The sequence below is a fragment of the Rubellimicrobium roseum genome, from assembly GCF_006152145.1.
GTDB lineage: Bacteria > Pseudomonadota > Alphaproteobacteria > Rhodobacterales > Rhodobacteraceae > Rubellimicrobium > Rubellimicrobium roseum.
The window spans coordinates 1-218,782 of record NZ_VDFV01000004.1 but is presented as its reverse complement, the minus strand read 5'-3'; the positions used below and the strand labels follow the sequence as shown (position 1 = coordinate 218,782).

Sequence of the window (218,782 nt, the reverse complement as noted above, 5' to 3'; positions counted from 1 at the left end):
CGGCTCTACCCGTCCTATGCCGGCATCCGTCCCAAGATCGCCGTCGGACCGGGGGAGGAGGCCGACTTCATCCTGGCCGGGCCCGAACGCCACGGCTGCCCCGATCACGTGGCCCTCTTCGGCATCGAATCGCCCGGCCTGACCGCCTCCCTGGCCATCGGCGAGGAAGTGGCCGACCGTCTGGACTTGGCCCGGGGCTCCACCCTGCCGGACGCCGCCGTGGCCTGAGCCGGACGGGGCAGGTGCCATGCCCGCCCTTGACCTCACGCCTTCGTGCGCCTTCATAGCACCGAGCGCCGACCGGGCGCCCGACAGTCAAGGAGCCGCGACATGGCCTTCAGCCTTCCCGACCTGCCTTATCCGCACGACGCTCTCGCCCCGAAGGGGATGTCGCGCGAGACGCTCGAATTCCACCACGACCTCCACCACAAGGCCTATGTGGACAACGGCAACAAGCTGATCGCCGGGACCGAGTGGGAGAACAAGTCGCTCGAGGAGATCATCGCCGGCACTTACCAGCCGGGCGCCGTTGCGCAGAACGGAATCTTCAACAACATCAGCCAGCTCTGGAACCACAATGAGTTCTGGCAGATGATGACCCCCGGCGAATCCAGGATACCCGGGGAACTGGAGCGCGCGATCACCGAATCCTTCGGCTCGGTGCAGGAGTTCAAGACCCAGTTCAACGCCCAGGGCGTGGGCCAGTTCGGCTCGGGCTGGGTCTGGCTGGTCAAGGACAAGGACGGCAGCCTCAAGATCACCAAGACCGAGAACGGCGTGAACCCCCTCTGCTTCGGGCAGACCGCGCTCCTGGGCTGCGACGTGTGGGAGCATTCCTATTACATCGACTTCCGCAACAAGCGTCCCGGCTACCTCACGAACTTCCTCGACAACCTCGTGAACTGGGACAACGTCGCCTCGCGCATGTGAGGCCGCTCCCGGCCCGGTCATCGTGGCCGGGCCGCCCCTCGGAACCGGGATGCGCCTCCCCCGGTTTCCTCCGCTCAGAAGCGGAGATTGCATGATGCAGCTTGAGAACGGCACCTGGGTCCTGGTCCTCGACGGCTCCAAGGCCCTGATCCTCGAGAACATCACCGACGGGCAGGACCCGAACCTGCGGGTCGTCCGCAAGGAGGAGAACGAGGCCCCCGACAACAAGGGCGAGTCCACGACAGGCCCCGCGCAGCAGGGCATCCGCCGCCAGCTCGACGCCTCGGACTATCACGAATTGACCGAGCAGGGCTTTGCCGAGGAGATGGCCGAGTGGCTCTACAAGGCCGCCCATCGAGGGCGCTTCCGGCAGATCGTGCTCGTGGCACCCGACAAGGTCATCGGCACGCTGCGCCAGAAGCTCCACAAGGAGGTGGCCGACAAGGTCGTGGGCGAGGTCCACAAGACCCTGACCGGCCATCCCGTGGACCAGATCGAGCGGATCGTGGCCCAGGAACTGGCTACTTCCTAGTCCAGCGCCGCCCGCAACTCCCGTTCCAGTGCCGGCACGTCGGGCACGAGGCGGGCGAAGCCCAGGAGCGACGGCTCGGCGAAGCCCTGGGCGACCACATGGTCGAGCAGCGCGCGGAGCGGCTGCCAGTAGCCGTCCAGGTCCAGAAGCAGGATCGGTTTCTCATGAAGGCCGATCTGTCGCCAGGTCAGCACCTCGAAGAACTCGTCGAGCGAGCCCGCGCCGCCCGGCAGGCAGACGACCGCATCGGCGTTCATGAACATCACCTTCTTGCGCTCGTGCATCGTTTCGGTGACGACGAACCGGTCGAGGTCGCGCCTGCCGATCTCGCGCCGCATGAGGTGTTCGGGGATCACGCCCAAAGCCCGGCCGCCAGCTTCTTGGTGCGCCCGGGCCACGCGGCCCATGAGGCCCACGTCTCCCGCGCCGTAGACAAGGCCCCAGCCGTTGAGGGCGAGCATCCGCCCCGTGGACTCGGCGGCTGCGGCATGGACGGGGTCGCGCCCGTCGCGCGAGCCGCAATAGACACAGACGGAGGCGGTCAAGCCTGTTCTCCCACAAGGGTATTTTGACCCCATGTAGCCGGGCGCTATGATTCAGGCAAACCGGGGACGTCCCTGCCGGGCCAGGAGGATCGCGCGGTGATCATGAGCAGCGGCCTGCGGGTGATGGTGGCCCTAGCCGGCTCCTGCGCGGTCGCCGGCGGTATCGTGGTCCTCCTGCCCCGCGTACTTCCCGGCGAGGCGCCCGCGCCTACGCAGGCCACCACCGGGATCCCGCCCGTTCCCGAGATCGACCCGGCCGACACCGAGGCCCCCGAAGCCCATGCTGACGAGATGCCTCGCTTCGACGCCGTCCGCCTGTCGCCCGACGGGGCGGGGCTGGTCGCCGGGCAAGCCCGACCGGGCGCCTCGGTCACGATCCTGGCCGACGAGGAGGTCGCCGCCGAGGCTCGGGCGGACGACTCGGGCCGCTTCGTGGCCTTCGTCGACCTCCCGCCCGAGACCGGCGGGCTAGAGCTGACGCTGCGCGACGAGGCGGGAACGACCTCCACAGAGACGGTGGTGCTGGCGCCGTTGCCCGAGCCACCCGCGCCCGAAGCGATGGCCGGATCGGATCTCGACGGTCCCGTTTTGGAGGCGACTCCCACTGCACGGCTTGGCCCGCCTGATCGGATGGTCGCCGTGGTCGATCCCGCCCCGTCGGAACGGCCTATCGATCCGCAAGCCTCCGACATGGCCTCTTCGGTCGAAGCCAGCCCAGCGGAACTGCCCGAGGCCGGTGGTCAGGTGCCCGTTCTCCTGTCGGATGCCGAAGGAGTGCGCGTGATCCAGCCCGCGCTGGCGCCCGGCGCCGATGCCGAGGTGCTCGCCACTGTCGCGCTCGACGCCATCGCCTACGGACAAACGGGCGAGGTCACGTTGACCGGGCGAGGCAAGGCCGGCGACGTTGTGAGGCTTTATCTCGACAACCGGCAGGTGGCTGAAGCCCGCATCGGTGCGGATGGCACCTGGCGGGCCGAGCTGGGCGGGACCGAACCCGGCACCTATGTCCTGCGCCTCGACCAGCTCGACGCGGCCGGACAGGTCGTGAGCCGCATCGAGACGCCGTTCCAGCGCGAACGGCGCGAGTCCGTGGCCGCGGCCATCGCCGAGGAGCGCGCCGCCGGCCAGACCATCGCCGTGCGCACGGTCCAGCCCGGCCACACGCTTTGGGCCATAGCCCGTGACCGCTACGGCGAGGGCCTGCTCTATGTCCGGGTTTTCGAGGCCAACCGCGACCGCATCCGCAACCCCGACCTGATCTATCCCGGGCAGGTCTTCGTTTTGCCGACGACCGAGCGTCCCTGAGTCCGACCTGCCCGCCTGGGCAGGCGCAGGCGGCGGCTCTCGCCAAGTCGCTTCCGGCGCGCTAGGGTCCTGGGCCGCACAGCCAGGACGTCCGCCATGCGCCGCCTTTCCCCCACCGATACCGCCCTCCGAACGGACCGTGCCACCAACTGGCGCACCGTCAAGCGCACCGCCCCCTATCTTTGGCCGCAGGGCGAGGGCTGGGTGAAGCGGCGCGTCGTGGGGGCGATGCTCCTCCTGATCGTGGCCAAGATCATCACGGTCCTGACGCCCGTCGTCTACGGCTGGGCGGTAGACGCGCTGGAGGGCGCGGGGACGGTGCCGGGCGGGGCCATGGCGCTGGGGGTCATGGGCCTCACGCTCGCCTATGGCATGGCACGCATCCTCAGCACGGGCTTCCAGCAACTGCGCGACGTGGTCTTCGCGCGGGTGGGGCAGCGGGCGCTGCGGCTCATCGCGCTGGAGACGTTCCGGCACATCCACGCGCTTTCGCTCCGCTACCACATCACCCGCAAGACCGGGGGGCTGAGCCGGGTCATCGAGCGCGGGGTCAAGGGCGTCGACTTCATCCTGCGGCTGATGCTCTTCTCGCTGGGGCCGCTGGTGCTGGAACTGCTGCTGACCGGGGCGATGCTCTGGTGGCTCTTCGACGCCTGGTACCTAATGGTCGTGGCGGTGACGATCGTCCTTTACGTCTGGTTCACCTTCGCCGTCACCGAGTGGCGGGTGAAGATCCGCAAGCAGATGAACGACCTCGACACCTCGGCCAACCAGAAGGCCATCGACTCGCTCCTGAACTACGAGACGGTGAAGTACTTCAACGCCGAGGACCGCGAGGCGCGGCGCTATGACGTGGCCATGGCGGGCTACGCCGAGGCGGCGACCAAGACCAACAATTCGCTGGCCTTCCTGAACTTCGGGCAGGGGCTCCTGATGAATCTCGGGCTCATCGTGGTCATGCTGATGGCCGCGCGGGGCGTGCAGGCGGGTCAGATGACCACGGGCGACTTCGTGATGGTCAACGCCTATCTCATCCAGATCATGACGCCTCTGAATTTCCTGGGGGTGATGTACCGTGAGATCCGGCAGGCTCTCGTGGACATGGACGACATGTTCGACCTGCTGGAGCAGCCGGCCGAGGTCACGGACCGGCCCGGCGCCCGTCCGCTGGATGTCCAGGGGGGCGAGATCGTCTTCGACCGGGTCGAATTCGGCTACGATCCGGAGCGGCCCATCCTCAAGGGCCTGAGCTTCCGCGTGCCGCCGGGCGAGACGGTGGCGATCGTGGGCTCGACGGGGGCGGGCAAGAGCACCATCGGCCGCCTCATCTTCCGCTTCTACGACGTGACGGGAGGCGCGATCCGCATTGACGGGCAGGACCTCCGGGACGTCACCCAGGAATCGCTGCACGCCCGGATCGGGGTCGTCCCGCAGGACACGGTGCTGTTCAACGACACGGTCGGCTACAACATAGCCTACGGGCGGGACGGCGCCACGCAGGCCGAGATCGAAGCCGCCGCCCGCGCCGCGCGCATCCACGACTTCATCCTGTCGCTGCCGCAGGGCTACGACACGCAGGTGGGCGAGCGGGGGCTGAAGCTTTCGGGCGGCGAGAAGCAGCGCGTGGGCATCGCGCGCACGCTGCTCAAGGACCCGCCGATCCTGATCCTGGACGAGGCGACCTCGGCGCTCGACACCGCGACCGAGGCCGACATCCAGCAGGAGCTGTCGGCCATGGGACGGGGCCGGAGCGTCATCGTCATCGCGCACCGCCTCTCCACCGTGGCCGACGCCGACCGGATCGTGGTGCTGGAGAACGGGCGTCTCGTCGAGGAGGGCCCGCACGAGGCGCTGCTCGCCCGAGGCGGGCGCTACGCCGAGCTCTGGTCGCGGCAGACGATGGACGAGGACCTCGCGGCCTGATACGGAGCGTGCCCCGGCGACCGCGAGCGGCCGCCGATCGTCTTGCCTCAACGGAAAGCGGCTTGCCAACGAAGTCGTGAGGGAGTAGGCAGGCCTTCTCACGTTCACTTTATGTTCACACCTTTTCAAGGAAGCATCCCCATGCATTCCTCGTTGTTCCGCACGGCCCTCGTGCTCGGCCTCTTGTCTGCCATCGGGCCCTTCTCCATCGACATGTACCTGCCGGCGCTTCCCGCCATCGCGGGCGACCTCGGAGTGACCGAGACGCAGGTTCAGCTCACCATCACGCTCTACTTCCTGGCCTTCGGCGTGAGCCAGTTCCTCTGGGGGCCGATGGCCGACGCCTACGGGCGCAAGCTCCCGCTCGTGCTCGGGATCGGGCTCTTCGCCATCGGCTCGGTCGGCTGCGCGCTGGCGCCCACGCTCGGCTGGCTCGTGGCGGCGCGCTTCGTCCAGGGGATCGGCGGCGCGGCCGTGGGGGTCGTGCCCCGCGCCATCATCCGCGACCGCTACACAGGGATCGAGGCCACGCGGCTCATGGCGCTCGTCATGCTGGTCATCGCCGTGTCGCCCATGCTGGCGCCGCTCGCCGGGTCGGTGGTGCTGGCGTTCGGCGGCTGGCGGGTGATCTTCGGCGTCCTCGTGGGCGTCGCGGCCATGAGCCTTCTGATCACGCTCTTCGCATTGCCCGAGACGCTGGCGCGCAAGGACCGCGTGCCCGTGAACCTTCGCTCCATGGGGGCCGGATGCCGGGTGCTGCTGTCCGATCCGGTCTTCATGGGGCTGACCTTCGTCGGCGCCTTCGGCTTCGGCAGCTTCTTCGTGTTCATCGCCACGGCCTCCTTCGTCTACACCGAGCATTATGGCCTGACGCCCACGGGCTTCTCCATCGCCTTCGCGGTGAACGCCCTGGGCTTCTTCGCCGCGAGCCAGATCGCCGCGCCGATGGGTCAGCGCTTCGGGATCGTGCCGGTCATGCGGCTGGCCCTGATCGGCTTCGCCGCGGCGGCCTTCGTCCTGCTCGCCGCAACCTGGGCGGGCTGGGGCACGCTGCCGGTCCTCATGGCCGGGCTCTTCGTCGCCAACGCCTTCCTTGGTCTCGTGATGCCCGCGACCTTCGTCATGGCGCTGGAGGAACACGGCGACATCGCGGGCCTGGCCTCCTCGCTGGGCGGCACGCTCCAGATGGTGACGGGGGGGCTCCTCGTCACGGCGCTCGGGCCCTTCTTCGACGGCACGCCCCTGCCGATGGTGACGGCCATCGCGCTCTGCGCCGCGCTGGCCCTGGGGATCGGGCTCGCGGTCCTGCGACGGATGCCGGCCCCCGCGCTGGCGGGGGAGTGAGGTGCAGGAGCGGGGGTCTTGGCAGCCCCCGCGATCCCGGGCTATGACGGGCGGGACTTCGGGCCCGCCCTCGGCGCCCCAAGACCATGGGCCAAGGGGAGGCCGGGCGTGGCCAACACCAACGACAGCTTCATCGACGAGGTTTCCGAAGCGCTGCGCCGCGACCGGATGAACCGCTGGTTCCGCCGCTGGGGCTGGCTGATCGCGCTGCTGGTCCTTGCGATCGTGGGCGGAGCCGCGGCCTTCGAGTGGCGGCAGTCCCGCGCCGAGGCAGCCGCCGAGCTGCGCGGCGAGGCGCTCCTGTCCGCGCTGGAGATCCCCGATCAGGCGCAGCGGCTTGCCGCCCTGACCGAGCTGCCGCGCGAGGGTGCCGAAGGCGTCGCCGCCGCGCTGGTCCTGGCGGACGAGCAGCTTGCCGCCGGTGACGCCGAAGCCGCCGTGGGAACGCTCAACGACGTGGCCTCGGACGGCGAGGTGCCGCCGCTCTACCGCGACCTGGCCGCCTTCAAGGCGTTGATGGCGCAGGGGGCCGAGGCCGACCGCAGCGCGCTGGAGGCGCTGGCGCAGCCCGGCGCGCCCTTCGGGCTTCTGGCGCAGGAGCGCATCGCGGTGCTCGACCTTGAAGCCGGGAACCGCGACCCGGCCATCGAGCGGCTGCGGGCCATCAGCGCCGATGCGGGCGTGACGCCCGGACAGGCCGGTCGGGTCGAGGCGCTGCTGACGGCGCTGGGCGTGGCCCCCGAGGCGCCCGCCCCGGAAGCCGTGGCCGAGCCCGCAGGGGAATAAAGCATGATCCACAAGACCTTCGGCGTCACTCTTGTTGCGGCGCTCGGGCTGTCCGCCTGCGGGCCGGGGCCCGACACGATCCTTCCGGGCGAGCGGCTGCCCCTTCGCGCCGGCACCTTCGCGAATGCCGTGCCCGTGGCCGCTCCGCGCGGGATCGCCTTGCCGCCCGCGACCGTCAACGCCGACTGGACGCATCGCAACGGCGGGCCGTCCCACAACGTGGGGCATCCCGAGCTGCCAGGGGCGCTGACGCTCGCCTTCTCCACGCCGATCGGCGAGGGCGACAGCCGCCGCGCCCGCATCACCGCCGAGCCGGTGATCGCCGGGGGACGGGTCTTCACGCTCGACGCCCGCGCGACGGTGAGCGCTTTTTCGACCGGCGGCCAGCCGCTCTGGACGCGCGAGGTCGTGCCGGCGGCCGACAGCCGGACCGACGCCTCGGGCGGGGGCGTCGCGACCGATGGCGCAACGGTCTATGTCAGCACCGGCTTCGGCCGGCTCCAGGCGCTCGACGCCGCGACGGGCGAGCTGCGCTGGACACAGGACCTCGACGCGCCGGGGTCGGCGGCGCCGACGGTGATCGGCGATCTCGTGCTGCTCGTGGCGCGTGACAGCCAAACCTGGGCGCTCGATGCCGTCACGGGGCGCATTCGCTGGACGGTCGCCGGGCTGCCCTCGACGGCCACCTGGGCCGGCGGCGCGGGCGTCGCAGCGAACGGCGAGGCCGTCGTGCTGCCCCATCCCTCGGGCGAGGTGCGTGGCGCCTTCCCGCAGACGGGCCTCGTGCGCTGGACGAGCGTCGTGGCCGGCACGCGCCAGGGCTCGGCCGCCGCTTTCGCCGCCACCGACATCGGGGGCGATCCGGTCATCTCGGGCGGCACCGTCTATCTGGGCAGCGTCTCGGGCCGGCTCGCGGCGCTCGATGTCGCGACGGGCGACACGCTCTGGTCCATCGCGGAAGGCGCGGTCTCGCCCGTGTGGCCCGCCGGCGATTCCCTGTTCCTCGTCAACGACCTGGGCGAACTTCTTCGCGTAGAGGCGGCAAGCGGCGGCGTCATCTGGCGCGTCCCGTTGCCCCAGGCCGAGCGCAGGCGCGGCGTCACGGCCTTCTACGGGCCGGTGCTCGCGGGCGGGCGGCTGATCGTGGCGACCTCGGACGGGGCGCTGCGGCAGTTCGATCCCGCCACGGGGGCCCCGCTGGGCGACGTCACGCTGCCCTCGGGTGCGGCCTCGGCCCCTGTCGTGGCGAACTCCACGCTCTACATCGTCACCGAGGACGGGCGTCTCAACGCCTTCCGCTAAGGCCGTGTCCCGCCCCTGCCGGGCCGGGATGCGCGCCAGAATGAAAGACCAACGCGCATGACCTTCAGGCTCGCCATCGTCGGCCGTCCCAACGTGGGCAAGTCCACCCTGTTCAACCGACTCGTGGGTCGCAAGCTCGCGCTGGTGGACGACCAGCCCGGCGTCACGCGCGACCTGCGCGAGGGGCAGGCGCGGCTGGGCCCGCTGCGCTTCACGGTGGTCGACAGCGCGGGGCTGGAGGATGCGACCGACGATTCGCTCCAGGGCCGGATGCGGCGGCTGACCGAGCGCGCCGTGGACGAGGCTGACGTCTGCCTGTTCCTCATCGACGCGCGGCAGGGCGTGACGCCGACCGACGAGATCTTTGCCGACATCCTGCGCCGCAAGAGCGCCCATGTGATCCTGGCCGCCAACAAGTCCGAGGGGCGCGCGGGCGAGTCGGGCTACCTGGAGGCGTTCAGCCTGGGGCTCGGGGAGCCGATCCGTTTGTCGGGCGAGCATGGCGAAGGCATGGAGGATCTCCTGTCGGTCCTGATGCCGCTGGCCGAGGAGTTCGAGGCCCGCGACGCGCAGACCGCCGAGGAGGCGCCCGAGACCGACGTGGACCTTGGCTGGTTCGGCGAGGAGACCGAGGAGGACGCGGAGGCCGCCGAGGACTGGCGTCCTTCCGAGAAGCGTCCGCTCCAGATCGCCGTGGTGGGGCGCCCGAACGCCGGGAAGAGCACGCTCATCAACCAGATCCTGGGCGAGGAGCGGCTGCTTACGGGCCCCGAGGCGGGGATCACCCGCGACGCGATCTCCATCCCCATGCAGTGGGAGGGGACGCCCGTCCGCATCTTCGACACCGCCGGGATGAGGAAGCGCGCCAAGGTCACGGACAAGCTGGAGAAGCTGTCGGTGTCGGACGGCCTGCGCGCCGTGCGCTTCGCCGAGGTGGTTGTCGTGCTGCTCGACGCCGACATCCCCTTCGAGCAGCAGGACCTGCGCATCGCCGACCTTGCCGAGCGCGAGGGGCGGGCGGTGGTGGTCGCGGTGAACAAGTGGGACCTCGTCCCCGACCGGGAGGCGCGGCTCGCCGCGCTCAAGGAGGCCTTCGAGCGGCTGCTGCCGCAGTTGCGCGGCGCGCCGCTGGTGACGGTCAGCGCGCGAACGGGGCGGGGGCTCGACCGGCTCCACGCGGCCATCGTCAAGGCGCACGAGGTCTGGAACCGCCGCGTGCCGACGGCGCAGCTCAACCGCTGGCTTCTCGGCATGACCGAGGCGCATCCGCCGCCCGCGCCCGGCGGCCGGCGCATCCGCATGCGCTACATGACGCAGGTGAAGGCGCGGCCCCCGGCCTTCGTCATCATGTCCACGCACCCCGAGGACGTCCCGGCGAGCTACGAGCGCTACCTCGTCAACGGGCTGCGCGAATCCTTCGACCTGAAGGGCACGCCCATCCGGGTCATCCTGCGGGATGCGGGCGCCAAGAACCCCTACAAGGGGAAGAAGGGCCCGGGCGGGCCGTCGGCGCTGCGCAAGCACCTGGGGTGATTCGGAAAGGGGCGATCCGGGCGTTCTCATGATCCCAGGATCGCGCCCGAAGGTTAACAGGTCCTTCGACCACCGCGCGGTCGTGTTAACGAAAGGTTACGCGACCTGCGGGTCCTGGCCCCGTGCCCAGGCGACGGCCGCCACGGTCGCGATCCCGGCCAGGGCCAGGAGGGTCACGCCCGGGAAGGCCAGCCCGTTCTTGGCCGCGATGCCGAAAAGCGCCCAGGCGAAGGCGGCGGCGAAGGCCCAGGCGCGGGGCCTCTGCCACAGGACCGCGAGCGCCACGACGAGCGCGAGGGGCAGGCCGAGGAAGGCCCAGCCGAGCGCGTCCGTCAGCACGCCGTAGCCCGCGCCCAGGGCCGCCAACGACACAAAGGTCGCCGCCGTCAGCCAGCCTGCGTAGAGCCCGACCGGCGTGCGCAGGAGGAGGGTATCCCGGTCGGGCGTGCGCAGGAGCGCCGCGATGGCCGTCAGGGTCATGGGCACGATGAGGACGGTGGCCCATTCCGCCGACTGCTGCGCGACCCAGAGCCAGGGGGTGCCGAGGACGAGGCTGGCCAGAAGGGGCCCGCGGACCCGATCCCAGTCGGGGTCCTCGGCGCGGCGCCAGAGGCCGAAGGCGGCGGAGGCGACGAGGCCCAGGTAGATCACGCCCCAGATCGCGAAGGCCCAGCCCGCGGGCTGGATGGGCGGGTCCTCCTGCGGGATGGGGAGCTGGCCGGCCTCGAAGCCGTCGAACTGGCCCGACCAGAGAGGCGCGGTGGCGAAGGCCAGGGCGAAGAGAAGGGTCAGCAGAGGCAGGGGGCGCATGGTCCTCGGGTCCGTTCGGGGGCCCGGCGCGGCGGGTGCGCCGGTTGTCCTCTTGACCTAGGTGGCGTCCCGGCCTTCACCAAGAGCAGACCGGGCCATGGACCGGTCCGAGTCGGGGATCGGCCTCAGGCGAGCTTGCCCTCGGCGGTGATTCGCGTCGCGCCGCGCAGGTAGGGGTGGAGCGCCTGGGGCAGCGTCACCGAGCCGTCCTCCTCCTGCCCGTTCTCCAGCACGGCGATCAGCGTGCGGCCCACGGCGAGGCCCGAGCCGTTCAGGGTATGCACGAACTCGGGCTTGCCGCCGCCCTGGGGGCGGAAGCGCGCGTTCATGCGGCGGGCCTGGTAGTCGCCGCAGGTCGAGACGGAGCTGATCTCGCGGTACTTGTCCTGGCCGGGCAGCCAGACCTCGATGTCGTGGGTGCGGCGCGCGCCCGCGCCCATGTCGCCGGTGCAGAGGACGACCGTGCGGTAGGGCAGGCCCAGACGCTCCAGCACCGTCTCCGCGCAGCGGGTCATGCGGCGGTGCTCCTCGTCCGACTCGTCGGGGCGGGTGACCGAGACCATCTCCACCTTCTCGAACTGGTGCTGGCGGAGCATCCCCGAGGTGTCGCGGCCGGCGCTCCCGGCCTCCGAGCGGAAGCACTGGGTATGGGCGACGTAGCGGCGGGGGAGGTAGGAATCCTCGACGAGGACGCCGTTGACGATGTTGGTCAGCGTCACCTCGGCGGTCGGCACCAGCCACCAGCCGTTGGTGGTCTGGAACGAATCCTCGGCGAACTTGGGGAGCTGGCCGGTGCCCAGCATCATCTCGGACTTCACGAGGACGGGGGTCCAGGTCTCGGTCAGACCGTGCTCCTCCACGTGGAGGTCGATCATGAACTGGGCGAGCGCGCGCTGGAGGCGGGCCATGGCGCCGGACAGGACGACGAAGCGGCTGCCCGAGAGCTTGGCGGCGGTCTCGAAGTCCATGCCGTCACGGGCGGCGGGGATGTCGTAGTGTTCGAGCGGCTGGAACGCGAAGTTGCGCGGGTGCCCCCAGCGCCGGATCTCGACGTTGCCGGACTCGTCCTCCCCGTCGGGCACGTCCGGGTAGGGCAGGTTCGGGATGAGGAGGAGCATCTCCTCCAGCTCGCGGTCCTTCTGCTTGGCCTCGTCGGTCAGGCGCGCGACCTCGGCCTTCTTCTCGGCCACCAGCGCGCGCAGGCGCTCGAACTCCGCGTCGTCGCCGCGGGCCTTGGCGGCGCCGACCTCCTTGGAGGCGCGGTTCTGCTCGGCCGTGGCGGACTCGGCGGCGGTGATGCGGGCGCGCCGCTCCTCGTCGAGCGCCAGGATCGCGGGCGTCACGGGGGACAGGCCGCGCCGGGACAGCGCCGCGTCGAAGGCGGCCGGGTTCTCTCGGATGGCGCGGATGTCGTGCATGGACTCGACCTTACAGGTGGCTGGTTAAGTTCGCGTGAACGCGGCCCCTATGCCGGATCGGCCCGGCCGGGGAAAGATGCGACGCGCCCGCCCGCACCCCTCACGCCTTGGTGCGGTGGACAAGCGGGGGGTGCGCCCCTATGTTGCCGCGAATTTTCGGGGGGCCGCCCCCGCGCAATGCAAAGGACCCCCATGGAAGGCATCGCTTCCCTCGTCCCGCTGATCCTCGTCTTCCTGATCATGTACTTCCTGCTGATCCGGCCCCAGCAGAAGAAGCTCAAGGAGCATCAGGCCATGGTCGCGGCGCTGCGCCGGGGCGACCAGGTCGTGACCTCGGGCGGCATCCTGGGCCGCGTGACCAAGGTCAAGGACACCGAGAACGAGGTCGAGATCGAGATCGCCCCCGGCGTGAACGTCCGCGTCGTCCGTTCCACCATCCAGAGCGTGCTCTCGAAGACTGAGCCCGCGAAGGCCTGACATGATCTTCATCCCCCTCTGGCAGCGCGTCCTGGTCGTCCTGGCCACGGTCGCGGCGATCCTGTTCGCGGCGCCGAACCTGTTCTACGACCGGGTCGAGCGGTCCAATGACGCCCGCGCCTCCATCGCCGAGGGCGTGACCGCGCCCGAGCTGGAGGCCGACGCCGCGCTCTGGCCGGAATGGCTGCCCTCGGGCCTCGTGAACCTTGGGCTGGACCTGCGGGGGGGCGCGCATCTGCTGGCCGAAGTGCAGGTCACGGACGTCTACGCGAGCCGCATGGACGCCTACTGGCCCACGATCCGGGACGCGCTGGCGGCCGAGCGGGACACCGTGGGCTTCGTCACGCGCGAGGAGGGGGGAGACCCGTCGCAGCTTCGCATCCGCATCTCCGAGCCCGCGGGCGCGTCCCGCGCGGTGGAGATCGTGCGGGGGCTGGCGCAGCCCGTCGTCACGCTGACGGGGGGCGGCGCCTCCGACATCGAGGTGACGGCCAGCGGCGACATCCTGACGGTGCAGCTGTCCGAGGCCGAGCGGGCCGCCACCGACGACCGCACCGTGAGCCAGGCGCTGGAGATCGTGCGCCGCCGCATCGACGAGGTCGGCACCCGCGAGCCCACCATCCTGCGCCAGGGCGCCGACCGCATCCTCGTGCAGGTGCCGGGCGTGGGCAGCGCGCAGGAGGTCAAGGACATCATCGGCACCACCGCCCAGCTCACCTTCAACCCGGTGCTGCAGCGGACCACCGATCCCGAGGCCGACCCGGGCGCCGGCAACGTGCTGCTGCCGTCGCTGGACGAGGAGGGCGTCTACTACGTCCTCGAACGCGCCGCGGTCGTCACGGGAGAGGAGCTGACCAACGCCCAGCCGTCCTTCGACCAGAACGGCAACCCGGCGGTGAGCTTCCAGTTCAACCCGCAGGGTGCGCGGGCCTTCGGGGAATACACCGCCGAGAACATCGGCGAGCCCTTCGCCATCGTCCTCGATGAGGAGGTCATCTCGGCCCCCGTCATCCAGAGCGCGATCCCCGGCGGCTCGGGCATCATCACCGGGCAGTTCACCGTCGAGGAATCGACCGAGCTGGCCGTGCTGCTGCGGGCGGGCGCCCTGCCGGCCGAGCTGACCTTCCTCGAGGAGCGGACCATCGGGCCCGAGCTGGGCGAGGACTCGATCCAGGCGGGGCAGAGCGCCGCTTATGTCGCCATGGTCCTGGTGACCCTGTTCATGGTCGCGTCCTACGGCTTCTTCGGCGTCCTCGCGGTGGTGGCGCTGGTCATCAACATCATCATGATCATCGGCATCATGTCGGCCATCGGCGCCACGCTGACGCTGCCCGGCATCGCGGGCATCGTGCTGACCATGGGGCAGGCGGTGGACGCCAACGTGCTGATCTACGAGCGCATGCGCGAGGAGATCCGTCGCGGGGCGGGCCCGATCAAGGCCGTGCAGGAAGGTTTCAGCAAGGCCATCTCGGCCATCGTGGACGCCAACGTCACCACCTTCATCATCGCGGCGATCATGTTCTTCGTGGGCGCGGGCCCGGTGCGCGGCTTCGCGGTGACGCTGGCCATCGGCGTGGTCACCACGATCATCACCGGCGTGTTCGTGTCGCGCCTGCTCATCTCGCTCTGGTTCGCGCGGACCAGGCCCAAGACCATCGTCGTGTGAGGATCTGATATGGCCTGGCGCCTGCGACTCGCCCCCGAGACGACCAACATCGACTTCTTCCGCCTCCAGTACATCACGCTGGGGATCTCGGCGGTGGCGGTGCTGGTGTCGTTCGTCTCGTTCTTCGTCCTGGGGTTCAACTTCGGGATCGACTTCAAGGGCGGCACCACCATCCGCACCGAGTCGACGGTGCCAGTCGACGTGGGCGCCTACCGGGACGCGCTGGACGGCCTGGGCCTGGGCGAGGTGACGATCACCGAGGTCTTCGATCCGACCTTCGACGCCGACCAGCACGTCGCGCAGGTCCGCATCAGCGCGCAGGAAGGGCAGGAGGCCGTCACGCCCGAGACCATCGCCGCCGTCGAAACCGCGCTCCAGCAGATCGATCCGGGGATCGCCTTCCCGTCCGTCGAATCGGTGGGGCCCAAGGTGTCGGGCGAACTGATCCAGACGGCCTTCCTCGCCATCGCGGCGGCCTCGCTGGGGATCGGGCTCTACATCTGGATGCGGTTCGAGTGGCAGTACGCGATGGGCACCATCGTGGCGCTTCTGCATGACGTGATCGTCACGGCCGGGATCTTCTCGCTGTTCCAGATCCGGTTCGACCTGACCATCGTGGCGGCGCTGCTGACGATCCTGGGCTATTCGGTCAACGACACGGTCGTCGTCTTCGACCGGCTGCGGGAGAACCTGCTCAAGTACAAGTCCATGCCGCTGCGGGACGTGATGAACCTGTCGGTGAACGAAACGCTGTCGCGCACGATCGTCACGGCCGGGACGACGCTCCTTGCGCTGATCCCGCTGCTGATCTTCGGAGGCGACGTGATCCGGGGCTTCATCCTGGCCATGACGCTGGGCGTGTTCATCGGCACCTATTCCTCGGTCTACGTGGCCAAGAACATCGTGCTCTGGATCGGCCTGCCGCGCGGCGACAAGGCCAAGTCCTCGTCCAACAAGTTCGCCGACATCGACGCGTGAGCCAAGGCATGCAGCTTCACGAGATGCGCTTTCCCGACGCCCTTCCCGTGGACAGCTACGGGCCCGGCTTCTTCCGCGTGGGCGGGCAGGTGATCCAGGGGCCGCTGCTGATCCTGCCCGATTCGGGCGTCCGGTCCTGGGGCGGCTGGGAGGACACGGCGCTGATCCTGGCCGAGGGGCCCCGGCTCGACGTGGTCTTCGTGGGCACGGGGGCCCAGATGGCCTACCTGCCGCCGGGCTTCCGCGCCGTGATGGAGGACGCCGGCGTGGGGGTCGAGCCCATGGCGACGCCGTCGGCCTGCCGGACCTACAACGTGCTCCTGTCCGAAGGGCGGCGCGTCGGCCTGGCGCTGATCCCGGTGTGAGCCTGCGCGTCGAAGGCCTGTCGATCGCGCGCGGCGGGGTTCCGGTCCTCGAGGGCCTGTCCTTCGCGGTCGAGCCCGGGCAGGCGCTGATCCTGCGCGGGCCGAACGGTGCCGGCAAGACGACGCTCCTGCGCGTGCTGGCGGGCCTCGCCCCGCCGCTGTCGGGCCGGATCGACGCGACCCCCGAGAGCGCCGCCTATGCAAGCCACGCCGACGGCATCAAGGCCACGCTTTCGGTGACGGAGAACCTGCGGTTCTGGGCCGACCTCTACGGGCGGTCCTTTGGCGCGGAGGTGCTGGACGACTTCGACCTGCGCGCCCTGCGCGACCGACCGGCCGGCACGCTGTCGGCCGGGCAGTCCCGGCGGCTGGGCCTCGCGCGGCTGGGGGTGATCGGTCGGCCGGTGCTGCTGCTCGACGAGCCCACGGTCTCGCTCGACGCTGCCTCGGTGGCGCGCTTCGCCGCCTGGCTGCGCGAGCGGCACTTGGGGCAGGGCGGGCTCGCGGTGATCGCCACGCATGTGCCCCTCGGCCTCGACGCGCCCGAACTCGACCTCGGCCGGTTCAGAGCCAGCCCCCGCTCGACCCAGGGCTCGGACGCGGCCTTCCTGTGATGCCCCATCGACCCGGTGCAGACACGCAGGCGGGCGTTCGAGCGCCCGGACAACGGCCCGGGGGGCTATCGGCAACGTGCGGCGGCGAGCGGCGGGTGCAGGGCCGCGAAGCTGAGCCCGCCGCGCCCGGAGCTTCCGCATGACGGCCCTTCTCCACCGTGACCTCCGCCTCTCGATCCGTGCCGGGGGTGGCTTCGGCCTGTCGCTCGCCTTCTTCCTGATCGTGGTGGTGCTGGTGCCCTTCGCCGTGGGCCCCGAATCGGAGATCCTGGCGCGCATCGGCCCCGGCATCCTCTGGGTGGCGGCGCTGCTGGCCACGCTCCTGTCGCTCGACCGGCAGTTCGCCCTGGACCACGAGGACGGGGCGCTGCCGCTGATCGCCACCTCGCCCCTGCCGCTGGAGGCGGTGGCGCTCGCCAAGGCGGTGGCGCACTGGCTCACCACCGGCCTGCCGCTCACGCTCGCCGCGGCGCCGCTCGGGGTGCTCCTGAACCTTGAAGGCACGGCCTATGGCTGGCTGGTGCTGACGCTGGCGCTGGGCACGCCCGCGCTGTCGGTGATCGGCACCTTCGGCGCGGCGCTGACCGTGGGGCTGCGGCGCGGGGGGCTTCTGCTGTCGCTCCTCGTCCTGCCGCTCTACGTGCCCACGCTCATCTTCGGGGCCGAGGCGGCGCGGCGGGGGGCCGAGGGGATGGACGCCACGACCCCGCTCCTGATGCTGGCCGGGATCACCGCCGGAAGCCTCGCCCTGCTGCCCTTCGCCGCAGGGGCGGTCCTGAGGATCAACCTGCGTTGATCGGGCATTGAGGCAGAGGCCGTCCGAGACTATTGATCGCCCATGTCGATCTGGGACTATGCCAACCCCAAGAAGTTCATGGACACCACGACCCCGGCGATCCCCTGGATCTTCGGGGGCGCGGCGCTCTGCCTCGTGCTGGGCCTGGTCTGGGGCTTCTTCCTGACGCCCGAGGCCGACAAGTTCGGCTCCTCGGTCAAGATCATCTACGTCCACGTGCCCTCGGCCATGATGGCGATCAACGCCTGGGTCATGATGCTCGTGACCTCGCTCGTCTGGCTGATCCGGCGCCATCACGTCTCGGCGCTGGCCGCCAAGGCCGCCGCGCCCGTGGGCCTCACGATGACCCTGATCGCGCTCTGGACCGGGGCGGTCTGGGGGCAGCCGATGTGGGGGACGTGGTGGGCCTGGGACCCGCGGCTCACGTCATTCCTGATCCTGGGGCTCTTCTACCTGGGCTACATCGCGCTGTGGGAGGCCATCGCCGACCCCGACCAGGCGGCGGACCTGACCTCGGTCCTCTGCCTCGTGGGCTCGGTCTTCGCGATCCTGTCGCGCTATGCCGTGAACTTCTGGAACCAGGGCCTGCACCAGGGCGCGACGCTCTCGCTCGACGCCGAGGAGAACATTTCGGACGTCTACTGGCTGCCGCTCCTCGTCTGCATCGTCGGGTTCATCCTTCTCTTCCTGGCGCTCGTGCTGATGCGCACGGGGACCGAGATCCGCGTCCGGCGCCTGCGCGCGCTGGAGCGGCAGGCGCAGCGGGCCGTGGCATGATCCCGGACCTGGGCCGATACGCGACCGAGGTCCTGTCCGCCTATGGCGTGACGGTGCTGCTGCTCGCGGCCGTGACGGGCCAGAGCTGGCGCCGCTACCGCCGCCTCAAGGCGCAGATGGACGACGCCGAACGGAGCCGCCGCGATGGCTAAGGTCTCGCCCCTCGTCCTGATCCCGCCGGTGATCTTCGCCGCCCTCGCGGGGCTCTTCGCCGCCGGGATGCTGCGCGACGGCGGGCAGGAGCTGCCCTCGGCGCTGGTCGGCCAGCCCGCGCCGGGGGTGCCGGTCGAGACGCTGCCGGGCCTGCCGGGGCTCGATCCGGCGGTCCTGGCGGATGGCGAGGTGAAGCTCGTCAACTTCTTCGCCTCGTGGTGCGCGCCCTGCCGGGTCGAGCACCCGCACCTGACCGCGCTAGCCGAGGAGGGCGTGCCGATCTACGGCATCGCCTACAAGGACAACCCGACGAACTCGGTGGCGTTCCTGGAGGAGCTGGGCAACCCCTACGCCGCCGCCGGGCAGGACCCCTCGGGGCGGACGGCGGTGGACTGGGGCGTCTATGGCGTGCCCGAAACCTTCGTCGTCGCGGGCGATGGCACCATCGTCGCGCGCATGGCCAATCCCGTGACGCCCGACCTCGTGGAGTCGCGCCTGCGCCCCGCCCTGGCCGAGGCCGCCGCGCGGGCCGAGTAGGCCCGGAGCCCGGACCCTTCTCCCGTTCCGTTTCCCCCGCGCGCCGCCGCGGCGTGCCTCCGCGCGCGCGCTGCGGCCCGCCCGAACGGGCAAGGGGCGGGACCCTTCGGCCCCGCCCCTCGAACCCTCGTGGCGTGGCGCCCCCTGGCAGGGGCGCCGTTCGGCCGTCAGGCCGCCTTGGCGAGGTTGCGCAGCACGTAGTGCAGCACGCCGCCGTTCTCGACGTATTCGATCTCCACGGCCGTATCGATCCGGCAGCGCAGCGTCAGGTCGCGCCGGGTGCCGTCGGCGTATTCGATGATCGCCGGGACCAGCATCCGCGGCGTCACCTTGTCGAGGCCGCCAATGGACACCTTCTCGTCGCCCTTGAGGTTCAGGTCCTTGCGGGTCACGCCTTCGGTGAACTCGAAGGGAATCACGCCCATGCCCACGAGGTTCGAGCGGTGGATGCGCTCGAACGATTCGGCGATCACGGCCTTGACGCCCAAGAGCGCGGTGCCCTTGGCCGCCCAGTCCCGCGACGAGCCCGCGCCGTATTCCTGGCCCGCGAAGATCACGAGGGGGGTGTTCGCCGTCTGGTACTCCATCGCCGCGTCGTAGATCGAGGTCTGCTGGCCCGTCGGGCTGAGCGTGTAGCCGCCCTCCACGCCGTCCAGAAGCTCGTTCTTGATGCGGATGTTGGCGAAGGTGCCCCGCATCATGACCTCATGGTTGCCGCGGCGCGACCCGTACGAGTTGAACTCGCGCACCGGAACCTGACGCTCGACCAGGTATTTGCCGGCCGGGGTCGTGTCCTTGAACGAGCCCGCGGGCGAGATGTGGTCGGTCGTCACCATGTCGCCCAGCACCGCGAGGACGCGGGCCTGCACGAGGTTGGAGATCGCGCCCTTCTCCTGCGCCATGCCTTTGAAGTAGGGCGGGTTCTGGATGTAGGTCGAGGTCGGCGGCCAGTCGTAGGTCTCGCCGCCCGAGACCTCGACGGCCTGCCAGCGGTGGTCGCCCTTGAAGACGTCGGCGTACTTGGACTGGAACGCCTCGCGCGTGACGGTGCGCTCGACGAGTTCCGCGATCTCGGCCTGGGTGGGCCAGATGTCCTTGAGGAAGACGTCACGGCCATCCGGCGTCTGGGCGATCGGGTCCTTGGACACGTCGATGTCCATGTCGCCCGCGAGCGCGTAGACCACCACGAGCGGCGGCGAGGCGAGGTAGTTCGCCCGCACGTCTGGCGAGATGCGCCCCTCGAAGTTGCGGTTGCCCGAGAGGACCGACACCGCCACGAGGTCGTTGGACTGGATCGCCTCGGAGATCTCGGGCTGGAGCGGGCCGGAGTTGCCGATGCAGGTCGTGCAGCCGTAGCCCACGAGGTTGAAGCCCACGGCGTCGAGATCCTCCTGCAGCCCCGCGGCCTCAAGGTAGGCCGACACCACCTGCGAGCCGGGCGCGAGCGAAGTCTTGACCCAGGGCTTGCGCGTGAGGCCGAGCGCGCGCGCCTTGCGCGCCACGAGCCCCGCGCCGATCATCACGTAGGGGTTCGAGGTGTTGGTGCAGGAGGTGATCGAGGCGATCACGACCGATCCGTCGCCGATGGTGTAGTCCTGCCCCGCGACCGGGACCTCGTCCTTGGGGCCGGCGCCCTTGCGGTAGTCGGTGACGACCTTGAGGAAGCTGTCCGACGCCTGGTCGAGCGGGGTGTGGTCCTGCGGGCGCTTGGGCCCCGAGATCGCGGGCACCACGTCGCCCATGTCGAGATGCAGCGTCGAGGTGTAGACGGGCTCGTAGTCCGGCCCGCGCCAGAAGCCGTTCTCCTTGGCGTAGGCCTCGACGAGGGCGATGCGCGCCTCGTCCCGGCCCGACATGTGCATGTAGCGCAGCGTTTCCCCGTCGATGGGGAAGAATCCGCAGGTCGCGCCGTATTCCGGGGCCATGTTGCCGATCGTCGCGCGGTCCGCGAGCGGCAGGTGGTCGAGCCCCTCGCCGTAGAACTCGACGAACTTGCCGACCACGCCGTGCTTGCGCAGCATCTGCACGACCTTGAGCACGAGGTCCGTCGCGGTGGTGCCTTCGCGCAGCTTGCCGGTCAGCTTGAAGCCCACGACCTCGGGGATCAGCATCGACACGGGCTGGCCCAGCATCGCGGCCTCGGCCTCGATGCCGCCCACGCCCCAGCCCAGGACGGCCGCGCCGTTCACCATCGTCGTGTGCGAGTCGGTGCCCACGAGCGTGTCGGGGTAGGCCACCTCGTCGCCGTTCTGGTCGGTGTCGGTCCAGACGACCTGCGCGAGGTATTCAAGGTTCACCTGGTGGCAAATGCCGGTGCCGGGCGGGACCACGCGGAAGTTGCGGAAGGCGGTCTGCCCCCACTTCAGGAACTGGTAGCGCTCCAGGTTGCGCTCGTATTCCCGGTCCACGTTGGCCTGGAAGGCGCGGGGGTTGCCGAACTCGTCGATCATGACCGAATGGTCGATCACGAGGTCCACGGGGTTGAGCGGGTTGATGAGCTGCGCGTCGCCGCCCAGGCCCTTGATCCCGTCGCGCATGGCGGCGAGGTCCACCACGGCCGGAACGCCCGTGAAGTCCTGCATCAGCACGCGGGCGGGGCGGTAGTTGATCTCGCGGTCGGACTTGCCGCCGTTCGCGGCCCAGTCGCCGAAGGCCCTGATGTCGTCCACCGAGACCGAGAAGCCGCCATCCTCGAAGCGCAGGAGGTTCTCCAGCACCACCTTGAGCGAGGCGGGCAGGCGCGAGAAGGCGCCCAGGCCCGCGTCCTCGGCGGCCGGAATGGAGTAGTAGGCGAAGCTCTGACCGCCGACCGTCAGCGTGCGACGGACGCCGGCGCTGTCGTGGCCTGTCTGGATGGGCATGTGGCTGATCCTTCTGATGGCACCCGTTCCATATAGGTACGGGGTTCGGCGGTTTGTATACCATTGCACACCGGAAAGGGGAACCCCCTACCGCGTGGCCGGCGCGCCGCGGCGGCGGGGAACACAGGTTGCGCGCGCGCCCCTCTCCATTCATTGATTGGCACGGCGGCCGAGGCTCCCGTAAGCCCGAGGCACCTTCAGAAGGGCAGGCGGACCCCAATGCGACTTTCTTCGGCGACGTGCCTCGCCCTCGTCTCCTCCCTCGTGCCTGGACCGTCCCCTGCCGAATCCAAGCTTCCCGTGGTGGTGGAGCTTTATACCTCGCAGGGCTGCTCCTCCTGTCCGCCGGCGGACGCGATGCTCGCGGATCTGGCGCGGATGGACGGGGTGATCGCGCTGTCGCTCCATGTCGACTACTGGGACTATATCGGCTGGCCCGACAGCTTCGCCGATCCCGCCTATTCGCACCGGCAGGAGGCCTATGCCCGCGAGGCCGGCGAGAAGATGATCTACACGCCCCAGATCGTCGTGAACGGCCAGGACCGCTTGGTGGCGAGCGAGCCCATGCGAGTGATGGAGGTGCTGCACGCCCATGCGGACGCCACCACGCCCATCGAGCTGGAGGTGACGCGCCACGCGCACGGGCTGCGGATCGAGGCGCCGGCCCTGGATCTGGCGCATCCGCTCGAGGTCCAGCTCGTCCGCTACATGCCCGAGGACGAGGTCGCCATCACCGGCGGCGAGAACGCGGGGCTGACGATGGCCTACCACAACATCGTCACCGAATGGCGGACGCTGGGCGCCTGGGACGGACGCGAGCCGCTGTCGATGAGCGTGCCCGCCGACGGGCCCGAGGCGGCCGTGATCCTGCTTCAGGAGCCGGGCCCCGGCCGCATCCGCGCCGCGGCCGAGATCGCGCCCTAGGCCGGCGCCCCCTTCCAGCGGCGATGGATCCAGAACCACTGGCCCGGATGTGCCGCGACCTGCGCCTCCAGCCGCCGCGTGGCCTCCTCCATCATGGCGAGGGGCGTGGAATGGGGGATGGGTGCCTCCAGCACCGCGTCGAAGGTCAGCCCGTCCGGCCGCCGGATGCCCCAGTAGGGCATGAGCGCCGCGTCGAAGCGCAGCGCGAGGTCGGCCGCCGTGGTCGCGGTCATCGCCGGGCGCCCCAGGAAGGAAATCGGCACGCCGCCGCCGTCGTGCAGGTCGAAGAGGATCGTCGCCATCCCGCCGCGCCCGATGTGGCGGATGAAATCGCGCAGCCCGCGCCGGCTCTTGGGAAAGGGGAGGCCGCCGGGCCCCTTGAGGTTCTCGACATAGTGCCGGTTCACGTAGGGATTGTTCATCTCGCGGAAGAAGCCCCCGATCTGGAAGCCTTCCCGCATCAGCACCTGACGGGGCACGTCGAAGTTGCCGAAATGGCCGCTCACGAAGATCACGGGGCGCCCCGCGGCCCGCGCCGCCTCCAGATGCGGCCAGCCCTCGCCGGTGAGCTGCGTCCCGGCGAGGCGGGGGCCGAACTCGCGCCACGAATAGATCTCGATCAGGAGCCGACCGAAGTTGTCGAGCGCCTCGGCCGCGACCGCCTCCCGCCGCGCCTCGGGCCAATCGGGATGGATGAGCGCGAGGTTCGCGAGCGCCCGCCGCCGGTAACCCGCCAGCGGTCCCGCCACCCGTCGCGCCGCCGCGCCGAAGAAGGGCACGCGCCGGTCGTAGGGCATGGCCAGGGCCGCCCCGATCAGGCCCCGCAGCGCGAGGTCCACGGCCCGGTCGGTGAGCGTGCCTTCGCGCGGGGAAGGTGGATCGGAGGTTTCGGACATCGGCGCCCGCCAGGAGTGACGCCCGAGCCTTAGGCTTCGCGGCCCGGCCTGCCAAGGGGCGCGCGACGCGCGAGGTCACGCGCCCGCCTCCTCGGGGTCCACCAGCTCGATCTCGCCGGCGGCGGCGCGGTCGCGCACGGCCGTCACCACGGTGGCCTGCGCGGCCTCGGCCTCGGCGGGCTTGATCCGCTCGATCCCCGCCATCTCCTCGCGCAGCGATTCGGCCAGGCGCTGGGGCAGGCTGCCCAGAAGGAACTCGGCCGTCGCCACCTCGTCGGGGGCGCCCCTGGCTGCGGCGGCCAGCGCCAGCGCGGCCGTGCGCGGCTCCACCCCGCGAAGCACCTTGGGCACGTCCGCCGCGCGCAGCCGCCGGGGCAGGTGGACCCAGGTGAAGATCGCCCGGCGCACCCCCGCCGCGAAGTCACGGTCGGCGGCGTCGAGCCCACCCAGCACCTCCTCGCGCGTCGCGGGGGGCGAGGAGTTCAGGATCGCGCCCAGCCGTTCCTCGGGCGGAGCGGCGAAGGCGGGGGCGGGGGCCATGCAGTAATCCTCGGCCAGGGCGCGGCCGATGCGCAGCACGGCCTCCGGGGCGACGCGGCTCGTGCGGGAGACGGCGTAGGTGATGCGCCGCGCCTGCTCGCCCGGCAGCTTGCCCAGCACCTCGGCCGCCTTGGCCACCGGCAGCTTGGAGAGCGCCACGGCCGCGACCTCGACGCTTTCGCGGGTGAGCAGCGCGGCCAGCTCCGGGATGCCCAGCGCCGCGACGGCGCCCCAGGGATCGGTGCCGTTGCGGAGCGCGGCCTCGGCCTTGAGGCGGGCGGCGGCGGACGGGCTGATGTGGCTGGACAGCGCGGCCAGGGCCGACTCCTCGCCGCCCTGGACGGCCAGTCCCACGCCCTCCAACTCGTCCGCGAACTCGGCGATCACGGCGTCGAGGGTGCTGCGATCCACGACCGAAAGCTGCGCCATCTCGCGCGTGAGGCGGACCTGCGCCTCCTCGGGCAGGCCGGAGAGCGGCGGGAGCTGCCCGTCCGACAGGAGGAGGCGGACCACGATGGCAGCCTTGCGCCGCCGATCGAGCCGCGCAGGGTCGGGAGCAAGGGTCATGAAGGCATCCTGGCGCGTTGACCCCGCCAGGATGCCTCGCAATCCGTTAGGATTTGGTTGACGCCGCGGGGCCGATCAGCCCGTAACGATCGGGACGCAGCGGTTGGCGTCCCGGTCCCAGGTCTGGCCGTCCGCGCAGGACATGGTCGCCTGCTGCGAATGGCCCGAGCACTGGGCCCAGGCGGCGAGAGGGGAGGACAGGAGAACGAGGGTGAGGACGAGGCGCTTCATGGGGGCAACTCCCTGATGGATCGCGCCCCGATCTTAGCGCGCTGTGCGCCCTTGGCCAATCTCAACCGGATGGCAGGCCCGCGGACATCCGCCGAAGCGCCGACGAATCGAGATCGAAGGCCGTGGCGTCGTGCATCTCGGCCATGGTCCGCTCGATCTCGTCGATCTCCTCGGGCTCGAAGGAGCGGTCCGAGCGCGCGAAGCTGGCCATCGACCGGCTGTCGCCGCGCAGGAGGCTCACGCTCAGCCCATGGACCAGGCCGTGCCGCGCCGCCCGCCCGATCACGCCGGCCGGGTCCGCGGCCACGAGGGCGGCCCAGGTCACGGTGCCATCGTTGGAAAAGGCCCAGGCCACGGTGGGGTCGCGCAGGACCAGCCCCTCGCGGGCGTATTCCTCGATCCAAGGGGCAGGATAGGTCTGGAACAGGTAGCTGGGCGTGGTGAAGCGGACATGCAGCGCGATGGCATAGCCGGCGGGCGCGACGGCCCGGAGGCGATCGAGGCGTCGTGAAATCTCCGCTTCAAGAGTCATGACCGTCATGTAACCTGTTCCGGGTTGCCGTCGCAATGCATGTGGCCCTATGTTCGTCCTAGGGTTGATGGGTTCACGCCGAATGTTTCTGGAACGCACGGGTGGCATGAAGGTGGGGCACGGACCAGCAGGGCGTGGCCGTCCTGTAGGCGGTGTCGCCGCGCGCGTCGATCCGGTCTCCATCGACCCGGCCGATCTGGCGCCCGCCGGCCACTACTTGGCGCTGCGCCTGGGCTTCGCCGCGCCCACCGTCGAGGTGAACCGCCTGCCGCCGGCCTGGGTGGACCATTACACCCGGCGCGGCTTCATGCTCATGGACCCGGTGATGCGCTGGCTCTACGAGAACGAGGGCTGCGTCCGCTGGAGCGCGATCGAGCATCCCGATCCGCAGGGCATCCTTGATCTCGCCGGCTCGCACGGGCTCGTGTTCGGGGCCGCCGTGGCCTACCGCGACCCCGAGGGGCGGCGCAGCTTCGGGTCGTTCGCCCGTACGGATCGCGAATTCGCCGACGAGGAGATGGCGCTTCTCCTCGCGCATGTCCGGGCGCGGCATCTGGCGCTGGTGCCGCCCCGCAACCTCACCGCCGCCGAAATCGAGGCCCTGCGTCTCGTGAAGGCCGGGCAGCGCCTCAAGCAGATCGCCCACGAACTGGGGGTGACCGAAGGCGCGGTGAAGCAGCGGCTCAAGAACGCGCGGGTGAAGCTCAGCGCCAAGACCGGGGCCGAGGCCATCTCGCGCGCGGCCTTCTTCGGGCTTATCTGATTCGGGGCGGCCTCCCCTTGGGTTAAGTCGCTGACAACCATTAGCGGAGCATTCTAGTCTGGACTCACCGATTTAGGGAGATCCAGAATGGAAAACGTCACCTTCACCATGGCCAACCTGCACCGTCACGGTGCGGCCTTCTACGATTTCCTGCGCCTGCGGAAGTCGTTCTTCGTCGACAACCTGGGCTGGGACATCCCGCACGACGACGACGTGGAGATGGACCAGTACGACAACCCCCGCGCGCATTATTCGGTGGTGCTGCACGAGGGCCGGGTCGTCGGCGGGGCCCGCGCCATGTCCACGACCACGCGCTGGGGCGCGCATGGCTACATGCTGGGCGACGCCGCCGAGGGAAAGCTGGGCTCCATCCCGCCCTCGGTGATGAACGGGCCCGTGCATTCGCCCGCGATCTGGGAATGCACGCGGCTCGTCATCTCCGACCGGCTGTCCACGCAGGCCGAGCGGTCGGAATGCCTGTCCCTGATCGTCGGCGGCCTCGTGGAGATCGCGGCGGCGGAGGGCGCGACCGAGCTGATCTCGCTCTCGCCCGTGACCCTCATGCGGGCCCTGCGGCAACTGGGCTTCGCGGCCGAGAGGCGAGGCGACTCGTACTTCAACGACGGCGACGGGCGGCACTACGCGGTGCTGTCGATGCCCGCCCGTCCCGCCCGCCCGCTGCGTCCGCGCACGGTGCCGACCCACGTCCCGGCCGCGACGCACATGCCGCAGCCCCAGGCGGTTCACGCCCCGCCGGTGGCGTGATCCGCCCCGAACACGCGGGCAAAGATCGTGTCCACATGCTTGAGATGGTAGCCGAGGTCGAACTTCTCCTCGATCTCGGCCGGGGGCAGGGCGGCGGTCACCTCGGGATCGGCCAGAAGCTCGGTCTTGAAGTCGGCGCCCTGCTCCCAGACCTTCATGGCGTTCCGTTGCACGAGCCGGTAGGCGTCTTCCCGGCTCACGCCCGCCTGCGTCAGCGCAAGAAGCACGCGCTGGCTCATCACGAGGCCGCGGAAGCGGTTCATGTTGTTCATCATGGCCTCGGGGTAGACGACCAGCCGCTCGATCACCCCCGCGAGGCGGTGCAGCGCGAAGTCGAGCGTCACGGTGGCGTCCGGCCCGATGGCCCGCTCCACCGACGAATGGCTGATGTCGCGCTCGTGCCAGAGCGTGACGTTCTCCAGCGCTGGCGTCACCGCGCTGCGCACGAGGCGCGCGAGGCCCGTGAGGTTCTCGGTCAGGACCGGGTTGCGCTTGTGCGGCATGGCCGACGAGCCCTTCTGGCCGGGCGAGAAGTATTCCTCGGCCTCCAGCACCTCGGTCCGCTGCATGTGGCGGATCTCGGTGGCGGCGTTCTCGATGCCGGACGCGATCACCCCCAGCGTGGCGAAGAACATCGCGTGGCGGTCGCGGGGGATGACCTGCGTGCTGATGGGCTCGGGCCGCAGGCCCATCCGGGCGCAGACATGCTCCTCCACATGGGGGTCGATGTTGGCGAAGGTGCCCACCGCGCCCGAGATGGCCCCGGTCGCCACCTCCTCGCGCGCGCGGGCCAGCCGCTGCCGGTTGCGGTCCATCTCGGCGTAGAAGCGGGCGAAGGTCAGGCCCATGGTCGTGGGCTCGGCGTGGATGCCGTGGCTGCGCCCGATCCGGGGCGTGTCCTTGTGCTCCAGGGCGCGGGCCTTCAGCGCCGCGCAAACCCGGTCGAGGCCCGCCATCAGCAGGTCCGCCGCGCGGCAGAGCTGCACGTTCAGGCAGGTGTCGAGCACGTCCGAGGAGGTCATCCCTTGGTGGACGAAGCGCGCCTCGTCCGTGCCCACGATCTCGGCCAGGTGCGTCAGGAACGCGATCACGTCGTGCTTGGTCACCGCCTCGATCTCGTCGATCCGGGCCACGTCGAAGGTGGCGTCCTTGGCCTTCCACACGGCCTGGGCGTTCGCCTTCGGGATCACGCCCAGCTCGGCCATGGCGTCGCAGGCATGGGCCTCGATCTCGAACCAGATGCGGAAGCGGGTCTCGGGCGACCAGATGGCGACCATCTCGGGACGGGAGTAGCGGGGGATCATGGCGGGCCTCGGCTGAAGGGCGTTGGGCGCCCTGTAGGGCGGGCCTTGCGCGGCGACAACCGCCTTCGTTGCCAGGACGGGCGCATAAGGGCTAGAGGCGGGGCCACCATGCTTCATCTGCACGACTTCCTGGGCGCTTGGCGCCTTTCGCGCGAGATCGACGACCGCCTTTCGGGCCGGCCCGGCCGCTTCGAGGGAACGGCCACGCTGACCCCCGGGGGGGAGGGCTTGCGCTACCGCGAGGAGGGGCTCCTGCAAGTGGGCGAGGGGCCGGCGATGGCCGCGACCCGCGACTACCTCTGGCTCCCCTCGCCCGAGGGGATCGAGATGCGCTTCGCCGACGGCCGCCCGTTTCATCATTTCTGCCCCGAAGGCCGCGCGCCCGGCACCGACCACCCCTGCGGGCGCGACCTCTACCGGGTCCTCTACGACTTCACCGCCTGGCCCGCCTGGGAGGCCGAATGGACCGTCGCCGGCCCCGCCAAGGATTACCGGATGCGCAGCTCCTACCGGCGCTGAGGAAACTTGCGCGGACGGGGGTCCTGCGGCATGAACGACCCGAGACGATAAGGAGGAGGCCACGAATGGCCCAAGGACTAACGCACGCCGCCTGGCCCGTCCTGGCCGAGGTCGGCGCGAGGGAAGGCAGCACCGCCCGGCTGGCGCGGCAGGCGATGTTCGTGGCGCTGGGGATCGCGGGGCTCACGCTCGCGGCCAAGACGCAGGTGCCGATGTGGCCCTCGCCGGTGCCGGTGACCATGGGGACCTTCGCGGTGCTGGCCGTGGGCGCGGCCTACGGGCCACGTCTGGGCCTCGTGACGATCCTGGGCTACATGGCGCTGGGCCTCCTTGGCGCCGACATCTTCGCGGGCTCCTCGGCCGAGAAGTTCGGCTGGGCCTACATGAGCGGCGCGACCGGCGGCTACCTCGTGGGCTACGTTCTGGCCACCGTGCTTCTGGGCGCGCTGGCCCGCCGCGGCTGGGACCGCAACGTGGGCTGGATGGCTTTCGCGATGCTGCTCGGCAACGTCGCCGTCTACGTCCCCGGGGTCGCCTGGATCCACCATATCATCGCCTCGGGCGCCTTTGACCCGACCGCCTACGTCTCGGTCTGGGAGCAGACGATGGTCTGGGGCCTCACGCCCTACCTGATCGGCGACGCGATGAAGCTGGGCCTGGCCGCGATCCTGCTGCCCGCCGCTTGGAAGCTGGTGGGCTCGGCCCGCGGCTGAGCAACCGGCGCACGACGCCTTCGAACGGCCGGGCCCCGCGCCCGGCCGTTCTGCGTTTGAGGTGGGCCGATCGTGCCTGAGGTCTCGCGGGGATCGGAGCCACGTGGGCCCGTCATGCGGCCACGCGACCGGCCGCCTGCGGAGTTTCCACAGGTCCAGGGCAGGTAATGGGCCCCTCCGGCATTCCGGAGAGGTGTCGGTCAGATCCCGACGCCCAGCAGCTTCTCGAGATTGCCGAGGCCGCCCATGCTCTCCAGAAGCGCGATGCTCGCGCTGCAGAGGGCGAGGGCGCGGGCGCTGTTGGTGAGGTTGGCGCCGCGCGACAGGCTGTAGGTCATCATGGCGGCGCCGACGGGCAGGGCCACGATCATCAGCACCGCGTCCATCAGGTGCGCGGCCAGCCGCAGCGGCGCCGAAGACCGCTCGACCGGGCCCACGCCGCCCCCGACGAGGATCGCGGTGCCGGCCGGACCCGACAGGTCCAGCGGCGGCAGGTAAGCCGCCCCGTCCACCGCCATGGCCTCGGCGCCGACGGACCGGCGCGCGGCCAGCGTCGAGTCGATGCGGGCCACGAGGCGCGGCAGGTCCGCGGGCTCGACGAAGTGGCGCGGCATGGACCGGCGGGCCTGCGCGCGCTGCGTCTTGTCGTCCAGCGCCGCCTGACGCCGTTCGGACAGGCGCACGGTGCAGCGGGCCACGAGCTCGGGCGTCGCCGCCTCGTCGAGGTCGTTCCAGACGGTCTCGACGGGCGCATACCGGCTCGAGATGCGCTCGGCGATGAGCCGCGCCAGCACGCCGCGCCGCTTGGCGAGGCGGTCCTCCTCGCCGGCCTCGGGGGCGTAGCCCACGGCCACGGTGACCGCCGCGCCACCGGCCGAGTCGAGCGCCCGCTCGATGCCGACGACCACGCGCGCGGCGCCCAGATCGATCAGGACCCCGTCATCGCCCAGACGCGTCATGCGTTGCTCGGTCCGGTCGAGCCCGCTCAGAGAGGCGCTCAGGTCCGCGGCCAGCCGCTCGAGGTTGAGCGGGGGCAGACCCGAATAGACGAGGTGACCGACCGTGGTCTGTGCCTGGGGCCGACTGCTCATTCTTCACTCCTGCCGGACTGCCTCATCCGGTAATCGGCGACTTTCTGCCCATTCAGTGCGGCTGGTGTTCGGATAAATTGTGACTTTCTTGGGATCGTCCGTCCGCGACGCGCGGGTTGTGGCTTTTCGGCAAGGATACCGGCCCGTCCGCGCGGCTTCTTGCCCTGCCCCACGGCAGCCGAGCCGTTGGACGCAGCAGGTTCGATTGCGGCGCCTCGATGGCCGCGCAGGCCGCGCGCGACGGAGAAGGGGGCGCCCCTCGCGGAGCGCCCCCCTGTCCTGCTTCGATCTGTCGATCGGCCCGAAGGCGGATCAGCAGGAATAGTACATCTTGTACTCGACCGGGTGCGGCGTGTGCTCGAAGGCGTAGACCTCCTCCCACTTCAGCGCCATGTACCCTTCGAGCTGGTCGCGGGTGAACACGTCGCCCTGGAGCAGGAACTCGTGGTCCTTCTCCAGCTCCTGCAGCGCCTCGCGGAGCGAGCCGCAGACGGTCGGGATCTGCGCCAGCTCTTCCGGCGGCAGGTCATAGAGGTCCTTGTCCGAGGACGGGCCCGGGTCGATGCGGTTCTTGATGCCGTCGATGCCGGCCATCAGCAGAGCCGCGAAGGCGAGGTAGGGATTCGCCGACGGGTCGGGGAAACGGGCCTCGACGCGCTTGGCCTTGGGCGATTCCGACCACGGAATACGGACGCAGCCCGAGCGGTTGCGGGCCGAGTAGGCGCGCAGCACAGGGGCCTCGAAGCCGGGGATCAGGCGCTTGTAGCTGTTGGTCCCGGGGTTGGTGATCGCGTTCAGCGCCTTGGCGTGCTTCAGGATGCCGCCGATGAAGTAGAGCGCCTCCTGGCTCAGGTCCGCGTACTTGTCGCCGGCGAACAGGGGCTTCCCGTCCTTCCAGATCGACATGTTGACGTGCATCCCCGACCCGTTGTCGCCCGCGATGGGCTTGGGCATGAAGGTCGCCGTCTTGCCGTAGGCCTGCGCCACGTTGTGGATGACGTACTTGTACTTGAGGATCTCGTCGGCCTGCTTGGTGAGCGTGCCGAAGATGATGCCCAGCTCGTGCTGCGTGGAGGCCACCTCGTGGTGGTGCTTGTCCACCTTCATGCCCATCCGCTTCATGGTGGAGAGCATTTCCGAGCGCAGGTCCTGCGCGTCGTCGATCGGCGGGACGGGGAAGTAGCCGCCCTTCACGCCGGGCCGGTGGCCCATGTTGCCGGCTTCGAACTCGGCGTCCGAGTTCCAGGCGGCGTCCACGCCGTCGACCTCGAACGAGACCTTCTGCATCGACACGGCAAAGCGCACGTTGTCGAAGATGAAGAACTCGGCCTCGGGCCCGAAGAAGGCCTGGTCGCCGATGCCGCTCGCCTTGAGGTAGGCCTCGGCCTTGAGCGCCGTGCCGCGCGGGTCGCGCGAGTAGGGCTCGCCGGTGTCGGGCTCGACCACGTTGCAGTGCACGCAGATGGTCTTTTCCGCGAAGAACGGATCGACGTAAGCGCTGTCGGCGTCGATCATCAGCTTCATGTCGGACTGGTCGATGGACTTCCAGCCCGCGATCGACGAGCCGTCGAACATGAAGCCTTCCTCGATGAAGTCGGCGTCCACCAGGTCCGAGACCACGGTCACGTGCTGGAGCTTGCCGCGCGGATCGGTGAAGCGGATGTCGACGTACTCCGCCTCCTCCTGCGCGATGAGGTCGAGAAGCTTGTTGGCCATGTCCCTTTTGCTTTCTCTGGGGTTGTCCATTGGGGCGTCGCCGCCCGGTGTGTCGGAAGGCTCAGAGCGCGTCGTCGCCGGACTCGCCGGTTCGGATGCGGATGGCCTGCTCGATGGTGGAGACGAAGATCTTGCCGTCGCCGATCTTGTCGGTGCGCGCGGCCGTGAGGATCGCCTGGATGGCGCCCTCGGCCTGCTCGTCGGGCAGCACGACCTCGATCTTCACCTTGGGGAGGAAGTCCACGACATATTCGGCGCCCCGATAGAGCTCGGTGTGCCCCTTCTGGCGGCCGAAGCCCTTCACCTCGACGACCGAGAGCCCTTGGACGCCCACGTCCTGGAGGGCTTCCTTGACCTCGTCGAGCTTGAACGGCTTGATGATCGCCTCGATCTTCTTCATGGCGGCCTGTCGCTCCCCCGTGTCCCGAAGGGCGGTATGACGAGAGGGGCGGGGTCCCGCAATCCGGGCCGGGCCGCTCGCCCGGGGGCTGTGCGCGGAAGGTGACGGGTTGCGCAGGACGCGGGCGGGTTGCCGCGAAATTGGGCAGTTTGGAAACTGCTGGGGGAGGAAGCGATGGCGGCGATCCTGACAGCGGCGGAGATGCGGGCTCTGGAGCAGGACGCCATCGCGCGGGGCGAGGTCACGGGGCTCGAACTGATGGAGCGGGCAGGGCATGGCGTCGTGGAGGCGATCCTGGCGGAGTGGCCCGACATCGAGCAGGGCGCGCGGAAGGCGGTGGTCCTCTGCGGGCCGGGCAACAACGGCGGCGACGGGTTCGTGGTGGCGCGGCTGCTGAAGAAGCGGGGGTGGGCGGTGGAGGTGTTCCTGTTCGGGGACGCCACGAAGCTCCCGCCGGATGCGAAGGCGAACCATGATCGGTGGGCCGCGATGGCGCCCGTTCACCGAGCGGAGAGAACCGGAGCCTCTGCGATTCCGATGGAGGCGACGGCCTACCCGGTGGGCTCGCTGGTCGTGGACGCGCTTTTCGGGATCGGTCTGACGCGCCCGCTGATCGGTTTCGATGAGATCGGTCGGTGGACCCGGATGTGCAGCCCCGACGCCGTCGATGCTGCGTCGGACCTGAGGGCAGGGCCCGCGGCTCGGGTCGTGGCCATCGACGTGCCCAGCGGCCTCGAGGCCGACAGCGGTCGCTTCCTCGCACCGCTCGATGCGCCGGGCGGGCATGAGAACATGCGAGCCCACCTGACCGTCACGTTCCACTCGGCCAAGCCCGGTCACTATCTCGCGGAGGGGGCACACGCCTGCGGGTCGCTGCGGATCGTGGATATCGGCCTTGCCTCGTCGCGCTCAGGCACACGGCTTTCGGTCATCGACGGACCGCGAACGGGGCTGGTCCCGCTCGCCAAGGGCGCCGGCCACAAATACAACCACGGCCACGCCCTCATCCTTTCCGGCCGACCCGGTCGTGGCGGCGCCGCCCGCCTCGCCGCCCGGGGGGCGCTCCGCATCGGCGCGGGGCTCGTGACCCTCGCCGTCCCGCCCGGCGCGCTTCAGGAGAACGCGGCCCGGCTCGACGCGATCATGCTCCGCAGCACCCGCGACGCCGAGGCGCTGGCGGACCTCCTCTACGACGCCCGCTTCAACGCCCTCGCCGCAGGGCCCGGCCTTGGGACCTCCGACCGTGAGGCAGCATTGCTCGGAGCGCTCCTTGACGCCTCCCGTCCCGGCGAGGGCACGAAGGGCAGGGCGGTCGTCCTCGACGCCGACGCACTCACTCTGCTTTCCAAGGACCCCGACCTCCGCGCCAAGCTGCACGACCGGTGCGTCCTCACCCCTCACGACGGCGAGTTCGCGCGCCTGTTCCCGCAGATCGCCGAGCGCTGGCACGCGCCAGCGACCACCGGCCCGGCCTGTTCCAAGATCGACGCCGCCCGCGAGGCTGCGAAGAAGATCGGCTGCACGGTTCTGCTCAAAGGTCCCGACACCGTCATCGCCTCGCCCGATGGCCGCGCCGCCATCAACGCCGCCGTCTACGACCGCGCCGCGCCCTGGCTCGCCACGGCGGGCTCGGGCGACGTGCTGGCCGGCTTCATCGCGGGTCTCCTCGCGCGGGGCTTCGCGCCGTTCGACGCGGCCTGCACCGCCGCCTGGCTTCACGTCGAATGCGCGCGCCACTTCGGCCCCGGACTCATCGCCGAGGATCTTCCGGACGAGCTGCCCAAGGTCTTCCGCGCACTGGGCCTTTGATCCCCGGCCGCGTTCCGGGCCTGGACACCCCATGGCGCGCGGCGGCCAGCGCCCCCCTTCAGACCCCGACCTCGACCCCGTTGGCCCAGACGACCGCCGGCCCGTCCAGGTCCAGAGTCCAGAGCGTCATGCCGCGCAGAGGCTCCTCGACGACATAGATGCCGTCCACCAGCCGATGCGCCGCCACCATCGCCGGAGCGCGGCCATACAGTGCCCGCGCCCGCCAGCCCTCCAGCCGCAGCGGCGTCGCCGGACCCACCAGAAGATCATCCTCGGGCCGCCCGTGCCGCAGCGTGCCGGCCAGGATGCGGATGGGGGCCAGCCGCGCCGCCCGCGCCTCGACGCCCCGCAGCGTCGTGACCCCATTCCCGGTCACCAGCCGATCCCCGGCCCGGAGCCCCGACACGTCCGCCTCGCCGTCGGGCGTCCGCAGCCGCGTGCCCGCGCCAAGCCCCGCCATCAGCGTCAGCGGCTGGACAGGCCGGGAAAGGAGGTCGTGGAGGCGCATGGAGGCTCTCTCCTGGCAGAACGGCCACACTGTTAACGCCAAATGCGGCGGCAAGAAGGCGCCTATTCGGGCCGGCTCTGCGGCGGATCGCCGCCGACGACTCTCGGGTCGGCGCCGCCCGCCGCCGCGCCTCTCCGCGCGCCGGAGCCGCGCGATTTTCCCTCTCGCCCCCGCGCGGGGGGAATGCTAGGAGCCGCGCCAGCCGGAAAGGGGGGAGGGCTCGCCTCTCCTCCGCTTTACGTCGCGGGTGTGGCGGAACTGGCAGACGCACCGGATTTAGGTTCCGGCGCCGCAAGGCGTGGGGGTTCGAGTCCCTTCACCCGCACCAAAGGACGACGAGGCGCCCGCGCGCCGACGAAAGGATGAGGACATGCAAGTCACCGAGACGCTGAACGAAGGCCTGAAGCGCGGCTACACCGTCACCGTCACCGCCGCCGAGCTGGACGGCAAGGTCCAGGCCAAGCTCGCCGAGATCCAGCCCCAGGTCGCCATGAAGGGCTTCCGCCAGGGCAAGGTCCCGATGGCGCTCCTGCGCAAGCAGCACGGCCCCCGCCTCCTGGGCGAGGCGATGCAGGAAACCATCGACGGCGCCGTGTCCTCGCATCTCGAATCGTCCGGCGACCGCCCGGCGATGCAGCCCGCGGTCAAGATGACCAACCAGGACTGGAAGGAAGGCGACGACGTCGTGGTCGAGGTCTCCTACGAGAAGCTCCCCGAGGTCCCGTCCGTCGACCTGGGCGCCATCCAGCTCACCCGCCTGACCGTCGCGGCCGATGACGCCGCCGTGGACGAGGCGCTGCAGAACCTCGCCGACACCGCCAAGTCCTACGAGGACAAGGACGGCGCCGCCGAGACCGGCGACCAGGTCGTGATCGACTTCGTCGGCAAGGTCGACGGCGAGGCCTTCGAAGGCGGCACCGCCTCGGACTACCCGCTGGTGCTGGGCTCCAACTCCTTCATCCCCGGCTTCGAGGACCAGCTCGTCGGCGTCACCACCGGCGAGGAGAAGGACGTCAACGTGTCCTTCCCCGAGGAATACGGCGCCAAGCATCTCGCCGGGAAGGCCGCGGTCTTCACCTGCACCGTCAAGGGCGTGAAGGCTCCCAAGGCCGCCGCGATCGACGACGACCTGGCCAAGCGCTTCGGCGCCGACGACCTCGACGCGCTCAAGGCCCAGGTGCGCGAGCGCCTGGAAGCCGAGTACAAGGGGGCGGCCCGCGCCGTTTCCAAGCGCGCGCTGCTCGACCGGCTCGACGAGTCGGTGGACTTCGACCTGCCCGAGTCGCTGGTCAAGGCCGAGGCCGAGCAGATCGCCCACCAGCTCTGGCACGAGGAAAACCCGCAGGTCCACGGCCACAACCACGACCACATCGAGCCCACCGAGGAGCACACCCGCCTCGCGCGCCGTCGCGTGAAGCTGGGCCTCCTCCTGGCCGACCTGGGCCAGAAGGCCGAGGTGAAGGTCACGGACGCGGAGCTGACCCAGGCCGTCCTGCAGCAGGCCCGCCAGTACCGCGGCCAGGAGCGTCAGTTCTTCGAATTCATCCAGAACAACGCCGCCGCCCGCCAGCAGATCCAGGCGCCGATCTTCGAGGACAAGGTCATCGACCACATCTTCGAGAAGGCCCAGGTCGAGGAGAAGGCCACGACCAAGGACGAGCTCCAGACCGCCGTCGAGGCGCTCGACCAGGAGTGATCCCCGCCCGCAGGGCGGAACGCGGAAAGGGCGCCCCTCGGGGCGCCCTTTGTCGTCAGAGGCTGATCCTGAACCGCGCGAAGCCGTCCGGGCCCTCGCCCGCGGGCTCGATGGACAGCCCTGGCACGTCGTCCAGGTACTCCGCCGCCCGTGGACCGCTGTCGAAGAGCACGGTCGTCCCCGGCATCGGCACGAAGCCCCAGTTGGCATCGGCCGCCGGGCTGATCGTGCCCTGGTCGACGATGTAGCGCACGATCACGTCGCGGTTGGTGTCCGGCCCCTCGAACACGATGGTGGACCCGTCCGCGCCGGGGAAGCTGCCGCCGCCCTCGGCCCTGTAGTTGTTCGTCGCGACGATGAACTCCTGCGCCGGATCGATGGGCTGTCCGTCGTGCTGGAGATCGACGATCCGGTTCGCGTCCCCGGCCACGAGGTTGCCGTCCGCGTCGAACTTCGAGGGCTGGGACAGGTCGATCCGGTAGGTCACGCCGTCGATGATGTCGAAGTTGTAGGACCGGAAGTCGGGGTTCAGCAGCACCTGATCCTGCCCGCCGGGCGTGATCTGGTTGAACATGCCCGCGCTGCGCTCCAGCCAGTCCTTGACCTGCGCCCCGGTGATCTTCACCGCCCGCACGGTGTTCGGGTACAGGTAAAGGTCGGCCACGTTCCGGATCGCCACGTCGCCCACCGGCACGTCGGTGTAGTAGTCCGGCCCGCCGCGCCCGCCCGCCTTGAAGGGGGCCGCCGCCGACAGCAGGGGCAGGGCCGCGTGCGGCGTCCCGTCCAGCATCTGGCCGATGTACCAGGTCTGGGCGTTGGACACGATCTGCACGGACGGATCGTCCGCCACCAGCGCGAAGTAGCTGTAGAGCGGCGCGTCGGTCTTGCCGACCGGGCGCCGGACATAGGCCAGCGTCTCCTCGTGCTCCGCCTCGACGGCCGCGACCACCTCCGGGGCGTCCTCGACGGTCGGGGTGATCTCGCCTTCCTCGTCGCGCAGGTAGATCGGCCGGGCCTCGACCTCGAACGAGGCGATGCGCCAGCCGCCCTCCGCCGTCCGCTCCAGCAGCAGGTCGACCAGGCCCATGTGGCTGCCCCAGAAGCCGGCCATGACGGCGGGCTTGCCGTTGATGGTGCCGGCGGCGCTGTCCACGCCCTCCACGCCCTCGAAGTCGGGGCCGGGGAAGACGAGGTGCTGGTGCCCGGTCAGCAGCACGTCGATCCCTTCGACCCCCGCCAGCGGCACCGAGGCGTTCTCCATCCCCGGCGCGTAGGGGGTCCCGTCGATGCCCGAATGCGACAGCGCGACCACGAGGTCCGCGCCCTCTGCCTTCATCACCGGGACCCAGGCCTGCGCCGCCTCGACGATGTCGCGCGCCATCACGCGGCCGTCGAGGTTCTGGCGGTCCCATTCCATGATCTGCGGCGGGACGAAGCCGATCAGGCCCACGCGGATGGGATGCTCGGCGCCCGAGCCGTCCCGGATGGTCCGGTCCAGGATGACGTAGGGCGGCACCAGCGTCGTGTCCCGGTCCGGCGTCTCGCCCATCTCGGTCACGACGTTGGCGCAGACGATCGGGAAGCCCGCCGTGGCCAGGGCCGCCGTCAGGAAGTCGAGCCCGTAGTTGAACTCGTGGTTGCCCAGCGTGCCCGCGTCGTAGCCCAGCACGTTCATGGCCTCGACGATCGGATGCGCCGAGCCTTCGGGCATCCCGCGCTCGTAGGCGATGTAGTCGCCCATCGGGTTGCCCTGGAGGAAGTCGCCGTTGTCGAGAAGGAGCGAGTTGGCGGATTCGGCCCGCACCTCCTCGATCAGCCGGGCGGTGCGCGCCAGGCCTGCCGTGTCCATCGGCTTGTCGGCGTAGTAGTCGTAGGGCAGCACATGGACGTGGAGGTCGGTCGTCTCCATGATGCGCAGATGCGCCTGTCCCTCCTGCGCCCGGACCGCGAAGGGATGGAGCGCGATCAGGCTCCCCGAGCCCGCGAGGAAGCCGCGTCGGCTGAGTCGGATGTTCATGGGGGTGTCTCCCTGCAAGCTGGGCCGGATCGGCTGGCGCGATCCTTGCGTGCGCAGGGTGACAAAGCGTTGACGTCTTGGCGACGGTGGCGTTGCGTCACCACCCGTCGGACGGATACGGAAAGGGCCGCCCCTTGCGGAGCGGCCCCCAGGCCTTGCGGTGCGCCGGACGATCACTCGTCCTGGGCGGCCCCGCCGATGTCGTCGAACAGTTGCCCGATCTCGTACTCCGCGGCCGCTTCCGCCTCGGCGGCGAGCTGCTGCACGGTCTTGCCGGACGCCTGCAGCTCGGCCTCTTCGGGCGAGCGGGCGACGTTCACGCTGATCGCGGCGTCGACCTCGGGGTGGAGGCGGACGGTGACCGGGTGGATGCCCAGGTCCTTGATCGGGGCGTTCAGGATGACCTGACGCTTGTCGACGGTGAAGCCGCCGGCGGTCGCGGCCTCGGCCACGTCGCGGGTCGTCACCGAGCCGTAGAGCGCGCCGCCGTCCGAGGCGGAGCGGATCACGACGAAGGTCTGGCCCTCGATCGTCTGCGCGAAGGCCTCGGCCTCCTTGCGGGTCTCGAGGTTCTGGGCCTCGAGCTGGACCTTGGTCTGCTCGAACTTCTTGACGTTCGCGTCGGTCGCGCGCAGCGCCTTGCCCTGGGGCAGGAGGAAGTTGCGGGCGTAGCCGTCCTTGACCTTCACGACCTCGCCCATCTGGCCGAGCTTGGCCACGCGTTCCAGAAGGATCACTTGCATGGGTGTGGCCTCACTTCACGGCGTAGGGGAGGAGCGCCAGGAACCGGGCGCGCTTGATCGCCGCGGCGAGCTTGCGCTGGTTCTTGGCGCCGACGGCGGTGATCCGCGACGGGACGATCTTGCCCCGCTCGGAGATGTAGCGCTGCAGCAGGCGCGTGTCCTTGTAGTCGATCACGGGGGCGTCCTTGCCCTCGAACGGATCGGACTTGCGGCGGCGGAAGAAGGGCTTGGTGGCCATCTGTCATGTCCTCCTAAAGATCAACGACGGTCGCGGGAGAACCCGCCACGGTCACCACGGTCCTCGCGGGGGCCGCGATCCTCGCGCGGGGGCCGGTCGCCCCGGTCGCCGCGATCGCCGCGGCCTTCGCGCTCGTCGCGCTTCTGCATCTGGACCGAGGGGCCGTCCTCGTGCTTCTCGACCTTGATGGTCAGCACGCGCATCACGTCCTCGTGGAGGCGCATCAGGCGCTCCATCTCGGTCACGGCGGCGGCCGGCGAATCCGAGCGCAGGAAGGCGTAGTGCCCCTTGCGGTTCTTGTTGATCTTGTAGGACATCGTCTTGACGCCCCAGTATTCGTTGGTCACGACCTTGCCGCCGTTGTCGGCCAGGACGGTCCCGAAATGCTCGATCAGCGCCTCGGCCTGCGCGTTGGACAGGTCCTGACGGGCGATGAAGACATGCTCGTAGAGAGGCATGTTCGCTCCTCGTTGCTGCGCACTTCATAGGGAGGGGCGAACCTTCCGCGCCCGTCCCACGAGAGGTTGCGCCGGTTTGATGGCTCGCGGAAGGATGGGGCCTTATACAGAGGTCCTCAACTCGCACAAGGGCCACTTGGTTCGTTCGCGCCCCGGCAACGGCGTGTTGTCGGCCCTCCGCCCCGACGCCGCGCGAGCGCCCGTTTCTGGACACAACTTATGCGGTAGTTCTCGGGACTGTAAGCAGGTCCAACAAGAAGGTTGCCGACATGAGCAGCGATATGTGCGACCTTAATGAGTTCGAGCCCCCCTTCGTCGTTCGCCAGACACCCTGGGGCACCCTGGTCCGCCGGTCCGACGGGCCGCCCATCCTCCTCCAGGTGACGCGCGGCCTGGTCGGGACCCTGGCCGTGGCCTTCGTCGCCGCGGCCCTGACCCTGGTTTCGCTTCCCACGCCGGGCGAGGCCTTCACCCTGGCCCATGTGGCCTCCGCGATCGTCCTCGTGCTCGCGGCGGCCGTGCTTCTGCACGTCGCCCTGCGGGGCACGGTGATCGAGTTCCACGTAAACCTGGCCCGGGGCGAGCTGCGCCAGATCGCCCATCACCGAGTCGGGCCCGCCGCGCAGGGCCGCTGCGCCAGCCAGCCCGCCGTCTCGCTTCACATCGAGCGTCGGGGCCAGGTCAGGGCGCTCATGCTGCACCAGCGCGGCTGCGAGGACGGCCTCTGCATCGCGCGGGGCCCCGAACCGGCCCTTCAGGCGCTCCGGGGGTGCATCGAGCACGACCTCCGCCTTGCCGGGCCGGGCGGCCGCCCCCGCCTCTGACGCCCCGCCTTGCCGGGCCGGGCGGCCGCCCCCGCGTCTGACGCCCCGCCTTGCCGGCCCCGGCGGCTGCGCCTAAACAGCGCAGCACGCCAAAGGGAGGGTCAGGATCATGCGCGCCTTCGTGTTTCCGGGGCAGGGGGCCCAGACCGTGGGCATGGGCAAGGCTCTGGCCGAGGCCCATCCCGCCGCGAGCGCCGTCTTCGCCGAAGTGGACGAGGCGCTGGGAGAGAACCTCTCGCAGCTCATCTGGGAGGGCGACGCCGAGACGCTCCAGCTCACCCGCAACGCACAGCCGGCGCTGATGGCGACCTCCATCGCCGCCCTGCGGGCGCTCGAATCCCAAGGCGTGGGCGTCACGGTCGCCGCCTATGTCGCGGGCCACAGCCTTGGCGAATACTCCGCCCTCTGCGCCGCCGGATCGCTGGGCCTGTCCGATGCCGCCCGCCTGCTGCGCCTGCGCGGCGAGGCGATGCAGGCCGCCGTGCCCGTGGGGCAGGGCGCGATGGCCGCGCTCCTCGGCCTCGACTTCGAGGCCGCCACCCAGGTCGCGCAGGAAGCGCAGGCCGAGGGTGGCGTCTGCCAGGCCGCCAACGACAACGACCCCGCGCAGGTGGTCGTCTCCGGCACCCGCGAGGCCGTCGAGCGCGCGGTCAGCATCGCCAAGGGCCGTGGCGCCAAGCGCGCGCTCCTGCTGCCCGTCTCCGCGCCCTTCCACTCCGCCCTGATGCAGCCCGCCGCCCAAGCGATGGCCGAGGCGCTGGCCGCCGTCGAGATCCGTGATCCGCAGGTGCCGCTGGTCGCCAACGTGATCGCAGGGCCCATCCAGGACGGCGCCCTGATCCGCGACCTCCTCGTGCGGCAGGTGACGGGCTCGGTCCGCTGGCGCGAATCCGTCGCCTGGATGGCGCAGGCCGGCGTCACCGAGGCCTGGGAGATCGGCGCCGGCAAGGCGCTCTCCGGCATGATCCGCCGCACCGCGCCGGGCATCTCCGTCCGCAACGTCGGCACCCCCGAGGAGGCGCAGGCCGCCGCCGCCTCGCTCCAAGCATAAGGACCCCCCATGTTCGACCTTTCCGGCAAGACCGCCCTCGTTACCGGCGCTTCGGGGGGCATCGGCGCCGCCATCGCCCGCGCGCTGCACGGCGCGGGCGCGACCGTGGGCCTGCACGGCACCCGGCTCGAACCCCTCCAGCAGCTCGCCGCCGAGCTGGGCGAGCGCGTCCACGTCCTTCCGGCCGACCTGTCCGACCCCGAGGCCGTCGCCCAGCTGCCCAAGCAGGCCGAGCAGGCGATGGGCCGCATCGACATCCTGGTGAACAACGCGGGCATCACCCGCGACAACCTGTTCATCCGTATGTCCGACGACGACTGGGACAAGGTGATCGCGGTGAACCTCACCTCGGTCGCCCGCCTGACCAAAGGCGCGATCCGCGGCATGATGAAGGCCCGCTGGGGCCGGGTCGTGAACATCTCCTCGATCGTCGGCGCCACCGGCAACGCGGGCCAGGCCAACTACGCCGCCGCCAAGGCGGGCATGGTCGGCATGTCCAAGGCGCTCGCCGCCGAGTTCGCGGGCCGCGGCGTCACCGTGAACTGCGTGGCCCCCGGTTTCATCGCCACCGCCATGACCGACAAGCTCAACGACGACCAGAAGGCCGGCATCCTGGGCCAGATCCCCGCCGGCCGCATGGGCACGCCCGAGGAGATCGCGGCCGCCGTCCTCTACCTCGCCTCGCCCGAGGCGGGCTACGTCACGGGCGCCACGCTTCATGTCAACGGCGGCATGGCGATGATCTGACAAGGCGGCGGGTCAGCCCTCCAGCGCCCGCCGGACCTCGCGCACGACCTCCGCCTCGGGCGTGTCGGGAAAGACCTCGACCATCGGCACGCCCGCGCGCCGCAGCGCCTCGCGCTTCACGGCGTCGCGCCATTCGGCATGGTTCTGCCAGTGGCCCGTGCCCTGGTATTCCACGGCGCAGACGATCAGCCCGCGCCCGTCCACGATGGCGAAGTCGATCCGCTTGGAGTTGATCGCCGCCTGCGCCTCGGGCCCCGCGCCCCGCGCGGGCCGGATCACCTCGCCCAGCGTGGTTTGCGCCATCACCCGGCAATGCCGCCCCGCCGCCCGCTCCAGCAGCGGCAGGAGCCGCGCCTCCTCGCGGTTCAGGAGCGGCACCCGCTCGAACCCGCTGCGCTGCACGACCCGAAGCTGCTCGCGCGCGCGCTCCAGCCGCGCGTCCCCCGGACGCCGCCGCAGCGCGCCCCAGGCCAGCAGCAGGAGCAGGACCGCGGCGGCCCAGGGCCACCAGCCGGTCAGCCGCTCCGCCAGATCGCCCATCGTTGCCCTCCTGCGTTCCCCCGGCCGGCGCGCTTCTGCCGTGGTCCGGGGGTCGGGGCAACGGCGCTCAGGTCGCCAGCGGGCGGGCCCTCGCCTCCAGCATCAGGGTTGCGCCGCGCACCACCATGACGCTGCCCGTCATGGAGGCGGCAACGACCAGCCACAGCAGGAAGCCCGGCATGATCGTCAGAACAAGGACAAGAAGGGCGATGCGGATCATGCCTCCTTCTGTTCCGCGATGATGGCGACGTGACGGCAGGGCCAAGACCCAGGTGCGGCGGTGCGGTGGCCCCTGCGTGACCGGCCCGGCTCCGGGCGAAAGCGTTTGCCATGCATCAAATCTCTGCTATGACCCCCGCCGACACAGGCCGGCACGCTGCCGCGCCCGTGGCCCGGCATGGCCTCAGGGGCGCGTCGGGCTGACTGGTCAGACAGACGGGCCGCGGCCCAGGACGAGAGGATTGACTTAATGAGCGACGTCGCCGATCGCGTGCGCAAGATCGTGGTGGAGCATCTGGGCGTGGAAGAGGAGAAGGTGACCGAGAGCGCCTCCTTCATCGACGACCTGGGCGCCGACTCGCTCGACACCGTCGAGCTGGTCATGGCCTTCGAGGAAGAATTCGGCATCGAGATCCCCGACGACGCCGCCGAAACCATCCAGACCTTCGGCGACGCGGTCAAGTTTATCTCCGAAGCTCAGTAAGGGCCTTCGGACCGGCATCGAAGGGGCGGCGCACCGGACGGGGCGCCGCCCCTTTCCGTTTGGCGGACAGGGCCAGGGCCCGCCCGCTCTTCCCCGGAAGGTTGCGCCCGCACCTGCCCACGGCTAAACCCGGCCCGATAACTTTCCGGGAGGAGATCCCATGAGTCGTGTCGTCGTGACGGGCCTCGGCCTCGTGACCCCCCTTGCGGACGGGGTCGAGGAGACCTGGCGCCGTCTTCTCGCGGGCCGGTCGGGCGCGGGCACGATCAGGCAGTTCGACGCGAGTCATCTCGCGACGGACTACGCCTGCGAGGTCAAGCGCGGCGACGGCTCGGACGGCACCTTCGATGCCGACCGCTACATGGAGCCCAAGGAGCAGCGGAAGGTCGACGACTTCATCCTCTTCGGCGTCGCCGCCGCCCAGCAGGCGATCGAGGATTCGGGCTGGGTCCCCCAGACCGAGGAGGACCGCCACCGCACCGGCGTCCTGATCGGCTCCGGCATCGGCGGGCTCAAGTCAATCCAGGACACCACGATCCTGATGAAGGAAAAGGGCCCCCGCCGGGTGTCGCCCTTCTTCATCCCCGGCGCGCTCATCAACCTGATCTCCGGGCAGGTCTCGATCCGCTACGGCTTCAAGGGCCCGAACCACGCCGTCGTCACCGCCTGCTCCACGGGCGCCCACGCGCTGGGCGACGCCGCGCGGCTCATCAAGTACGGCAACGCCGACGTCATGGTGGCGGGCGGCGCCGAGGCCGCGATCTGCGAGATCGGCATCGCCGGCTTCAACGCCTGCAAGGCGCTCTCCACCAAGCGCAAGGACGACCCCACCAAGGCCAGCCGCCCCTATGACGCCGACCGCGACGGCTTCGTGATGGGCGAGGGGGCCGGGATGGTCGTGCTGGAGGAATACGAGCACGCCCGCGCCCGCGGCGCGAAGATCTACGCCGAGGTGCTGGGCTACGGCCTGTCGGGCGACGCCTACCACATCACCGCCCCCAACGAAGATGGCGACGGGGCCGAGCGCGCGATGCGCATGGCGCTGTCGGATGCCGGCATCGCCGCCGCCGACATCGACTACATCAACGCCCACGGCACCAGCACGATGGCCGACGTGATCGAACTGGCCGCCGTCGAGCGCCTGATGGGCAACGCCGCCTCCAGGGTCACGATGTCCTCGACCAAGTCGATGACCGGGCACCTCCTGGGCGCCGCCGGGGCGATCGAGTCGATCTTCGCCATGCTCGCCATCCGCGACCAGGTCTGCCCGCCGACGATCAACCTCGACACGCCCGCGGTGGAGACGCCCGTGGACCTCGCCCCCAACGCGGCGCGGAGCCGCGACGTGCGCATCGCCGTGAACAACAGCTTCGGCTTCGGCGGCACCAACGCCTCGCTCGTGCTCGGGGCCGTGGCGTGATCTCCGGGGCCCGCGCCTGATGTGGCGGCACGTCGCCGCGAACGCGCTCACCTTCCTGACGGTGGGCCTGTTCCTCCTCGCGGGCCTCGTCACCTGGGGCGTCCAGCAGTATTCCGCGCCGGGCCCCCTGGCCGAGGCGATCTGCCTTCGCGTTCCCGCCGGGGCCACCATGCGCCGGATCAGCGACGACTTGGCCGAGCGCGGCGCCATCGCCTCGCCCACGGTCTTCCGCCTGGGTGCCGACTACACCGAACGTTCGGGGCAGGAGAAGCAGGGCAGCTTCCTGATCCCCGCCTCCGCCTCGATGGACGAGATCACCGCCATCGTGACCGAAGGCGGCCCTTCCACCTGCGGGACCGAGGTCGTCTACCGCATCGGCGTCGCCCGCACCCTGGCCGAGGTGCGCGAGCGTGACCTCGCCGGCGACGGCTTCACCGAACTGGCCGAGTTCCAGCCGGGCCTCGACCCGATCCCCGCCGCCTACGAGCAGGTGAAGGCCGAATCCGACACGACCTACCGCGTCGTCATGGCCGAAGGCGTGACAAGCTGGCAGGTCGTGCAGGCCCTCAACGCGCTCGACGTGCTCGAAGGCGACGTGGAGGAGGTCCCGGCCGAAGGAATGCTTGCTCCCGACAGCTACGCGATCACCCCCGGCACGCCCGTGGCCGATGTCATCGCCCGGATGCAGTCCGCGCAGGAAACGTTCCTGGCCCAGGCCTGGGAGAACCGCGCCGAAGGGCTCCCCTTCGACACGCCCGAGGAAGCCCTGACCCTCGCCTCCATCGTCGAGAAGGAGACGGCGATTCCCGAGGAGCGGCCCATCGTCGCCTCCGTCCTCGTGAACCGCATCGAGCAGGGGATGCGACTCCAGTTCGACCCCACGATCATCTACGGGATCACGCGCGGGCAGGGGCTCCTCGACCGCCCGATCCGCGAATCCGACATCGCGGGCGCGACCGAGGCCGAGTTGCACGGCGAGGTTCTCTACAACACCTACGTCGTCAACGGCTTGCCCGCCGGCCCCATCGCCAATCCGGGCCGCCCGGCCATCGAGGCGGCGCTCAACCCGGCCGCCACGGATTACCTGTACTTCGTCGCGGACGGCTCGGGCGGCCACGCCTTTGCCGAGACGCTCGACGAGCACAACGAGAACGTCATCCGCTGGCGCCAGATCGAGGCCGAGGCAGGCCAGGACGGCTAGGGCCGCGCCCGCCCCCCACGTGGGCGCGCCCGATCCCGCCTCGTTCCGGTTTCAGACATCCCGGTGCGACCGCGCGCCCGGACCGGCGTCCGGGCAGCTCCGGTCGGCGAGGACGGTCGCGAGTGGCAGGTCGCCTAATAGCGGCGAGGGGCAGGACCCCTTTTGGCGACCCCCGTCGCGCGCCGCCGAATCGTCCCGCCTATACGCCGCCCCGTTAACGTCTCGTTAAACGGACCGTTCGGTCCTCTAAGAATCCGTTCACCCCTTTCCCGCACCCTGATCGTACCGGCCGGACTCCCCCGGCCGCGTCAACGACAAGAGCAGGAAAGGCCATACCATGACCCCCCGTCCCACGACCCTCTCCGCGCAGGAGATCGAGGACACCCTCACCGACACCCTCCAGCTTCTCCGCTCGGTCCGCCGCACGCTCGCACGGCTTCTGGACCGGGCCGAGGACGGCGACGGTACCGCCCTCAAGGACATCGGCCTGAAGTCGGCCGAGCTGGAAACCGCCCTCAAACGCGCCTTCGAGGCCGAGGAGCGCTTCAACGCCTGGCACGAGAAGCACTCGGGCCTGAGGAACGCCTGCGAGATCGACTTCGCCGGCCTGCGCGAGGAGATGGCCTGCCGCCTCGCGCGTCTCCGCGACTGCGGCGGGGAGGGCTGACCCATGACGTGGAAGCTTTTCGAGGAGAAGGCCCGGCAGGCGCGGACGATTGACGTGCCGCCTGCGAGCCCCCCGACGCCTCCCGAGGCGACCGGGCCGGAGCGGGCGCCTGCTCCGCGGCCCACCGAACCCCAGACGGCGGCGCCGGCTCCGGCCCCCTTCGACGCCCGCTGGCTTGCCCGGCAGGACCCCGACCTGATCCAGCGGACGCTCGCCGCGCTGCCAGAGCGCAACCTCGCGGCGCTTCCCTATCTCTTCGCCTTCTGGGCCCATTCCCACCAGCTTCCGCCGCCCGGCGACTGGCGCACCTGGGTCATCCTGGGCGGGCGCGGCGCGGGCAAGACGCGCGCCGGGGCCGAATGGGTCCGCTCCATGGTCGAAGGGCCCCGCCCCAGCGCCCCCGGCCGCGCCCGCCGCGTGGCTCTGCTGGCCGAGACCATCGACCAGGCCCGCGAGGTCATGGTCTTCGGCGATTCGGGCCTCCTGGCCTGCGCGCCGCCCGACCGCCGACCCCGCTGGCACGCCACGCGCCGGATGCTCGAATGGCCCAACGGCGCAACCGCCCAGCTCTTCTCGGCCCACGAGCCCGAGGCGCTTCGCGGCCCCCAGTTCGACGCCGCCTGGGCCGACGAGTTGGCCAAGTGGAAGAAGGCCGAATCCGCCTGGGACCAGCTCCAGTTCGCTCTCCGCCTCGGACAAGACCCCCGCTGCGTGGTCACGACCACCCCGCGCCCGACGCCGCTCCTGCGCGCGCTTCTGGAACGGCCGGGCACGGTGCGGACGCATGCCACGACCCGCGCCAACCGCGCCCATCTCGCGCCCGCCTTCCTTGAACAGGTCCAGACCCTCTACGGCAACACCCGCCTCGGGCGGCAGGAGATCGACGGACTCCTGCTCGACGACTCCGAGGGGATGCTCTGGACCGACGCGATGCTCGAATCGGCCCGCATCGACTTCGCGCCCCGCTTCGACCGGGTGGTGGTCGCCGTCGATCCCGCCGTCTCGACGGGCAAGCGCTCCGATTCGACCGGCATCGTCGTCGTGGGTGCCGTGACGCAGGGCGCCCCCGCCGACTGGCGCGCGGTGGTGCTGGAGGACGCGACGGTGCAGGGCGCCTCGCCCGAGGTCTGGGGCCGCGCCACCGTCGCCGCCGCGCGCCGCCACAACGCCTCGCGCGTGGTGGCCGAGGTCAACCAGGGCGGCGCCATGGTCGAGACGATCCTGCGCGGCATCGACCCGCACCTGCCCGTGACGCGCGTCCACGCCCGCCACGGCAAGGAGATCCGCGCCGAGCCCGTCGCCGCCCTCTACGAGCAGGGCCGCGTCCACCACCTCCGCTCTGCCGACCTGCGGCTTCTGGAGGATCAGATGACCCGCATGAGCGTCACCGGCTGGCACGGAAAAGGTTCGCCCGACCGGCTCGACGCGCTGGTCTGGGCGATCCACGAATCGGTCCTCGCCCCCTCCGAATCCTGGAAAAACCCTGGAATCCGAGGCCTCTAGGGGGTGTTGCGCGAAACAGGGGGGGACCGTTCGGTGCTATCAGAAACGATTAACCTTTGCAGGGCACCTTGGTCGCACGAGCCGCGATCCCGGCCCGAGGAGACAGAAAGACAGATGTTCGACTTCCTGAAGTTCACCCCCAGAGGGACCCCTGCCGGGCCGCGGCCGGTCCCCGCGGCCGTCCCCGAGGCCAAGGCCTCGGCGGCGGGCCAACTGGTCGCCTCGCCCGGCGCGACGGGCCGCCCGGCGCATGCGGCCCGCGACACGGCCCAGCTCACGCAACAGGGCTTCGCCCGCAACCCCGTGGGCTTCCGCGCCGTCCGCCTGATCGCCGAGGCCGCCGCCGCGCTGCCGCTGGTCCTGCAGGACCACGCGACCCGCTACGACGCGCACCCGGTCCTCGACCTCATCGCGCGGCCCAACCCCGCGCAGGGCCGCGCCGAGCTGCTTGAGTCGCTCTACGGCCAGCTCCTCCTCACGGGGAACGGCTACGTCGAGGCCGTGGCCGAGGAGGGGCTCCCGCAGGAGCTTCACGTCCTGCGCTCCGACCGCATGTCGGTCGTGCCGGGCGAGGACGGCTGGCCCGTGGCCTACGACTACGCCGTGGGCGGCCGCAAGCACCGCTTCCCCGCCCGCGCCGTCTGCCACGTCAAAAGCTTTCACCCGCAGGACGACCACTATGGCCTGTCGGCGCTCCAGGCCGCCGCCACCGCCATCGAGGTCCACAACGGCGCCTCACGCTGGTCGCTGGCCCTCCTGGAGAACGCCGCCCGCCCCTCGGGCGCCATCGTCTACAACGGCCCGAACGGCGGCACGCTCGCCCCCGACCAGTTCGACCGTCTGGTGAGCGAGATGGAGGCCCAGCACCAGGGCGCCCGCAACGCCGGCCGACCGATGCTCCTCGAAGGCGGGCTCGACTGGAAGCCGATGGGCTTCAGCCCCTCGGACATGGAGTTCCAGAAGACCAAGGAGTCCGCCGCCCGCGAGATCGCCATCGCTTTCGGGGTGCCGCCCATGATCCTGGGCATCCCCGGCGACGCGACCTACGCCAACTACCAGGAGGCGAACCGCGCCTTTGTCCGCCTCACGGTCCTGCCGCTCGCCACCCGCGTCACCTCCGCGATCAGCGACTGGCTGTCGGACTTCACCGGAGAACGGATCACGCTCGCCCCCGACCTCGACCAGATCCCGGCGCTGGCGGCCGAGCGCGACTCGCAATGGCGGCGCATCGCCGGGGCGGCCTTCCTGTCCCCGTCCGAGAAGCGCCGCCTCCTCGGCCTGCCCCCCGCGGAGGCCCCCGATGGGACATGAGCCCCGCGCCTTCCTCTGCGCCCCCGGCCTGCGCATCGAGAACCACGAGCGCCTGGCCGAGCTCCAGTTCGCCCAGCTCCACCAAGCCCTCGGCAAGATCGAGGCGATGATGGAGCGGCTGGAGAAGCGCCTCTGGCTCACCGTCTACGGCGTGGTGGGGGTGATCCTCGCCCAGGCCGTCCAGCCTCTCCTCAGCCATCTGCCCTGAAGGACATCATGGAGACCAAGTTCACCCGGCCGCTGACGGACCTGACCGTTCAGGACGATGGCCTGACCATCGAAGGCTACGCCTCGCTCTTCGGCCTCCCCGACCAGGGCGGCGACATCATGGAGCGCGGAGCTTACGCAAAATCTCTGGAACGCCTCGCAACCCACGGAGACTCCGTGAAGATGCTCTGGCAGCACGACCCGTCCGAGCCCATCGGGCTCTGGGAGGAGGTGCGCGAGGACGCCCGTGGCCTCCGGGTCAAGGGCCGCCTCCTGCCCGAGGTCGCGAGGGGCCGCGAAGCCGCCGCGCTGATCCGCGCCGGCGCCATCGACGGCCTGTCCATCGGCTACCGGACCGTCCGGGCCACCAAGGACAGCCAGGGCCGACGCCGCCTCCACGAGGTCGAGCTCTGGGAAGTCTCCCTGGTGACCTTCCCCATGCTGCGCGAGGCCCGCCTCGCCGCGAAGGGCGCCGACTTGGCGCTCCTCCACGAAATGACGGCGGCGGTGGCCCAGGCCCGCGCCCGCCTCATGGGCTGACCCCAGCCCCGAACCCCAACCCTGAAAAGGACCCACGCATGACTGCTCCCGAGACGCTGTCCCGGGCCGGGGAAGATCTGTCCCCGTCGCCCGAGGTGAAGGCCGCCACCAGCGCCTTCCTCCACGAGTTCAACGCCTTCGCCACCGAAGTTTCCACCAAGCTGCAAGCCCAAGAGGACCGCATGACCAAGCTTTCCGCCAAGATGACCCACGCCGCCCACCGCCCGATGCTGGCCGCCGAAGCCTTCGAGGCTCCGCATCAGAAGGCCTTCGACGCCTACCTCCGCTCGGGCGATGACGTGGCCCTGCGCGGCCTCGCGCTCGAGGGCAAGGCGCTCTCCACCGCCGTCGCCGTCGACGGGGGCGTGCTGATCTCGCCCCAGGCCGCCGAAAGCATCCGCCAGATCCTCGTCTCCACCGCCTCGCTGCGCTCCATCGCCAGCGTGGTCGCGGTCGAGAACGCCAGCCTCGACATCCTGATCGACCGGGGCGAGCTGGGCGCGGGCTGGGCCACCGAGACGGCCGGGGCCACCGAGACCGCGACCGGCGTCCTCGAGAAGATCAACATCCCGCTCCATGAACTCGCCGCCCAGCCCAAGGCCTCGCAGCGGCTCCTCGACGACGCCGCCTTCGACGTGGAGGCCTGGCTCGCCGGCCGCATCGCCGAGCGCTTCGCCCGCGCCGAATCCGCGGCCTTCGTGACCGGCAACGGCGTGGACAAGCCGCGCGGCATCCTGAGCTACGCCACCGTCCCGAACGGCACCTGGACCTGGGGCAACATCGGCTACGTGCCCACGGGGGCGGCCGGCGCTCTCACGACCATCGACCCGATCGTGGACCTCGTCTACGCGCTGGGCGCCCAGTACCGCCCGCGCGCCTGCTTCGTGATGAACTCGCGCACCACCGGCGTGCTGCGCAAGCTCAAGGACGCCGACGGCCGCTTCCTCTGGTCCGACGGCCTGACCGCCGGAGAGCCCGCGCGCCTGATGGGCTACCGTGTCCTGATCTGCGAGGACATGCCCGACATCGCCGGCAACGCCATGGCCATCGCCTTCGGCGACTTCACGGCCGGCTACACGATCGCGGAACGCCCCGACCTGCGCGTCCTGCGCGACCCCTACAGCGCCAAGCCCCACGTCCTCTTCTACGCGACCAAGCGCGTGGGCGGCGGCGTGATCGACTTCGCCGCGATCAAGCTCCTCCGCTTCGCCGCGAGCTGATCCCCGAATCAAACAATTTCGGGGCCGTCCTCCGCGACGGCCCCAATCCCCGACCCCACGCGAAAGGTTTTCCGATGAACCTGGTCGAACTGACGGAGGCGCCCGACTCCGCGCTCCCCGTCGCCCGCCTGAGAGAGCACCTGCGCCTCGGGACGGGGTTCTCCGACGACGACGTGCAGGACGCGCTGCTCGCGGGCTTCCTGCGCGCCGCCATCGCCACCATCGAGGGCCGGACGGGCAAGGCGCTGCTGACCCGGCGCTTCGCCCTGACGCTCTCCGCCTGGCGCGCGTCCGACCGCCAGCCCCTGCCGGTCGGCCCTGCCACGGCGCTCCATGAGGTCGCGCTCCTCGGCGCCGAGGGCGTCGAGGTGCCCGTGCCGCTCACCTTCCTGCGCCTCCTGGGCGACGGCTCGCGCACCAGCCTCGCCGCGCTGGGCAGCCTTCCCGCGATCCCGCAGGGCGGCGCGGCGCGCGTCACCTTCGACGCGGGCTTCGGTCCCGCCTGGGAGGACGTGCCCGCCGACCTTGCACAGGCGGTCCTGATGCTCGCGGCCCACTACCACGAATACCGCCACGAGACGGCGCTGGGCGCGGGCTGCATGCCCTTCGGCGTCACGGCCCTCATCGACCGCTGGCGGCCCGTCCGCCTGGGGGCCTTCGCATGAGCGCGCCCCGCCTCAACCGCCGCCTCGTGCTGGAGCATCCGACCCGGACCCCCGACGGCGCGGGCGGCTACCACAAGGGCTGGACCGCCCTCGGCACGCTCTGGGCCGAGGTCGATCCGGGCACCGCCAGCACCGTCGCCCAGCCCGCCGGAGCCGAGACGCGCCTGCCGCTGAAGATCACCGTGCGCGGCGCCCCCCTTGGCGCCCCCTCGCGCCCCCTCGTCGGCCAGCGCTTCCGTGACGGGGCCAATGCCTACCCGATCCGCTCGGTCAGCCTCGCGGACGCCACCGGCCGCTTCCTCCTCTGCCTCGCCACCGAGGAGGGCGCGCTGTGACCTATGCGCTCTCGCAGGGCCTCCAGGCCGCGATCTACCAGCGGCTCACCAGCTACCCGCCGCTCCAGGCGCTCGTCGGCCCCGACATCTACGACCAGGTGCCGCCCGGGCTCCTGCCCACGCTCTACGTCGCCCTCGGCCCCGAGGTCGTCCGCGACCGCTCCGACGCGACGGGGCGGGGCAGCGAGCACGACGTCGCCGTCAGCGTCGTCACCGACGGGGCAGGCTTCTCGGCCGCCAAGGCCGCCGCCAGCGCCGTCTCGGACGCGCTCACCGACCATCCCCTGACGCTCCCGCGCGGGCGGGTGGTCAGCTCCCGCTTCCTGCGCGCCCAGGCCCGCCGGATCGGCTCGGGCGAGACGCGCCAGATCGACCTCATCTTCCGCCTCCGCGTCGAGGACGACGCGGACATCCCCTCGTAAGGAGACCCCAAGATGCCCGCTCAGGCCGGCAAGGACCTTCTCATCAAGATCGACATGGACGGCAGCGGCCGGTTCGAAACCGTCGCGGGCCTCCGCGCCACCCGGATCGCCTTCAACGCCGAGACGGTGGACGTGACCAGCCTCGACAGCCCCGGCGGCTGGCGCGAGTTGCTGGCCGGCGCGGGCGTCCGCTCGGCCGCGCTCTCGGGCAACGGCGTGTTCAAGGACGCCGCGACCGACGCTCGCCTGCGCTCGCTCTTCTTCGGGGGCCAGATCCCGCAGGCGCAGGTGATCGTTCCCGACTTCGGCACGATCCAGGGTCCGTTCCAGATCACCACGCTCGAATACGCGGGCACCCACGACGGCGAGGCGACCTACGAACTGGCGTTGGCCTCGGCCGGGCAACTCACCTTCGCGGGGGCCTGAGCCATGCCGAACCCCCATGCCGGCGAGGTCGAGATCGTCATCGACGGCGTCCCCCGCACCGCCCGGCTCACTCTCGGTGCCCTCGCGGAGCTGGAGGCGACCCTGGGCGACGACACCCTCGTGGCGCTCGTCGCCCGCTTCGAGGCCGGAGACATCTCGTCCCGCGACGTGCTGGGGCTGATCGTGGCGGGCTTGCGGGGCGGCGGCTGGAACGTGACCGCGCCGGAGCTGCTGGCCGCCGAGATCGCGGGCGGCCCGCTCGGCGCCGTCCAGAAGGCCGCCGAGCTTCTGGCCCGCGCCTTCGCGATCCCCGAATGAGCGCCCCCTTCGACTGGCCCGCGCTCCTGCGCGCGGGCCTCCAGACCCTCCGCCTCCGGCCGGCAGAGTTCTGGGCCCTCACTCCCGCCGAGCTGTCCCTGATGCTTGGCCTTGACCATTGCCCGCTCCCCATGGGCCGCGCCCGCTTCCGGGAACTCGCGGCCCGGCACCCCGACCAAGGACCCACCCCATGAGCCTCTTCGACTTCGACGACGACGACGCCCCCCTGACCGACGCGACCCGCAGCGCGAGCGCCTTCGCGGCCGAGCTGGCCCGCGTCCGCGATTCGCTGGGCACCACCTCTCGTGACCTGAGCGGGCTGGAGAAGGGCTTCGCCGGCGGCCTGCGCCGCGCCATCGCGGGCCTGGTGATCGACGGCGACCGCCTGTCCGACGCGCTCCGCACCGTAGGCCGCGCCATGATCGACACTGTCTACAAGGCCGCGATGAAACCCGTGACCGACCAGATGGGCGGGATGCTCGCCCAGGGGCTCGGCGCGATCATGGGGCCGCTCGCACCCTTCGCCCAGGGAGCGCCGTTCAGTCAGGGCCGCGTGATGCCCTTCGCCAAGGGCGGGGTCGTCAGCCGGGCCACGACCTTCCCGATGCGCGGCGCCACCGGCCTGATGGGCGAGGCCGGCCCCGAGGCGATCATGCCCCTGACGCGCGGTCCCGACGGCCGCCTGGGTGTGCGCGCCGAATCGGGCCGTGCCGTCCACGTCACCATCCACATCGCGACGCCTGACGTCGCAGGCTTCCGCCGCAGCCAGGGCCAGATCGCCGCCGAGATGACGCGGCTCCTGGGCCGCGGCGCCCGCAATCGCTGAGGACCCCATGGCCTTCCACGACATCTGCTTCCCCGCATCCCTCAGCTTCGGCGCCCTGGGCGGCCCCGAGCGCCGGGTCGAGATCGTCACCCTCGCCAACGGCCACGAGGAGCGCAACGCCCCCTGGTCCCAGTCGCGACGCCGCTACGACGCGGGGCTGGGCCTGCGCTCGCTCGACGACCTCCACGACCTCCTCGCGTTCTTCGAGGCGCGCGGCGGCCAGCTCCACGGCTTCCGCTGGAAGGACTGGGCCGACCACAAGTCCTGCGCGCCCTCGGCCACGCCGGGCCCCCTCGACCAGCCGATCGGGCAGGGTGACGGGACCACTCGCGATTTCCAGCTCCGCAAGGCCTACGCCTCGGGCGGCACGACCCACTGGCGCCCGATCACCCACCCGGTCGCAAGCACCCTTCGCGTCGCCGTCGCCGGGACCGAGCGGCACGACTGGACGCTCGACGGGGGCCGCGTGACCTTCGCGACCGCCCCCGTCGCCGGGACCGCCGTCACCGCGGGCTTCGAGTTCGATGTCCCCGTCCGCTTCGACAATGACGCGATCCGCGTGCAGGTCTCCAACTTCCAGGCGGGCGAGGTTCCCTCGGTCCCGGTGATCGAGGTGCGCGCATGAGCCTCCGCGACCACCTCGCCACGGGTGCCACCACCGTCGCCCGCTGCTGGGCCGTCACCCGCAGGGACGGCGTGACGCTCGGCTTCACCGACCACGACCTCCCTCTGCACTTCGAAGGCATCGACTTCCGCCCCGACTCCGGCCTGACGGCCAGCGCCACCGTGCAGGGCACCGGCCTTTCCGTGGACAACGCCGAGGCGATGGGCACCCTGTCCTCGGACGCGATCACGGACAGCGACATCGACGCCGGGCGCTACGACGAAGCCGCCGTCCGCCTCTGGCACGTCAACTGGTCCGACCCCGCCCAGCGCGAGCTGCGCTTCCGTGGCACGCTGGGCGAGATCCGGCGGGAGGGCCGCGCCTTCCACGCCGAGCTGCGCGGCCTGACCGAGGCGCTGAACCGCCCCTTGGGCCGCCTCTACCAGACCACCTGCGGCGCGGCCCTGGGCGACGCCGCCTGCCGGTTCGACCTGGCCGCCATCGCGGTAGCCGCCGACTGCGGCGCCACCGACGGCCAGACGTTCCGTCTTTCGGGCCTGTCTCTGCCGCCGGGTTGGTTCCGGCACGGCCGCCTGTCCGTCCTGACCGGAGCGGCACGGGGCCTGTCCGGCGTCATCCGCGACGACCGCATGGAAGGCGACACCCGTCTCCTCGCCCTCTGGTCGCCGCTGCGCGCGCCGCTTGCCCCCGCAGACCGTCTGCGCCTGGAGCTCGGCTGCGACAAGCGGGCCGACACCTGCCGCCTCAAGTTCGGCAACCTCGTCAACTTCCGCGGCTTCCCCTTCATCCCCGGCGAGGACTGGCTCCTGTCCGTACCGGTCCCCTCGGGCGCCAACGACGGAGGGCCGCTGAGATGAGCCGCCCCGAACCGCGCATCGTCGCCGCCGCCCGCCTCTGGATCGGCACCCCCTATCTCCACCAGGCCTCGGCCAAGGGCGCCGGCTGCGACTGCCTGGGCCTGATCCGCGGCGTCTGGCGCGAGGTCCACGGGACTGAGCCCGCCCCCGTCCCGCCCTACAGCCCCGACTGGTCCGAGCCGCAGGGCGAGGAGCGGCTCTGGGCCGCCGCCGCGCGGCTCCTTCTGCCCGGTCGCGGCCAGCCCGGCGACCTCCTCCTCTTCCGCATGCGCGAGAGCGCCGTGGCCAAGCACCTCGGCATCCTGTCCGCGCCCGCTGCCTTCATCCACTCCCTGAGCGGTCACGGCGTCGTCGAATCCCCGCTCTCCGCCCCCTGGGCCGCCCGCATCGTGGCCCGCTTCGACCTCGAAGGAGCCCGCTAGATGGCCACCCTCGTCCTATCCGCCGCCGGCATGGCGCTGGGCGGCTCCATCGGAGGTTCGGTCCTGGGCCTGTCCTCCGCCATGCTGGGCCGTGCCGCCGGTGCCATGCTGGGCCGGGCCATCGACGAGCGGGTTCTCGGCGCGGGCAGCGCCCCTGTCGAGACCGGCCGCATCGACCGCTTCCGCCTCACGGGGGCCTCCGAGGGCGCGCCTGTCGCCCGCGTCCACGGCGCGGTGCGGCTCGCGGGCCAGGTCATCTGGGCCACCCGCTTCCGCGAGACCGCGACGACGGAAGGCGCGGGCGGCAAGGGCGCCCCGCAGCCCGAGGTCACGAGCTACGGCTACACCGTCTCGCTCGCCATTGCGCTCTGCGAGGGCGAGATCACCGGGGTGGGCCGCATCTGGGCGGACGGGACCGAGATCGCCACGACCGACCTCCAGCTCTCGGTCTACCAAGGGACCGAGGACCAGCTTCCCGACCCGCGCCTGGAGGCGGTCGAGGGGGCAGGGCGCGTCCCCGCCTTCCGTGGCATCGCCTACGTCGTCATCGAGGACCTGCCCCTCGGCCGTTTCGGCAACCGCGTCCCCCAGCTCTCCTTCGAGGTCTTCCGCCCCGCGCCCGAGCGACCCGACGATCAGGCCGAGGACATCGCCCGCCTCCTGCGCGGCGTGGCACTTATCCCCGGCACGGGCGAATACGCGCTGGCCACCACGCCGGTCTATCTCGATCACGGCTTTGCCGACCGCCGCCCGGCCAACATCTCCACGCCACAGGGCCGCCCCGACCTCCTCGTCTCGCTCGACCAGCTCTGCACGGAGCTCCCGCGCCTCCAGTCGGTCAGCCTCGTGGCCTGCTGGTTCGGGAACGACCTCCGCGCCGGCCACTGCCGGGTCGAACCCAAGGTCGAGAGCCACGAGGCCGACGGCGAGGGGATGCCCTGGTCCGTCTCGGGCGTGACCCGTGCCCAAGCCACGCTTGTCCCGCGCGAGGGGCACCGCCCCGTCTACGGCGGCACGCCCACCGACGCCTCGGTGACCGAGGCCATCCGCGAGATCAGGCGGCGCGGGAAGGCGGTCGTCTTCTACCCCTTTCTCCTGATGGACCAGCTTGCGGGCGATGCGCTCCCCGATCCCTACGGCGGCGCTTCGCAGCCCGCGCTGCCCTGGCGCGGCCGGATCACGCTGTCGGTCGCGCCCGGCCGCCCCGGCTCCCCGGACGGCACCGCCCATGCCGAGGCCGAGGTGGCCGCCTTCTTCGGCGAGGCCCGCCCCGACCACTTCGCGCCCCAGACCACCGGTGTCGCCTACAGCGGTCCAGCCGAGTGGTCCTTCCGCCGCATGATCCTGCACTACGCCCATCTCTGCGCCGCAGCCGGGGGCGTGGAGGCCTTCTACATCGGCACGGAGATGCGCGAGCTGACCTTCATCCGGGGTCCCCAAGGCTACCCGGCCGTCGAGGCGCTGCGTCGCCTCGCCCGCGAGGTGAAGGCGATCCTGCCCGGCGCGAAGATCACCTACGCCGCCGACTGGTCCGAATACCACGGCCACCAGCCGCCGGGGACCTCCGACAAGGTGTTCCACCTCGACCCGCTCTGGGCCGATCCGGCGATCGACGTGATCGGGATCGACAACTACATGCCCTTGTCGGACTGGCGGGACGGGACGGACCATCTCGACGCCCCCTGGGGCGATATCCATTCCATCGACTACCTCGCCGCCAACGTCGCGGGGGGCGAGCTTCACGACTGGTTCTACGCCTCTGCCGCCGACCGTGCCGCACAGCGCCGGACTCCGATCGCGGACGGGCAGGGCGAGCCCTGGATCTGGCGGCTCAAGGACCTGAAGTCCTGGTGGTCCAACCCCCACCACGACCGGGTGAACGGCCTCCGGTCGGCCAGCCCGACCGCCTGGGTTCCCCTCTCCAAACCCATCTGGTTCACCGAGATCGGCTGCGCCACGCTCGACAAGGCCACGAACGAGCCGAACAGGTTCCTCGACCCCAAGTCGTCCGAGTCCGTCCTCCCCCATTTCTCGAACGGGCGCCGTGACGACCTGATCCAGCAATGCTACTTCCGCGCGCTGTTCCGGCACTGGTCGGACCCGGCCAACAACCCGGTCTCGCCGCACTATGGGGGGCCGATGGTCGACATGGACCGGGCCCATGCCTGGGCCTGGGACGCGCGACCCTTTCCGGCCTTCCCGGCGAGGAACGATCTCTGGGGCGACGGGATCAACTATCATCGCGGCCACTGGCTCAACGGTCGCACGTCGGCGCGCGACCTGGCCTCGGTGGTGCAGGAGATCTGCCGCGACAGCGGCGCGCCCGAACCCGACACCGCGCACCTTCACGGCCTCCTGCGCGGGATGCTGATCGAGGCGCCCGGCACCGCGCGCGAGGCGCTCCAGCCCCTGATGCTCGCCCATGGCTTCGACGCAGCCGAGCGCGACGGGCGGCTCGTCTTCCGCAGCCGCTCCGGGATGGCAGGAACCGAGTTGGACCCGGCCGCGATGGTCCACGACCCGCGGGCCGGAGCGACGGTCACCCGCATCCGCGCGCCCGAGGCCGAACTGGCCGGCCGAGTGGAGGTCGGCTTCCTGGAACACGGCGGCGACTACGCCAGCGTATCGGCCGAGGTCCGCCTTCCGGACGACGACCGGCCCACGCTGTCGCGCAACGCTCTGCCCCTCGTGCTCCTTCGCGAGGAAGGGACGGCCCTGGCCGAGCGCTGGCTGCAGGAGTCGCGTGTCGCCCGCGACGCCCTTCGCTTGGCGCTGCCGCCCTCGCAGGCACATCTGGGGCCGGGTGACGCGATCCGGCTGGACGGGGCCTCCTGGCGCATCGACCGGGTCGAGGAGACGGGCGCCCGAACGATCGAGGCCCTGCGCGTCGAGCCCGGCCTGTGGTCGGTTCCCGACACCGAGGATGCCTCTCGCCCGCCGCGCCCCTTCGCTGTCCCCGCGCCGGTCGAGGCGCTGTTCCTCGACCTCCCACTCCTGTCGGGGGACGAGGTCGCACATGCGCCGCATGTGGCCTTCGCGGCCACTCGCTGGCCGGGCCCGGTCCTGCTGCGGTCGAGCGACACCGACGCCGATTACCGGACGGTCCTGACCCAGCCGGCGCCCGCCACGGTCGGGATCACCCTCACGTCGCTTTCGGCGGCCCCGCCGGGGATATGGGACCGCGGGCCGGCCCTGCGCGTCCGGTTGGTCAGCGGGACACTCGCCTCCGTGGGACCCGAGCGGGTCCTGGGCGGAGCGGCGGCCGCGGCCGTCGGCGACGGCTCCCCGGGGAACTGGGAAATCCTTCAGTTCGCCGAAGCCGAGCTGGTGGCGCCCCGGACCTGGGACCTAAAGCTGCGGCTGCGCGGGCAGGGCGGCACGGACGGGGTCATGCCGCCGATCTGGCCTGCCGGCTCGCGCTTCGTCCTGCTCGACGGTGCAGTGACCCAATGGCCGTTTCCTGCTGGCTGGCGCAATGGGCTCCGCCACTACCGCTGGGGTCCGGCGGGACGTCTTTCCTCTGATCCTTCCTGGCGGCACATGTCGGTGGCTTTCCAGGGGACAGGGCTCCGCCCTTATCCCGTCTGCCATCTACGCGCCCGCCGCTCGCCGGATGGTGTCGTGCTGTCCTGGGTCCGGCGCACCCGGATCGACAGCGACTCCTGGTCGGGCCCCGAGGTGCCGCTGGGCGAGGAGCGGGAGGCCTACCGCCTGCGTCTGCTGCGCGGCGAGACGGTGCTGCGCGAGTTGGACACCTCCATCCCGACCTGGACCTACTCGGCCGCGATGCAGGCTCAGGACGGGGTAGGACCCGTGCTTGCGGAGGTCGCCCAGGTGTCCGACCGTTTCGGTTCCGGGCCGGCAAGGACGATCGATCTTCCGACCTGATCGCCAGCGAGAAAAAATCCGCCTTGCGTGCAAGCGAGCGGGAGCCTCATCCTTCCACGATGGCTCCCGCCCCCTATCTGCGCTAGGGTCCCGCCGGAGCGAGGGAGATCACCGTCATGGCGACACCGAAACTGCAAGTAGCCGAGCTCGATCCCGTCTGGTCGCGCATCCGGCTCGAGGGCGAAGCTGCCGTTTCGGGCGAGCCCCTGCTGGGCGGCCTGGTGCATTCGAGCGTCCTTCATCACCCGACCTTCGAGCGGGCGTTGGCTTACAGGATCGCCATGAAGCTCAGCTCCCCCGAGATGTCGGGGCAGATCCTGCGCGAGATCGTCGACGAAGCCTTGGCCGACGAACCCGGCATCGCGCAGGCTGCCCGCGCCGACATCGTGGCCATCAACGATCGGGATCCTGCCTGCAACACGTTCCTGCAGCCCATGTTGTATTTCAAGGGCTTCCAAGCGGTGCAGGCCTATCGGGTGGCGCATCACCTCTGGACCCAAGGCCGGCGGGACATGGCCTACTTCTTTCAGATGCGCGTGTCCGAGGTCTTCGGCGTCGACATCCATCCGGCGGCCCGGATCGGCAAAGGGATCATGATCGACCATGCCCATTCCATCGTCATCGGCGAGACGGCGGTAGTGGGTGACAACGTCTCGATGCTGCATTCGGTGACGCTGGGCGGCACCGGCAAGACGGACGGCGACCGCCATCCCAAAATCGGCGACGGCGTGCTGATCGGAGCGGGGGCGCACGTCTTGGGCAACATCCGGATCGGCCATTGTTCCCGCATCGCGGCGGGCAGCGTGGTGCTCCATGACGTGCCGCCCTGCAAGACGGTGGCTGGCGTGCCCGCCAAGATCGTGGGCGAAGCCGGATGCGCCCAGCCGGCCATGGCCATGGACCACCGGGTTCCCGGCGAGTGACCTTCAGCCGCTGGCGCGGCACTCGGTGCCCGGAGCCGAGGCGAGGCTTTCGCCCGGCCCGAGCGGGGCGAGGGACGCGATGGTGAGGCCCCGCGTCCACCATTGCAATCCGCCGCCGATATAGCGGGCACCGCTGGCCGAAACTGCCGGGATCATGCGGACATTCTCCCCATTGATCCGCAGCCGCGCGGTGTTGCCCAAGCGATCCACGTCGTCCCGGTCGGGATAGTCAGCCTGCACGACCGTCCCGTCGGCGCATAGGTAGGTGAGGGCGTCGCCACGCGGCGGCAGGCCCACCCCGGCGACTTCGGACGGCGTCGGGGCGGCGAGGCCGGTTGGAAGTCCGGCGATCGGCGCCGAGGACCCGCAGGCCGTCAGGCAAGCGGCGGCTGCGAGTGCGACGAGGGGCCTGCACATGAACGGTTCCTTCGAGCAGAGTCTTCGGAAGGGCAGGTCTCAGGTAGGCTTGGCGGTGTCCCGTCACAGCGACGGGACACCGCGCAATTATGCCAGCATCGCGACCGGGTTCTCCAGATTGTCCTTGATGGCTTGGAGGAGTTGTGCGCCCAGCGCCCCGTCGATGACGCGGTGATCGACCGAGAGCGTCACCGACATGATCGTCGCGATCTCGATCTGGTCGTTCGCGCCGACGACGGGCTTCTTCACCCCTGCGCCAACCGCGAGGATCGCGCCATGCGGCGGGTTGATGACCGCGTCGAAGTTGTCGATCCCGAACATCCCGAGGTTCGAGATAGCGAAGCTGCCGCCCTGGTATTCGTGCGGGGCGAGCTTCTTGATACGCGCTCGGGCGGCCAAGTCCTTCATCTCGGCGGACAGGGCCGACAACGACTTGAGGTGCGCGTCCTTGAGGACCGGCGTGAAGAGGCCCCCTTCGATGGCCACGGCCACCGCCACATCCGAGGGCTTGAGCTTGACGATCCGGTCGCCCGCCCAGATGGCGTTGGCCTCGGGCACCTGCTGGAGCGCCAGCGCGCAGGCCTTGATGACGAAGTCGTTGACCGAGAGCTTGACCTTGCGGGCCTCCAGCGCGCCATTGAGCTGGGTGCGGAACGCCAGCAGCGCGTCGAGTCGGATGTCGCGACGCAGATAGAAGTGTGGAATGGTCTGCTTGGCCTCGGTCAGGCGCGCGGCGATCGTCCGGCGCATCCCGTCGAGCTTGACCTCCTCGTAGTCGCGGCCCTCGTACATGCGAAGAATGGCGTCGGCAGAGGGGGCCGGCGCGGCGGCAGCCTTGGGCGCCTCGGGTTTGGGTGCCGGGGCGGGCGCCGCGCCGACGGGCGCGGGCTGCGGGGCCGGGGCGGCCTTGGGCGCGGGCTGGGCGCCCTCGACGTCGGCCTTGACGATGCGGCCGTTCGGGCCGCTGCCCTTCACCTGCGAAAGGTCGAGGCCCTTGTCCTGCGCGATGCGGCGCGCGAGGGGCGAGGCGAAGACCCGGCCGCCATGGGCGGACTGGGCCGGAGCGGCGGAGGTCGTGGGCGTCTCCACCTTGGCCGCCGCGGAGTCGAGAAGGCCGGCCGGCGCGTTCCCCGTCCGCTCGGGCACGGGGCCCAGCGAGTAGTCGGCGATCGCCCCGGAGGGGTCGGGTGCGCTCGAGGGCGGGTTCGCGCCCGCGTCCACGGCCGAGGCCGGGGAGGAGCCGTCCGTTGATGCGGCGGCCGAGGCGTCCTCGCCTTCCGCGAGAAGGACGGCGATGGGCGTGTTGACCTTCACCCCCTCGGTTCCGGCACCGACGAGGATCTGGCCGATGACGCCTTCGTCGACGGCCTCGAACTCCATGGTGGCCTTGTCGGTCTCGATCTCGGCCATCACGTCGCCGGACTTGACCGTGTCGCCCTCCTTCACGAGCCAGCGGGCGAGGGTGCCTTCCTCCATGGTGGGCGACAGCGCGGGCATGAGGATCTGCGTGGGCATCTGGGGCGTCCTCAGCGGTAGGTGACGTGGCGAACGGCCTCGATCACCTCGGGCACGGTGACGAGCGCGAGCTTTTCGAGGTTGGCGGCGTAGGGCATCGGCACGTCCTTGCCCGTGAGCGAGATCACCGGGGCGTCGAGGTGGTCGAAGGCCTGCTGCATGATCTGGCTGCCGATGTAGCTGCCCACCGAGCCCTGCGGCCAGCCCTCCTCGATGGTCACGCAGCGGTTGGTCTTCTTGACCGACTCGATGACCGTGGGCAGGTCCATGGGGCGCAGGGACCGGAGGTTGATGACCTCGGCCTCGATGCCCTCCTTCGCCAGTTCCTCGGCGGCCTGGAGCGCGTAGGTCATGCCGATGCCGAAGCTCACGAGGGTCACGTGCTGCCCCACCCGCTCGACCTTGGCCTTGCCGAAGGGGATGGTGAAGTCCTCCAGGTCCGGCACTTCGAAGGAGCGTCCGTAGAGGATCTCGTTCTCGAGGAAGATGACCGGGTTGGGGTCGCGGATCGCGGTCTTCATCAGGCCCTTCGCGTCCGAGGCGGAGTAGGGCATCACCACGCGCAGGCCGGGGACCTGCATGAACCAGGCGGCGAAGTCCTGGCTGTGCTGGGCGGCCACGCGGGCGGCGGCGCCGTTGGGGCCGCGGAAGACGATGGGGCAGCCCATCTGGCCGCCCGACATGTAGAGCGTCTTGGCCGCCGAGTTGATGAGGTGGTCCATCGCCTGCATGGCGAAGTTGAAGGTCATGAACTCGACGATGGGCTTGAGGCCGCCGAAGGCCGCGCCGACGGCGATGCCCGCGAAGCCGTGCTCGGTGATCGGCGTGTCGATCACGCGGCGGGCGCCGAACTCGTCCAGCATTCCCTGGCTGATCTTGTAGGCGCCCTGATACTCGCCGACTTCCTCGCCCATGAGGAAGACCGTCTCGTCGCGGCGCATTTCCTCGGACATGGCTTCGCGCAGGGCTTCGCGGACGGTCATCGTCTTGGTGGCCGTGCCGGCGGGCACGTCGGACAGCTGCTCGGCGGACCACTGGCCGCTGGGGCCCTGGGCGACGGGCGAGACGGGCGTCGCGGGGACGGGAGCCTCGGCCGAGGAGTTCGGCATCTTCTTCTCGACCGTGGTGGGCGAGTCGCCGGTGCCGGGGGTCCCGGCCGTCGGGGCCTGCGCGAGGTTCGCGCCGTCCTCGGGGCTGGCGTTGCCGAGACCGCCGCCGGCGGGCGCGGCGTCGGCGCTCTCGCCATCGGCCAGGAGGACAGCGATGGGGGCGTTCACCTTCACGCCCTCGGTCCCCTCGGCCACGAGGATGCGGCCCAGGACCCCTTCGTCCACGGCCTCGAACTCCATCGTGGCCTTGTCGGTCTCGATCTCGGCGAGGATGTCGCCGGACTTCACCGCGTCGCCCTCCTTCTTGAGCCAGCGCGCGAGCGTGCCTTCCTCCATGGTGGGAGACAGGGCGGGCATCAGGATATTCGTGGCCATGCGGGGTCCCTAGCAGTCGTCGTTCCGCCGCTCGCCGCGTCCCTTGTCGTCCGGGACGGTCGGGCGGTCCGTGTTCACCATCTATGCCGCAGCGGGGTTAACGAGTTCTTCCACCACCGCGCGGTCGTCCTAACGAAACCTTACCGGAGCGCCCGGCTCAGGCGACGATATCGGTCCAGAGCTCAGTCAGGTCAGGTTCGGGGCTTTCCTTCGAGAACTCGGCCGCCTCGTTGACGATATCGCGGATCTCCTTGTCGATCGCCTTGAGGTCGTCCTCGCTCGCGTGGCTGCCGGTGAGGAGCATAGAGCGGACCTGCTCGATCGGGTCGCGCTCCTCCTTCATCTTCTGGACCTCCTCGCGGGTGCGGTACTTGGCGGGGTCCGACATGGAGTGGCCGCGGTAGCGATAGGTCTTGACCTCGAGGATGTACGGACCGGCGCCCGAGCGGCAGTGCGCGACGGCGCGCTCTCCGGCCGCCTTGACGGCGAGGACGTCCATGCCGTCCACCTCCTCTCCGGCGATGCCGTAGGCGGCGCCACGCTCCCAGTAGGTGCGGGACATGGTGGAGCGCTTGACGGAGGTCCCCATGGCGTACTGGTTGTTCTCGATCACGAAGACGACCGGGAGGCTCCAGAGCTGGGCCATGTTGTAGCTTTCGTAGACCTGGCCCTGGTTCGCGGCGCCGTCGCCGAAGTAGGTGAAGGTCACGCGGCCGTTGTTCAGGTACTTGTCCGCGAAGGCGAGGCCCGCGCCGATGGGCACCTGCGCCGCGACGATCCCGTGGCCGCCGTAGAAATGCCGCTCCTTGCTGAACATGTGCATGGAGCCGCCCTTGCCCTTGGAGTAGCCTCCTTCGCGGCCCGTGAGCTCGGCCATCACGCCCTTGGCGTCCATGCCGCAGGCGAGCATGTGTCCGTGGTCGCGGTAGGAGGTGATCCGCTTGTCGCCCTCCTCGGCGGCGGCTTCGAGGCCCACCACGACCGCTTCCTGGCCGATGTAGAGGTGGCAGAAGCCGCCGATCAGGCCCATGCCGTAGAGCTGGCCGGCCTTCTCCTCGAAGCGGCGGATGAGCAGCATCTCGCGGTAATACTTCAGAAGCTCGTCGCGGGAGACGTTCGGACGGGCCTCTGATTCGGGTTCGGGCGTGGCGGTGGGCGCTGCTGTCGCGGTGGCCATGGGGTCTTCTCCTGCCTCGACCTTGGTCGGATGTCCCGAAAGGACTTAGCGGAGCGCGACGGCCTTGGCGAGGGGCCGCCCTCGCCGCGCTGCGGCGAGAAGGCCCCGGCGACATTCGGGAAAGGTCAGCGGATGACCACCTCGTCCGGGCGGATCAGGCCCAGCACGTCGCGGGCCTGCTGGTCGAGCAGGTCGAGGTCGAGATAGTCGTCGGAAAGGCGGCGGGTCAGGTTCTCCATCCGGGCGACCTGCTCCGACAGGGAGGCGAGCTGCACCTTCAGCTCCAGCGCCTCGGCGTCAACCTCGGCGCGGCGGAAGATGCCGAAGTCGCCCTGGATCGCGGCGAAGATGAAGTAGAGCGCGAAGAGGCCCATCGCGGTCGTGTAGACCACGAAGCCCAACGGCGCGCGTGTCCGGCGGATCATGATGAATGCCCTCGCTGCCCGGTGCGCCTCTGCCGGGCGCCTTTGGCGGAGCGTGGCACGGGGCGGGCAGGCTTGGCGAGACGTTCGGCGCCGCAGCCGCGAGCCTGAGGCGCCGAGGCCACAGGGGCCGGGCCGGATGACGCCGACGGCCATGGGCCGCCGGCATCGGAAAGGGCCGATCAGGCCGTGTAGATGCCCACGAGCTGCTCGAGCAGCGCCAGGGCCTCGGCGCGCGGGCGCTGGAAGACGTTCCGGCCGATGATCGAGCCGTTGCCGCCGCCCGCGTGGATGTCGCGGCCGTCCTGGAGCACCGAATCCTCGCCCTTGGCGGCGCCGCCCGAGAAGACCACCAGGCGGCGGCCGTTGAAGCAGGCCTGGACGACGTGGCGCACGCGCGCGGCCTGCGAGCTGACGTCGATCTTCTGCGCCTCGTAGACCTTCTTGGCCTCGGGCTGCGACAGGTGGTCGGTGGGCAGCTTCACCTTGATGATGTGAGCGCCCAGCAGCGCGGCGATATGGGCGGCGTAAGCCGTCACGTCCACGGCCGTCTCGCCCTTGCTGTCGAGGTCCTCGCCGCGCGGGTAGGACCAGATCACCGTCGCCACGCCCTTGGCGGCGGCTTCCTTGCGCATCTCGGCGATGTCCTCGAACATCTCGAGCGAGCGAGAGGAGCCCGGGTAGATCGTGAAGCCGATGGCGGCGCAGCCCAGCCGCAGCGCGTCGTCCACCGTGGCGGTGACGGCCTGGGTCTTGGGCCCGGCGGGCAGGAGCGAGTTCGACGAGTTCACCTTGAGGATCGTCGGGATCTGGCCCGCGAAGGTATCGGCGCCGGCCTCCAGGGGCCCGAGCGGGGCGGCATAGGCCGAAAGCCCCGCGTCGAGGGCGAGCTGGTAGTGGTAGTGGGGGTCATAGGCCTCGGAGTTGACCGCGAAGCTGCGGGCGGGCCCGTGCTCGAAGCCCTGGTCCACCGGCAGGATCACCATCCGGCCCGTGCCCGCGAGCCGCCCCTGCATCAGCATCCGCGCGAGGTTGGCCTTCACGCCGGGGGTCTCGCCCTCGTAGTTCCTCAGGATCGACTGCACGGTGGATGTGATGGTCATGGCTGGCCTCGTGTTGAAGGGTCGCGGAAGGGGTAAGGCGCGGCGGCGCGAGGGGCAATGGCTTGGCAGCGCTAACGGATCACCCGAGCGCGGCCACGCCGGGCAGGACCTTGCCCTCCATCCATTCGAGGAAGGCTCCCCCGGCGCTGGAGACATAGGTGAAGTGGCCCGCCACGCCCGTGTCGTTGAGCGCCGCGACCGTGTCGCCCCCGCCCGCCACCGAGACGAGGCCCCCGGCCTGCGTGAGATCCGCCGCCTTGCGGGCGATGGCGTGGGTGCCGGCGTCGAAGGGCGGGGTCTCGAAGGCGCCGACGGGGCCGTTCCAGATCAGCGTCCGGGCGCCGCGCAGCACCGTGTCGACGTAGCTCACCGTCTGCGGGCCCACGTCGAGGATCATCATGTCGTCGGGGCATTCATGGGGCGAGACGAAGCTTTCCGTCGCGCCGGGGGCCAGTTCCTTGGCCACGACCACGTCGCGGGGCAGCACGATCTCGCAGCCGGCGCGTTCGGCGGCGGTCAGGATGGCGCGGGCGGTTTCGGCGAGGTCGGGCTCGTGGAGCGAATGGCCCACGGGGTAGCCCTGAGCGTGCAGGAAGGTGTTGGCCATCGCGCCGCCGATCACGAGGTGGTCCACCTTGGTCACGAGGTTGTTCAGAAGGTCGAGCTTGGTCGAGACCTTGGAGCCGCCGACGATGGCGACCACGGGCCGCTGCGGGTTGCCCAGTGCGCGGTCGAGCGCCGACAGTTCCTCGGCCATCAGGAGACCCGCGCAGGAGGGCAGGAGGCGGGCGAGCCCCTCGGTCGAAGCATGGGCCCGGTGCGCGGCGGAAAAGGCGTCGTTGCAGTAGACGTCACCGAGCCGCGCCATCGCGGCGGCGAAGGCGGGGTCGTTCTTCTCCTCCTCGGGGTGAAAGCGGGTGTTCTCCAGAAGAAGCACCTCGCCGTCCTGCAGCGCGGCGACGGCGGCCTCGGCCTGGGGGCCCACGCAGTCGGGCGCGAAGAACACCGGCTGGCCCAGGGCCTCCTTCAGCGCCGGGCCCACGAGGCGGAGCGACTGGGACGGGTCCACCTTGCCCTTGGGCCGGCCGAAATGCGCCAGCAGGATCGGCTTTCCGCCCCCGGCCAGGATCGCGCGGATCGTGGGCACGATGCGGTCGATCCGCGTGGTGTCGGTGACCTGCCCGTTCTCCACCGGGACGTTCAGGTCCACGCGGGTCAGCACGCGCTTGCCGCGCAGGTCCATCTGCTCAACCGATTTCCAGGGCATTCCCGTCTCCTTCCGCTCCAGCGCGCTACAGGTGGCCTCTCGGGCCCGTGAGGTCAACGGCGGGATTGGCTTTGGGCCGGGCGGCCTCTAAGTCTCGCGCAGTCCAGAATGAAGGGAGGGCCCGATGGCCGACATCAAGGACCCCGAGAACACCATCATCATCGAGCTCAAGGACGGGCCGGTCGTGATCGAGCTCCTGCCGCAGGTCGCGCCCAAGCACGCCGAGCGGATGAAGGAGCTGGCGCGTCGGGGCGCCTATGACAACGTGGCCTTCCACCGCGTCATCGAGGGCTTCATGGCCCAGACCGGCGACGTCGAGAACGGGAACATGGAAAAGGACTACAACCCCCGTCGCGCGGGCACGGGCGGGTCGGACCTGCCGGACCTGCCGGCCGAGTTCTCCAGGGAGCCCCACGCCCGCGGCACGCTGGGCGCGGCGCGGTCGTCGAACCCCAACAGCGCCAACAGCCAGTTCTTCATCAACTTCAAGGACAACAGCTTCCTGAACGGGCAGTACACCGTCTACGGACGGGTGATCTCGGGCATGGAGCATGTCGACAGGATCACGCGCGGCGAGCCGCCCCAGAACCCCGACCGCATGATCCGCGTCCGGGTGGCGGCGGATGACGCCGGCGATCAGCAGACCGGAGGAACCCAATGAAGCGACTTGCCATCCTTCTCGCGCTGGCGGGGACGCCCGCCCTGGCGACGGGGCTCGAGATCGACGTGGCCGGCGAGGCGAACGGGACCATCGTGGTCGATCTCTTCGAGGACGTGGCGCCGAACCACGTCGCGCGGATCACGGAACTCGCGAGCGGCGACCAGTACGACAACGTCGTGTTCCACCGCGTGATCGAGGGCTTCATGGCCCAGACCGGCGACGTGCAGAACGGCAAGGAGGGCGGGGACCTGTCGCTGGCGGGGACCGGCGGCTCGGACCTGCCGGACCTGGAGGCCGAGTTCTCGGACCGGCCCTTCGCGCGCGGCGTGGTGGGCATGGCGCGGTCGTCGGACCCCAACAGCGCCAACAGCCAGTTCTTCATCATGTTCTCCGATGCCCCGCACCTGAACAGCCAGTACACGGTGGTGGGCGAGGTGACGTCGGGCCTGGAGGTGCTGGACGCCATCAAGCGCGGCGACGGCGCCAACGGCGAGGTGAGCGGCACGCCCGATCGCATGGTGGACGTGCGCGTCACCGAGTGACGGGTGGCGTGAGGGAATGACGAAGGGCGGGGCCACGGTCCCGCCCTTCGTTCATGTGCCGCAGAAGGTCTGGAGCACCTTTTCCTCCTCCTGCGGCGGCACACGGAGGTGGTCGAAGCGCGGGTCGGGCTCGAAGGGGTCCGCCAAGGCGGCCCGCAGGTCCTCCAGCGGCCCGAGGTCGCCCTCGACGGCGGCCTGGATCATCGCCTCGACCCGGTGGTTGCGCGGGATGATCGCGGGATTCGCGCGGCGCATCGCGGCGAGGTCGGGGGACTTCGCCTCCCAGTCCTTGCGCCACTGCTGGAACTCGGGCTGCGCGGCGAGGAGGTCCGGCAGGTCCGTGCCCTCCGCGAGCGCGCGGAACGTGATCGTGAAGTCGGCCCCCGTCGCCGCCATCTGGTCGAGGAGCCGCGTGGCCAGTGGCTGCACCTGCGGGTCCTCGGGGTCGAGGCCCAGCTTGGCAGCGAAGCGGCGGGTCCATTCGGCGGCGTAGATGGGCGCGAGGCCCTGGACGACCTCGGTCGCCTCGGGGATCGCGGCTTCGTTGCCCATCAGCGGCAGGAGCGCGGTGGCGAGCTGCGCGAGGTTCCAGGCCGCGACTTGCGGCTGCTGGCGATAGGCGTAGCGGCCGTGGGCATCGATGGACGAGAACACGGTGTCCGGGTGGTAGGCGTCCATGAAGGCGCAAGGACCGTAGTCGATGGTCTCGCCCGACACCGCCATGTTGTCCGTGTTCATCACGCCATGGATGAAGCCCAGCGACATCCACTGCGCCACGAGCCGCGCCTGCCGGTCGACCACCGCGCGCAGGAGCCCCATGGCGCCCTCGGCCTCGGGATAGTGGCGGCTCAGGACGTGGTCGGTGAGCGCGGCCAGCGCCTCCATGTCGTTGCGGGCGTAGAAGTACTGGAAGGTGCCCACCCGGATGTGGCTGGAGGCCACGCGGGCCAGCACCGCGCCCGGATAGGCGCGCTCGCGCCGGATCGTCTCGCCGGTGGCGACGGCCGAGAGCGCGCGGGTGGTGGGGACGCCCATCGCGTGCATCGCCTCGGAGACGACGAACTCGCGCAGGACGGGGCCGACCCAGGCGCGGCCGTCCCCCATGCGCGAGAAGGGCGTGCGGCCCGAGCCCTTGAGCTGGATGTCGCGGCGCCGGCCTTGGGCGTCGACGACCTCGCCCAAGAGGATCGCCCGTCCATCGCCCAGGCGCGGGTTCCAGCCGCCGAACTGGTGCCCGGCATAGGCTTGCGCGAGCGGCTCGGCCCCTTCGGGCACGGCGTTGCCGGCCAGCATGGCGAGGCCCTCGGGCGAGGCGAGCGCGGCGGGGTCGAGGCCAAGATCCCGGGCCAGCACCTCGTTCAGCGCGAGGAGCCGGGGTTCGGCGACCGGGACCGGGTCCTGCCGGACGTAGAAACGGTCGGGCAGGCGGGCGTAGCTGTTGTCGAAGGGGATGTGGAGGGTCATGGAGCCCATGTAGGGGCCGCACCCGCCTGGGCCAAGCGGTCGCTAGAGCACCGCCAGCCTCTCGGTCAGGAGCGCGAAGTAGCCGTCTGCGTCCACCTCCTTGAGGAAGGTGGCGTTGGGGGCGCGCCCGCTCACGCGCCACCAGTCCGCGACCATGGCGCCGCGGGTCAGCTCGGACCGGGTCTCTATTTCCACGTTGATGTGGCGTCCCGCGAAGAGGTCGGGCCGCAGCAGGTAGGCGATCACGCAGGGGTCGTGGAGCGGCCCGCCCTCCGAGCCGTATTTCTGCACGTCGAAACGCTCGAAGAAGTCGAGCCAGCCGGCGACGACGGCGCCGACGCGGGTGCCCAGCGCTCGGAAGGCGTCCACGCGGGCGCGGGTGGTCAGCGCCTTGTGCGTGCAGTCGAGCGGGATGATGGTCACGGGGCGCCCGCACTTGATGACCGTCTCGGCGGCCTCGGGGTCCACGTAGATGTTGAACTCGGCCGCCGGGGTGATGTTGCCCTGTTCGAAGTAGCCGCCTCCCATGAGGACGATCTCCCGCACGCGCTCCACCAAGTCGGGGGCGCGCAGGAAGGCGGTGGCGACGTTCGTCATCGGCCCGAGAATGCAGATCGTGACGGTGCCTGCGGGATGGGCGCGCAGCGTGTCGATCAGGAAGTCGACGCCATGGCGGGGGTCGAGCGGAATGGACGGCTCGGGCAGGTCGGCGCCGTCGAGGCCTGTCTTGCCGTGGACGTGCTCGGCCGTACTAAGGGGGCGCCGGAGGGGGCGGTCGCAGCCCGCCATCACGGGGACCGGGCGGCCGGACAGCTCGACGGCCTTGCGGGCGTTCTCCTGCGTGCGGGCGAGCGGCACGTTGCCCGCGACCGTCGTCACGCCCAGAAGCTCGATCTCGGGCGAGGCGAGCGCGAGCAGGATGGCGATGGCGTCGTCCTGCCCCGGATCGGTATCGATGATGATCTTGCGCGGCGTCATGCCCGTTCCCCATCCGCTGTTTTGACCGTTCGATCAAAAGGCGGAGGGAAAGGAAAGGCCCGCGCCGGGGCTAACCGGCGCGGGCCTAATGTTTGGGGCCGCCTCAGGCCGTCTTGACGCCCCGCGACAGCGCCGCGACGCCGGTCCGCGCAATCTCCTGCAGGCCCAGAGGCCGCATCAGATCGGCGAAGGCGTCGACCTTTTCGGGCGTGCCGGTGATCTCGAAGACGAAGCTGCCCAGGGTGGAATCGACCGCCTTGGCCCGGAAGATGTCGGCAAGGCGCAGGGCCTCGACGCGGTGGTCGCCGGTCGCCACGACCTTGAGGAGCGCCAGTTCCCGCTCGACCGCCGGACCTTCGGCGGTCAGGTCGTGGACGGCGCGCACCTGCACGATACGGCCGAGCTGCGCCTCGATCTGGTCGATGATCTGCGGCGTGCCGGCGGTCACGATGGTGATGCGGCTCAGGTGCCCCTGGTGGTCCGTCTCGGCCACCGTGAGCGATTCGATGTTGTAGCCGCGGCCTGAGAAGAGCCCGATCACGCGGGCGAGCACGCCGGGCTCGTTGTCCACGATGACGGCAAGGGTGTGCTTCTCCACCACCTCGGAGAAGGTGGAACGAAGGTCGTAGGCCGAGTGGCTCGTCGAGCCGGTCGCGATGTTGAGAGCCATGTCCCTGTATCCTTTTCCCGGCGCTCAGACGAGCACCGCGCCCCCGGCCTGGATCGCCCCCTTGGTGGAGGCATCGCCCAGGAGCATCTCGTTATGCGGCTTGCCCGACGGGATCATGGGGAAGCAGTTCTCATGCTTCTCCACCAAGCAATCGAAGATGACCGGGCCGGGATGGTTCAGCATCTCCATGATCGCGTCGTCGAGGTCCGCGGGGTCCTTGCAGAGGATGCCCTTGGCCCCGAAGGCCTCGGCAAGCTTCACGAAGTCGGGCAGGGACTCGCTCCAGGAGGAGGAGTAGCGCTCTCCGTGGAGGAGTTGCTGCCACTGGCGGACCATGCCGAGGCGTTCGTTGTTCAGGATGAACTGCTTGACCGGCAGGCGATACTGCATCGCGGTCCCCATTTCCTGCATGTTCATGAGCCAGGACGCCTCGCCCGCGACGTTGATGACGAGCGCGTCGGGGTGGGCGAGCTGCACGCCGATGGAGGCGGGGAAGCCGTAGCCCATGGTGCCCAGGCCCCCGGAGGTCATCCAGCGGTTCGGGTCCTCGAAGCCCAGGAACTGCGCGGCCCACATCTGGTGCTGGCCGACCTCGGTGCAGATGTAGCGGTCCATGCCCTTGGTCAGGGCCTCCAGGCGCTCCAGGGCGTACTGGGGCTTGATGGTGGTCTGGGACGGCGTGTAGGTCAGGCACTTGCGCGCTCGCCATTGGTCTATCTGGCCCTGCCAGGCGTCCAGCGCCGCCCGGTTCGTGCGGGCGCCGCGGGCCTTCCACGTCTCGAGGATCGCCCGGAGCGCGTCGGCCACGTCCGAGACCACGGGGAAGTCGACGCGGACGACCTTGTTGATCGAGGACGGGTCGATGTCGACATGCGCCTTGCGCGAGCCGGGCGAGAAGGCGTCGAGACGGCCGGTGATGCGGTCGTCGAAGCGGGCGCCGATGTTGAGCATCAGGTCGCAGCCGTGCATGGCCATGTTGGCCTCGTAGAGGCCGTGCATCCCGAGCATCCCGAGCCATTGCGGCCCGGAGGCGGGGTAGGCGCCCAAGCCCATCAGCGTCGAGGTGATGGGAAAGCCCGTGGCGGAAACCAGTTCGCGCAGGAGCGCCGTCGCCTCGGGGCCGGAGTTGATGACGCCGCCGCCGGTGTAGAGGACCGGACGCTCGGCGGTTTCCATGGCCTCGACGATGGCCTCGATCATCGCCGGGTCGGGCTGGCGCCCGGGCTGGTAGCGCGAGGCGTGCCCTGCGCGCGGCGCGTAGGTGCCGGTCGCGAACTGGACGTCCTTGGGGATGTCGATGAGGACGGGGCCGGGGCGGCCCGAGCGGGCGACGTGGAAGGCCTCGTGCAGGGTGGCGGCGAGCCGGTCGGTTTCCTTCACCAGCCAGTTGGCCTTGGTGCAGGGGCGGGTGATCCCGATGGTGTCGGCCTCCTGGAAGGCGTCCGAGCCGATCATGAAGGTGGGAACCTGGCCCGTCAGGACGACGATGGGGACCGAGTCCATCAGGGCGTCGGTGAGCCCGGTGACGGCGTTGGTCGCGCCGGGGCCCGAGGTCACGAGCGCCACGCCGACCTTGCCGGTGGAGCGGGCATAGCCCTCGGCCGCGTGCACGGCGGCCTGCTCGTGCCGGACGAGGATGTGGCGGATGTCGTTCTGTTGGAAGATCTCGTCATAGATGGGCAGCACGGCGCCGCCGGGATAGCCGAACACCGTGTCCACGCCCTGGTCCATGAGAGCCTGGACCACCATCCGGGCGCCGGTCATCTCGCGTGTCATGTGGGTCGTGCCGTCCATCGTCATCACTCCTTGGGCATGAAAAAGCCCCCGGGAAGGTTCCTCGGGGGCGCATGGGGACCGGATGGGTCTGCCGTCACCGGCCCATGCGCCACGTCCCTACGACTACCGGAAGAAGGTTAATCATGCGTTCCACCATCGTGCGCTGCGGCTTATGCCCGCGCAACACCCCAAGGTCAACCCGAATCGGATGAGAAAATGTCGCAGGTCCGTGCTGACGCGAAACTTTATTGCTGTCCCGGCGTGACGGCCTTGGCAGCGCGCACGGGCTCGGCCGCTTCGCCGGCCGCCTTGTCCTGACGCTCGATCTCGTCGTCCATCTCGGCGCCCATCAGCACGATGTAGGCCGAGAGCCAGAGCCAGGTGAGGAGGATGATGACCCCGCCCAGGGCGCCGAAGGTCTCGTTATAGCCGCCGAAGTTCTGGACGTAGACGGCGAACAGGATCGAGCCGATCAGCCACAGGATGCAGGCCGCGCCCGCGCCGGGGGTGATCCAGTGCCATGGCACGGGGCCGCGGTCGGGCGCGTAGCGGTAGAGGACCGCGAGCCCGAGCGCGAGGATCGCGAGGACGATGGGCCAGCGCAGGATGCGCACGACCGTCTGCGTGAGGTCCCCGAACTGGAGGAAGGACAGGATCACCGGCAGCAGCGCCAGGATGGCGACGATCAGGAGGAAGCCGACGATCAGGCCGATCGTGAGCCCGAAGGCCGTCAGGTAGTAGCGGACGATCCCGCGCTTGTCCTCCACCTCGAAGGCGACGTTGAGCCCCTCCATCAGGGAGGTCACGCCCTTGGAGGCCGAGTAGAGCGCGACCAGGACGCCGAAGAGCGCCGCCAGCCCGAGCCCGCCCGATTCGGACCCCGCCACGGCGATCGCCTGGTCGATGACGATCTGCGTGGCCTCCTGCGGTAGGAAGCGCGAGAGCCCTTCGAGCTGGCTCACGACGGTGTCGGGGTCCATGACGAGGCCGGCCACGGCCATGCCCGCGACGATCCCCGGAAAGATCGCCAGGAGGCCGTAGAAGGCCACGCCCGCGGCGATCAGGCCCACATGGTCCTCGGTCATCTCCTTGTAGACGTTGACGAGAAGCTTCCACCAGCCGCGCCCTTGCCGGTCGCTGGAGCCCGACCGGCGGGTGGCGTTCGCGGGGGCGTCGGACATGGCGGCAGCTCCTGGCGTTGGACGCCCGCCCAACGTCCCGGCGGCGCGGACTGTTCCGCCGCGAAGCCGTCATCCCGTTGCCATATCCTCCGGATAATCCCGGTGTCAGATGGCCTTGGGGGGTCGGCCGTCGCCTGTGTGGGGGGTCACGAGTGGACGTTCACGGCCCGCCCCGCCTTGTGGGGTGCCGAGTGCGGGGCGGTCCGACAGGATCGCCCCTGTTGTCTTCTGACGCAACGGCATGGGCTGACTCACCGGCTTGTCGCAGGGACGGAGCCCGGTAAGGTTCGGCTGCACAACACGATAACCCGCCCGCCAGCGGGACCACACAGAGAGGCCACAACTTGGATCGTCGTTCATTCCTGTCCCGCGCCGGGGTCGGCGCCGCCGCGGCCGCCGGCCTGGCCGCGCCCGCCATCGCCCAGAGCAACCCGCAGATTCGCTGGCGGCTGACGTCGTCCTTTCCCAACTCGCTCGACACCATCTTCGGCGGGGCCACCACGCTGTCGCGCTTCCTGAGCGAGGCCACCGACGGCAACTTCGATCTCCAGGTCTTCGCCGCGGGCGAGCTGGTGCCCGGCCTGCAGGCCGCGGACGCCGTGATGGAGGGCACGGTCGAGGCCTGCCACACCGTGTCCTACTACTACTGGGGCAAGGATCCGGCCTGGGCCGTCCCGGCGGCGATCCCGTTCTCACTCAATGCGCGGGGCATGAACGCCTGGCACTACCACGGCGGCGGGATCGATCTCGCCAACCAGTTCTTCGCCAAGCAGGGCCTCTTCGCGCTGCCCGGCGGCAACACCGGCGTGCAGATGGGCGGGTGGTTCCGGCGAGAGATCAACACCGTGCAGGACCTTCAGGGCCTCAAGATGCGGGTCGGCGGCTTCGCGGGCTCGATCCTGGAGCGGCTGGGCGTCGTGCCGCAGCAGATCGCGGGCGGCGACATCTACTCGGCGCTGGAAACCGGGACGATCGACGCGGCCGAATGGGTCGGGCCCTATGACGACGAGAAGCTCGGCTTCGTGCAGGTCGCGCCCTACTACTATTATCCCGGCTGGTGGGAGGGTGGTCCGACCGTCCACTTCATGTTCAATCTCGAGCAGTACGAGGCGCTGCCCGAAAGCTACAAGTCGCTCCTGCGCACGGCGGCCCGGGCGACTGACGCGGACATGCTGCAGAAGTACGACTTCCTGAACCCCACCGCGATCCGGAACCTGGTGGCGGGCGGCGCGCAGCTCCGGCCCTACTCGACCGAGATCCTCGATGCCTGCCTCCAGACCTCGAACGAGGTCTATGCCGAGCTCGACGGCTCCAATCCCGATTTCAAGGCCATGTGGGACTCGATCAAGGCCTTCCGGGATCTGCACTACACGTACCAGCAGGTCGCGGAGTACAACTACGACACCTACATGATGCAGAAGCTGAACGCCCAGCAGCTCTGATCACGGGACCGGTCGGACAGAACCCCCGGGGCGCGGCGCGCCCCGGGGGTTTTCGTTGCGGTCAGGGCGCGGGCTGGAGGCCCGGAGGCAGCCCGAGCCCGCCGGGCTGTGCCGGAGCGGGGGCCGGCGCCGGTTGCAGCCCCGGAGGCGTTCCCAGCGCGCCCGGAGTCCCCGGCGCCGGCGCGGCCGGCGGCTGGGCCCCGGAACTGCCCGGTGCGCTCAGGCCCGGCGGCTGCCCGAGGCCGCCCCCCAGGCCCGGCGGCTGGCCAAGCCCGCCGCCCAGGCCGCCACCGCCCAGGCCGCCCACGCCGGGCGTGACGATCTCCACGGTCGATGGGTCGATGGCCGGGCCGCGGTTGAGCATCCCCGTCACGAGGCCCGGCCAGAAGATCACGATCCCCACCAGCAGGAGCTGGAGGCCGAGCCACGGGATCGCGCCCAGATAGATCTGCTTCGTCGTCACCTCGCGCGGGGCGATGGAGCGCAGGTAGAACAGAGCGAAGCCGAAGGGCGGGTGCATGAAGCTCGTCTGCAGGTTGATGCAGATCAGCACCCCGAACCACACGAGGTCGATGCCCAGGTTCTCGGCCGCCGGGACGAGCAGGGGGATCACGATGAAGGCGATCTCGAAGAAGTCGAGGAAGAAGGCCAGGAAGAAGATGAAGATGTTGACGAAGATCAGGAAGCCGATCTGACCGCCCGGCAGGCCGTCGAGCAGGTGCTCGATCCAGCGTCCCCCGTCCATGCCCTGGAAGACCAGGGTGAACACGGTCGCGCCGATCAGGATGAACACGACCATCGCGGTAAGCTGGGCCGTGGTCGTCATCGCCTCGCGGACGAGCGGCCAGGTGAGCCGCCGGTTCATGGCGGCCAGGGCCATCGCCCCGACCACCCCGAGGGCGCCGGATTCGGTGGGCGTCGCGAGGCCCATGAAGATCGTGCCGAGCACGAGGAAGATCAGCACCAGCGAGGGAACGATACCCCACAGCACCTTCAGGATGAGCCGGAGGCTCGCTTGGCCACGAACCTCGGGCGGCAGCGGCGGCATGGAGTTCGGCCGCAGGACCGACATGATCAGGATGAAGCCCAGGAAGATCAGCGCCTGCGCCACCGAGGGGCCGAGCGCCCCGAGATACATGTCGCCCACCGAGCGACCGAGCTGGTCGGCCAGGACCACGAGCACCAAGGACGGCGGGATGACCTGCGTGATGGTGCCGGAGGCCGCGATCACACCGGTCGCGAGCCGCTCGTTGTAGCCGTAGCGGAGCATGATCGGCAGCGAGATGACGCCCATGGTGATGACCGAGGCCGCCACCGTCCCGGTCACGGCCCCGAGGATCGCGCCCACGAGGATGACAGCGTAGGCGAGCCCGCCTGGCACGCGGCCGAAGAGCTTGCCCATGCCTTCCAGCATGTCCTCGGCCAAGCCGCAGCGCTCCAGGATGGCGCCCATCAGCGTGAAGAAGGGGATGGCGAGGAGGAGGTCGTTGGAGACGATGCCCAGGACACGGTGCGGCAGCGCGGCCAGGAAGCCTTGGGCGAAGTGATCCGTCGCGACGCCGATGATCCCGAAGAACAGGCCGGCCGCCCCGAGAGAGAAGGCCACGGGGAAGCCGTAGAGCATGAAGAAGATCATGCTGAGGAACATGAGGGGCGGCAGGGGGCCGAAGTCGAACACGGGCGCGGCTCCTTACTGCTGCGGCTTTTCGTAGGCGGTGCTGATGGCGACGATGCCGCGCAGCGCCGCCAGGCGCTTGATGAACTCCGACAGGCCTTGGATCGCCACAAGGGCGAAGCCCACGCAGATCACCATGCGCACCGGCCAGCGCAGAAGGCCGCCCGCGCTCGAGGACATCTCGCCCGTCTGCAGCGCCCGCAGCGCGATGGGCCAGGACAGCCAGGCCAGGAAAATCGTGAAGGGGAACAGGAACAGAAGGATGCCGAAGAGGTCGATCCAGAGCCGCTTGCGCTCGGACACGGACATGTAGACGAGGTCCACGCGCACGTGCTCGTTGCGGCGCAGGGTATTGGCGGCTCCGAGCATCACGATGCCCGCGAAGAGATACCACTGGATCTCGAGGAAGGCGTTCGAACTGTAGTCGAAGACGTAGCGCATCACGGCGTTGCCTGCGCTGATCAGGGCGGCCGCAAGGACCAGATAGGCGGCCACGCCGCCCAGAAAGGCATTCAGCCGGTCAATGCCGCTCGACAGTCGCAGAAGCGCTCGCATGCTCCTCCCCAGTTTTCCGGTCCCGCACCTCGTCGGCGGCCCGCAAGCGAGCCTTCTCAACGCGGACGGCAGCCGTCAACAGCGGCGAAGCGAGATGCCGCAGGGTTACGACGGGCCATGTCGGGGCAGGAAGCCCGACGCCCGTCGATCGGGGGAGGTGTCGCGACGGCCCGGTGTCAGCCTTTGGTGGGCCGCGCGTCGGGCAGGTGGATGCGCGCGACCTGCTCGGCGATGGGGTCCACCGAGAGGGGGTGGGTGTCGGCCTTGTAGCTCGCGGGGTCGCCGATGGGCTGCCACTGGCCGCGCCGGTAGACCTCAAGCGCGCCGAAGCGGGCCTTGTAGCCCATCTTGTCGCTCCCCGGGACCCAGTAGCCGAGATAGACGTAGGGGAGGCCCAACTCGCGGGCGATGCGGACGTGATCGAGGATCACGTAGGTCCCGAGCGAGTCCTTCTCCCGGCCGGGGTCGAAGAAGGAGTAGACCATGCTCAGCCCGTCATCGAGCAGGTCGGTCAAGCAGACGGCCCGCAGCGCCGCGTCGGCGGAATGATACTCGATCAGGCGCGATCGGACGGGGGTCTCCTCGACCATGGCGGCGAACTCGAAGATGTCCATGTCGGCCATCCCGCCCTCGGCGTGGCGGCCGTCGAGATAGCGGCGGAAGAGCGCGAACTGCTCCTCGGTCGCCCAGGGGCTGGCCGCGCGGCGGCGCAGGGGCGCGTTGCGCCGCAGGACGCGGGCCTGGCTGCGCGAAGGCTCGAAGTCCGCGACGCGGATGCGGGCCGAATAGCAGGCCTGGCAGTCGGCGCAGGACGGCCGGTACAGCACGTTCTGCGACCGGCGGAAGCCCTGGCGCGAGAGCGCGTCGTTGAGCTTCTCCGCCTGATCGCCCTGGAGCGCGGTGAAGAGCTTCCGCTCCATCCGGCCAGGAAGGTAGGGGCACGGCTGCGGAGCCGTGACGTAGAATTGCGGCGCGAGGGGAAGCGTGTGGCGCATCGGTCCAGTAGAAAAGGGAACGGGCAGTGGCGTCGCCCACTCAGGTTAGCGTGACGCCGGGGGGTCGCCAAGTGCCGGCCCGCAGCTTTTCTGAGCGCCTCACACCGGCCTGTTGATCGCCGCCGTGCCCAGGGCGAGATCCGTCAGCCCCTGACCGCGCCCCAGCCCGGCGATGAGGGCCATCGACACGAGTTGCAGCGGCAGAAGGGTCATCGAGACCGCGTAGCCCGCGACATGGAGCCCGGCCGTCTGCGGATCGAGCCGCTCGCCGTTGCGGTCGCGGAACTGGAGGGACATCAGGCGCATCCCCCAGGTGGCCGATCCCCTTGCCAGCGTGGCCCAGCGGTAGGGCAGGCCCACCATCATCCACAGCACCGGCCACCAGAAGATGGCGGTGAAGGCGGTGAAGGGCAGGGCGAGAAGGCAAAGGACGAAGATCAGCGCCTCGTCGATGACCCAGGCGAGGGCCCGCTTGGTCGCCACGCCCTCGTAGAAGGCGGGCTCGCGCACGGGATCGGGCAGGCCGTGGAGCGGGACGCGATGCGGGCTGGCGAACATGGCGGGTCCTGTCGGCGGGAAGGCGAAGCGGCGGGCCGGGAGCCCGCCGCGTCAGTGAGATGTGGGGATGGGACGGTCGCGACGCAAGCGCCGGGGCCCTTGTCAGGCCGCGTCCTGCTCGTCGTCATGGCCGGGCTTGGCACGGCGGGCGCGCTCTTCCATGAACTGGTCGAACTCGGCCTTGTCCTTGGCCTCGCGCAGGCGGGCCAGGAAGTCCTCGAAGGCCCGCTGCTCGTCCTCCAGGCGACGGAGCGTCTCGGCCTTGTAGGCGTCGAAGGCCGTGTTGCCCGACGGGCGCATGGCGGTGCGGGCGTTGGCCCAGGCGTCGCGGCGGGCACGGCGGGAGGCGCAGCCCCCGAAGCGGTCGTGATTGCGAGAGAACATGCGTCCGGTTCCGATGGCGAAGAGGAGAGCGGCGACGCCGAGCGGCGGCGCGATGACGAAGCTGGCGACGACGGTGGCGATCCAGGCCTTTCGGCCGTGCCCGTCGAGCCAGGCCACGGCGTCGTTCAGGCCGGCCCAGATCCGGCCCGCGAACGAGGGCTGGTCGAGGCGCCGCAGGCCGGCGGGAGGGGAAAGGTCGGTCGAACTCATGGCGATGGCTCCTTTGGGGCCGAGTTGATGTGAACGTCCTTCACATCGAGGAAGATGGTCCGGTGGGGTCGGGGCTTCAAGAGGAGATGTGAAAGACTTTCACATTGCGCCGGGCCTGAGCGGAAAGGCGCTGGCCCGAGGTGGTTGACGTTCCGGCTGCCCGTGCCATGAGTGCGCCCATGGTCTCCCTTTCTGCGCGCATCCATCGCCTCCCCATCCCGGCCGATCCTGCACGGGCCGAGCGCGCCGTTCCGTCGGACGCAACCGGCCCGATCCGGGAGCTTCTGCGCGGTGCGGCCGGATCGAGTCCCTATCTGGCCGACCTGATCGCGCGCGAGGCGGACTGGCTCCGGCCCGCGATGGAGGACCCCGAGGCGGCGATGGACGCCGCACTGGCGGACCTGCCCGACACCTCCGACCGGCTGGGTCCCGCCTTGCGGGCCGCCAAGCGGCGGGTGGCGCTGCTGGCGGCGCTGATGGATCTCGCAGGCGCCTGGCCGCTGGAGACGGTGACGGAGGCGCTCACGCGGCTGGCCGATGTGGCCGTGGACCGCGCGATCCGGGCGCTGGTGGCCGAAGGAATTGCCAAGGGACGCCTGCCGGGCCTAGGTCCGGACGATGTCGGGACCGCGGGCGGCATGGTCGCGCTCGCCATGGGCAAGATGGGGGCCTTCGAGCTCAATTACTCGAGCGACATCGACCTCGTCTGCCTGTTCGACGAAACCCGCGTCTCGCGCGAGGATTATCCGGGCCTGCGCGCGGGCCTCGTGAAGGTCACGCGCGCCATGACGGCCATGCTGCAGGACCGGACCGACGGCTATGTCTTCCGCGTCGACCTGCGCCTTCGGCCCGACGCCGCCGTGACGCCCGTCTGCATGGCGATGGCCGGGGCCGAAGCCTATTACGAGAGCCTCGGGCGCACCTGGGAGCGCGCGGCCTACATCAAGGCGCGGCCCTCCGGGGGCGACCTTGCCGCGGGGGCGCGGTTCCTCGACACGCTGCGGCCCTTCGTCTGGCGCCGGCATCTCGACTTTGCGGCGATCCAGGACGCGCACGACATGCGGCTGCGCATCCGCGACCACAAGGGGCTGGGCGGGCCCTTCAGCTTGGAGGGCCACAACCTCAAGCTCGGCCGCGGCGGCATCCGCGAGATCGAGTTCTTCACCCAGACGCGCCAGCTCATCGCCGGGGGGCGCGACCCGTCGCTGCGGGTGCGCGGGACCGTGGAGGGGCTCGGGCGCCTGTCCGACGCGGGCTGGGTGCCCCCGGACGTAAAGGACCGGCTGACCGCCCATTACCGCCGCCTGCGCGAGGTCGAGCACCGCGTCCAGATGATCGCCGACCAGCAGACCCACGATCTGCCTGCCACTCCCGAAGGCTGGGCGCGGCTCGCGGCGCTGATGGGCGAGGACGAAGGCGCCGTCCGTCTCGACCTGACGCAGCGTCTGGAGGAGGTGCACGAGTTGACCGAAGGCTTCTTCGCGCCCGGTCATGCCCCGCCCCCGGCCGAGGACGACTTCGGCGCCGAGATCACGGCCCGCTGGCCGACCTATGCGGCGCTGCGCTCGCCCCGTGCGGTTGAGATCTTCACCCGGCTGCGTCCCGAGATCCTGCGCCGCCTGCGCGAGGCGGCGGTGCCCGCCGAGGCGCTGGCGAGCTTCGACCAGTTCCTGGCGGGCCTCCCGGCCGGCGTGCAGCTCTTCTCACTCTTCGAGGCTAATCCGGGCCTCCTGCGGCTTCTCGTCGACATCGCCGCGACCTCGCCCGCGCTCGCGCGCTATCTCGGGCGCAACGCCGGGGTGCTGGACGCTGTGATCGCGGGGAGCTTCTTCGACCCCTGGCCCGGGCGGGACGGGATCATGGCGGCGCTCGACCGCCTGCTGGCCGAGGCGCGGGACCACGAGGCACGGCTGATCGCGCTCCGGCGCGGCATGAAGGAATGGTGGTTCCGCGTGGGCGTCCATCACCTCCAGGGCCTGATCGGCGCGGCCGAGGCGGGCGCACAGTACGCCGACCTGGCCGAGGCGGTTCTGCGGCGGCTCTTCCCTCTGGTGGCCGAAGAGTTCGCGCGCAAGCATGGGGGCGGCCCCGGCTGGGGCGCCGTGGTGCTGGGAATGGGATCGCTGGGCGCCGGGCGGCTTACTGCCGCTTCGGACCTCGACCTCATCATGATCTACGACGCGGGTGGCGGCGACGCCTCGGACGGGGCGCGCCCCCTGGCGACGCGGCCCTACTTCGCGCGGCTGACGCAGGCGCTGGTGACGGCGCTCTCGGCGCCCATGGCCGAAGGGCGGCTCTACGAGGCCGACATGCGCCTGCGCCCCTCGGGCCGGCAGGGGCCGGTGGCGACCTCCTGGGCCTCGTTCCAGAGCTACCAGCGCGAGGAGGCCTGGACCTGGGAGCACCTTGCGCTGACCCGCGCGCGGGTGGTGGCCTGCGCGGGCGAGGGCGCGGAGCGGCTGGCCGAGGCCGTCGAGGCGTTCCGGGAGGATCTGATCGCGGGCCGAAAGGCAGACCCCCGGATCGCCCCCGATGTGGCGGACATGCGCGCGCGCCTTTCGCAGGCCAAGGCCGACGAGGGGCGCTGGAACCCGAAGGCAGGTCCCGGGCGGCTCCGGGATATCGAGCTCTTTGCCCAGGGCCTGGCGCTGCGGGCCGGCTCGGCCGAGCGCGCCACGGCCGAGCAGTTGCGCGCGGGGGCCGCGGCAGGGATCGTCACCGACGCGGCCGCAGAGAGGCTGGCCGCGGCGGCGGACCTGTTCGGCACCGTTCAGGCGGCGGCCCGCCTCCTGACCGAAGGGCGCCTCGATCCAAGCAAGGTGGGCGAGGGCGGGCGACGGTTCCTCCTTCGCGAGACCGGCGAGGAGAGCCTGCCCGACCTTGAGGCCCGGCTCGCCGCCGAGGCCGAGGAAGCCGCTGCCCTGATCGATGCCACCCTGGGAGAGTTCAATGAAGTCAACTGACCCCTACGATCCCAAGGGCCTGATGCGCGAAGCCTATGCGATCCCCGGCATCACGGCGGAGGAGTGCCGCTCGATCTTTCTCGACTGGGCGCTGTCGCTGCCTGCCGGAACGGACCCCCTCCCTTTGGTGCGGGCGCTCCTCGATCGTCACGGGGCCGCGCATCCGATGACCGACGTGCTGCGGGCGGCGCTTGAGGCGCCCGCGTCTCCCCGACGCCGGGGCGGTCGAGCGGCGCGCGTGTCGGCGTGAGGATGGCCTCATCAACTTGGCTCAAATACGCCTGCAACGGCGGCGGCCGCACGTCGGCCGGCGGTGAGGCGCCCTTGACCGCCCCGCATCCAAGGGCGAGAGGGGCCCCATGATCCCCGAAGACCGCCTTCACGACATCGCCCAGCGCTACGCCTTCCTGGAGGCGAAGATGCAGGAGCCCCTCGCGCCCGCCGAGATCGCCCAGGTCTCGCGCGAATGGTCCCAGCTTCGGCCCGTGGTCGAGGCCACCGAGGCCTGGCGCCGGCTGTGCGGCGAGGTGGCCGATGCCGAGGCGATGCTGGCCGACCCCGACCTGCGGTCCCTGGCCGAGGAGGAACTGCCCCCGTTGCGCGAACGGCTGGCGCGCACCGAGCGCGACCTGCAGGTCGCCCTTCTTCCCAAGGACGCGGCCGATGCCCGCCCTGCGATGCTGGAGATCCGGCCGGGCACCGGAGGGGAGGAGGCCGCTCTCTTCGCCGCCGATCTCGCGCGGATGTACCAGCGCTTCGCCGAAAGCCAGGGCTGGACCTTTGACGTGGTGGAGGAGCAGGCGACCGACCTGGGCGGCCTCAAGGAACTGGTGGCGCGGATCGAGGGCGAGGGCGTCTTTGCCCGGATGAAGTACGAAAGCGGCGTCCACCGCATCCAGCGCGTGCCCGCGACCGAAGCCTCGGGGCGCATCCACACCTCGGCCGCCACCGTGGCTGTCCTGCCCGAGGCCGAGGAGGTGGACGTGCAGATCAATCCCGCCGACCTGCGCATCGACACGATGCGCTCCTCGGGCGCGGGCGGCCAGCACGTGAACACCACGGACTCGGCCGTCCGGATCACGCATATTCCCACGGGAATCGTGGTGACCTCGTCGCAGAAGTCGCAGCACCGCAACCGTGACCTCGCCATGCAGGTGCTGCGCGCGCGGCTCTATGAGATGGAGCGCGCCCGGACCGAAGGGGCGCGGTCGGCCGACCGCCGCGCGCAGGTGGGGTCGGGCGACCGGAGCGAGCGCGTCCGCACCTACAACGTGCCGCAGGGGCGGCTCACCGACCACCGCATCGGGCTCACGCTCTATCGTCTGGATCAGATCCTGAACGGCGACCTGGGCGAGGTCGTGGACGCGCTGACGGCCCATGCGCAGGCCGAGGCCCTGGCGCAGCTCGGGGCATGACCGCCGGCCGGCGCCTTGGCGGAAGGGGCGGACTGCGTATCTGGACCACGTTGATGGAGCGAGGGCGATGACCGGCGCCGAGGCGCTGGCGCGGGGCGTTCGCCAATTGCGCGAGGCTGGCGTGCCCGACGCGGCCGCGGACGCGCGGCGGCTGCTGGCCCATGCGATGGGCGTGGCGCCGGGGCGGCTCACATTGGTGCTGCCTGAGGTGATTTCTCCAGCTATGGCAGAATCTTACGACAGCATCCTCGCACAGCGCATCACGCGCCGGCCGGTCTCGCATCTCCTGGGGACCCGGCTCTTCTGGGGGCGGGAATTCGTGGTTACTCCCGATGTACTCGATCCCCGTCCCGAAACAGAGATCCTGGTTGCGGCCGCGCTGGAGGAACCGTTCGGGCGCGTGCTCGACCTCGGGACAGGATCGGGCTGCATCCTCCTGTCGCTGCTGGCGGATCGGCCCGAGGCGACGGGGGTTGGCCTCGACCTGTCGCCCGCCGCCCTGGAGGTGGCGCGGACCAATGCCGCGCGGCTGGGCGTGGCCGACCGGGTGCAGCTTCGGCCGTCCGACTGGTTCGCGGCGGCCGAGGGGCGCTTCGATCTGATCGTGTCCAATCCTCCCTACATCGCCCTGAACGAGATGCCGGACCTCGAGCCCGAGGTGCGGGATTGGGAGCCTCGTCTGGCGCTGACGGACGAAGCTGACGGGCTGGATGCCTATCGCGCGATCCTGTCCGGGGTCGGGCCGTATCTGGCGTCTGGCGGGCGTCTGGCGGTCGAGCACGGACCGACCCAGGCCAGCGCCATTGCCGCCCTTGGAACCGCCCAAGGCCTGGGCCGGCCCGAGATCCGGCGGGACTTCGACGGGCGGGATCGGGTCTGTCTGTTCCGCGTGCCTTGAAGGACGCAGCTTCCCGCCCCATATGAGCATGGAACGGTTTCGCCCTTGCCCCCACGTCTTCGGCGTGCTTAGTGGCCGATACGGACAGGTCGCGGGCCTTGGGCGATAGGGCGTCGCCTCGATCCGCCGTCCGGAGCGCCGCTTCACTACTCCAGCCGATCCTCCCACAGGTGCCATTGGCGCGGGATCAGGCACAGAGCGTCAAGTCATCACCTGGATCAGACAGGCCCCATGAGATCTTCCAAGCAGCGGCAACGCAACAAGCAGAACCGCAACAACCGTCCCTCGGGCGGCAACATCATCAACCGCGTGTTCGACAGCTCGGGCCCCGAAGGGAAAGTCCGCGGCACGCCGCAACAGATCATCGAGAAATATCTCCAGCTCCATCGGGACGCCCAACTGTCCGGCGACCGCGTGGGGGCCGAGAACTTCGCCCAGCACGCCGAGCACTACACCCGGATGCTGGCCGAGGCGATGCGCGACGTCGAGCGCGCCCGCGAGGAGCAGGAGCAGTTCCAGCGCGAGCGCCAGCAAGAGCGCGATCGGCAGATGGAGCTGACCCGCGAGCAGCAGCGCGAACGGGACATCCAGCGCGAGCGCGAGATGCAGAGGGAGCGCGAGCGTGAGCGCCAGGCCCGCTTCCGCGCCCAGGAGGAGAGCCAGGCGCCGGCCGAGGCCGCCGAGCCCGGTTTCCTGATCCAGCCGCTCTTCCCGGTCCTGGTGGCCGAGCCGCAGGACGATGCCGCGCCGAACGCGGGTCTCGTCGAGACGCCCGAGGAGCGGGCCCCCCGCCGCGAGCGCCCGCGCCGCGAACGCGAGGCCCGCGACGGCGAACGTCGCGAGCGGCCCCGCCGCGAGGAGGTGCAGCCGCCTGCGGAGCCCGTGCCCGTTGCGGCGCCTCAGGCCAACGAGACGCCGGCTTCCGTCGAAGCGCCGGAAGGTCCGGCCCAGGCCCCCGCCGATGCGGCGCCTGTGCAGGCCGAGCGTCCGCGCCGTCCCCGCAAGCCGCGCGCGCCCCGCAGCGAGGCTCCGGCCGAAGCGGCGCCGCCCGACGCGGCGGAGTGAAGCCGCCGGATGGAAGAATGGAACAAGGCGGGGTCCGAACCCCGCCCTTTTCATGTTCCGTGGACGGAGGCCCGGATCAGTTCGCGCCGTCGAGGCTTTGGGCCAGGGCGCAGAAGGCTTCCAGCGATACGCGCTCGGCCCGTTCCGTGGCCGGGATGCCGACGGCCGCCAGATGCGCCTCGATGTCCGGCGTGAGACCCTTGAGCGATGCCCGCAGCATCTTGCGCCGCTGACCGAACGCCGCTGCCGTCACGCGTTCCAGCGTCCTGAGGTTCGCCGGGAAGCGCGGCCCGGGCAGGGCGTCGAGATGCACCACTGCCGAGGAGACCTTGGGCGGCGGCACGAAGGCCTCGGGCGGCAGTTCCAGCACCACGCGCGGCTCGGCCCGCCACTGGGCCAGGATCGCGAGCCGCCCATAAGCGTCGTCCCCGGCCTGCGCGGTGATGCGCTTGGCCACCTCGCGCTGGAACATGAGCGTGAGCGACGTCCAGAAGGGCGGCCATTCGGGCGGCGTGAGCCAGCGGATCAGCAGCTCCGTGCCCACGTTGTAGGGCAGGTTCGCCACGATGCGCACGGGCGGGGTCAGGCGGCCCGAGAGGTCCACCGTCAGCGCGTCGCCTTCGATCACCTCCAGCCGCCCGGGGTAGTGGGCGGCGACCTCGGCCAGCGCGGGCAGGCAGCGGGCGTCCTTCTCGACGGCCACGACCCTGCGTGCGCCCTCGGCCAGAAGCCCGCGCGTCAGGCCCCCGGGACCGGGCCCGACCTCCAGCACGTCCGACTGGGCGAGCTGGCCCGCCGACCGGGCGATGCGCGCCGTCAGGTTGAGGTCGAGGATGAAGTTCTGCCCCAGAGCCTTCCTGGCCGAGAGGCCATGGGTCGCGATCACTTCGCGCAGCGGCGGAAGCCCGTCTATGGCCGCCATGGCGTCCCCCGCTGGCGCGACAGCCGGTCCGCGAGTTCGAGCGCCGCGATCATCGAGCGCGGGTCGGCCCGGCCCTGCCCGGCGATGCCGAAGGCGGTGCCGTGGTCGGGCGAGGTCCGCACGAAGGGCAGCCCCGCCGTGACGTTCACCCCGCGCGCGAAATCGAGCGTCTTGATCGGGATCAGCGCTTGGTCATGGTACATGCAGACGGCGGCGTCGTAGGTCGCCCGCGCCTCGTCGTGGAACATCGTGTCGGGCGAGTGGGGACCCGAAAGGTGCATTCCCTCGGCCCGGAGCCGGTCGAGGAGCGGCCGGATCATCGCGCCCTCCTCGGTGCCCATGAGTCCGTCCTCGCCCGCATGCGGGTTGAGGCCCGCGACGGCGATGCGCGGCTCGGGCACGCCCCAGTCGTCGCGCAGCGCGGCGTGGGTCACGCGCAGAACACGTTCGAGCAGGTCGGCGGTGAGGAGGCGCGGCACCTCGGACAGCGCGACATGGATGGTGGCGGGCACGACGCGCAGCGCCTCGCAGGCGAGCATCATGACCACGTCGGCATCGCCGCCCAGATGCGCGAGATATTCGGTGTGGCCCGGATAGGCGAAGCCTGCGCCCGCCACCAGCGCCGCCTTGGAGATGGGCGCGGTGCAGAGCGCGCGGGCGCGCCCCTCGCGGATCAGGTCCACGCCGTCGCGGATGGCATCGATCACGGGTTGCGCATGGGTGGGGTCGGGGCGGCCTGGCACGACCGGAGCCCCGAAGTCGCGTGCCAGAACCGGAAGCGCGCGGGCGCAGGCCTCCTCGGCCTCCTCCGGCCCCGCGACCTCGGCCACCGGGGTTCCGGGGGGCAGGTGGCGGGGATCCCCGATCCAGAGCATCGGCGACCTCAGTGCGTCCCAGGCGCGAGCCGCGACCTCGGGCCCTATGCCGGCGGGCTCGCCGCAGGAGATGATGACGGTCACGCCCGGCCGCTCATTCGCCGACGATGGTCGCGCTGGCGCGCAGGTCGGCGACGATCGCGTCGGCGTAGCCCTGCAAGCGGTCGCCGCGCAGGGTGTTGGCCACCGCTTCCCGGTCGGCCGCGCCCTCGGGCAGGGGATAGGTCCGGGCGCAGAGCATGGTCAGGAGGAGCGTCTGACCGCCGTTCTCGGTGCGGCCCCAGGTGATCTCGCCGGGGTCGAGCCGGGCGAGGTCGAGCGCCACGTCCTGTGGCAGCGCCGCCGGGGCGACCGTGGCGCGCTCGATGTTCGCGTCGGGAATGCCCTGCTCGAAGAGCCCCGCGCAGGTGTCCACCGCCGCCGCGATGCGCGAGGCTTCGGCCAGCGCGGGCTCCGTCAGGCCGCCCGCGATGCGGACCACCGCGTAGTCCACCAACTCGGGTTCCGCCGCCGGCACGGCGCCCTGGCGCAGGTCGCGCAACTGGAGCAGCGCCACCGCGCCTGTCACCTGCAGGGGCGGCGTTACCTCGCCCGGATCGAGGCTCAGGAGAAGGTCCTGGAGCGGCTCGGGGTAGTTGGTGATCGGCGTCCAGTCGAGCCGTCCGCCCTGCTCGCGCGAGCGCACCGCCGAGACCTCGCGGGCGGCTGCCTCGAACTCGGCCGTGGAGGTCGTCTGCGAGAGACGTCGCGCCAGGGCATCGGCCTCGCCCTCCTGCCCCGGCGGAGCGGGGATGACGATCTCGTTGAGGAGGACCTCGATGCCCTGCGACTGTGTTTCCTGCTGCGCGAGGGCCTGGTCGATCTCGGCCTCGCTCAACTCAACCTGACTGCCGAAGCGGGACCGGATGTAGTCGCGCCAGGTGACGTTGATCTCCAGATAGTCGCGCAGGGTCTCATAGGAGACGCCCTGCGACTCCAGTTGGGCGACGAAGGCATCGCCTGACAGGTTGGTGCGGGCCGCGAAGTCGTCGATGGCCCGCTGCAGCCCCTCGGGCGCCAGCGCCACGCCGCGCCGCTCCAGCTCCTGCTGCTTGAGCCGCTCCTCCACGAGCTGGGTCCGCGCTACCTCGTCGAGGTTGCCGGGCGTGTTGAAGATCTCCAGCAGGCGGATGCGCTGCGCGATCTCGTAGCCGGTCACGGCGCGGTCGTTGACCACGATTACTGGCGAGAAGAGTCCGTCCTGCGCCGCCGCAGGGGCCCCCAGGAGGATCGCGAGCCCGACCGCCCGCAGCATGGAACCGGAAGACATCTGTCCTTGACCCTCCCTCAGCCGCGGCATCGGCCGGGGGTCACCCGCGCCTGTCGCCCGGCCGAGAAGCCGTTGAGATTGATCGAGAGCCCGAAATCCGTGGACGGCCCGGCCTCGTCGGTGGAGGTGTAGCGGCGCCCGACCGAGACGTCCACCTCCACGCATTCGTTGCGCCACACGAGGCCCAACCGGGCCCGCGCCGGCTTGTCGTTGGCCACGTCGTAGCGGGTCTCGCCGAGCAGCGTCCAGCTTTGGGACGGGCGCCATTCGGCGTCGATGGTCCATTCGGCGGCGCGGGCGGGCCGGGCCTCGGCCGCATCGGCGGGCAGGAACAGATAGGCGGCCGACAGCGTCACCGCCTCGTTGGCCCAGCCGACCCGCGCCTCGGTCTTCCCGATGCCGTCCTCGTCGAGGAGGGTCCGCCCGTCGAGCGCGAACCCGCCCGCCAGGTCGAGCTGCCCCGCGACCAGCCAGTCCGAGTCCGTGCCCGACAGGCCCGAGGCCTCGGACGCGCCGGCGGCCTCGGTCCGCAGCACGCGGCCCAGCGAGACGGTCGACACGAAGTCCGGACCCTGCCGGGTCCATCCCAGGCCCAGCGACAGCCGCCCGCCCTCTTCGACGACATCCTCGCCGGGCAGGCGGGACAGGGCGAAGAGGTTGGCCTCGTCGAACTCGGGCAGGCGGGCGTCCTCGTTCGGGGGATCGTCACCCAGGGCGCCGGACCAGCCCAATGAGGCCACGGGCTCCAGGAGGTCGACGAACCGGCCTCCCCGGCGCAGGAGCGGCCATCGAAGGGTCACGGCGGCAGCCGGAGCGGCGCGAAGGAGCGTGTCGGCAAAGGCGGGGTCGTCCGTGACCCGGAAGGCGTCGAGCGCGCCGCGCGCCTCGCCCTCGACCAGCAGGCCGGTGGCCAGCACCCGATCAGCCCGCCAGCCGGCGAAGGCGCCGGCCCGCGCCACGTCCCGCGCCGAGGCGCCCGCGCCATCGGCTGTGCGCAGGAAGCCGTCCGCCCCGGCGCCCAGTGTCACCGTGCCACCCAGCGCCGCGCGACGCTCCTCCCAGGCCAGCGTGCCCAGAACCGGGGGCAGGGACGAGGCCGTTTCCTCCTCGCGCAGGGTGCGGATCTGCGTGACCTCCGCGACCAGGAGCGACTCCTCCGTCGCCCGGCTCAGCCGCAGGACCGATTCGAGCCGGTCGGCATCCGAGATGCCGTAATCGAGGAGATAGGCCTCGTCGCTGATCGCGGTGGCCGAGAACTCCAGCAGGAGGCGTTTGGCGAACTCGAACTCGCCCTCGGCGGCGAGATAGCCCCTCAGCCCGTCCGGACGGATATCGTCGCGGCTCACGGCGCCCGTCACCTCGATGGCGCCGTTCAGGAACGCCTGCCGGTAGCGGGCCTCCAACGTGCGGGTCTGGCTCGACAGGTAGGGGGCGAGCGTCACGTCCCGGCTGGGCCCGAGCTCCACGAAATACGGGAGCCGAACGCCGAAGCCGAGCTCGCTCGTGCTGCGGATGCGCGGAATGAGCAGGCCGGTCGCCCGCGCGTTGCCGGGGTCGGGCAGGCGGAGCCGGGGCACCCACAGGATCGGTACGCCCCGAACGAGGAACCGGGCGTCCTCGAAGAAGAGCTGCTGGGCGGCCTCGTCGTGGATGACCTGCTCGGCCCGGATCTCCCAGAGCGGGCGGCGGCCGGCGCAGACCTGGCAGGAGGTCACGGCCGTCCCGGTCAGCGCCGTGAGGCCGCCGACCCGGTCCACCCGGTTCGCCGACAGCTGGAGCTGGCGTTCGAGAACGAGCCGCGCCCCGCGCAGCAGCCCGTCCTCCAGCCGGGGGTCGAAGTCCGCCCGCTCGGCCGTCAGCACCGTCCCGTCCGCGTCGCGGATCAGGATCGGCCCCTCGATGGCCAGGCGGTCGGCGGCGCGGTCGTAGGTGATCCGCGACGCCGACAGGACGGTGCCGTCATGGAAGGCCTGCACGTTGCCGGTGGCGACCAGCCGCTCCTCGGCCGTGACGAACAGGCTGTCGGCGACCAGCACGGCGCTGTCCTGCGCGCGCGCGGGCAGGGGCAGAAGCGCCAGAAGCAGCGCGAGAAGCCGCCTCATCCTTCCTCCAGATGCAGAAGAAGCCCGAGCGCCAGGCCGATGGCCGCGACGGGCGGCGCCCAGGCCGCGAGCGCCGGGGGCACGTTGCCCGCCTCGCCCAGGATCTGCGACAGGCTCCGCAGGAAGTAGACCCCGAAGCCCATCAGGATCGCGCCCATCACCAGGACCCCCGTTCGCCGCCCGCGCTGATGGTGCATCGTGAAGCCCGCCGCCACCAGCACCATCGCCAGAAGGAAGAGCGGCTGCGCCAACTCCATTTGCAGGAAGACGCGGTGGCGTTGCGCGGCGAAGCCCGCCTCCTCGAGCCGGGCGATGAAGCGCGGCAGTTCCCAGATCGGGATGGCCGAGGGCTCGCCGAAGCTGTCCCGGATCTGGTCGGCGGTCAGGGTCGAGGGCAGGGTCCAGCTTTCGTGGGTCTCGGCCTCGGCCTCCGGGTTGGCGGCGCCGAGCCGCCAGAGCTTGGCCCCGCCCAGCACCCACTGTCCCCCTTCGAGCCGGGCGTCCTGCGCCTCGATCCGCTCGCGCGGACGGCCGTCGGGGTCGTAGGTCAGGAAGGTCACGCCCGAGAGCACCGTGCCGTCGAGGTTCGACCGCTCGGCCCGGATCACCGCCGGCCCCGCAGGTCCGCCCTGCCGCAGCCACAGCGCGTCGCCCGCCAGCGCCAGCGCCTCCTCGGCGCCCTCGAGCCGGTCGAGGCGCGACTCATACTCGCGCGAGGTGGCCGCAACGATGGGGTTGAAGGCCGCGACCGCCAGCGCGCCCAACAGGAGCGCCACTACCGCCGGCCCCAGCAGCGCCCGCAGTGCGGACCGGCCCGAGCCGCGCGTGACCACCAGCTCCGAGGAGCGGCCCAGGCCCAGGAACAGCGTGATCGCCGCGATGATCATGACAAGGGGCAGGATCTCGTAGAGGCTCGCCGGGACATTGAGAAGCGTCAGCGCCAGCACCGGGCCCAGCCCGTCCACGTCGTCCGAATGGCGACGGATCTGCTCCACGAGGTCGATGAGCGCGAGGATGCCGAAGAACACCGCCAGCGTCCCGAGAAAGGTCCGCAGGAAGCGGCGGGCGAGGTAGCGGTCCAGGATCATGCGACCTCCGTCCGGCGCACGCAGCGCGACCTCCCGGCCAGCGCCAGGAGCGCGAGGCCGATCGCCCCGCCGGCCAGAGACGGCACGTAGAGCAGCGGCCAGAGCGTGGGCTCCGACCGGACGGCCTGCACGGCGCCCGATTCGATCCCCTTGACGAGGATGACCAGCACGATGGCCCCGATCACCTGCCGCCAGACGCCGAAGCGGCTGAACTGCCCCAGAAGAAGGCTGCCCAGCGCGATCAGGGCGGCAGCGGGGGCGAGCAGCGCCTCGGCCACCCGGTCCTGCGCCTCGGCCAGGATCTCGGACGGCGAGCTGCCCGTCTCCTCCGCGACCCGTGCCCGGTCGGTCAGCAGCTCCCAGGTGGAGCGCTCGCGCGTGCCGCGCCTGTCGCCGGAATCGACCTGGAGGAGAGGGCCCAGGTCGTAGGCCAGATCGGTGAAGGTCGTGGTCAGGAGCTGGGTCCCCTCGGCCCCGAGTTGCTGGATCATCCCGTCCACCATGACGAGCTGCGGCGCCCCGGCGCCCCGCACGAGATAGGCCGAGGCGGCGGTGTAGGTGACGCTTCCGGCCGGGTCGCGCGTGTCGGTGAGGAGGAGGCCGCGCAGTTCGCCTTCGGGCGTGACTTCGCGGAGATAGAGCGTCAGGCCCGAGGTGGGCGAGATGAACTCTCCCTCACGCAGGAGCCGCGCGGTGGCGGTCTGGGCGATCTCGGCCTGCCGGTCGTTGAGGCGACCCAGCGCCAGGGGCGTCAGGACATGCGTGAGGACCGAGATGAGGCCCGCCACGATCAGCCCGAAGACCAGCACCGGCCGCGCCAGCCTCCAGGGCGAGGCGCCGGTGGCCTGCACCACCGTCAGCTCCGAATCGCCCGACAGGCGGGCCAGCGCATAAAGCACTGCTACGAAGGCCGCGAGCGGCAGCACGAGCCGGATGATGGCCGGCAACGCCAGCGCCGTCAGCTCCAGGAAGACCCAGGCCGACTGGCCGTCCGCGATGAGCTGGTCGAACAGCACGACGGCGCGGTTGATCCAGTAGACCAGCACCAGCACCAGCGAGGCCAGCCCGAAGATCGCCATCAGCTGCGACAGCAGGTATCTGTCGATGCGGCCCACCCGTCGCCCCTCTTGCCCGTCGCCCGGTCTTACCCCGGAACGCGGCCGGGTTGAACCTTCGTCTGGCCCTTCTCCGGGGGGCGGGCTACGAACCGCTCTGTCACATCACCGAGGAAGCGCCCATGACCGACACCGTCGCCCTCACCCTTGCCGCGTCCGACCCCGAGGCGCTCGCCCGCGCGGAGGGCCGACTCGCGATCGTCGTGGAGGCCGAAGGGCGGATGAACGCCGCCGCCCGCAAGGTGGACGGCCTCACGCGCAAGGCGGTGTCGCGCCTCCTGGCCTCGCCCGCCTGGGCCAAGGCCAAGCCCGGCGAGGCCACGCTCCTCGCCTTTCCGGCCAGCCTCGCGGCCGAAGGGCTGCTGGTCGTGAAGGCCCCGAAGAAGCCCACTGCCGCCGAGGCGCGCGCCATCGGCGCCACGCTCGCGAAGATGCGCGGGACGGGCGCGCTCACCGTGGCCCTGGCGGGCTTTGCCCGCCCCGAAGATCTGGCCATGGCGCTCACGCTCCGGGCCTACGAGTTCTCCGACCACAAGACCGTCCCGCGCGAGCCCAAGGGTCCGGTGACGCTGATGGTGGACGATCCCGATACCTTGCGCGACCGCCTCGGACCCTTCGACGCCGTGGCCTCGGGCGTGTTCTTCACGCGCGACCTCGTGAACGAACCCGCCAACGTGCTCACCACCACCGAGTTCGCCCGCCGTCTCGAAGGCCTCCGCGACCTCGGCCTTGAGGTCGAGGTGCTGGAGGAATCCGACCTCGACCGGCTCGGGATGCGGCTCCTGCTGGCCGTGGGGCAGGGGTCCGAGAGCCCGTCCAAGGTGGTCGTGATGCGCTGGAACGGCGGCGCGGACGAGGCCCCCTTCGCGCTGGTGGGCAAGGGCGTGGTCTTCGACACCGGCGGCATCTCTATCAAGCCCGCGGGTGGGATGGAGGACATGACCATGGACATGGGCGGCGCGGGCGTCGTCGCCGGGGTCATGCGCACGCTCGCGCTGCGCAAGGCGCGCGCCAACGTCGTGGGCCTCGTGGGCCTCGTCGAGAACATGCCTTCGGGCACCGCGACCCGTCCAGGCGACGTGGTCCGCTCGATGAAGGGCGACACGGTCGAGATCATCAACACCGACGCCGAGGGCCGCCTCGTGCTCGCGGACGTGCTCTGGTACGCGCAGGAACGGTTCAAGCCCGCGGGCATCGTCAATCTCGCCACGCTGACCGGCGCCATCATCGTGGCGCTGGGCCACGAGAACGCGGGCGTCTTTTCGAACGACGACGCGCTGGCCGAGGCGCTGGTCGCGGCGGCCAGGACCGAGGGCGAGGGCGCCTGGCGGATGCCCATGGGCGAGGCCTACGACGCCAAGCTCAAGAGCCGGGTGGCCGACATGATGAACGTGGGAGGTCGCGACGGCGGGTCCATCACCGCGGCGCAGTTCCTCAAGCGCTTCATCCAGGACGGCACGCCTTGGTGCCACATCGACATCGCGGGCGTGGCCTCGGTCAAGCAGGACACGAGGCTTGCGCCCAAGGGGGCGACCGGATGGGGCGTGATGGCGCTCAACCGCCTGATCGCGGATCGCTACGAGGCGAGGTAGGGGGGCTCTGCCCCCCGCGCGTTCCGCGCTCACCCCGGGATATTGGAACCGAAGGAAGGCCATGGCCGAAGCCTTCTTCTACCAGCTCAACGGCGACTCGCCCGAGGCGGTGCTGCCGCGCATGCTCGACATGGCGCTGGGCAAGGGCTGGCGCGTCGAGGTGCGGGGTGAGGACCGCGAGCGCATGGAGCGGCTCGATCTCGCGCTCTGGGGACCCGGGGACGAGTTTCGCCCCCATGGCCTCGCGGGCGGGCCGAATGACGACCTGCAGCCGATCCTCCTGACGGTGGGGGCGGGGACGGGAGGTCGCGACTGCCTCATGACTCTCGACGGCGCGCCTGTCACGGAGACCGAGGCCCGGGCCGCCGCCCGCGTCTGCGTCGTCTTCGATGGCGCCGACCCCGAGGTTCTGGGGGTCGCGCGCGCGCAGTGGAAGGCGCTCACCGGCGCGGGGCTGGCCGCCCGCTTCTACGTGCGCGAGGATGGCGCCTGGTCGCTCAGGCAGGAGCGTCCGGCCCGCTGAGCCAGCGCCTCTCGTTGGCTTCGATGGCGGCGATGCGCTCCTCGGTCTTGGGATGGGTCAGCAGCCAGGCCGGGACCTGGTCCGCGCCTCGCCCGGCGAGCGCCGTCAGCTTGCGGAACAGCGACTTCTGCGGCCCCGTGCCAATTCCCGCCTTGATGAGCAGCGCCGTGGCATAGGCGTCGGCCTCGTACTCGTCCCGCCGCGACAGCCCGGCCATCAGCAGGCTCATCAGCCCCTGCGCGATCCAGACCCCCAGGCCTGGCAGGAGCCGCCCCAGGACCATGGCCAAGCCCATCCGTACCGCGTTCTGCCCGGTGAAGTCGATCATCCGCCGCCGCGAGTGGCCCAGCGCCACGTGCCCCAGTTCGTGCGCGACCACGCTCGCCATCTCCTCGGCCGTGACCTGTCCCGCGCGGAAGCGGTCGTAGAAGCCGCGCGTGATGAAGATGCGCCCGTCGTGCGAGGCGAGCCCGTTGATCATCGGCACGTCGTACAGATGCACCTTGACCCTGGGCAGGTCGAGCGCCTGCGCAAGCCGCGCCATGACGGGGCGCAGCCCGGCGTCCACCAGTTCGGCCGACTTCTGGTCCAGCTCGCGCGCGGTGTTCCAGGCTAGGAACCTTGCGTAGAGCACGGCCGCGACGAGCGTCAGGAACAGGGGAAGGAACTTGAGCATGGCCCCGATATGGGGGGCCGCGCCCTTCGTCTCAAGCGTTGCCGACGTAGCTCCGCTGAATGAAGATCAGCACGAATGTTCCGATCAGGCCGCCGATGATGGCCCCCACCACCGCCCACTGAAGCAGGTCGAGCCGCTTGCCGCCCAGTTGCCGCGCCCGAAGCCAGCCCAGGAGCGCGCCCAGGAGAAGGCCCCCCAACGGATAGATCATGACGCACGCCCTCCTCGATGCCGGCGGACCGAGCGGTAGCGCGGCCGGGCCGGGCCGTCCAGCCCGGGTCGCGGGTCGCGGGGCCGCGCCGGTCCGTTGCCGGCCTGCCACAATCGAGCCGAACAATTCCGACGTGCCGCATTCGAAACCGCTGCCATAGCATAGGTTGTGGCGGAGGGTCAATTTTTCGCCTCGTTTCGGTGTCCAAGTGCCCACGCGATCTCACGAAATCGGGGCGTGACACCGAGGGGCGGGGGGTGTAGGAGCCCCCCAGACAGCAGGGAAAGCCGGATGACTGGTGAACCTAACGCGCCAGTCTCTCGGCCGACAGGGGAGCAACCATGAAAGCCGAAGTATTCCTACCGGAGGACTACCGTCCCGCCGAGGGTGAGCCCTTCATGAACGAGCGGCAGCTCGAATACTTCCGCCGAAAGCTCATCGCCTGGAAGCACGAGATCCTGAAGGAGTCCCTCGACACCATCGAGGGCATGAAGGACTCGACGCGCAACATCCCCGACATCGCCGACCGCGCGAGCGAGGAGACCGACCGCGCGCTGGAGCTCCGGACCCGCGACCGTCAGCGCAAGCTCGTGTCCAAGATCGACGCCGCGCTGCGCCGGATCGAGGATGGCGAATACGGCTATTGCGAGATCACGGGCGAGCCTATCTCGCTCAAGCGGCTCGATGCCCGCCCCATCGCGACCATGACGCTCGAGGCGCAGGAGCGCCACGAACGCCGCGAGAAGGTCCACCGGGACGACTGACATGACCTCGGGCCGGGCCCCGCGCCACGTTCTCGTCGTCGGGGGCGGGATCGCGGGCCTTGCGGCCGCGCTGGCCTTCGCAAGGCGCGGCGCCACGGTCCGGGTGCTGGAGCAGGCCTCCGCCCTCGCCGAGGTGGGCGCGGGTCTTCAGATCACGCCGAACGGCGCGGCGGTGCTCCGGGCCTTGGGCCTGGGCGAGGCGGCAGAGGCTGCCAGCCTCCGAGCGCAGGCCGTCGAGCCGCACGACGCCCTTTCCGGTCGCCGGATCGCCCACTTCGATCTTGGTCGGGTCGGCGGAGATTACCTTTTCTTCCACCGGGCCGACCTGCTGGGCCTGCTGCACGACTCGGTGCGCGCGGCCGGGCTGCCGATCCGCACCGACGCGCGGGTAGCCAAGGTGACGCGGGAGGGCGTCCGCCTTGGCGATGGGGAGGAGATCGCCGCCGACCTGATCGTGGGCGCGGACGGGCTTCATTCGGTGGTCCGGCGACACCTCGTCGGCGGCGATCGGCCCTTCTTCACCAGACAGGTCGCCTGGCGCGCGCTCGTCCCCGCGCGGCAGGAGCCGGTGGCGCGGATCTGGATGGCGCCGGATCGTCATGTCGTCACCTATCCGCTCCGCGACGGACGCCTGAATCTTGTCGCCGTCCGCGCCGAGGCCGCTTGGTCGGAGGAGGGCTGGCACCATCGCGACAGCCCCGATGCGCTCCGCCGCGCTTTTTCCGACGCGGCGCCTGCGCTGGCCGCCATCCTCGACCGCGTGGGCGAGGTCGGCCGCTGGGGCCTGTTCCGGCACCCCATCCCCGAACGCTGGCACGACGGCTCCGCGGTCCTCCTGGGCGATGCCGCGCATCCGACGCTGCCCTTCCTCGCGCAGGGAGCCAACCTCGCGCTGGAGGACGCCTGGGTCCTCGCGCGCGAGGCGATGCGGGGCGATCTCGACGCCTATCAGGCGCAGCGCCGCCCCCGCGTGACCCGCGCCATCGCCGCCGCCAACGCCAATGCACGCAACTATCATCTGTCCGGTCCCGCGCGGCTCGTGGCCCATCTGGGGCTGGGCGCCCTGGGCCGGCTCGCGCCTGACGCCTTCCTGCGGCGCCTCGACTGGCTCTACCGCTTCGACGTGACGCGCGAGGGCTAGAAGTTCGCTGCCGCCCGGTCGGTCACGCGCTCCAGCACCTCATGCGTCCGCCAGTCCACGCGGAAGGCGTCCGATCCGACCCGCATGTAGACCCAGCCGTCCGACACCGGAGGCAGCCCGTAGTAGTCCGCGTTGAGGATGATGGAGTATTCCCCTCGCGGCAGCACGTCCCCCACGCGGGTGAGGGGCGTCGCTGTCGAGGCGCTGGTCATGGCCACGTTCGACACGTCCATGGGCCGTGCGGGCACGTCCAGCACCCGAACGCAGCGCGCGCCCGTGCTTGCGGTGCGGCACTGGGCTTCGGCGGCGATGGGACAAAGGAACGCTGTCGCCGCAAGCGCGAACGCCGCGACCGGAAGGCGGGGGGCCATGAGGCTGCTCCTGACGAAGCCGTGAGGGTATATGCCGCTTCAACGGCAACAGTCCGCTCAGGGTTCCGCAGTCGCGTCCCGGAATGAGTTGACAAAAGGCCAGGGTCCGACGCAGCCCGAGGCCTAGGCGTCGAGATCGATCCAGACCGGCACATGGTCCGACGGCTTCACGCCGCCGCGCGCCTCCTTCTCGATCCAGGCGTCGCGCAGCAGGTCCGCGGCCTGCGGAGTCAGCAGGTGATGGTCGATTCGGATGCCGTTGTCGCGCTCCCACGACCCGCGCTGGAAATCCCAGAAGGAGAAGAGCCCCGGCGCCGGCGTCCGAACCCGGATGGCATCGTAGAGCCCCAGGTTCTCCAGCCGTCGATAGGCCGCGCGCGCCTCGGGCCGGAACAGAGCATCCTCGCGCCAGTCGTCGGGCCTGCGCACGTCGCGCGCCTCGGGGATGACGTTGTAGTCGCCCGCGAAGACGGCGGGCTCCTCGGCGGCCATCACGTCGCGCACCCGCGCCCTCATCCGCTCCATCCAGCCCAGCTTGTAATCGTACTTGGGACCCGGCACCGGGTTGCCGTTGGGCAGGTAGAGCCCGCAGATCCGCACCGCCCGCCGCTCGCCGATGACCGTGGCCTCGATCCAGCGCGCCTGCTCGTCCGTGTCGTCGCCCGGCAGGCCCCGGACCACGTCCTCCAGCGGCAGCTTCGACAGGATCGCCACGCCGTTGAAGCTCTTCTGGCCGTGGGTCGCGACGCGATAGCCCAGCCGCTCGATCTCCTCGCGCGGGAAGGCCTCGTCGACGATCTTGATCTCCTGGAGGAGCGCCACGTCGGGCGCCTGCTCGGACAGCCAAGCGGTCACGGTGTCGAACCGAGCGCGGATGCCGTTGATGTTGTAGGTCGCGATCTTCATGGCCGCGACCCTAGCCCAGCCGCGTCAGATGGAGAAGGAGGTCCCGCAGCCGCACGACGCCGTCGCGTTCGGGTTGTCGATCACGAATCGCGCTCCGATCAGCTCCTCGGAAAAGTCGATCCGGGCGTTGGCGAGGAAGGGCAGGGACACCGGGTCCACCACCACCGTCTCCCCCTCGGCCGACAGGACAAGGTCGTCGGAGTTGGGCTCGTCGAGCGCGATCTCGTACTGGAAGCCCGAGCATCCGCCCCCCGCGACGGCCACGCGCAACGCCTTGCCCTGCTCGGAGGCGCCGATCTCCCGCAGCCGCTCATAGGCGCGGGGGGTGACGGTGGGCGGGACGATGGGCATCTGGAAGGACATGGGCGCGGGCCTCCGGGGCGTGACCTCTCGGATATAGGCCTCCGCCGCGCCCTGCTCAACGGGGGCGGCGTCAGCGATCCTCGGCGGCCCGCTCGCGGTCCCGGCGCTCCTTGGCCAGCGTGAGGAAGCGCTGGAAGATCTCGGCCGGCAGGCTGCCTCCCGTGGTGCGGTCGTCCATGGGTGAATTGTCGTCGTTCCCGACCCAGACGCCGACGACCAGCCCCCGCGTGTTGACGAAGCCGATGAACCAGGCGTCCCGGCTGTCCTGGCTCGTGCCGGTCTTGCCCGCGATGTCGAGGTCGGGGACGCGCGCGGCCTGCCCGGTGCCGCCCTCGGCCACCACGGCGCGCAGCATGTCGATCATCGGCCCCCGCGTGCGATTGAGCTGCGTCTGTTCGCGGTCGTTGGTGCCGATCACGCCCAGCGTCCGCTCCTCCTCGCCGAAGCGGATCGATTCGATCCCCGTGGCCCGTACCGGCACCCGCCCCAGCGACAGGCCCGCATAGGCCTCGGTCATGTCGAGGAGCGTCACCTCGGCTGTCCCGAGCGCAAGCGAGGGGGTGGGCCTCAGCTCCGTCTCGATCCCGAAGCGCCGTGCCACCTCGACCACGTTGTCGATGCCCACCTCCTGCGCGAGCCGAACGGCCGCGAGGTTGTAGGACCGGGCAAAGGCCTCGGCCAGCGTCACCGTCCCGTGGCTCTGCTCGTCGAAGTTCTCGGGCGTCCAGCCTTCGATCTCGATGGGCAGGTCCTCGATCGTGTCATCGGGCGAGGCACCGCGGATCAGCGCGGCCATGTAGACGAAAAGCTTGAACGTCGAGCCCGGCTGGCGCCGCGCATCGGTGGCGCGGTTGAATTGGCTCTGGCGGTAGTCGAGCCCGCCCACCATGGCCCGCACCCGCCCGTTGGGGGTCATGGCCACCAGCGCCGCCTGCGTGGCCCCGGCGGCGGGCCCGCGCTCGGCCATGACTTCGCGGATGGCCCGCTCCGCGTCGGCCTGCAGGTTGGCATCCAGCGTCGCGGTGGCCTGGACCCCACCTGCGGCGGCGCCCCGCAGCGCCTCGACCTCGCGCAGGACCCAGTCGGCGAAGTAGCTCCCCGACCGGGACGCGGGCGGGGCCGGCGCCAGCACGGCCAGTTGCGCGAGCGCCCGGTCCCGCGTCGCCTCGTCGATGCGGCCCTGATCCTCCATCACCGTCAGGACCAGAGCCGCCCGATTCTGCGCCGCCCCCAGGTCGGCGATGGGGTTCACCTGGGACGGAAGCTGGATCGAGGCCGCGAGCAGGGCCGCCTCGGGCAGCGTGAGCTCGTCCACCGGCTTGCCGAAGTAGGACAGCGCCGCCGCCGGTACCCCATAGGCGCCCGAGCCGAGGTAGACCGAGTTGAGGTACAGCTCGAGAATGCGCTCCTTGCCGAGCTGCCGGTCGAGGAGGGTCGCCAGCGCCGCCTCCTGCAGCTTGCGGGCCAGCGTCCGCTCGGGGCCGAGATACAGGATCTTCACGAGTTGCTGGGTGATCGTGCTCCCGCCCTCGACCACGCCGCCCGCGCGCAGGTTGCGCAGGCCGGCGCGGGCGATCCCCCGCCAGTCGACGCCCCGGTGATCGAGGAAGCGCTGGTCCTCGACGGCGATCACCGCCTCGGACAGGAAGGGTGGCATCGAGGTCAGCGGGACGAACGGCGCCCGGTAGGCCCCTCGCGTGGTCAGCACCTCGCCGTCCGCCGTCTCCACCAGCAGGCTCGGCTCCTCGGCGGGCGGCAGGACCTCGGCCAGCGGCACCTCGCGCACGACCATCCAAACGGCGACCAGCGTGGCCCCTGCGCCCAGGGCAAGGAACAGAAGGGAGCTCAGGAAGAGCCGCCAGCCGCGGCGGATCGCCTGGGCGGCGCGCGGCGGCGCCGGACGGGACGGCCGGGCCGCCGGTCGCGCCGGCGGGGGCGAGGCCGGAACAGGCTCGGGGCGCGTGGGCCGGGGACGTCCCGGCGCCGCGACACGGCTGAGCCCCGAGCGGAGCGCCTCGACCTGCCGCCCGCCCGCGCGCCGCGCCGCGCCCGCCAGGGCCCGGGCGGCATCGCCCAAGGACGGCTCCGGCGCAGCCGACGGTCTGGCGGCGGTCGGCTCGATCCCCCGAGGCTCCGCGTTGGCAGCGGCCACCGGGACGGGTATCACGTTCGCGGGCTCCGCTTGCGCGGGCTGGGCGGGCGAGCTGGGTCGCGCCCTGTCCGTCACGGCGGCCTGCTCCGGGCGGCTCCGGCTCGTCGGGGCCGCGCCCGGAGGCGGCTCGGGGACATAGCTGGGCGGCGGCTCGGATTCGGGTGGCGGCACCTTGGGCAGGCCGCGCGCCTGCCGCTCGCGCTCTTCCTGCCGCAGCCGCTCGATGAAGTCCCGGGGAGCCACCACGGGCATTCCTTCAGGCATCGCGGCGGGCGGGGCGGGGCGGGGAGCCTGGTGCGCGGCCGGGGATGGCCGCATCGCCTCGCGCTCCTCGGAGGTCAGGACCCGGCCCATCGCCATCTCCAGCGCTCCGAGGTCCGGCGGCCCCGAGGGCCCCGGGTCCGGCGCGCCGTCCCCGGCGGTCCTGAGCCGCGCCTGCCGCTCCTTCGCCAGCGCACGCGCGATCGCGGCCTGAAGGACCGAGAAATCCGCCTTGCCGTCGCTGGGGTCGTCGCTGCTGGGGTCTTCGCTGGCCATCCGGGGTCTTCGCTTCCAGCCGCTCAGGTAGACCCATGCTGCACCGCGTCAACGCGCGGCTCCAGGAACCCGGCGGCAACCCCCCTGTCGGGGGCCCTGTCATTCCGGCCGCTACGCCTTAGGATCGAAAGGGAAGCTCCTGGGAATCCATCGATGCACGCCCCCTACGCCTGCCTGCCCGCCCAAAGCCGCGGCCGCCTCTACCCCGAGGAGGAGAGCCACTTCCGCTCTCCCTTCCAGCGCGACCGCGACCGGATCATCCACGCCTCGGCCTTCCGCCGCCTCAAGCACAAGACCCAGGTATTCATCGAGCACGAAGGCGACTACTTCCGCACGCGCCTCACGCACTCCATCGAGGTGGCGCAGGTCGCCCGCACCGTCTCGGCCGCCCTGAACCTCAACACCGAGCTGACCGAGGCCGTGGCGCTCGCCCACGACCTGGGCCACCCGCCCTTCGGCCACACCGGCGAGGACGCGCTGAACGAGCTGATGGCCCCCTATGGCGGCTTCAACCACAACGCCCAGGCGATCCGCATCGTCACCTCGCTCGAACGCCACTACGCCGAATGGGACGGCCTCAACCTGACCTGGGAGACGCTGGAGGGCATCGCCAAGCACAACGGCCCCGTGCCGCGCCCCGCGCCATACGCTCTGGAGCAGTACAACGCCCGCCACGACCTGCGGCTCGACACCCATGCCAGCGCCGAGGCGCAGGTGGCGGCGCTGTCGGACGACATCGCCTATTCGCACCACGACCTGCACGACGGCCTGCGCGCCGAGCTGTTCTCGACCGACGAACTGGCCGAGCTTCCGGTGCTCCGCGACAACTTCGCCGAGGTCGACCGCAGGTATCCGGGCCTCAACTACTACCGCCGCCGCCACGAGGCCCTGCGCCGGTTCTTCGGCGTGCTGGTCGAGGACGTCATCACGCTTGCCCGGCGCACGCTGACCGAGCTCGACCCCCGCGACGTGGAGGATATCCGCACCGCCGGACGCATGGTGATCCGCTTCTCGCCGGGGCTCTGGGAGGACCTGAAGGTGATCCGTACCTTCCTGTTCCACCGCATGTACCGCGCGCCCAAGGTGGTCGAGATGCGGCAGGCGGTGACGGGCGTGGTCCGCGACCTCTTCCCGCTCTTCATGTCCAATCCCACCGAACTGCCCAAGCAGTGGCGCAAGGACGTCTCCGAGGCGCAGGACGAGACGGCGCTGGCCCGGATCGTGGCCGACTACATCGCGGGCATGACCGACCGCTTCGCCATCGAGACGCACCAGCGCCTCCTGGGCAGCGACATGGTGGAACGGACGCGGGCGCTTCGAGGGTAGGGAGAGGACGACCCTCCGGCTCCCGGCGCGCATCGCCGCGCCACGATGGACGGTTCCGGTCCTGCGACCTCAGCGGCGCGGTCGAAGCCCGCAGGCGGCAGCGCGGGCCTAATAGTCCTGCCGGTGTCACGCGGGCCCGCCCATCTGGCGTCACGCTCGCGCGACGGCGCCTTCCGCCCATAGGTCGGCGCTTGCCACTTCATGACGTCAGATCACTGCACCAAACCGGCGCGCCGCGAAGGCTGTCCAGGCTTGTGCTCTCAGCGCGGTGTCCTCGCCCACGGCCCGGACACCGGAGCCTTCTAGGCCAGATCGATTGTCCGGCCATGGCGCGTCACGCTCACCGGCCGAGGCCCCACCACGAGCGAGCCCGTCGGATCGTCGCCCGGCTCGCCCGTCGAGGCGAGCGAGTCGAACCGATTCTCTATCCGGCGGGACGCAGCCTCCTGCGCCGCGTCCCGTTCACGCTTGGCCGAAACATGGGAACGAATGAAGCTTAACATGGCAAATTCTCCACGACTCCGCCTTTCTGTGCCTGATTAGTGACAAATTACGCCGCAATCCATAGTATCCGATCAGGGGTGAAATAATCGAAACAATTTCTGGTTATAATTGCCGGTGTTTCCATTCACGATCGCTCGGTCGCATTCGGGCCGTCCCTCTGCCCCGACCGACCGTCAGGGATGCGGGGCCGAGCCGGTCGGACCTCAGGTCCCCAGGGTCAGTTCCAGATCCTTGACCCGCAGCCGGGCCTCGGGCAGCGCCACGCCCTCACGGTCCAGCCGGGCGAACACATAGGTCTCCGGGTCGGTCTCGCGGAAGCGCAGGATCTGGAACTCCCTGCGAGTGGTGACGACGATATCCTTGGGCGCATCCTCCAGCCCCAGTTCGGCCGCCATGGCCTCGATGGCCTTCAGGACGCTTTCCAGCGCCGCGGCGGGACCCTCGGTGTCGACATCGCCGGGACCGTCGAACGGCCGCGCCACGCCCGCCCTCCGGTCGACCAGACGAGCCTCGTGGAAGTCGTCCAGGACTCGACGCGCGACCGGCACCGGGGCGGCCGCGCCCTCGATCCCGGCATGCGGATCGACCGTTGCGGCGTCGTTCTGCCGCGATTGCCCGAATATCCGGCTGACGCCACGAAACAGCATCGACATATACCCCCTGAACCCGCGCCGCCCGAGTCTGCCGGGATGGCGCCACACAAATCCATTATTCGTCACCTGTTAGTTAAAAATCAAGCTGACATATGTTCAAAATAAGGTCGGCCTTCCCCGTCGCCGGGCGAAGGTGTTGCGCGAATCCCCCGACCACCGTGCGGTGCCGCAGGACTTCCTTAACCCTGCCGGCTCATGGTAGGCCCCGACGCCGAACAAGCACGCGAGCCTCATCATGAACCTCTTCACTGACATCCGCTCCCTCGTCCTCGATGCCGTGGGGCGGCTCGCGCGCGAGGGGCGCCTGCCGGAGGGGCTCTCGACCGACGCCATCGCCGTCGAGCCGCCGCGCGATCCGGGCCACGGCGACATGGCGACCAACGCCGCGATGGTTCTGGCCAAGCCCGCCGGCCAGAACCCCCGCGCCATCGCCGACGCGCTGGCGGACAAGCTGCGCGAGGACCCCCGGATCCTCTCGGCCGAGCCCGCCGGTCCCGGCTTCCTCAACCTACGCCTTTCGCCCGCCGTCTGGCAGGGCATCGTCCGCGCCGTTCTGACCGATCCCGCCTATGGCCGCTCGACGATGGGGCAGGGGCGCAAGGTCAACGTCGAGTTCGTCTCGGCCAATCCCACCGGCCCCATGCATGTGGGCCACACGCGGGGCGCGGTCTTCGGCGACGCGCTGGCCCGTCTCCTCGACTTCGCGGGCTGGGACGTCACGCGGGAATACTACATCAACGACGGTGGCGCGCAGGTCGACGTGCTGGCGCGCAGCGCCTTCGAGCGCTACCGCGAGGCTCACGGCCTCAGTCCCGAGATCGCCGAGGGCCTCTATCCCGGCGACTACCTCGTGCCGGTGGGCGAGGCGCTGAAGGAGAAGTACGGCGACGCCCTCCTGAACGCGCCCGAATCCGAATGGCTGGTGCCGGTGCGCGACTTCGCCACCGACGCCATGATGGAGATGATCCGGGCCGACCTCGCGCTCCTGAACGTCCAGATGGACATCTACAGTAGCGAGAAGGCCCTCTACGGCACCGGCAAGATCGAGGAGGCCATCGGCCGCCTGAAGGCCGCGGGCCTCATCTACGAAGGCGTGCTGGAGCCCCCCAAGGGCAAGCTCCCCGAGGACTGGGAGCCGCGCGAGCAGACGCTGTTCCGCTCCACCGCGCATGGCGACGACGTGGACCGCCCGGTGATGAAGTCGGACGGGAGCTGGACCTACTTCGCCCCCGACATCGCCTATCACTACGACAAGACCCAGCGCGGCTACGATCTGCTGATCGACGTCTTCGGCGCCGACCACGGCGGCTACGTCAAGCGGATGCGCGCGGCGGTGTCGGCGCTCACCAACGGGCGCGTGCCGATCGAATTCCGGCTGATGCAGCTCGTGAAGCTCCTCAAGAACGGCGAGCCGTTCAAGATGTCCAAGCGCGCGGGCACCTTCGTGACGCTGCGCGACGTGGTGGAGCAGGTGGGGCCGGACGTGACGCGCTTTGCGATGCTCACGCGCAAGAACGACGCGCCGCTCGACTTCGACTTCGACAAGGTGCTGGAGCAGTCCAAGGACAACCCGGTCTTCTACGTCCAGTACGCGCATGCCCGGGCCCAGTCGGTCCTGCGCAAGGCGCGCGATGCGGGAATCGAGGTCGATGTTGCCTTGCTGGAAACCGTGGACCTGTCGCGCCTGGGCCACGAATCCGAGCTGAAGGTCCTGCGCACGCTGGCCGAATGGCCCCGCCTCGTGGAGATCGCCGCCAAGGGGATGGAGCCCCACAGGATCGCCTTCTACCTCTATGATCTGGCAAGCGATTTTCATTCGCTCTGGAACCGCGGCAACGACGACCCCTCGCTTCGCTTCCTGCAGGAGGGCGACGCCGACACATCGCGGGCCAAGATCGCCCTTGTTCGCTCGGTCGCCGTTGTCATCGCCTCGGGCCTCGGTATCCTTGGCGTGACCCCGGTCAACGAGATGCGCTGAAGCGCGCCGCGGCCGGGTCCCCGAGGCAAGAGGCGACCCCGGCCGTTTCCGGGCGCGCAACAGAGCAGTGTGAGGCACGGCTATGGCTGATTGGACCGCCAACTCCAGTTTCGGCGCGCTCAGCGCGTCCCGGGACACCCGGGCCGCGCGCGGCCCCGACCCCAGGGCGACCGGTCCGCGGGCGGAGCGGTTCGGCCCCCAGAAGCCCACCGAGGCACCGCGCGCGTCCTCGGCCCACGCCGCGCTGGCGGAATACAACGCGGCCGAAGGCGGCCCGCTCGCCAAGGCGCGGCTCTTCGCCTGGGGGCTGGGCGGGGCGCTGTCACTGGCTCTCGTCGCCGGGATCGGCGTCTGGGGCTACAAGGTCGTCCTGCGCGAGGTGCTGGGCCTTCCGGTCGTCGCCGCCGCCGAGGGGCCGATGCGCGTCCAGCCGAGCGATCCGGGCGGGCAGGTGGTGCCCTCGCAGGGCTTGGCCGTGAACGAGATCCCGGCCGCCGGTACCGCCGCGCCGCCCTCGGACGTGCTCATGCTCGCGCCGCCCACCCCCGGCCTCGCCGAGGAGGACATGGAGGTCGTGCTCCAGACCCGCGCCGAGGAGGGCGAGGTGCTCGCCTCGGACGCGCCCGACGCGCCGGTGCCGGGGGGCTCGCCCGTGGCCATCGTGCCCAGCAACCGCGCCCTGACGCTAGAGGAGATGCAGGATATCGGCGCTCGCGGCACCGTGGCCGCGACCCTGCCCACGCCCGCCGGGTCGGTCGAAGCCCCGTCCGCGCTGGCCCAAGCCGCGTCGGTCGCCGCGACCGAGCTGCCCCAAGCCACCGTCATCATCCCGCCACCCCCGCCAGAGGCGCCCGCCCCGGCCGACGAGGTCGCCACGGCCGAGATCGCCCCCGAAGCCGCCGGCACGGCCGTCCCGGCCGTTGCCGCGCCCGCCGAGGAGGCTCCGGTCGCCACCGTCGCCGTGATCCCCGCCGACGTGCCCGGCGTGGCCGCCGCTCTCCGCCCGCTCACCCGCCCAGCGCGCACGGTGGTGCTCAGCACCGCAGCCGAGGCGGCCGACGAGCCCGCGCCGGCCGCCGCCGCTCCTGCGCCCGAGCCGGCCGCAAGCGCCGCCGTTCCCGCCGGCGCCGCCCTGATCCAGCTCGGCGCCTTCGACTCGGCCGAGATCGCCGCCGCCGAGTGGGACCGCCTCCAGTCCGAGTTCGGCGAGTTCCTGGGCGACAAGGAGCGCGTCATCCAGGAGGCCCAGAGCGGCGGGCGTACCTTCTATCGCCTGCGCGCCTCGGGCTTTGCCGACCGCTCGGACGCGAACCGCCTGTGCGCCGCCCTCACGGCCGAGAGCGCCGACTGCATCCCGGTGAGGGCCGACTGATGCCCATGGCCGCGATCCTGGGCGTCGAGGGGCTCGCCCTGACCGACTGGGAGCGCGGCTTCCTGCGCGAGGCGGACCCCTGGGGCTTCATCCTCTTTGCCCGCAATGTCGACTCGCCCGATCAACTCCGTCGCCTCACGGCAGAGCTTCGGCACGCCGTGGGTCGCGACGCGCCCGTGCTGATCGACCAGGAGGGGGGCCGCGTCCAACGGCTCCGTCCCCCCCACTGGCGCTCCTACATCCCGGCGCTCGACCAGATGGAGCAGGCAAGCCATCCCGTGCGCGCCCAGTGGGTCCGAAACCGCCTGATCGCGGGCGAGCTCCATGACGTCGGCATCGACGTCAACTGCGCGCCCCTGGCCGACCTCTTGGAGGCCGGAACCCATCCGGTCCTGCGCAACCGCCTTTACGGCCCCGACATCCCCACCGTGGTCGCCGCCGGCCGTGCCTGCGCCGAGGCGCTTTTGGCCGGGGGCGTGCTTCCGGTGCTCAAGCATATTCCCGGTTATGGGCAGGCGGTGGTGGACAGCCATCTCGCGCTGCCCCGGGTCGATGCCCCGCGCGAGGTGCTGGCCTCGCGCGACTTCGCTCCGTTCCGGGCCCTGCGCGACCTGCCCATCGGCATGACCGCGCATATCGTCTTCGATGCGGTGGACCCCGATCGGCCCTGCACGACCTCGCCCGAGGCCATCCGCCTGATCCGCGAGGACATCGGCTTCGACGGCCTCCTGATGACCGACGACATCGGGATGGAGGCCCTGTCGGGCACCATGGCCCAGCGTGCCGCGGCCTCGATCGCCGCCGGGGTGGACCTCGTGCTCCACTGCAAGGGCGACCGGCCGGGAATGGAGCAGGTGGCCTCGGCCACGCCCGCCATGACCGAGGCGGCGACCGGGCGGGCCATCCGCGCGCTGGCGCTGCGCCGCCCGCCCGAGCCCGCCGACATCCCCGCGCTGGTCGAGGAACTGGCCGACCTCGTGCCCGAGGCGGCCTGATGGACGGCGCCACGCTGGCGCGCCCGCCGGCCCCCGAGGCGCTGGTCGTCGACGTGGGCGGCTTCGAGGGACCCCTGGACCTTCTCCTGACGCTCGCCCGCAGCCAGAAGGTCGACCTGCGCGAAATCAGCATCCTCGCGCTCGCCCAGCAGTATCTCGCCTTCGTCGAGCGCGCCGCGCGCGAGCGGATCGAACTCGCGGCCGACTACCTCGTGATGGCGGCCTGGCTCGCTTACCTGAAATCCCGCCTCCTCCTCCCCGAGGCGCCCGAGGAGGAACCCTCGGCCGAGGATATGGCCCGCGATCTCGCCTTCCGCCTCGCCCGGCTGGAGGCGTTCCGCGCCGCCGCCGCCCGCCTTCTGGAGCAGCCCCGCCTGAGTCGCGACGTCTTCGCCAAGGGCTGGGTCGAGACCGCCACCGAGACGCGCCGGGTCGAGTTCACCGGCAGCCTTCACGACCTCCTGTCGGCCTACGCCCGCCTGCGCACCCGCGACGACTTCCGCCCCTTCGCCCTCGACCGCGTCGGCGTCTACACGATGGAGGAGGCGCTCGACCGCCTGCGTCCGCTGATCGGCGACTGGGCCGACTGGTCGGACCTTCGCGACTGGCTGCCCCCCGGCTGGGGCGAGGACGGCCGCCGCCGCCGCGCCGCCACCGCCGCCACCTTCGCCGCCGCGCTGGAGCTGGTGCGCGAAGGCTTGGCCGACATACGGCAGGACGGCGCCTTCGCCCCTATCCATCTCCGGGCCCGCGCATGACTCCAGAGGAGCAGGCGCGCATGGTCGAGGCGATCCTTTTCGCCGCGACCGAGCCCCTGACCACCGCCCAGATCGCCCAGCGCCTGCCGCCCGGCTGCGACCCGCGCGCCGCGCTCGACCGGCTGCGGCGGCATTATGAGGGGAGAGGGGTGAACCTTGTCCGGGCGGGCGCGACCTGGGCCTTCCGCACCGCGCCGGACCTGCGGCACCTGCTCACGCGCGAGATCGTGGAGCAACGCAAGCTCTCCCGCGCCGGGATCGAGACGCTCGCCATCGTCGCCTATCACGGCCCGGTCACCCGCACCGAGATCGAGGAGATCAGGGGCGTTTCGGTCAGCAAGGGCACGCTGGACCAGCTTGTGGAGCTGGGCTGGGTCCGGCTCGGCCGCCGCCGCCCGACACCGGGGCGGCCCGCGACCTATGTGACCACCGACGCCTTCCTCGACCATTTCGGGCTGGAAAGCGCCGCGGACCTGCCGGGCCTTGCCGACCTCAAGGCCTCGGGCTTCCTCGGCGACCCCGCCGTGCAGGAGGACCTGCCGCTCCCCGAGCCCGAGAAGTAGGGCAGGCCCGCCCAGCGCCTCAGACGACGGCCTTCTCGAAGGCCGTCTTCCAGAGCGCCACCAACTCCAGCATCATCGCGGACTCGCCCCCCAGGCGGAAGTCGGCCCCGCCCACGCGGCCGACATGGACCGCCGGCACCCCGGCCGCCTGCGCCGTCGCCAGCAGGTCCGCTGCATCCGTCGTCGCCACGAGATAGCGCGCCTGATCCTCGCCGAAGAGAGTCGGCAGGTCGCCCGGCTCCAGCACCGCGCCGGTTCCCGCCGCCTCGGCCATCTCGAAGGCGGCAAGCGCGAGGCCCCCGTCCGCGAGGTCCGTCGCCGCGCGGATCAGGCCACGGTTGGCCAGCACGAACTCACCGTTGCGCCGCTCGGCGTCCAGATCCACCGGCGGCGCGTCGCCCGCCTCGGCCCCCAGCACCGCGAGCAGCGCCGACTGGCCCAGATGCCCGTGCGTGTCCCCGATCAGCACCAGCGCGTCGCCCTCCTGCGCGGGCCCGCCGATCATCCCGTCCAGCGACGTCAGAAGCCCCACGCCGCCGATGGTCGGAGTGGGCAGGATCGCGCGTCCATCCGTCTCGTTGTAGAGCGACACGTTCCCCGACACGATCGGGAAGTCCAGCGCCCGGCAGGCCTCGCCGATCCCCTGGATGGCCCCCACGAACTGGCCCATGATCTCGGGCTTTTCGGGGTTGCCGAAGTTGAGGTTGTCGGTCGCCGCCAGGGGGCGCGCGCCCACGGCCACGAGGTTGCGCCAGGCTTCGGCCACGGCCTGCTTGCCACCCTCGACGGGATTGGCCTTCACGTAGCGCGGCGTCACGTCCGAGGTGAAGGCCACGGCCTTGCCGGTCCCGTGGACCCGCACGATGCCCGCGCCCTGACCCGGCCGGCGCACGGTGTCCGCGCCCACCTGGCTGTCATATTGCTGCCAGACCCAGCCCTTCCAGGCGTAGGTCGGATCGGTGAGCAGCGCCTTGAGAGCCTCCACGGTCCCGATCCGCGGCACGGCGGGCATTTCGTCCGCCACCGAGGTCGGCACCCAAGGCCGGTCGTATTCGGGGGCCGAGGACGACAGCTGCGACAGCGGCAGGTCCGCCTTCACCTCGTTCCCGAGCAGGATGAGGAAGCGGTCCTCGGGGATCGTCTCGCCCACGATGGCGAAGTCGAGGTCCCACTTCTCGAAGATCGCCCGCGCCTCGGCCTCCTTCTCGGGCTTCAGAACCATGAGCATCCGCTCCTGGCTCTCGGACAGCATCATCTCGTAGGCGGTCATCCCCTCCTCGCGCACCGGCACGCGGTCGAGGTCGAGCCGGATGCCCAGGCCGCCCTTGTCGCCCATCTCCACGGCCGAGCAGGTCAGCCCCGCCGCGCCCATGTCCTGGATCGAGATGACGGCACCGGAGGCCATCAGCTCCATGCAGGCTTCCATCAGGCGCTTCTCGGTGAAGGGGTCGCCGACCTGCACGGTCGGGCGCTTCTCCTCGATGGTGTCGTCGAACTCGGCCGAGGCCATGGTCGCTCCGCCCACGCCGTCGCGGCCCGTCTTGGCGCCCAAGTAGACGACCGGCATCCCCACGCCCGAGGCCGCCGAATAGAAGATCGCGTCCGAGCGCGCGAGGCCGGCCGCGAAGGCGTTCACGAGGCAGTTGCCGTTGTAGGCCGGATGGAAGCGCACCTCGCCGCCCACGGTCGGCACGCCAAAGGCGTTGCCGTAGCCGCCCACGCCCTCCACGACGCCCGCGAGCAGCCGCCTGGTCTTGGGATGCGACGGCTCGCCAAAGCTCAGCGCGTTCATCGCCGCGATGGGCCGCGCCCCCATGGTGAAGACGTCCCGCAGGATGCCGCCCACGCCCGTCGCCGCGCCCTGGTAGGGCTCGATGTAGGAGGGATGGTTATGCGACTCCATCTTGAACACCAGCGCGTCGCCGTCGCCCAGGTCCACCACGCCCGCGTTCTCGCCCGGACCGCAGATGACCTGCGGCCCCGTGGTGTGGAGCGTCCGAAGCCATTTCTTCGAGGACTTGTAGGAGCAGTGCTCGTTCCACATGGCCGAGAAGATGCCGAGTTCGGTGAAGGTCGGCGTCCGCCCGATCAGGCCCAGCAGCCGCTCGTACTCGTCCGGCTTGATCCCGTGCGAGGCGACGAGCTCGGGGGTGATCTCGGGTTCCGGGCGCATGGAGGTCTCCGCTGGATTGGCTCCGCGGCGCTTTAGGGGCAAGCGGCGCCGGGCGGAAGGGCAAGGCGCCGCTTCGGTCCGCGATGCGCGAAAAAAAAGCCGGGCTCAAGAGCCCGGCTAAGTCCAACAGGGAGGTGAAGATGACAAGCGCTAGGCATCGTCACCTTCGACTGCGCAGATAACGAGCAGCTTCGGCATCATCAAGTCTTCAACTTGACCGCTGGCAGCAAGGCTGATATGCAGTTCCCGCATAACTCGCCTCCCGGTTGTCAGGCGGCGTCCCGGATGCGGCGGCGGTGGGCGATGACCTCTTCCTGCACGAAGTCGCGGAAGGCGGTGACGCGCTTGGACTGGCGCAGCTCCTCGGGGTAGGCAAGGAAGACCGGCACCTCGACCGACTCCACGTCCGGCAGCACCCGGACGAGCGAGGGGAAGTCCTCGGTGATGTAGTCGGGGATGACGCCCACCCCCAGGTCGCTCAGCGTCGCCTGAAGCACGCCGAAGTAGTTGTTGATGGTCAGGAGGCTCTGCGGCTCGTGCCCCAGAAGCTGCTGTGCGAGGCTCGCCCCCGCCGTCACCTGCGGCGAGCTGGGCCCCTGCGTGATGACGCGATGATGCGCGATGTCCGCGACCGTCGCGATAGGGGGCGAGCGGTCGAGATAGGCGCGCGAGGCATAGAGCCCGATCCGAATGCCCATGAGCTTCTTGCGGATGAGGTCGGCCTGCGACGGCTCCTTCATGCGGATCGCCACGTCGGCCTCGCGCATGGGCAGGTCCAGCACCCGCTCCTCCAGCATCAGGTCGATCTTCAGGTCCGGGTAGCGCTCGTAAAGCTTCGTGAGCCTTGGGGCGAGCCACAGCGTCCCGAAGGCCAGCGTCGTGGTCACTTTCAGCTCGCCGAAGACCTCCTCCTCGCTGTCGCGGATGCGCGCGGCGGCGGCCTCCAGCCGCTTGTTCATCGCCCGCGTGGCCTCGAACAGCAGCTCGCCCTGCTCGGTCAGGATCAGCCCCCGCGCATGGCGGTGGAAGAGCGTGGTGTTAAGGCTTTCCTCCAGCGCGCGGATCTGCCGGCTGACGGCCGACTGGCTGAGGTGCAGGCTGTCGCCCGCGTGGGTGAGGCTTCCTGCGTCGGCGACAGCGTGGAAGATGCGCAGCTTGTCCCAGTCCATGTGGTCCCTCGGGGCGCGTGTCGGGCCCTGTTGTTATAGCACGCAGCTATGTCGTCGTGACGACACTTGCAAAGGTGCCATGCAAAATTTGCGCAGCTCCGCCCAATATGGGCTGACAATCACACGCTTTGGTTGTTCCGGTGGCGCCGCCGGGCACGACGGCTCGGATGGATTTCCGCGGCGACTCCCCCTAAGACCGGTCCAGGGACTCCGGCCGTAGGCGGGCCGGGGCAGGGAAGGACGGGACGCACGATGGCGGTGGGCATCTTCGACAGCGGTCTGGGCGGGCTGACGGTCTGGGACGCGGTCCAGCGGCGTCTGCCCGACGTTCCGCTCGTCTACTTCGGCGACAACGCCCACGCGCCCTACGGCGTCCGCGACGCCGAGGACATCTTCCAGCTCACCACGAAGGCCACGACCCGTCTCTTCGAGGCGGGTTGCGACCTGGTGATCCTCGCCTGCAACACCGCTTCGGCCGCCGCGCTGCGCCGGATGCAGGAAACCTGGGTGCCGCGCGACAAGCGCGTGCTGGGCGTCTTCGTCCCCCTGATCGAGGCCCTGACCGAACGGCAGTGGGGCGACAACTCTCCCCCGCGCGAGGTGGGCGTCAAGCACGTCGCCCTCTTCGCCACGCCCGCCACCGTCGCCTCCCGCGCCTTCCAGCGCGAACTGGCCTTCCGCGCCATCGGCGTCGACGTGGAGGCGCAGGCCTGCGGCGGCGTCGTCGACGCCATCGAGGACGGCGACATGATCCTGGCCGAGACGCTGGTCCGCGCCCATGTCGAGGCGCTCCGGCGCAAGATGCCCGATCCCGACGCGGCTATCCTGGGCTGCACGCACTACCCGCTGATGGAGCCCGTCTTCAAGGACGCGCTCGGCCCGCAGGTCAAGGTGTTCTCCCAGGCGAACCTCGTGGCCGAAAGCCTCGCGGACTACCTCCGCCGTCATCCGCAGATGGTGGGGCCCGGCACCGAATCGCTGTTCCTGACCACCGGCCGGCCGCGCCAAGTCTCGGACCGGGCGACCCAATTCCTCAGGCGCCGGATCGAGTTCCAGCCCGCCTGGTAGCCTGCCGCATCGCCCGCCCTATCTGCGCCCCTCGGTGGGGCCGCTCTCCGCGGCGCCCGCAGCCAAGGGAGACGTGTGGAATGATCGACGCAGGCAGCATCCGCGAACATGCCGAGGTGATCGGCGCTGACGGGGTCCATCTCGGGGTCGTCGACGCGGTCGAGGGCGACCGCATCAAGCTGACCAAGAAGGACAGCGGGCAGGGCCATCAGGACCATCACCACTACGTCCCGCTCAGCCTCGTGGCCGAGGTCGAGGGCGGCGACGTCGTGCGCCTTTCCGCCACCGCCGCCGTCGTGGCCGAGATGTTCGAGGAAGAGCAGGACGGCAAGCCGCTCGGCTGACGTCCTCCTCTCCGCGACACCCTGCGCCGTTGCGCGCGGGGCGGTCAGGACGTATTTGCCCCTGTGACTTCACGGGGGACTCGCATGACCGTCAACGTCGCCATCCTTGGCGCCTCGGGCTACACGGGGGCGGAGCTTGTCCGCCTCATCGCCACGCATCCCATGATGCGCATCGCGGCGCTGACGGCCGACCGCAAGGCGGGGCAACCCATGGCGCAGGTCTTCCCCCACCTGCGCCACCTCGACCTGCCCAGGCTCACCACCATCGAGCAGGTGGATTTTTCCGGCATCGACCTCGCCTTCGTGGCGCTGCCCCACGGCCTGAGCCAGGCGCTGGTCAAGGAGCTTCCCCCGAAGCTCAAGGTCGTGGACCTCGGCGCCGACTTCCGCCTCACCCCCGAGGGCTACAAGAGCTGGTACGGCGCCGACCACGTCGCGCCCGAGCTTCAGCCCGAGGCCGTGTACGGCCTGACCGAGTTCTACCGCGACCGGATCCGCGCCGCCCGCCTCGTGGCCGGCACGGGCTGCAACGCCGCGACCGTCCAGTTCGCGCTGCGTCCGCTCATCGAAGCCCGTCTCATCGACCTCGACGACATCGTCTGCGACCTCAAGAACGGCATCTCCGGCGCGGGCCGCTCGCTCAAGGAGAACATGCTCTTCGCGGAACGCTCCGAGGACGTGGCCGGCTACAGCCAGGGCGGCCGGCACCGCCACCTGGGCGAATTCGACCAGGAGTTCTCGGCGCTGGTGGGGCGCGAGGTCCGCATCCTCTTCACGCCCCACCTCGTCCCGGTGAACCGCGGCATCCTTGCCTCGTGCTACGTCAAGGGCGACCCGCAGGCGATCCACGCCGCGCTCCAGGCCCGCTACGCCGACGAGCCCTTCTGCATCGTCCTGCCCATGGGGGAACTGCCCGCCATGTCCCACGTCCAGGGCTCCAACTTCGTCCACCTGGGCGTCGTGGGCGACCGGGTGGCGGGCCGCACTCTCGTGGTCTCCACGCTCGACAACCTGAACAAGGGCTCCTCGGGCCAGGCGCTCCAGAACGCCAACCTGATGCTCGGGCTCGACGAAACCCTGGGGCTGATGCTCGCCCCGATCTTCCCCTGAGGTTCCCGCCATGATGCCCCTCAAGAAGAAGCGCCGCATCCAAATCATCGTCCTCGCGGCGGGATCGCTGGCTCTCTCGACGGGCCTCATCGGCTACGCCATGCGCGACGGCATCAACTTCTTCCGCTCGCCCGCGCAGATCCTCGCCGAGCCGCCCGTCGCGACCGAGGTCTTCCGCATCGGCGGCCTCGTCGAGGAGGGCAGCCTCGTCCGGGGCGAGGGCGAGACCGTCAGCTTCCGCGTCACCGACGGCGGCGCCTCGATCCCCGTGACCTACACCGGCATCCTTCCCGACCTCTTCGAGGAAGGGCAGGGCATGGTCGGGCAGGGCCGCTACGTGGACGGCACCTTCGAGGCGTCCGAGATCCTCGCCAAACACGACGAGACCTACATGCCCAAGGAGGTCATCGACGCGCTCAAGGACCAGGGCGTCTACGTCGATCCCCAGGCGCCCGACGCCGGGCACCAGGCCGCGCCCGTCACCAACTAGGGGTGTTGCGCGAATCGGGGGTGGACCGTTCGGTGGTCGAAGAAACCGTTAACCCTCGCATGTGAACCTGTCCCCAGCCGCAACAGCAGGGGACCCCCATGCCATCCGTCCATGACATTGCCCGAGAGATCGTCGCCCGAGAGGGCGGCTGGTCCGACCACCCCGGCGACCCCGGGGGCCAGACGAACCACGGCGTCACGCTCGCCACCCTGAAACGCCTGCGCCTCGACCTCGACGGGGACGGGCGCACGACCGCCGCCGACCTGCGCCGCCTCACGCCCGAACAGGCGGCCGACATCTTCGTGCAGCACTACTTCCTCGCGCCGCGCCTCCACGAGCTGCCGCCCGCGCTCCAGCCCGGCGTCTTCGACATGCAGGTGAACGCGGGCCGCCAGGCCGTGCGGCTTCTTCAGCGGATGCTGAACGACATGGGCTTCCCCTGCGCCGTGGACGGCGTGATCGGCTCCCGGACCGCCGCCGCCGCCCGCGCCGCCGCCCAGGCCGCGCCCAACCACATCGCGTGCGCCTACGGGATCGCCCGGCGCAATTACTATTACGCGGTAGGCGACCGCCGGCCGGTCTCGCGCGCCTTCTGCCGGCGCCGCGACGGCGGCAAGGGCGGCTGGATCACCCGGGCCGAGTCCTTCATCCACCCCCGCTACCATTTCACCGAGGCCGAGCACCGCGAAAGGACCAAGGCATGGCGCTGACCACGAACCCGCTCCGCTGGCTGGCCGCTCCCAGATCCCTGGAGATCGCCGAAGGCCTCCGCCGTCACGCCGAGGCGCAGGGCCTGCCGCCCCCCGTGCTGCGGCTCGACGCCCGCCCACGCGCCGCCTTCGACCGGCTCGTGGACGCCCTGAACCGCCTGCCGCGCCCGCTCGCCACGCTCGGCACACTGGCCCTCTTCGCCGCCGCCCTGATCGCACCCGACTGGTTCGCCGCCCGCATGGAGGCGCTGGCCCGGATGCCCGAGGCGCTGTGGTGGCTGGTCGGCGCCGTCCTGTCGCTGCACTTTGGTGCCCGAGTCCAGGCCCATGCGCAGGAGTTCCAGCGCGAGATCCTGTCGGTGGCCGCCCCGGTTCCCGATCCCGCGCCTTCCGCCGGCACCCCGGCCGTCGCCGCGCCCGGGCCGGATGCGACGCTCACCCTCGACACCCTCGTCCCCGGTCCCAATGCCGCGCTCGCCGACTGGCGCGGGGGCCGCCCGTGACGATCTGCCCCGTCGCTCGGCGCTTTATGCGACGGGGCTCAACCGGTATATGCATCCCATGATCGTAGAGCTCGGACACTTCGCCCTCATCCTCGCCCTCGGGGTCGCGCTGATCCAGATGGTCGTGCCGCTGGTCGGCGCCCACAAGGGCTGGCGCGGCTGGATGGAACTCGCCGCCCCCGCGGCGACCACCCAGTTCCTCCTGATCGCCTTTTCCTTCGTGGCGGTCACCTGGGCCTTCCTGGCCTCGGACTTTTCGGTGCAGCTCGTCTACGCGAACTCGCACTCGGCCAAGCCCTGGCTCTACAAGATCTCCGGCGTCTGGGGGAACCACGAAGGCTCGCTCCTCCTCTGGATCCTGATCCTGGCTGGCTTCGGCGCCGCCGCGGGATGGTTCGGCCAGAACCTTCCTCTGCCGCTCAAGGCCCGCGTCCTCGCCATCCAGTCCAGCGTCGGCGTGGCCTTCCTCCTGTTCATCCTCCTGACCTCGAACCCGTTCCTGCGGCTCGACGTGGCGCCGATGGACGGTCGCGACCTCAACCCGCTGCTGCAGGACCCCGGCCTCGCCTTCCATCCGCCCTTCCTCTACCTGGGTTATGTCGGCCTCTCGATGGCCTTCTCCTTCGCGGTGGCCGCGCTCATCGAAGGCAAGGTGGACGCCGCCTGGGCGCGCTGGGTCCGCCCCTGGACGCTCGCCGCCTGGATTTTCCTGACGATCGGCATCGCGCTGGGCTCGTGGTGGGCCTACTACGAGTTGGGATGGGGCGGCTTCTGGTTCTGGGACCCGGTCGAGAACGCGAGCTTCATGCCCTGGCTCCTGGCCGCCGCGCTCCTGCATTCCGCCATCGTGGTCGAGAAGCGCGAGGCGCTCAAGAGCTGGACGATCCTTCTTGCCATCCTCGCCTTCGGCTTCTCGCTGCTCGGCACCTTCATCGTGCGTTCGGGGATCATCACCTCGGTCCATGCCTTCGCCACCGATCCGACGCGCGGCGTGTTCATCTTGGCGATCCTGGCGTTCTTCACCGGCGGCGCGCTCACGCTCTACGCCGCCCGCGCTTCGGCGATGGAAGCCAAGGGCGTCTTCGGCGTGGTGAGCCGCGAGGCCGGGCTCGTCCTCAACAACATCCTGCTCGCGGTGTCGGCCTTCGTGGTCTTCGTGGGCACCCTCTGGCCCCTCGTGGCCGAGATGATCCTGGGCCGCACCCTGTCGGTCGGCCCGCCCTTCTTCGAGGCTGCCTTCACTCCCTTCATGGTCGTCCTCGCGATCGTCCTGCCGGTCGGCAGCCTCCTGGCCTGGAAACGTGGCGACCTGTCCCGCAGCCTGCGGGTGCTGCTGCCGGCGCTCCTGCTGGCCTTCGCCGTCGCGGCGCTGGCTTGGACCCTGAGCACGGGCCGTTCGATCCTGGCACCTGTCGGGGCCGCTCTGGCCGTCTGGATCATCGCCGGCGCGGCGGTGGACCTCTGGCAGCGCACCGGCCGCTCGGGCGCCTCGCGCCTCCTGCGGCTGCCGCGCGCCGACTGGGGCAAGGCCGTCGCCCATGCGGGCCTCGGGATCACCATGCTCGGCATCTCGCTCCTGATGGCCTGGCAGGAGGAGGACATCCGCACCGCGCAGCTCGGCCAAAGCTTCGATGTCGGTGCCTACACGCTGACGCTCAACGCTGTCGACGATGTGCCTGGCCCGAACTACCGCAGCCTGATGGGCGACGTGACGGTCATGCGCAACGGGCGCGAGGTCGCGCGGCTCCACCCGGAAAAGCGCTTCTACCCCGTGGCCGCCATGCCCACGACCGAGGCCGCCATTGACAACGGCGTGCTCCGTGACGTGTATGTCGTGCTGGGCGACCCCCAGCAGGACGGCGGCTATGCGATCCGCACCTACGTCAAGCCCTTCGCGAACTGGATCTGGGGGGGCTCGATCCTGATGGCCTTGGGTGGCGTCCTGTCGCTTTCGGACCGGCGCCTGCGCGTCGCGGCCGGCGCGGCCAAGGCGCCTCGGGGTGCGGTCGTGGCGGCCGAATGATGCGCGGGCTTCTTTTCGCGCTCCTCCTCTGGCCCACGATGCTGCTCGCCGTCGAGCCCGGCGAGGTCCTGGACGATCCCGCACTCGAGGCCCGCGCCCGCACGATCTCGGACGGACTGCGCTGCCCGGTCTGCCGCAACGAGTCGATCGACGAGTCCCACGCCGAGGTCGCCCGCGACATCCGCCTCCTCGTGCGCGAGCGGCTGGTGGCTGGCGACAGCGACGACCAGATCCGCGCGGCGGTGGTCGCCCGCTACGGGGAATACGTCCTTCTCCGCCCCACGGCGGAGGGCGCCAACCTCGTCCTCTGGCTGGCCGGGCCGCTGATGCTTCTGGCGGGGCTCGGCATTGGATGGGCCGTTGTCCGGGGACGCAGCGCCGCCCCGGAAGCCGAGGGCCTGTCACCCGAAGAACGCGCCCGTCTCGACGATCTTCTAGGGCGCTGACTTGCGATCTAATGAACGAGAACGGCCGCCCGGTTGGGCGGCCGTGGTGTCGATGGATGATCGAGAGCCTCAGCGGCTCTCGATCTCCACATAGTCGCGCAGCGAGTGGCCGAGATAGAGCTGCCGCGGGCGACCGATCTTGAGCTGCGGGTCCGCGAGCTGTTCCTTCCACTGCGAGATCCAGCCGACGGTGCGCGCAAGGGCGAAGATCGGCGTGAACATGGAGGTCGGGAAGCCCATCGCCTCGAGGATGATGCCGGAATAGAAATCGACGTTGGGGTAGAGCTTGCGGCTCACGAAGTAGTCGTCCTGCAGCGCGATGCGCTCCAGCTCCTGCGCGACCTGGAGGAGCGGATTGTCGTGGACGCCCAGCAGTTCCAGCACCTCGTCGGCGGTCTGCTTCATCACCTTCGCGCGCGGGTCGAAGTTCTTGTAGACCCGGTGGCCGAAGCCCATCAGCCGCACGTTCGACGACTTGTCCTTCACCTTCTCGATGAAGTCGGGGATGCGGTCTACGGTCCCGATCTCGCGCAGCATCTCGAGTGTCGCCTGGTTGGCGCCACCATGCGCGGGGCCCCAAAGGCAGGCGATGCCCGCCGCGATGCAGGCGAAGGGGTTGGCACCCGAGGAGGAGGCGAGGCGCACCGTCGAGGTCGAGGCGTTCTGCTCGTGATCGGCGTGCAGCGTGAAGATCCGGTCCATCGCGCGGGCCAGGATCGGGTTCACGTCATAGGGCTCGGCCGGGACGGCGAAGCACATGTGCAGGAAGTTCGCCGCGTAGTCGAGGTCGTTGCGCGGATACACGAAGGGCTGGCCGATCGAGTACTTGTAGGCCATCGCCGCGATCGTGGGCATCTTGGCGATCAACCGGTAGGCCGCGATCTCGCGCTGGCGCGGGTCGTTGATGTCGAGGCTGTCGTGGTAGAAGGCCGACATGGCGCCGACCACGCCCACCATGGTCGCCATCGGATGCGCGTCCCGCCGGAAGCCCCGGAAGAAGTTGTGCATCTGCTCGTGGATCATGGTGTGACGCGTCACCGTGCTCTCGAACTTCTCGAGCTCGGCGGCCGAGGGGAGTTCCCCGTACAGGAGGACGTAGCAGACCTCGAGATAGTGCGACTTCTCGGCGAGCTGCTCGATCGGGTAGCCCCGATGGGTCAGGATGCCCTGGTCGCCGTCGATGAAGGTGATGGTCGAGTCGCAGGCCGCCGTCGAGGTGAAGCCGGGATCGTAGGTGAAGACGTCCGCCTGGCCGTAGAGCTTGCGGATGTCGAGGCATTCGGGCCCCTCGGTGGGGCTCAGGATCGGCAGGGAATATTCCTTGCCGTCGATGGTGAGCGTGGCGGTCCTGTTGTCGGCCATGAAGGCGCCCCTCTGTTGTTCCACGGTCTCTCTACCCCTGGCGTGCTAAGGTGTCGTGAAGTCGCGCGATGGTCTCGTCCCGGCCGAGGACCAGCATTATATCGAACACGCTGGGCGCCACGGTTCGTCCGGCCAGCGCCGCCCGAAGCGGTCCGGCCAACTTGCCGAGCGTCGTCCCGTGCGCCTGTGCCCCAGCCGCCACGACCCCCTCGAGGGCCTCGCGGTCCCAGCTAGCATTTCGCAGACGCGGCGTCAAATCCGCCAGTATACCGTGGGATACCGGATCGAGCGATTTGGCCGCGGCCGTGTCGATGTCGAGGGGGCGCTCGACAAGTGCGAAGTGCGCCTGCTCCAGAAGTTGCGGAAGCGTCCGGGCCTTGGCCTTGGCGAAAGGCAGGGCCTTACTCAACCGCTCCCGATGGACCCCGGGGATGGGCGGCTGGCCCGTGGCCGCAAGGAAGGCGTCGAGCTCCGTCAACAGTCTGTCGTCGGGCGTGCGCGCCATGTGCTGCCCCGACAGGTTCTCCAGCTTCTTGAAGTCGAACCGGGCAGGCGACTTGCCGATTCCATCAAGCGAGAAGACGGCCATGGCCTCCTCGTCGGTGAAGACCTCCATGTCGCCGTGGCTCCAGCCCAGGCGGGCGAGGTAGTTGCGCATCGCCGAGGCAAGATAGCCCATCGCCTGATAATCGGCGGTGGCGGTGGCGCCATGGCGCTTGGACAGCTTCTTGCCGTCGGGCCCGAAGATCAGCGGCACATGCGCCATCACGGGGACCGGCCAGCCCATCGCCTCGTAGATCATCTTCTGGCGGAAGGCATTGGTCAGGTGGTCGTCACCCCGGATCACATGGGTCACGCCCATGTCGTGGTCGTCCACCACGACCGCCAGCATGTAGAGCGGCGTGCCGTCCGCCCGCAGCACCACCATGTCGTCAAGCTGGTCGTTCTGGATCGTGACCTCGCCCTGCACCGCGTCGCGGATGGTCGTCGCCCCGTCCCGCGGGGCTTTGATGCGGATGACGAAAGGTGCATCAGGGTGTTCGGCCTCGGGCACGTCCCGCCAGGGCGAGCGATAAAGGGTCGAACGACCCTCGGCGCGGGCCTGTTCGCGGAAGGCCTCGATCTCCTCGGGCGTGGCGAAGCACCTGTAGGCCGCGCCCTTGGCCAGCATCTCCCGCGCGACCTCGGCATGGCGGCCGGCGCGCTCGAACTGGCTGATGGGCTCGCCGTCCCAGTCGAGGCCGAGCCAGGTCAGGCCGTCGAGGATCTTCTGCCTGTTCTCGGGCGTGGAGCGGGCGCGGTCGGTGTCCTCGATCCGCAGGAGGAAGGTGCCTCCGCGTCCCCGGGCGAAGAGCCAGTTGAAGAGCGCCGTGCGGGCGCCCCCGATATGGAGCGCGCCCGTGGGCGAGGGCGCGAAGCGGGTCACGATCGGCGTGTCGGGCATGTCGGTTAACCTCTCGTTCACCATTCGGGGTCTAGTCTCGCGGCTGCGGATTACTGAGCGGTTGAGGGCAGGACAAGTGGACCTTGCGGGGGACGCCTCGGGGACGGCAGCAGGGCCGGGGCATCTCCGATACCTGCTCGCCTTGGCCGAGGCGGGGTTGCTGGCGCAGAGGGGGCATCTCCTGCCTTGGGCGCCCGTGGCATTGGGGACGGGGATGGGCCTCTACTTCGCCCTGCCGGCAGAGCCGGGCCAGACCGGCTGGATCGCGGTGGCTCTTGCCGGTGTGCTGGGCCTGCTGCTCGCCCGGCGCCTGCCCTCGGGCTTCGTCCCACTCGCCTGGGTGCTGGCGCTGGTCGCCTCTGGGGTCGGGCTGGCGGGCCATCGCGCCTGGGTCGTCGCCGCGCCGGTTCTGGAGTTCCGCTATTACGGCCCCATCGAAGGCCGGATCGTCGAGATCGACCGCTCGGCCTCGGACGCGCTGCGGCTGACGCTCGACCGGGTGGTGCTGGACGGCATCGATCCGGCACGGAGGCCCGAGCGGGTGCGCATCTCCCTGCGGGGTGACCAGCGCTGGCTGGTGGCCGAGCCGGGGCGCGTCGTGATGCTGACCGGGCATCTCGCGCCCCCCTCGGGTCCGGCCGAGCCCGGAGACTTCGACTTCCGCCGCGCCGCCTGGTTCGAAAGGTTGGGGGCCGTGGGCTACACCCAGTCCCCCGTGCTGACCCGGGCGCCGCCCGGAGGCGGGCTGTGGCTGCATCGGCTTCGGATGCGCCTGTCCGATGGCATCAAGGCCCGGATCGAAGGGGATGCGGGCGGCCTCGCCGCGGCGATGGCGACGGGCGACCGTTCCGGGATCTCGGCCCAGGCCAACGAGGTCATGCGCGACTCGGGGCTGTATCACCTCGTCTCGATCTCGGGGACGCATATGGGCCTTCTGGTGGCCTTTGTCTTTGGGCTGGTCCGGACATCCGTGGCGCTGGTGCCGCCGCTGGCCCTGCGGGTGAACGGTAAGAAGATGGCGGCGCTGGTCGCGCTGCCGGTGGCGACCTTCTATCTCGCGCTCGCCGGGCGCGACGTGGCGACCGAGCGCGCCTTCGTCATGGTGGCGGTCATGCTCGGGGCGGTGCTCTGCGACCGGCAGGCGATCACGTTGCGCTCGGTCGGGATCGCGGCGCTGATCGTGCTGGTACTTCGGCCCGAGAGCCTGATGAACGCGGGATTCCAGATGTCCTTTGCGGCCGTGACGGCGCTCAGCGTGATCCTCGGCCGGGCCAACTGGACAGGGAACGGGCGCTGGCGCTGGGCGGCGCCTGTTGCGATGCTGGTCCTGTCCTCCCTTGTGGCGGGGCTGGCCACGGCGCCCTACGCCGGCGCGCAGTTCAACCGCTTCGCCGCCTACGGCCTGCTGTCCAACGTCCTCGCGGCGCCGGCCATGGGCTTTCTCGTGATGCCGGGTGCAGCGCTGCTTGGCCTTGGGGCGGGGCTCGGGATTACCCAGCCCGCGCTCCTGATCCTGGAGCTTGGCTGCCGCTGGATCTTGCTCGTGGCTGACCTCGTGGCGGGGCTGGAGGGGGCCGCGACGAGCGTCATGGCCCCGCCGCCGGTGGTCCTTCCGCTCTTCACCGGGGCGGGCCTGCTCCTGATCCTCTGGCGCGGGCGGATGCGCTGGGGCGGGGCCGCGGGCATGGCGCTGGCGCTCGGGCTCTGGGCCGGGGCGGGACGGCCCGATCTCCTGATCGCGCCCTCCGGCGGGACCCTGGCGGTGCAGGGCGAAGCCGGGCGAGCGCTGTCGCGCCCCACGGGCGACAGCTTCGTTGTCGCGCGCTGGCTGGAGAACGACGGCGATCTGGCCGGGCCGGACGAGGCGGCGGGACGGCCTGGCCTTGATCGGGGCGATGGTCTTTACGGCGCCTCGGTCGGAGGACGGACCGTGCTGCTCGTCCGTGGAGCCAAGGCGCTGGCGGGAATCGCGGGGTGCGGTGGCGCGGATCTGCTCGTGACCGATCAGGCTGCCGGGGCGCGACCCTGCCTCGTGCTCGACCCGGACGTCCTGGCGCGCACCGGAGCCGTGGCCGGCTGGGTGGAGGACGGGACGTTGAGGCTTGTGTCGGCCGAGGAGGTGTCGGGCGATCGGCCCTGGACGCGGGCGGGACGCGACGGGCCGGTGCCGGACCTCGGCCCCTAGCCGTCGACTATCCGCCGGGCTATTTTGGTGGGCCAAGGGAGGACCGTCATGCAGCTGACCGGAGAGAAGCTCGTCGCCGCGCCGCCCGAGGCGGTCTGGACCGCCCTGACCGACCCGGCCTTCCTGCGCGCGCTGATCCCCGGCTGCGAGACCATGACCGGGAGCCCGGAGACGGGCTACGACATCACGGTGGCGCGGGCGGTCGGCGGGATCGAGGCCCGGATGACCGGTCGCTTCGACATGACCGAGGTCGAGCCGGCGCGCAGTTGCCTCCTGACCGGGGGCGGGTCGGGCGGCGGGGCGGGCCACGCCACCGGGGCCGCGCGCATACGGCTGCGCCCCGAAGGCCGCGGCACCTGCCTCTCCTGGTCCATCTGTGCGGAACTGGGGGGCAAGCTGGCCAAGATGCCGAACTTCCTCGTGGAGATGGCTGCCCGCAAGGTGGCGGACGGATTCGTGGAGCGCTTCGTGGCGGCCATCGAGAAGCGGCCGGTGCAGCCCAAGGGCTGGTTCGGTCGTCTCGCAGGGGGCTGATCGGGGCAAGGGACGGGCGTGGCGGCCCGAGGGCCGCCGGAACGGCGGGATCATGGCGCGGCCTCGGGAGTCGTCAGACGCCGAGCTGGGCCGTGAGGCCGCCATCGATCCGTACGTCCGTGCCGGTGACGAAGGCGCCCTCGTCGGAGCAAAGCCAGGCGACGAGATTGGCGACCTCCTCGGCCGTCCCGATCCGGCCCACGGGATGGGCGCGGCCGAACATGGCGATCACCTCTTCGGGGTCGCCGTCCGGCCCGGCGAGCTGGCTCGCGCCGAATTCCAAAAGCGGAGTGCGAATCGAGCCGGGGCTGATCGAGACCACGCGGACGCCGTGCGGCGCACAGTCCACGGCCATGGCGCGGGTCATGGCGTGCACCGCGCCCTTGGTCGTGGCGTAGCCCAGCACGTTTCGCTGGTTGGCGAAGCCCTGGACCGAGGAGATATGGACGATCGCGCCTTTTCCCTTCGCCTTGAGGTGGGGCCAGGCGAAGTGGCTGGCGGTGAAGAAGGCGCGGAGGTTGACGGCCATGACCCTGTCCCAGTCGGCGACGGTGGTCGTATCCAGGTCGCCGTAGGTCTGGATGCCGGCGGCGTTGACGAGGTGGTCGATGCCATCGGCCGCGGCCGCCTCGCGCACCCAGGCCTCCACTTCTTCGTCACGGGTGAGGTCGACGCGGCGGACGGCGATGGGCAGGTCGCCCGCCGCCGTGCGCGCCTTGTCGTTCAGGCCCTCGTCCACGCCGCAGAGATGGACGCGCGCGCCCTCGCGGGCGAGGCGGAGGGCCGAGGCGAGGCCCATTCCGCTCGACCCGGTGACCAGCGCGGTCTGGCCCTGGAAGCGGGTCATTGCAGGACTCCGTAGGTCGGGTGAGAGAGCGTCTGGAGAATGCCGCGCAGTTCCGCGAGGCCCTTGAGGCGTCCGATGGCCGAGTAGCCGGGGAGCGTGGTCTTGTCCTGGTCGTCCAAGAGGAGATGTCCGTGGTCGGGGCGGAAGGGGATGAGATCGTCGGCTCGCCCTTCATCGCGGCGGCGGACCTCCTCCTGAAGGAGGAGCGCCAGGAGCCGCACCATGTCGGCGTTGCCCACGAGGTGATCGTCCTCGACGAAGCTGCCGTCGGGGTCGGTGCTGACGTTGCGCAGGTGGACGAAGTGGACGCGGTCGAGATGCGCCTCCAGCATCGCGGGCAGGTCGTTGTCGGCCCGCGCGCCGAAGCTGCCCGCGCAGAAGGTCAGGCCGTTCTCGCGGTCCGGCACCGCGCCAAAGATGGCGTCGAGGTCGGCGGCGGTGGACACCACGCGCGGCAGGCCGAAGAGCGGGAAGGGCGGGTCGTCGGGATGGATGCAGAGGCGGAGGCCATGCTCCCGCGCGAGGGGGATGACCGTCTTGTGGAATGTTCGCAGGTGGGCGCGCAGGTCGTCGGGGCTCAGGTCGCGGTAGCGGGCGATGACGGCGGCGATGCCCTGCCGGCTATGGCTGTCCTCGGCGCCCGGCAGGCCCGCGATGATGGTGCGTTCGAGCCGCTCGACCTGCTCGGGCGTGAGCGCTGCGGCGCGGGCCTCGGCGGCGGCGAGGAGGCCCTCGCCGTAGTCCCGGTTGGCGTCGGGGCGGTCGAGGATGAAGGCGTCGTAGGCCACGAAGTCCGTCATGTCGAAGCGGAGCGCGAGGCCGCCCGAGGGCATGGGATGGCGCAGGTCGGTGCGCGTCCAGTCCACGACGGGCATGAAGTTGTAGCAGATGGTCTTGAGCCCCGCATGGGCGAGGCGTCGCATCGTCTCGGCGAAGGCGGTGGTCGCCTCCTGCGCGGGGGCGCCGCCCAGCTTGATGGCGTTGGGAACGGGGATGCTTTCCACCACGGACCAGCGCAGGCCGGCGGATTCGATGATTGCCTTGCGCTCGGCGATGGCCTCCTCGGGCCAGACCTCGCCGCGGTAGTGCTCGTGGATCGCCGTCACGATGCCCGTCGCGCCCGCCTGCCGGACATGCGACAGCGGAATCGGGTCACGCGGCCCGAACCAGCGCCAGCATTGCTCCATGATGTCCCCCTTGTTGGTCGGACCGATTCCAATTCCGATCCGATGCCAGTGTAAACCCGTCCACCCGGGTGTTGCGCGAACCGGGGGAGGAGCGCGCGGTCCAGTTAAGGAAACGTTGCCAGGGGGAGGCCATTGACGGGGGAGCGGCACGGGGGCTTTCTGCACGGTGACTTGGAGGCCCATGTCGGGTCGGCCAGCAAGGGGAGGGAGCGCCATGCCGAACGTCACGCGCCTGGGTGAGCCGCAGGGCGAGCCGATGACCGAGGATCTCAAGGGCTGGGTCAAGCTGGAGGGGAACCCCGGCATGAGGACCTGGGTCCAGCACACCGCCGCCGACGGGACCGTCATCTCGGGCACCTGGGAGTCCACGGTGGGCACTTGGCACACGACCTACGCCGCCTACGAGTTCGTCCACCTTCTCGAAGGGCGCATCGTCATCACCGAGGACGGCGGCGAGCCCGTGACCCTGACGCCCGGAGATGCCTTCGTGGTCGAGGCGGGGTTCAAGGGCACCTGGCGGGTCGAGGAACCGGTCCGCAAGCACTTCGCCATCCGGCTCAAATAGCCGGGGCGGTGTCCGGGAGGAGGGGGTCGCGTCCTTCCTCGGTCAGGAGCCAGACGTCGCGCCCCTCGACCACCGCCGGCACGAGGGGGCGGCCGTAGCCCGCGCCCGCGTCGAGGTTCACCCGGTTGCCGTAGTGGACCGGCGCGTCGAGCGCGGTATGGCCGTGAACGACGAGCGGGCCGTGGTCGGATCGGTCGTCGAGCCAGCCCTGGCGGATCCACATGAGGTCGGTGGGCTCCTGCGCGATCAGCGGCACGCCGGGGCGGATGCCGGCATGGACGAAGACGGCGGATTCGGTCCGGTGGAGCAGCGGCAGGTTGTCGAGAAAGACGCGGTGCGGCAGGGGCACGCGGCCCTGCGCCTCGGCCCAGAGGTCGGCGACAGGGCGGTCCTCGGCCACGTCCACGCCGTAGCTGCGCAGGGTGTCGCGTCCGCCCAGGCGGTCGTGGAGCCAGGTGTAGGCCGGGTTCAGGCCCGGGTCCTGCACCGTGGGGTCGTCGAGGAAGAGGCGGAACATGAAGTCGTGGTTGCCCCGGATCGTGATCCAGCGGCCGCCCGCGACGGGGCCTGCGAGGAGATAGTCGATCACGTCGCGGCTGGCGGGGCCGCGGTCGGTCAGGTCGCCCAGATGGATGATCGGGGCGTCCTCGCCCGTGCGGGCGCGGTCGGCGGCGATCAGGGCGTGCGCCCGACGAAGCTGGTCGATCTGGCCGTGGATGTCGCCCAGGACATAGGCGCGCATGTCAGAACACGAGGTCGGGCAGCGAGTCGAAGGCCTGCTTGAGCGCGTCGCCCCAGCCGTGGCTGATCGTCTGGAAATAGGCGTCGTTGCCCCGGATGCGCCGCTGGACGCCCTTCCGCAGCGAGTCCCGCTCGTAGATCTGGAGGTCGAGGGGCAGGCCCACGGAGAGATTGGCCTTGATGGTCGAGTCGAAGCTGACGAGCAGGAGCTTCACGGCGGCCTCGAAGCTCATGGCCGGGTCGAAGGCGCGCACGAGGATGGGGCGGCCGTACTTGAACTCGCCGATCTGGAGGAAGGGCGTGTCCTCGCCGGCCTCGATGAAGTTGCCCTCGGGGTAGATGAGGAACAGGCGCGGCTCGCTGCCCTTGACCTGCCCGCCGACGATGATCGTGGCGTTGAAGTAGCTTTCCGCCCGCTGGCCCTCCTCGGCGTGCTGGGCGATCACCTCGCGCAGGGTGTTGCCGACATACTTGGCCACCTGGAACATCGAGGGGAGCTGGAGGATGGCCGGGTGCCGCTCCGAGGGGGCGCGGTTGCGTTCGTCGATCATCGAGATGACGGACTGGGTGGTGGCGAGGTTGCCGGCTGTCATGACGGTGATGACCGTTTCGCCCTCGTCCGACCAGGTGAACATCTTCCGGTAGGTGGAGATGTTGTCGAGGCCCGCGTTGGTGCGGGTGTCCGACATGAACACGAGCCCGCGGTTGAGCTTGAGCCCCACGCAATAGGTCATCCGGCCTCCTCCGGGCCTACTGGGCCCGCACCTCGACGGCGACGGTCAGGCGCTCGCCGCCCGTTCCGGTCCGCGCGCCTGATACAGGAGCGGCCTCGGCATAGTCGAGCCCCGTGGCGATGCGGACGTAGCGGCTGTCGGGGGAAATGCGGTTCGCGGGGTCGAAGCCCACCCAGCCCAGATCCGGAAGCCAGGCCTCGGCCCAGGCGTGGGAGGCGTCCTGCTCCTCGCGCTCCATCAGGAGGTAGCCCGAGACGTAGCGGGCGGGGATGCCCAGCGCGCGGGCGCAGGCGATGAAGGCGTGGGCCTGGTCCTGGCAGACGCCATGGCCGGCGGTCACCGCGTCCTCGGCCGTCCAGCCGACATGGGAGACGCCGGTCTCGTAGCGCACGGCGTCGGAGACGGCGGCCGACAGGTCGTGCAGGCGGAAGAGGGGGCGCGGCTCGGCCTGCACGGCCTCCGCGAGGCGGAGGCAGGCGGGACCGGCCTCGGTGCGGGCGGTGGGCTTCTCGAAGAGCCAGAGCGGGCAGAAGCCGCCGTGCGGCCCGACGATGCCGGCGGTGTCCGTGACCTCGACCTCGCCCTCGCAGATCAGGCGGAGTGCGGTGGCGCCGGGTTCGAGGCTCACGAGATCGACGGCATTGCGGTGCTGGTCCTCGAAGTGGGCTTCCTTGCGCCCGCCCTCGACCTCGAGGCTCCAGCGGTGGACGCGCTGCCACTTGTGGGGCTTGGGCGTGAGCCGGACCTGCTGGAGGCCCCAGGGCACGGGGGCGTCGTAGTCGTAGGCGGTGACGTGGCGGACCGTGAGTCGCAGGGGATCAGGCATAGAAGCGGTAGTCCACCTCGGTCTGGGAGCCCACGGCGGCCACGCCGCGCAGGACGTCCTGAATGTAGTCGTGGAGCCCCCGGTCGAGGATCTCGTCGATGCCGGAGGACAGGAGGTCGTCGTGCAGCGCCTGGGCCTGGGCGGCGCTGGGCGGGCGCGTGCCGTACGAATCCGACAGGAAGTGGAAGTTGTCGACGAGCTTGCCGACCGAGAAGGCGAGGCTGCGGGGCATCCGCCGGTCGAGGAGAAGGAACTGCGCGATGTTGCGAGCGCGCACGTCCTGGCCGTAGGTCATGCGGTAGGCGCCCTCGGCCGAGACGGACCGCAGGAGCGTCTCCCACTGGACGTTGTCGAGCGAGGAGCCCACGGCCTGGCTGGACGGGAGCAGCACGTAGGATTTCACGTCCACGAGCCGCGCGGTGTTGTCGGCGCGCTCGATGAAGGTGCCCAGGCGCGCGAAGTTGTAGATGTCGTTCCTGAGCATGGTGCCGGCGAAGGCACCGCGCACATGGGCCGAGCGCTGGCGGACGAGGGTGAGGACCTGCGGCAGGTCGCGCTCGCTCACCCGCTGGGACAGGGCCTCCTTGAGGATCATCCAGCTTTCGTTGACGCTTTCCCAGACCTCGCGGGTGAGGGCGGTGCGCACGAGGCGGGCGTTGTTGCGGGCGGCCTCGACCACGCGGAGCACCGAGGAGCTGTTGTCGCGGTCGCAGAGCATCCAGTGCACGGCCTCGTCCTGCGTGACCTCGCCGTGCTTGGCGCGGTAGGCGTCCCAGGTCGCGGTGGTCTGCAGGACGCCCGTCCATTCGTCGTCCGCATGGCTCCGGGTGAGCGCGATGCGCTGCCCGGCGGCGACGAAGCGGGCGGTGTTCTCGCTCCGCTCCAGGTAGCGGAACATCCAGTAGAGGCCGCCGGCGGTCTTGCCCAGCATCATTCCTCCAGCACCCAGGTGTCCTTGGTGCCGCCGCCCTGCGACGAGTTCACCACGAGGCTGCCCTTGCGCAGCGCCACGCGGGTCAGGCCGCCGGGCGTGATGGTGACCCCCTCGGGCGAGACGAGGACATAGGGACGGAGGTCCACATGGCGCGGCGCGAGCCCCGCGCGGGTGAAGATCGGCACGGTGGAGAGCGCCAAGGTGGGCTGCGCGATGTAGTTGCCGGGCCGGGCGAGGAGCTTGTCGCGGAAGGCCGCGATCTCCTTCCGGGAGGAGGTGGGGCCCACCAGCATCCCGTAGCCGCCCGAGCCGTGGACCTCCTTGACGACCAGCTCGGGAAGGTGGTCGAGGACGTAGGCCAGCGCCGCGGGCTCGTTGCAGCGCCAGGTGGGGACGTTCTGCAGGATCGGCGCCTCGCCGGTATAGAAGCGCACGATGTCCGGCATGTAGCTGTAGATCGCCTTGTCGTCGGCGATGCCGGTGCCCGGCGCGTTGGCGATGGTAATGCCGCCCGCGCGGTAGATATCAAAGATGCCGGGGACGCCCAGCCCGCTGTCAGGGTTGAAGTTCAGCGGGTCGAGGTAGTCGTCGTCCACCCGGCGATAGAGCACGTCGATGGGCTTGTAGCCCGTCGTCGTCCGCATCGCCACGCGGCCGTCCATCACGCGCAGGTCGTGGCCTTCGACCAGCTCCACGCCCATCTTGTCGGCGAGGAAGCTGTGCTCGTAATAGGCCGAGTTGTAGAGGCCGGGCGTCAGGACCGCCACGACCGGGTCGCCCGCCGTCGCCGCGGGGGCGCAGGCCGCGAGGCTGCGGCGCAGGTTCCGCGGGTAGTTCGAGACGGGTCGCACGCGGTTCCGGGAGAAGAGCTCCGGGAACATCTGGAACATGGTTTCCCGGTTCTCGAGCATGTAGCTCACGCCCGAGGGCGTGCGGGCGTTGTCCTCCAGCACGAAGAACTCGTCCTCGCCGGTGCGCACGAGGTCGATGCCCACGATGTGGGTGTAGACGCCGCCCGGGGGCTCGATCCCGATCATCTGCGGCAGGAAGGCCGCGTTGCGGGCGATCATCTCGACGGGGATGCGGCCGGCGCGGACGATCTCCTGCCGGTGGTAGATGTCGTGGAGGAAGGCGTTGATGGCGCGGACGCGCTGCTCGATCCCGCGCGACAGGCGGGCCCATTCGCGGCCCGAGATGATGCGGGGGATGATGTCGAAGGGGATGAGCCGCTCGGCCGCCTCGGCCCGGCCGTAGACGTTGAAGGTGATCCCGGTCAGGCGGAAGACCTCCTCGGCCTCGCGCTGCTTCTTGAGGAGCCGGGCCGGGTTCTCGGCCCTCAGCCAGTCGTCGAAGGCCCGATAGGGCGGGCGTAGACCCTCGTACATGGTCTGGGCCTGGGTCAGCCGGCCGGGCCGGGCGGCCTGGACCTGAAGCCCCGGCGCCGCATCCTCGCAGTCGCTGGACTGGGCCTGGCCCATCCCGCGACCCCACATCTCGTCGAAGGTGCTCGTCATCCGCATGGGTTCGATCATATGGGGCCGCAAGGGCTGCACAATGGGGCACCCGGGCAGGGTGGACGCGAGTGCCAGCCCGTGCCGGAAGGCCGCGAGGCCCGCTGCGACGGGCGTTCCCGGCCGGAGCAGCCCCCGAGCGAGGCGCGCGGCGTTCATGTCCCGGGTCGGAGGAGTGCTTGCAGGCTGGGCGCTGGCGATGCAGCCTTGGGCAGGGCGCGAACGGCGCGGCACGGTGAAACGGCGCCCGTCAGAGGATCGGCGCCGCCGACCGTCGTCGGCAGGGCGCGCGGAGCGACGACCCGGGGCGGTTGCCGGGGGTGAACGTCGGCGGACTGACATGCTAGACGGTGGGCGGGGGAGTGGAGAATCAACATGTACATCGGCCTCGACCTCGGCACCTCCGGTCTCAAGGGTGTGCTGATCGACGACGGGCAGGCGATCCGGGCGGAGGCGACCGCCCCGCTGGAGGTCAGCCGCCCGCATGACGGCTGGTCCGAGCAGGACCCGGCCACCTGGCTGACCGCCACCGACCGCGTGATGCGCGAGCTGGGCGCCAAGGCCGACCTGTCCGGCGTCCGGGGCGTCGGCCTGTCGGGCCAGATGCATGGCGCGACGCTGGTCGACGCCGGGCACGAGGTGCTGCGGCCCTGCATCCTGTGGAACGACACCCGGAGCCATGCGGAGGCCGCGGTGCTGGACGCCGATCCCCGCTTCCGGGAGGTCACGGGGAACATCGTGTTCCCGGGCTTCACCGCGCCCAAGCTGGCCTGGGTGCGCAATCACGAGCCGGAGGTCTTCGGACGCACGGCGCTGGTGCTGCTGCCCAAGGACTACCTGCGGCTGTGGCTGACGGGCGAGGCGGTGGCCGAGATGTCGGACGCGGCGGGGACGTCGTGGCTCGACACCGGCAGGCGGGACTGGGACGACGGGCTGCTGGAGGCCACGCACCTGACGCGCGCCCAGATGCCGAGGCTGGTGGAGGGCTCCGAGGCGTCGGGAGCGCTCCGGGCCGAGCTGGCGATGCAGTGGGGGCTGCCGCAGGGCGTGGTCGTGGCCGGGGGCGGCGGCGACAACGCGGCGTCGGCCGTGGGCGTGGGCGTCGTGCAGGCGGGCGAGGCGTTCGTCTCGCTCGGCACTTCGGGCGTGCTGTTCGCCGCCTCGGGGGCCTACCAGCCCGACGCGGCGAGCGCGGTCCACACCTTCTGCCACGCGCTGCCGGAGACCTGGCACCAGATGGGCGTGATCCTGGCCGCGGCCGACGCGCTGAACTGGTACGCGAAGATCGTGGGCCAGAAGGCGAGCGACCTGACGGGAGCGCTGGGGGACCTCCGCGCTCCGGGGCGGACGCTGTTCCTGCCCTACCTGGGCGGAGAGCGGACGCCGCACAACGACGCGCGCATCCGGGGCTCGTTCCTGCATCTCGACCACGCCACCGACCGGGCCGCCATGACTCGCGCGGTGCTGGAGGGGGTGACGCATGCCTTCCGCGACAGCTTCGACGCGCTGACCGGGACGGGGACGCGGATCGAGCGGCTGATCGCCGTGGGCGGGGGCTCGCGCTCGGACTACTGGGTCAAGGCCATCGCCACCTCCTTCGGGCTGCCGATCGAGATCCCCGTGGCGGGCGACTTCGGCGGGGCCTTCGGCGCGGCGCGGCTGGGGCTGATGGCCGCGACCGGGGCGGGGGTGGAGATCGCCACCGCGCCGCCCATCGCCAGGACCGTCGAGCCGGACTTGTCGCTGACCCCGGCTTTCGCCGAGGCTCATGCGCGCTACCGTGATACCTATGCCGCCCTGAAGGGGCGTGCCTGACCGACCGAGGACATCATGCGAGACACTGCGAGCTATTTCGACGGCATCCCCGAGATCCGTTACGAAGGACCCGAGTCCCAGAACGACTTCGCCTTCCGGCACTACGACGCGGACGAGGTCGTGATGGGCAAGTCCCTGCGCGACCATCTGCGCTTCTCGGTCGCCTGGTGGCACAGCTTCGCCTGGCCGGGCGGCGACCCCTTCGGCGGGCAGACCTTCGAGCGGCCCTGGTTCGGCGACACGATGGAGCTGGCCAAGCGCAAGGCCGACGAGGCCTTCGAGATGTTCCGCATCCTGGGCGCGCCCTACTTCTGCTGGCACGACGCCGACATCCGGCCCGAAGGCGAGACCTTTGCCGAGAACCTGTCGCGGCTGGAGGAGGTCGTCGACCACATCGGCGGGCTGATGGAGGGGACGGACATCAAGTGCCTCTGGGGCACGGCGAACCTGTTCTCGCACCGCCGCTTCATGGCCGGGGCGGCGACCAACCCCGATCCCGAGGTCTTCATGTTCTCGGCCGCGACCGTGAAGGCCTGCATGGACGCGACCCACAAGCTGAAGGGCGAGAACTACGTCCTGTGGGGCGGGCGCGAGGGCTACGAGACGCTGCTCAACACCGACCTTCGCCGCGAGCGCCAGCAGGCGGGGCGGTTCCTGAGCATGGTCGTGGACTACAAGCACAAGATCGGCTTTGAGGGCACCATCCTGATCGAGCCCAAGCCGCAGGAGCCGACCAAGCACCAGTACGACTACGACGTCGCGACGGTGTACGGCTTCCTCAAGGACTTCGGGCTGGAGAACGAGGTCAAGCTGAACATCGAGCAGGGGCACGCCATCCTCGCGGGCCATTCGTTCGAGCATGAGCTGGCGCTGGCGGCGTCCCTGGGCGTGCTGGGCTCCATCGACATGAACAAGAACGACTACCAGTCGGGCTGGGACACCGACCAGTTCCCGACCAACGTTCCCGAGATGATGCTGGCCTACTACGAGGTCCTGAAGGCGGGCGGCTTCACCACCGGGGGCACCAACTTCGACGCCAAGGTGCGGCGGCAGAGCCTCGACCCCGAGGACCTGATCCTCGCCCATGTCGGCGCGATGGATTGCTGCGCGGCAGGGCTTAAGGCCGCGGCGCGGATGCTGGAGGACGGCAAGCTGGAGCAGGCGCGGGCCGAACGCTACGCGGGCTGGGACCAGATGCAGGACCTGCTGGGGAGCGATCTCGGCACGATCCAGGAGCGGGTGCTGCGGGAGAACGTGAACCCCGAGCCGCGCTCGGGCCGTCAGGAGCGGCTGGAGAACCTGGTCAACCGTTATCTCTGACGGTCGGACATGGGCGGGGCGGGCTTCGGCCCGCTGCTGCCACGACGCCGAACGGCCCGGGTGCCGGGCACAGTCCCGCCTCGCGGCGGTGGAAGATGTCGGTCGCGGCATGATGGCCCCACGGTGCGGATGCGTCGTGGGGCCAGTGTGCTTTTGGAGGGTTAACGAAACCTGACAGCACCGAACGGTCCTCCCCCGGTTCGCGCAACACCCCCGGTCAGTTTTAGGGCTGGTCGGATCGGGGAGCGCGGTCGCGGCGAGCCGTTCGCGCTTGCAGGCGGCTCGCGGGGCGGCGAAGGCGCGGTCGTGGGGTCGTTTCCGACGATCTCGCCCCGGTGCAGCCAGCCGCGTGCCGAAGGATGCAACTGCACGCATCGACATCGGTCGGCCCGGAAGGTCCAAGATGGGCGGCGCCTCCTGCGGGACGGCGCTGGCAGGGCGGCGGCAGGTGCGGCCGTTGCGCCCGGAGAAGGTAGCGATGCGGGCGGCGGCAGCGTCGAGAGCGGTCGAGACGCCGCGCGACCGTCCTCCACGTGAGGCCGAGGCGAATGGTAGCTGGCAGGGACGAGGGACGAGCCGGCCAACGCGGGTTGATCGTCATACGCGCTGTCAAAGGCCGGCCCGACGCAGTGCCACAGGTTCATCGCCCACAGTCGTACCGGAAGCCGGTTACGGACTAGGTGGCCGTTCGGACCACGCCGCCGGGCTTGGGTGCCAGCTCGAAGACGGCGATGCGCCGGCCACGGGGAAGTGACGCGAACAGGCCATCGCGCCCCGTCGCCTTCCTGATGTCAGGATATTTGCGAACGCATGTAATTCCCACTAGCATGATTCGCGACAGCCGGGCGGCAGACCCGGCGCATGACAGGGAGACGCGACGTGACGGCTGCGAACGTGCTGGGGGACCTCGGGCGGATGATCCTGACCGGGGGGATCGACGTGGTGGACTGCTCGGGGGTGCTGGGGCCGGAGACGCCGCTCCTCAAGCTGCCGCCGGAACTGGCCAAGGACACGCCGCCGATCGAGATCCACCGGATCAGCGAATACGACCAGGACGGGCCGTTCTGGGCGTGGAACTGGCTCAAGGTCGGGGAGCATTCGGGCACCCACTTCGACGCGCCGCACCACTGGATCACCGGCAAGGACTACGAGGACGGCTACACGGACACGCTGCCGGTGCAGCGGCTGGTGGCGCCGGTGAACGTCATCGACTGCTCGAAGGAGGCCGGCGAGAACCCGGACTTCCTGCTCACGGTCGAGCATGTGAAAGCCTGGGAGGCCGAGCACGGCGAGATCGGCGAGGGCGAGTGGGTCGTCTTGCGCACCGACTGGGACAAGCGCGCCCATGACGAGGCGGCCTTCCTGAACGCCGATGCGACGGGGCCGCACACGCCGGGGCCGACGGCCGAGGTCATCGAGTACCTGCTGTCCAAGGGCATCGTGGGCTGGGGGAGCCAGTGCATCGGCACGGATGCGGGGCAGGCCGGGGGGATGACCCCGCCCTTCCCGGCGCACAACCTGCTGCACAAGGCGGACCGCTACGGGCTCGCGTCGCTGGCCAATCTCGACCGGCTGCCGCCCAAGGGGGCGGTCCTGATCGCGGCGCCGCTCAAGATCAAGAACGGGACGGGCTCGCCCATCCGGGCGCTGGCTCTCGTGCCGCGGGGCTGACGGGATGGCGGCCCACCACGTCGTCATCGGCTCGGGCATCAACGCGCTGGTCGCGGCGGCGATGCTGTCGCTCAAGGGCGGGCGCGTGACGGTGTTGGAGCGCGAGAGCGTGGTGGGCGGCTGCCTGCGGACCGAGGAGCTGATCCCCGGCTTCCGGATCGACGCGATGGCGGCGACCTGGGTGCTGTTCGTGACCGGGCCGGCCTATGGCGCGCTGGGCGGGGAGCTGGAGCGGCACGGGCTGGAGTTCGTTCACTCGCCGCACCCGACGGCGGTCGTGCGGCCCGATGGCTCGGCGCTGGTGCTGACGATGGACCGGGCGGCCAATGTGGCGGCCTTCAACGCGCTCGCCCCCGGCGACGGGGATAGGCACGTCGAGGACGTGGGCGGCGTGGAGCGGGACGCGCCGTTCCTCTTCGGGCTGCTGGGCGGGCCGATCTGGAGCGGGCAGACCGCCCGCATGGTCGGCGGTCAGGCGTGGAAGCGGGGAACGCGGGGGCTGGCCGAGTGGTTCGGGCAGTCACTGATCTCGTCGCGCGGGTGGCTGGAGAGCACCTATGAGAGCCCGATGGTGCAGGCGCTCTGGGCGCCCTGGGGGCTGCACGCGGGGCTGACGCCCGAGAGCGCCTATTCGGGGCAGATGGGGCGCGTCATCGCCTTCGCGCTGGAGGCGGCGGGCGCTCCGGTCGCCAAGGGCGGATCGGGGCGGGCGGCCGAGGCGTTCCGGCGGCTGATCGAGGAGAAGGGCGGCGCCGTTCGGACCGGGGCCGACGTGCGGCGCATCCTGCACGAAAAGGGCCGTGTGACCGGCGTGGAGCTGGCGGGGGGCGAGCGGATCGCGGCCGGGTCGGTGCTGGCCTCGGTGACGCCCACGCAGCTCTATGGGCGGCTGCTGGAGGACGCGGACCTGCCCAAGGAGCGGGAGGCGGCGCGGCGGTACCGCTACGGACGGGGCAACTTCCAGCTTCACTATGCGCTCGACCGGGCGCCGGAGTGGCTGTCGCCGGGGCTCGACGACGTGGCGCTGGTCCACCTGACGGACGGCGTGGACGCGGTGTCGCGGTCGGCGAACGAGGGCGAGCGCGGGCTGTTGCCGGCGGTGCCGACGATCTGCGTGGGCCAGCCGTCGAAGCTCGATCCGTCGCGCTGCCCGCCGGGCAAGGCGACCCTCTGGCTCCAGATCCCGGACGGGCCGCGCGAGGTGAAGGGCGATGCGGCGGGTGAGATCGCGACGCAGGGCGCCTGGACCGAGGAGGTGCGGGAGCGCTTCGCGGACCGGATCGAGGGCATCCTGAAGCGGCACATCCGCGACTTCGACGCGATCAGGCTCGCGCGGCGGGCCTGTTCGCCGGCCGACCTGGAGCGGATGAACGTCAACCTCGTGGGAGGGGACCCCTATGGCGGGGCCTGCTCCATCGACCAGTTCTTCCTCTGGCGGCCCTTCAAGCATTCCGAGGGCGGGCGGACGCCGATCAGGGGGCTCGTGCAGATCGGCGCGTCGACCCATCCGGGGCCGGGCCTGGGCGGGGGGTCGGGGTTCCTGGCGGCAAAGGGGCTGGGCGCATGAAGGACACGGCCCTGCCGCGGTCGCTGGGCGAGGTCGGGCTCGCCAGCTATGCGCCCTATCTCATGAACCGGATCATGGGGCGCTACAACGCCTCGCTGCGGGCCGAAATGGCGCGGCTGGGGCTGACCACGCCCAAGATGCGGGCGCTCGCCGTGCTGTCGGTGATCGACCGGCCGCTGATCCGGGAACTGGCCGTCCATGCGGTGGTCGAGCAGTCCACGCTGAGCCGGGCGCTGGACGCTCTGGACGCCGAGGGGCTGGTGCGGCGCGAGGCGGACCCGGACGACAGCCGCGGCACGCGGGTCAGCCTGACCGACGAAGGTCGCGCGGCTTTCGACCGGCTCTGGCCCCACATGGCCGAGGCCCAGGCCCATATGTTCCGCGGCATCCCCGACGAGGAGCGACGGGCCTTCGTAGGCACGCTCCAGAAGATCCTGGCGAACGTGCGGCGGCACGACATCTGAGGGAGGCACCCCATGGCCGAGAGGTCCTTCAAGGAGGAGATCGCCAAGCTGAGGCTGGGCGAGGGCGAGACCTTCACGGGCGAGGGCATTCTCGCCATCACCAAGGCGCTTCTGGAGAACGGCGTGGGCTATGTCGGCGGCTACCAGGGGGCGCCGATCAGCCACTTGATGGACGTGCTGGCCGACGCCGAGGAGCTGCTGGGCGAGCTGGGCGTGCGCTACGAGGCCAATGCCAACGAGGCGGCGGCGGCGGCGATGCTGGCGGCCTCCGTGCACTACCCGATCCGGGGGGCGGTGACGTTCAAGGGGTCCGTGGGGGTCAACGTCGCCTCGGACGCGCTGGCGAACCTCGCCTCATCCGGCGTGACCGGGGGCGCGCTGGTGATCGTGGGCGAGGACTATGGCGAAGGCTCCTCGATCATGCAGGAGCGGACGCACGCCTTTGCCATGAAATCGCAGTTCTGGCTGCTCGATCCGCGCCCGAACCTGCCCTGCATCGTCAAGGCGGTGGGGGACGGGTTCGAGCTGTCCGAGGCCACCAACACGCCCGTCATGCTGATGGTGCGCATCCGGTCCTGCCACGTGACGGGGACCTTCGCGACGAAGGACAACCGCCGGCCCACGCTGTCGGTGCGGGACGCGCTGTCGGCGCCCCGGTCGGACTTCGCCCGCGTGGTGCTGCCGCCCATGTCCTTCGCGCACGAGCAGGACAAGATCCGCACCCGCTGGCCCGCCGCCGAGCGGTTCATCCGCGAGCGGGGGCTGAACGAGGTCTTCGGGCCGAAGGAGGCCCCGGTCGGGATCGTCGTGCAGGGCGGGCATTACAACGGGCTGATCCGGGCGCTGCAGCGGCTGGGCCTGGCCGACATCTTCGGCGAGACGCAGGTCCCGATCTACGTGCTGAACGTCACCTACCCGCTGGTGGCCTCCGAGTTCCTGGAGTTCTGCGAGGGCAAGGGCGAGGTGCTCGTCGTGGAGGAGGGGCAGCCCGAGTTCATCGAGCAGATGCTGTCCACCCATCTCTATCGCGCGGGAAGCCCCGTGCGCCTGCGCGGCAAGGACGTGTTCCCGATGGCGGGGGAGTACACGGGGCAGGTGATGCTCGACGCCGTGGGGCGCTTCCTGCGCGAGGCGGCGCCCAAGCTGCTGCCCGCCGTGGCGCTGGCCCCGAACGCGCCCGGCCCCGTGATCCCGGACCTGTCGAAGACGGTGCCGATCCGTCCGCCGGGGTTCTGCACGGGCTGCCCCGAGCGGCCGATCTTCGCGGCGATGAAGCTCGTGGAGAAGGAACTGGGCAAGCACCAGATCAGCGCCGACATCGGCTGCCATCTGTTCGCGAGCCTGCCGCCTTTCGAGATCGGGGGGGCGACCATGGGCTATGGGCTGGGACCCGCGGCGAACGCGGCCTTTGACGGCGGGGGCGAGCGGCGGCCGGTCTCGATCATCGGGGACGGGGGCTTCTGGCACAACGGGCTGTCGTCGTCCTTCACCAACATGGCGTTCAACAAGTCGGACGGCGTGGCGATCGTCGTGGACAACTATTATTCCGCTGCGACCGGAGGGCAGGACATCATGTCGTCCCGCGCGGAAAACCCGACCAAGGCCACGAAGCACCCCATCGCCAAGGCGCTGAACGGCGTGGGCATCACCTGGGTCCGGCAGGTGGACCGGACCTACGACGTGCGCCGGATGCGCGACGTGATCCGCGAGGCGCTGACCACGGACGCGAAGGGGCCCAAGGTCATCGTGGCCTCAAGCGAGTGCATGCTGAACCGGCAGCGGCGCGAGAAGCCGTTGCGCACTCAGGCCATCAGGGAAGGGCGGCGGGTCGAGGCCCCGCGCTTCGGCGTGGACGAGGCCGTCTGCACGGGGGATCACGCCTGCATCCGGCTGTCGGGTTGCCCGTCGCTGTCGCTCAAGAAGCTGGACGATCCGCTGCGGGATGATCCGGTGGCCAGCATCGACCCGAGCTGCGTGGGTTGCGGCAACTGCGGCGAGGTGGCGGACGCGGCGGTGCTGTGCCCGAGCTTCTATCGCGCGGACGTGGTCCACAACCCTGCGCCCTGGGAGGCGCGCTGGGCCGGGTGGCGGGCGCGGGTCATCGGATGGCTGCAGGCGCGGCGCCGGGCGCGGCGGCTGAACTTCGAGGGCGTGGCGTGACGGTGCAGGAGCCGGTGACCGCGGCAGACCCGCGGCTGGGCGGGATCATCAAGCTCGCGGTTCTTGCGGTAGGCGGGCAGGGCGGGGGCGTGCTGACGGGATGGATCGAGGACCTCGCCCGCGCGAACGGCTACGCGGCGCAGGCGACTTCGGTCGCGGGGGTGGCGCAGCGGACGGGGGCCACGGTCTACTACGTCGAGATGTGTCCCGTGACGGACCGCGCGCCCGTGTTCTCGCTGATGCCCGCGGCGGGGGACGTGGACGTGCTGATCGCCGCCGAGATGATGGAGGCGGGCCGCGCCATCCTGCGCGGCTTCGTCACGCCGGACCGGACCACGCTCGTCGCCTCCACGCACCGTGCGCTCGCGGTGAGCGAGAAGATGGTGCCGGGGGACGGGATCGCGTCGTCGGACGAGGTGCGCGCGGCGGCGGAGGTCGCGGCGCGGCGGATCGTGATGGCCGACTTCGAGGCCATCGCCGGGGCGAACGGGTCGGTGATCTCGGCCTCGCTGTTTGGCGGACTGGCGGCGTCGGGGGCGCTGCCCTTCCCGCGCGAAGCTTTCGAGGCGGCGATCCGCGCGGGGGGCAAGGGGATCGAAGGGTCGCTCCGGGCCTTCGGGGCGGCCTATGAGGCGGCCCTGGCCGCTCCGCTGGCGGTCGAGGCACCGGCGGTCCAGCCAGCTATCGGCGCCGGGCCGACGCATCTGCGGGGCGAGTGGGAGCGGCTTCTGGCGCGGGTGCGGCGGATGCCCGAGCCCGTCGCCGAAATGGCCGGGGCAGGGCTGCGGAAGGTCGTGGACTTCCAGGACCTGCGGTATGGGGCCGAGTACCTGGACCGGCTGGAGGCGATCGTCGCGCGGGACGACGCCGGGCGTGGGCATCTTCTGTCGCGTGAGGTGGCCAAGCACCTCGCCAACGCCATGGCCTATGATGACGTGATCCGGGTGGCGGATCTCAAGACGCGGGACAGCCGCTTCCGGCGAATCGCAGGCGAGATGGGCGCGCAGGAGGGGCGACTCCTGCACCTCACCGAGTTCATGCATCCGCGCGCCGAGGAGATCGTGGGGCTGTTCCCGGCGCCTTTGGGCGCACGGCTCGAGGGGAGCGCGCGGGCGATGCGGCTCCTGGGTCGGGTCTTCGCGCGCGGGCGACGGCTGCGGACTGACCGGCTGCCATCGTTCCTGCTCCTGCATGCCCTGGGCGGATTGAAAGACTGGCGGCGGCGGACGCTGCGCCACGGCAGGGAGGTCGCGCACCGCGAGGCTTGGCTGGCGCTCGCGCTCGGCCAGCAGGACTACGACCTTGCCGTCGAGGTCATCCGCTGCCGGCGGCTCATCAAGGGCTATTCGGATACCCATGCGCGGGGCTTGTCCAAGTTCGACCGGGTGCTGGAGGCGCTGCCTCTGCTGAAAGGGCGCCCGGATGCCGCCGAATGGCTGCGCCGGTTGCGCGAGGCGGCGCTGAAGGACGAGGCGGGCAAGGCGTTGGATGATGCGCTGCGCACCGTCCGCAGCTTCGCCTAGGGGGCGGGCAGGGGTCGCCAGCCGCCACGATGCCAGAGAAGCGCGCCGCCGTGGCCGATCCGCAGGGCACGGACGCGGCCGAGGACCACCGTGTAGCCCTCGCGCGGGATCAGGTCCTCCAGCGTGCAGTCGAAGGTGGCCGGGGCGTCCGCGAGGAGGGGGGCGCCGGTCTCCAGCGCCGCCCAGTCCGCGCCTTCGAACCGCGCCTCGCCCTTGATGCCGCCGAAGCCCGCCAAGCGGCGGGCGACGGCTTCGTGCGCCTCGCCCAGCACGCTCCAGCCGAAGCAGCCCTCGCGCTCGATGGCGGCGAGCGTCGAGGCCCGGGCGGAGATCGCGGCCAGGAGGAGCGGCGGGTCGGCCGAGGGCGAGACGCAGGAGGTGACGATCAGCCCCGTCCGTTCGCCCGGCCGGCCCGCCGCGACCACCGAGCAGGGCCCGGCAAAGGCGGCGAGCGCGGCGCGGAAGGCCGCCTTGTCGGGGCCGTCGGTCATTCCGCCACGACAGGCTGACGCCGCGCGACGCTCCCGCCCCGGATGCCGGCGGCCTCTAGGCGCGGGAGGACCTCGTCGCGGAAGTAGGGGAACTCCTCCACGTAGTCGACGAAGGACAGGGTCGTGCCCGCAAAGCCCGCGCGGTGGAGCCGCAGGATGCCCTCGGCCACCTGGTCGGGGGTGCCCACCAGCGGGTAGCCGCCATGGCCCATGGCGAAGAGGTGCTTGATCTGCGCGAGAAGATCGTGCGGGAAGCTGTGGGCGTGGGCGAACTGGAGCCGCACGAGATTGTCCACGGCCTCGTGGTCGGCATTCTCGACGGCGGTGTAGTGCAGGAACTCCTGCGCCTCGGCTTCGGTCGGGCGGCAGATGACGTGCGAGAAGGTCAGAACGTCCACGCTGCGGCCCTTGGCGCGGGCCTGGGCCTTGAGTTCGGCGATCTCGCCCGTGGAGCGCGACAGGTCGATGGCCGGGGTGAAGAGGAAGTCCGCGTTGTCGGTGGCGAAGCCGCGCCCCTGCGGGGAGCCCGCGGCGTTGATGATCGGGACCGAGCCGCGGACCGGGGCGGGGTCGCCCTTCACGCGCCTGAGGTGGAAATGCTGGCCGTCCCAGTCGAAGTGCTCGGGCGAGGACCACAGCTTGCGCACCACGTCGAACCACTCCTGCGCGTAGCCGTAGCGCGTCTCGTGATCGTCGGGGAGCTGGAGGCCCAGCGCCTCGTATTCGGGCTTGTTCCAGCCTGCGACGATGTTGAGCCCGGCGCGCCCGTGGCCGATCTGGTCGATGGTGGCGATCTGCTTGGCCACGACGACCGGGTGGTTGGCGGCGGTGTGGATGGTGGCGAAGACGGCGATGCGCTCGGTCGCCGCCAGCAGGCCCGCCGCCCAGGTCATCGTCTCGAGCACGCCGCCGTGGAAGTCCGTCTCGCCGCCGTAGCCGATCCAGCGGGCGATGGGCAGCATGAAATCGATGCCGGCGGCGTCGAGCATCTTCGCGAGCTTGAGGTTGTTGTCCCAGGAGTTGTTCCAGCGCTCCGGGACCTTGGTGGGCGTCATGCCCGAGGAGCAGTTCGTCGAGAAGGTGCCGAGCTTGAAGCGGCCCGGGTCGAGCATCGGATTGGCGGTCATGGGTCGGTCTCCTCTCTGCTGGGGTGGCCTCTAGCGGGCCGTTAAGGTGGAGATCGCGCGGCCCATGTGGCGGGCCAGCGCGTCGATCAGGCGGTCGGTGCCCTCTTCGGTCGTCAGGACGCCGGGCGACAGGCGGAGGGTCTGGCCGCGCGAGTCGGCGGTGAGGCCCTGGTCCCGCAGGTTGGCGACCACTTGCGGGGCGGGACGGTCGTCCGGCAGGCGGAGCATGACGCTGCCGCCGCGGCGGGCCTCCTCGCGCGGGGTGGCGAGGGGGAGGCGGAGGTCGTCGGCCGCCGCGATGATCCGGGCGGTCAGGCGCCGGTTGTGGGCCAGCAGCGCCGCGTGGTCCTGTGACGCGTGCCAGTCGAGGGCGGGAAGGGAAGCCAGCGCGGCGACGATGCCGGGGGTGCCCGAATCGAAGCGGCGGATGTCGGGGGCGAAGCCGAACTTCGTGATGTCCCAGTTGAAAGGGTTGTCCTGGCTGAACCAGCCGCGCACCTCGGGTTGGCACTCGGCCAGGAGGTGGGGCGCGACGTGGAGGATGCCGGCGCCGGGGGTGCCGCACATCCACTTGAGCGAGGTGGAAAGAGTGAAGTCGATGGCGGGCGCGGTCGCGTCGAAAGGCAGGAGCCCCGCCGCCTGCGTCACGTCCACGCCGACGAGGGAGCCCATGGCGCGGGCCTGCGCGACGAGGGGGGTGAGGTCGAGGCGGTGGGAGGAGGTGGAAGAAACCCAGGTCAGGAGCGCCACGCCCACGTCGGGGCCCCAGCGGTCCATGAAGTCCTCGGGCTCGACCCAGGGGGAGCCCTGGCGCATCGGCACGGTGTCGAGCATGAAGCCGAGGCGGGAAGCCAAGCCCTGAAGAAGGAAGTGGTTGGACGGGAAGGCATCTGTGGCGACGAGGACGCGCCTGCCTTTCAGGTATCTCTCGGGCAGCGCGGTGAGGAGGGCGTGGAAGCCCTGCGTGACGCTCTCGCAGGTGGTGACGGAACCTTCGGGGGCGTTCAGGATCGCGCGCCAGCGATCGAGGAAGGCCGCGCGCTGTCCCAGGGCGTAGCCCCACTGGTTGTCGTCGCAGGCGCCCCAGACAGAGCCGAACTGGGCCATCGCGGCGGCGAGGTCGGCGGACTTGCCGGGATACTGACCGATCGAGTGGTAAAGGAAGTAGGCGGAGCCGTCGGTCATGGGAACACTCTCAGCGGGCCTGGGCGCGAAGCGAGCGGGCTTCGAGCCAGGCGGTCAGCCGCACCAGCGGCCAGAGGAGGAGGACGTAGATGAGGGCCGCGCCGATGAGCGGCGTGGGATTGGCGAAGAGCGCCTGCGCGTCCTGCGCCTGACGCATGAGCTCGGGCATGGTGACCACCGTGGCGAGCGCGGTGTCCTTGACGACGGACACGCAGTTCGAGACGTGCGGCGGCGTCACGAGGCGGGCCGCCTGGGGCAGGATCACCTTGCGCATCGTGGTCCAGAAGCCGAGGCCCAGGGCGTTCGCGGCTTCGAACTGGCCTGCAGGGACCGCCTGGATCCCGGCGCGGACCACCTCGGCCGTATAGGCGCCCAGGGCGGCGGAGAGCGCGAGGAGAGCGGCCGGGAAGGGGTCGAGGACGATGCCGCCGAAGGGCAGGGCGAAGTAGACCAGGATCAGCAGCACGAGCACCGGGATCGCCCGGACCAGGTCGACGTAGAGGACCGCGAGCAGCCGGAAGGGCGCCCAGGCGTAGAGCCGGACGAGGCAGACCGCGACGCCGACCAGCGTGCCGATCACGATCGTGGATGTCCCGAGAAGCAGCGTGTTCCACAGCCCCCGCAGCAGCAGCGGCAGGGAGCGGAGCAGGATCTCGGTGTTGAAGAAGACGTCAATGACGTTCAACGCGCCCTCCGGGCAGGGAGGGCCGGGCGCGGGGCCCGGCCGGTCGGGGTCAGTTGCCGGAGGCGGAGGTCGGGACGGGCATCGGCGTGACCGTGACGCTGCCCTCGGCGGGGGCGGCGCCCAGCCACGATTCGTAGAGCCGCGCCATGGTGCCGTCGCTCTTCATGTCCGAGATGTGGCCGTTGACCTCCTCCAGGAGAGGCGAGTCCTTGGGCATCATCATCGCGAAGAGCTCGCCCGTCTGGATCGCGCCGCCGACGGTCAGGCCCTGCATCTGCTGGAAGGCGTAGCGGAGGCCGACCTCGTCGTTCACCACGGCCTCGATGCGGCCGTTCTGGAGGTCGGTCAGCATGTTGGCGACCGTGTCGTAGCTGCGCAGCTCCGCGTAGCCGGCGTCGGCCTCGTGCTCCTTGAGGTAGGTCTCGCCGAAGCTGGTGGCGATGGCGCCCACGACCTTGCCGTTCAGGTCGTCGAGCGAGTCGATGCCCGCGCCCTCGCGCGTGCCGATGCCCAGCGCGCCCTCGACGTAGGGCTGCGTGAAGCTCTGGGCCTCCAGCCGCTCGTCGGTGATGGTGAGCGAGGAGATCACCATGTCGGCGCGGCCCGAGGCGGTGGCGACGAAGAGCGCGCGGAAGTCGTAGGGCTGGATCTCGACCGTGCGGCCCATGCGGCTGGCGATCTCGGTCACGATGTCGACCTCGAAGCCCTCGAAGGTGCCGTCCTCGTTCTGGTTCTGCCAGGGCGGGTTGGCCGGGTAGGCGCCGACGCGCAAGGCGTCCTGGGCCTGGGCGGTCGTGGCAAGGGCGAGGAGGCTCGCGCCCATGGCAAGGGCGAGGCGTCGCGTGAGGGTCATCCGGTTTCTCCTGTCGGTCATGTCCGCGGGTCTGTCGCCGCGGTGCGGGTCGAGGGTGCCACGAAGGGCGGGTGTTGAGCCAGAGCGTAGGGGCGATCCGTTACCTGTTCCTTGCACCTCCGAACGGTGGGTCTAACGAAGGGTTAAAGCACGGTGCGGACGCGCCAGAGCTCGGGGAAGAGTTCCACCTCCAGCATCCGCTTGAGATAGTGGACGCCCCCCGTGCCCCCGGTGCCGCGCTTGAAGCCGATGACGCGCTCCACGGTCGTGACGTGGTTGAAGCGCCAGCGGCGGAAGTAGTCCTCCAGGTCCACCAGCTTCTCGGCCAGCTCGTAAAGGCGCCAGTGGGTCTCGGGCTCTTCGTAGACGGTGCGCCAGGCTGCCATCACCTCGTCGCTGAACTCGTGCGGGCGGGAGACGTCGCGGCGGAGCACCTGTTCGGGCATGGGCACGCCGCGGCGATGGGCGAGGCGGAGAGCCTCGTCGTAGAGGGAGGGGACGCCCATCTCGGCCCGCAGCATCGCGGTCACCGCCTCGTCGTGGGCGTGGGGCCTGAGCATCGCCGCGTTGCGGTTGCCCAGCATGTATTCGATCACGCGGTACTGGCGCGACTGGAAGCCCGAGGATTCCCCAAGCTGCGCGCGGAAGCGGGTGTAGTCGGCGGGCGTCATGGTGCGAAGGACGTCCCAGGCGTTGTTGAGCTGCTCGAAGATGCGGGACACGCGGGCGAGCATCTTCATGGCGGGGGCGACGTCGTCCTGCGCGATGCGGGCCCGCGCGGCGGCGATCTCGTGGATGGCGAGGCGCATCCACAGTTCCGAGGTCTGGTGCTGTATGACGAATAGCATCTCGTCATGGGCGTCGGTCAGGGGGGCCTGCGCCGTCAGGATCTGGTCGAGCCGCAGGTAGTCGCCGTAGGACATCCGGGACCGGAAGTCGGTCTGGGCGCCGTCCTCCTCGGGATCGTAGGCGGCGGTCATCGGCGCAGCCGGAAGCGCTGGATCTTGCCCGTCGCGGTCTTGGGCAGGGACTCGGTGAAGACCACGCGGCGGGGATACTTGTAGGGGGCGATGACGGATTTGACGTGGTCCTGAAGGAGGCGTTCCGTGAGCGGGTCGGCCGCGTGGCCGTCCGCGAGGACGACATGCGCCTCGACGATCTGGCCGCGCTCCTCGTCGGGCTGGCCGATGACCGCGCATTCGAGGACGGCCGGATGCGCGAGGAGCGCGGCCTCCACCTCGGGGCCCGCGATGTTGTAGCCCGACGAGACGATCATGTCGTCCGAGCGGGCGGCGAAGTGGAAATGGCCCGTCTCGTCCTGCCAGAAGCTGTCGCCGGTGAGGTTCCAGCCCTCCTGCACGTAGGCGCGCTGGCGGTCGTCGGCGAGGTAGCGGCAGCCGGTGGGACCGCGCACCGCGAGCCGTCCGACCTCGCCGCGGGGCATCTCCTGCATGTGCATGTCCACGATGCGCGCCTCGTAGCCCGCGACGGGCCTGCCCGTGCAGCCGCCGCGGTGGTCGTCGAAGCGGTTCGTCAGGAAGATGTGGAGCATCTCGGTCGCGCCGATGCCGTCGAGGATGGGCTTGCCGGTGCGGCTGATCCATTCGTCATGGACGGGGGCGGGCAGGGTCTCGCCGGCGCTGACGGCGGCGCGGAGCGAGGAGAGGTCCGCGCCCTCGGCCATGGCCTTGAGCATGACGCGGTAGGCGGTGGGGGCGGTGAAGCAGACCGTGGCGCGGTGGCGCTGGATGATGTCGATGAGGTTCGGGGGCGTCGCCTGCTCCAGCAGCGCGGCGGAGGCGCCGAAGCGGAGGGGGAAGACCGCGAGGCCGCCCAGGCCGAAGGTGAAGGCGAGGGGCGGGGAGCCCACGAAGACGTCGTCGGGGGTGACGGCCAGCACCTCCCTGGCGTAGCCGTCAGCGATCACGAGGAGGTCGCGGTGGAAGTGCATGGTGCCCTTGGGCTCTCCGGTTGTGCCGGAGGTGAAGGCGAGGAGCGCCACGTCGTCGCGCCCCACGGGGGGCGGGTCGAAGCGCACGGGCTTCTGGAGGGCGGCACGGTCCAGTTCCGCGTCATGGTTGGCGGTGCCGTCGAAGCCGATCACCGTCTTCAGGTGCCGCGAGTCCTTGGCGCAGGCGACGAGGTCGTCCATCAGCCGCGTGTCGCAGAGCGCGAGGCCGATCTCGGCCTTGTCCACGATCCTGGCCAGTTCCCCGGTTCGCAGCATCGGCATGGTGTTGACGACCACGGCGCCGGCCTTGGTGGCCGCGAGCCAGCAGGCGACCATCGCGGGGTTGTTGGCCGAGCGGATCAGCACGCGGTGGCCGGGCCGCACGCCGTAGTCGTCCACGAGGGCGTGGGCGATGCGGCTGGTCCAGTCGGCCAGCTCCTTGTAGGTGCGGCTCCGGCCGTTGCCGATGAGGGCGATCCGGTCGCCGTGCCCGCGCTCGACCATGCGGTCGGTCAGCTCCACGGCGGCGTTGAGCCAGTCGGGATAGTCGAAGCCGTCGAGCCGGATCTCGGGCCACTGGTCGGCGGGCGGCAGGCGGTCGCGGGCGAAGGTGTCCACGTGGCCCGAGGGGCCGAGCGCGAGGGGGCGGGCGAGCGTCTGCGCGGTCATGGAGCCTCCCTGGGGATGACGGCGGTGGCCTCGATCTCGACCTTGGCGCGATCCTCCACGAGGGCTGCGACCTGCACCAGCGCCATGGCCGGGTAGTGGTTGCCGATGATCTCCCGGTAGGCGCGGCCCAGGTCCTTGAGGCTGGCGAGGTAGTCGCACTTGTCCGTCACATACCACGTGAGCCGCACGAGATGCTCGGGCCTCGCGCCCGCGCAGGCCAGCACCTCGACCACGTTGCGCAGCGCTTGGGCGGCCTGGCCCACGAAGTCGTCCGTCGCGAAGGTCTGGTCGGCGGTCCAGCCGATCAGGCCGCCGGTGAAGACCATCCGCCCGTCCGCCGCGATGCCGTTGGCGTAGCCTCGGGCGGGCGTCCAGCTCGCGGGGTGCAGGACCTCATGCGGGCTCATTGGGCTCCCTCTGCCGGACGGTTTCGAGCCGCGACCAGATCGGGTCGGGCCAGGGCTGCGCCTTGCCGGTGAGCGAGGCGAAGACGAGCGTGACCTCGCCATGGAGCCGCAGCGTGGCGTCGGGCCCGTGGGCCGCGATGCGGACCTTGGCCGAGGTGCGCCCCACCCGGCGCACGGTCAGCGTCCAGTCCAGCACCTCGCCCAGGCGCGAGGGGGCGCGGAACTCCATCTCCAGCTTGACGGTGGGGGTGCCCACGCCCTCGGACATCATGCGGGCGAAAGGGTAGTCCATCATCTCGCGGAAGAAGTTCTCCACGAGGCTGTTCGTCATCTCCAGGTAGCGGGGATAGAAGACGATCCCGGCGGGGTCGCAGTGGTTGAACTCGACAGGGATCCTGCGCTTGTAGATCATTGAAGGGCGCCTCTTGCGATCACGACGCGCTGCACGTCGCTGGCGCCTTCGTAGATGCGAAGGGCGCGGATGTCCCGATAGAGCGCCTCGACCACCGAGCCGCGGCGCACGCCGTCGCCGCCGTGAAGCTGGACGGCGGCGTCGATGACGCGGCTCGCGGCCTCGGTGGCGTGGAGCTTGGCCATTGCCGCCTCGCGCGTGACACGGGGAGCGCCCATGTCCTTGGTCCAGGCGGCGCGGTAGACGAGGAGGGCCGCCGCGTCGATGTCGAGCGCCATGTCGGCGATGTGGCCCTGGACCATCTGGAGGTCCCCGAGGGGGGCGCCCTGGATCGTGCGGGCCTTCACGCGGGCCACGGATTCATCCAGCGCGCACCGGGCCATGCCGAGGGCGGCGGCGCCCACGGTGGAGCGGAAGACGTCGAGGACGGACATGGCGATCCTGAAGCCCTCGCCGGGGGCCCCGATCAGGGCGTCGTCGGGAAGGTGCAGGTCGTCCAGCCTCAGCCGGGCGAGGGGGTGGGGGGCGATGGTTTCAAGCCGTTCCACGACCGAAAGGCCGGGGGTGGAGGCCGGAAGGAGGAAGGCGGAAAGGCCCTTCGCGCCCGGCGCCTCGCCGGTGCGGGCGAAGAGGACGTAAAGGTCCGCGATACCCCCGTTCGAGATCCAGGTCTTTTCGCCGTTCAGCAGATAGCCGCCCCGGACGCGCCGCGCCGTGGTGGCCGTGCCGGCGACGTCGGAGCCCGAGGCGGGCTCGGTCAGCGCGAAGGCGGCGATGGCTTCTCCGGCGCGGGTCTTGGCGAGCCAGCCGCGCTGGGCGGGCGTGCCGAAGAGCGAGACCGCGCCCATGCCGAGGCCCTGCATGGCGAAGGCGAAGTCGGCGAGGGGGTCGTGGCGGGCCAGCGTCTCTCGGATCAGGCAAAGGGTGCGGACGTCGAGCGTCTCGCCCTCGGCGGCCCCGGTCGGTTGCAGCCAGCCCGCAGCCCCCAGGTCGCGGACCAGCGTGCGGCAGGCCGCGTCGGTGTCGTGGTGATCGACGGGGAGATGCGCGGCGCACCACTGGTCCAGTGCCCCGGCCAGCTCGCGATGGCGGGGCTCGAAGAAGGGCCAGGAGAGGAAGGTGCGGTCCGGCATCAGTTCCCCTCGAACACGGGGCGGTCCTTGGCGACGAAGGCGCGGTAGGCGCGCTCGAAGTCGCGGGTCTGCATGCAGATGGCCTGGGCCTGCGCCTCGGATTCGATGGCCTCCATCAGGCCCATGGACCACTCCTGGCTGAGCTGGGTCTTGGTCATGGAATGGGCGAAGGTCGGCCCCGACGCGAGGCGGCGGGCGAGGGCCTGCGCCTCCTCCTCCAGCCGCTCGGCGGGGTGGAGGGCGTTCCAGAAGCCCCAGGCGTGGCCCTCCTCGGCGGACATGGTGCGCCCGGTGTAGAGGAGGTCGGCCGCGCGGCCCTGGCCGATGATGCGGGGCAGCATGGCGCAGGCGCCCATGTCGCAGCCGGCGAGGCCCACGCGCGTGAACAGGAAGGCGCATTTCGCCTGAGGAGTGGCGAGCCGCAGGTCGGCGGCCATGGCGATGATCGCGCCCGCGCCCACGGCCACGCCGTCCACGGCGGCGATCACCGGCTTGCCGCAGGTCAGCATCGCCTTCACGAGGTCGCCCGTCAGGCGGGTGAAGGCGAGGAGGTCCTTCATGGGCCGCCCGATCAGCGGCCCGATGATGTCGTGCACGTCCCCGCCGGAGCAGAAGTTGCCCCCGTTCGAGCCGAAGACCACCACGTCCACGTCGGCGCTGTCGGCCAGCGCGCGGAACGTGTCGCGCAGCTCGCGGTAGCTGTCGAAGGTCAGCGGGTTCTTTCGCGACGGGTTATCGAGGCGGATCGCCGCGACCCGGCCCGAGAGTTCCCACGAGAAGTGGCGCGGTCGCCATTCGGCCATCGGGGTCATCGCGGGGTCCCATGCGCTTGAGGATGTCGGTCAGGGTGTCGAGGTCGGCCTCGGAGAGCCCTCCGAAGAGGTGGTCGACATGCGCCTCGTGCTCGGCCGCGAGGCGCTCGAAGATGTGCAGGCCCTCGGGCGTGAGGGCGACGAAGACGGTGCGGCGGTCGGTCTCGGACGGGCTGCGGCGCACGAGGCCCTCGGATTCCAGCCGGTCCACGACCGCCGTGGCGTTGCCGTTCGACACGAGGAGCATCCGCGAAAGCTCGGACATGGTCACGCCGTCGCGGCGGCGGTGCAGCGCGGCCATCACGTCGAAGCGGGGGAGCGTCGTGTCATGCGCGCGCAGGAGGTCGCGGAGGGTGGCCTCCGTCCGCCGGGTGATGCCGAGAAGGCGCACCCAGGCGCGTAGGCGGCGCTTCGCGAGCGCGCTCATGCTTCGCCCCCGTTGATGGCGATGGCCTGCCCGTTGATTCCCTCGGACCCCGGACCGCAGAGCCAGAGCGCGGCGGCGGTGACCTCGGCGGGCGCGATCAGTCGTTTCTGAGGGTTCAGCGCGGCCAGCGCGGCGCGGGCCTCGGGCTCGGAGCGGCCGGTGCTCTGCATGACGGCCTGGACGGAGCGGTCGGTCATCTCGGTGTCGAGGAAGCCGGGGCAGAGAGCGTTGGCGGTGATGCCCTTGCGCGCGACCTCCAGCGCAAGGGAGCGGACGAGCCCCACGACGCCATGCTTGGCGGCCGCGTAGGGGGCGACATAGGCGTAGCCCTTGAGGCCTGCCGTCGAGGCCACGGCCAGCAGGCGGCCCCAGTCGCCCATGCGCCGCAGCCCCTCCTGAAAGGTCAGGAAGACGCCGGTGAGGTTCACTGCGATCATGCGCTGCCAGTCGTCGTGCGTGACGCGGGCGAAGGGGCCGCTCTCGGCCGCGCCCGCGTTGGCCACGACGATGTCGCAGCGCCCGGCCTCGTCAAACATCCGCGCCACGGCCTGCGGATCGGTCACGTCCGCCTGCACCCAGCGCGCGCCGGTGGCGAAGGCGGTCTCCTCCAGCGTCGCGCAGGTGCGCCCGGCGATCACGACCTCGGCGCCCTCGGCGGTAAAGCCGCGCGCGAGGTCGCGGCCGAGGCCCGTGCCCCCGCCCGTCACCAGCACGCGGCGTCCTGTCAGCGTCATACGCGGCTCCTAGGCACGGATAGCCTCCTGCGCCTTCTGACGGAGTCGCCGCGCCTGGTCGCGGCCGCGGTGATAGGGGGCGGGCCATTCGGTCGCGTCGTCGCCCATCTGGATCGCGGCGTGCAGCGTCCAGTAGGGGTCCGTGAGGTGCGGGCGGGCGAGGCAGACGAGGTCGGCGCGCCCCGCCATCAGAATGCCGTTGACCTGGTCGGGGTCGGTGATGTTGCCGACCGCCATCGTGGCCATGCCGCCCTCGTTGCGGATGCGGTCCGAGAGCGGAGTCTGGAACATCCGGCCATAGACGGGCTTGGCGTCGGTGGAGGTTTGGCCCGCGCTCACGTCGATGATGTCGGCCCCGGCCTCGTGGAACATCCTAGCGATGCGCACCGCCTCCTGCGGGGTCACGCCGGCCTCGCCCATCCAGTCGGTGGCCGAGACGCGGACGGACATGGGCCTGTGCTGCGGCCATTCGGCCCGCATGGCGCGGAAGACCTCCAGCGGGAAGCGCATCCGGTTCTCGAGGCTACCGCCGTAGTCGTCCGTCCGCCGGTTGGAGACGGGGCTGATGAAGGACGACAGGAGATAGCCGTGCGCGGCGTGCAACTCGATCATGTCGAATCCCGCGCGCTCGGCCATCCGCGCGGCCTCGGCGAACTGCTCGCACACGAGGTCCATGTCGGCGCGGTCCATCTCCTTCGGGGTCTGGTGCCGAGGGGACCATGGGATCGCGGAGGGCGCGAGGAGGGGCCAGTTGCCGTCGCGAAGCGGCATCTCATCGTCGTCCCAAGGGACCTGAACCGAGCCCTTGCGGCCCGCGTGGCCGATCTGGAGGCAAAGGCGCGCCTCGGTCTCGCGGTGGACGAAGTCCACGAGGCGCGTCCATTCGCGCTCATGTTCGGGCGCGTAGGTGCCGGGGCAGCCGGGGGTGATGCGGCCTTCGGGGCTCACGCAGGCCATCTCGGTATAGACGAGGCCCGCGCCACCCTTGGCCCGCTCGGCGTAGTGGACGAAGTGCCAGTCGGTCGGGCAGCCGTTCACCGCCTTGTACTGCGCCATGGGCGAGACGACGATCCGGTTCCTGAGCCGCATGTCCCGCAGGGTGAAGGGCGCGAACATCGGCGCGCGCGCCTCCTGCCCGCCGGCCTGGCGCTGGAACCAGGCCTCGGCCTCGGAGAGCCACTTGGGGTCGCGCAGGCGCAGGTTCTCGTGGCTGATGCGCTGGGATCGGGTGAGCAGCGAATAGGCGAACTGCACGGGTGGCATGTCGAGGTAGCGCTCGACCTCTTCGAACCATTCGAGGCTGTTGCGGGCGGCGGACTGGAGCCGAAGGACCTCGACGCGCCGCTCCTTCTGGTAGCGGCGGAAGGCGTCCTCCAGCGTGGGCTCGCTGTGCAGATAGTCGGCCAGAGCGATGGCGCTGTCGATGGCGAGCCGCGTGCCCGAGCCGATGGAGAAGTGCCCCGTCGCGGCGGCGTCGCCCATCAGCACGACGTTCCCGTGATACCACTTCTCGCAGATCACCCGGGGGAACTGCTGCCAGACGGCCGCGCCGCGCAGGTGGGCGGCGTTGGACATGAGAGCATGGCCGTCGAGGTGCCTCGCGAAGATCCGCTCGCAGGTGGCGACGGTCTCCTCCTTGGTCATGTGCTCGAAGCCCCAGCGGTCCCAGGTCTCGGGGCGGCACTCGACGATGAAGGTCGCGGTGTCCCGGTCGAACTGGTAGGCGTGGGCCCAGACCCAGCCGTGCTCGGTTGCCTCGAAGATGAAGGTGAAGGCGTTGGCGAAGGTCTGGCGGGTGCCGAGCCAGACGAACTTGCAGACGCGCAGGTCGATGTCCGGCTGGAACACCTCGGCGAATTCCTTGCGGACGCGGCTGTTGATGCCGTCGCAGGCCACCACGAGGTCGTACTCGCGGCGGTAGGACTCGGCGGTCTGGAACTCCGTCTCGAAGTGCAGCTCGACGCCCAGCTCTCGCGCGCGGTCCTGCAGCAGCACGAGCAGCGCCTTGCGCCCGATCCCCGCGAAGCCGTGTCCGCCCGAGACGGTGCGCGTGCCCTTGTGGATCACGGCGATGTCGTCCCAGTAGGCGAACCGGTCCCGGATCGCCTGCGTACTGGCGGGATCGTTCCTCTGCATCCGGCTCAATGCGTCGTCGGACAGCACCACGCCCCATCCGAAGGTATCGGCGGCGCGGTTGCGCTCCAGCACCGTGACCTCGTGCGCCGGGTCGCGCAGCTTCATCGAGATGGCGAAGTAGAGGCCGGCGGGCCCCCCGCCGAGGCACAGGATCTTCATGGTCCGCGTCCCTCCCGAGGCGGGTGAGTCTGGCAGGCAGGATGGCAGAGGCGGGTGACATTTCAAGCTTGAAATTTTCAGGCTTGAAACTTTAGGCGACCGGACGAAGATCGGGGCCATGCTGATCGAGGACCCGCAGGACGGCTGGACCCGCCTGACGCTTTCGCGTCCCGAGGCGCGGAATGCCCTGAACACCGCGCTATTGGGTGCGCTGGCCGAGGCGCTGGGGCGGCTCGGAGCCGATCCGGGTTGCCGGGCGGTGCTGCTGGCCGGGGCCGGGGGAAACTTCGCCGCCGGGGCCGATATCGGCGAGATCGAAGGCAAGGGCTCGGCCGAGGCCGCCGCCGATCCGCGCAAGGCCTATTGGGCGTCGATCCGGGCGTTTCCCAAGCCGCTGGTGGCCGCCGTGGACGGTTTCGCACTGGGGGGCGGTCTGGAGCTGGCGCTGACAGCGGACCTGCTGGTAGTAGGCGAGACGGCAAGGTTGGGGCTGCCCGAGACGAATCTTGGGATCATGCCGGGGGCCGGGGGGACGCAGCGGCTGACCGCCCTCGTGGGTCGGGCGCGGGCGATGCGGATGGTCCTGACGGGCGAGATCGTGGACGCCACGACCGCCGAGGCCTGGCGGCTGGCGGCGTGGCGGGCGGATGGCTCGGCGCTGCCTGTCGCGGAGGAGATCACCGGAAAGCTGGCCCGCCGCGCGCCCTTGGCCCTCCAGGCGGCCAAGCGCGCGGTGGTCGCGGCCTCGGAAGGCGCGCTCGATTTCGCGGGCGAGCGGGAGGGGTTCGAGGCGCTGCTCGACACCGCCGACAAGGCCGAGGGCATCCGCGCCTTCCGCGAGAAGCGCAAGCCGGAGTGGCAGGGGCGATGACGACGGTCGGGATCGTGGGGCTCGGCGTCATGGGGCTGGGGATCGCGCAGGTCCTCGCGGGCGCGGGCTTCGACGTGCTCGCCACCGACGCGAGGGCCGAGGCACGCGAGGGCGCGGTGGAGCGGTTGCGGATACAGGTCGCCAGAACCGGGGGCGACGCCGAGGCGGTGGCCGCGCGGCTGTCCCTCGTGGACGGACCCGAGGCGATGGGCGCCGCCGATCTGGTGATCGAGGCCATCGCCGAGGACCTGCCGGCCAAGCGGGCGCTCTTCGCGACGCTGGAGGAGGCCGTCGCGCCCGGGGCGGTGCTGGCGACCAACACCTCCTCGCTGGCGGTCGGGCGGATCGCGGCGGGTCTGCGGCACCCCGGGCGCGTGGTGGGGCTGCATTTCTTCAATCCCGCCCCGGTCCAGCGGCTGGTGGAGCTGATCTGCCACGCCGGGACCTCGGACGACGCCGCCGCGACGGCGCGCAAGCTGGCCGAGATGGCGGGCCAGGAGGTGATCGAGGCGCCCGACCGGCCGGGTTTCATCGTCAACCGCTGCGCGCGGCCCTTCTATGGCGAGGCGCTCGCGCTGCTGGAGGAGGGGCGGGGGCCTGCTGAGATCGACGCCGCGATGCTGGCGGCGGGCTACCGGATCGGGCCGCTGTCGCTGATCGACCTGATCGGGGCCGACGTCAACCTGGCCGCCACGCGGTCCGTCGCCGAGGCGATGGACGGGCATCCTCGCTACCACGTCTTCGCGACGCTGGAACGGCAGGTCGCGGCGGGCGCGCTGGGGCGCAAGGCAGGGCGCGGCTTCCTGTTCCCGGAAAGGCCCGGCGCGCCGCCCCCCGACTCGGACACCATCGCCGCGCGGATCGAAGCGGCGCTCGTGAACGAGGCCGGGTGGCTCCTGTCGGAGGGCGGCGTGACGGCCGAGGCAATCGACCGGGCGACGCGGCTTGCGCTGAACTGGCCGAGGGGACCCTTCGACATCTTGGCCGCTCGGGGCGGCGCAGCGATCCGCGCGACGCTCGCGGCGCTGGAGTCCCGTGCGCCCGCCCATCTGCGGGGCCGCTACGCGCCTGCGCCCGTCCTGGAGGCGACATGACCGAAGTCTTCCTCTGCGCCGCGCGGCGCACGCCCATCGGCCGCTATGGCGGCACCCTCGCCAAAGTGCGGCCCGACGACATGGCGGCGCTGGTGATCGACGGTCTTCTGGACCTGCATCCGGGGCTGAAGGTGGACGAGGTGATCCTGGGTTGCGCCAATCAGGCGGGCGAGGACAACCGCAACGTGGCGCGCATGGCGGTGCTGCTGTCGCGGCTGGGGGAGCACGTTCCGGCGCTGACGGTGAACCGGCTCTGCGCTTCGGGGCTGGACGCGGTGATCGGGGGCGCCCGCGCGATTCGCGACGGCGCCGACGTGGTGATCGCGGGCGGGGTGGAGAGCATGACCCGCGCGCCGCTGGTCATGGCCAAGGCCGAGACGGCCTATGCGCGGAGCCTGGAGGTCCACGACACCACCATCGGCTGGCGCTTCGTCAATGGCCGCATCGCGATGGCTTATGGCATCGAGTCGATGGGCGAGACCGCCGAGAACGTGGCCGAGGCCAACCGGGTGGCGCGCGCCGACCAGGACGCCTACGCCCTGCGGTCCCAGACCCGCACCGACGCGGGCTGGCACGCGGCCGACATCCTGCCGGTTCCGGTGCAGGACGGGGCCGTGACGGTGGACGAGCATCCCCGCGCCACGACGGCGGAACGGCTGGCCGGCCTGCGCCCGGCCTTTCGTTCGGGCGGGACGGTGACGGCCGGAAACGCGGCGGGCGTGAACGACGGCGCGACGGCGATGATCCTGGCCTCGGCGGAGGGCGTGCGGCGGCATGGGCTCACCCCGCTGGCGCGCGTAGGGCGGGCGGCCTCGGGCGCGGTGGCGCCGCGGGTCATGGGGATCGGGCCTTTGGCGGCCGTGGAGCGGCTGGTCGCGCGCGGCGGGCCGCATCCTGGCGACTGCGACGTGATCGAGATCAACGAGGCCTTCGCCGCGCAGGTGCTGGCCTGCCTGCGCGCCTGGAATATCGCCGACGACGATTCGCGCGTGAACGCCCGGGGCGGCGGGATCGCGCTGGGGCACCCGCTGGGCATGTCGGGCGCGAGGATCGCGGCAGCGGCGGCGCGGCGGCTGGCCGAGGAGGGCGGGCAACGGGCGCTCGTCACGCTCTGCGTGGGCGTGGGGCAGGGCGTGGCCCTGGAGCTGCTGCCCGCCTGAGCCTTGCGGGCGGCGCGGCCCTGCGGCAACGCTGGCGCCGGGGAGGGCCCGGGATGCGCGGCACGGTGATATTCGACCTAGACGGAACGCTGGTGGACAGCGTGCCGGACCTGGCCGACACGCTCGACGAGGTGCTGACGGGCCTTGGCCTCGCCCCCGTGGGGCTGGAGGGCGCGCGGGCGCTGATCGGCCACGGCATCCCGCGACTGGTGCAAGGGGCCCTGACGCTGCGCGGGCACGACGTGGACGACGCGGAGGCCACGGCCATCGTCGAGCGTTTCGTGCGCCTCTACGGCGGGCGGCTGTCGCAGCGGACGCGGGCCTATCCGGGCGCCGAGGCGGCGCTGGAGCGGCTCGCGGGCGCGGGCTGGCGGCTCGCCGTCTGCACCAACAAGCGCGAGGGCTTCTCGCGCGCGATCCTCTCGGACCTCGGGCTCCTCCGCTTCTTCGATCTCGTGGCGGGGCCCGACACCTTCGGCGTGGCCAAGCCCGACCCGGCGCACCTGACACGCGCCGTGCCCGGGGGTGGTCCGGCCGTGATGGTCGGCGATTCGATCGTGGACGTGACGGCGGCGCGGGCGGCGGGGATGCCGGCCATCGCGGTGGCCTGGGGCTACGCCAGGGGCCCCGTGGCCGACCTGGGCGCCGACGCGGTGGCGCAGGACTTCGCCGAGGTTCCGGCGCTCGTCGAGCGGCTGGCGGGCTAGGCGTCCCGATCGGGCTGCGCGGGCGGGGCCACGACCACCTCCGTTTCCCAGTCGCGGCAGCGATTGGCCAGCGGGTCGGGCAGGGGCCGGTCGGTCACGAAGGTGTCGAGGTCCGCCAGTGACGCGATCCGCGCGGGCGCGCTGCGCTGGAACTTGGAATGATCGGCCACCAGCAGGCTGCGGCGCGACTGGCCTAGGATCGCGCGGCTCACCCCCACCTCCTCAATGTCGAAGTCCAGGAGGTCCCCGTCCACGTCCAGCGCCGAGCAGCCGATCACCGCGAGGTCGAGCTTGAACTGCCGGATCGTCTGCACCGTGAGCGAGCCCACGATCCCCCCGTCCGACCGGCGGATCGTGCCGCCCGCCAGGATGATCTGGCAGTCTGGGTTGGCGACCAGGATGTTCGCCACGTTCATGTTGTTGGTGACGACCAGGAGGTTGCGGTGGCGCAGCAGCTCGCGCGCGACCGCCTCGGTGCTGGTGCCGATGGCAAGGAAGATCGCCGCGTTCTCGGGGATGAGCGCCGCGCAGGCCCGCGCCATGGACGCCTTGGCCTCGGCCCCCGTGCGCCGCCGCTCCCCATAGCCGATATTCTGCGTTCCCGACGGCAGGACCGCGCCGCCGTGGACCCGTTCGAGCTGCCCCGCCTCCGCGAGCTCGGCGAGGTCGCGGCGGATCGTCTGGAGCGTCACGTCGAAGTGCCGGGCCAGGCCCTCGACGGTCACCTTCCCTTCCTTGCGGGCCAGGTCGAGGATCACGGGGTGACGGAGGGTCTGGGACATGGCGCGCCGGGCAGAAAAGGGGGTCTCGCGCCAGCGAACACCACTTCGCGACGCTTGGCGAGAGGCAGCAAACGCTGCATCGCAGAAAGCCGAAAAGGGAAAAGCGAAAAAAACCGAACATCCATGTTGATCGGTCGCGCATCAGGCGGTAGCCTGCCGGTGACTTCGGGAAAAGGGTATGGGCGTGCCGCAGTCGGCCTCTCAGACGGTCCATGACCTGCTCGTCATCGGCGGGGGCGTGAATGGCTGCGGGATCGCGCGGGACGCCGCCGGGCGGGGCCTCTCCGTCGCTCTCTGCGAAAAGGACGACCTCGCGCAAGCGACGTCCTCCGCCTCCACGAAGCTCTTCCACGGCGGCCTGCGCTACCTGGAGTTCCTGGAGGTGCGCCTCGTGCGCGAGGCGCTGATCGAGCGCGAGCGGCTGCTGCGCGCCATGCCCCACATCTCCTGGCCGCTGCGCTTCGTGCTGCCGCTCCATCCCGACATGCGCTTCGAGAGCGCCACGCCCGTGTCGCGGGCGCTGTCGCTGGCCATGCCCTGGATGAAGGGGCGGCGGCCCGACTGGCTGATCCGGCTGGGGCTCGGGCTCTACGACACCCTGGGCGGGCGCGAGATCCTGCCGGGAACGCGGACGGTGGACCTGACGCAGGACCCGGCGGGGCGCCCGCTCAAGCCCCGGTTCCGCCGCGCCTTCGAGTATTCGGACTGCTGGGTGGAGGATTCCCGCCTGGTCGTCCTGAACGCCCGCGACGCCGAGGCGCGGGGCGCCGAGGTGCGCACGCGCACCCGCGTCGTCTCCGCCCGCGTCGTGGATGGACGGTGGGAAGCGCAGGTCGAGGACGCCGAGGGGCGCCGCGACACGATCCGGGCCCGCCTGATCGTCAACGCCACCGGCCCCTGGGCCGGGCGCGTCCTGTCCGGGGCGCTGGGGCTGGAGTCGCGCGACCGCATCCGGCTCGTGCGCGGGTCGCACATCGTGACGCGGCGGCTCTTCGACCACGATCGCTGCTACTTCTTCCAGGGACGCGACGGGCGCATCATCTTCGCCATCCCCTACGAAACCGACTTCACCCTGATCGGCACCACGGACGTGGAGCACCCCGACCCCTCGGTGCCACCGGTCTGCACGCCCGAGGAGCAGGACTATCTTTGCGCCTTCGCGTCGGAGTATTTCGCCAGGCCGGTGACGCGGGACGACATCGTCTGGACCTATTCCGGGGTCCGTCCGCTGCATGACGAAGGGACGGAATCGGCCACGGCGGCCTCGCGCGACTACACGCTGAAGCTGGACGCCTCGCCCGGAGCGCCGGTCCTCCATGTCTTCGGCGGCAAGATCACGACCTACCGTCGGCTGGCCGAATCGGCCTTGGAGAAGATCGGACCCGCGCTGGGCCATGCGTCCCGGCCCTGGACGGCCGGCGTGCCGCTGCCAGGGGGCGACTTCCCGGTGGACGGCGTGGGGCGGCGGGTGGACGAACTGCGCGCGGCGCATCCCTTCCTGACCGACCGTTGGGCGCTGCGGCTCGTGCGCGCCTACGGAACCGAAGCGCGCGAGGTTCTGGGCGGGGCCAGGGAGGCGGCCGATCTGGGCCGGAACTTCGGTGCCACCTTGACGGAATCCGAGGTCCGATGGCTCATGGACCGGGAATACGCCCGCACGGCCGACGACGTGATGTGGCGGCGCAGCAAGCTGGGGCTGCGGATGGATGCGGAAGGGGCGCAGGCGCTCGACCGCTGGATGGCCGAGGCGCGGGGAGGCGCCGACCGTCCGGCCGCCTCGGCGGCCCTGGGCTGAGGAGGGGGGACCGATGACTCTGGAGCTGCGCGGCGTGACCAAGGTGGTGGGCGGGCAGGTCCAGATCCACCCGACCGACCTCGTGCTCCGCAAGGGGACGATGAACGTGCTTCTCGGGCCGACGCTGGCGGGGAAGACGACGCTCATGCGGCTGATGGCCGGGCTCGACCAGCCCACGGCGGGACGGGTGCTCTGGGATGAGCAGGACGTCACGGGAGTCCGCGTGCAGGACCGGGGCGTGGCCATGGTCTACCAGCAGTTCATCAACTATCCGTCGATGACGGTCTGGGACAACATCGCCTCGCCCCTGCGGCTGCAGGGCCGCCCGCGCGCCGAGATCGAGGAGCGGGTGACCCGAGCGGCGGCGCTGATGCGGCTGGAGCCCTATCTCCGGCGCAAGCCCCTGGAGCTGTCGGGCGGGCAGCAGCAACGCTGCGCCTTGGCCCGCGCGCTGGTCAAGAAGGCCGGGCTGGTGCTGCTCGACGAGCCGCTCGCGAACCTCGACTACAAGCTGCGCGAGGAGTTGCGCGCCGAGATCCCCCGCATCTTCGAGGAGTCCGGCGCGATCTTCGTCTATGCCACGACCGAGCCCGAGGAGGCGCTGCTCCTGGGCGGGAACACCGCGACGCTGTGGGAGGGACGCGTGACCCAGTTCGGCCCCACGCCCGAGGTCTACCGCAACCCCCTGGACGCGGTCACGGCGCGGGTCTTCTCGGACCCGCCGATGAACTTCCTGCCCGTCGCCAAGAGGCTCGCGCAGATCCAGATGGGGGCGGGGCAGGGACTGCCGGCGTTGGGCCGGCTGGCCGACCTGCCCGAAGGCGTCTACCAGGCGGGCTTCCGCCCCAACCATCTCCGGCTCGACCGGCCCCCCGGCGAGGCGCTGGAGTTCCAAGCCACCGTCACCGCCGGCGAGATCACCGGGTCCGAGACCTTCCTCCATCTCGACCACGAGGGCGCGCGCTGGGTCGGGCTGCTGCCCGGCATCCGGGACCTCGCGCCGGGGACGGCGGTGACGGTCTGGGTCGACCCCGCCCACATCTACTTCTTCGGCGAGGACGGCCGCCTCGTGGCCTCCGCCCCCACTCCGATGGCGGCCTGACGCGATGGCCCGGATCACCCTCGAGAACATCGCCCACGCCTACCGGCCGAACCCGCAGGGAGAGGCGGACTACGCGCTCAAGGAACTCGACTACGACTGGACGGACGGCGAGGCCTACGCGCTTCTGGGTGCGTCGGGTTGCGGAAAGACCACGCTCCTCAACATTATCTCGGGGCTGATCCGGCCGTCGCGGGGGCGCATCCTCTTCGACGGGCAGGACGTGACCGACGCCCCGACCGCCGAGCGCAACATCGCGCAGGTCTTTCAGTTCCCGGTGGTCTACGACACGCTGACGGTGCGCGACAACCTAGCCTTTCCGTTGCGCAATCGGGGCCTACCGGCCGCGCAGGTCGCGGCGCGTGTGCAGGCGGTGGCCCGGATGCTGGGGCTGGAGGACATGCTGTCCCGCCGGGCCCGTGGCCTCACGGCGGACGCCAAGCAGAAGATCAGCCTCGGCCGCGGCATGGTCCGGCAGGACGTGAACGCGATCCTGTTCGATGAGCCGCTGACCGTCATCGACCCCCACATGAAGTGGGAGCTGCGCACCCAGCTCAAGTCGCTCCACCGCGAGTTCGGGCACACGATGATCTACGTGACCCACGACCAGACCGAGGCGCTGACCTTCGCCAACCGCGTGGTCGTCATGCACGAAGGGCGCGTGGTGCAGATCGGCACCCCGCAGGAGCTGTTCGAGCGGCCCGCCCACACCTTCGTCGGCTACTTCATCGGCTCGCCCGGCATGAACCTGATTCCCGCGCGGATCGAGGGCGACCGCGCGCACCTGCCCGGCGGCACGATCCCGCTCGGGCGCGGCTACGCGGGGCTTTCGGGGCCGGTCGAGATCGGCGTGCGCCCCGAGTTCGCGCGCCTCTCCGACGCCGAGGGCCTGCCCGTGACCATCCGGCGCGTCGAGGACGTGGGCCGCCACCGCATCGTGCGCGCCGACCTGGGCGGCACGCCCATCAGCATCCTGGCCGACGAGGACGAGCCGCTCGGCCCCGACCGGACCCGCGTGGTCTTCGATTCCGACCGCGTGGGCGTCTACGCCGACGGCTGGCGCGTGGAGGGCCGCCCATGAAACCCGTGAACAACCGCGCCTGGTTCCTGGTCCTGCCGGTCCTCGTGCTCGTGGCATTCTCGGCGGTGATCCCGCTGATGACGGTGGTGAACTACTCGGTCCAGGACACCTTCGGCGACAACGAGTTCTTCTGGAACGGCATCTACTGGTTCGACGACCTGCTGCATTCCGAGCGGATGTGGCAGGCGCTGGGCCGGCAGATCCTGTTCTCGGCCATCGTTCTGGCCATCGAGGTGCCGCTGGGCGTCTTCATCGCCCTCCACATGTCCAAGAAGGGAGCCTGGGCCTCGGCCTGCCTCGTCGTGATGGCGCTCCCGCTCCTCATCCCGTTCAACGTGGTGGGGACGATCTGGCAGATCTTCGGGCGGCCCGACATCGGCCTTCTGGGCCACACGCTGGCGTCGCTGGGGCTCGACTACAACTACACGCGCGACATCCTCGACGCCTGGGTGACCATCGTCGTCATGGACGTCTGGCACTGGACCTCGCTGATCGCGCTCCTGGCCTATGCGGGGCTCCGGTCCATCCCCGACGCCTACTACCAGGCCGCCAAGATCGACCAGGCCAGCCGCTGGGCCGTGTTCCGCTACATCGAGCTGCCCAAGATGCGCGGCGTCCTCGTGATCGCGATCCTGCTGCGCTTCATGGACAGCTTCATGATCTACACCGAACCCTTCGTCGTCACCGGCGGCGGTCCCGGCAACGCCACCACCTTCCTGTCGATCGACCTCGTGAAGATGGCGCTGGGGCAGTTCGACCTGGGCCCCGCGGCGGCCTTCTCGATCATGTACTTCCTGGTGATCCTGCTGGTGTCGTGGGCCTTCTACACCGTCATGACCAACCTCGACCGCGAGGAGGGACCCCGATGACCCAAGCCGTCGCCACCCCCACGCGCGCCGCGCGGCTGGCCACCGGGTCGAGGGCGCGGGCCCGCTCCGAAAGGTCCGTCGTCAGCATCGTGGTCCTGACGCTCTATCTGCTGTTCCTGCTCGTGCCGATCTACTGGCTCGTGAACATGAGCCTCAAGACCAACGCCGAGATCCTGGGAGGCTTCTCGCTCTGGCCCCGGAACCCGACTCTCGCGAACTACGAGACGATCCTGACGGACCCGAGCTGGTACATGGGCTACGTCAACTCGCTGATCTACGTGGTCCTGAACACGCTCATCTCGGTCACGGTGGCGCTGCCCGCGGCCTACGCCTTCTCGCGCTACTCGTTCCTGGGCGACAAGCACCTGTTCTTCTGGCTGCTCACGAACCGCATGGCGCCGCCGGCCGTCTTCGCGCTGCCCTTCTTCCAGCTCTATTCCTCGGTCGGGCTCTTTGACACGCACATCGCGGTGGCGCTGGCGCACTGCCTGTTCAACGTGCCCCTCGCAGTCTGGATTCTCGAAGGCTTCATGCGCGGCGTCCCGCGCGAGATCGACGAGACCGCCTACATCGACGGCTACTCCTTCCCGCGCTTCTTCATCCGCATCTTCATGCCGCTGATCGCCTCCGGCATCGGCGTCGCGGCCTTCTTCTGCTTCATGTTCTCCTGGGTGGAGCTTCTGCTGTCGCGGACGCTGACCTCGGTGAACGCCAAGCCCATCGCCGCCACGATGACGCGCACGGTCTCGGCCTCGGGGCTCGACTGGGGGGTGCTGGCGGCGGCCGGCGTGCTGACGATCATCCCCGGCGCGCTCGTGATCTGGTTCGTCCGCAACTACATCGCCAAGGGCTTCGCCCTGGGGAGGGTCTGATGAGCGATCCCCACGTGGCCTCGGGCCTGATCCCCCCGGTGGACGAGCACCCCACCGCCCCTGTCCGACGTCCCCGCGCGGGGTTCCTGACAGCGGTCGTCATCGTGCTGATGGGCGGGCTCCTGGCCTTCCTGTTCTGGGCCGCGCCGCGCACCGACGAAGGCATCGCCTGGGGCGACCCGATGGTCCATCGCGGCTGGATGGCCTGGACGCTGGCCACCGCGCTCTTCTTCTGGGTCATCGCCGCGCTGATCCTGACCATGCTGGTGCTCGCCATCCGCTTCCCCGAGACCCCTCGCGTGGGTGTCCTCGGGATCGAGACGACGCGGGGGGACCGTCTCTTCATCACGCTCCTGGGCTCGGCCTTCATCAATCTGGCTTGGCTCGGGCTCGTGGACCGCGCGCAATGGGGCGCGCTGGTCGTCTGCCTGATCTGGGCCGCGGCGGTCTTCCGCTGGGCCTGAGAGGTGTTGCGCGATCCGGGAGGGGACCGCGCGGTGCCGTAACGAAGAGTTAACCAAGCCCCGGCACAAGGGGCCCATCCGGGAGGAGAACGATGAATCTCATGAAGTCCACCACGGCGCTCGCCTTGGCGCTGACGGTGCTGGGGGCGACCTCGGCCCGCGCCGACATGGAGGCCGCGCGCGCCTTCCTCGACGAACGCATCCAGCGCTCGGCCCTGACCCGCGAGGAGCAGGAGGCCGAGATGCAGTGGTTCGTCGACGCGGCCCAGCCCTTCCAGGGAATGGAGATCAAGGTCGTTTCCGAGACGATCCCCGTCCACGAATACGAATCGCAGGTCCTCGCCCCGGCCTTCACGGCGATCACCGGCATCACCGTCACGCACGACCTGATCGGCGAGGGCGACGTGGTCGAGCGGCTGCAGACCCAGATGCAGTCGGGCGAGAACATCTACGACGCTTACGTGAACGACTCGGACCTTATCGGCACCCACTGGCGCTACCAGCAGGCGCGGTCCCTGACGGACTGGATGGCGGGCGAAGGGGCCTCGGTCACGTCGCCGACGCTCAACCTCGACGATTTCATCGGCATCCAGTTCACGACCGGGCCGGACGGTGAGCTTTATCAACTCCCGGACCAGCAGTTCGCGAACCTGTACTGGTTCCGCTATGACTGGTTCACGGACGCCAAGAACATGGCCGACTTCGAGGCCGAGTACGGCTATCCCCTGGGCGTTCCCGTCAACTGGGCGGCCTACGAGGACATCGCCAAGTTCTTCACCGGCCGCGACCTGTCGCACATGGGCGTCGAAGGCGAGGTCTTCGGCCACATGGACTACGGCAAGAAAGACCCGAGCCTCGGCTGGCGCTTCACCGACGCCTGGATGTCGATGGCCGGCATGGGCGACGTGGGCGAGCCCAACGGCCTGCCGGTCGATGAATGGGGCATCCGCGTCAACGAGGCCTCGCAGCCCGTGGGCTCCTGCGTGGCGCGGGGCGGAGCCACCAACGACGCCGCCGCCGTCTACGCCATCGAGAAGTACGTCGAATGGCTGGGCGCCTATGCCCCGCCGGCGGCCGCGGGCATGACCTTCTCCGAATCCGGGCCAATTCCGGCGCAGGGGCAGGTCGCGCAGCAGATGTTCATGTACACGACCTTCGTGCCCTCGCTGGTGGAGCCGGGCATTCCGGTCATGAACGAGGACGGCACCCCGCGCTGGCGTCTCGCGCCGTCGCCGCACGGTGCCTACTGGCAGGAGGGGATGAAGGTCGGCTACCAGGACGTGGGCTCCTGGACGATCATGGAGTCCACCCCCGTGGACCGCGCCCAGGCCGCTTGGCTCTATGCGCAGTTCGTGACCTCGATGACCGTGGACGTGGAAAAGGCCCATGCCGGCCTGACCTTCATCCGCGAATCGACCATCAACCACGAATCGTTCACCGAGCGCGCTCCGCTCCTGGGCGGCCTCGTGGAGTTCTACCGCAGCCCCGACCGCGTGCGCTGGTCGCCCACCGGGACCAACATCCCCGACTACCCGCGCCTCGCGCAGCTCTGGTGGCAGAACATCGGCGATGCCTCCTCGGGCGCCAAGACCGCTCAGGAGGCGCTCGATGCCCTCTGCGAGCAGCAGGAGGAGGTGCTCGCCCGTCTGGAACGCTCGGGCGTGCAGGGCGACCTCGGGCCCGTCCTCAACGAGGAGCAGGACCCGCAGGTCTGGCTCGACGAGCCCGGCGCCCCGGTGGCCGAGCTTGCGGACGAGCGGGGCACCCCCGAGACCGTCAACTACGACGAGCTGATCCAGTCCTGGCAGACCCCGTCCGCCAACTGACCGCACGACCCGGGGCCTTTCGGGGCCCCGGCATCCCCGGCGTTGGCGCTGCGGCGCGGGCATGGTATGGCGACGGCCAATGACCTTGTGGCCTCCGTCCGATGACCCCTGACCTCGTGATCTTCGACTGCGACGGCGTGCTGATCGACAGCGAGGTGATCTCGGCCCAAGTCCTCGTGGAGGTCGCCGCCGAGGCCGGGCTGCACTTCGATCAGGCCTATGTGCGCGACCATTTCCAGGGGCGGAGCTTCCCGGCCGTCGCCCAGTCCATCCGCGAGAGCTTCGGCGTCACGCTGCCCCCGGACTTCGAGGCCACCTACCGGGAGCGGCTGCTCGCCCGCTTCGAGACCGACCTTCGCCCGACCGAGGGCATCGACCGGGTGCTCGACCGACTTCTGGTGCCCGCCTGCGTGGCCACCTCGTCCTCGCCACCGCGCGCCGCGCGCAGCCTCGCCATCACGGGCCTTGATCGGCGCCTGCCGCGCGTCTTCACGGCAAGCCAGGTTGCGCGCGGCAAGCCCGCGCCGGACCTGTTCCTGCTCGCCGCCCGCGAGATGGGCGTGCCACCGTCGCGCTGCCTCGTGATCGAGGACAGCCGCCCCGGCTTGGAGGCCGCGCAGGCGGCGGGAATGGAGGTCGCGCTCTATGCCGGGGGCTCGCATCTCGCCGACCTCGACGGCGCGGGGCTCGCGCGCCTGTTTGACATCGGACCGGGATTGTTGCCATTCCGGAACTGGACGGATCTCGCGGCGGCCTATCCGGGGCTGCTGGCCATCCGCCCGCATCTGGAGCCCGCCCCGTGACCAGTCAGCGATTCCCTGCCGTCCCGCCCAGCCGCCTCGACGAAGCGGCCCGCGCCGGGTGGCTCTACTACGTGGCGGGCAACACACAGGACGAGATCGCGCAGAAGCTGGGCGTATCGCGGCAGACGGCGCAGCGGCTGGTGGCCATGGCCGTTTCCGAGCGGCTGGTGAAGGTCCGGCTCGACCACCCGATCGGGCGTTGCATGGACCTGGCGGCCAGCCTGACCGAGCGTTTCGGCCTGCGCCTGGCCGAGGTGGCGCCCTCGGACCCGTCCGCGCCCGACCTGCTCGCCGGCGCCGCGAACGCGACGGCCGCCCTTCTGGAGAAGGTGCTTCGCAGCCCCGAGCCGCGCATCGTCGCGCTGGGCACGGGCCGCGCGCTCAAGGCCGCGGTCGAGGCGCTGTCGCGGATGGACTGCCCTCAGCACCGGATCGTGTCGCTCCTGGGGAACATGATGGCCGACGGGCAGGCCACGCCCTACAACGCCGTGGTCCGCATGGCCGACCGCGTGGGGGCGCCGCATTATCCCTTTCCGCTGCCCGTGCTCGCCCGCGACGCCGACGAGCTGCGCGTCCTCCACAGTCAGGAATCGGTCCGGAACACGCTGGCGCTCTGCGCGCGCGCCGACCTGACGCTGGTGGGGATCGGCCAGATGGGCCCGCGCGCGCCTCTGGTGGTGGACGGGTTCCTGAGCGAGGCCGAGATGTCCAGCCTCATCGCCATGGGCGCCGCGGGCGAGATCACCTCGTGGATCTATGACGCCGAGGGGCGGCAGATCCTCTGTGACTTCAACGCGCGCGTGGCCTCGGCGCCATTGCCGCGCGCGGCCGACCGGGCCGTGGTCGCCGTCGCCGTCGGGGAGGCCAAGGTGCCTGCGCTCCGCGCCGCCCTGGTGGGCCGGCTGGTCAACGGGCTCGTCACGAACGAGGCCACGGCCGAGCGTCTTCTCGCCTGAACGCCTGACGGCGCGAGGCGGATACCTCGCATCGGCCATCGCCGGGCGGCATCGCACGCCTAGATTCCCGAGTGGCGGGCCGCGTCCGTCTCTGCGCTGCGGCGTGGAACCCGCCTTGACAAGTGGCCGCAACGGCGGGAGTAATTGCCCACCATCTAGGCAAATGCCCGCAGGGGCATGGGGAGGAAACAATGACGATGCTGACGCGCGCCCTGCTGGGTGCGACGGCTCTCTGCGCCTGCGGGTTCGCCGCCGCTGCGCAGGAGACCACGACCCTCACGATCGCGACCGTGAACAACGGCGACATGATCCGGATGCAGGGCCTGGCCGACGCCTTCACCGAGGCGAACCCGAACATCGAGCTGGAATGGGTTACGCTCGAGGAGAACGTTCTGCGCCAGAACGTGACGACGGACATCGCCACCAACGGCGGCCAGTACGACGTCATCACCATCGGCACCTACGAGGTTCCGATCTGGGGCCGCCAGAACTGGCTCGTGCCGCTGAACGACCTCCCGGCCGAGTACGACGTCGACGACCTGCTGCCGCCGATCCGCGCGGGCCTGTCGGTGGACGACACGCTCTACGCCGTGCCCTTCTACGGCGAGTCGTCCTTCGTGATGTACCGCAAGGACCTTGCCGAAGCCGCGGGCGTGACGATCCCCGAACAGCCCACCTGGGACGAGATCAAGGCCGCCGCGGCCGCGATGAACGACCCGGATGCCGGCATCCACGGCATCTGCCTGCGCGGCAAGGCCGGCTGGGGCGAGAACATGGCCTTCCTGACGACCATGGCCAACAGCTACGGCGCCCGCTGGTTCGACGAGAACTGGCAACCCCAGTTCGACAGCCCCGAGTGGAAGGCGGCGATCACAGACTACCTCGACCTGATGAACAACTACGGCCCCCCGGGCGCCTCGTCGAACGGCTTCAACGAGAACCTGACCCTGTTCCAGCAGGGCAAGTGCGGCATGTGGATCGACGCCACGGTGGCCGGTTCCTTCGTGACCGACCCGAACAACTCGACCGTCGCCGACCAGGTGGGCTTCGCGCTCGCCCCCGACGCGGGCCAGGGCAAGCGCGCCAACTGGCTCTGGGCCTGGTCGCTCGCGATCCCGTCGTCGTCGGACGCCCCCGAGGAGGCCAAGCAGTTCCTGGCTTGGGCGACCTCCAAGGACTACGCCAACCTCGTGGCCGAGACCGAAGGCTGGGCCAACGTGCCGCCGGGCACCCGCACCTCGCTCTACGAGAACCCCGACTACGTCGCGGCGGCACCCTTCGCGCAGATGACGATCGACTCGATCAACGCGGCCGACCCGAACCAGCCCACGCGCGACCCCGTCCCCTACACGGGCGTGCAGTTCGTCGCGATCCCCGAGTTCCAAGGCCTCGGCACCACGGTGGGGCAGGAGTTCTCTGCCGCGCTCGCGGGGCAGAAGACCGCCGACGAGGCGCTGGCCGCCGCGCAGGAGCTGGCGCTCCAGGAGATGACCTCCGCCGGCTACATCCAGCAGTGAGCCGCGCCTGAACCGCCGGAGCCCGCCCCGTCAGGCGGGCTCCCCCTCCGTCCGGGCCCTTCGGGGGCCGGACTTCCTGGCCCTTGCCATCCGGGACGCCGCCCATGTCCACCCAAGCCTCGCGCTCCGCGGCCCGCCTGATGCTGTCGCCCGCCGTCCTCATCCTGCTCGTGTGGATGATCGTGCCGCTGGTGCTGACGCTCTGGTTCTCGTTCCAGCGCTACAACCTTCTGACGCCGGACCGCTCGGGCTTCATCGGGTTCGCCAACTACGCCGAGTTCGTGACCTCGCCGGCCTTCTGGCTGGCCATCCTCAACACGCTCCTGCTGGTGCTGGGCGTGCTGGTCATCACGGTGGTGGGCGGCATCCTGATCGCGCTCCTGATCGACCAGCCGCTCTGGGGGCAGGGGATCGTCCGCATCCTCGTGATCTCGCCATTCTTCATCATGCCCCCCGTCGCGGCGCTGATCTGGAAGAACATGTTCTTCAATCCGTCGAACGGGCTCTTCGCCGAGGCGGCCAAGGCGATCGGGATGCGCCCCTTCGACTTCCTGGGCCAGGCGCCGCTGGCTTCGATCATCCTGATCGTCGCCTGGCAATGGCTGCCTTTCGCCACGCTGATCCTGCTGACCGCGCTCCAGTCGCTCGACAGCGAACGGCTGGAGGCCGCCGAGATGGATGGCGCGAACGCCTGGAACCGCTTCCGCTTCATCATGGTGCCACACCTCGCCCGCGCGATCACGGTCGTGGTGCTGATCCAGACGATCTTCCTCCTGGGCATCCTGGTCGAGATCCTGGTCACGACCAACGGCGGGCCGGGCAACCAGTCCACCACCCTGACCTACCTCGTCTATCAGGAGGCGATCCTCAGCTCCGACGTGGGCGCCGCCGCCGCCGGGGGCGTGGTCGCCGTCATCCTCGCCAACATCGTCGCCGTCTTCCTGATGCGCGCGATCGGCAACAACCTCGACTCCTGAGGAGAGCGCCCATGGCCCGAGCCGTCAGCACGTCCCGCAAGGCCGTCAACACCGCCCTCGCCTGGGGCGTGGCGCTCCTGATCGCCTTCCCGATCCTGTGGACCTTCCTCACCTCCTTCAAGCCCGAGCCGCAGGCGGTGGCCTCGCCGCCCGTGTGGTTCGGCTTCGACTGGACGGTGAGGAACTACGTCGACGTCCAGAACCAGCGCGACTACTTCGACTACTTCTGGAACTCGGTCATCCTCGCGCTGGGCTCGACGGCGCTGGGGCTGGTGATCGCCATCCCGGCCGCCTGGTCCATGGCCTTCGTGCCGGGGCGCCGGACCAAGGACCTGCTGATGTGGATGCTGTCCACCAAGATGATGCCGGGCGTCGCGGTGCTCGTGCCTATCTACCTCATCTTCATCCAGCTCGGGCTTCTCGACACGCGCATCGGCCTCGTCGTGGTGCTGATGCTCATCAACCTGCCGATCATCGTCTGGATGCTCTACACCTACTTCCGCGAGATCCCCGGCGAGATCCTAGAGGCGGCGCGGATGGACGGGGCCTCGCTCGGGCGCGAGATCCTCTACGTCCTCACGCCCATGGCGATCCCCGGCATCGCCTCCACGGTTCTGCTCAACATCATCCTCGCCTGGAACGAGGCCTTCTGGACCATCGTGCTGACGACGACGAACGCGGCGCCGCTCACGAAGTTCATCTCGGGCTTCTCCAGCCCGCAGGGCCTGTTCTACGCCAAGCTCTCGGCGGCCTCGACCATGGCCATCGCCCCCATCCTCATCATGGGATGGTTCTCGCAGAAACAGCTCGTCCGCGGCCTCACCTTCGGCGCCGTCAAGTAAAGGGACCACCATGGGACAGATCACCCTTTCCGGCGTGACCAAGCGCTTCGGCGAGACCGAGGTCATCCCGCCGCTCGACCTGAACATCGAGGACGGCGAGTTCGTGGTCTTCGTCGGCCCCTCGGGCTGCGGCAAGTCCACGCTGCTGCGCCTGATCGCGGGTCTGGAGGACACCACGGCCGGGCACATCAGCATCGACGGCAAGGACGCCACCGGCCTGCCGCCCGCCAAGCGCGGCCTCGCCATGGTGTTCCAGAGCTACGCGCTCTATCCGCACATGACGGTGCGCAAGAACATCGCCTTCCCGCTGCGCATGGCCGGCATGGCCAAGGACGAGCAGGACCGCCGCGTCGAGGCGGCGGCCAAGGTGCTGAACCTCACCAGCTACCTCGACCGCCGGCCGGGCCAGCTTTCGGGCGGCCAGCGCCAGCGCGTCGCCATCGGCCGCGCCATCGTGCGCGAGCCCGCGGCCTTCCTCTTCGACGAGCCGCTGTCGAACCTCGACGCCGCGCTGCGGGTGGGGATGCGGCTGGAGATCAGCGAGCTGCACGAAAGGCTCAAGACCACGATGATCTACGTCACCCACGATCAGGTGGAGGCCATGACCATGGCCGACAAGATCGTGGTGCTGAACGCCGGCCGCATCGAGCAGGTGGGCAGCCCCCTCGAGCTCTACCGCACGCCCCGCAACCTCTTCGTCGCGGGCTTCATCGGCAGCCCGCGCATGAACCTCATCAGCGGGCCCGAGGCCGCGCGCTTCGACGCCCACACCATCGGCATCCGGCCCGAGCATATCGGCGTCCATCCCACACTGGGCGACTGGCGTGGCGTGGTCGGCGTGTCCGAGCACCTGGGCAGCGACACCTTCTTCCACGTCCACGAGACGGGCCTCGCCGAAAGCCTGACGGTGCGGGCGGGCGGCGAGGTGCCGATCCGTCACGGCGACACGGTGTTCCTGACGCCGGATGCCTCCAAGATCCACCGCTTCGACCAGAACGGATTGAGACTATGAGACTTCAAGGCAAGCGCGCCCTCATCACCGGCGCGGCCCGCGGCATCGGCCTGGCCTTCGCCGAAGCCTACACGCGCGAGGGCGCCCGCGTCGCCATCGCCGACATCAACATCGACCGCGCGCGCGAGGCCGCCGCGAACCTTCCCGGCGCGATGGCCGTCCAGATGGACGTGACCCGGCAGGACAGCATCGAGGCCGCCGTGGCCGAGGTCGAGAACGCCTGGGGCGGCATCGACATTCTCGTGAACAACGCCGCGCTCTTCGAGGCCGCGCCCATCGTCGAGATTACGCGGGCCAGCTTCGACAAGCTCTTCGCCGTCAACGTCGCGGGCGTGTTCTTCACCACGCAGGCCGTGGCCAAGGGCATGATCGCGCGGGGGCAGGGCGGCAAGATCATCAACATGGCCTCCCAGGCGGGCCGCCGGGGCGAGCCCTTCGTGGCCGTCTACTGCGCCACCAAGGCCGCCGTCATCAGCTTCACCCAGTCGGCGGGCCTGAACCTCATCCGGCACGGCATCAACGTCAACGCCATCGCCCCCGGCGTCGTGGACGGCGAGCACTGGGACGGCGTGGACGCCGAGTTCGCCCGGCTGGAGAACCGCCCCCTGGGCGAAAAGAAGCGCCTCGTGGGCGAAAGCGTGCCCTTCGGCCGCATGGGCACCGCCGACGACCTGACCGGCATGGCCATCTTCCTCGCCACGCCCGAGGCCGACTACATCGTCGCCCAGACCTACGGGGTCGACGGCGGCAACTGGATGGCCTGACGACCGCCCGCTCCGCGCCGGGCATCCACCGATGTCATGACGGCGGCCAGATCCGCCCGATCCGAGGACCCTTCATGCCCATTCCCCTGTCGCTCGCGACCCTGCCGCAGATCCCCGAGAGCGTCGCCCGGCCCGGCTACGACCGCGCCAGCCTGACGCCCGGCATCCTCCATGTCGGCGTCGGCAACTTCCACCGCGCGCATATGCAGGTCTATCTGGACCGTCTGTTCAACGCAGGCCGGGACCACGACTTCGCCATCGTCGGCGCCGGGGTGCGTTCCGCCGATGCCGCCATGCGCGACCGCCTTCTCGCGCAGGATGGCCTTACGACCGTCGTGGAACTCGACCCCTCGGGCCTCAGCGCCCGCGTGGTGGGCTCGATGATCGACTTCGTGCCGGTCGAGGCCGAGGCGGTCATCGCCGCGATGGCCGATCCCCGTATCCGCATCGTCTCCACGACCGTGACCGAGGGCGGCTACTACGTCGACGCCAAGACCGACGGCTTCGCCGCCGATCACCCGGACATCCGGCACGATGCCGCGAACCCGGACGCACCCAGGACGGTCTTCGGCATGGTGCTGGCCGCGCTACGCCGCAGGCGGGACGCGGGCGTGCCGCCCTTCACGTTCCTCTCCTGCGACAACCTTCCCGAGAACGGCCACGTCGCGAGCCGCACGATCACCGGCCTTGCCCGGTTGCAGGACGCGGGCTTCGCCGAATGGGTGGCCGCCAACGTGGCCTTCCCGAACTCCATGGTGGACTGCATCACGCCCGCCACCTCGGACCGCGAACGCCGGATGGTCGCGGACAAGTTCGGCATCACCGACGCTGTGCCGGTCGCCTGCGAGCCCTTCCGCCAGTGGGTGCTGGAGGACAACTTCCCCCAAGGCCGCCCCGCCTGGGAGGAGGTCGGCGCCGAGTTCGTCCAGAACGTCGCGCAATACGAGCTGATGAAGCTGCGCATCCTGAACGGCGGCCACGCGGCCATCGCCTATCCGGGGGCGCTGCTGGGCCACCACTTCGTGCACGACGCGATGGCCGACCCGCGTATCTCCTCCTGGCTCGACGCGCTGACCCGGCGCGAGATCCAGCCGACGCTGAAGCCCATCGAAGGCGTGAGCTACGACGCCTACCGCGAGCTGATCGCGGAGCGCTTCTCGAATCCCGAGGTCGGCGACACGATCCCGCGCCTCTGCCTCGACGGCTCCAACCGGCAGCCCAAGTTCATCCTGCCCACCGCCCGGCAGGCGCTGGAGGAGGGGCGGCCCTACGAGGGTCTGGCGCTGGAGGTCGCGCTGTGGTGCCGCTACTGCGCCGGCACGACCGAGGCGGGCGAGGCGATCGCGCCCAACGACGAGAACTGGGCCGACCTGAACGCCCGCGCGCTGGCCGCCAAGGACGACCCCTCGGCCTTCCTGTCCAACACGCTCGTCTTCGGCCCGCTCGGCCAGGACCCGCGCTTCGCCGAGGCCTTCGGGCGGCACCTGCGCTCGCTCTGGACGAACGGCACCGAGGCGACGCTCGCGGCCTACGTCAACGGCTGACCGGGCCGGGCGGATCAGGCCGCGAAGGCCAGGTCCGCCCAGATCGGCAGGTGGTCCGAGGCGACGTGCGACAGCCCGCTCGCATGGACGCGGGACCGCACCTCGCGCACGGGCCCGCTCAGGATCATGTGGTCGAGCGCCACGAAGGGCCGGGACGCATGGAAGCTCGGCCCCGGCGTGACCAGGCGCAGGTCGCGGTGAAAGGGCCGGACGAGCTGGAACGGCGCCCGTTCGTTCAGGTCCCCGGCCATCACCACGGGCATTCCCGTGCCCTTGGTCGCCTCCAGGATCGCCGCCATCTGCCGGTGCCGCGAGCCGCGCTGCAGCCCCAGATGCGCGGCCACGAGGAGGAAGCCGCCGCGCCCGATCTCCTGCCGCACGAGCGCGACCATGGCCCCGCGCGGCTCCAGCCCCGGCAGCTCGATGAGCTGCACGACCTCGCCCGTCAGCCCCCGCCGCAGCAGCACCGCGTTGCCGTGCCAGCCTAGGGACGGCCCGGGCCCCGTGTCGATGTGCGTGAACGTCCCGTGCGTCGCCAAGAGCCCCGGCGGGATCGCCGCCGGCCGCGCGCCCAGCCGCTTGTCCGCCTCCTGCAGCACCACCACGTCGGGCGCGATCTCGTCCAGCACCGACAGGATGCGCTCGGGCCTCCGCTTCCAGTCGAGCCCCACCGCCTTGCGGATGTTGTAGCTCGTCACCCGGACCCGCCATTCGGCGCCCGGTCCCTTTCGCGCTTGCGCCATCAGAGCAGCGGCGACACGAGCCGCGCGACCGAATCGCGGAAGCGCAGCACCGGCGAGCCGGCGCGATAGGCATCGGGGTCGAAGGGCGTGCAGCGCGCCCGGTCGCGTTCGTAGTCCGCCTCGATCTCGGCCGCGACGACGGAGTCATAGACCAGCGCGTTCAGCTCGTAGTTGATCGAGAAGGACCGGATGTCCCAGTTGCCCGATCCCACCGAGGCGACCCAGCCGTCGGCGACGACCGTCTTCGCGTGCAGGAACCCGCCTTCGTACATCAGCACCTCCACCCCGGCCGCGGCGATCTCCGCCAGATAGGTCCGGGCCGCCCAGTAGACGACCCTCTGGTCCGGCCCGTGCGCCGCCACCATGATCGACACGTCGATCCCCGACAACGCCGCCGTCTTGAGCGCCTCGGTCAGCGAGGCGTCCAGGATGAAATAGGGCGTCTGCACCCGCACGCGTTCCCGCGCGCCCGCGATCATCCCGAAGTACTGCGTCCGGACCGCCCGCCAGTCCGAGTCGGGCCCCGACACCACGAGCTGCACCGGCTGCCCCTCGCCGTCCTCGGCCCCGAGCGGCGGGAAGTCGTCGGGGCCGAACAGGCTCTCGCCGGTGGCGTTGGCCCAGTCCACGGCAAAGACCCGCTGGAGCGCCCGCACCGCAAGGCCCGTCATCCGCAGATGCGTGTCGCGCCAGATCGGATAGTTCTTGCCGGGGTAGACCCGAAGGGGGTCCATGTGCTCCTCGCCGATGTTGAGGCCGCCCGTGTAGCCGATGCGCCCGTCGATCACCGCGATCTTGCGGTGGTTGCGATAGGAGATCGTGTGGACCCGCCAGAGCGGCGAGGAGGGCCACATCTCGATCCCGCGCGCGCGCATCCGGCGGATGTAGATGGCGGTCTTGATCCCGAAGGATCCCACGGGGTCGTAGAGGACCCGCACCTTCACCCCCTCCCGCACCTTGGCCTCCAGCAGCTTCATCAGCGACTCGCCCAGCGCGTCGGGTCGCCAGATGTAGTATTGCAAGTGGATCGTCCGCTTGGCCGCCCTCAGGTCCTCCAGCAGCCGCGGATACTTCTCCGAGGCGTCCTGAAGCACCTCGACGCGGTTCGAGACCGTCACCAGCCCGCCCGAGGCGGCATGCGCGAGCGTCGCGAGCTGCCGCACCAGCGGCGGGCGCGTGGCGATCCGCTCCATGGCGCGCTCGTGCTCGGCCTCGGCCTGATCCAGCGTGGCCCCCAGATGCTCGCGGCGGCCCTGCTTGACGAGCCTGCGCGTCCGCCCCACGCCGCCCCGCATCCGCCCGAAGAGGATATAGACGATCAGCCCGCCCAGCGGCACCGTCAGGAACAGGAACAGCCAGGCGAAGGCCGACTGCGGCCGCCGGTTCTCCGAGATGATGTAGGCCGAGACGGCGACGATGTAGATCGTGGCCCCCAGCGTGAACAGCGACATGCTTCCCCCGCGCGGCTCCTGCGCCGCGCCACCAGATTTCCCGTCCTGCCACCGGGCCGCAACCCCCGCGCGGGCCTCGCCCCGCCCGGCAGCGCCGCTAGGTCAAAATGCGAGCGCAGCCGGAGCCCCCACGCATGACCGAAGCCGTCGATCCCCGCACCCAGGACCTCGACGGCTGGACGCCACTCGAGGCGGCGACCGCGATCTGGGAAGGCCAGCTCGCCGCCGTCGCGGCCGTGGGGCCCGCTCTCCCCGCCATCGCCGAGGCCGTGGAGCGGGCGGCCGGGCGGCTGGGGCGGGGAGGGCGCCTCGCCTATGCCGGAGCAGGCACCTCGGCCCGCATCGCCGTGCAGGACGGCAGCGAGCTCGCCCCCACCTTCGACTGGCCCGAGGACCGCGTCCTGTTCCTCATCGCCGGCGGCCCCGCCGCTCTCCTGCGCGCCGCCGAGGGCGCCGAGGACGACCGCGCCGACGCGCAGCGGCAGGTCGAGGCGGCCCGGCTCGGGCCCGCGGACGTGCTGATCGGCCTCGCCGCAAGCGGACGCACCCCCTTCACGGCGTCGGCGCTGGAAGCCGCGAGCGCGGCGGGCGCCCTGACCATCGGCCTCGCGAACAACCCCGACGCGCCCCTCCTCGCGGCCTGCGACGTCGCGGTCCTCGTCGAGACCGGCCCCGAGCCGGTCGCGGGCTCCACCCGGATGAAGGCGGGGACGGCCCAGAAGGTGGTGCTGAACACGATCTCGACCCTGGTGATGGTCCGGCTCGGCCGGGTCCATCAGGGTCTCATGGTCGAGATGCGCCCCGGCAACGACAAGCTGCGGGCCCGCGCCGTGGCGATGGTGGCGCAGATCGCCGGCTGCCCGTCCGAGGAGGCGAAGGCGGCGCTCGATCGCGCGGGCTGGTCGGTCAAGGCGGCGGTGCTGGTCGCCCGTGGCCTGTCGCCCGAGGAGGCCGCCCGGCGGCTCGCCATCGCGGGGGGACGGCTGCGCGCGGCGCTCGGGCCCTAGGCCGCGTCCTGCGGCTTCGGGCGGCGCAGGCCGGCCCGGTACTCCGCGATCCGGGCGTCGATCTCCTCGCGCTCCTCCTCGGTCATGGGCGGGGGACGCCGGTTCAGGCTCCGGGCCTCGTCGGGGTCGATGCGGATGCGGGCGATGACGGGGAAGTGGTCCGAGCCGGTGTACTCGCCCAACCGGAAGTCGACCACCGCGATGTCGTCGGTGACGAAGAACTGGTCGATGGCGCAGCGGATCAGCAGGTTGGTGGCGTGGAAGCTGGCATAAAGGCCGCGCCCGATGCGGGGGTCCAGGAAGCGCCCGTAATGCTGGAAAAGCCGCGAGGTCGCCGACCACGCCGCGTCGTTGAAGTCTCCCATCGTCACCAGGGGCACGTCCGACTTCCGCGCGAAGCGCGAGGCGTAGAGGATCTGGGCGTCGCGTTGCTCGGTGTCCACGCCGGGCACCGGCGGCTGGGGATGCAGCCCCACGAAGCGGAAGAGCCGCCCCGAGCGCGTCCGCAGCTCGGCCCAGACCGAAGGCGTCTCGTCGGAGGTCAGGTAGTCGATCTCCGCCTCGATGGTCTCCAGCCGCGTGGCGAAGAGGATACCGTAGCAGTCGTCCTTGGGCAGAGCCAGGACCCGGGGATAGCGGTCGAGCACGGGCTTCAGGTTCTCGATCCAGCGGCGGTCGGTTTCCATCAGCAGCAGGACGTCGGGATCGACCTCCTCGACCAGCTTCCGCACGAGGTCGTGGCGCTCGTTCTGCATCAGCACGTTGGCGGCCAGCAGCAGGACCTCGGCCCCGTCGTCGCGGTGCGGGGCGAAGCGCATCTCCCGCCGCGCGAGCGGGGTGAAGGGCCGGATGCGCCAGAGATGGAGCGCCAGCCCCGCCAGCATCGGCACCAGCGTCACCCAGAGCCAGGGGCCAGACAGGAACCAGAGGGCCAGGGCGATCACCAGGGCGTGCGCGATGGCGATCTGGACGCGCGGAAAGTCCCACATCCGCACCCACCAAGCATGGCTGCCGGACAGGGGAAGAAGGGTGACGACCGAAAGCAGGGTGGCCAGCGCAAGGATCAGGAGAGTCATGATCCAGAGTTAGCAGGAACACACCGCTTGGAAAGCGCCCAAGCGAAGCGCCCCGGAGATCGCCTCTCCGGGGCCGCCGTCATTCCCGCCGCAGGGGCTATTCGGCCGCCTGCGCTGGCGCCTCGCGCCCCAGCCCCTGCGCCACGCGCCGCCCATAGTCGGGGTCGGCCAGCGTGAAGTGCCGGACCATTTTCTCCTGGATCGGAGCCGCGCATTCGCGCAGCGCCCCCACGAGGTTCGAGATCAGCTCCTCGCGCTCGGCGTCCGTGAAGGTGCGGTAGCGCTCGCCCGCCTGGGCGAAGTCGTTGGTCCGCTCGATCCGCTGCCGACCGACCTCGCCGGCCCAATGCGTGCGCGGCGGCTGCCCGGTGCGCGGCTGCTCCCGGAGCCCGTCGAAGTTCGACGGCTCGTAGTTTACGTGCGGGTTCGCGCCCTGCTCGGCCCCGTCCACGTGGTAGCTCATCTGCCCGCCGCGCTGGTTGGTCGCGAAGGGGCAGCGCGGCGCGTTGATGGGCAGTTGCAGGTAGTTGGGCCCGACCCGGTACCGCTGCGTGTCCGAATAGGCGAAGGTCCGCCCCTGCAGGAGCTTGTCCTCCGAGAAGTCTATCCCGTCCACCAGCACGCCCGTGCCGAAGGCCGCCTGCTCGACCTCGTTGAAGTAGTCCTTCGGATTCCGGTTGAGCTGGATGTGCCCGACATGGCGCAGCGGGAACTGGTCCTCGGGCCAGAGCTTGGTCACGTCCAGCGGGTCCCAGTCGAGTTCGGGGTGCTCATGGTCGTCCATGACCTGGATGAACATGTCCCATTCCGGGAACTCGCCCCGCTCGATGGCGTCGTAAAGGTCGCCCGTCGCGTGGTTGAAGTCCTTGGCCTGGATGGCCTCGGCCTCGGCCTGGGTCAGGTTCCGCACGCCCTGCCGCGGCTGGAAGTGGAACTTGCAGAGCTGCGTCCGCCCTTGCTCGTTCACCAGCTTGTAGGTGTTCACGCCCGATCCCTGCATCTCGCGATAGGTCGCGGGGATGCCCCAGGGCGAGAACAGGTGCGTGATCATGTGCGTGGCTTCGGGCGACATCGACACGAAGTCGAAGAACCGCTCGTTCATCTGCCGGTTATGGATCGGGTCCGGCTTGAAGGCATGGACCATGTCCGGGAACTTCAGGGGATCGCGGATGAAGAACACCTTCAGGTTGTTCCCCACGAGGTCCCAGTTCCCCGCCTCGGTATAGAACTTGATGGCGAAGCCGCGCGGGTCGCGCAGCGTCTCGGGGCTGTGCCCGCCATGGATCACCGTCGAGAAGCGCAGAAAGATCGGCGTCTCGGTGCCGGCCCGGAACACCTTGGCGCGGCTGTACCGTTCCATGGGCTCGTCGCCCAGCTTGCCCGTCGGCACGAAGACCCCGTGCGCCGCAGCGCCTCGCGCGTGCACCACCCGCTCGGGGATGCGCTCGCGGTCGAAATGGGTGATCTTCTCCAGGAAGTGGTAGTCCTCCAGCACCAGCGGCCCGCGCGGTCCCACGCTGCGGGTGTTCTGGTTGTCGTAGACCGGATGGCCCTGACGGGTGGTAAGTCCCACGGACGGCTTGTCGGTCATGCTGCTCCCTTTCCGGCTGGCCGGTCCCGGCCTGGTTCGTCCGAAGGGGCAACGACCGACGGCCGCTCAGGGTTCGACCGCCCCCTCGCGCGCGAGCCATAACGCGCCGTCAAGGGCGGTCCCCAGCGGCTCGCGCAGGTCCCAGCGTCCCGCAAGCCGCGCGGCATGGACGGGCGCAAGGCCCCCCAGAAGCACCACGGGCAGGTTCTCGCCCCCGCGCAGCAGGTCCACCGCCTCGGCCACGTCCTGCGCCGCCCGTTCCATCACCGCCTGCGCCGCCGGGTCGTCCGAGGCCGCGACCAGCGGGGCCAGCGCCGCAAAGTCGGCTGGCCGCGCGCCCAGCGAGAAGGTCACGACGCCATCCGCCCCGCCGCGCTCTTCCAGCAGGCGCCGCAGGAAGGGGGTGAGCGGCACGAATCCGTCCTGCGCCCGCAGCGCGCGGGACAGGATCGCCCGCCCGATCCAGGCGCCGCTGCCCTCGTCGCCCAGCACCAGGCCCCAGCCCCCGATCTGCCGTACCCGGCCGCCGCGCTGCACGGCGAAGACCGAGCCCGTGCCCAGGGCCGCCACCACGCCGTCGCCCGGCCCCATCGCCCCCTTCACCGCCGTCACCGCGTCTGTCTCGATGCGCAGGCGCGCGAAGGGCAGGGCGGCGCGCAGCCGCTCGGCGAAGCCCTTGCCGTTCACGCCCGCAAGGCCCAGCCCGGCCCGCAGCCCGGGCAGCTCGTCCTCGTCCAGCCCCGCCTCGGCCAGCGCCGCCCGCGCGGCCCGCAGGATGCTCGCCCTCGCGCCCTCGGGGTCCGAGGCGATGTTGGCCGGCCCTGCGGTGCCGCGCCCCAGCACGCGGCCCGCCGCATCAGCCACCGCCGCGCGGCAGCCGGTTCCGCCGCCATCCACCCCCAGAAACAGCATGCCCGTCCTCCGCTTGCCCGTCCCTTGTGGCCCGCCCCGCGCCCAAGGGGAAGGCCACCCCCCTCATGCCGCAGGGCAGCGACGGCCAAGCCTTTACAGTCGCCCGCGAATTGGCATGATCGAAGCCGCAGGGAGACAAGAACCAGAATGGCCGAGCGACCTACCGAGGCGCGACACCCGTCCTCCGCCGGGCTTCACGCCGTCCCCGGGCCCGAGGCCCTGCGGCTCCTCCTGGACGCACAGGCCGAGGCTGTCATGGCCGTCGCCCCGGCCATCGTGGACATCGAACGCGCCGCCCAGGCCGCCGCCCGCGCGCTGCGAACCGGGCACCGCATGGCCTATGCGGGGGCGGGCTCCTCGGGCGTCATGGCGCTGTCCGACGCGCTGGAGCTCTGGGGCACCTTCGGCCTGCCGCCCGACCGGACGCCCGTGCTGCTCGCGGGCGGGCCGGACACGCTCCTCCACATGACGGGCACCGTCGAGGACGACCCTTCGCTCGCGCAAGCCGACTTCGACCGGCTGGGCTTCGTGAACGGCGACGTCCTGATCTGCGTCTCGGCCTCGGGCGGCACGCCCTACACGCTGGCCTTGGCCGAGATGGCGCAGGCGGTCGGGCTCTGCGTCGTGGGCCTGGCCAGCGTGCCTGGCTCGCGCCTCCTGCAACGGGCCGACATCCCCATCCTTCTCGACACGGGCCCCGAGGTCGTCTCGGGCTCCACGCGCTTGGGGGCGGGGACGGCGTCCAAAGTGGCGCTGAACCTGCTGTCGACGCGCGTGGGCCTTCTGCTGGGCCATGTCCACGACGGCTACATGGTCAACGTCGTGGCCGACAACGCCAAGCTCCTCGACCGCGCCGCCCGCATCGTCTCGGCGCTGTCGGGCCGGGACATGAAGGCGGCGACCGAGGCGCTGTCGGCCACGCGGGGCGCCGTGAAGCTGGCCGTCCTGGTCGCTCGTGGCCTGACCCCCGACGAGGCCCGCGCCACGCTCGCCGCGAGCGGGGGAACGTTACCGGACGCGCCCGTCGCTAACGACTCCGAAACCCCACCGTCCGGTGGTCGAAGGACTCCTTAACCTTTCCGGTCCAGATTCGAGACAAACAGGGAGAGACCCCCATGACACGACCCTTCCGCCTCGCGCTCCTGACGACCACGCTGCTCGCGGGCGCGGCCCAGGCCCAGGAGCCGGTGACGCTCACCATCGAATCCTGGCGCAACGACGACCTCGCCATCTGGAACGACGTCATCATCCCCGCCTTCGAGGCGCAGCACCCCGACATCAACGTGGAATTCGCGCCCACCGCCCCGGCCGAATACAACGCCGCGCTGAACAGCAAGCTGCAGGCCGGCTCGGCGGGCGACATCATCACCTGCCGTCCCTTCGACGCCTCGCTGGAGCTGTTCAACAACGGCCAGCTCGCGGACCTGTCCGACCTGCCGGCGATGGCCAACTTCTCGGACGTGGCCAAGTCCGCCTGGCAGACCGACGACGCCTCGGCCACCTTCTGCGTGCCCATGGCCTCGGTGATCCACGGATTCATCTACAACCGGACCGCCTTCGAGGAGCTAGGGCTGGAGGAGCCCACGACGGTGGACGAATTCTTCGCCGTGCTCGACGCGATCCAAGAGGACGGCACCTACATCCCGATGGCGATGGGCACCAACGACCAGTGGGAAGCCGCGACCATGGGCTACCAGAACATCGGGCCCAACTACTGGAAGGGCGAGGAAGGGCGTCAGGCCCTGATTTCCGGGACCCAGAAGCTGACCGACCCGCAATGGGTCCAACCCTACGAGCAGCTCGCCCGCTGGAAGGACTACCTGGGCGACGGCTTCGAGGCGCAGACCTACCCGGACTCGCAGAACCTGTTCACGCTGGGCCGCGCCGCCATCTTCCCGGCCGGCTCGTGGGAGATCTCGGTCTTCACCCCGCAGATCGCCGGCGCCTTCGAGATGGGGGCCTTCCCGCCGCCCGTCCCGGCCGAGGGCGACACCTGCTACATCAGCGACCACACCGACATCGGCATCGGCATGAACGCCGCGACCCCCAATCCCGAGGCCGCGCGCACCTTCCTCGACTGGGTGGGCAGCCCCGAGTTCGCCAACCTCTACGGCAACGCGCTTCCCGGCTTCTTCCCGCTGTCGAACGCCGAGGTCACGCTGGAGGACCCGCTGGCGCAGGAGTTCATCTCCTGGCGCGACGAATGCGAATCGACGATCCGCTCGACCTACGCGATCCTGTCGCGCGGCACGCCGAACCTCGAGAACGAGACCTGGAACGCCTCCGCCAACGTGATCCGCGGGACGGAAACGCCCGCCGACGCGGCCGCCCGGCTCCAGCAGGGGCTCGACTCCTGGTACACGCCCGCGCAGCAGTAAGGACGGCGGCCCCGGCTTCGGCCGGGGCCCTCCGCCACGAGGGGATGGAATGACGAAGCGGCCCATACGCTGGCACATCGCGGTGTTCCTGGCCCCGGCGGTGCTGGTCTACACCGCCATCATGATCATCCCGCTGTTCGGGACCCTGAACCTCGCGCTCTACGGCGAGGAGGGGTTCCGTGGCCTCCGGAACTTCCGCACGCTCCTGGGCGACCCGCTCTGGTCGGACGCATTCTGGAACGCTTTGGGCAACAACGTCTGGTTCTTCGTCATCCACATGCTGGTGCAGAATCCCATCGGCATCCTTCTGGCGGCGCTGCTGTCCAGCCCCCGCCTGCGCCTTGCCGCCGTCTACCGCACCGCGATCTTCGTCCCCACGATCCTGAGCTTCGTGATCGTGGGCTTCGTGTGGAAGCTGATCCTGTCGCCGCTCTGGGGTATTGCGCCCTCGATGCTGGACGCCGTGGGCCTTCGGGGCCTCTTCGCGCCGTGGCTGGGGCAGGAGGGCTCGGCCCTCACCACGCTCGCCCTGATCTCCGTCTGGCAGTTTGTGGGGATTCCCATGATGCTGATCTACGCCGCGCTCCTGTCGATCCCCGACGAAGTGCTGGAGGCGGCCGAGATGGACGGCATCACCGGCTGGTCCCGCTTCTGGAAGGTGCAGCTTCCGCTGATCCTGCCAGCGATCGGCATCATCTCGATCCTGACCTTCGTGGGCAACTTCAACGCCTTCGACCTGATCTACGTGAGCCAGGGGGCTCTGGCCGGCCCCGACTTCGCCACCGACATCCTCGGCACCTTCCTGTACCGGACCTTCTTCGGCTTCCAGCTCCAGCTCGGCGACCCGCACATGGGCGCGGCCATCGCGACGGCGATGTTCCTCATCATCCTCGTGGGGGTCTGCCTCTACCTTTTCGGCATCCAGACGCGGCTCCGCCGCTACCAGTTCTGATGGCCGCCCGCTCCCGTCCCGGCCGCAGCATCGCGGCGCACGCGATCCTGCTGACCTACACGCTGATCGCGCTGTTCCCGGTCTGGATCATCCTCATCAACAGCGTGAAGTCCCGCCGCGCCATCTTCGGTGCCCCCCTCGCGCTGCCCACGCCCGAGACCTGGGACCTCGTGGGCTACACCACCGTGCTCGAGAACGGCGATTTCTTCGGCTACTTCCTGAACTCGCTGATCGTCACGGTCGTGTCGCTGGCGCTGGTCCTGCTGTTCGGCGCCATGGCCGCCTTCGCGCTGTCCGAGTACCGCTTCCGCGGCAACACGCTGATGGGCCTCTATCTCGCCTTGGGCATCATGATCCCGATCCGGCTCGGCACCGTGGCGATCCTCCAGATGATGGTGTCGGCAGGCCTCGTGAACACCCTGACGGCGCTGATCCTCGTCTACACGGCGCAGGGTCTGCCGCTCGCCGTCTTCATCCTGTCCGAGTTCATGCGGAACGTCTCGGACGACCTCAAGAACGCGGGCCGGATGGACGGCCTGTCCGAATACGCGATCTTCTTCCGGCTCGTCCTGCCGCTCGTCCGCCCGGCGATGGCGACCGTGGCCGTGTTCACCATGATCCCGATCTGGAACGACCTCTGGTTCCCGCTGATCCTTGCCCCTTCGGAGGAGACGAAGACGATCACCCTGGGTTCCCAGGTCTTCATCGGGCAGTTCGTCACCAACTGGAACGCGGTCCTGGCGGCTCTGTCGCTTGCCATCCTGCCGGTCCTCGTCCTTTACCTCATCTTCTCGCGGCAGCTCATCCGCGGGATCACCGCCGGAGCCGTGAAATGACCATCCGCGTCCTCGTCGTGGGCCTGGGCAACATGGGGCGCAGCCACGCGCTCGCCTATGCCACGAACCCCGACTTCGAGGTGGTGGGCCTCGTGAGCCGCTCGCCTGTCGACCTGCCGCCCGAACTCGCGGGCCTGACCATCAGCATGGACTTCGCCGAGGCGCTGGAGCGGCTGAAGCCCGACCTCGTCTGCATCGCCACCTATTCCGACAGCCACGCCGACTATGCCGTGGCCGCGATGGAGGCCGGGGCCCATGTCTTCGTCGAAAAGCCGCTCGCCACCACCGTGGCCGACGCCCGCCGCGTCGTCGAGACGGCGCGGCGGACCGGGCGCAAGGTCGTCGTCGGCTATATCCTCCGTCACCACCCAAGCTGGATGCGCCTGATCGAGGAGGCCCGCGCCATGGGGGGGCCCTACGTCTTCCGCCTCAATCTCAACCAGCAGAGCAGCGGGCCGACCTGGGAGGTGCACAAGCGCCTGATGGACACGACCTCGCCCATCGTGGACTGCGGCGTCCACTACGTCGACGTCATGTGCCAAATCACCGACGCCAAGCCGACCGAGGTGCGCGGCATGGGCCTGCGCCTGTCCGAGGAGGTGGGCCCCGAGATGTACAATTACGGCCATTTCCAAGTGCTGTTCGAGGACGGCTCCTGCGGCTGGTACGAGGCCGGCTGGGGCCCGATGATGTCGGACACCGCCTTCTTCGTGAAGGACGTGATCTCGCCCAAGGGGGCCGTCTCGATCCGGATGCCCGAGGACGCGCGCTCGGACGACATCGACACCCACACCCGGACCTCGCAGATCCGTCTCCACCGCGTGGGCCATCCGGATCAGGACCTGAGCATGGCCGACGAGCCCGGCCACCAGGATCTCTGCGACCGCGAGCAGGCCTTCATGGCCCGCGCGATCCTGGAGGACCTGGACCTCTCGCGTCACCTTCAGGACGCCGTGCGCTCGCTCGCCGTCTGTCTCGCGGCGGACGAGAGCGTGCGGACCGGCCAGCCGGTGAAGCTCTGATGGGCGCGCTGGACCTCCGGGGCGTCGCCAAGAGCTTCGGCAAGACTCCCGTCATCAAGGGCGTGGACCTGTCGGTCGCGGACGGAGAGTTCGTCGTCTTCGTCGGCCCCTCGGGCTGCGGCAAGTCCACGCTCCTGCGCATGATCGCGGGGCTCGAGGACGTGACCACCGGCACCGTCTTCCTCGACGGGCAGGACGTGACGAACCTGGCGCCGGCCAAGCGCGGCATCGCCATGGTCTTCCAGACCTACGCCCTCTACCCGCATCTCACGGTGCGCGACAACATGGGCCTGGCACTCAAGCAGGCGGGCGTGTCCCGGGCCGAGATCGCCCGCGACGTGGGGCGCGCCTCCGCCATGCTCGCGCTCGACCCCTATCTCGACCGCCGCCCCGTCGAGCTGTCGGGCGGCCAGCGCCAGCGCGTCGCCATCGGCCGCGCCATCGTGCGCACGCCCCGGCTCTTCCTCTTCGACGAGCCGCTGTCGAACCTCGACGCCGCTCTTCGGGTCGCCACCCGGATCGAGATCGCGCGGCTCCATCGGGAACTGGGCGCGACGATGATCTACGTCACCCACGACCAGGTGGAGGCGATGACGCTCGCCGACCGGATCGTGGTCCTGCGCGCGGGCGAGGTGGAGCAGGTGGGCCGCCCGATGGACCTCTACAACGACCCGGCCAACACCTTCGTCGCGGGCTTCATCGGCAGTCCCCGGATGAACTTCCTCAAGGGCGCGGCCCTGGGCGAGCAGGCCGACACCCTCGGGATCCGGCCCGAGCATCTCGCCATCGCGCGCGGGCCCGGCCCGATTCCCGGCACCGTGAGCCACGTGGAGAAGCTGGGCGGCGAGACGCTGGTCTATGTCCGCACCGAGCCGCACGGCCTCCTGACCGTCCGGCTCTTCGGCGAGCACGACTTCGCCGTGGACGAGGCGGTGGGCCTTTCGCCCGACGGCGCGCGGGCCTTCCGCTTCGACGCGGCCGGGCGCCGGCTCCGCTAGGCCCGGGCCCTCTGGCCGCGCGGCCCGCGCGCGGCTATCCACGCCCCCGACCAGCCCGGAGGCCCACCATGACCCAGACCCCCATCCGCATCGCCTGCCTCGGAGAGGCGATGATCGAGCTGTCGGGCCTCGACCCCCGCGCGGGCACGCTCGACGTCGGCGTGGCGGGGGACACGCTCAACACCGCCATCTACATGGCGCGGGCCTTGGGCGACCGGGGGCGCGTTTCCTACCTGACGGCGCTGGGCGACGACGCCTTCTCGGACCGCATGGCGGGCTTCATGGAGGAGGAAGGCATCGACACCTCCGCCATCGCCCGCCTCCCCGGGCGGCTTCCCGGCATCTACTCCATCGCCGTGGACGAGCGGGGCGAGCGCACCTTCTCCTACTGGCGCAGCGAGGCGGCGGCCCGCGCCATGCTGGCGCCCGGCGGGATCGACCCGGAGACCCTGGGCGACTTCGATCTCGTGTTCCTGTCCGGCATCACATTGGCGATCCTGCCGCCCGAGCACCGCATGAAGCTCATCGGCCAGTGCAACTGGCTCAAGGCCTCCGGCAAGACCGTAACCTTCGACACCAACTACCGTCCCCGTCTGTGGGAAAGCGAGGAGGCCGCCCGCGCGACCTTCTCCCAGATGTGGGACGCCACGACCATCGCGCTGCCCTCGCGCGACGACGAGGCGCGGCTCCATCCAGGCGAGGACGTGCCCGACCTCTTCGACCGGCTCGCCCGTAAGGGCGTGACGGAGATCGCGCTCAAGGACGGCGCGGCGGGCCCGCATCTGTGGACCGGGGGGCAGGCGCTTCCTCGCGGCGCCTATCCGCCCGCTGAACGGGTCGTGGACACCACGGCCGCCGGGGACAGCTTCAACGCGGGCTACCTCGCGGCGCGGCTGATGGGGCAGGGCGTGGAGGAGGCGGCGCAGGCCGCCCACGCGCTTGCCGGCCGCGTCATCGGCGTGCGCGGCGCCATCATTCCCCGGTCCTGACCCAGCGTCCCCATCGTCCCGGACGACCTGCATTCCGCCCTGCGCACCGGCGCGGAACATTCGTTTTCGGCCCTCGGCCGAAGTCCCCCCGCGACCGCGGCCGGGGATGCGACAGGTTGTCAAAGGGAACCTTGTTCCAGCACAACGTCGCCCCGCACGCCAAGGCGCATGGTCTCCTCACACGCAGCCAATGGAGATCAAGATGCTGTCCCGCAGAGCCGCCCTGATGGTTGGAGCCGGACTTGCCGCCGCCCCCGTGCTGGTCCAAGCCGCCCGCGCCGAGGGCAGCATGGACACCTCGGCCGCCGCGCCGGCCGACCTGTCGAGCCTCCCCCGCATCCGCCACGAGCTGGCCATCCCGCCGCTCGTCCACGACCACGAGCAGGTGGCCTCGACCGGTCCCCGGATCGTCGAGTTCACGATGGACATCATCGAGAAGGAGATCCAGGTCGCCGACGACGCCTACCTGCAGGCGATGACCTTCAACGGCTCGATCCCCGGCCCGATGATGGTGGTGCACGAGAACGACTACGTGGAGCTCACGCTCCGCAACCCCGCCACGAACACGATGCAGCACAACATCGACTTCCACGCCGCCACCGGCGCGCTGGGCGGCGGCGCCCTGACGCTCATCAACCCCGGCGAGCAGACGGTCCTGCGCTTCAAGGCGACGCGCGCCGGCGTCTTCACCTACCACTGCGCGCCGGGCGGCCCGATGATCCCCTGGCACGTCGTCTCGGGCATGTCGGGCACGATCATGGTCCTGCCCCGCGAGGGCCTGAAGGACGTGGCCGGGAACCCCGTCGCCTATGACCGCGTGATCTACATCGGCGAGAACGACTTCTACATCCCCAAGGACGCGGACGGGGCCTACATGCGCTTCGCCGACGCGGGCGAAAGCTACCCCGACACGCTGGAGGTGATGAACAAGCTGATCCCCACCCACGTCGTCTTCAACGGCCGGGTAGGGGCGCTCACGGGCGACAACGCCCTGACCGCCAAGCAGGGCGAGCGCGTGCTCTTCGTCCACAACCAGGCCAACCGCGACACCCGCCCGCACCTGATCGGCGGCCACGGCGACCTCGTGTGGGAGGAAGGCAAGTTCCACAACACGCCCCGCGTGGATCTCGAGACCTGGTTCATCCGCGGCGGCTCGTCGGGGGCGGCGCTCTACAAGTTCCTCCAGCCCGGCCTCTACGCCTACGTGAACCACAACCTGATCGAGGCCGCGAACCTCGGCGCCACGGCCCACATCAAGGTCGAGGGCGAGTGGAACAACGACCTGATGGAGCAGGTGCTCGCGCCTTCGCCCTACGCGGGAACCTGACGGGACAGCCCCGCCGCGCCGTTGGGCGAGGCGGCCGGCCGGGACAGGGGGCGGCCGAAAGGTCGCCCCCTCTTTCATTCGGAGGAAGCCATGAAGATATCGGTTGCCACCCTGGTCCTGATCTCCCTGGGCGCCATGCTGCCCACGACCCAGCCGCCGCAGCGGTACGGCGGCCCCGAGCTGGTCACCGTGCCCGCCGGAGGCTGGAGCTACCGCCCTGCCGGCACCTGGCGGCAGGACGGGCGGCCGGTCGATCCGCCGCTCCAGCGCCTGTCGGCCGCAACGCCGCTCGCCATCATGCGCCATCAGGTGAGCCGGGGAGACTACGCCGCCTGCGTGGCCGACGGCGCCTGCCTCCCCGCCGAGCCGGGCGTCCCGGACGAGCCCCAGACCGGCGTGAGCTGGCACGACGCCACGGCCTATGCCGCCTGGCTGTCCGAGGAGACCGGCGCGACTTGGCGCCTTCCCACGGATGCCGAATGGCAGCGCGCCGCAGCCGAGCGCTTCACCGACGACGCGCTGGGCACAAAGGCTCTCACCGACCGCTGGCTGACCCGCTACGCGCGCGAGTCCGAGGCCGGGATCGACCCCGTGCTGCGGCCACGAGGCGGCTGGGGCGAGAACACGAAGGGCGTGGCGGACCTCGCCGGCAACGTTTGGGAATGGACGGAGGACTGCGTGGTGACGGGCACGATCGGCCCCGATGGCCAGCCGTCGGGGCGGGACGAGTTCTGCGGCGCGCGCATCGTCGAGGGGCCGCACCGCGCCGTGGTGATCGACTTCGTGCGCGACGCGCGGGCGGGCGGCTGCGCCTCGGGCGTTCCGCCCGAATACCTGGGATTCCGGCTTGTCCGCGAGGACTGACCTCGCGCGAGCCAAGGCCCCGGCAGGCTCGGTCGGCCTGCCGGGGTCTTGCCGTCTCAGGAGTTGGGCGCGCGCCGGGCCGCCTGCGGCTGCACCAGCCAGGGGCCGGCCTTCAGCACGAAGATCCCGAAGCCCACCGTCCAGAGCGCCGCCGCCAGCGTCAGCCCTGAAACCCCGGCCAGCGTGGCCTCGGGCAGCCCGGCCCGCAGCACGGCCGCGACAACCATCGTGGCAAAGGCCCCTGCGAGCCAGGGCCCGGCCACCAGATCGCGCCCGGTGTGGCCCATGGTCGCCCGCATCATGACCGCAAGAGTCATGCCCCCGATCGCGCCCACCCCCAGCAGGTGCAGCCCCGCCGCCAGCGGCAGCAGATCCCATCCGGCCAGCCCCGTCGCCACCAGCCCCAGCGGCACGAATCCGTAGGCCACGTGCAGCATCAGCAGAAGCGGCGAGCGCCAGGTCGCCCAGCCCTGCCAGCGCGACAGCCGCATCACGTGCAGCAGCCCCGCCGCGACCAGCATCCCTCCTGTGGCGCGCCCCGGCAGTGCCGACCAGCCCAGGAGCGACGCGGCCCCCAACGCCAGCGACGCGCCGTCGAACCGGTTGAACGGAACGGGCAGCCGCGCCTCGCCCCGCTTGGCCAGCCAGTTGCGGGTGAAGCTCGGGATGATGCGCCCGCCGATCAGCATGATGAGGAACACGATCACCGCGAAGCCGAGCCGCCGCCCGGCATCGGCGGCTCCGTCCCGCATCGTCTCCCAATGGAACAGGAGGTTGGAGGCCCACAGGATCAGGACCGGCCCCAGCACCATCATGTTGCGCCAGTTCCGTCCCGCAACGATCTCGCGCAGGATCATGGCGCCCACGGCCAGCAGGAACGCGCCGTCCACTGCCCTGACGCCCAGGGGCGGCAACGGCAGGAGCCCCGCGACCGCAAGGCGGCCCCCGACCCACAGCCCCGCCAGTGCCGCGAGCGGCCAGCCACGGGTGGGCATCCGGCCGGTCCAGTTCGGCACGGCGGTGAACAGGAAACCGGCGACCACCGCGCCGGTGTAGCCCCAGATCATCTCGTGGATGTGCCAGTCCACCGGATTGAAAGGCCCGCCCAGCGCGAGCGTGCCGTCGCGGACCAGCATCCAGGCGGGCATCACGGCGACGGCGAAGAGGGCGGACAGAAGGAAGAACGGCCGGAAGCCGTAGCTGAGAAGCGCGGGACCCTCATAGGGGGGACGACCCGACATCGGAGTCACTCCAAGATGGCGAAAAGGAAAGGGGCGGCAGGCGCCGGCCCGCCGCCCCTCCCGACTGGCCCGTCGGGGGGTCACTGCACCTGGGCCAAAGCCTCCTGGAAGCGGTCCTTGGCCTTGCCGCGCAGGCTTTCGCCCACGGCGGTCGCCGCCTCCAGATTGGTGGCCTCGCCGACCTGGATCAGTGCGACCATGCCCATGCCGGCGTGCGGCGTGCATTCGACGCCGTACAGGCCTTCCTTGGTCACGGTGATCGAGATCTCCTGGCCCATGTCGCCCTTGAAGGCCTCGGCCCCTTCGGGGATCAGGTCCTTCAGGGTGGCGGCGTTGTGCCCGCCATCCGTGGGCACGAAGGTGATGGTGTCGCCCGGCTGCGCGGCGATGTAGGCCGGTTCGAAGACCATCGCGCCCGCCTCGCCCTTGTTGAGCATCTGCACGGTGTGGGTGGTCTCGGTGGCGAAGGCGGCCCCGGCCAAGAGGGCGAAGGCAGCGGTCAGCGTGAGGGTCTTGGCGAACATCGGATGTTCCTTTCGTTGGCGATCCGGTTTGTTTCGCTGACCGTCCTAGTCTAAGGCGATGGCTCGCATTTTGATTTTGCGCAAACTCGGAGGCGGAAGATGGCGCGGCTCGATGAAAGCCTGATCGCGGGGCTGGCCCCGTTCCGGAAGCTCGACCGCGCCCAGATCCGCGAGATCCTCGACCAGTCCGCCCCCCGGCGCCACGACGAGGGCGCCGAGATCTTCCGCGAGGGCGAGGAGGCCGACCGCTTCTTCCTCCTGCTCGACGGCTTCGTGCGGGTCCTGCGCACGACCCCCACGGGCGAGCAGGTGATCCTGCGCCACCTGCCTCCGGGCCAGCTCATCGGCATCGCGCCCGCGATGGGGCGCACGACCTATCCGGCGACCGCGCTGGCGGCCAGCGAGTCGCTGACGCTCGCCTGGCCCGTGCGGCTCTGGTCCGTCTTCATCGACCGCTACGAAGGCTTCGCCGCCCACACGCTGGGGGCGATGGGCCAGCGGTTCCAGGATCTGCACGATCACGTGGCCGAGCTGGCCACCAAGGCCGTCGAGCAGCGCGTGGCCGCCTGCGTGCTGCGCATGGTCAACCAGACCGGCCGCAAGGTCGAGGGCGGCATCGAGATCGCCTTTCCCGTGACCCGCGCCAACATCGCCGAGATGACCGGCACCACGCTCCACACCGTGAGCCGGCTCCTGTCGGCCTGGGAGAAGGAGGGCATCGTCGAAAGCCGCCGCAAGCACATCGTGGTGACGCAGCCGCACCGGCTCATGCTGCTCTCGGGCGTGGTGGGGTGAAAGGCGCGGCCTAAGGACGACCGGTCGGGGATGGTCGCCTGCGCCGAGCGCCCGAACGGGCCTGCTCAGGCGGAGGGGCGCGTCAGCACGAAGGCTCCGGCGCCTGCCAGAGCCAGCGCCTGCATCGCCAGCACGGCGGGGGGCAGCGCCAGCAGCACGGCCCCCAGCAGAGAGACGGCCATGGCCATGCAGGCGGCGGCCTTGTGCCGGGGCCGGATCGCGCCCCGCGCCTCCCAGTCCCGGATCGCCGGGCCGAAATGACGGTGCTCCTCCAGCCGGGCCCGCATCCGGGGCGAGCCGCGGCTGAACGCGAAGGCCGCCAGGATGACGAAGGGCGTCGTCGGCAGGACGGGCAGCAGGATGCCCACGATCCCGAGCCCAAGCGCGACATAGCCCGTCGCGCACCACAGAAGCCGCGCGGACGTCATCGCGCGGACGCCGCCATCACGCGACTGCGGCTCAGGACCGTGCCCTCGCCGTCCAGGATCAGCCGAAGCCGCACCCCGCGGTAAAGGAACGTCAGGCGGAATCGCCCCTCGTCCTCGCCCTCGCCGCGCTCGAACCGGCTCTGGATGCGCCCGTCGCGCAGGAGCCCGGGCACGAGCGGCGGGTCGATCCCCAGAAGGGGGCCCAGGTCCGTCGCATCGATGGTGAACCCGCCCTCGGGTCTCGGCTCCAGGCGCATCGATTCCCTCCCGCTCGCGCGTCCCTCATGTGGGACAACGCGGGGCGGGATCAACAGGCCGCTTGGATCAGGCCTCGCCGAGGGCGGCGGCGCGCAGCCGCGCGCGGAACGCCGCCTCGTCCAGCCGGTACTCCTGCACGGCGTCGATGACCGTGTGGAAGGGCGCGATCGGGCAGCCGAAGCACAGCATCCGCTGCTCCATGAAGACCTGGGCCGCACAGGGCCAGAGGTCGAAGATCCTGGACAGCTCCAGGTCGGGGTCGTCGATGAACGGGGCGCGCATGGCCCTGCCTCCAGTCTCCCGGCTTGCGCTGCCGGGCTGTCCCGACATTGCGCCCGGCCATCGCTCGGGTCTTTGCGGGATCGCAACATCCGCATGTGGGGCAGGGGCTAGCAAGGCCGGGCAACAACGACCGCCCGAGGGACCCCCGATGTCAGACTACCTGACCAAGGCCCGGGCCCGGAACGTGTTCTACGGAGGATCGCTCTTCTTCGTGGCCGTTTTCGGAGCCCTGGTCGCCCACAGCCACCGCACGATCGCCAGCACGGCGACCCCGCCCCTGACCGACGCCGTCCGCCTGGGCAAGCATGTCTGGGAGGAGAACTCCTGCATCAACTGCCACTCGCTCCACGGCGAGGGCGCCTACTTCGCCCCCGAGCTGGGCAACGTCACCACCCGCTGGGGCGTGATCGAGGACCCCGAAGGGGCCTACGAGGTGCTCGACGCCTGGATGAAGGCCCAGCCCTCGGGGATCGAGGGGCGCCGCCAGATGCCCTTCTTCGACCTGACCGAGGAGGAGACCCGCGGCCTCGCCGAGTTCCTGCGCTGGGCCGACGACAGCGACCTCCAGTCCTGGCCGCCGAACGACGCGGGTTGAGGAGAACCATCATGAAGTACCAATCCCAAAAGGTCGCGGCCGCCTATTTCGCGGTGGCGCTCGGACTCTTCGCCGTCCAGGTCCTCGCGGGGCTGCTCGCGGGCTGGATCTACGTCTCGCCCAACACCCTGAGCGAGATCCTTCCCTTCAACGTCGTCCGCATGATCCACACCAACGCCCTGGTGGTCTGGATCCTCCTGGGCTTCTTCGGCGCCGCCTACTACCTCGTCCCCGAGGAAGCCGAGCGCGAGCTCTTCTCGGTCAGGCTGGCCTGGGTCCAGCTCGCGATCCTGACCGTCGGCACGTTGGGCGCCGTCGCCAGCTACCTCATCGGCATCCACGGGGGCCGCGAGTTCCTCGAACAGCCGCTCTGGGTCAAGTTCGGCATCCTCGTGGCCGCGCTGATCTTCCTGTTCAACATCACCATGACCTCGCTCGCGGGCCGCAAGACCGCGATCACCAACATCCTGCTCCTGGGGCTCTGGCTCCTGTCGCTCCTGTGGGTCTTCGCCTTCATCAACCCGGACAATCTGTCGCTCGACAAGATGTACTGGTGGTTCGTCGTCCACCTCTGGGTCGAGGCGACCTGGGAGCTCGTGATGGCCGCGATCCTGGGCTACCTGATGCTCAAGCTCACGGGCGTGGACCGCGAGGTGATCGAAAAGTGGCTCTACGTCATCGTGGCGCTGGCGCTCTTCTCGGGCATCCTCGGCACCGGGCACCACTACTTCTGGATCGGCGCGCCGGGCTACTGGCAGTGGATCGGCTCGATCTTCTCGACGCTCGAAGTCATCCCCTTCTTCGCCATGATGAGCTTTTCCTTCGTCATGGTCTGGAAGGGCCGCAAGAACCACCCCAACAAGGCCGCGCTCCTGTGGTCGCTGGGCTCCGCCACCGTCGCCTTCTTCGGCGCGGGCGTCTGGGGGTTCCTGCACACGCTGCACGGGGTGAACTACTACACCCACGGCACGCAGGTGACGGCCGCCCATGGGCACCTCGCCTTCTACGGCGCCTATGTCGCGATGAACCTGGCGATCATGACCTACGCCATGCCGCACATCCGGGGCCGCGATCCCTACAACCAGGCGCTCAACATGGCCTCGTTCTGGCTGATGACCGGCGGCATCGCCTTCATGACCTTCGTCCTGACCTTCGCCGGCACCGTCCAGACGCACCTGCAGCGCGTGATGGGCATGTACTACATGGAGGTGCAGGACCAGCTCTGGCTCTTCTACGCGATGCGCTTCGGCGCCGGGGCGGCGGTCGTGATCGGGGCCATCCTCTTCATCTACGCCACCGCGGTGATCCGGCCCCAAAGGGCCGCCCGCGCGGCCCTGCAACCGGGAGAATGACCCATGAACGCGCCTGTCCGGGTCCACGACGTTCCCTACTACCAGCCCTCCGCCGACGAATGCGAGATCTTCGTCACCGCCCAGGCCAACGGTCTGCCCCTTCTCCTGAAGGGGCCCACCGGCTGCGGCAAGACGCGCTTTGTGGAGCACATGGCGGCGCGGCTGAACCTGCCCCTCTACACGGTCGCCTGTCATGACGACCTGTCGGCCTCCGACCTCATCGGCCGCTACCTCCTCAAGGGCGGCGAGACGGTCTGGGTCGACGGCCCCCTCACCCGCGCGGTGCGGGAGGGCGGCATCTGCTACCTCGACGAGGTGGTCGAGGCCCGCAAGGACGTGACGGTGGTCCTGCACCCCCTCACCGACGACCGCCGCCGCCTGTTCCTCGACCGCACGGGCGAGGACCTCCAGGCGCCCGCGAACTTCATGCTGGTGGCCAGCTACAACCCCGGCTACCAGAACATCCTCAAGAAGCTGAAGCCCTCGACGCGCCAGCGCTTCCTGTCCATCGGCTTCGACTTCCCCGAGCCCGCGCTCGAGACCCGCATCCTGATCCACGAGACCAGGCTGGACGAAGGCCGGGCCAGGTCGCTCGTCCGCCTCGCGGGCCATATCCGCAAGCTCTCGGGCATAGACCTGGAGGAGGGCGTCTCGACCCGCCTCCTCGTCTACGCGGGCACCCTGATCGCCGGCGGCATGAGCGTCGCCCGCGCTCTCGAAGCCGCCATCATCGAGCCTCTCAGCGACGACGCGGACACGCAGGCCGCCCTGCGCGACCTCGCCGCCACCGTCTTCGGGTGACATCATGCTCCACGCCGTCCTCGACTACCTCGAACCGGAAGAGACCGTCGGCAATCTCTGGCACGACTGGGCCAGCCGCCTGACCGCGCCCGAAGACGGCGCCACCGACCAGGCCGTGACGCTCGACGCCATGCGCGCCTCGGTCGCGGTTCTCTTCCGCGCCCTGGGCGGCGCGGGCGGCGTGGAGATTGGCCCGGCCACCGCGACCGTCGCTCTTCGCCGCCGCCTCAATGAAAAGATCGCAGGCCACTGGCCGCGCGAGCATCGCGCCACCTTCGACGGCGAACGCCTGCGCCTGCCGCCCGTCCTCGACGCATTCCCTTCGCGCGACCTCAACCGCAGCGCCTATCTCTGGCTCGCGGCCATGTCCGCCTGCGCCGAGCCCCCCGCGCCGGAGGACGATCCGCTCCTGGCCGACCTGAGCCACCTGAGGGCGATGGAGACGGCGAGCCGCAAGGTGCGCGAGCGCTGCCCCGGCCTCGCCCCTTGGGGCGAGGTCATGGCCGCCTATCTGCGCGCCCATCGCCCGGCTGCTCCGGCCACGCCCATCGAGCAGGCGGTCGAGGATTTGGCGCTCCGGGTCTTGGGCGACCCGCAGGCCTCTCCCGACGCCCGGCAGGACCTGCTGAGTCAGCTCGACGCCGGCACCCTCCGCGCGCCGCGCCACTATGCTCCCCTGACGCCTGTCCCAATCTGGCCCCGCCTCGACCGCCCCGCCAAGGGACGCGGCGCGGCCGAGGCCCAGGAGCCGGGGCAGGGGCTCGACGCCGCCGTTGTCCCCTCGCGCAAGCGGGCCGAGCGGCGCGACCTCGACCAGGCGAACCGCCGCGACGGCTTCATCCTTTACCGCTTCGAGGGCATCCTCTCCTGGGCCGAGAGCCTGAACCTCGCCCGCCTCGTGGACGACGACGACAGCGAGAACGCCGCCAAGGCCGCCGAGGACCAGGACAGCATCACGCTGACTCAGCACTGGAAGCGCGCCGCCTCGCGCCTGCGCGTGTCACTCGACCTCGCCGCGCAGGACGCCGACCACGAGCGCATCTCGGACCGCTTCACCTATCCCGAGTGGAACCACCGCGCCCGCGCCTACATGCCCGACCACACCCGCGTGCTCGAAGCCCCCGTCGAGCCCGGCTCCCAGGCCGCCGTGCCCGACCCGCGCCTCGCCAACCGCGTGCGCCGCCAGTTCGAGGCGCTGCACCCCCGCCGCGTCACGCTGCCCCGGCAGATGGACGGGTCCGAGCTCGACCTCGACTCGGTCGTGAACAGCCAGGCCATGATCCGCGCGACGGGGCAGGGGAGCGACCGCATCCATCTCGCCACCCGCGCGACGGAACGCGACCTCGCCGTCGCGCTGCTCGTCGACTGCTCCCGCTCGACCGAGGCCGTCACGGGCGACCGCTCGGTCATCGACACCGCCCGAGACTCCGTGGCCGCACTGGCGGCCGGGCTCGACAAGGTGGGCGACCGGCTTGCCATCTGGGGCTTCTCGTCCCTGCGCCGCGACCGCGTGTTCCTCCACCGCTGCAAGTCCTTCGCCGAACCCATGTCCTCCACCGTCGCCGCCCGGATCGGGTCCTTGCGCCCCGGCCATTACACCCGCCTCGGCGCCGCGATCCGCCACGCCTCGGCGCAACTGGCCGGGCAGGGGGCCCAGAAGCGCCTCCTCCTGATCCTGACCGACGGCAAGCCCAACGATCTCGACCACTACGAGGGCGTCCATGGCATCGAGGACAGCCGCATGGCCGTCCGCGAGGCCCGCGCCCTCGGCCAGTCCGTCCACGGCGTCGTCATCGACGCCGACGGGCAGGACTGGTTTGCCCGCATCTTCGGGCGCGCGGGCTTCACCCTGCTGCCCGACCCGGCGCGGCTTCCCCGCGCCCTTCCCGACATCTATCACGGACTCACACGGGAGACCTGACCCATGCGCCTCTTCCTATTCCTGATCGCCCTTCTCCCCTCGGCCGCCCTGGCCGAAGCCGCCGAGGTCCCCGCCCAGACCGACCCCACGCTCTGGTACGCCCTGGCCTCGGTCGCCATGCTCCTGAGCTTCGCCCTCATGCACTGGCTCGTCGTGGTGCGGCGATGACTCCCGCCTGGACGCTCGTGGGCGGCCTTTATCCCTTTGCGGCAGGGGCCATGATGCTCAACGTCTACTTCGCCTCGCTCATCCTGGGCTGGGTCGGCATGCCGATCCTGTCGCCCTGGGCCGCGATCTGGGCGGGCGTCCTCACGGGTGGCCCCGCCGCCTGGATCTACGCCCGCCACCTCACGCGGCTCATGGTCGAATCCGACCGGGAGCCCGAGGAGGCATGACCGGCTTCGCGGCGGCCTATGCGGCCTTCCTGCTCACGCACTTCGTCCCGACCCGCCCCGCGATCCGCGAAAGGCTGGTGGGCGCGATGGGCCGCCGCGCCTGGTTCTCGCTTTACGGCCTGATCTCGCTCGCCGTGACCGCTTGGGTCATATGGGCGGCGGGGCGCGCCCCTTACGTCGAACTCTGGCCGCAGCTCCCCTGGACGCGCTGGGTCCCGAACGTCGCGCTCCCCCTCGCCACCGCGCTCGCGTTCTGCGGCCTGCCCGGGCGGACGGTGACGCTCGGCGGCCCGCGCCAGCCCCGCCTCGACCCGTCCCGTCCCGGTTTCGCCGCCGTCACGCGCCACCCGCTCCTTTGGGTGCTCGCCCTCTGGTCGGGCGCGCACCTGTTCCCCAACGGCGACCTCGCGCACGTCCTCCTGTTCGGCGGCTTCCTCCTCATGGCGCTGGCCGCCATGCCCGCTTTCGACGCCCGCGCCGCCCGCGCGCTAGGCCTCGAGTCGCCCGCCTACTTCGCCGCGACCGCCACGCTTTCGCTCCGTCCGCTCGGATCGCCCGGCTGGTGGCGCGCGAACGCCACCCTGGGTCGCCGATTCGTCCTTTCCCTGGGCGTCTGGCTCCTCCTTCTCGTCCTGCACCCGCATGTGATCGGCGTCTCGCCCCTTCCGCTCTAGGGGCCATTCAAATGTTTTGACAGGTTTTCAGGCGCTACCTAGTCTCCACCCTGACGCCGGGTCATCGGGACGGGCCGCAGCAAGACGGACCGCCCCCCGGCGCGCAACGGGAGGAGACCATCGTCATGACCAAGGACCTGCCCCGCATCGCGGGGGCAGCCGCGGCGCTGCTTGCCCTGACCACCGGAGCGGCCGTCGCCGAGCCCAAGACCAACCTGCTCCACCAATGGGCCACCGGCTCGGACGCCGCGGCCATCGCCAAGCTGGGCGAGATGTTCGCCGCCGCCGGTGGCACCTGGGAGCAGACCTCCATCGCCGGCCACACCGCCAACACGCTGGCGAAGCTGCGCGCCGACGTGGTTGCCGGGAACGCGCCGCCGGCCGTGCAGCTCAAGGGCCCCGAGATCGCGGAATGGAACGCGACCGGCATGACCGCCAACCTCGACGAGGTGGCGACCGCCGGCAACTGGGAGTCCGTGGTCGCCCCCGAGCTTCTGCCCGTCATGAAGCCCGCCGGAAGCTGGGTCGCGGTGCCGATGAACATCCACCGCGTCAACTGGATGTGGTCCTCGCCCAAGGCCATGGAGGCCGCCGGCGTCGAGGCCGTGCCAGCCACCTGGGAGGAGTTCAACGCCGCCTGCGAGAAGGTCGTGGCCGCGGGCCTGACCTGCGTCGCGCACGGCTCCTTCGACTGGACCGACGCCACGACCTTCGACTCGATCGTCTACGGCATGGACATCGACCTCTACCGCGCCGCCTTCGTCGAGGGCGACGCCGAGGCGATCCGCAGCCAAGGGATGATCGACGCCTTCGCCCAGTTCCGCCGGGTCGTGGACTGGATGGACCCCGGCATGCCCGGACGCCCCTGGGAAGAGGCCATGGCCATGATGACGAACGGCGAAGCCGCCTTCTTCTTCATGGGCGACTGGGCCATCGGCACGCTGAACGCCGCGGGGCTCCAGGAGGGCACCGACTACGTCTGCACCCAGGCCCCGGTGGACTGGGGCGGCAATGGCTACATCCTGAACGCCGATTCGGTGGTCTTCTTCGCGCAGGACGACGCCGACTACGCCGAGGGCAGCACGCTGCTCGCCAACACGATCATGTCGCCGGAATTCCAGACCATCTTCAATCAGGCCAAGGGCTCGATCCCCGCGCGGATGGACGTGGACATGAGCCAGGGCTTCAACCCCTGCCAGGTGAAGAGCCAGCAGGACCTCGCGGCCGCCATCGAAGCGGAAACGCTCGTCCGCTCCATGGCCCACAACATGACCGTGCCGCAATCCCAGCGCGGCGCCATGATGGAGGTCATCACCGAGTTCGTGAACTCGGACATGAGCCCCGAGGACGCGGCCAACATGATGGCCGACGCGGTCGAGATGAACTGATTCGCACCCGCGCGGGGGTGTTGCGCGAACAGGCCCCCCACCGCGCGGTGCTGTCAGATCTCGTTAAGGGTTCCGCGCGATCCTGTGCGGGACCCGACCTCCGCAAGGTGCCCGCATGACCCTGGCCTTCGACGACCGCAGCGAACGCCGCCTTCTCTGGCGCAACCGGCTGGCCACATGGACGCCGCGCCTCGTGCTGCTGCCCACGCTCATCGCCAGCGTGGTCTACGTGCTCGTCTTTACGCTCTGGACGTTCTGGATCTCGCTGTCGAACTCCACCCTGCTCCCGGACCTCAGCTACGGCGGGATCAAGCACTACGTCGCGCTCTGGAACCACGCGCGCTGGCATGTCGCCTACACGAACCTGTTCCTCTTCGGCGCTCTCTACGTCACGGGCTCGCTGGTCCTTGGGACGGTGCTGGCCATCCTGATCGACCAGCGCATCCGGGCCGAGGCGCTCTGGCGCACCATCTACCTCTACCCGCTCGCCATCTCCTTCGTCGTCACCGGCACCGCGTGGCGCTGGATCCTCGAACCCACGACCGGCATCCAGCAGATGCTGCGCAACCTCGGATGGGAAAGCGCGACCTTCGACTGGATCATCGATCGCGACATGGCCATCTACTGCGTCGTCCTCGCCGGCATGTGGCAGGCCTCGGGCTTTGCGATGGCCCTGATCCTCGCGGGGCTGCGGTCGGTGGACCAGGACCTCGTGAAGGCCGCGCAGATCGACGGTGCTTCCATGGCGCGGATCTACCGCAAGGTGCTGCTGCCCGCGATCCGGCCCATCTTCCTCGCCGTCCTCGTGATCCTGCTCCAGTTCGCCATCAAGACCTTCGACCTCGTGGCTGCCCTGACGGGCGGGGGTCCCGGCCTCGCGACCAACGTGCCCGCGATCTACGTCTACGACCTGATGTTCCAGCGCGGACAGATCGGGCAGGGGGCGGCGGCGGCCATCATGATCCTGCTCGCGCTCGCCGTCGTGCTCGTGCCCTACGCCCTCTACACGATCTGGCGCCAGCGCCGGGAGGCCGCCCATGGCTGACGCCACGCTCGTCCGCGACTTCGACCCGCTGGCCACCGGCAGCGCCGCGCGCCGCGTCCGCTCCAAGGCGCTGGTCTATGCCCTTCTCACGCTCTTCGCGGCCTTCTACCTGCTGCCCATCGGCATCGTCCTCCTGAACTCCTTCCGCGAGCTGCCCGACATCGCCCGCACCGGCTTCTTCGCCGTCCCCGAGACGCTGACCCTCCAGCCCTGGCGCGAGGCGCTGACCAGCTTCTGCCTCGCCGGCGCCTGCGAGGGCATCCGGCCCTTCTACCTCAACTCGATCCTGATGGCGGTCCCGGCGACGATCATCTCCACCGCCTTCGGCCTCCTGAACGGCTACATCTTGTCGATGTGGCGCTTCCGGGGCTCCGAATGGGTCTTCGGCTTCGTCACCCTGGGCGTGTTCCTGCCCGCGCAGATGACGCTGCTGCCTTGGGCCTACGTGCTGGGCAACGCCGGGCTCACCAACACGATCTGGGGCCTGATCCTGATCCACACGGTGCAGGGTCTCGCCTTCACGACGCTCTTCTGCCGCAACTACTTCGTCAACATCCCCGACGACCTTATCAAGGCGGCGCGCATCGACGGGGCCGGGTTCTGGCGCATCTTCCGCAAGATCGTGCTGCCGCTGTCGCCGCCCATCGTGATCGTCACGGTCATCTGGCAGTTCACCGGCATCTGGAACGACTTCCTTTATGGCGTCGTCTTCTCCTCGGGCGACCGGCAGCCTATCACCTCGGCACTGATCGCGCTGACGGCGGGCGCGACCTCGGTCCGCCACCACAACGTCGAGGCGGCGGCGACCATCCTCGCCGCCATCCCCCCGCTCCTCATCTACCTGTTCGGCGGCAAGTACTTCGTGCGCGGCCTGACGCAGGGCGCCGTCAAGTAGGAACCCCCATGTCCACCCTGTCCATCCACGATCTCCGCAAGAGCTACGGCGCCCTCGAGGTGCTGCGCGACATCAACCTCGAAGCCCGCCAGGGCGAGTTCATCGCGCTCGTCGGTCCTTCCGGCTGCGGCAAGTCCACGCTGCTCGGCATGATCGCCGGGCTCGAAACCGTCTCCTCCGGCCAGATCCGCATCGACGGCCGTCTGGTCAACGACGTGGCGCCCCGCGACCGCGATATCGCCATGGTGTTCCAGAGCTACGCGCTCTACCCGACCATGACCGTGCGCGAGAACATGGCCTTCGGCATGGAGAGCCGCGGCGTCCCTCGGGCCGAGCAGGAGAGTGCCATCCGTCGCGTGGCCGCGCTCCTCCAGATCGAGCCGCTGCTGAACCGCAAGCCGTCCCAGCTTTCCGGCGGCCAGCGCCAGCGCGTGGCCATGGGCCGGGCGCTGGTGCGCGACCCCAAGCTCTTCCTCTTCGACGAGCCCTTGTCCAACCTCGACGCCAAGCTCCGCGTCGAGATGCGGACCGAGATCAAGAAGCTCCACCACCGCGTCGCCAAGACGACCATCTACGTGACCCACGACCAGGTCGAGGCCATGACGCTCGCCAGCCGCATCGCCGTGATGCACAGGGGCGTGCTCCAGCAGTTCGACGAGCCGCAGGCGATCTACGAACGTCCCGCCAACCTCTTCGTCGCGGGCTTCATGGGCTCGCCATCGATGAATGTCCTGCCCGCCGTCGTAGCCTCGCTCGATGGCGGCCCGGCGGTCGAGGTGCTGGACGGCCTCGCGGTCCTGCCGCTGCCGCCTGGCACGCCTCTCCCCAAGGCGCCCGGCCAGCCCGTCATCCTGGGCCTGCGGCCCGAGCATTTCGTCGTCCCCCACCGCGCCCAGCCCGAGCAGACCGTCCTGGGCCGCCTGCGCGCCGACGTCGAGGTGGTCGAGCCCACGGGCTCCGAGACGATGGTGGTCCTGCGCCTCGGGTCCAAGGAGATCACCGCCCGCTACGAGCCCGTCGACGCCCCGCGCGTGGGCGAGACCGTGGAGATCCTGGTCGACATGGCCAAGGCCTGCCTCTTCGATCCGGCGACCGAACGGCTGCTATGACCCAGGCCAGCTATCCCAGTCTTCGGGACCGCGCGGTCCTCGTGACCGGCGGCGCGTCCGGCATCGGCGCGGCCATCGTCCGCGGCTTTGTCCGCAACGGCGCGCGCGTCGCGTTCCTCGACATCGACCGAACCTCCGGCGAGGCGTTGGCCGCCGGAACCGGCGCGCTGTTCCTTCCCTGCGACTTGACCGACACGACCGCGCTGAAGACAGGGGTCGCCGAAGCCGCCCAACGGCTCGGCCCCGTCCGCGTCCTCGTCAACAACGCCGCCAACGACCAGCGCCACAAGGTCGAGGAGGTGACGGAGGCCGATTGGGACTTCTCGCAGGACGTGAACCTGCGCCATCAGTTCTTCGCCGTGCAGGCCGTCCTGCCGGGGATGCGCGAAGCGGGGGGCGGGTCCATCGTCAACCTCAGCTCGGTCGCCTGGATGTTCGGAGCGCCCGACATGGTCCCATACACGACCGCCAAGGCTGCCATCGTCGGGCTGACACGCTCGCTCGGCGCGGCGCTCGGGCCGCATGGCATCCGCGTCAACGCCGTCGCGCCCGGTGGCGTGATGACCGAACGCCAGATGCGCCTGTGGCACACGGCCGAGACCAAGGCCAATCTCCTCGCCCGCCAGGCGCTCCGCTCCGAGCTGCTTGAGGAGCACATCGCCGACGCCGTCCTGTTCCTGGGCGCCGACGACTCGCGGATGATCACCAAGCAATGCCTGACCGTGGATGGGGGCCTGAGATGAAGCACGAGACCGTGGCCCCGACGCGCCAGCTTGCCGTGGGCCTCAACCCCTACGGCCTGACCTACACCTTGGGCCTGCAGGGCGCGGGCACCCCGCGCGCCAACCCCCAGGCCACCGGTCTCGACGGCTTCGTCACGGTCGCGGAGGAGATCGGCGCGAAGGTCATCGAGATCCACAACCCCTGGCTCACCGACCTCGGAACGGCGGGACGGCACGCCCTGAAGGACCGCCTCGCCGCCCTCGGCCTGATCCCCATCGCGAGCGCGAGCCTGCATTGGGAGGGGGTCGACACCGCGCTCCGGAACGCGCTCGACCTCGGCGCGACGACGATCCGCTTCGGCCTGTCGCCCGTCCTCTGTGGCGACCGCAACGCCTTCGGCGCCGCGAAATGGGCGCAGCAGATCGCCGAGATCCGCGCGGGCCTTGCACAGCTCGCGCCCCTTGCCGCCGACCACGGCATCACCGTCGCCATCGAGAACCACCAGGACTTCGGCAGCGACGAGCTCCTCAGCTTTTGCGAGGAGGCGGGCGACAACGTCGGCATCACGCTCGACACCGGCAACAGCTTTCCGGTGGCCGAGTCGCCCCTGTCCTTCGCCCGGACGGTTGCCCCGCGCGTCCGGCACGTCCACCTCAAGGACTACCGCGTGCAGTTCACCGACGAGGGCTACCGCCTCGTGCGCTGCGCCATCGGCGACGGGGCGGTGCCGTTCCCGGACATCTTCCAGCTCCTCCTCGCCGACGGCCGCAGCCTCACGGCCTCGCTGGAGCCCGGCGCTTTGGAGGCCCGGCACGTCCGGCTCTTCACGCCGGACTGGTGGCGCGGCTACGCCCCCAAGGACGCGCGCGCGCTGGCCGAGACGCTGCAAGCGGCCCGCGCGAACCTCCTGCCCGAGGGCGAGGACTTCCGTACGCCGTGGGAACGCGGCGCCACGGGTGACGAACTGATCGCCTACGAACGCGACATGATGACACGAAGCGCCGCCAACATGCGCGCGCTGGGACTGATGGAGTAGGACATGGACAGGTCGCTGACCGGCAAGATTGCCTTCGTGACGGGCTCGGGGCGGGGCCTCGGGCGCGCGATGGCCGACAAGCTCGCGAGCCTCGGGGCCGATGTCGCGATCCACGACATCGACGCGACCCGCTGCCAGCAATACGGCGAGGCCCAGCACATCGAGGAGGTGGCGGCCCGGATCGCGCGCCACGGCGGTCGGGTCATCCACGTTCTCGGCAACATCGGCGACCCCGAGGCCGTGGCCGAGATGTCCCGCCGGATCACCGAGGAACTGGGCACCGTCGACATCCTCGTGAACTGCGCGGGCGGCGACATCGGCTCCAAGGGCGGCAAGCCCAACCCCAACAACGCGCTCGACATCGCGCTGGAGGACATCCAGGTCGAGACCAACAACAACCTGATCGGCACCTTCCTCGTCAGCCAGACCTTTGTGCGTCCCATGCGCGACCGGGGCTCGGGCTGCGTCATCAACATCGCCTCGGCCGCCGCCCACATGGGCTGCACCCCCGAGGTCATCTATTCCACTCTGAAGGCCGCCGTGGTCCACTACACCCGCTGCCTTGCGCTCGAGATGCGCCCCCACGGGGTGCGCGTGAACGCGGTCAGCCCCGGACCCACCAAGACGGCCCGCTTCCAGGCCACGCGAAAGACCGATCCCGCGATGATGGACACCAACGACTCGCTCATCCGCTACGCCGACCCCGAAGAGATCGCTGATGCGGTGGCCTTCCTGGCCGGCCCGCAGTCGCGCTTCATCCATGGCCAGGTGCTCCGCGTCGACGGCGGCCTGACGCTGTTCCCGGGCTGACGGCATGGCGGAGGGAGTTCTGACGGGCCGCGTGGCGCTGGTCACGGCGGCGGGGCAGGGGATCGGCCGGGCGGTGGCCGAGCGACTGGTCCGGGACGGGGCCGAGGTCCATGTCTCGGACGTGAACGGGGGCCTGCTGGAGGGGCTCTCGTCCGCCTCGGCGACGCCAGTGGACGCGACCGATCCGGTGGCGGTCGAAAGCTGGGCCGGCCGCTTCGACCGCATCGACGCACTGGTGCATTGCGTGGGCTGGGTCCATCACGGCACCATCGAGGACTGCTCGCCCGAGGACTGGCGGCGCAGCGGCGCGATCTGCCTGGACAGCGCCTATCACGTGATCCGTGCGGCGGTTCCCCGGATGAAGGCATACGGTGGCAGCGTCACGGCCATCGCCTCGGTGGCCTCCTCCATCAAGGGATTCCCGAACCGGGCGGCCTACGGGGCCCACAAGGGCGGCGTCATCGGCCTCATCAAGGCCTGCGCCGCGGACTACCTGAAGGACGACATCCGCTTCAACGCGGTCTGTCCCGGCACGGTGGACAGCCCGTCCCTGCGCGGTCGCATGGCGGCCTTGGCCGAGCGGCTGGGCAGCATGGAAGCGGCGGAGAAGTTCTTCCTCGACAGGCAGCCTTCGGGCCGCCTAGGCACGCCCGAGGAGATCGCCGGGATCTGCGCCTATCTCGCATCCGAGGACGGTCGGTTCATGACAGGACAGGCGATCAATCTCGACGGCGGCATCACGATCTGAGGATGACATGAACATGATGTTCGACCTGACCGGCCGCCGCGCGCTGGTGACCGGTTCCTCCCAGGGCATAGGGCTCGCGCTCGCGCGTGGGCTGGCCGAGGCCGGCGCGCAAGTGATCCTGAACGGCCGCGACAGGGCCAAGCTGGTGGACGCCCAGACGCAAGTGCAGGGGGCTGAGATCCTGCCCTTCGACGTTTCCGATCACGCGGCGTCGCGGGCGGCGATCGACGATCACGAGGCCAAGCAAGGCCCTATCGAGATCCTGGTTAACAATGCGGGCATCCAGCACCGCGCCCCCTTGGAGGAGTTTCCGGCCGAAGCCTTCGACCGGCTGCTGCGCACGAACATCGGCAGCATCTTCAACGTGGGACAGGCCTGCGCCCGACACATGATCGCGCGGGGACGGGGGCGGATCATCAACATCGCCTCGGTCAATGCCCTGCTCGCTCGGACCTCCATCGCCCCCTACACGGCGACGAAGGGGGCGGTCGCCAACCTGACGAAAGGCATGGCGACAGATTGGGCGCGACACGGGCTCAACTGCAACGCCATCGCGCCCGGCTACATCCGGACGGCGCTGAACGAGGCGCTCTGGTCCGACCCCGCCTTCAACGACTGGCTGCAGAAGCGCACCCCGGCCGGGCGCTGGGGAAAGGCGGAGGAACTGGTCGGCGCCTGCGTGTTCCTCGCCTCCGACGCCTCGTCCTTCGTCAACGGCCACGTCCTCTACGTGGACGGCGGCGTGACGGCCTGCCTTTGACGACGAGACGACATGGATCAGGACGCGGCCTTGAGGACGCCGCGCTCGATCTGGTCCTGCTCGATGCTCTCGAACAGGGCGCGGAAGTTGCCTTCCCCGAACCCGTCGTCGCCCTTGCGCTGGATGAATTCGAAGAAGATCGGCCCGATCACCGTGCGTGAGAAGATCTGGAGAAGGATGCGCGTCTCGCCCCCGTCCACCACGCCCTCGCCGTCGATCAGGATGCCATGCCTGGCCATGGCGTCGATGGGCTCCTCGTGGCCCGCGACTCGGGTCTTGGACAGGTCGTAGTAGGTCATCGGCGGCTTCGGCATGAACTTCACCCCGCGCTCGGCGATGGCGTCCACGCTCGCGTAGATGTTCTCGGTACCGACGGCGATGTGCTGGATTCCCTCGCCCTTGTAGCGCTTCAGGTATTCGACGATCTGCCCGGTCTCGCCCCGATCCTCGTTGAGCGGGATGCGGATGCGCCCGCAGGGCGAGGTGAGGGCGCGGCTGAACAGGCCCGTGTACTTGCCCTCGATGTCGAAGAAGCGGATCTGGCGGAAATTGAACAGGCGGCCGTAGAAGTCGAACCACGTGTCCATGTTGCCCTTGTGGACGTTGTGGGTCAGGTGGTCGAGGTAGTGGAAGCCGACGCCCCTGGGCTTGGACCGGGCGGCCCAATCGAACTCCGCGTCATAGGGGTTCAGGTCGCGATAGCGGTCGCTGAAATAGATGAGCGAGCCCCCGATGCCGACGATCGCCGGAACGTCCAGCGTCTTGCCGGGCCCGTCATAGGGCGTCGCGCCGTTCCTGACCGCGTGCTCGTACGCACGGCGCGCGTCAACCACGCGCCATGCCATCGAGGGGGCGCAGGGGCCGTGCTCTTCGACGAAGCGGCGCGCGTGCGAGTCAGGTTCGTCATTGAGGACGTAGGTGATGTCGCCCTGCTGCCAGAGCTCGATGTTCTTGGTCTGGTGGCGCGCGGTGAGAGCGTAGCCCATGCGGCCGAAGAGGTCGCGCAGTTGCTCGGGCTCGGGATGGGCGAACTCGACGAACTCGAAGCCGTCGGTGCCTGCGGGGTTCTGCTCGCTGATCGTGGCGCGAGGCGCGTCGTGCGGGAAAGGACCCATGGCGATTGCCTTTGCGAACGGAGTTGTCGCACTACTGTGCCGCATGAAGCGCGCGTCAGGTGCGCAAAGTCCGCCAGGTATTTGTCGATTGGTGCGTGACCGTCGCGGGAAGGGGCCGAGGTGACGACGGACCGGCGCAATCTGGACGACATGGACACTCGGCTCCTGGCCGAGGTGCAGCGCGACGCGATGGTCACCTCGCAGGAACTGGGCGACCGGATCGGGCTGTCGGCCAGCCAGGCAGCGCGGCGGCGCCAGCGGCTTGAGGCCGAAGGCGTCATCGCAGGTTATCAGGCGCGGCTCGACCCCGGGCGGCTGGGGTTTGGCGTCCAAGCCTTCGTGCAGGTGCAGATGGCGGCTCACGATCCGGACGCCGCGCATGCCTTTGCGCGGCTCGTGGCCACGCTGCCCGAGGTGGTGGGCGGCTGGACCATCGCCGGACAGTCCGATTACCTCTTGCGGGTCTGGTGCGAGGATCTTGGGCACCTGAACCGGCTCGTGCATGGCGCGCTCCTGCCGCATCCTTCGGTCGCGCGGGTGCAGAGCCAGATCGTCATGGACCAGCTCAAGCCGGATACGGGCCTTCCGGTCTGATGCTTCCCGAAAGCCAAGGCTTCTGGCAGGACTCGAGGGGCAGGGACCATGAAGGGGGACAGGGATGAATCGATACGACCTTCAGGGCCGCGTGGCTGTGGTCACCGGTGGGGCCCAGGGCATCGGCTTCGCGGTCGCACGGCGCATGATCGCCTCGGGCGCGAAGGTCGCGCTTTGGGACCGCGACGGCAGCCTCGCCGAGGCGACGGCCGGGGAACTGGGTCCCGATGCCCGCGCCTATTCTGTGGACGTGACCGACGGGCCAGGACTTCTTGCTGCGGCCGCGCGGGTCAAGGACGACCTAGGGCCCATTGCCGTGCTGGTGGCCAGCGCCGGGATTGCCGGGGCCAACGGCAGGGTCGTGGATTATGACCCAGCAGAATGGCAGCGCATCCTCGACATCAACCTGACCGGCATCTTCAACACCTGCCGTGCGGTTCTGCCCCAGATGGTCGAGGCAGGCTACGGTCGCGTCGTCACCATCGCCTCCATCGCCGGGAAGGAGGGCAATCCGAACGCCGGGGCCTATTCGGCCTCGAAGGGCGGGGTGATCGCCCTCACCAAGTCGCTGGGTAAGGAACATGCGGGCCAGGACATCGCGATCAACTGCGTGACCCCTGCGACGGCCAAGACGCGAATCCTGGAGCAACTCAAGCCCGAGTTCATCGACTACATGCTGAGCCGCATCCCCCGCGCCCGCTTTCTTGAGCTGGAAGAGGCCGCCAGCATGATCACTTGGCTCTGCACGGCCGAGAACAGTTTCACGACCGGCGCTGTCTTCGATCTTTCGGGGGGGCGGGCGACCTACTGAGCCGCTTCGACGAGATGGGCGTGCCGGCCGGGTTCGGCAGGCGCGCCCAACGCTTCTGACGCAAGGCGCCCGTTCGTTCCGGTCTCAGTCCTGGGCCTTGGCGCGGCGACGGCCCACGGCCGCAAGGCCGCCCAAGCCGGCCAGCATCAAGAGACCTGCCCCCGGCAGCGGCACGGGCGCGACCAGCGCCGCCCGAATGCCCCAGCCATCATTGAGCCGGGTCGAAAGCCGGATGTCGGCTTCGCTGCGATCCTCGCCGAACCAGATGGTGATCCAGTGAAGGTTGCCGTTCGCCTGTTGCTCGTCGATCGACCACTCGGCGCCATCAATGCTGAGCCGGAAGAAGCTTTCGCCGAACGTCTCGTGGAAGGGCTGATCGTAGGCGTCCGTCAAGGCGAAGGTCAGACGGTTGAAGGTCCGGTTCGTCATGGCGAACCTCCACGTGACCTCCGACAGGTCCTGGCTGTCGATCCAGGCATCTCCCCAAGGGTCGAACCGACCAAAAGCATCCTTCGCGGTGGGATCCGACTTCAGCACCACCGAACAGCCATCGTTGACGACGGAGTCCCCGGAGCCACAGAGCCCCGATGCAGAGAACTGGCTCGGGTCGAGCGTGACGGGGGTGCCGACACCCGGTCCTTCGCCAATCGTGATGGTCGCAGCCTGCGCAGTTCCACAAGTCGCAACGAGTGCGAGAGCCAGCGTTCTCGTATTCGGTAGCGTTTTGAACAATGCCTGTTCCCTTCTTGCATCGGGTTGCGCACCCGACCGGATGACCGCGCCGGATCATCCGCGAGTGTCTGAGTCCTTGCGGCTCGCTATAGTCGCTTGGCAGGCTGGGTTAGATGACTGATGCCTTATAATGACGAGTTATCGATAATGGTGATGGATTGTCGCCACAGTGAGAACGCTTGCCGCAATCCTACGGCGTCGTTCAAGACCGCAGCACGGGGGAAGGCGGCGCGGCGTCATCAGGGACCAAATGGCGTTCAGCCTTGGCTCTGTCCGTCAGCTCCAGGTTGAGGCCTTCTTCAGGTCCAAGCTGCGACGACGGTAACGAGCGCCGGTCTGGCGAGGGACGGGATGACAGCCCTGATGCGCGGGCGCCCGAGCCCGCGCCGGAGGGCCAGGGCGTCTTGGGCCCTGTCGGCGATCAGGCCGGGCCCGGACCGCCCCGCGAGGAGGCGGATGGCCATGCGACTGTCGGGCGTGTTCCCAAGTGTCAGGGCCAAGGCGACCGGTCGGCCTTGAGGACCGGCCAAGGCCTAGATCCTGCCGGTCGCGCCACCCCGCGAGATGCCGACCGCCTCCGGCCGGGTCCCCCTTTCGTGCTCGGCGCCGAACGGTGCGCCTTCACG

General features: G+C 70.4%; 221 protein-coding genes and 1 tRNA gene (1 of these 222 cut by a window edge). 134 read left to right on the top strand and 88 right to left on the bottom strand.

Features of this window, described 5'->3' with window-relative positions; all coding sequences use genetic code 11:
• The 3 genes from FHG71_RS06360 to FHG71_RS06350 all read left to right on the top strand — a co-directional run.
• Positions 1-228 carry the final stretch of an NAD(P)/FAD-dependent oxidoreductase gene (locus FHG71_RS06360; RefSeq protein ID WP_139080784.1) on the top strand. It extends 912 nt beyond the left edge of the window, so 228 of the gene's 1,140 nt are visible here — the last part of the coding sequence; the start codon falls outside the window, past its left edge; its stop codon occupies positions 226-228.
• A gap of 102 nt (positions 229-330) precedes the next feature.
• Positions 331-930 (top strand): superoxide dismutase, encoded by a 600-nt coding sequence (locus FHG71_RS06355; protein WP_139080783.1) that lies wholly within the window; start codon positions 331-333, stop codon positions 928-930.
• Positions 931-1,021: 91 nt separating this feature from the next.
• Positions 1,022-1,462, top strand: coding sequence for a host attachment family protein (locus FHG71_RS06350; RefSeq protein ID WP_139080782.1), 441 nt, complete (start codon positions 1,022-1,024; stop codon positions 1,460-1,462).
• Here FHG71_RS06350 and FHG71_RS06345 read toward each other — a convergent pair.
• Complete coding sequence (locus tag FHG71_RS06345) at positions 1,459-2,007, bottom strand: LOG family protein (RefSeq protein ID WP_246045362.1); 549 nt, start codon at positions 2,005-2,007, stop codon at positions 1,459-1,461. The genes FHG71_RS06350 and FHG71_RS06345 overlap by 4 nt on opposite strands.
• Before the next feature lie 102 nt (positions 2,008-2,109).
• Here FHG71_RS06345 and FHG71_RS06340 point away from each other — a divergent pair, with 102 nt between their 5' ends.
• From FHG71_RS06340 to der, 6 genes are all read left to right on the top strand, one after another.
• Entirely contained in the window at positions 2,110-3,312 is a 1,203-nt protein-coding gene (locus FHG71_RS06340) for an Ig-like domain-containing protein (RefSeq protein ID WP_246045364.1), read from the top strand.
• Between the two features lie 96 nt (positions 3,313-3,408).
• Entirely contained in the window at positions 3,409-5,235 is a 1,827-nt protein-coding gene (locus FHG71_RS06335; protein ID WP_139080779.1) for an ABCB family ABC transporter ATP-binding protein/permease, read from the top strand.
• Positions 5,236-5,376: 141 nt separating this feature from the next.
• The gene (locus FHG71_RS06330; protein ID WP_139080778.1) at positions 5,377-6,579 is read left to right on the top strand and encodes a multidrug effflux MFS transporter; all 1,203 of its coding nucleotides are present in this window, start codon (positions 5,377-5,379) and stop codon (positions 6,577-6,579) included.
• Between the two features lie 18 nt (positions 6,580-6,597).
• A complete protein-coding gene (locus FHG71_RS06325; RefSeq protein WP_246045361.1) occupies positions 6,598-7,365 on the top strand; it encodes a hypothetical protein in 768 nt (255 codons plus the stop codon).
• 3 nt (positions 7,366-7,368) lie between these two features.
• Complete coding sequence (locus FHG71_RS06320) at positions 7,369-8,667, top strand: PQQ-like beta-propeller repeat protein (RefSeq protein ID WP_139080777.1); 1,299 nt, start codon at positions 7,369-7,371, stop codon at positions 8,665-8,667.
• A 57-nt stretch (positions 8,668-8,724) separates the two neighbouring features.
• Positions 8,725-10,200: a ribosome biogenesis GTPase Der gene (gene der / locus FHG71_RS06315; RefSeq protein WP_139080776.1), complete on the top strand. Its 1,476-nt coding sequence runs from the start codon at positions 8,725-8,727 to the stop codon at positions 10,198-10,200.
• Positions 10,201-10,296: 96 nt separating this feature from the next.
• On the opposite strand, the gene FHG71_RS06310 is transcribed toward der, so the two are convergent.
• Positions 10,297-11,010, bottom strand: a complete 714-nt coding sequence (locus FHG71_RS06310) for a TspO/MBR family protein (RefSeq protein WP_139080775.1) — start codon at positions 11,008-11,010, stop codon at positions 10,297-10,299.
• A 125-nt stretch (positions 11,011-11,135) separates the two neighbouring features.
• Complete coding sequence (gene serS / locus FHG71_RS06305; RefSeq protein WP_139080774.1) at positions 11,136-12,428, bottom strand: serine--tRNA ligase; 1,293 nt, start codon at positions 12,426-12,428, stop codon at positions 11,136-11,138.
• Between the two features lie 192 nt (positions 12,429-12,620).
• On the opposite strand from serS, the gene yajC reads away from it, so the two are divergent.
• The 9 genes from yajC to FHG71_RS06260 all read left to right on the top strand — a co-directional run bounded on the left by yajC (position 12,621) and on the right by FHG71_RS06260 (position 18,791).
• Entirely contained in the window at positions 12,621-12,905 is a 285-nt protein-coding gene (gene yajC / locus FHG71_RS06300; protein ID WP_139080773.1) for a preprotein translocase subunit YajC, read from the top strand.
• A gap of 1 nt (position 12,906) precedes the next feature.
• Complete coding sequence (gene secD, locus FHG71_RS06295) at positions 12,907-14,571, top strand: protein translocase subunit SecD (RefSeq protein WP_139080772.1); 1,665 nt, start codon at positions 12,907-12,909, stop codon at positions 14,569-14,571.
• A gap of 9 nt (positions 14,572-14,580) precedes the next feature.
• On the top strand, positions 14,581-15,549 hold the full coding sequence (gene secF, locus FHG71_RS06290; RefSeq protein WP_139080771.1) for a protein translocase subunit SecF: 969 nt from the start codon (positions 14,581-14,583) through the stop codon (positions 15,547-15,549).
• Between the two features lie 8 nt (positions 15,550-15,557).
• Entirely contained in the window at positions 15,558-15,914 is a 357-nt protein-coding gene (locus FHG71_RS06285; protein WP_139080770.1) for an Mth938-like domain-containing protein, read from the top strand.
• Positions 15,911-16,528 (top strand): heme ABC exporter ATP-binding protein CcmA, encoded by a 618-nt coding sequence (gene ccmA / locus FHG71_RS06280; RefSeq protein WP_139080769.1) that lies wholly within the window; start codon positions 15,911-15,913, stop codon positions 16,526-16,528. Before FHG71_RS06285 ends, ccmA begins: the two co-directional genes overlap by 4 nt.
• Before the next feature lie 139 nt (positions 16,529-16,667).
• Positions 16,668-17,324 carry a heme exporter protein CcmB gene (ccmB, locus tag FHG71_RS06275; protein WP_139080768.1) on the top strand — a complete coding sequence of 219 codons (657 nt, stop codon included), beginning with the start codon at positions 16,668-16,670 and terminating at the stop codon, positions 17,322-17,324.
• Between the two features lie 42 nt (positions 17,325-17,366).
• Positions 17,367-18,101, top strand: coding sequence for a heme ABC transporter permease (locus FHG71_RS06270; protein WP_139080767.1), 735 nt, complete (start codon positions 17,367-17,369; stop codon positions 18,099-18,101).
• Positions 18,098-18,253: a heme exporter protein CcmD gene (gene ccmD / locus FHG71_RS06265; RefSeq protein WP_139080766.1), complete on the top strand. Its 156-nt coding sequence runs from the start codon at positions 18,098-18,100 to the stop codon at positions 18,251-18,253. Before FHG71_RS06270 ends, ccmD begins: the two co-directional genes overlap by 4 nt.
• Positions 18,246-18,791: a DsbE family thiol:disulfide interchange protein gene (locus FHG71_RS06260; RefSeq protein ID WP_139080765.1), complete on the top strand. Its 546-nt coding sequence runs from the start codon at positions 18,246-18,248 to the stop codon at positions 18,789-18,791. The genes ccmD and FHG71_RS06260 overlap by 8 nt, the downstream gene beginning before the upstream one ends.
• A gap of 167 nt (positions 18,792-18,958) precedes the next feature.
• Here FHG71_RS06260 and acnA read toward each other — a convergent pair whose 3' ends face one another.
• The gene (gene acnA / locus FHG71_RS06255; protein WP_139080764.1) at positions 18,959-21,652 is read right to left on the bottom strand and encodes an aconitate hydratase AcnA; all 2,694 of its coding nucleotides are present in this window, start codon (positions 21,650-21,652) and stop codon (positions 18,959-18,961) included.
• A 219-nt stretch (positions 21,653-21,871) separates the two neighbouring features.
• Between acnA and FHG71_RS06250 the strand changes: the two genes are divergently transcribed.
• On the top strand, positions 21,872-22,576 hold the full coding sequence (locus FHG71_RS06250; RefSeq protein ID WP_139080763.1) for a DUF1223 domain-containing protein: 705 nt from the start codon (positions 21,872-21,874) through the stop codon (positions 22,574-22,576).
• Here FHG71_RS06250 and FHG71_RS06245 read toward each other — a convergent pair.
• The 4 genes from FHG71_RS06245 to FHG71_RS06235 all read right to left on the bottom strand — a co-directional run bounded on the left by FHG71_RS06245 (position 22,573) and on the right by FHG71_RS06235 (position 25,351).
• Complete coding sequence (locus FHG71_RS06245; RefSeq protein WP_139080762.1) at positions 22,573-23,472, bottom strand: lysophospholipid acyltransferase family protein; 900 nt, start codon at positions 23,470-23,472, stop codon at positions 22,573-22,575. The genes FHG71_RS06250 and FHG71_RS06245 overlap by 4 nt on opposite strands.
• 75 nt (positions 23,473-23,547) lie before the next feature.
• A complete protein-coding gene (locus FHG71_RS06240; protein WP_139080761.1) occupies positions 23,548-24,579 on the bottom strand; it encodes a FliG C-terminal domain-containing protein in 1,032 nt (343 codons plus the stop codon).
• Positions 24,580-24,654: 75 nt separating this feature from the next.
• Positions 24,655-24,810 (bottom strand): hypothetical protein, encoded by a 156-nt coding sequence (locus FHG71_RS23455; protein ID WP_176559309.1) that lies wholly within the window; start codon positions 24,808-24,810, stop codon positions 24,655-24,657.
• 61 nt (positions 24,811-24,871) lie between these two features.
• Positions 24,872-25,351 (bottom strand): autoinducer binding domain-containing protein, encoded by a 480-nt coding sequence (locus FHG71_RS06235; RefSeq protein WP_218014042.1) that lies wholly within the window; start codon positions 25,349-25,351, stop codon positions 24,872-24,874.
• Between the two features lie 73 nt (positions 25,352-25,424).
• Here FHG71_RS06235 and FHG71_RS06230 point away from each other — a divergent pair, with 73 nt between their 5' ends.
• Both FHG71_RS06230 and FHG71_RS06225 read left to right on the top strand, forming a co-directional pair.
• Positions 25,425-26,105 (top strand): helix-turn-helix transcriptional regulator, encoded by a 681-nt coding sequence (locus FHG71_RS06230; RefSeq protein ID WP_281281954.1) that lies wholly within the window; start codon positions 25,425-25,427, stop codon positions 26,103-26,105.
• A gap of 87 nt (positions 26,106-26,192) precedes the next feature.
• Positions 26,193-26,870, top strand: a complete 678-nt coding sequence (locus FHG71_RS06225; protein WP_139080758.1) for an acyl-homoserine-lactone synthase — start codon at positions 26,193-26,195, stop codon at positions 26,868-26,870.
• Here FHG71_RS06225 and purB read toward each other — a convergent pair.
• The gene (purB, locus tag FHG71_RS06220; protein WP_139080757.1) at positions 26,849-28,174 is read right to left on the bottom strand and encodes an adenylosuccinate lyase; all 1,326 of its coding nucleotides are present in this window, start codon (positions 28,172-28,174) and stop codon (positions 26,849-26,851) included. The genes FHG71_RS06225 and purB overlap by 22 nt on opposite strands.
• A 108-nt stretch (positions 28,175-28,282) precedes the next feature.
• Here purB and FHG71_RS06215 point away from each other — a divergent pair, with 108 nt between their 5' ends.
• Both FHG71_RS06215 and FHG71_RS06210 read left to right on the top strand, forming a co-directional pair.
• A complete protein-coding gene (locus FHG71_RS06215; RefSeq protein WP_139080756.1) occupies positions 28,283-28,693 on the top strand; it encodes a DUF6314 family protein in 411 nt (136 codons plus the stop codon).
• A gap of 65 nt (positions 28,694-28,758) precedes the next feature.
• A complete protein-coding gene (locus FHG71_RS06210; RefSeq protein ID WP_139080755.1) occupies positions 28,759-29,406 on the top strand; it encodes a biotin transporter BioY in 648 nt (215 codons plus the stop codon).
• A gap of 200 nt (positions 29,407-29,606) precedes the next feature.
• Here FHG71_RS06210 and FHG71_RS06205 read toward each other — a convergent pair whose 3' ends face one another.
• The 3 genes from FHG71_RS06205 to FHG71_RS06195 form a co-directional block, all read right to left on the bottom strand.
• Positions 29,607-30,497 (bottom strand): hypothetical protein, encoded by an 891-nt coding sequence (locus FHG71_RS06205; RefSeq protein WP_139080754.1) that lies wholly within the window; start codon positions 30,495-30,497, stop codon positions 29,607-29,609.
• A 312-nt stretch (positions 30,498-30,809) separates the two neighbouring features.
• On the bottom strand, positions 30,810-32,213 hold the full coding sequence (gene glnA / locus FHG71_RS06200; RefSeq protein ID WP_139080753.1) for a type I glutamate--ammonia ligase: 1,404 nt from the start codon (positions 32,211-32,213) through the stop codon (positions 30,810-30,812).
• Positions 32,214-32,274: 61 nt separating this feature from the next.
• The gene (locus tag FHG71_RS06195; protein WP_139080752.1) at positions 32,275-32,613 is read right to left on the bottom strand and encodes a P-II family nitrogen regulator; all 339 of its coding nucleotides are present in this window, start codon (positions 32,611-32,613) and stop codon (positions 32,275-32,277) included.
• Positions 32,614-32,787: 174 nt separating this feature from the next.
• Between FHG71_RS06195 and FHG71_RS06190 the strand changes: the two genes are divergently transcribed.
• Positions 32,788-34,422 carry an NAD(P)H-hydrate dehydratase gene (locus tag FHG71_RS06190; protein WP_139080751.1) on the top strand — a complete coding sequence of 545 codons (1,635 nt, stop codon included), beginning with the start codon at positions 32,788-32,790 and terminating at the stop codon, positions 34,420-34,422.
• Positions 34,423-34,480: 58 nt separating this feature from the next.
• On the opposite strand, the gene FHG71_RS06185 is transcribed toward FHG71_RS06190, so the two are convergent.
• Positions 34,481-34,930, bottom strand: coding sequence for a Hint domain-containing protein (locus FHG71_RS06185; protein WP_139080750.1), 450 nt, complete (start codon positions 34,928-34,930; stop codon positions 34,481-34,483).
• A gap of 243 nt (positions 34,931-35,173) precedes the next feature.
• Between FHG71_RS06185 and FHG71_RS06180 the strand changes: the two genes are divergently transcribed.
• Both FHG71_RS06180 and tig read left to right on the top strand, forming a co-directional pair.
• Positions 35,174-35,258: transfer RNA gene (locus FHG71_RS06180), tRNA-Leu, on the top strand.
• Between the two features lie 42 nt (positions 35,259-35,300).
• On the top strand, positions 35,301-36,626 hold the full coding sequence (tig, locus tag FHG71_RS06175; protein ID WP_139080749.1) for a trigger factor: 1,326 nt from the start codon (positions 35,301-35,303) through the stop codon (positions 36,624-36,626).
• A gap of 55 nt (positions 36,627-36,681) precedes the next feature.
• On the opposite strand, the gene FHG71_RS06170 is transcribed toward tig, so the two are convergent.
• From FHG71_RS06170 to rpsF, 4 genes are all read right to left on the bottom strand, one after another.
• Positions 36,682-38,643 (bottom strand): bifunctional 2',3'-cyclic-nucleotide 2'-phosphodiesterase/3'-nucleotidase, encoded by a 1,962-nt coding sequence (locus FHG71_RS06170; protein ID WP_139080748.1) that lies wholly within the window; start codon positions 38,641-38,643, stop codon positions 36,682-36,684.
• 173 nt (positions 38,644-38,816) lie between these two features.
• Positions 38,817-39,386: a 50S ribosomal protein L9 gene (gene rplI, locus FHG71_RS06165; RefSeq protein ID WP_139080747.1), complete on the bottom strand. Its 570-nt coding sequence runs from the start codon at positions 39,384-39,386 to the stop codon at positions 38,817-38,819.
• Positions 39,387-39,396: 10 nt separating this feature from the next.
• Positions 39,397-39,624 carry a 30S ribosomal protein S18 gene (gene rpsR / locus FHG71_RS06160; protein WP_139080746.1) on the bottom strand — a complete coding sequence of 76 codons (228 nt, stop codon included), beginning with the start codon at positions 39,622-39,624 and terminating at the stop codon, positions 39,397-39,399.
• A 20-nt stretch (positions 39,625-39,644) separates the two neighbouring features.
• Complete coding sequence (gene rpsF / locus FHG71_RS06155) at positions 39,645-40,082, bottom strand: 30S ribosomal protein S6 (protein WP_139080745.1); 438 nt, start codon at positions 40,080-40,082, stop codon at positions 39,645-39,647.
• A gap of 269 nt (positions 40,083-40,351) precedes the next feature.
• Between rpsF and FHG71_RS06150 the strand changes: the two genes are divergently transcribed.
• From FHG71_RS06150 to fabG, 3 genes are all read left to right on the top strand, one after another.
• Positions 40,352-40,906: a hypothetical protein gene (locus tag FHG71_RS06150; protein WP_139080744.1), complete on the top strand. Its 555-nt coding sequence runs from the start codon at positions 40,352-40,354 to the stop codon at positions 40,904-40,906.
• 109 nt (positions 40,907-41,015) lie between these two features.
• Positions 41,016-41,957 carry an ACP S-malonyltransferase gene (gene fabD, locus FHG71_RS06145; RefSeq protein ID WP_139080743.1) on the top strand — a complete coding sequence of 314 codons (942 nt, stop codon included), beginning with the start codon at positions 41,016-41,018 and terminating at the stop codon, positions 41,955-41,957.
• A gap of 9 nt (positions 41,958-41,966) precedes the next feature.
• Positions 41,967-42,704, top strand: a complete 738-nt coding sequence (gene fabG / locus FHG71_RS06140; RefSeq protein WP_139080742.1) for a 3-oxoacyl-[acyl-carrier-protein] reductase — start codon at positions 41,967-41,969, stop codon at positions 42,702-42,704.
• Positions 42,705-42,716: 12 nt separating this feature from the next.
• On the opposite strand, the gene FHG71_RS06135 is transcribed toward fabG, so the two are convergent.
• Positions 42,717-43,244: a DUF2726 domain-containing protein gene (locus FHG71_RS06135; RefSeq protein ID WP_139080741.1), complete on the bottom strand. Its 528-nt coding sequence runs from the start codon at positions 43,242-43,244 to the stop codon at positions 42,717-42,719.
• A 67-nt stretch (positions 43,245-43,311) separates the two neighbouring features.
• A complete protein-coding gene (locus tag FHG71_RS23450; protein ID WP_176559307.1) occupies positions 43,312-43,464 on the bottom strand; it encodes a hypothetical protein in 153 nt (50 codons plus the stop codon).
• 249 nt (positions 43,465-43,713) lie between these two features.
• Between FHG71_RS23450 and FHG71_RS06130 the strand changes: the two genes are divergently transcribed.
• The 21 genes from FHG71_RS06130 (at position 43,714) to cysE (ending at position 61,723) form a co-directional block, all read left to right on the top strand.
• Positions 43,714-43,947: an acyl carrier protein gene (locus FHG71_RS06130; protein ID WP_139080740.1), complete on the top strand. Its 234-nt coding sequence runs from the start codon at positions 43,714-43,716 to the stop codon at positions 43,945-43,947.
• 160 nt (positions 43,948-44,107) lie between these two features.
• Complete coding sequence (gene fabF, locus FHG71_RS06125) at positions 44,108-45,367, top strand: beta-ketoacyl-ACP synthase II (protein WP_139080739.1); 1,260 nt, start codon at positions 44,108-44,110, stop codon at positions 45,365-45,367.
• 19 nt (positions 45,368-45,386) lie between these two features.
• Positions 45,387-46,568: an endolytic transglycosylase MltG gene (gene mltG, locus FHG71_RS06120; protein WP_139080738.1), complete on the top strand. Its 1,182-nt coding sequence runs from the start codon at positions 45,387-45,389 to the stop codon at positions 46,566-46,568.
• Between the two features lie 337 nt (positions 46,569-46,905).
• The gene (locus tag FHG71_RS06115) at positions 46,906-47,235 is read left to right on the top strand and encodes a hypothetical protein (protein ID WP_139080737.1); all 330 of its coding nucleotides are present in this window, start codon (positions 46,906-46,908) and stop codon (positions 47,233-47,235) included.
• A gap of 198 nt (positions 47,236-47,433) precedes the next feature.
• The gene (locus tag FHG71_RS06110) at positions 47,434-48,738 is read left to right on the top strand and encodes a DNA-packaging protein (RefSeq protein ID WP_425467332.1); all 1,305 of its coding nucleotides are present in this window, start codon (positions 47,434-47,436) and stop codon (positions 48,736-48,738) included.
• Positions 48,739-48,852: 114 nt separating this feature from the next.
• Complete coding sequence (locus FHG71_RS06105; RefSeq protein ID WP_139080735.1) at positions 48,853-50,049, top strand: phage portal protein; 1,197 nt, start codon at positions 48,853-48,855, stop codon at positions 50,047-50,049.
• Positions 50,039-50,257 (top strand): GTA head formation protein, RCAP_rcc01685 family, encoded by a 219-nt coding sequence (locus tag FHG71_RS06100; RefSeq protein WP_139080734.1) that lies wholly within the window; start codon positions 50,039-50,041, stop codon positions 50,255-50,257. The genes FHG71_RS06105 and FHG71_RS06100 overlap by 11 nt, the downstream gene beginning before the upstream one ends.
• A gap of 8 nt (positions 50,258-50,265) precedes the next feature.
• Positions 50,266-50,796 (top strand): HK97 family phage prohead protease, encoded by a 531-nt coding sequence (locus tag FHG71_RS06095; protein WP_139080733.1) that lies wholly within the window; start codon positions 50,266-50,268, stop codon positions 50,794-50,796.
• Between the two features lie 38 nt (positions 50,797-50,834).
• Positions 50,835-52,016, top strand: a complete 1,182-nt coding sequence (locus FHG71_RS06090) for a phage major capsid protein (RefSeq protein ID WP_139080732.1) — start codon at positions 50,835-50,837, stop codon at positions 52,014-52,016.
• Positions 52,017-52,090: 74 nt separating this feature from the next.
• Positions 52,091-52,681, top strand: coding sequence for a head-tail connector protein (locus FHG71_RS06085; RefSeq protein ID WP_139080731.1), 591 nt, complete (start codon positions 52,091-52,093; stop codon positions 52,679-52,681).
• Positions 52,678-53,016, top strand: a complete 339-nt coding sequence (locus tag FHG71_RS06080) for a head-tail adaptor protein (RefSeq protein WP_139080730.1) — start codon at positions 52,678-52,680, stop codon at positions 53,014-53,016. The genes FHG71_RS06085 and FHG71_RS06080 overlap by 4 nt, the downstream gene beginning before the upstream one ends.
• Complete coding sequence (locus FHG71_RS06075; protein WP_139080729.1) at positions 53,013-53,438, top strand: DUF3168 domain-containing protein; 426 nt, start codon at positions 53,013-53,015, stop codon at positions 53,436-53,438. Before FHG71_RS06080 ends, FHG71_RS06075 begins: the two co-directional genes overlap by 4 nt.
• A 12-nt stretch (positions 53,439-53,450) precedes the next feature.
• A complete protein-coding gene (locus tag FHG71_RS06070) occupies positions 53,451-53,864 on the top strand; it encodes a phage major tail protein, TP901-1 family (protein WP_139080728.1) in 414 nt (137 codons plus the stop codon).
• A 3-nt stretch (positions 53,865-53,867) separates the two neighbouring features.
• A complete protein-coding gene (locus tag FHG71_RS06065) occupies positions 53,868-54,182 on the top strand; it encodes a gene transfer agent family protein (RefSeq protein ID WP_139080727.1) in 315 nt (104 codons plus the stop codon).
• A complete protein-coding gene (locus FHG71_RS06060) occupies positions 54,179-54,376 on the top strand; it encodes a rcc01693 family protein (RefSeq protein ID WP_139080726.1) in 198 nt (65 codons plus the stop codon). The genes FHG71_RS06065 and FHG71_RS06060 overlap by 4 nt, the downstream gene beginning before the upstream one ends.
• A complete protein-coding gene (locus FHG71_RS06055) occupies positions 54,373-55,008 on the top strand; it encodes a phage tail tape measure protein (protein WP_139080725.1) in 636 nt (211 codons plus the stop codon). Before FHG71_RS06060 ends, FHG71_RS06055 begins: the two co-directional genes overlap by 4 nt.
• A gap of 7 nt (positions 55,009-55,015) precedes the next feature.
• Positions 55,016-55,633, top strand: coding sequence for a DUF2460 domain-containing protein (locus FHG71_RS06050; protein ID WP_139080724.1), 618 nt, complete (start codon positions 55,016-55,018; stop codon positions 55,631-55,633).
• Positions 55,630-56,490 carry a DUF2163 domain-containing protein gene (locus FHG71_RS06045; protein ID WP_139080723.1) on the top strand — a complete coding sequence of 287 codons (861 nt, stop codon included), beginning with the start codon at positions 55,630-55,632 and terminating at the stop codon, positions 56,488-56,490. Before FHG71_RS06050 ends, FHG71_RS06045 begins: the two co-directional genes overlap by 4 nt.
• The gene (locus FHG71_RS06040; protein ID WP_139080722.1) at positions 56,487-56,912 is read left to right on the top strand and encodes an NlpC/P60 family protein; all 426 of its coding nucleotides are present in this window, start codon (positions 56,487-56,489) and stop codon (positions 56,910-56,912) included. The genes FHG71_RS06045 and FHG71_RS06040 overlap by 4 nt, the downstream gene beginning before the upstream one ends.
• Positions 56,913-60,800, top strand: a complete 3,888-nt coding sequence (locus FHG71_RS06035; RefSeq protein ID WP_139080721.1) for a baseplate multidomain protein megatron — start codon at positions 56,913-56,915, stop codon at positions 60,798-60,800.
• A gap of 116 nt (positions 60,801-60,916) precedes the next feature.
• Positions 60,917-61,723, top strand: coding sequence for a serine O-acetyltransferase (gene cysE, locus FHG71_RS06030; protein WP_139080720.1), 807 nt, complete (start codon positions 60,917-60,919; stop codon positions 61,721-61,723).
• Between the two features lie 3 nt (positions 61,724-61,726).
• On the opposite strand, the gene FHG71_RS06025 is transcribed toward cysE, so the two are convergent.
• From FHG71_RS06025 to FHG71_RS05995, 7 genes are all read right to left on the bottom strand, one after another.
• Positions 61,727-62,140: an MliC family protein gene (locus FHG71_RS06025; protein ID WP_139080719.1), complete on the bottom strand. Its 414-nt coding sequence runs from the start codon at positions 62,138-62,140 to the stop codon at positions 61,727-61,729.
• Positions 62,141-62,227: 87 nt separating this feature from the next.
• Positions 62,228-63,655, bottom strand: coding sequence for a pyruvate dehydrogenase complex dihydrolipoamide acetyltransferase (locus tag FHG71_RS06020; RefSeq protein WP_139080718.1), 1,428 nt, complete (start codon positions 63,653-63,655; stop codon positions 62,228-62,230).
• An 11-nt stretch (positions 63,656-63,666) separates the two neighbouring features.
• Positions 63,667-65,139 (bottom strand): pyruvate dehydrogenase complex E1 component subunit beta, encoded by a 1,473-nt coding sequence (locus tag FHG71_RS06015; RefSeq protein WP_139080717.1) that lies wholly within the window; start codon positions 65,137-65,139, stop codon positions 63,667-63,669.
• A 157-nt stretch (positions 65,140-65,296) separates the two neighbouring features.
• Positions 65,297-66,316, bottom strand: a complete 1,020-nt coding sequence (gene pdhA / locus FHG71_RS06010) for a pyruvate dehydrogenase (acetyl-transferring) E1 component subunit alpha (RefSeq protein ID WP_139080716.1) — start codon at positions 66,314-66,316, stop codon at positions 65,297-65,299.
• A gap of 125 nt (positions 66,317-66,441) precedes the next feature.
• Positions 66,442-66,741 (bottom strand): FtsB family cell division protein, encoded by a 300-nt coding sequence (locus FHG71_RS06005; RefSeq protein ID WP_176559306.1) that lies wholly within the window; start codon positions 66,739-66,741, stop codon positions 66,442-66,444.
• A gap of 179 nt (positions 66,742-66,920) precedes the next feature.
• Entirely contained in the window at positions 66,921-67,841 is a 921-nt protein-coding gene (locus FHG71_RS06000) for a class I fructose-bisphosphate aldolase (protein ID WP_139080715.1), read from the bottom strand.
• 79 nt (positions 67,842-67,920) lie between these two features.
• Positions 67,921-69,108: a phosphoglycerate kinase gene (locus FHG71_RS05995; RefSeq protein ID WP_139080714.1), complete on the bottom strand. Its 1,188-nt coding sequence runs from the start codon at positions 69,106-69,108 to the stop codon at positions 67,921-67,923.
• A gap of 124 nt (positions 69,109-69,232) precedes the next feature.
• Here FHG71_RS05995 and FHG71_RS05990 point away from each other — a divergent pair, with 124 nt between their 5' ends.
• Both FHG71_RS05990 and FHG71_RS05985 read left to right on the top strand, forming a co-directional pair.
• Positions 69,233-69,769 carry a peptidylprolyl isomerase gene (locus tag FHG71_RS05990; RefSeq protein WP_139080713.1) on the top strand — a complete coding sequence of 179 codons (537 nt, stop codon included), beginning with the start codon at positions 69,233-69,235 and terminating at the stop codon, positions 69,767-69,769.
• Positions 69,766-70,311: a peptidylprolyl isomerase gene (locus tag FHG71_RS05985; RefSeq protein ID WP_139080712.1), complete on the top strand. Its 546-nt coding sequence runs from the start codon at positions 69,766-69,768 to the stop codon at positions 70,309-70,311. The genes FHG71_RS05990 and FHG71_RS05985 overlap by 4 nt, the downstream gene beginning before the upstream one ends.
• Positions 70,312-70,362: 51 nt before the next feature.
• Here FHG71_RS05985 and FHG71_RS05980 read toward each other — a convergent pair whose 3' ends face one another.
• The 5 genes from FHG71_RS05980 to FHG71_RS05960 form a co-directional block, all read right to left on the bottom strand.
• Positions 70,363-71,775 carry a protein adenylyltransferase SelO gene (locus tag FHG71_RS05980; RefSeq protein WP_139080711.1) on the bottom strand — a complete coding sequence of 471 codons (1,413 nt, stop codon included), beginning with the start codon at positions 71,773-71,775 and terminating at the stop codon, positions 70,363-70,365.
• Between the two features lie 42 nt (positions 71,776-71,817).
• The gene (locus FHG71_RS05975; RefSeq protein WP_139080710.1) at positions 71,818-72,753 is read right to left on the bottom strand and encodes a nucleoside hydrolase; all 936 of its coding nucleotides are present in this window, start codon (positions 72,751-72,753) and stop codon (positions 71,818-71,820) included.
• A gap of 103 nt (positions 72,754-72,856) precedes the next feature.
• Complete coding sequence (gene ilvN / locus FHG71_RS05970) at positions 72,857-73,423, bottom strand: acetolactate synthase small subunit (RefSeq protein ID WP_139080709.1); 567 nt, start codon at positions 73,421-73,423, stop codon at positions 72,857-72,859.
• Between the two features lie 24 nt (positions 73,424-73,447).
• On the bottom strand, positions 73,448-75,199 hold the full coding sequence (locus FHG71_RS05965; protein WP_139080817.1) for an acetolactate synthase 3 large subunit: 1,752 nt from the start codon (positions 75,197-75,199) through the stop codon (positions 73,448-73,450).
• Positions 75,200-75,444: 245 nt separating this feature from the next.
• A complete protein-coding gene (locus FHG71_RS05960; protein WP_139080708.1) occupies positions 75,445-76,380 on the bottom strand; it encodes a YihY/virulence factor BrkB family protein in 936 nt (311 codons plus the stop codon).
• A 344-nt stretch (positions 76,381-76,724) separates the two neighbouring features.
• On the opposite strand from FHG71_RS05960, the gene FHG71_RS05955 reads away from it, so the two are divergent.
• Positions 76,725-77,822: a TRAP transporter substrate-binding protein gene (locus FHG71_RS05955; RefSeq protein ID WP_139080707.1), complete on the top strand. Its 1,098-nt coding sequence runs from the start codon at positions 76,725-76,727 to the stop codon at positions 77,820-77,822.
• 61 nt (positions 77,823-77,883) lie between these two features.
• On the opposite strand, the gene FHG71_RS05950 is transcribed toward FHG71_RS05955, so the two are convergent.
• From FHG71_RS05950 to FHG71_RS05930, 5 genes are all read right to left on the bottom strand, one after another.
• On the bottom strand, positions 77,884-79,470 hold the full coding sequence (locus tag FHG71_RS05950) for a TRAP transporter large permease (protein ID WP_218014045.1): 1,587 nt from the start codon (positions 79,468-79,470) through the stop codon (positions 77,884-77,886).
• 42 nt (positions 79,471-79,512) lie between these two features.
• Positions 79,513-80,052, bottom strand: a complete 540-nt coding sequence (locus FHG71_RS05945) for a TRAP transporter small permease subunit (protein ID WP_139080705.1) — start codon at positions 80,050-80,052, stop codon at positions 79,513-79,515.
• Positions 80,053-80,228: 176 nt separating this feature from the next.
• Positions 80,229-81,047: an arginyltransferase gene (locus tag FHG71_RS05940; RefSeq protein ID WP_139080704.1), complete on the bottom strand. Its 819-nt coding sequence runs from the start codon at positions 81,045-81,047 to the stop codon at positions 80,229-80,231.
• Between the two features lie 99 nt (positions 81,048-81,146).
• Positions 81,147-81,605, bottom strand: a complete 459-nt coding sequence (locus FHG71_RS05935; RefSeq protein WP_139080703.1) for an RDD family protein — start codon at positions 81,603-81,605, stop codon at positions 81,147-81,149.
• Between the two features lie 102 nt (positions 81,606-81,707).
• Positions 81,708-82,199, bottom strand: a complete 492-nt coding sequence (locus FHG71_RS05930; protein ID WP_139080702.1) for a DUF2852 domain-containing protein — start codon at positions 82,197-82,199, stop codon at positions 81,708-81,710.
• Positions 82,200-82,378: 179 nt separating this feature from the next.
• Between FHG71_RS05930 and FHG71_RS05925 the strand changes: the two genes are divergently transcribed.
• The 5 genes from FHG71_RS05925 (at position 82,379) to FHG71_RS05905 (ending at position 88,540) form a co-directional block, all read left to right on the top strand.
• Positions 82,379-85,162, top strand: coding sequence for a [protein-PII] uridylyltransferase family protein (locus tag FHG71_RS05925; RefSeq protein WP_139080701.1), 2,784 nt, complete (start codon positions 82,379-82,381; stop codon positions 85,160-85,162).
• The gene (locus tag FHG71_RS05920) at positions 85,149-85,412 is read left to right on the top strand and encodes a hypothetical protein (protein ID WP_139080700.1); all 264 of its coding nucleotides are present in this window, start codon (positions 85,149-85,151) and stop codon (positions 85,410-85,412) included. The genes FHG71_RS05925 and FHG71_RS05920 overlap by 14 nt, the downstream gene beginning before the upstream one ends.
• A 109-nt stretch (positions 85,413-85,521) precedes the next feature.
• On the top strand, positions 85,522-86,577 hold the full coding sequence (gene prfA, locus FHG71_RS05915; RefSeq protein WP_139080699.1) for a peptide chain release factor 1: 1,056 nt from the start codon (positions 85,522-85,524) through the stop codon (positions 86,575-86,577).
• 67 nt (positions 86,578-86,644) lie between these two features.
• A complete protein-coding gene (gene prmC / locus FHG71_RS05910; RefSeq protein ID WP_139080698.1) occupies positions 86,645-87,475 on the top strand; it encodes a peptide chain release factor N(5)-glutamine methyltransferase in 831 nt (276 codons plus the stop codon).
• Positions 87,476-87,706: 231 nt separating this feature from the next.
• The gene (locus FHG71_RS05905) at positions 87,707-88,540 is read left to right on the top strand and encodes a DUF4167 domain-containing protein (protein WP_139080697.1); all 834 of its coding nucleotides are present in this window, start codon (positions 87,707-87,709) and stop codon (positions 88,538-88,540) included.
• 76 nt (positions 88,541-88,616) lie between these two features.
• On the opposite strand, the gene rsmA is transcribed toward FHG71_RS05905, so the two are convergent.
• The 6 genes from rsmA to lptF are packed head-to-tail and all read right to left on the bottom strand — an operon-like array spanning position 88,617 to position 95,951.
• Positions 88,617-89,462 (bottom strand): 16S rRNA (adenine(1518)-N(6)/adenine(1519)-N(6))-dimethyltransferase RsmA, encoded by an 846-nt coding sequence (gene rsmA, locus FHG71_RS05900; protein ID WP_139080696.1) that lies wholly within the window; start codon positions 89,460-89,462, stop codon positions 88,617-88,619.
• The gene (pdxA, locus tag FHG71_RS05895; RefSeq protein WP_139080695.1) at positions 89,450-90,421 is read right to left on the bottom strand and encodes a 4-hydroxythreonine-4-phosphate dehydrogenase PdxA; all 972 of its coding nucleotides are present in this window, start codon (positions 90,419-90,421) and stop codon (positions 89,450-89,452) included. Before pdxA ends, rsmA begins: the two co-directional genes overlap by 13 nt.
• Before the next feature lie 10 nt (positions 90,422-90,431).
• Positions 90,432-91,646 (bottom strand): peptidylprolyl isomerase, encoded by a 1,215-nt coding sequence (locus FHG71_RS05890; protein WP_139080694.1) that lies wholly within the window; start codon positions 91,644-91,646, stop codon positions 90,432-90,434.
• A gap of 17 nt (positions 91,647-91,663) precedes the next feature.
• Positions 91,664-93,748, bottom strand: coding sequence for an LPS-assembly protein LptD (locus tag FHG71_RS05885; protein WP_139080693.1), 2,085 nt, complete (start codon positions 93,746-93,748; stop codon positions 91,664-91,666).
• On the bottom strand, positions 93,745-94,836 hold the full coding sequence (gene lptG, locus FHG71_RS05880) for an LPS export ABC transporter permease LptG (protein ID WP_139080692.1): 1,092 nt from the start codon (positions 94,834-94,836) through the stop codon (positions 93,745-93,747). Before lptG ends, FHG71_RS05885 begins: the two co-directional genes overlap by 4 nt.
• Complete coding sequence (gene lptF / locus FHG71_RS05875; protein WP_246045360.1) at positions 94,833-95,951, bottom strand: LPS export ABC transporter permease LptF; 1,119 nt, start codon at positions 95,949-95,951, stop codon at positions 94,833-94,835. Before lptF ends, lptG begins: the two co-directional genes overlap by 4 nt.
• Before the next feature lie 122 nt (positions 95,952-96,073).
• Here lptF and FHG71_RS05870 point away from each other — a divergent pair, with 122 nt between their 5' ends.
• Both FHG71_RS05870 and FHG71_RS05865 read left to right on the top strand, forming a co-directional pair.
• Positions 96,074-97,543 carry a leucyl aminopeptidase gene (locus FHG71_RS05870; RefSeq protein ID WP_139080691.1) on the top strand — a complete coding sequence of 490 codons (1,470 nt, stop codon included), beginning with the start codon at positions 96,074-96,076 and terminating at the stop codon, positions 97,541-97,543.
• Positions 97,544-97,604: 61 nt separating this feature from the next.
• A complete protein-coding gene (locus FHG71_RS05865; protein WP_139080690.1) occupies positions 97,605-98,066 on the top strand; it encodes a DNA polymerase III subunit chi in 462 nt (153 codons plus the stop codon).
• Here the strand turns inward: FHG71_RS05865 and FHG71_RS05860 are convergent.
• Both FHG71_RS05860 and FHG71_RS05855 read right to left on the bottom strand, forming a co-directional pair.
• Positions 98,041-98,742, bottom strand: coding sequence for a M48 family metallopeptidase (locus FHG71_RS05860; protein WP_139080689.1), 702 nt, complete (start codon positions 98,740-98,742; stop codon positions 98,041-98,043). The genes FHG71_RS05865 and FHG71_RS05860 overlap by 26 nt on opposite strands.
• Positions 98,743-98,773: 31 nt before the next feature.
• The gene (locus FHG71_RS05855) at positions 98,774-98,953 is read right to left on the bottom strand and encodes a hypothetical protein (RefSeq protein WP_139080688.1); all 180 of its coding nucleotides are present in this window, start codon (positions 98,951-98,953) and stop codon (positions 98,774-98,776) included.
• A 341-nt stretch (positions 98,954-99,294) separates the two neighbouring features.
• Between FHG71_RS05855 and dksA the strand changes: the two genes are divergently transcribed.
• The gene (gene dksA / locus FHG71_RS05850) at positions 99,295-99,717 is read left to right on the top strand and encodes an RNA polymerase-binding protein DksA (RefSeq protein WP_139080687.1); all 423 of its coding nucleotides are present in this window, start codon (positions 99,295-99,297) and stop codon (positions 99,715-99,717) included.
• Between the two features lies 1 nt (position 99,718).
• Positions 99,719-100,858 carry an FAD-dependent monooxygenase gene (locus FHG71_RS05845; protein ID WP_139080686.1) on the top strand — a complete coding sequence of 380 codons (1,140 nt, stop codon included), beginning with the start codon at positions 99,719-99,721 and terminating at the stop codon, positions 100,856-100,858.
• Here FHG71_RS05845 and FHG71_RS05840 read toward each other — a convergent pair.
• From FHG71_RS05840 to FHG71_RS05825, 4 genes are all read right to left on the bottom strand, one after another.
• The gene (locus tag FHG71_RS05840; protein WP_139080685.1) at positions 100,855-101,229 is read right to left on the bottom strand and encodes a hypothetical protein; all 375 of its coding nucleotides are present in this window, start codon (positions 101,227-101,229) and stop codon (positions 100,855-100,857) included. The two genes, FHG71_RS05845 and FHG71_RS05840, sit on opposite strands and share 4 nt — an antisense overlap.
• 123 nt (positions 101,230-101,352) lie before the next feature.
• A complete protein-coding gene (xth, locus tag FHG71_RS05835) occupies positions 101,353-102,135 on the bottom strand; it encodes an exodeoxyribonuclease III (RefSeq protein WP_139080684.1) in 783 nt (260 codons plus the stop codon).
• Positions 102,136-102,159: 24 nt separating this feature from the next.
• Positions 102,160-102,486 carry a HesB/IscA family protein gene (locus tag FHG71_RS05830; RefSeq protein WP_139080815.1) on the bottom strand — a complete coding sequence of 109 codons (327 nt, stop codon included), beginning with the start codon at positions 102,484-102,486 and terminating at the stop codon, positions 102,160-102,162.
• 82 nt (positions 102,487-102,568) lie between these two features.
• A complete protein-coding gene (locus FHG71_RS05825; RefSeq protein ID WP_246045359.1) occupies positions 102,569-105,187 on the bottom strand; it encodes a PBP1A family penicillin-binding protein in 2,619 nt (872 codons plus the stop codon).
• 153 nt (positions 105,188-105,340) lie between these two features.
• Between FHG71_RS05825 and FHG71_RS05820 the strand changes: the two genes are divergently transcribed.
• Complete coding sequence (locus FHG71_RS05820; protein ID WP_139080683.1) at positions 105,341-106,513, top strand: deoxyguanosinetriphosphate triphosphohydrolase; 1,173 nt, start codon at positions 105,341-105,343, stop codon at positions 106,511-106,513.
• Between the two features lie 302 nt (positions 106,514-106,815).
• On the opposite strand, the gene FHG71_RS05815 is transcribed toward FHG71_RS05820, so the two are convergent.
• On the bottom strand, positions 106,816-107,016 hold the full coding sequence (locus FHG71_RS05815) for a hypothetical protein (protein WP_139080682.1): 201 nt from the start codon (positions 107,014-107,016) through the stop codon (positions 106,816-106,818).
• A 204-nt stretch (positions 107,017-107,220) separates the two neighbouring features.
• Positions 107,221-107,670, bottom strand: coding sequence for a hypothetical protein (locus FHG71_RS05810; protein WP_139080681.1), 450 nt, complete (start codon positions 107,668-107,670; stop codon positions 107,221-107,223).
• Between the two features lie 235 nt (positions 107,671-107,905).
• On the opposite strand from FHG71_RS05810, the gene argS reads away from it, so the two are divergent.
• The 5 genes from argS (at position 107,906) to scpB (ending at position 113,336) form a co-directional block, all read left to right on the top strand.
• Entirely contained in the window at positions 107,906-109,648 is a 1,743-nt protein-coding gene (gene argS / locus FHG71_RS05805; RefSeq protein WP_139080680.1) for an arginine--tRNA ligase, read from the top strand.
• Between the two features lie 82 nt (positions 109,649-109,730).
• Positions 109,731-111,020 (top strand): SPOR domain-containing protein, encoded by a 1,290-nt coding sequence (locus tag FHG71_RS05800; RefSeq protein WP_139080679.1) that lies wholly within the window; start codon positions 109,731-109,733, stop codon positions 111,018-111,020.
• Positions 111,020-112,015 (top strand): glycoside hydrolase family 3 N-terminal domain-containing protein, encoded by a 996-nt coding sequence (locus FHG71_RS05795; protein ID WP_139080678.1) that lies wholly within the window; start codon positions 111,020-111,022, stop codon positions 112,013-112,015. Before FHG71_RS05800 ends, FHG71_RS05795 begins: the two co-directional genes overlap by 1 nt.
• Entirely contained in the window at positions 112,015-112,773 is a 759-nt protein-coding gene (locus tag FHG71_RS05790; protein ID WP_139080677.1) for a segregation and condensation protein A, read from the top strand. Before FHG71_RS05795 ends, FHG71_RS05790 begins: the two co-directional genes overlap by 1 nt.
• On the top strand, positions 112,770-113,336 hold the full coding sequence (gene scpB / locus FHG71_RS05785) for an SMC-Scp complex subunit ScpB (protein ID WP_139080676.1): 567 nt from the start codon (positions 112,770-112,772) through the stop codon (positions 113,334-113,336). Before FHG71_RS05790 ends, scpB begins: the two co-directional genes overlap by 4 nt.
• A 19-nt stretch (positions 113,337-113,355) precedes the next feature.
• On the opposite strand, the gene purL is transcribed toward scpB, so the two are convergent.
• Positions 113,356-115,509: a phosphoribosylformylglycinamidine synthase subunit PurL gene (purL, locus tag FHG71_RS05780; protein WP_139080675.1), complete on the bottom strand. Its 2,154-nt coding sequence runs from the start codon at positions 115,507-115,509 to the stop codon at positions 113,356-113,358.
• A gap of 269 nt (positions 115,510-115,778) precedes the next feature.
• On the bottom strand, positions 115,779-116,678 hold the full coding sequence (locus FHG71_RS05775; RefSeq protein WP_139080674.1) for a LysR family transcriptional regulator: 900 nt from the start codon (positions 116,676-116,678) through the stop codon (positions 115,779-115,781).
• A gap of 252 nt (positions 116,679-116,930) precedes the next feature.
• Here FHG71_RS05775 and FHG71_RS05770 point away from each other — a divergent pair, with 252 nt between their 5' ends.
• From FHG71_RS05770 to FHG71_RS05735, 8 genes are all read left to right on the top strand, one after another.
• Positions 116,931-117,746 carry a glutamate racemase gene (locus FHG71_RS05770; RefSeq protein ID WP_139080673.1) on the top strand — a complete coding sequence of 272 codons (816 nt, stop codon included), beginning with the start codon at positions 116,931-116,933 and terminating at the stop codon, positions 117,744-117,746.
• 80 nt (positions 117,747-117,826) lie between these two features.
• Positions 117,827-118,090: a DUF2171 domain-containing protein gene (locus FHG71_RS05765; RefSeq protein ID WP_139080672.1), complete on the top strand. Its 264-nt coding sequence runs from the start codon at positions 117,827-117,829 to the stop codon at positions 118,088-118,090.
• Positions 118,091-118,174: 84 nt separating this feature from the next.
• Entirely contained in the window at positions 118,175-119,200 is a 1,026-nt protein-coding gene (gene argC, locus FHG71_RS05760; protein ID WP_139080671.1) for an N-acetyl-gamma-glutamyl-phosphate reductase, read from the top strand.
• 10 nt (positions 119,201-119,210) lie between these two features.
• A complete protein-coding gene (gene ccmE, locus FHG71_RS05755) occupies positions 119,211-119,690 on the top strand; it encodes a cytochrome c maturation protein CcmE (RefSeq protein ID WP_139080670.1) in 480 nt (159 codons plus the stop codon).
• A gap of 98 nt (positions 119,691-119,788) precedes the next feature.
• The gene (locus tag FHG71_RS05750) at positions 119,789-120,400 is read left to right on the top strand and encodes a holin-associated N-acetylmuramidase (RefSeq protein WP_139080669.1); all 612 of its coding nucleotides are present in this window, start codon (positions 119,789-119,791) and stop codon (positions 120,398-120,400) included.
• A complete protein-coding gene (locus tag FHG71_RS05745; protein WP_139080668.1) occupies positions 120,391-120,903 on the top strand; it encodes a 3TM-type holin in 513 nt (170 codons plus the stop codon). The genes FHG71_RS05750 and FHG71_RS05745 overlap by 10 nt, the downstream gene beginning before the upstream one ends.
• Before the next feature lie 58 nt (positions 120,904-120,961).
• Positions 120,962-122,926 carry a heme lyase CcmF/NrfE family subunit gene (locus FHG71_RS05740; RefSeq protein ID WP_139080667.1) on the top strand — a complete coding sequence of 655 codons (1,965 nt, stop codon included), beginning with the start codon at positions 120,962-120,964 and terminating at the stop codon, positions 122,924-122,926.
• Complete coding sequence (locus tag FHG71_RS05735; protein WP_176559303.1) at positions 122,926-123,372, top strand: cytochrome c-type biogenesis protein; 447 nt, start codon at positions 122,926-122,928, stop codon at positions 123,370-123,372. Before FHG71_RS05740 ends, FHG71_RS05735 begins: the two co-directional genes overlap by 1 nt.
• Positions 123,373-123,441: 69 nt before the next feature.
• Here the strand turns inward: FHG71_RS05735 and FHG71_RS05730 are convergent, their stop codons facing one another.
• Together FHG71_RS05730 and gltX are read right to left on the bottom strand one after the other, a co-directional pair.
• The gene (locus FHG71_RS05730; RefSeq protein WP_139080665.1) at positions 123,442-124,734 is read right to left on the bottom strand and encodes a citrate synthase; all 1,293 of its coding nucleotides are present in this window, start codon (positions 124,732-124,734) and stop codon (positions 123,442-123,444) included.
• 31 nt (positions 124,735-124,765) lie between these two features.
• Positions 124,766-126,178 (bottom strand): glutamate--tRNA ligase, encoded by a 1,413-nt coding sequence (gltX, locus tag FHG71_RS05725; protein WP_139080664.1) that lies wholly within the window; start codon positions 126,176-126,178, stop codon positions 124,766-124,768.
• 76 nt (positions 126,179-126,254) lie between these two features.
• Between gltX and FHG71_RS05720 the strand changes: the two genes are divergently transcribed.
• A complete protein-coding gene (locus tag FHG71_RS05720) occupies positions 126,255-128,363 on the top strand; it encodes a ComEC/Rec2 family competence protein (RefSeq protein ID WP_246045358.1) in 2,109 nt (702 codons plus the stop codon).
• 48 nt (positions 128,364-128,411) lie between these two features.
• Complete coding sequence (locus FHG71_RS05715) at positions 128,412-128,897, top strand: SRPBCC family protein (protein WP_139080663.1); 486 nt, start codon at positions 128,412-128,414, stop codon at positions 128,895-128,897.
• Between the two features lie 73 nt (positions 128,898-128,970).
• Here the strand turns inward: FHG71_RS05715 and FHG71_RS05710 are convergent, their stop codons facing one another.
• Both FHG71_RS05710 and uxuA read right to left on the bottom strand, forming a co-directional pair.
• Positions 128,971-129,744 (bottom strand): SDR family NAD(P)-dependent oxidoreductase, encoded by a 774-nt coding sequence (locus tag FHG71_RS05710; protein WP_139080662.1) that lies wholly within the window; start codon positions 129,742-129,744, stop codon positions 128,971-128,973.
• A complete protein-coding gene (gene uxuA / locus FHG71_RS05705) occupies positions 129,741-130,931 on the bottom strand; it encodes a mannonate dehydratase (RefSeq protein ID WP_139080661.1) in 1,191 nt (396 codons plus the stop codon). Before uxuA ends, FHG71_RS05710 begins: the two co-directional genes overlap by 4 nt.
• Positions 130,932-131,145: 214 nt before the next feature.
• Here uxuA and FHG71_RS05700 point away from each other — a divergent pair, with 214 nt between their 5' ends.
• Positions 131,146-131,496 carry a cupin domain-containing protein gene (locus FHG71_RS05700; protein WP_139080660.1) on the top strand — a complete coding sequence of 117 codons (351 nt, stop codon included), beginning with the start codon at positions 131,146-131,148 and terminating at the stop codon, positions 131,494-131,496.
• On the opposite strand, the gene FHG71_RS05695 is transcribed toward FHG71_RS05700, so the two are convergent.
• Genes FHG71_RS05695 through FHG71_RS05675 form a run of 5 tightly spaced genes read right to left on the bottom strand, consistent with a single transcriptional unit; the run spans position 131,489 to position 136,116 of the window.
• On the bottom strand, positions 131,489-132,238 hold the full coding sequence (locus tag FHG71_RS05695) for a metallophosphoesterase (protein WP_139080659.1): 750 nt from the start codon (positions 132,236-132,238) through the stop codon (positions 131,489-131,491). The two genes, FHG71_RS05700 and FHG71_RS05695, sit on opposite strands and share 8 nt — an antisense overlap.
• A gap of 1 nt (position 132,239) precedes the next feature.
• On the bottom strand, positions 132,240-132,971 hold the full coding sequence (locus FHG71_RS05690; protein WP_139080658.1) for a proteasome-type protease: 732 nt from the start codon (positions 132,969-132,971) through the stop codon (positions 132,240-132,242).
• Positions 132,972-132,987: 16 nt separating this feature from the next.
• Complete coding sequence (locus FHG71_RS05685) at positions 132,988-133,797, bottom strand: transglutaminase family protein (RefSeq protein WP_246045357.1); 810 nt, start codon at positions 133,795-133,797, stop codon at positions 132,988-132,990.
• Positions 133,790-134,728: an alpha-E domain-containing protein gene (locus FHG71_RS05680; RefSeq protein WP_139080657.1), complete on the bottom strand. Its 939-nt coding sequence runs from the start codon at positions 134,726-134,728 to the stop codon at positions 133,790-133,792. The genes FHG71_RS05685 and FHG71_RS05680 overlap by 8 nt, the downstream gene beginning before the upstream one ends.
• Positions 134,728-136,116 (bottom strand): circularly permuted type 2 ATP-grasp protein, encoded by a 1,389-nt coding sequence (locus FHG71_RS05675; protein ID WP_139080811.1) that lies wholly within the window; start codon positions 136,114-136,116, stop codon positions 134,728-134,730. The genes FHG71_RS05680 and FHG71_RS05675 overlap by 1 nt, the downstream gene beginning before the upstream one ends.
• Before the next feature lie 501 nt (positions 136,117-136,617).
• Here FHG71_RS05675 and xylB point away from each other — a divergent pair.
• The 7 genes from xylB (at position 136,618) to FHG71_RS05640 (ending at position 146,762) form a co-directional block, all read left to right on the top strand.
• Positions 136,618-138,057: a xylulokinase gene (gene xylB, locus FHG71_RS05670; RefSeq protein WP_139080656.1), complete on the top strand. Its 1,440-nt coding sequence runs from the start codon at positions 136,618-136,620 to the stop codon at positions 138,055-138,057.
• A gap of 15 nt (positions 138,058-138,072) precedes the next feature.
• Positions 138,073-139,377 carry a xylose isomerase gene (xylA, locus tag FHG71_RS05665; protein ID WP_139080655.1) on the top strand — a complete coding sequence of 435 codons (1,305 nt, stop codon included), beginning with the start codon at positions 138,073-138,075 and terminating at the stop codon, positions 139,375-139,377.
• 879 nt (positions 139,378-140,256) lie between these two features.
• Positions 140,257-141,048: a cyclase family protein gene (locus FHG71_RS05660; RefSeq protein WP_139080654.1), complete on the top strand. Its 792-nt coding sequence runs from the start codon at positions 140,257-140,259 to the stop codon at positions 141,046-141,048.
• Between the two features lie 4 nt (positions 141,049-141,052).
• Positions 141,053-142,615, top strand: coding sequence for a phytoene desaturase family protein (locus FHG71_RS05655; protein ID WP_139080653.1), 1,563 nt, complete (start codon positions 141,053-141,055; stop codon positions 142,613-142,615).
• Positions 142,612-143,079, top strand: a complete 468-nt coding sequence (locus FHG71_RS05650; protein WP_139080652.1) for a MarR family winged helix-turn-helix transcriptional regulator — start codon at positions 142,612-142,614, stop codon at positions 143,077-143,079. The genes FHG71_RS05655 and FHG71_RS05650 overlap by 4 nt, the downstream gene beginning before the upstream one ends.
• A 12-nt stretch (positions 143,080-143,091) precedes the next feature.
• Complete coding sequence (locus FHG71_RS05645) at positions 143,092-145,239, top strand: thiamine pyrophosphate-dependent enzyme (RefSeq protein WP_139080651.1); 2,148 nt, start codon at positions 143,092-143,094, stop codon at positions 145,237-145,239.
• Complete coding sequence (locus FHG71_RS05640) at positions 145,236-146,762, top strand: indolepyruvate oxidoreductase subunit beta family protein (protein WP_246045356.1); 1,527 nt, start codon at positions 145,236-145,238, stop codon at positions 146,760-146,762. The genes FHG71_RS05645 and FHG71_RS05640 overlap by 4 nt, the downstream gene beginning before the upstream one ends.
• Here the strand turns inward: FHG71_RS05640 and FHG71_RS05635 are convergent.
• The 14 genes from FHG71_RS05635 to FHG71_RS05570 all read right to left on the bottom strand — a co-directional run bounded on the left by FHG71_RS05635 (position 146,759) and on the right by FHG71_RS05570 (position 159,943).
• On the bottom strand, positions 146,759-147,253 hold the full coding sequence (locus FHG71_RS05635; RefSeq protein ID WP_139080649.1) for a flavin reductase family protein: 495 nt from the start codon (positions 147,251-147,253) through the stop codon (positions 146,759-146,761). The two genes, FHG71_RS05640 and FHG71_RS05635, sit on opposite strands and share 4 nt — an antisense overlap.
• Positions 147,250-148,380, bottom strand: coding sequence for an LLM class flavin-dependent oxidoreductase (locus tag FHG71_RS05630; RefSeq protein ID WP_218014040.1), 1,131 nt, complete (start codon positions 148,378-148,380; stop codon positions 147,250-147,252). Before FHG71_RS05630 ends, FHG71_RS05635 begins: the two co-directional genes overlap by 4 nt.
• Positions 148,381-148,410: 30 nt before the next feature.
• Entirely contained in the window at positions 148,411-149,565 is a 1,155-nt protein-coding gene (locus FHG71_RS05625) for an aminotransferase class V-fold PLP-dependent enzyme (protein ID WP_139080648.1), read from the bottom strand.
• Positions 149,566-149,575: 10 nt separating this feature from the next.
• Positions 149,576-150,250 carry an amino acid ABC transporter permease gene (locus FHG71_RS05620; RefSeq protein WP_139080647.1) on the bottom strand — a complete coding sequence of 225 codons (675 nt, stop codon included), beginning with the start codon at positions 150,248-150,250 and terminating at the stop codon, positions 149,576-149,578.
• A gap of 49 nt (positions 150,251-150,299) precedes the next feature.
• A complete protein-coding gene (locus FHG71_RS05615) occupies positions 150,300-151,103 on the bottom strand; it encodes an ABC transporter substrate-binding protein (RefSeq protein ID WP_139080646.1) in 804 nt (267 codons plus the stop codon).
• A gap of 143 nt (positions 151,104-151,246) precedes the next feature.
• Positions 151,247-152,083, bottom strand: coding sequence for a tryptophan 2,3-dioxygenase (kynA, locus tag FHG71_RS05610; protein ID WP_139080645.1), 837 nt, complete (start codon positions 152,081-152,083; stop codon positions 151,247-151,249).
• The gene (locus FHG71_RS05605) at positions 152,080-153,723 is read right to left on the bottom strand and encodes a benzoate-CoA ligase family protein (RefSeq protein WP_139080644.1); all 1,644 of its coding nucleotides are present in this window, start codon (positions 153,721-153,723) and stop codon (positions 152,080-152,082) included. The genes kynA and FHG71_RS05605 overlap by 4 nt, the downstream gene beginning before the upstream one ends.
• Positions 153,720-154,130, bottom strand: a complete 411-nt coding sequence (locus tag FHG71_RS05600; protein ID WP_139080643.1) for a RidA family protein — start codon at positions 154,128-154,130, stop codon at positions 153,720-153,722. The genes FHG71_RS05605 and FHG71_RS05600 overlap by 4 nt, the downstream gene beginning before the upstream one ends.
• A complete protein-coding gene (locus FHG71_RS05595) occupies positions 154,117-154,542 on the bottom strand; it encodes an acyl-CoA thioesterase (RefSeq protein WP_139080642.1) in 426 nt (141 codons plus the stop codon). The genes FHG71_RS05600 and FHG71_RS05595 overlap by 14 nt, the downstream gene beginning before the upstream one ends.
• Entirely contained in the window at positions 154,539-155,675 is a 1,137-nt protein-coding gene (locus tag FHG71_RS05590; RefSeq protein ID WP_139080641.1) for an acyl-CoA dehydrogenase family protein, read from the bottom strand. The genes FHG71_RS05595 and FHG71_RS05590 overlap by 4 nt, the downstream gene beginning before the upstream one ends.
• Complete coding sequence (locus FHG71_RS05585; protein ID WP_425467327.1) at positions 155,675-156,478, bottom strand: enoyl-CoA hydratase family protein; 804 nt, start codon at positions 156,476-156,478, stop codon at positions 155,675-155,677. Before FHG71_RS05585 ends, FHG71_RS05590 begins: the two co-directional genes overlap by 1 nt.
• A complete protein-coding gene (locus FHG71_RS05580) occupies positions 156,408-156,914 on the bottom strand; it encodes a MarR family winged helix-turn-helix transcriptional regulator (RefSeq protein WP_139080639.1) in 507 nt (168 codons plus the stop codon). Before FHG71_RS05580 ends, FHG71_RS05585 begins: the two co-directional genes overlap by 71 nt.
• Entirely contained in the window at positions 156,911-157,648 is a 738-nt protein-coding gene (locus FHG71_RS05575) for an SDR family NAD(P)-dependent oxidoreductase (RefSeq protein ID WP_139080638.1), read from the bottom strand. Before FHG71_RS05575 ends, FHG71_RS05580 begins: the two co-directional genes overlap by 4 nt.
• Positions 157,649-157,657: 9 nt before the next feature.
• On the bottom strand, positions 157,658-159,943 hold the full coding sequence (locus FHG71_RS05570) for a bifunctional salicylyl-CoA 5-hydroxylase/oxidoreductase (RefSeq protein WP_139080637.1): 2,286 nt from the start codon (positions 159,941-159,943) through the stop codon (positions 157,658-157,660).
• Between the two features lie 118 nt (positions 159,944-160,061).
• Here FHG71_RS05570 and FHG71_RS05565 point away from each other — a divergent pair, with 118 nt between their 5' ends.
• The 4 genes from FHG71_RS05565 to FHG71_RS05550 are packed head-to-tail and all read left to right on the top strand — an operon-like array spanning position 160,062 to position 163,775.
• A complete protein-coding gene (locus FHG71_RS05565; protein ID WP_139080636.1) occupies positions 160,062-160,814 on the top strand; it encodes an enoyl-CoA hydratase-related protein in 753 nt (250 codons plus the stop codon).
• A complete protein-coding gene (locus tag FHG71_RS05560) occupies positions 160,811-161,908 on the top strand; it encodes a 3-hydroxyacyl-CoA dehydrogenase (RefSeq protein ID WP_139080635.1) in 1,098 nt (365 codons plus the stop codon). Before FHG71_RS05565 ends, FHG71_RS05560 begins: the two co-directional genes overlap by 4 nt.
• Positions 161,905-163,068 (top strand): acetyl-CoA C-acyltransferase, encoded by a 1,164-nt coding sequence (locus FHG71_RS05555; protein WP_139080634.1) that lies wholly within the window; start codon positions 161,905-161,907, stop codon positions 163,066-163,068. Before FHG71_RS05560 ends, FHG71_RS05555 begins: the two co-directional genes overlap by 4 nt.
• Positions 163,069-163,121: 53 nt before the next feature.
• Positions 163,122-163,775 (top strand): HAD family hydrolase, encoded by a 654-nt coding sequence (locus FHG71_RS05550; protein ID WP_139080633.1) that lies wholly within the window; start codon positions 163,122-163,124, stop codon positions 163,773-163,775.
• On the opposite strand, the gene FHG71_RS05545 is transcribed toward FHG71_RS05550, so the two are convergent.
• Entirely contained in the window at positions 163,772-164,557 is a 786-nt protein-coding gene (locus tag FHG71_RS05545; RefSeq protein WP_139080632.1) for a DeoR/GlpR family DNA-binding transcription regulator, read from the bottom strand. The two genes, FHG71_RS05550 and FHG71_RS05545, sit on opposite strands and share 4 nt — an antisense overlap.
• A gap of 178 nt (positions 164,558-164,735) precedes the next feature.
• Between FHG71_RS05545 and glpD the strand changes: the two genes are divergently transcribed.
• From glpD to FHG71_RS05470, 15 genes are all read left to right on the top strand, one after another.
• Complete coding sequence (gene glpD / locus FHG71_RS05540; protein WP_176559302.1) at positions 164,736-166,352, top strand: glycerol-3-phosphate dehydrogenase; 1,617 nt, start codon at positions 164,736-164,738, stop codon at positions 166,350-166,352.
• 13 nt (positions 166,353-166,365) lie between these two features.
• A complete protein-coding gene (locus tag FHG71_RS05535) occupies positions 166,366-167,454 on the top strand; it encodes an ABC transporter ATP-binding protein (protein ID WP_139080631.1) in 1,089 nt (362 codons plus the stop codon).
• A gap of 4 nt (positions 167,455-167,458) precedes the next feature.
• Complete coding sequence (locus FHG71_RS05530) at positions 167,459-168,532, top strand: ABC transporter ATP-binding protein (protein WP_139080630.1); 1,074 nt, start codon at positions 167,459-167,461, stop codon at positions 168,530-168,532.
• Entirely contained in the window at positions 168,529-169,401 is an 873-nt protein-coding gene (locus tag FHG71_RS05525; protein ID WP_139080629.1) for a carbohydrate ABC transporter permease, read from the top strand. Before FHG71_RS05530 ends, FHG71_RS05525 begins: the two co-directional genes overlap by 4 nt.
• Positions 169,398-170,273 (top strand): carbohydrate ABC transporter permease, encoded by an 876-nt coding sequence (locus FHG71_RS05520; RefSeq protein ID WP_246045355.1) that lies wholly within the window; start codon positions 169,398-169,400, stop codon positions 170,271-170,273. Before FHG71_RS05525 ends, FHG71_RS05520 begins: the two co-directional genes overlap by 4 nt.
• Positions 170,273-170,737, top strand: a complete 465-nt coding sequence (locus FHG71_RS24205) for a DUF2160 domain-containing protein (RefSeq protein WP_246045354.1) — start codon at positions 170,273-170,275, stop codon at positions 170,735-170,737. The genes FHG71_RS05520 and FHG71_RS24205 overlap by 1 nt, the downstream gene beginning before the upstream one ends.
• Before the next feature lie 92 nt (positions 170,738-170,829).
• Entirely contained in the window at positions 170,830-172,563 is a 1,734-nt protein-coding gene (locus tag FHG71_RS05510) for an ABC transporter substrate-binding protein (protein ID WP_139080628.1), read from the top strand.
• A gap of 101 nt (positions 172,564-172,664) precedes the next feature.
• Positions 172,665-173,366 (top strand): HAD family hydrolase, encoded by a 702-nt coding sequence (locus tag FHG71_RS05505; RefSeq protein WP_139080627.1) that lies wholly within the window; start codon positions 172,665-172,667, stop codon positions 173,364-173,366.
• Positions 173,363-174,322 carry a sugar-binding transcriptional regulator gene (locus tag FHG71_RS05500; RefSeq protein WP_139080626.1) on the top strand — a complete coding sequence of 320 codons (960 nt, stop codon included), beginning with the start codon at positions 173,363-173,365 and terminating at the stop codon, positions 174,320-174,322. Before FHG71_RS05505 ends, FHG71_RS05500 begins: the two co-directional genes overlap by 4 nt.
• Before the next feature lie 191 nt (positions 174,323-174,513).
• A complete protein-coding gene (locus FHG71_RS05495; RefSeq protein WP_139080625.1) occupies positions 174,514-175,839 on the top strand; it encodes an ABC transporter substrate-binding protein in 1,326 nt (441 codons plus the stop codon).
• A gap of 104 nt (positions 175,840-175,943) precedes the next feature.
• On the top strand, positions 175,944-176,816 hold the full coding sequence (locus tag FHG71_RS05490) for a carbohydrate ABC transporter permease (protein ID WP_139080624.1): 873 nt from the start codon (positions 175,944-175,946) through the stop codon (positions 176,814-176,816).
• Positions 176,817-176,827: 11 nt separating this feature from the next.
• Positions 176,828-177,658 carry a carbohydrate ABC transporter permease gene (locus tag FHG71_RS05485; RefSeq protein WP_139080623.1) on the top strand — a complete coding sequence of 277 codons (831 nt, stop codon included), beginning with the start codon at positions 176,828-176,830 and terminating at the stop codon, positions 177,656-177,658.
• Between the two features lie 10 nt (positions 177,659-177,668).
• The gene (locus tag FHG71_RS05480) at positions 177,669-178,670 is read left to right on the top strand and encodes an ABC transporter ATP-binding protein (protein WP_139080622.1); all 1,002 of its coding nucleotides are present in this window, start codon (positions 177,669-177,671) and stop codon (positions 178,668-178,670) included.
• A complete protein-coding gene (locus FHG71_RS05475) occupies positions 178,667-179,434 on the top strand; it encodes an L-iditol 2-dehydrogenase (RefSeq protein WP_139080621.1) in 768 nt (255 codons plus the stop codon). The genes FHG71_RS05480 and FHG71_RS05475 overlap by 4 nt, the downstream gene beginning before the upstream one ends.
• A gap of 74 nt (positions 179,435-179,508) precedes the next feature.
• On the top strand, positions 179,509-180,978 hold the full coding sequence (locus tag FHG71_RS05470; protein WP_139080620.1) for a mannitol dehydrogenase family protein: 1,470 nt from the start codon (positions 179,509-179,511) through the stop codon (positions 180,976-180,978).
• Between the two features lie 14 nt (positions 180,979-180,992).
• Here the strand turns inward: FHG71_RS05470 and FHG71_RS05465 are convergent, their stop codons facing one another.
• Both FHG71_RS05465 and cls read right to left on the bottom strand, forming a co-directional pair.
• Positions 180,993-181,721, bottom strand: coding sequence for an endonuclease/exonuclease/phosphatase family protein (locus FHG71_RS05465; protein WP_139080619.1), 729 nt, complete (start codon positions 181,719-181,721; stop codon positions 180,993-180,995).
• Positions 181,721-183,172: a cardiolipin synthase gene (cls, locus tag FHG71_RS05460; protein ID WP_139080618.1), complete on the bottom strand. Its 1,452-nt coding sequence runs from the start codon at positions 183,170-183,172 to the stop codon at positions 181,721-181,723. The genes FHG71_RS05465 and cls overlap by 1 nt, the downstream gene beginning before the upstream one ends.
• A 134-nt stretch (positions 183,173-183,306) precedes the next feature.
• Here cls and FHG71_RS05455 point away from each other — a divergent pair, with 134 nt between their 5' ends.
• Positions 183,307-184,179: an N-acetylmuramic acid 6-phosphate etherase gene (locus FHG71_RS05455; protein ID WP_139080617.1), complete on the top strand. Its 873-nt coding sequence runs from the start codon at positions 183,307-183,309 to the stop codon at positions 184,177-184,179.
• Here FHG71_RS05455 and FHG71_RS05450 read toward each other — a convergent pair.
• The 3 genes from FHG71_RS05450 to FHG71_RS05440 form a co-directional block, all read right to left on the bottom strand.
• The gene (locus FHG71_RS05450; RefSeq protein WP_139080616.1) at positions 184,176-185,255 is read right to left on the bottom strand and encodes an endonuclease/exonuclease/phosphatase family protein; all 1,080 of its coding nucleotides are present in this window, start codon (positions 185,253-185,255) and stop codon (positions 184,176-184,178) included. The two genes, FHG71_RS05455 and FHG71_RS05450, sit on opposite strands and share 4 nt — an antisense overlap.
• Before the next feature lie 97 nt (positions 185,256-185,352).
• The gene (locus FHG71_RS05445; RefSeq protein WP_139080615.1) at positions 185,353-186,846 is read right to left on the bottom strand and encodes a catalase; all 1,494 of its coding nucleotides are present in this window, start codon (positions 186,844-186,846) and stop codon (positions 185,353-185,355) included.
• Positions 186,847-186,912: 66 nt separating this feature from the next.
• Positions 186,913-187,758, bottom strand: a complete 846-nt coding sequence (locus FHG71_RS05440; RefSeq protein ID WP_139080614.1) for a glucosamine kinase nucleotide-binding domain-containing protein — start codon at positions 187,756-187,758, stop codon at positions 186,913-186,915.
• Positions 187,759-187,905: 147 nt separating this feature from the next.
• On the opposite strand from FHG71_RS05440, the gene FHG71_RS05435 reads away from it, so the two are divergent.
• From FHG71_RS05435 to FHG71_RS05395, 9 genes are all read left to right on the top strand, one after another.
• A complete protein-coding gene (locus FHG71_RS05435; RefSeq protein ID WP_139080613.1) occupies positions 187,906-188,832 on the top strand; it encodes an N-acetylmuramic acid 6-phosphate etherase in 927 nt (308 codons plus the stop codon).
• A 41-nt stretch (positions 188,833-188,873) separates the two neighbouring features.
• Positions 188,874-190,136 (top strand): ABC transporter substrate-binding protein, encoded by a 1,263-nt coding sequence (locus FHG71_RS05430; RefSeq protein WP_139080612.1) that lies wholly within the window; start codon positions 188,874-188,876, stop codon positions 190,134-190,136.
• 49 nt (positions 190,137-190,185) lie between these two features.
• Positions 190,186-191,088 carry a carbohydrate ABC transporter permease gene (locus FHG71_RS05425; protein WP_139080611.1) on the top strand — a complete coding sequence of 301 codons (903 nt, stop codon included), beginning with the start codon at positions 190,186-190,188 and terminating at the stop codon, positions 191,086-191,088.
• The gene (locus tag FHG71_RS05420; protein ID WP_139080610.1) at positions 191,088-191,924 is read left to right on the top strand and encodes a carbohydrate ABC transporter permease; all 837 of its coding nucleotides are present in this window, start codon (positions 191,088-191,090) and stop codon (positions 191,922-191,924) included. The genes FHG71_RS05425 and FHG71_RS05420 overlap by 1 nt, the downstream gene beginning before the upstream one ends.
• Positions 191,921-192,946, top strand: coding sequence for a Gfo/Idh/MocA family protein (locus FHG71_RS05415; protein ID WP_176559301.1), 1,026 nt, complete (start codon positions 191,921-191,923; stop codon positions 192,944-192,946). Before FHG71_RS05420 ends, FHG71_RS05415 begins: the two co-directional genes overlap by 4 nt.
• Positions 192,946-193,944 carry an ABC transporter ATP-binding protein gene (locus FHG71_RS05410; RefSeq protein ID WP_139080609.1) on the top strand — a complete coding sequence of 333 codons (999 nt, stop codon included), beginning with the start codon at positions 192,946-192,948 and terminating at the stop codon, positions 193,942-193,944. The genes FHG71_RS05415 and FHG71_RS05410 overlap by 1 nt, the downstream gene beginning before the upstream one ends.
• Before the next feature lie 68 nt (positions 193,945-194,012).
• On the top strand, positions 194,013-194,933 hold the full coding sequence (locus tag FHG71_RS05405; protein ID WP_139080608.1) for a sugar kinase: 921 nt from the start codon (positions 194,013-194,015) through the stop codon (positions 194,931-194,933).
• Between the two features lie 202 nt (positions 194,934-195,135).
• Complete coding sequence (nirK, locus tag FHG71_RS05400; RefSeq protein ID WP_139080607.1) at positions 195,136-196,260, top strand: copper-containing nitrite reductase; 1,125 nt, start codon at positions 195,136-195,138, stop codon at positions 196,258-196,260.
• A gap of 90 nt (positions 196,261-196,350) precedes the next feature.
• Complete coding sequence (locus FHG71_RS05395) at positions 196,351-197,124, top strand: formylglycine-generating enzyme family protein (protein WP_246045353.1); 774 nt, start codon at positions 196,351-196,353, stop codon at positions 197,122-197,124.
• Between the two features lie 56 nt (positions 197,125-197,180).
• Here FHG71_RS05395 and FHG71_RS05390 read toward each other — a convergent pair whose 3' ends face one another.
• Positions 197,181-198,365, bottom strand: coding sequence for an NnrS family protein (locus tag FHG71_RS05390; RefSeq protein WP_139080606.1), 1,185 nt, complete (start codon positions 198,363-198,365; stop codon positions 197,181-197,183).
• 80 nt (positions 198,366-198,445) lie between these two features.
• Entirely contained in the window at positions 198,446-198,889 is a 444-nt protein-coding gene (locus FHG71_RS05385) for a pseudoazurin (RefSeq protein ID WP_139080605.1), read from the bottom strand.
• A 99-nt stretch (positions 198,890-198,988) separates the two neighbouring features.
• On the opposite strand from FHG71_RS05385, the gene FHG71_RS05380 reads away from it, so the two are divergent.
• A complete protein-coding gene (locus FHG71_RS05380) occupies positions 198,989-199,684 on the top strand; it encodes a Crp/Fnr family transcriptional regulator (protein ID WP_139080604.1) in 696 nt (231 codons plus the stop codon).
• A gap of 65 nt (positions 199,685-199,749) precedes the next feature.
• Here the strand turns inward: FHG71_RS05380 and FHG71_RS05375 are convergent, their stop codons facing one another.
• The 3 genes from FHG71_RS05375 to FHG71_RS05365 all read right to left on the bottom strand — a co-directional run bounded on the left by FHG71_RS05375 (position 199,750) and on the right by FHG71_RS05365 (position 200,652).
• Positions 199,750-200,112 (bottom strand): YbaN family protein, encoded by a 363-nt coding sequence (locus FHG71_RS05375; protein ID WP_139080603.1) that lies wholly within the window; start codon positions 200,110-200,112, stop codon positions 199,750-199,752.
• The gene (locus tag FHG71_RS05370) at positions 200,109-200,369 is read right to left on the bottom strand and encodes a DUF6522 family protein (protein ID WP_139080602.1); all 261 of its coding nucleotides are present in this window, start codon (positions 200,367-200,369) and stop codon (positions 200,109-200,111) included. The genes FHG71_RS05375 and FHG71_RS05370 overlap by 4 nt, the downstream gene beginning before the upstream one ends.
• A gap of 67 nt (positions 200,370-200,436) precedes the next feature.
• Entirely contained in the window at positions 200,437-200,652 is a 216-nt protein-coding gene (locus tag FHG71_RS05365) for a hypothetical protein (protein WP_139080601.1), read from the bottom strand.
• A gap of 148 nt (positions 200,653-200,800) precedes the next feature.
• Between FHG71_RS05365 and FHG71_RS05360 the strand changes: the two genes are divergently transcribed.
• From FHG71_RS05360 to FHG71_RS05290, 16 genes are all read left to right on the top strand, one after another.
• Entirely contained in the window at positions 200,801-201,247 is a 447-nt protein-coding gene (locus FHG71_RS05360; RefSeq protein WP_139080600.1) for a c-type cytochrome, read from the top strand.
• 11 nt (positions 201,248-201,258) lie between these two features.
• Positions 201,259-202,599: a cbb3-type cytochrome c oxidase subunit I gene (locus FHG71_RS05355; protein WP_139080599.1), complete on the top strand. Its 1,341-nt coding sequence runs from the start codon at positions 201,259-201,261 to the stop codon at positions 202,597-202,599.
• A 3-nt stretch (positions 202,600-202,602) separates the two neighbouring features.
• Entirely contained in the window at positions 202,603-203,400 is a 798-nt protein-coding gene (locus tag FHG71_RS05350) for a CbbQ/NirQ/NorQ/GpvN family protein (protein ID WP_139080598.1), read from the top strand.
• Between the two features lie 4 nt (positions 203,401-203,404).
• Entirely contained in the window at positions 203,405-205,321 is a 1,917-nt protein-coding gene (locus FHG71_RS05345; protein WP_139080597.1) for a nitric oxide reductase activation protein NorD, read from the top strand.
• Positions 205,322-205,324: 3 nt separating this feature from the next.
• The gene (locus FHG71_RS23445) at positions 205,325-205,489 is read left to right on the top strand and encodes a hypothetical protein (RefSeq protein WP_176559300.1); all 165 of its coding nucleotides are present in this window, start codon (positions 205,325-205,327) and stop codon (positions 205,487-205,489) included.
• Positions 205,486-205,716 (top strand): NnrT protein, encoded by a 231-nt coding sequence (locus tag FHG71_RS05340; RefSeq protein ID WP_139080596.1) that lies wholly within the window; start codon positions 205,486-205,488, stop codon positions 205,714-205,716. The genes FHG71_RS23445 and FHG71_RS05340 overlap by 4 nt, the downstream gene beginning before the upstream one ends.
• A complete protein-coding gene (locus FHG71_RS05335; protein WP_139080595.1) occupies positions 205,713-206,390 on the top strand; it encodes an NnrU family protein in 678 nt (225 codons plus the stop codon). The genes FHG71_RS05340 and FHG71_RS05335 overlap by 4 nt, the downstream gene beginning before the upstream one ends.
• Before the next feature lie 125 nt (positions 206,391-206,515).
• Positions 206,516-207,778 carry an ABC transporter substrate-binding protein gene (locus tag FHG71_RS05330; protein ID WP_139080594.1) on the top strand — a complete coding sequence of 421 codons (1,263 nt, stop codon included), beginning with the start codon at positions 206,516-206,518 and terminating at the stop codon, positions 207,776-207,778.
• 115 nt (positions 207,779-207,893) lie between these two features.
• Positions 207,894-208,823, top strand: coding sequence for a carbohydrate ABC transporter permease (locus FHG71_RS05325; RefSeq protein WP_139080593.1), 930 nt, complete (start codon positions 207,894-207,896; stop codon positions 208,821-208,823).
• A complete protein-coding gene (locus FHG71_RS05320) occupies positions 208,816-209,718 on the top strand; it encodes a carbohydrate ABC transporter permease (RefSeq protein ID WP_139080592.1) in 903 nt (300 codons plus the stop codon). Before FHG71_RS05325 ends, FHG71_RS05320 begins: the two co-directional genes overlap by 8 nt.
• 8 nt (positions 209,719-209,726) lie before the next feature.
• Positions 209,727-210,827 carry an ABC transporter ATP-binding protein gene (locus FHG71_RS05315; RefSeq protein ID WP_139080591.1) on the top strand — a complete coding sequence of 367 codons (1,101 nt, stop codon included), beginning with the start codon at positions 209,727-209,729 and terminating at the stop codon, positions 210,825-210,827.
• Positions 210,824-211,570, top strand: a complete 747-nt coding sequence (locus FHG71_RS05310; protein WP_139080590.1) for an SDR family NAD(P)-dependent oxidoreductase — start codon at positions 210,824-210,826, stop codon at positions 211,568-211,570. Before FHG71_RS05315 ends, FHG71_RS05310 begins: the two co-directional genes overlap by 4 nt.
• Complete coding sequence (locus tag FHG71_RS05305; RefSeq protein WP_139080589.1) at positions 211,567-212,586, top strand: sugar phosphate isomerase/epimerase family protein; 1,020 nt, start codon at positions 211,567-211,569, stop codon at positions 212,584-212,586. Before FHG71_RS05310 ends, FHG71_RS05305 begins: the two co-directional genes overlap by 4 nt.
• Before the next feature lie 3 nt (positions 212,587-212,589).
• Positions 212,590-213,396 carry an SDR family NAD(P)-dependent oxidoreductase gene (locus FHG71_RS05300; RefSeq protein WP_139080588.1) on the top strand — a complete coding sequence of 269 codons (807 nt, stop codon included), beginning with the start codon at positions 212,590-212,592 and terminating at the stop codon, positions 213,394-213,396.
• Positions 213,397-213,400: 4 nt separating this feature from the next.
• Entirely contained in the window at positions 213,401-214,144 is a 744-nt protein-coding gene (locus FHG71_RS05295) for an SDR family oxidoreductase (protein WP_139080587.1), read from the top strand.
• Between the two features lie 7 nt (positions 214,145-214,151).
• Entirely contained in the window at positions 214,152-214,904 is a 753-nt protein-coding gene (locus FHG71_RS05290; protein ID WP_139080586.1) for an SDR family oxidoreductase, read from the top strand.
• A gap of 17 nt (positions 214,905-214,921) precedes the next feature.
• Here FHG71_RS05290 and hppD read toward each other — a convergent pair whose 3' ends face one another.
• The gene (gene hppD, locus FHG71_RS05285) at positions 214,922-216,019 is read right to left on the bottom strand and encodes a 4-hydroxyphenylpyruvate dioxygenase (RefSeq protein WP_139080585.1); all 1,098 of its coding nucleotides are present in this window, start codon (positions 216,017-216,019) and stop codon (positions 214,922-214,924) included.
• A gap of 150 nt (positions 216,020-216,169) precedes the next feature.
• On the opposite strand from hppD, the gene FHG71_RS05280 reads away from it, so the two are divergent.
• Together FHG71_RS05280 and FHG71_RS05275 are read left to right on the top strand one after the other, a co-directional pair.
• Positions 216,170-216,613: an Lrp/AsnC family transcriptional regulator gene (locus FHG71_RS05280; protein ID WP_139080804.1), complete on the top strand. Its 444-nt coding sequence runs from the start codon at positions 216,170-216,172 to the stop codon at positions 216,611-216,613.
• Between the two features lie 64 nt (positions 216,614-216,677).
• Positions 216,678-217,424, top strand: a complete 747-nt coding sequence (locus FHG71_RS05275) for an SDR family NAD(P)-dependent oxidoreductase (protein ID WP_139080584.1) — start codon at positions 216,678-216,680, stop codon at positions 217,422-217,424.
• 84 nt (positions 217,425-217,508) lie between these two features.
• Here FHG71_RS05275 and FHG71_RS23940 read toward each other — a convergent pair whose 3' ends face one another.
• Positions 217,509-217,853 carry a hypothetical protein gene (locus tag FHG71_RS23940; protein ID WP_139080583.1) on the bottom strand — a complete coding sequence of 115 codons (345 nt, stop codon included), beginning with the start codon at positions 217,851-217,853 and terminating at the stop codon, positions 217,509-217,511.
• Between the last annotated feature and the right edge of the window lie 929 nt (positions 217,854-218,782).

What these genes read in the sequence shown, in the direction of transcription:
- uxuA (WP_139080661.1), bottom strand. Translation starts at nt 130,931, where the DNA reads ATGGAGCAATGCTGGCGCTGGTTCGGGCCGCGTGACCCGATTCCGCTG.
- FHG71_RS05775 (WP_139080674.1), bottom strand. Translation starts at nt 116,678, where the DNA reads ATGGACTGGGACAAGCTGCGCATCTTCCACGCTGTCGCCGACGCAGGA.
- acnA (WP_139080764.1), bottom strand. Translation starts at nt 21,652, where the DNA reads ATGCCCATCCAGACAGGCCACGACAGCGCCGGCGTCCGTCGCACGCTG.
- FHG71_RS06115 (WP_139080737.1), top strand. Translation starts at nt 46,906, where the DNA reads ATGACCCCCCGTCCCACGACCCTCTCCGCGCAGGAGATCGAGGACACC.
- FHG71_RS23445 (WP_176559300.1), top strand. Translation starts at nt 205,325, where the DNA reads ATGCGCCTCTTCCTATTCCTGATCGCCCTTCTCCCCTCGGCCGCCCTG.
- argC (WP_139080671.1), top strand. Translation starts at nt 118,175, where the DNA reads ATGACCGTCAACGTCGCCATCCTTGGCGCCTCGGGCTACACGGGGGCG.
- FHG71_RS05790 (WP_139080677.1), top strand. Translation starts at nt 112,015, where the DNA reads ATGGACGGCGCCACGCTGGCGCGCCCGCCGGCCCCCGAGGCGCTGGTC.
- FHG71_RS06340 (WP_246045364.1), top strand. Translation starts at nt 2,110, where the DNA reads ATGAGCAGCGGCCTGCGGGTGATGGTGGCCCTAGCCGGCTCCTGCGCG.
- FHG71_RS05585 (WP_425467327.1), bottom strand. Translation starts at nt 156,478, where the DNA reads ATGGCCGAATGGCGACCGCGCCACTTCTCGTGGGAACTCTCGGGCCGG.
- FHG71_RS05890 (WP_139080694.1), bottom strand. Translation starts at nt 91,646, where the DNA reads ATGTCTTCCGGTTCCATGCTGCGGGCGGTCGGGCTCGCGATCCTCCTG.
- FHG71_RS05905 (WP_139080697.1), top strand. Translation starts at nt 87,707, where the DNA reads ATGAGATCTTCCAAGCAGCGGCAACGCAACAAGCAGAACCGCAACAAC.
- FHG71_RS05320 (WP_139080592.1), top strand. Translation starts at nt 208,816, where the DNA reads ATGGCTGACGCCACGCTCGTCCGCGACTTCGACCCGCTGGCCACCGGC.
- FHG71_RS06210 (WP_139080755.1), top strand. Translation starts at nt 28,759, where the DNA reads ATGGCCCAAGGACTAACGCACGCCGCCTGGCCCGTCCTGGCCGAGGTC.
- FHG71_RS05475 (WP_139080621.1), top strand. Translation starts at nt 178,667, where the DNA reads ATGAGACTTCAAGGCAAGCGCGCCCTCATCACCGGCGCGGCCCGCGGC.
- FHG71_RS05480 (WP_139080622.1), top strand. Translation starts at nt 177,669, where the DNA reads ATGGGACAGATCACCCTTTCCGGCGTGACCAAGCGCTTCGGCGAGACC.
- FHG71_RS05885 (WP_139080693.1), bottom strand. Translation starts at nt 93,748, where the DNA reads ATGAGGCGGCTTCTCGCGCTGCTTCTGGCGCTTCTGCCCCTGCCCGCG.
- purB (WP_139080757.1), bottom strand. Translation starts at nt 28,174, where the DNA reads ATGATCCCCCGCTACTCCCGTCCCGAGATGGTCGCCATCTGGTCGCCC.
- FHG71_RS05675 (WP_139080811.1), bottom strand. Translation starts at nt 136,116, where the DNA reads ATGTACGAGGGTCTACGCCCGCCCTATCGGGCCTTCGACGACTGGCTG.
- FHG71_RS05685 (WP_246045357.1), bottom strand. Translation starts at nt 133,797, where the DNA reads ATGCCTGATCCCCTGCGACTCACGGTCCGCCACGTCACCGCCTACGAC.
- FHG71_RS06150 (WP_139080744.1), top strand. Translation starts at nt 40,352, where the DNA reads ATGAGCAGCGATATGTGCGACCTTAATGAGTTCGAGCCCCCCTTCGTC.
- FHG71_RS05370 (WP_139080602.1), bottom strand. Translation starts at nt 200,369, where the DNA reads ATGCGCCTGGAGCCGAGACCCGAGGGCGGGTTCACCATCGATGCGACG.
- FHG71_RS05580 (WP_139080639.1), bottom strand. Translation starts at nt 156,914, where the DNA reads ATGAGCGCGCTCGCGAAGCGCCGCCTACGCGCCTGGGTGCGCCTTCTC.
- FHG71_RS05700 (WP_139080660.1), top strand. Translation starts at nt 131,146, where the DNA reads ATGCCGAACGTCACGCGCCTGGGTGAGCCGCAGGGCGAGCCGATGACC.
- cls (WP_139080618.1), bottom strand. Translation starts at nt 183,172, where the DNA reads ATGTCGCTGTTCACGCTGGGGGCCACGATCTACATCGTCGCCGTCTCG.
- FHG71_RS06135 (WP_139080741.1), bottom strand. Translation starts at nt 43,244, where the DNA reads ATGGGCGATCTGGCGGAGCGGCTGACCGGCTGGTGGCCCTGGGCCGCC.
- FHG71_RS05950 (WP_218014045.1), bottom strand. Translation starts at nt 79,470, where the DNA reads ATGTTCCTCAGCATGATCTTCTTCATGCTCTACGGCTTCCCCGTGGCC.
- FHG71_RS05975 (WP_139080710.1), bottom strand. Translation starts at nt 72,753, where the DNA reads ATGACGCCGCGCAAGATCATCATCGATACCGATCCGGGGCAGGACGAC.
- FHG71_RS05405 (WP_139080608.1), top strand. Translation starts at nt 194,013, where the DNA reads ATGACCCAGACCCCCATCCGCATCGCCTGCCTCGGAGAGGCGATGATC.
- FHG71_RS06355 (WP_139080783.1), top strand. Translation starts at nt 331, where the DNA reads ATGGCCTTCAGCCTTCCCGACCTGCCTTATCCGCACGACGCTCTCGCC.
- FHG71_RS05435 (WP_139080613.1), top strand. Translation starts at nt 187,906, where the DNA reads ATGGCCGAGCGACCTACCGAGGCGCGACACCCGTCCTCCGCCGGGCTT.
- FHG71_RS05645 (WP_139080651.1), top strand. Translation starts at nt 143,092, where the DNA reads ATGGCCGAGAGGTCCTTCAAGGAGGAGATCGCCAAGCTGAGGCTGGGC.
- FHG71_RS05350 (WP_139080598.1), top strand. Translation starts at nt 202,603, where the DNA reads ATGAACGCGCCTGTCCGGGTCCACGACGTTCCCTACTACCAGCCCTCC.
- FHG71_RS05495 (WP_139080625.1), top strand. Translation starts at nt 174,514, where the DNA reads ATGACGATGCTGACGCGCGCCCTGCTGGGTGCGACGGCTCTCTGCGCC.
- FHG71_RS05870 (WP_139080691.1), top strand. Translation starts at nt 96,074, where the DNA reads ATGACCGACACCGTCGCCCTCACCCTTGCCGCGTCCGACCCCGAGGCG.
- FHG71_RS06095 (WP_139080733.1), top strand. Translation starts at nt 50,266, where the DNA reads ATGGAGACCAAGTTCACCCGGCCGCTGACGGACCTGACCGTTCAGGAC.
- FHG71_RS05605 (WP_139080644.1), bottom strand. Translation starts at nt 153,723, where the DNA reads ATGACCGCGCAGACGCTCGCCCGCCCCCTCGCGCTCGGCCCCTCGGGC.
- FHG71_RS06055 (WP_139080725.1), top strand. Translation starts at nt 54,373, where the DNA reads ATGAGCCTCTTCGACTTCGACGACGACGACGCCCCCCTGACCGACGCG.
- FHG71_RS05945 (WP_139080705.1), bottom strand. Translation starts at nt 80,052, where the DNA reads ATGCGAGCGCTTCTGCGACTGTCGAGCGGCATTGACCGGCTGAATGCC.
- dksA (WP_139080687.1), top strand. Translation starts at nt 99,295, where the DNA reads ATGAAAGCCGAAGTATTCCTACCGGAGGACTACCGTCCCGCCGAGGGT.
- FHG71_RS05465 (WP_139080619.1), bottom strand. Translation starts at nt 181,721, where the DNA reads ATGGCGCAAGCGCGAAAGGGACCGGGCGCCGAATGGCGGGTCCGGGTG.
- FHG71_RS05735 (WP_176559303.1), top strand. Translation starts at nt 122,926, where the DNA reads ATGCGCGGGCTTCTTTTCGCGCTCCTCCTCTGGCCCACGATGCTGCTC.
- ccmE (WP_139080670.1), top strand. Translation starts at nt 119,211, where the DNA reads ATGATGCCCCTCAAGAAGAAGCGCCGCATCCAAATCATCGTCCTCGCG.
- FHG71_RS05825 (WP_246045359.1), bottom strand. Translation starts at nt 105,187, where the DNA reads ATGGCCAGCGAAGACCCCAGCAGCGACGACCCCAGCGACGGCAAGGCG.
- FHG71_RS05535 (WP_139080631.1), top strand. Translation starts at nt 166,366, where the DNA reads ATGACTCTGGAGCTGCGCGGCGTGACCAAGGTGGTGGGCGGGCAGGTC.
- FHG71_RS05275 (WP_139080584.1), top strand. Translation starts at nt 216,678, where the DNA reads ATGAATCGATACGACCTTCAGGGCCGCGTGGCTGTGGTCACCGGTGGG.
- FHG71_RS05845 (WP_139080686.1), top strand. Translation starts at nt 99,719, where the DNA reads ATGACCTCGGGCCGGGCCCCGCGCCACGTTCTCGTCGTCGGGGGCGGG.
- FHG71_RS06090 (WP_139080732.1), top strand. Translation starts at nt 50,835, where the DNA reads ATGACTGCTCCCGAGACGCTGTCCCGGGCCGGGGAAGATCTGTCCCCG.
- FHG71_RS06045 (WP_139080723.1), top strand. Translation starts at nt 55,630, where the DNA reads ATGAGCCTCCGCGACCACCTCGCCACGGGTGCCACCACCGTCGCCCGC.
- FHG71_RS05525 (WP_139080629.1), top strand. Translation starts at nt 168,529, where the DNA reads ATGAAACCCGTGAACAACCGCGCCTGGTTCCTGGTCCTGCCGGTCCTC.
- FHG71_RS05455 (WP_139080617.1), top strand. Translation starts at nt 183,307, where the DNA reads ATGACCGAAGCCGTCGATCCCCGCACCCAGGACCTCGACGGCTGGACG.
- xylA (WP_139080655.1), top strand. Translation starts at nt 138,073, where the DNA reads ATGCGAGACACTGCGAGCTATTTCGACGGCATCCCCGAGATCCGTTAC.
- glnA (WP_139080753.1), bottom strand. Translation starts at nt 32,213, where the DNA reads ATGGCCAACAAGCTTCTCGACCTCATCGCGCAGGAGGAGGCGGAGTAC.
- FHG71_RS06020 (WP_139080718.1), bottom strand. Translation starts at nt 63,655, where the DNA reads ATGCCCACGCAGATCCTCATGCCCGCGCTGTCGCCCACCATGGAGGAA.
- FHG71_RS05390 (WP_139080606.1), bottom strand. Translation starts at nt 198,365, where the DNA reads ATGTCGGGTCGTCCCCCCTATGAGGGTCCCGCGCTTCTCAGCTACGGC.
- fabF (WP_139080739.1), top strand. Translation starts at nt 44,108, where the DNA reads ATGAGTCGTGTCGTCGTGACGGGCCTCGGCCTCGTGACCCCCCTTGCG.
- prfA (WP_139080699.1), top strand. Translation starts at nt 85,522, where the DNA reads ATGATCCCCGAAGACCGCCTTCACGACATCGCCCAGCGCTACGCCTTC.
- FHG71_RS06310 (WP_139080775.1), bottom strand. Translation starts at nt 11,010, where the DNA reads ATGCGCCCCCTGCCTCTGCTGACCCTTCTCTTCGCCCTGGCCTTCGCC.
- FHG71_RS05800 (WP_139080679.1), top strand. Translation starts at nt 109,731, where the DNA reads ATGGCTGATTGGACCGCCAACTCCAGTTTCGGCGCGCTCAGCGCGTCC.
- pdhA (WP_139080716.1), bottom strand. Translation starts at nt 66,316, where the DNA reads ATGGCCACCGCGACAGCAGCGCCCACCGCCACGCCCGAACCCGAATCA.
- FHG71_RS06130 (WP_139080740.1), top strand. Translation starts at nt 43,714, where the DNA reads ATGAGCGACGTCGCCGATCGCGTGCGCAAGATCGTGGTGGAGCATCTG.
- ccmD (WP_139080766.1), top strand. Translation starts at nt 18,098, where the DNA reads ATGATCCCGGACCTGGGCCGATACGCGACCGAGGTCCTGTCCGCCTAT.
- FHG71_RS06005 (WP_176559306.1), bottom strand. Translation starts at nt 66,741, where the DNA reads ATGATCCGCCGGACACGCGCGCCGTTGGGCTTCGTGGTCTACACGACC.
- FHG71_RS05745 (WP_139080668.1), top strand. Translation starts at nt 120,391, where the DNA reads ATGGCGCTGACCACGAACCCGCTCCGCTGGCTGGCCGCTCCCAGATCC.
- FHG71_RS05595 (WP_139080642.1), bottom strand. Translation starts at nt 154,542, where the DNA reads ATGATCTACAAGCGCAGGATCCCTGTCGAGTTCAACCACTGCGACCCC.
- FHG71_RS05715 (WP_139080663.1), top strand. Translation starts at nt 128,412, where the DNA reads ATGCAGCTGACCGGAGAGAAGCTCGTCGCCGCGCCGCCCGAGGCGGTC.
- FHG71_RS06245 (WP_139080762.1), bottom strand. Translation starts at nt 23,472, where the DNA reads ATGTCCGAAACCTCCGATCCACCTTCCCCGCGCGAAGGCACGCTCACC.
- rpsF (WP_139080745.1), bottom strand. Translation starts at nt 40,082, where the DNA reads ATGCCTCTCTACGAGCATGTCTTCATCGCCCGTCAGGACCTGTCCAAC.
- FHG71_RS05960 (WP_139080708.1), bottom strand. Translation starts at nt 76,380, where the DNA reads ATGTCCGACGCCCCCGCGAACGCCACCCGCCGGTCGGGCTCCAGCGAC.
- FHG71_RS05635 (WP_139080649.1), bottom strand. Translation starts at nt 147,253, where the DNA reads ATGACCGACGGCCCCGACAAGGCGGCCTTCCGCGCCGCGCTCGCCGCC.
- FHG71_RS06040 (WP_139080722.1), top strand. Translation starts at nt 56,487, where the DNA reads ATGAGCCGCCCCGAACCGCGCATCGTCGCCGCCGCCCGCCTCTGGATC.
- secF (WP_139080771.1), top strand. Translation starts at nt 14,581, where the DNA reads ATGGCCTGGCGCCTGCGACTCGCCCCCGAGACGACCAACATCGACTTC.
- FHG71_RS06070 (WP_139080728.1), top strand. Translation starts at nt 53,451, where the DNA reads ATGCCCGCTCAGGCCGGCAAGGACCTTCTCATCAAGATCGACATGGAC.
- FHG71_RS05530 (WP_139080630.1), top strand. Translation starts at nt 167,459, where the DNA reads ATGGCCCGGATCACCCTCGAGAACATCGCCCACGCCTACCGGCCGAAC.
- kynA (WP_139080645.1), bottom strand. Translation starts at nt 152,083, where the DNA reads ATGACCGCCGCCTACGATCCCGAGGAGGACGGCGCCCAGACCGACTTC.
- FHG71_RS05795 (WP_139080678.1), top strand. Translation starts at nt 111,020, where the DNA reads ATGCCCATGGCCGCGATCCTGGGCGTCGAGGGGCTCGCCCTGACCGAC.
- FHG71_RS05710 (WP_139080662.1), bottom strand. Translation starts at nt 129,744, where the DNA reads ATGACCCGCTTCCAGGGCCAGACCGCGCTGGTCACCGGGTCGAGCGGA.
- FHG71_RS05445 (WP_139080615.1), bottom strand. Translation starts at nt 186,846, where the DNA reads ATGACCGACAAGCCGTCCGTGGGACTTACCACCCGTCAGGGCCATCCG.
- FHG71_RS05810 (WP_139080681.1), bottom strand. Translation starts at nt 107,670, where the DNA reads ATGTCGATGCTGTTTCGTGGCGTCAGCCGGATATTCGGGCAATCGCGG.
- FHG71_RS05485 (WP_139080623.1), top strand. Translation starts at nt 176,828, where the DNA reads ATGGCCCGAGCCGTCAGCACGTCCCGCAAGGCCGTCAACACCGCCCTC.
- der (WP_139080776.1), top strand. Translation starts at nt 8,725, where the DNA reads ATGACCTTCAGGCTCGCCATCGTCGGCCGTCCCAACGTGGGCAAGTCC.
- FHG71_RS05380 (WP_139080604.1), top strand. Translation starts at nt 198,989, where the DNA reads ATGGCGCGGCTCGATGAAAGCCTGATCGCGGGGCTGGCCCCGTTCCGG.
- ilvN (WP_139080709.1), bottom strand. Translation starts at nt 73,423, where the DNA reads ATGGCTCTCAACATCGCGACCGGCTCGACGAGCCACTCGGCCTACGAC.
- FHG71_RS23450 (WP_176559307.1), bottom strand. Translation starts at nt 43,464, where the DNA reads ATGATCCGCATCGCCCTTCTTGTCCTTGTTCTGACGATCATGCCGGGC.
- FHG71_RS05415 (WP_176559301.1), top strand. Translation starts at nt 191,921, where the DNA reads ATGACCATCCGCGTCCTCGTCGTGGGCCTGGGCAACATGGGGCGCAGC.
- prmC (WP_139080698.1), top strand. Translation starts at nt 86,645, where the DNA reads ATGACCGGCGCCGAGGCGCTGGCGCGGGGCGTTCGCCAATTGCGCGAG.
- FHG71_RS06185 (WP_139080750.1), bottom strand. Translation starts at nt 34,930, where the DNA reads ATGCGCCTCCACGACCTCCTTTCCCGGCCTGTCCAGCCGCTGACGCTG.
- FHG71_RS05990 (WP_139080713.1), top strand. Translation starts at nt 69,233, where the DNA reads ATGGCCGACATCAAGGACCCCGAGAACACCATCATCATCGAGCTCAAG.
- ccmB (WP_139080768.1), top strand. Translation starts at nt 16,668, where the DNA reads ATGACGGCCCTTCTCCACCGTGACCTCCGCCTCTCGATCCGTGCCGGG.
- fabG (WP_139080742.1), top strand. Translation starts at nt 41,967, where the DNA reads ATGTTCGACCTTTCCGGCAAGACCGCCCTCGTTACCGGCGCTTCGGGG.
- FHG71_RS06285 (WP_139080770.1), top strand. Translation starts at nt 15,558, where the DNA reads ATGCAGCTTCACGAGATGCGCTTTCCCGACGCCCTTCCCGTGGACAGC.
- FHG71_RS06015 (WP_139080717.1), bottom strand. Translation starts at nt 65,139, where the DNA reads ATGGCCACGAATATCCTGATGCCCGCCCTGTCTCCCACCATGGAGGAA.
- rsmA (WP_139080696.1), bottom strand. Translation starts at nt 89,462, where the DNA reads ATGGCGGCCATAGACGGGCTTCCGCCGCTGCGCGAAGTGATCGCGACC.
- FHG71_RS05860 (WP_139080689.1), bottom strand. Translation starts at nt 98,742, where the DNA reads ATGCTCAAGTTCCTTCCCCTGTTCCTGACGCTCGTCGCGGCCGTGCTC.
- FHG71_RS05655 (WP_139080653.1), top strand. Translation starts at nt 141,053, where the DNA reads ATGGCGGCCCACCACGTCGTCATCGGCTCGGGCATCAACGCGCTGGTC.
- purL (WP_139080675.1), bottom strand. Translation starts at nt 115,509, where the DNA reads ATGCGCCCGGAACCCGAGATCACCCCCGAGCTCGTCGCCTCGCACGGG.
- gltX (WP_139080664.1), bottom strand. Translation starts at nt 126,178, where the DNA reads ATGCCCGACACGCCGATCGTGACCCGCTTCGCGCCCTCGCCCACGGGC.
- FHG71_RS05305 (WP_139080589.1), top strand. Translation starts at nt 211,567, where the DNA reads ATGAAGCACGAGACCGTGGCCCCGACGCGCCAGCTTGCCGTGGGCCTC.
- FHG71_RS05740 (WP_139080667.1), top strand. Translation starts at nt 120,962, where the DNA reads ATGATCGTAGAGCTCGGACACTTCGCCCTCATCCTCGCCCTCGGGGTC.
- serS (WP_139080774.1), bottom strand. Translation starts at nt 12,428, where the DNA reads ATGCACGACATCCGCGCCATCCGAGAGAACCCGGCCGCCTTCGACGCG.
- FHG71_RS05625 (WP_139080648.1), bottom strand. Translation starts at nt 149,565, where the DNA reads ATGACCGACGGCTCCGCCTACTTCCTTTACCACTCGATCGGTCAGTAT.
- FHG71_RS06000 (WP_139080715.1), bottom strand. Translation starts at nt 67,841, where the DNA reads ATGACCATCACATCCACCGTGCAGTCGATCCTGAGGAACTACGAGGGC.
- FHG71_RS05555 (WP_139080634.1), top strand. Translation starts at nt 161,905, where the DNA reads ATGACCGAAGTCTTCCTCTGCGCCGCGCGGCGCACGCCCATCGGCCGC.
- FHG71_RS05385 (WP_139080605.1), bottom strand. Translation starts at nt 198,889, where the DNA reads ATGTTCGCCAAGACCCTCACGCTGACCGCTGCCTTCGCCCTCTTGGCC.
- FHG71_RS05565 (WP_139080636.1), top strand. Translation starts at nt 160,062, where the DNA reads ATGCTGATCGAGGACCCGCAGGACGGCTGGACCCGCCTGACGCTTTCG.
- FHG71_RS05450 (WP_139080616.1), bottom strand. Translation starts at nt 185,255, where the DNA reads ATGACTCTCCTGATCCTTGCGCTGGCCACCCTGCTTTCGGTCGTCACC.
- FHG71_RS05690 (WP_139080658.1), bottom strand. Translation starts at nt 132,971, where the DNA reads ATGACCTATTGCGTGGGGCTCAAGCTCAACCGCGGGCTCGTGTTCATG.
- FHG71_RS05325 (WP_139080593.1), top strand. Translation starts at nt 207,894, where the DNA reads ATGACCCTGGCCTTCGACGACCGCAGCGAACGCCGCCTTCTCTGGCGC.
- FHG71_RS05575 (WP_139080638.1), bottom strand. Translation starts at nt 157,648, where the DNA reads ATGACGCTGACAGGACGCCGCGTGCTGGTGACGGGCGGGGGCACGGGC.
- FHG71_RS06215 (WP_139080756.1), top strand. Translation starts at nt 28,283, where the DNA reads ATGCTTCATCTGCACGACTTCCTGGGCGCTTGGCGCCTTTCGCGCGAG.
- rplI (WP_139080747.1), bottom strand. Translation starts at nt 39,386, where the DNA reads ATGCAAGTGATCCTTCTGGAACGCGTGGCCAAGCTCGGCCAGATGGGC.
- FHG71_RS05765 (WP_139080672.1), top strand. Translation starts at nt 117,827, where the DNA reads ATGATCGACGCAGGCAGCATCCGCGAACATGCCGAGGTGATCGGCGCT.
- FHG71_RS05680 (WP_139080657.1), bottom strand. Translation starts at nt 134,728, where the DNA reads ATGCTGGGCAAGACCGCCGGCGGCCTCTACTGGATGTTCCGCTACCTG.
- FHG71_RS05590 (WP_139080641.1), bottom strand. Translation starts at nt 155,675, where the DNA reads ATGCCGGACCGCACCTTCCTCTCCTGGCCCTTCTTCGAGCCCCGCCAT.
- FHG71_RS06050 (WP_139080724.1), top strand. Translation starts at nt 55,016, where the DNA reads ATGGCCTTCCACGACATCTGCTTCCCCGCATCCCTCAGCTTCGGCGCC.
- FHG71_RS05855 (WP_139080688.1), bottom strand. Translation starts at nt 98,953, where the DNA reads ATGATCTATCCGTTGGGGGGCCTTCTCCTGGGCGCGCTCCTGGGCTGG.
- FHG71_RS05425 (WP_139080611.1), top strand. Translation starts at nt 190,186, where the DNA reads ATGACGAAGCGGCCCATACGCTGGCACATCGCGGTGTTCCTGGCCCCG.
- glpD (WP_176559302.1), top strand. Translation starts at nt 164,736, where the DNA reads ATGGGCGTGCCGCAGTCGGCCTCTCAGACGGTCCATGACCTGCTCGTC.
- FHG71_RS05520 (WP_246045355.1), top strand. Translation starts at nt 169,398, where the DNA reads ATGACCCAAGCCGTCGCCACCCCCACGCGCGCCGCGCGGCTGGCCACC.
- FHG71_RS05420 (WP_139080610.1), top strand. Translation starts at nt 191,088, where the DNA reads ATGGCCGCCCGCTCCCGTCCCGGCCGCAGCATCGCGGCGCACGCGATC.
- FHG71_RS24205 (WP_246045354.1), top strand. Translation starts at nt 170,273, where the DNA reads ATGAGCGATCCCCACGTGGCCTCGGGCCTGATCCCCCCGGTGGACGAG.
- mltG (WP_139080738.1), top strand. Translation starts at nt 45,387, where the DNA reads ATGTGGCGGCACGTCGCCGCGAACGCGCTCACCTTCCTGACGGTGGGC.
- FHG71_RS06195 (WP_139080752.1), bottom strand. Translation starts at nt 32,613, where the DNA reads ATGAAGAAGATCGAGGCGATCATCAAGCCGTTCAAGCTCGACGAGGTC.
- FHG71_RS06065 (WP_139080727.1), top strand. Translation starts at nt 53,868, where the DNA reads ATGCCGAACCCCCATGCCGGCGAGGTCGAGATCGTCATCGACGGCGTC.
- FHG71_RS05360 (WP_139080600.1), top strand. Translation starts at nt 200,801, where the DNA reads ATGTCAGACTACCTGACCAAGGCCCGGGCCCGGAACGTGTTCTACGGA.
- FHG71_RS05965 (WP_139080817.1), bottom strand. Translation starts at nt 75,199, where the DNA reads ATGACACGCGAGATGACCGGCGCCCGGATGGTGGTCCAGGCTCTCATG.
- FHG71_RS05940 (WP_139080704.1), bottom strand. Translation starts at nt 81,047, where the DNA reads ATGCGCCACACGCTTCCCCTCGCGCCGCAATTCTACGTCACGGCTCCG.
- FHG71_RS05560 (WP_139080635.1), top strand. Translation starts at nt 160,811, where the DNA reads ATGACGACGGTCGGGATCGTGGGGCTCGGCGTCATGGGGCTGGGGATC.
- FHG71_RS05310 (WP_139080590.1), top strand. Translation starts at nt 210,824, where the DNA reads ATGACCCAGGCCAGCTATCCCAGTCTTCGGGACCGCGCGGTCCTCGTG.
- FHG71_RS06350 (WP_139080782.1), top strand. Translation starts at nt 1,022, where the DNA reads ATGATGCAGCTTGAGAACGGCACCTGGGTCCTGGTCCTCGACGGCTCC.
- xylB (WP_139080656.1), top strand. Translation starts at nt 136,618, where the DNA reads ATGTACATCGGCCTCGACCTCGGCACCTCCGGTCTCAAGGGTGTGCTG.
- FHG71_RS06025 (WP_139080719.1), bottom strand. Translation starts at nt 62,140, where the DNA reads ATGTGCAGGCCCCTCGTCGCACTCGCAGCCGCCGCTTGCCTGACGGCC.
- FHG71_RS05650 (WP_139080652.1), top strand. Translation starts at nt 142,612, where the DNA reads ATGAAGGACACGGCCCTGCCGCGGTCGCTGGGCGAGGTCGGGCTCGCC.
- FHG71_RS05345 (WP_139080597.1), top strand. Translation starts at nt 203,405, where the DNA reads ATGCTCCACGCCGTCCTCGACTACCTCGAACCGGAAGAGACCGTCGGC.
- FHG71_RS05925 (WP_139080701.1), top strand. Translation starts at nt 82,379, where the DNA reads ATGGTCTCCCTTTCTGCGCGCATCCATCGCCTCCCCATCCCGGCCGAT.
- FHG71_RS06270 (WP_139080767.1), top strand. Translation starts at nt 17,367, where the DNA reads ATGTCGATCTGGGACTATGCCAACCCCAAGAAGTTCATGGACACCACG.
- FHG71_RS23940 (WP_139080583.1), bottom strand. Translation starts at nt 217,853, where the DNA reads ATGACGAACCGGACCTTCAACCGTCTGACCTTCGCCTTGACGGACGCC.
- FHG71_RS06085 (WP_139080731.1), top strand. Translation starts at nt 52,091, where the DNA reads ATGAACCTGGTCGAACTGACGGAGGCGCCCGACTCCGCGCTCCCCGTC.
- FHG71_RS06060 (WP_139080726.1), top strand. Translation starts at nt 54,179, where the DNA reads ATGAGCGCCCCCTTCGACTGGCCCGCGCTCCTGCGCGCGGGCCTCCAG.
- secD (WP_139080772.1), top strand. Translation starts at nt 12,907, where the DNA reads ATGATCTTCATCCCCCTCTGGCAGCGCGTCCTGGTCGTCCTGGCCACG.
- FHG71_RS05615 (WP_139080646.1), bottom strand. Translation starts at nt 151,103, where the DNA reads ATGACCCTCACGCGACGCCTCGCCCTTGCCATGGGCGCGAGCCTCCTC.
- argS (WP_139080680.1), top strand. Translation starts at nt 107,906, where the DNA reads ATGAACCTCTTCACTGACATCCGCTCCCTCGTCCTCGATGCCGTGGGG.
- FHG71_RS06080 (WP_139080730.1), top strand. Translation starts at nt 52,678, where the DNA reads ATGAGCGCGCCCCGCCTCAACCGCCGCCTCGTGCTGGAGCATCCGACC.
- FHG71_RS05570 (WP_139080637.1), bottom strand. Translation starts at nt 159,943, where the DNA reads ATGAAGATCCTGTGCCTCGGCGGGGGGCCCGCCGGCCTCTACTTCGCC.
- FHG71_RS05545 (WP_139080632.1), bottom strand. Translation starts at nt 164,557, where the DNA reads ATGTCCCAGACCCTCCGTCACCCCGTGATCCTCGACCTGGCCCGCAAG.
- xth (WP_139080684.1), bottom strand. Translation starts at nt 102,135, where the DNA reads ATGAAGATCGCGACCTACAACATCAACGGCATCCGCGCTCGGTTCGAC.
- FHG71_RS05430 (WP_139080612.1), top strand. Translation starts at nt 188,874, where the DNA reads ATGACACGACCCTTCCGCCTCGCGCTCCTGACGACCACGCTGCTCGCG.
- FHG71_RS05330 (WP_139080594.1), top strand. Translation starts at nt 206,516, where the DNA reads ATGACCAAGGACCTGCCCCGCATCGCGGGGGCAGCCGCGGCGCTGCTT.
- FHG71_RS06205 (WP_139080754.1), bottom strand. Translation starts at nt 30,497, where the DNA reads ATGAGCAGTCGGCCCCAGGCACAGACCACGGTCGGTCACCTCGTCTAT.
- cysE (WP_139080720.1), top strand. Translation starts at nt 60,917, where the DNA reads ATGGCGACACCGAAACTGCAAGTAGCCGAGCTCGATCCCGTCTGGTCG.
- FHG71_RS23455 (WP_176559309.1), bottom strand. Translation starts at nt 24,810, where the DNA reads ATGAAGCGCCTCGTCCTCACCCTCGTTCTCCTGTCCTCCCCTCTCGCC.
- FHG71_RS05695 (WP_139080659.1), bottom strand. Translation starts at nt 132,238, where the DNA reads ATGCGCGCCTATGTCCTGGGCGACATCCACGGCCAGATCGACCAGCTT.
- FHG71_RS05280 (WP_139080804.1), top strand. Translation starts at nt 216,170, where the DNA reads ATGGACACTCGGCTCCTGGCCGAGGTGCAGCGCGACGCGATGGTCACC.
- scpB (WP_139080676.1), top strand. Translation starts at nt 112,770, where the DNA reads ATGACTCCAGAGGAGCAGGCGCGCATGGTCGAGGCGATCCTTTTCGCC.
- FHG71_RS05770 (WP_139080673.1), top strand. Translation starts at nt 116,931, where the DNA reads ATGGCGGTGGGCATCTTCGACAGCGGTCTGGGCGGGCTGACGGTCTGG.
- FHG71_RS05980 (WP_139080711.1), bottom strand. Translation starts at nt 71,775, where the DNA reads ATGACCCTCCACATCCCCTTCGACAACAGCTACGCCCGCCTGCCCGAC.
- fabD (WP_139080743.1), top strand. Translation starts at nt 41,016, where the DNA reads ATGCGCGCCTTCGTGTTTCCGGGGCAGGGGGCCCAGACCGTGGGCATG.
- FHG71_RS05375 (WP_139080603.1), bottom strand. Translation starts at nt 200,112, where the DNA reads ATGACGTCCGCGCGGCTTCTGTGGTGCGCGACGGGCTATGTCGCGCTT.
- FHG71_RS06190 (WP_139080751.1), top strand. Translation starts at nt 32,788, where the DNA reads ATGGCGGCGATCCTGACAGCGGCGGAGATGCGGGCTCTGGAGCAGGAC.
- FHG71_RS06240 (WP_139080761.1), bottom strand. Translation starts at nt 24,579, where the DNA reads ATGACCCTTGCTCCCGACCCTGCGCGGCTCGATCGGCGGCGCAAGGCT.
- FHG71_RS05600 (WP_139080643.1), bottom strand. Translation starts at nt 154,130, where the DNA reads ATGAGCCCGCATGAGGTCCTGCACCCCGCGAGCTGGACGCCCGCCCGA.
- FHG71_RS06260 (WP_139080765.1), top strand. Translation starts at nt 18,246, where the DNA reads ATGGCTAAGGTCTCGCCCCTCGTCCTGATCCCGCCGGTGATCTTCGCC.
- FHG71_RS06170 (WP_139080748.1), bottom strand. Translation starts at nt 38,643, where the DNA reads ATGAACATCCGACTCAGCCGACGCGGCTTCCTCGCGGGCTCGGGGAGC.
- FHG71_RS05340 (WP_139080596.1), top strand. Translation starts at nt 205,486, where the DNA reads ATGACTCCCGCCTGGACGCTCGTGGGCGGCCTTTATCCCTTTGCGGCA.
- FHG71_RS05440 (WP_139080614.1), bottom strand. Translation starts at nt 187,758, where the DNA reads ATGCTGTTTCTGGGGGTGGATGGCGGCGGAACCGGCTGCCGCGCGGCG.
- FHG71_RS06035 (WP_139080721.1), top strand. Translation starts at nt 56,913, where the DNA reads ATGGCCACCCTCGTCCTATCCGCCGCCGGCATGGCGCTGGGCGGCTCC.
- FHG71_RS05395 (WP_246045353.1), top strand. Translation starts at nt 196,351, where the DNA reads ATGAAGATATCGGTTGCCACCCTGGTCCTGATCTCCCTGGGCGCCATG.
- FHG71_RS05935 (WP_139080703.1), bottom strand. Translation starts at nt 81,605, where the DNA reads ATGTTCGCCAGCCCGCATCGCGTCCCGCTCCACGGCCTGCCCGATCCC.
- FHG71_RS05750 (WP_139080669.1), top strand. Translation starts at nt 119,789, where the DNA reads ATGCCATCCGTCCATGACATTGCCCGAGAGATCGTCGCCCGAGAGGGC.
- FHG71_RS05630 (WP_218014040.1), bottom strand. Translation starts at nt 148,380, where the DNA reads ATGACCGCCAATCCGATGCTCGACCCGGGCCGCTTCAAGCTCGGCACC.
- FHG71_RS05820 (WP_139080683.1), top strand. Translation starts at nt 105,341, where the DNA reads ATGCACGCCCCCTACGCCTGCCTGCCCGCCCAAAGCCGCGGCCGCCTC.
- FHG71_RS05995 (WP_139080714.1), bottom strand. Translation starts at nt 69,108, where the DNA reads ATGCCCTGGAAATCGGTTGAGCAGATGGACCTGCGCGGCAAGCGCGTG.
- hppD (WP_139080585.1), bottom strand. Translation starts at nt 216,019, where the DNA reads ATGGGTCCTTTCCCGCACGACGCGCCTCGCGCCACGATCAGCGAGCAG.
- lptG (WP_139080692.1), bottom strand. Translation starts at nt 94,836, where the DNA reads ATGATCCTGGACCGCTACCTCGCCCGCCGCTTCCTGCGGACCTTTCTC.
- FHG71_RS05510 (WP_139080628.1), top strand. Translation starts at nt 170,830, where the DNA reads ATGAATCTCATGAAGTCCACCACGGCGCTCGCCTTGGCGCTGACGGTG.
- FHG71_RS05410 (WP_139080609.1), top strand. Translation starts at nt 192,946, where the DNA reads ATGGGCGCGCTGGACCTCCGGGGCGTCGCCAAGAGCTTCGGCAAGACT.
- FHG71_RS05335 (WP_139080595.1), top strand. Translation starts at nt 205,713, where the DNA reads ATGACCGGCTTCGCGGCGGCCTATGCGGCCTTCCTGCTCACGCACTTC.
- FHG71_RS05315 (WP_139080591.1), top strand. Translation starts at nt 209,727, where the DNA reads ATGTCCACCCTGTCCATCCACGATCTCCGCAAGAGCTACGGCGCCCTC.
- FHG71_RS05840 (WP_139080685.1), bottom strand. Translation starts at nt 101,229, where the DNA reads ATGGCCCCCCGCCTTCCGGTCGCGGCGTTCGCGCTTGCGGCGACAGCG.
- FHG71_RS06100 (WP_139080734.1), top strand. Translation starts at nt 50,039, where the DNA reads ATGGGACATGAGCCCCGCGCCTTCCTCTGCGCCCCCGGCCTGCGCATC.
- FHG71_RS06235 (WP_218014042.1), bottom strand. Translation starts at nt 25,351, where the DNA reads ATGACGGTCATGACTCTTGAAGCGGAGATTTCACGACGCCTCGATCGC.
- FHG71_RS05550 (WP_139080633.1), top strand. Translation starts at nt 163,122, where the DNA reads ATGCGCGGCACGGTGATATTCGACCTAGACGGAACGCTGGTGGACAGC.
- nirK (WP_139080607.1), top strand. Translation starts at nt 195,136, where the DNA reads ATGCTGTCCCGCAGAGCCGCCCTGATGGTTGGAGCCGGACTTGCCGCC.
- FHG71_RS05815 (WP_139080682.1), bottom strand. Translation starts at nt 107,016, where the DNA reads ATGTTAAGCTTCATTCGTTCCCATGTTTCGGCCAAGCGTGAACGGGAC.
- FHG71_RS06225 (WP_139080758.1), top strand. Translation starts at nt 26,193, where the DNA reads ATGGAAAACGTCACCTTCACCATGGCCAACCTGCACCGTCACGGTGCG.
- FHG71_RS05865 (WP_139080690.1), top strand. Translation starts at nt 97,605, where the DNA reads ATGGCCGAAGCCTTCTTCTACCAGCTCAACGGCGACTCGCCCGAGGCG.
- tig (WP_139080749.1), top strand. Translation starts at nt 35,301, where the DNA reads ATGCAAGTCACCGAGACGCTGAACGAAGGCCTGAAGCGCGGCTACACC.
- FHG71_RS06320 (WP_139080777.1), top strand. Translation starts at nt 7,369, where the DNA reads ATGATCCACAAGACCTTCGGCGTCACTCTTGTTGCGGCGCTCGGGCTG.
- FHG71_RS05295 (WP_139080587.1), top strand. Translation starts at nt 213,401, where the DNA reads ATGGCGGAGGGAGTTCTGACGGGCCGCGTGGCGCTGGTCACGGCGGCG.
- FHG71_RS06105 (WP_139080735.1), top strand. Translation starts at nt 48,853, where the DNA reads ATGTTCGACTTCCTGAAGTTCACCCCCAGAGGGACCCCTGCCGGGCCG.
- rpsR (WP_139080746.1), bottom strand. Translation starts at nt 39,624, where the DNA reads ATGGCCACCAAGCCCTTCTTCCGCCGCCGCAAGTCCGATCCGTTCGAG.
- FHG71_RS05300 (WP_139080588.1), top strand. Translation starts at nt 212,590, where the DNA reads ATGGACAGGTCGCTGACCGGCAAGATTGCCTTCGTGACGGGCTCGGGG.
- FHG71_RS05355 (WP_139080599.1), top strand. Translation starts at nt 201,259, where the DNA reads ATGAAGTACCAATCCCAAAAGGTCGCGGCCGCCTATTTCGCGGTGGCG.
- FHG71_RS05490 (WP_139080624.1), top strand. Translation starts at nt 175,944, where the DNA reads ATGTCCACCCAAGCCTCGCGCTCCGCGGCCCGCCTGATGCTGTCGCCC.
- FHG71_RS05290 (WP_139080586.1), top strand. Translation starts at nt 214,152, where the DNA reads ATGAACATGATGTTCGACCTGACCGGCCGCCGCGCGCTGGTGACCGGT.
- yajC (WP_139080773.1), top strand. Translation starts at nt 12,621, where the DNA reads ATGGAAGGCATCGCTTCCCTCGTCCCGCTGATCCTCGTCTTCCTGATC.
- FHG71_RS05470 (WP_139080620.1), top strand. Translation starts at nt 179,509, where the DNA reads ATGCCCATTCCCCTGTCGCTCGCGACCCTGCCGCAGATCCCCGAGAGC.
- FHG71_RS05920 (WP_139080700.1), top strand. Translation starts at nt 85,149, where the DNA reads ATGAAGTCAACTGACCCCTACGATCCCAAGGGCCTGATGCGCGAAGCC.
- FHG71_RS06230 (WP_281281954.1), top strand. Translation starts at nt 25,425, where the DNA reads ATGTTTCTGGAACGCACGGGTGGCATGAAGGTGGGGCACGGACCAGCA.
- FHG71_RS05985 (WP_139080712.1), top strand. Translation starts at nt 69,766, where the DNA reads ATGAAGCGACTTGCCATCCTTCTCGCGCTGGCGGGGACGCCCGCCCTG.
- FHG71_RS05930 (WP_139080702.1), bottom strand. Translation starts at nt 82,199, where the DNA reads ATGAGTTCGACCGACCTTTCCCCTCCCGCCGGCCTGCGGCGCCTCGAC.
- FHG71_RS05505 (WP_139080627.1), top strand. Translation starts at nt 172,665, where the DNA reads ATGACCCCTGACCTCGTGATCTTCGACTGCGACGGCGTGCTGATCGAC.
- FHG71_RS05830 (WP_139080815.1), bottom strand. Translation starts at nt 102,486, where the DNA reads ATGCCCATCGTCCCGCCCACCGTCACCCCCCGCGCCTATGAGCGGCTG.
- FHG71_RS06335 (WP_139080779.1), top strand. Translation starts at nt 3,409, where the DNA reads ATGCGCCGCCTTTCCCCCACCGATACCGCCCTCCGAACGGACCGTGCC.
- FHG71_RS05365 (WP_139080601.1), bottom strand. Translation starts at nt 200,652, where the DNA reads ATGCGCGCCCCGTTCATCGACGACCCCGACCTGGAGCTGTCCAGGATC.
- FHG71_RS06330 (WP_139080778.1), top strand. Translation starts at nt 5,377, where the DNA reads ATGCATTCCTCGTTGTTCCGCACGGCCCTCGTGCTCGGCCTCTTGTCT.
- FHG71_RS05730 (WP_139080665.1), bottom strand. Translation starts at nt 124,734, where the DNA reads ATGGCCGACAACAGGACCGCCACGCTCACCATCGACGGCAAGGAATAT.
- FHG71_RS06250 (WP_139080763.1), top strand. Translation starts at nt 21,872, where the DNA reads ATGCGACTTTCTTCGGCGACGTGCCTCGCCCTCGTCTCCTCCCTCGTG.